The organism is uncultured Flavobacterium sp. (genome assembly GCF_951805225.1).
GTDB lineage: Bacteria > Bacteroidota > Bacteroidia > Flavobacteriales > Flavobacteriaceae > Flavobacterium.
Map to the genome: position 1 here is coordinate 5,767,141 of NZ_OX638201.1, position 230,686 is coordinate 5,997,826.

General features: G+C 32.8%; 192 protein-coding genes and 7 tRNA genes (2 of these 199 running past the window's edge). 139 read left to right on the top strand and 60 right to left on the bottom strand.

The features are described 5' to 3' along the window. The 5 genes from WN975_RS24085 to miaB form a co-directional block, all read right to left on the bottom strand. Positions 1–1,660, bottom strand: partial view of a tetratricopeptide repeat protein gene (locus WN975_RS24085; RefSeq protein ID WP_337968686.1) — the 5' portion only. Its footprint begins 95 nt before the window's first position; the window shows 1,660 of its 1,755 coding nt (coding positions 1–1,660); the start codon lies at positions 1,658–1,660; its stop codon lies off the left edge, out of view. A gap of 102 nt (positions 1,661–1,762) precedes the next feature. Continuing rightward, entirely contained in the window at positions 1,763–2,272 is a 510-nt protein-coding gene (locus WN975_RS24090) for an LptE family protein (protein ID WP_337968687.1), read from the bottom strand. Positions 2,273–2,337: 65 nt separating this feature from the next. Then, positions 2,338–3,597 (bottom strand): sigma-54 dependent transcriptional regulator, encoded by a 1,260-nt coding sequence (locus WN975_RS24095; RefSeq protein WP_337968688.1) that lies wholly within the window; start codon positions 3,595–3,597, stop codon positions 2,338–2,340. Positions 3,598–3,655: 58 nt separating this feature from the next. Next, complete coding sequence (locus tag WN975_RS24100) at positions 3,656–4,177, bottom strand: YcxB family protein (RefSeq protein WP_337968689.1); 522 nt, start codon at positions 4,175–4,177, stop codon at positions 3,656–3,658. 86 nt (positions 4,178–4,263) lie between these two features. Then, positions 4,264–5,709, bottom strand: a complete 1,446-nt coding sequence (miaB, locus tag WN975_RS24105) for a tRNA (N6-isopentenyl adenosine(37)-C2)-methylthiotransferase MiaB (RefSeq protein ID WP_337968690.1) — start codon at positions 5,707–5,709, stop codon at positions 4,264–4,266. 630 nt (positions 5,710–6,339) lie between these two features. Here miaB and topA point away from each other — a divergent pair. The 8 genes from topA (at position 6,340) to WN975_RS24145 (ending at position 17,395) form a co-directional block, all read left to right on the top strand. Beyond that, the gene (gene topA, locus WN975_RS24110; RefSeq protein WP_337968691.1) at positions 6,340–8,871 is read left to right on the top strand and encodes a type I DNA topoisomerase; all 2,532 of its coding nucleotides are present in this window, start codon (positions 6,340–6,342) and stop codon (positions 8,869–8,871) included. Between the two features lie 3 nt (positions 8,872–8,874). Continuing rightward, complete coding sequence (locus WN975_RS24115; protein WP_337968692.1) at positions 8,875–10,026, top strand: formimidoylglutamase; 1,152 nt, start codon at positions 8,875–8,877, stop codon at positions 10,024–10,026. Between the two features lie 262 nt (positions 10,027–10,288). Further along, positions 10,289–11,692 carry a gliding motility lipoprotein GldK gene (gene gldK / locus WN975_RS24120; RefSeq protein WP_099710979.1) on the top strand — a complete coding sequence of 468 codons (1,404 nt, stop codon included), beginning with the start codon at positions 10,289–10,291 and terminating at the stop codon, positions 11,690–11,692. 63 nt (positions 11,693–11,755) lie between these two features. Next, entirely contained in the window at positions 11,756–12,403 is a 648-nt protein-coding gene (gldL, locus tag WN975_RS24125) for a gliding motility protein GldL (RefSeq protein WP_337968693.1), read from the top strand. Between the two features lie 52 nt (positions 12,404–12,455). Next, entirely contained in the window at positions 12,456–14,000 is a 1,545-nt protein-coding gene (gldM, locus tag WN975_RS24130; protein WP_337968694.1) for a gliding motility protein GldM, read from the top strand. 44 nt (positions 14,001–14,044) lie between these two features. Further along, positions 14,045–15,034 carry a gliding motility protein GldN gene (gldN, locus tag WN975_RS24135; protein ID WP_337969017.1) on the top strand — a complete coding sequence of 330 codons (990 nt, stop codon included), beginning with the start codon at positions 14,045–14,047 and terminating at the stop codon, positions 15,032–15,034. A 222-nt stretch (positions 15,035–15,256) separates the two neighbouring features. Continuing rightward, on the top strand, positions 15,257–16,246 hold the full coding sequence (gldN, locus tag WN975_RS24140; RefSeq protein ID WP_337968695.1) for a gliding motility protein GldN: 990 nt from the start codon (positions 15,257–15,259) through the stop codon (positions 16,244–16,246). Between the two features lie 75 nt (positions 16,247–16,321). After that, positions 16,322–17,395 (top strand): FAD-dependent oxidoreductase, encoded by a 1,074-nt coding sequence (locus WN975_RS24145; RefSeq protein WP_337968696.1) that lies wholly within the window; start codon positions 16,322–16,324, stop codon positions 17,393–17,395. Here the strand turns inward: WN975_RS24145 and WN975_RS24150 are convergent. Next, positions 17,376–17,759, bottom strand: a complete 384-nt coding sequence (locus WN975_RS24150) for a DUF983 domain-containing protein (RefSeq protein WP_337968697.1) — start codon at positions 17,757–17,759, stop codon at positions 17,376–17,378. The genes WN975_RS24145 and WN975_RS24150 overlap by 20 nt on opposite strands. 75 nt (positions 17,760–17,834) lie before the next feature. On the opposite strand from WN975_RS24150, the gene WN975_RS24155 reads away from it, so the two are divergent. Then, positions 17,835–19,748, top strand: a complete 1,914-nt coding sequence (locus WN975_RS24155; protein WP_337968698.1) for an ABC-F family ATP-binding cassette domain-containing protein — start codon at positions 17,835–17,837, stop codon at positions 19,746–19,748. 614 nt (positions 19,749–20,362) lie between these two features. Here the strand turns inward: WN975_RS24155 and WN975_RS24160 are convergent. Next, on the bottom strand, positions 20,363–21,322 hold the full coding sequence (locus tag WN975_RS24160) for an App1 family protein (RefSeq protein ID WP_337968699.1): 960 nt from the start codon (positions 21,320–21,322) through the stop codon (positions 20,363–20,365). Positions 21,323–21,388: 66 nt separating this feature from the next. Here WN975_RS24160 and WN975_RS24165 point away from each other — a divergent pair, with 66 nt between their 5' ends. The 3 genes from WN975_RS24165 to WN975_RS24175 all read left to right on the top strand — a co-directional run bounded on the left by WN975_RS24165 (position 21,389) and on the right by WN975_RS24175 (position 24,741). Beyond that, the gene (locus tag WN975_RS24165; protein WP_337968700.1) at positions 21,389–22,258 is read left to right on the top strand and encodes a diacylglycerol kinase family protein; all 870 of its coding nucleotides are present in this window, start codon (positions 21,389–21,391) and stop codon (positions 22,256–22,258) included. Between the two features lie 164 nt (positions 22,259–22,422). Beyond that, entirely contained in the window at positions 22,423–23,328 is a 906-nt protein-coding gene (locus WN975_RS24170) for a hypothetical protein (protein WP_337968701.1), read from the top strand. 18 nt (positions 23,329–23,346) lie between these two features. Further along, a complete protein-coding gene (locus WN975_RS24175; RefSeq protein WP_337968702.1) occupies positions 23,347–24,741 on the top strand; it encodes a hypothetical protein in 1,395 nt (464 codons plus the stop codon). A 28-nt stretch (positions 24,742–24,769) separates the two neighbouring features. Here WN975_RS24175 and WN975_RS24180 read toward each other — a convergent pair whose 3' ends face one another. Then, positions 24,770–25,915: a GNAT family N-acetyltransferase gene (locus WN975_RS24180; protein ID WP_337968703.1), complete on the bottom strand. Its 1,146-nt coding sequence runs from the start codon at positions 25,913–25,915 to the stop codon at positions 24,770–24,772. Positions 25,916–26,032: 117 nt separating this feature from the next. After that, positions 26,033–26,521, bottom strand: coding sequence for a DUF1761 domain-containing protein (locus WN975_RS24185; RefSeq protein ID WP_337968704.1), 489 nt, complete (start codon positions 26,519–26,521; stop codon positions 26,033–26,035). 181 nt (positions 26,522–26,702) lie between these two features. Between WN975_RS24185 and WN975_RS24190 the strand changes: the two genes are divergently transcribed. Both WN975_RS24190 and WN975_RS24195 read left to right on the top strand, forming a co-directional pair. Further along, on the top strand, positions 26,703–27,560 hold the full coding sequence (locus WN975_RS24190) for a Two component regulator three Y domain protein (protein ID WP_337968705.1): 858 nt from the start codon (positions 26,703–26,705) through the stop codon (positions 27,558–27,560). Between the two features lie 312 nt (positions 27,561–27,872). Then, the gene (locus tag WN975_RS24195) at positions 27,873–28,178 is read left to right on the top strand and encodes a hypothetical protein (protein WP_337968706.1); all 306 of its coding nucleotides are present in this window, start codon (positions 27,873–27,875) and stop codon (positions 28,176–28,178) included. A 98-nt stretch (positions 28,179–28,276) separates the two neighbouring features. On the opposite strand, the gene WN975_RS24200 is transcribed toward WN975_RS24195, so the two are convergent. Continuing rightward, positions 28,277–29,263, bottom strand: a complete 987-nt coding sequence (locus WN975_RS24200; RefSeq protein ID WP_337968707.1) for a helix-turn-helix domain-containing protein — start codon at positions 29,261–29,263, stop codon at positions 28,277–28,279. Between the two features lie 161 nt (positions 29,264–29,424). Here WN975_RS24200 and WN975_RS24205 point away from each other — a divergent pair, with 161 nt between their 5' ends. From WN975_RS24205 to WN975_RS24250, 10 genes are all read left to right on the top strand, one after another. Then, positions 29,425–29,736 carry an EthD family reductase gene (locus tag WN975_RS24205; protein ID WP_337968708.1) on the top strand — a complete coding sequence of 104 codons (312 nt, stop codon included), beginning with the start codon at positions 29,425–29,427 and terminating at the stop codon, positions 29,734–29,736. Positions 29,737–29,784: 48 nt separating this feature from the next. Further along, positions 29,785–30,279, top strand: coding sequence for a DinB family protein (locus WN975_RS24210; protein ID WP_337968709.1), 495 nt, complete (start codon positions 29,785–29,787; stop codon positions 30,277–30,279). Between the two features lie 217 nt (positions 30,280–30,496). Beyond that, positions 30,497–30,940 (top strand): SRPBCC domain-containing protein, encoded by a 444-nt coding sequence (locus WN975_RS24215; protein WP_337968710.1) that lies wholly within the window; start codon positions 30,497–30,499, stop codon positions 30,938–30,940. A 164-nt stretch (positions 30,941–31,104) separates the two neighbouring features. Next, the gene (locus WN975_RS24220) at positions 31,105–31,683 is read left to right on the top strand and encodes a Crp/Fnr family transcriptional regulator (protein ID WP_337968711.1); all 579 of its coding nucleotides are present in this window, start codon (positions 31,105–31,107) and stop codon (positions 31,681–31,683) included. A gap of 88 nt (positions 31,684–31,771) precedes the next feature. Next, a complete protein-coding gene (locus WN975_RS24225; protein ID WP_337968712.1) occupies positions 31,772–32,242 on the top strand; it encodes a hypothetical protein in 471 nt (156 codons plus the stop codon). 38 nt (positions 32,243–32,280) lie between these two features. Then, positions 32,281–33,306 (top strand): saccharopine dehydrogenase NADP-binding domain-containing protein, encoded by a 1,026-nt coding sequence (locus WN975_RS24230; protein ID WP_337968713.1) that lies wholly within the window; start codon positions 32,281–32,283, stop codon positions 33,304–33,306. A gap of 47 nt (positions 33,307–33,353) precedes the next feature. After that, a complete protein-coding gene (locus tag WN975_RS24235; protein ID WP_337968714.1) occupies positions 33,354–34,127 on the top strand; it encodes an isocitrate lyase/phosphoenolpyruvate mutase family protein in 774 nt (257 codons plus the stop codon). 542 nt (positions 34,128–34,669) lie between these two features. Then, the gene (locus tag WN975_RS24240) at positions 34,670–36,340 is read left to right on the top strand and encodes a T9SS type A sorting domain-containing protein (RefSeq protein WP_337968715.1); all 1,671 of its coding nucleotides are present in this window, start codon (positions 34,670–34,672) and stop codon (positions 36,338–36,340) included. Positions 36,341–36,360: 20 nt separating this feature from the next. After that, positions 36,361–39,735, top strand: coding sequence for a hypothetical protein (locus WN975_RS24245; RefSeq protein WP_337968716.1), 3,375 nt, complete (start codon positions 36,361–36,363; stop codon positions 39,733–39,735). An 85-nt stretch (positions 39,736–39,820) separates the two neighbouring features. Next, a complete protein-coding gene (locus WN975_RS24250; RefSeq protein WP_337968717.1) occupies positions 39,821–43,306 on the top strand; it encodes a DUF6443 domain-containing protein in 3,486 nt (1,161 codons plus the stop codon). Positions 43,307–44,232: 926 nt separating this feature from the next. On the opposite strand, the gene WN975_RS24255 is transcribed toward WN975_RS24250, so the two are convergent. From WN975_RS24255 to WN975_RS24270, 4 genes are all read right to left on the bottom strand, one after another. Continuing rightward, complete coding sequence (locus WN975_RS24255; protein WP_337968718.1) at positions 44,233–44,778, bottom strand: hypothetical protein; 546 nt, start codon at positions 44,776–44,778, stop codon at positions 44,233–44,235. Between the two features lie 639 nt (positions 44,779–45,417). Next, positions 45,418–45,783, bottom strand: a complete 366-nt coding sequence (locus tag WN975_RS24260; RefSeq protein ID WP_337968719.1) for a hypothetical protein — start codon at positions 45,781–45,783, stop codon at positions 45,418–45,420. Positions 45,784–46,391: 608 nt separating this feature from the next. Further along, entirely contained in the window at positions 46,392–46,799 is a 408-nt protein-coding gene (locus tag WN975_RS24265; protein WP_337968720.1) for a hypothetical protein, read from the bottom strand. 21 nt (positions 46,800–46,820) lie between these two features. After that, entirely contained in the window at positions 46,821–47,048 is a 228-nt protein-coding gene (locus WN975_RS24270; protein WP_337968721.1) for a helix-turn-helix domain-containing protein, read from the bottom strand. 154 nt (positions 47,049–47,202) lie between these two features. On the opposite strand from WN975_RS24270, the gene WN975_RS24275 reads away from it, so the two are divergent. Further along, positions 47,203–47,535: a hypothetical protein gene (locus WN975_RS24275; protein ID WP_337968722.1), complete on the top strand. Its 333-nt coding sequence runs from the start codon at positions 47,203–47,205 to the stop codon at positions 47,533–47,535. Between the two features lie 203 nt (positions 47,536–47,738). Then, complete coding sequence (locus WN975_RS24280) at positions 47,739–48,464, top strand: hypothetical protein (RefSeq protein ID WP_337968723.1); 726 nt, start codon at positions 47,739–47,741, stop codon at positions 48,462–48,464. A 100-nt stretch (positions 48,465–48,564) separates the two neighbouring features. On the opposite strand, the gene WN975_RS24285 is transcribed toward WN975_RS24280, so the two are convergent. The 5 genes from WN975_RS24285 to WN975_RS24305 all read right to left on the bottom strand — a co-directional run bounded on the left by WN975_RS24285 (position 48,565) and on the right by WN975_RS24305 (position 53,741). Continuing rightward, positions 48,565–49,119 (bottom strand): porin family protein, encoded by a 555-nt coding sequence (locus tag WN975_RS24285; RefSeq protein WP_337968724.1) that lies wholly within the window; start codon positions 49,117–49,119, stop codon positions 48,565–48,567. A gap of 88 nt (positions 49,120–49,207) precedes the next feature. Next, the gene (locus WN975_RS24290) at positions 49,208–50,344 is read right to left on the bottom strand and encodes a helix-turn-helix transcriptional regulator (RefSeq protein ID WP_337968725.1); all 1,137 of its coding nucleotides are present in this window, start codon (positions 50,342–50,344) and stop codon (positions 49,208–49,210) included. 343 nt (positions 50,345–50,687) lie between these two features. Next, positions 50,688–51,680 carry a DKNYY domain-containing protein gene (locus tag WN975_RS24295; RefSeq protein WP_337968726.1) on the bottom strand — a complete coding sequence of 331 codons (993 nt, stop codon included), beginning with the start codon at positions 51,678–51,680 and terminating at the stop codon, positions 50,688–50,690. Positions 51,681–51,723: 43 nt separating this feature from the next. Beyond that, on the bottom strand, positions 51,724–52,161 hold the full coding sequence (locus tag WN975_RS24300; RefSeq protein WP_337968727.1) for a hypothetical protein: 438 nt from the start codon (positions 52,159–52,161) through the stop codon (positions 51,724–51,726). 68 nt (positions 52,162–52,229) lie between these two features. After that, positions 52,230–53,741 (bottom strand): hypothetical protein, encoded by a 1,512-nt coding sequence (locus WN975_RS24305; protein ID WP_337968728.1) that lies wholly within the window; start codon positions 53,739–53,741, stop codon positions 52,230–52,232. 395 nt (positions 53,742–54,136) lie between these two features. Here WN975_RS24305 and WN975_RS24310 point away from each other — a divergent pair, with 395 nt between their 5' ends. The 5 genes from WN975_RS24310 (at position 54,137) to WN975_RS24330 (ending at position 58,712) form a co-directional block, all read left to right on the top strand. Next, the gene (locus tag WN975_RS24310; protein WP_337968729.1) at positions 54,137–54,655 is read left to right on the top strand and encodes a hypothetical protein; all 519 of its coding nucleotides are present in this window, start codon (positions 54,137–54,139) and stop codon (positions 54,653–54,655) included. Between the two features lie 85 nt (positions 54,656–54,740). Next, entirely contained in the window at positions 54,741–55,343 is a 603-nt protein-coding gene (locus tag WN975_RS24315; protein WP_337968730.1) for a hypothetical protein, read from the top strand. Between the two features lie 318 nt (positions 55,344–55,661). Beyond that, on the top strand, positions 55,662–56,045 hold the full coding sequence (locus tag WN975_RS24320) for a hypothetical protein (protein WP_337968731.1): 384 nt from the start codon (positions 55,662–55,664) through the stop codon (positions 56,043–56,045). Positions 56,046–56,354: 309 nt separating this feature from the next. Beyond that, positions 56,355–57,188, top strand: coding sequence for an AraC family transcriptional regulator (locus tag WN975_RS24325; protein ID WP_337968732.1), 834 nt, complete (start codon positions 56,355–56,357; stop codon positions 57,186–57,188). Between the two features lie 75 nt (positions 57,189–57,263). Then, positions 57,264–58,712: a serine hydrolase domain-containing protein gene (locus WN975_RS24330; protein ID WP_337968733.1), complete on the top strand. Its 1,449-nt coding sequence runs from the start codon at positions 57,264–57,266 to the stop codon at positions 58,710–58,712. A 251-nt stretch (positions 58,713–58,963) separates the two neighbouring features. On the opposite strand, the gene WN975_RS24335 is transcribed toward WN975_RS24330, so the two are convergent. From WN975_RS24335 to WN975_RS24365, 7 genes are all read right to left on the bottom strand, one after another. Next, positions 58,964–59,788: a hypothetical protein gene (locus WN975_RS24335; protein ID WP_337968734.1), complete on the bottom strand. Its 825-nt coding sequence runs from the start codon at positions 59,786–59,788 to the stop codon at positions 58,964–58,966. Positions 59,789–59,944: 156 nt separating this feature from the next. Beyond that, positions 59,945–60,017 (bottom strand) — tRNA-Met (locus WN975_RS24340). A 127-nt stretch (positions 60,018–60,144) separates the two neighbouring features. Next, entirely contained in the window at positions 60,145–60,669 is a 525-nt protein-coding gene (locus tag WN975_RS24345) for a DUF4269 domain-containing protein (protein ID WP_337968735.1), read from the bottom strand. A gap of 2 nt (positions 60,670–60,671) precedes the next feature. Continuing rightward, positions 60,672–62,198, bottom strand: a complete 1,527-nt coding sequence (locus tag WN975_RS24350; RefSeq protein ID WP_337968736.1) for a glycosyltransferase family 39 protein — start codon at positions 62,196–62,198, stop codon at positions 60,672–60,674. 298 nt (positions 62,199–62,496) lie between these two features. Further along, on the bottom strand, positions 62,497–62,820 hold the full coding sequence (locus tag WN975_RS24355; RefSeq protein WP_337968737.1) for a hypothetical protein: 324 nt from the start codon (positions 62,818–62,820) through the stop codon (positions 62,497–62,499). Between the two features lie 7 nt (positions 62,821–62,827). Beyond that, on the bottom strand, positions 62,828–63,385 hold the full coding sequence (locus WN975_RS24360; protein WP_337968738.1) for a DUF4494 domain-containing protein: 558 nt from the start codon (positions 63,383–63,385) through the stop codon (positions 62,828–62,830). Between the two features lie 158 nt (positions 63,386–63,543). Further along, positions 63,544–63,945 carry a hypothetical protein gene (locus WN975_RS24365; protein ID WP_337968739.1) on the bottom strand — a complete coding sequence of 134 codons (402 nt, stop codon included), beginning with the start codon at positions 63,943–63,945 and terminating at the stop codon, positions 63,544–63,546. A gap of 241 nt (positions 63,946–64,186) precedes the next feature. On the opposite strand from WN975_RS24365, the gene WN975_RS24370 reads away from it, so the two are divergent. The 17 genes from WN975_RS24370 (at position 64,187) to WN975_RS24450 (ending at position 95,516) form a co-directional block, all read left to right on the top strand. Then, positions 64,187–66,286 carry a glycoside hydrolase family 97 protein gene (locus tag WN975_RS24370; RefSeq protein WP_337968740.1) on the top strand — a complete coding sequence of 700 codons (2,100 nt, stop codon included), beginning with the start codon at positions 64,187–64,189 and terminating at the stop codon, positions 66,284–66,286. 224 nt (positions 66,287–66,510) lie between these two features. Then, positions 66,511–67,479, top strand: coding sequence for a mannose-6-phosphate isomerase (locus WN975_RS24375; protein WP_337968741.1), 969 nt, complete (start codon positions 66,511–66,513; stop codon positions 67,477–67,479). A gap of 344 nt (positions 67,480–67,823) precedes the next feature. Beyond that, positions 67,824–68,834: a LacI family DNA-binding transcriptional regulator gene (locus tag WN975_RS24380; RefSeq protein WP_337968742.1), complete on the top strand. Its 1,011-nt coding sequence runs from the start codon at positions 67,824–67,826 to the stop codon at positions 68,832–68,834. Between the two features lie 303 nt (positions 68,835–69,137). Beyond that, positions 69,138–72,227 (top strand): SusC/RagA family TonB-linked outer membrane protein, encoded by a 3,090-nt coding sequence (locus WN975_RS24385; protein ID WP_337968743.1) that lies wholly within the window; start codon positions 69,138–69,140, stop codon positions 72,225–72,227. A 15-nt stretch (positions 72,228–72,242) separates the two neighbouring features. Continuing rightward, positions 72,243–73,760 carry a SusD/RagB family nutrient-binding outer membrane lipoprotein gene (locus tag WN975_RS24390; protein ID WP_337968744.1) on the top strand — a complete coding sequence of 506 codons (1,518 nt, stop codon included), beginning with the start codon at positions 72,243–72,245 and terminating at the stop codon, positions 73,758–73,760. Between the two features lie 442 nt (positions 73,761–74,202). Continuing rightward, positions 74,203–76,191, top strand: a complete 1,989-nt coding sequence (locus tag WN975_RS24395) for a glycoside hydrolase family 2 protein (RefSeq protein ID WP_337968745.1) — start codon at positions 74,203–74,205, stop codon at positions 76,189–76,191. A 197-nt stretch (positions 76,192–76,388) separates the two neighbouring features. Next, positions 76,389–78,653 (top strand): GH92 family glycosyl hydrolase, encoded by a 2,265-nt coding sequence (locus WN975_RS24400; RefSeq protein WP_337968746.1) that lies wholly within the window; start codon positions 76,389–76,391, stop codon positions 78,651–78,653. A 179-nt stretch (positions 78,654–78,832) separates the two neighbouring features. Further along, on the top strand, positions 78,833–81,118 hold the full coding sequence (locus WN975_RS24405) for a GH92 family glycosyl hydrolase (RefSeq protein WP_337968747.1): 2,286 nt from the start codon (positions 78,833–78,835) through the stop codon (positions 81,116–81,118). A gap of 4 nt (positions 81,119–81,122) precedes the next feature. Further along, positions 81,123–82,583: a glycoside hydrolase family 125 protein gene (locus tag WN975_RS24410; protein ID WP_337968748.1), complete on the top strand. Its 1,461-nt coding sequence runs from the start codon at positions 81,123–81,125 to the stop codon at positions 82,581–82,583. Positions 82,584–82,681: 98 nt separating this feature from the next. Continuing rightward, positions 82,682–83,584 carry an ROK family protein gene (locus tag WN975_RS24415; protein WP_337968749.1) on the top strand — a complete coding sequence of 301 codons (903 nt, stop codon included), beginning with the start codon at positions 82,682–82,684 and terminating at the stop codon, positions 83,582–83,584. Between the two features lie 146 nt (positions 83,585–83,730). Next, positions 83,731–84,735 carry a N(4)-(beta-N-acetylglucosaminyl)-L-asparaginase gene (locus tag WN975_RS24420; protein ID WP_337968750.1) on the top strand — a complete coding sequence of 335 codons (1,005 nt, stop codon included), beginning with the start codon at positions 83,731–83,733 and terminating at the stop codon, positions 84,733–84,735. Positions 84,736–84,872: 137 nt separating this feature from the next. Beyond that, positions 84,873–85,421, top strand: a complete 549-nt coding sequence (locus tag WN975_RS24425) for a zinc ribbon domain-containing protein (protein WP_337968751.1) — start codon at positions 84,873–84,875, stop codon at positions 85,419–85,421. 364 nt (positions 85,422–85,785) lie between these two features. Further along, a complete protein-coding gene (locus WN975_RS24430) occupies positions 85,786–87,456 on the top strand; it encodes a T9SS type A sorting domain-containing protein (RefSeq protein ID WP_337968715.1) in 1,671 nt (556 codons plus the stop codon). A gap of 20 nt (positions 87,457–87,476) precedes the next feature. Next, positions 87,477–90,845, top strand: a complete 3,369-nt coding sequence (locus WN975_RS24435) for a hypothetical protein (protein WP_337968752.1) — start codon at positions 87,477–87,479, stop codon at positions 90,843–90,845. 85 nt (positions 90,846–90,930) lie between these two features. Further along, the gene (locus tag WN975_RS24440; protein WP_337968753.1) at positions 90,931–94,287 is read left to right on the top strand and encodes a DUF6443 domain-containing protein; all 3,357 of its coding nucleotides are present in this window, start codon (positions 90,931–90,933) and stop codon (positions 94,285–94,287) included. A 3-nt stretch (positions 94,288–94,290) separates the two neighbouring features. Beyond that, entirely contained in the window at positions 94,291–95,058 is a 768-nt protein-coding gene (locus WN975_RS24445; RefSeq protein WP_337968754.1) for a hypothetical protein, read from the top strand. A gap of 2 nt (positions 95,059–95,060) precedes the next feature. Beyond that, positions 95,061–95,516 (top strand): hypothetical protein, encoded by a 456-nt coding sequence (locus WN975_RS24450; protein ID WP_337968755.1) that lies wholly within the window; start codon positions 95,061–95,063, stop codon positions 95,514–95,516. A gap of 76 nt (positions 95,517–95,592) precedes the next feature. Here the strand turns inward: WN975_RS24450 and WN975_RS24455 are convergent, their stop codons facing one another. After that, positions 95,593–96,594 (bottom strand): transposase, encoded by a 1,002-nt coding sequence (locus tag WN975_RS24455; protein WP_337968756.1) that lies wholly within the window; start codon positions 96,592–96,594, stop codon positions 95,593–95,595. Between the two features lie 306 nt (positions 96,595–96,900). On the opposite strand from WN975_RS24455, the gene WN975_RS24460 reads away from it, so the two are divergent. Then, positions 96,901–97,728 (top strand): hypothetical protein, encoded by an 828-nt coding sequence (locus WN975_RS24460; protein ID WP_337968757.1) that lies wholly within the window; start codon positions 96,901–96,903, stop codon positions 97,726–97,728. Positions 97,729–97,815: 87 nt separating this feature from the next. Then, complete coding sequence (locus tag WN975_RS24465) at positions 97,816–98,133, top strand: hypothetical protein (RefSeq protein ID WP_337968758.1); 318 nt, start codon at positions 97,816–97,818, stop codon at positions 98,131–98,133. 122 nt (positions 98,134–98,255) lie between these two features. On the opposite strand, the gene WN975_RS24470 is transcribed toward WN975_RS24465, so the two are convergent. Further along, positions 98,256–99,350: an exopolyphosphatase gene (locus tag WN975_RS24470; RefSeq protein ID WP_337968759.1), complete on the bottom strand. Its 1,095-nt coding sequence runs from the start codon at positions 99,348–99,350 to the stop codon at positions 98,256–98,258. Between the two features lie 658 nt (positions 99,351–100,008). Between WN975_RS24470 and WN975_RS24475 the strand changes: the two genes are divergently transcribed. The 20 genes from WN975_RS24475 (at position 100,009) to WN975_RS24570 (ending at position 114,680) form a co-directional block, all read left to right on the top strand. After that, positions 100,009–100,188, top strand: a complete 180-nt coding sequence (locus WN975_RS24475) for a hypothetical protein (protein WP_337968760.1) — start codon at positions 100,009–100,011, stop codon at positions 100,186–100,188. 243 nt (positions 100,189–100,431) lie between these two features. Beyond that, positions 100,432–100,761: a hypothetical protein gene (locus WN975_RS24480; RefSeq protein ID WP_337968761.1), complete on the top strand. Its 330-nt coding sequence runs from the start codon at positions 100,432–100,434 to the stop codon at positions 100,759–100,761. A gap of 107 nt (positions 100,762–100,868) precedes the next feature. Beyond that, complete coding sequence (locus WN975_RS24485; RefSeq protein WP_337968762.1) at positions 100,869–101,564, top strand: hypothetical protein; 696 nt, start codon at positions 100,869–100,871, stop codon at positions 101,562–101,564. 658 nt (positions 101,565–102,222) lie between these two features. Then, positions 102,223–102,537 (top strand): hypothetical protein, encoded by a 315-nt coding sequence (locus WN975_RS24490; RefSeq protein ID WP_337968763.1) that lies wholly within the window; start codon positions 102,223–102,225, stop codon positions 102,535–102,537. A 119-nt stretch (positions 102,538–102,656) separates the two neighbouring features. Then, complete coding sequence (locus tag WN975_RS24495) at positions 102,657–102,905, top strand: hypothetical protein (RefSeq protein WP_337968764.1); 249 nt, start codon at positions 102,657–102,659, stop codon at positions 102,903–102,905. 70 nt (positions 102,906–102,975) lie between these two features. Continuing rightward, on the top strand, positions 102,976–103,494 hold the full coding sequence (locus tag WN975_RS24500) for a hypothetical protein (RefSeq protein ID WP_337968765.1): 519 nt from the start codon (positions 102,976–102,978) through the stop codon (positions 103,492–103,494). A 158-nt stretch (positions 103,495–103,652) separates the two neighbouring features. Further along, positions 103,653–104,048 (top strand): hypothetical protein, encoded by a 396-nt coding sequence (locus WN975_RS24505; RefSeq protein WP_337968766.1) that lies wholly within the window; start codon positions 103,653–103,655, stop codon positions 104,046–104,048. A 309-nt stretch (positions 104,049–104,357) separates the two neighbouring features. Further along, positions 104,358–105,635 carry a RidA family protein gene (locus tag WN975_RS24510; RefSeq protein ID WP_337968767.1) on the top strand — a complete coding sequence of 426 codons (1,278 nt, stop codon included), beginning with the start codon at positions 104,358–104,360 and terminating at the stop codon, positions 105,633–105,635. Between the two features lie 239 nt (positions 105,636–105,874). Beyond that, entirely contained in the window at positions 105,875–106,270 is a 396-nt protein-coding gene (locus WN975_RS24515) for a hypothetical protein (RefSeq protein WP_337968768.1), read from the top strand. 192 nt (positions 106,271–106,462) lie between these two features. Next, the gene (gene ureA, locus WN975_RS24520; protein WP_337968769.1) at positions 106,463–106,765 is read left to right on the top strand and encodes an urease subunit gamma; all 303 of its coding nucleotides are present in this window, start codon (positions 106,463–106,465) and stop codon (positions 106,763–106,765) included. 18 nt (positions 106,766–106,783) lie between these two features. Continuing rightward, a complete protein-coding gene (gene ureB, locus WN975_RS24525) occupies positions 106,784–107,152 on the top strand; it encodes an urease subunit beta (RefSeq protein WP_337968770.1) in 369 nt (122 codons plus the stop codon). A gap of 2 nt (positions 107,153–107,154) precedes the next feature. After that, on the top strand, positions 107,155–108,876 hold the full coding sequence (gene ureC / locus WN975_RS24530; RefSeq protein WP_337968771.1) for an urease subunit alpha: 1,722 nt from the start codon (positions 107,155–107,157) through the stop codon (positions 108,874–108,876). 139 nt (positions 108,877–109,015) lie between these two features. After that, positions 109,016–109,516: an urease accessory protein UreE gene (ureE, locus tag WN975_RS24535; RefSeq protein WP_337968772.1), complete on the top strand. Its 501-nt coding sequence runs from the start codon at positions 109,016–109,018 to the stop codon at positions 109,514–109,516. Between the two features lie 30 nt (positions 109,517–109,546). Next, positions 109,547–110,236 carry an urease accessory protein UreF gene (locus WN975_RS24540; RefSeq protein ID WP_337969018.1) on the top strand — a complete coding sequence of 230 codons (690 nt, stop codon included), beginning with the start codon at positions 109,547–109,549 and terminating at the stop codon, positions 110,234–110,236. 62 nt (positions 110,237–110,298) lie between these two features. Beyond that, complete coding sequence (ureG, locus tag WN975_RS24545) at positions 110,299–110,937, top strand: urease accessory protein UreG (RefSeq protein ID WP_337968773.1); 639 nt, start codon at positions 110,299–110,301, stop codon at positions 110,935–110,937. 33 nt (positions 110,938–110,970) lie between these two features. After that, the gene (locus WN975_RS24550) at positions 110,971–111,804 is read left to right on the top strand and encodes an urease accessory protein UreD (RefSeq protein ID WP_337968774.1); all 834 of its coding nucleotides are present in this window, start codon (positions 110,971–110,973) and stop codon (positions 111,802–111,804) included. Further along, positions 111,804–112,505: a sulfite exporter TauE/SafE family protein gene (locus WN975_RS24555; protein WP_337968775.1), complete on the top strand. Its 702-nt coding sequence runs from the start codon at positions 111,804–111,806 to the stop codon at positions 112,503–112,505. Before WN975_RS24550 ends, WN975_RS24555 begins: the two co-directional genes overlap by 1 nt. 13 nt (positions 112,506–112,518) lie before the next feature. Next, a complete protein-coding gene (locus WN975_RS24560) occupies positions 112,519–113,376 on the top strand; it encodes an urea transporter (protein ID WP_337968776.1) in 858 nt (285 codons plus the stop codon). Positions 113,377–113,414: 38 nt separating this feature from the next. After that, on the top strand, positions 113,415–114,356 hold the full coding sequence (locus tag WN975_RS24565) for a hypothetical protein (RefSeq protein WP_337968777.1): 942 nt from the start codon (positions 113,415–113,417) through the stop codon (positions 114,354–114,356). Positions 114,357–114,419: 63 nt separating this feature from the next. Further along, positions 114,420–114,680, top strand: a complete 261-nt coding sequence (locus tag WN975_RS24570; protein WP_337968778.1) for a hypothetical protein — start codon at positions 114,420–114,422, stop codon at positions 114,678–114,680. 95 nt (positions 114,681–114,775) lie between these two features. Here the strand turns inward: WN975_RS24570 and WN975_RS24575 are convergent, their stop codons facing one another. Continuing rightward, the gene (locus WN975_RS24575) at positions 114,776–115,657 is read right to left on the bottom strand and encodes a helix-turn-helix domain-containing protein (RefSeq protein WP_337968779.1); all 882 of its coding nucleotides are present in this window, start codon (positions 115,655–115,657) and stop codon (positions 114,776–114,778) included. Positions 115,658–116,334: 677 nt separating this feature from the next. Next, a tRNA-Glu gene (locus WN975_RS24580) sits at positions 116,335–116,406 on the bottom strand. A 513-nt stretch (positions 116,407–116,919) separates the two neighbouring features. Here WN975_RS24580 and WN975_RS24585 point away from each other — a divergent pair. The 3 genes from WN975_RS24585 to WN975_RS24595 all read left to right on the top strand — a co-directional run bounded on the left by WN975_RS24585 (position 116,920) and on the right by WN975_RS24595 (position 119,794). Further along, the gene (locus tag WN975_RS24585; protein ID WP_337968780.1) at positions 116,920–117,654 is read left to right on the top strand and encodes a class I SAM-dependent methyltransferase; all 735 of its coding nucleotides are present in this window, start codon (positions 116,920–116,922) and stop codon (positions 117,652–117,654) included. Between the two features lie 652 nt (positions 117,655–118,306). After that, complete coding sequence (locus tag WN975_RS24590; RefSeq protein WP_337968781.1) at positions 118,307–119,029, top strand: hypothetical protein; 723 nt, start codon at positions 118,307–118,309, stop codon at positions 119,027–119,029. Between the two features lie 57 nt (positions 119,030–119,086). Continuing rightward, positions 119,087–119,794: a DUF6090 family protein gene (locus WN975_RS24595; RefSeq protein WP_337968782.1), complete on the top strand. Its 708-nt coding sequence runs from the start codon at positions 119,087–119,089 to the stop codon at positions 119,792–119,794. Between the two features lie 121 nt (positions 119,795–119,915). On the opposite strand, the gene WN975_RS24600 is transcribed toward WN975_RS24595, so the two are convergent. The 3 genes from WN975_RS24600 to WN975_RS24610 all read right to left on the bottom strand — a co-directional run bounded on the left by WN975_RS24600 (position 119,916) and on the right by WN975_RS24610 (position 122,336). Continuing rightward, complete coding sequence (locus tag WN975_RS24600) at positions 119,916–120,611, bottom strand: pseudouridine synthase (protein ID WP_337968783.1); 696 nt, start codon at positions 120,609–120,611, stop codon at positions 119,916–119,918. A gap of 152 nt (positions 120,612–120,763) precedes the next feature. Continuing rightward, positions 120,764–121,522: a glycosyl hydrolase gene (locus tag WN975_RS24605; protein WP_337968784.1), complete on the bottom strand. Its 759-nt coding sequence runs from the start codon at positions 121,520–121,522 to the stop codon at positions 120,764–120,766. Between the two features lie 343 nt (positions 121,523–121,865). Continuing rightward, positions 121,866–122,336, bottom strand: coding sequence for a CAP domain-containing protein (locus WN975_RS24610; RefSeq protein WP_337968785.1), 471 nt, complete (start codon positions 122,334–122,336; stop codon positions 121,866–121,868). 365 nt (positions 122,337–122,701) lie between these two features. Between WN975_RS24610 and WN975_RS24615 the strand changes: the two genes are divergently transcribed. Further along, positions 122,702–124,714, top strand: a complete 2,013-nt coding sequence (locus WN975_RS24615) for a M13 family metallopeptidase (protein ID WP_337968786.1) — start codon at positions 122,702–122,704, stop codon at positions 124,712–124,714. Between the two features lie 222 nt (positions 124,715–124,936). Here WN975_RS24615 and WN975_RS24620 read toward each other — a convergent pair whose 3' ends face one another. Beyond that, positions 124,937–125,341, bottom strand: coding sequence for an XRE family transcriptional regulator (locus WN975_RS24620; RefSeq protein WP_337968787.1), 405 nt, complete (start codon positions 125,339–125,341; stop codon positions 124,937–124,939). 537 nt (positions 125,342–125,878) lie between these two features. Between WN975_RS24620 and WN975_RS24625 the strand changes: the two genes are divergently transcribed. The 8 genes from WN975_RS24625 (at position 125,879) to WN975_RS24660 (ending at position 131,617) form a co-directional block, all read left to right on the top strand. Further along, positions 125,879–126,772, top strand: a complete 894-nt coding sequence (locus WN975_RS24625) for an alpha/beta hydrolase (protein ID WP_337968788.1) — start codon at positions 125,879–125,881, stop codon at positions 126,770–126,772. Between the two features lie 126 nt (positions 126,773–126,898). Beyond that, a complete protein-coding gene (locus WN975_RS24630; protein WP_337968789.1) occupies positions 126,899–127,372 on the top strand; it encodes a GIY-YIG nuclease family protein in 474 nt (157 codons plus the stop codon). A gap of 228 nt (positions 127,373–127,600) precedes the next feature. Continuing rightward, positions 127,601–128,530: an ADP-ribosylglycohydrolase family protein gene (locus tag WN975_RS24635; protein ID WP_337968790.1), complete on the top strand. Its 930-nt coding sequence runs from the start codon at positions 127,601–127,603 to the stop codon at positions 128,528–128,530. Positions 128,531–128,755: 225 nt separating this feature from the next. Beyond that, positions 128,756–129,163, top strand: coding sequence for a hypothetical protein (locus tag WN975_RS24640; protein WP_337968791.1), 408 nt, complete (start codon positions 128,756–128,758; stop codon positions 129,161–129,163). A 159-nt stretch (positions 129,164–129,322) separates the two neighbouring features. After that, positions 129,323–129,784, top strand: a complete 462-nt coding sequence (locus WN975_RS24645) for a hypothetical protein (RefSeq protein ID WP_337968792.1) — start codon at positions 129,323–129,325, stop codon at positions 129,782–129,784. Between the two features lie 121 nt (positions 129,785–129,905). Further along, the gene (locus WN975_RS24650) at positions 129,906–130,346 is read left to right on the top strand and encodes a 2-dehydro-3-deoxyphosphooctonate aldolase (RefSeq protein WP_337968793.1); all 441 of its coding nucleotides are present in this window, start codon (positions 129,906–129,908) and stop codon (positions 130,344–130,346) included. A gap of 231 nt (positions 130,347–130,577) precedes the next feature. Next, on the top strand, positions 130,578–130,970 hold the full coding sequence (locus WN975_RS24655; RefSeq protein WP_337968794.1) for a hypothetical protein: 393 nt from the start codon (positions 130,578–130,580) through the stop codon (positions 130,968–130,970). A gap of 95 nt (positions 130,971–131,065) precedes the next feature. Then, entirely contained in the window at positions 131,066–131,617 is a 552-nt protein-coding gene (locus tag WN975_RS24660; RefSeq protein ID WP_337968795.1) for a GNAT family N-acetyltransferase, read from the top strand. A 162-nt stretch (positions 131,618–131,779) separates the two neighbouring features. Here WN975_RS24660 and WN975_RS24665 read toward each other — a convergent pair whose 3' ends face one another. Next, the gene (locus WN975_RS24665; RefSeq protein ID WP_337968796.1) at positions 131,780–132,670 is read right to left on the bottom strand and encodes a hypothetical protein; all 891 of its coding nucleotides are present in this window, start codon (positions 132,668–132,670) and stop codon (positions 131,780–131,782) included. A 288-nt stretch (positions 132,671–132,958) separates the two neighbouring features. Here WN975_RS24665 and WN975_RS24670 point away from each other — a divergent pair, with 288 nt between their 5' ends. After that, a complete protein-coding gene (locus WN975_RS24670; RefSeq protein ID WP_337968797.1) occupies positions 132,959–133,285 on the top strand; it encodes a hypothetical protein in 327 nt (108 codons plus the stop codon). 189 nt (positions 133,286–133,474) lie between these two features. Here the strand turns inward: WN975_RS24670 and WN975_RS24675 are convergent. After that, positions 133,475–133,547, bottom strand: a tRNA-Met gene (locus WN975_RS24675). Between the two features lie 116 nt (positions 133,548–133,663). Between WN975_RS24675 and era the strand changes: the two genes are divergently transcribed. Further along, positions 133,664–134,545 carry a GTPase Era gene (gene era / locus WN975_RS24680; protein ID WP_099712802.1) on the top strand — a complete coding sequence of 294 codons (882 nt, stop codon included), beginning with the start codon at positions 133,664–133,666 and terminating at the stop codon, positions 134,543–134,545. 444 nt (positions 134,546–134,989) lie between these two features. Then, positions 134,990–136,300, top strand: coding sequence for a ribosome biogenesis GTPase Der (der, locus tag WN975_RS24685; RefSeq protein ID WP_337968798.1), 1,311 nt, complete (start codon positions 134,990–134,992; stop codon positions 136,298–136,300). 84 nt (positions 136,301–136,384) lie between these two features. Here der and WN975_RS24690 read toward each other — a convergent pair whose 3' ends face one another. Beyond that, complete coding sequence (locus WN975_RS24690; protein WP_337968799.1) at positions 136,385–138,253, bottom strand: hypothetical protein; 1,869 nt, start codon at positions 138,251–138,253, stop codon at positions 136,385–136,387. A gap of 377 nt (positions 138,254–138,630) precedes the next feature. On the opposite strand from WN975_RS24690, the gene WN975_RS24695 reads away from it, so the two are divergent. Beyond that, entirely contained in the window at positions 138,631–141,387 is a 2,757-nt protein-coding gene (locus tag WN975_RS24695; protein WP_337968800.1) for an outer membrane beta-barrel protein, read from the top strand. Positions 141,388–141,833: 446 nt separating this feature from the next. Here WN975_RS24695 and WN975_RS24700 read toward each other — a convergent pair whose 3' ends face one another. The 8 genes from WN975_RS24700 to WN975_RS24735 form a co-directional block, all read right to left on the bottom strand. Beyond that, positions 141,834–144,395 carry a TonB-dependent receptor gene (locus tag WN975_RS24700; protein ID WP_337968801.1) on the bottom strand — a complete coding sequence of 854 codons (2,562 nt, stop codon included), beginning with the start codon at positions 144,393–144,395 and terminating at the stop codon, positions 141,834–141,836. Positions 144,396–144,643: 248 nt separating this feature from the next. Beyond that, a complete protein-coding gene (locus WN975_RS24705) occupies positions 144,644–145,057 on the bottom strand; it encodes an Rrf2 family transcriptional regulator (RefSeq protein ID WP_099711089.1) in 414 nt (137 codons plus the stop codon). Positions 145,058–145,066: 9 nt separating this feature from the next. Then, a complete protein-coding gene (locus WN975_RS24710) occupies positions 145,067–145,849 on the bottom strand; it encodes a tetratricopeptide repeat protein (RefSeq protein WP_337968802.1) in 783 nt (260 codons plus the stop codon). 57 nt (positions 145,850–145,906) lie between these two features. After that, positions 145,907–146,746 (bottom strand): TPM domain-containing protein, encoded by an 840-nt coding sequence (locus WN975_RS24715; RefSeq protein ID WP_337968803.1) that lies wholly within the window; start codon positions 146,744–146,746, stop codon positions 145,907–145,909. Between the two features lie 3 nt (positions 146,747–146,749). Continuing rightward, on the bottom strand, positions 146,750–147,187 hold the full coding sequence (locus tag WN975_RS24720) for a TPM domain-containing protein (RefSeq protein WP_337968804.1): 438 nt from the start codon (positions 147,185–147,187) through the stop codon (positions 146,750–146,752). A gap of 62 nt (positions 147,188–147,249) precedes the next feature. Continuing rightward, entirely contained in the window at positions 147,250–147,831 is a 582-nt protein-coding gene (locus WN975_RS24725) for a LemA family protein (protein WP_099711093.1), read from the bottom strand. A gap of 44 nt (positions 147,832–147,875) precedes the next feature. Then, positions 147,876–148,208, bottom strand: coding sequence for a MerR family transcriptional regulator (locus WN975_RS24730; protein WP_089352044.1), 333 nt, complete (start codon positions 148,206–148,208; stop codon positions 147,876–147,878). Between the two features lie 46 nt (positions 148,209–148,254). Beyond that, entirely contained in the window at positions 148,255–149,232 is a 978-nt protein-coding gene (locus tag WN975_RS24735; protein WP_099711094.1) for a peptidoglycan DD-metalloendopeptidase family protein, read from the bottom strand. Positions 149,233–149,487: 255 nt separating this feature from the next. Here WN975_RS24735 and alaS point away from each other — a divergent pair, with 255 nt between their 5' ends. Together alaS and WN975_RS24745 are read left to right on the top strand one after the other, a co-directional pair. Next, complete coding sequence (alaS, locus tag WN975_RS24740) at positions 149,488–152,124, top strand: alanine--tRNA ligase (protein WP_337968805.1); 2,637 nt, start codon at positions 149,488–149,490, stop codon at positions 152,122–152,124. 134 nt (positions 152,125–152,258) lie between these two features. Next, positions 152,259–152,636, top strand: coding sequence for a GxxExxY protein (locus tag WN975_RS24745; protein ID WP_337968806.1), 378 nt, complete (start codon positions 152,259–152,261; stop codon positions 152,634–152,636). Between the two features lie 234 nt (positions 152,637–152,870). On the opposite strand, the gene WN975_RS24750 is transcribed toward WN975_RS24745, so the two are convergent. Continuing rightward, entirely contained in the window at positions 152,871–154,616 is a 1,746-nt protein-coding gene (locus WN975_RS24750; protein ID WP_337968807.1) for an ABC transporter ATP-binding protein, read from the bottom strand. A gap of 378 nt (positions 154,617–154,994) precedes the next feature. Between WN975_RS24750 and WN975_RS24755 the strand changes: the two genes are divergently transcribed. From WN975_RS24755 to WN975_RS24785, 7 genes are all read left to right on the top strand, one after another. Continuing rightward, a complete protein-coding gene (locus WN975_RS24755; RefSeq protein WP_337968808.1) occupies positions 154,995–155,777 on the top strand; it encodes a hypothetical protein in 783 nt (260 codons plus the stop codon). A gap of 173 nt (positions 155,778–155,950) precedes the next feature. Then, positions 155,951–156,745, top strand: a complete 795-nt coding sequence (locus WN975_RS24760; protein ID WP_337968809.1) for a hypothetical protein — start codon at positions 155,951–155,953, stop codon at positions 156,743–156,745. 98 nt (positions 156,746–156,843) lie between these two features. After that, positions 156,844–157,803, top strand: coding sequence for a GSCFA domain-containing protein (locus WN975_RS24765; RefSeq protein ID WP_337968810.1), 960 nt, complete (start codon positions 156,844–156,846; stop codon positions 157,801–157,803). Positions 157,804–158,256: 453 nt separating this feature from the next. Next, complete coding sequence (locus tag WN975_RS24770; RefSeq protein WP_337968811.1) at positions 158,257–163,365, top strand: translocation/assembly module TamB domain-containing protein; 5,109 nt, start codon at positions 158,257–158,259, stop codon at positions 163,363–163,365. Beyond that, positions 163,349–165,667 carry a BamA/TamA family outer membrane protein gene (locus WN975_RS24775; protein ID WP_337968812.1) on the top strand — a complete coding sequence of 773 codons (2,319 nt, stop codon included), beginning with the start codon at positions 163,349–163,351 and terminating at the stop codon, positions 165,665–165,667. Before WN975_RS24770 ends, WN975_RS24775 begins: the two co-directional genes overlap by 17 nt. A 197-nt stretch (positions 165,668–165,864) precedes the next feature. Then, positions 165,865–166,494, top strand: coding sequence for a DUF4230 domain-containing protein (locus tag WN975_RS24780; RefSeq protein ID WP_099711101.1), 630 nt, complete (start codon positions 165,865–165,867; stop codon positions 166,492–166,494). Positions 166,495–166,659: 165 nt separating this feature from the next. After that, positions 166,660–167,190, top strand: coding sequence for a hypothetical protein (locus WN975_RS24785; RefSeq protein ID WP_337968813.1), 531 nt, complete (start codon positions 166,660–166,662; stop codon positions 167,188–167,190). Positions 167,191–167,428: 238 nt separating this feature from the next. Here WN975_RS24785 and WN975_RS24790 read toward each other — a convergent pair whose 3' ends face one another. The 3 genes from WN975_RS24790 to WN975_RS24800 form a co-directional block, all read right to left on the bottom strand. Next, positions 167,429–169,186, bottom strand: coding sequence for an aromatic amino acid hydroxylase (locus WN975_RS24790; RefSeq protein WP_337968814.1), 1,758 nt, complete (start codon positions 169,184–169,186; stop codon positions 167,429–167,431). A 268-nt stretch (positions 169,187–169,454) separates the two neighbouring features. Next, positions 169,455–169,895 carry a hypothetical protein gene (locus WN975_RS24795; RefSeq protein ID WP_337968815.1) on the bottom strand — a complete coding sequence of 147 codons (441 nt, stop codon included), beginning with the start codon at positions 169,893–169,895 and terminating at the stop codon, positions 169,455–169,457. A gap of 88 nt (positions 169,896–169,983) precedes the next feature. Further along, positions 169,984–170,370, bottom strand: coding sequence for a group III truncated hemoglobin (locus tag WN975_RS24800; protein WP_337968816.1), 387 nt, complete (start codon positions 170,368–170,370; stop codon positions 169,984–169,986). Between the two features lie 650 nt (positions 170,371–171,020). Between WN975_RS24800 and WN975_RS24805 the strand changes: the two genes are divergently transcribed. Next, on the top strand, positions 171,021–173,426 hold the full coding sequence (locus WN975_RS24805; protein WP_337968817.1) for an RICIN domain-containing protein: 2,406 nt from the start codon (positions 171,021–171,023) through the stop codon (positions 173,424–173,426). Between the two features lie 82 nt (positions 173,427–173,508). Here WN975_RS24805 and ilvA read toward each other — a convergent pair whose 3' ends face one another. The 4 genes from ilvA to WN975_RS24825 all read right to left on the bottom strand — a co-directional run bounded on the left by ilvA (position 173,509) and on the right by WN975_RS24825 (position 178,133). Further along, complete coding sequence (gene ilvA, locus WN975_RS24810; RefSeq protein WP_337968818.1) at positions 173,509–174,753, bottom strand: threonine ammonia-lyase IlvA; 1,245 nt, start codon at positions 174,751–174,753, stop codon at positions 173,509–173,511. Positions 174,754–175,007: 254 nt separating this feature from the next. Then, positions 175,008–175,550 (bottom strand): DUF4136 domain-containing protein, encoded by a 543-nt coding sequence (locus WN975_RS24815; protein ID WP_337968819.1) that lies wholly within the window; start codon positions 175,548–175,550, stop codon positions 175,008–175,010. Between the two features lie 51 nt (positions 175,551–175,601). Continuing rightward, complete coding sequence (locus WN975_RS24820) at positions 175,602–177,578, bottom strand: urocanate hydratase (protein ID WP_337968820.1); 1,977 nt, start codon at positions 177,576–177,578, stop codon at positions 175,602–175,604. Positions 177,579–177,950: 372 nt separating this feature from the next. Further along, the gene (locus WN975_RS24825; protein ID WP_337968821.1) at positions 177,951–178,133 is read right to left on the bottom strand and encodes a DUF5522 domain-containing protein; all 183 of its coding nucleotides are present in this window, start codon (positions 178,131–178,133) and stop codon (positions 177,951–177,953) included. 113 nt (positions 178,134–178,246) lie between these two features. Here WN975_RS24825 and WN975_RS24830 point away from each other — a divergent pair, with 113 nt between their 5' ends. The 6 genes from WN975_RS24830 to WN975_RS24855 all read left to right on the top strand — a co-directional run bounded on the left by WN975_RS24830 (position 178,247) and on the right by WN975_RS24855 (position 184,657). After that, entirely contained in the window at positions 178,247–178,588 is a 342-nt protein-coding gene (locus tag WN975_RS24830) for a hypothetical protein (protein WP_337968822.1), read from the top strand. A gap of 3 nt (positions 178,589–178,591) precedes the next feature. Further along, positions 178,592–179,488: a pyridoxal-phosphate dependent enzyme gene (locus WN975_RS24835; protein ID WP_337968823.1), complete on the top strand. Its 897-nt coding sequence runs from the start codon at positions 178,592–178,594 to the stop codon at positions 179,486–179,488. Beyond that, complete coding sequence (locus tag WN975_RS24840) at positions 179,481–180,371, top strand: glucosaminidase domain-containing protein (protein WP_099711113.1); 891 nt, start codon at positions 179,481–179,483, stop codon at positions 180,369–180,371. The genes WN975_RS24835 and WN975_RS24840 overlap by 8 nt, the downstream gene beginning before the upstream one ends. Before the next feature lie 53 nt (positions 180,372–180,424). Next, a complete protein-coding gene (locus WN975_RS24845; RefSeq protein ID WP_337968824.1) occupies positions 180,425–180,676 on the top strand; it encodes a hypothetical protein in 252 nt (83 codons plus the stop codon). A gap of 39 nt (positions 180,677–180,715) precedes the next feature. After that, the gene (hemL, locus tag WN975_RS24850) at positions 180,716–182,002 is read left to right on the top strand and encodes a glutamate-1-semialdehyde 2,1-aminomutase (RefSeq protein WP_089352068.1); all 1,287 of its coding nucleotides are present in this window, start codon (positions 180,716–180,718) and stop codon (positions 182,000–182,002) included. 180 nt (positions 182,003–182,182) lie between these two features. Beyond that, entirely contained in the window at positions 182,183–184,657 is a 2,475-nt protein-coding gene (locus WN975_RS24855; RefSeq protein WP_337968825.1) for a zinc-dependent metalloprotease, read from the top strand. 56 nt (positions 184,658–184,713) lie between these two features. On the opposite strand, the gene WN975_RS24860 is transcribed toward WN975_RS24855, so the two are convergent. Together WN975_RS24860 and WN975_RS24865 are read right to left on the bottom strand one after the other, a co-directional pair. Next, positions 184,714–185,454, bottom strand: a complete 741-nt coding sequence (locus WN975_RS24860; RefSeq protein ID WP_337968826.1) for a hypothetical protein — start codon at positions 185,452–185,454, stop codon at positions 184,714–184,716. Between the two features lie 164 nt (positions 185,455–185,618). Further along, positions 185,619–186,059: a hypothetical protein gene (locus tag WN975_RS24865; protein ID WP_337968827.1), complete on the bottom strand. Its 441-nt coding sequence runs from the start codon at positions 186,057–186,059 to the stop codon at positions 185,619–185,621. A 217-nt stretch (positions 186,060–186,276) separates the two neighbouring features. Here WN975_RS24865 and WN975_RS24870 point away from each other — a divergent pair, with 217 nt between their 5' ends. From WN975_RS24870 to WN975_RS24880, 3 genes are all read left to right on the top strand, one after another. Next, positions 186,277–187,200: a DUF4274 domain-containing protein gene (locus WN975_RS24870; RefSeq protein WP_337968828.1), complete on the top strand. Its 924-nt coding sequence runs from the start codon at positions 186,277–186,279 to the stop codon at positions 187,198–187,200. A 119-nt stretch (positions 187,201–187,319) separates the two neighbouring features. Beyond that, positions 187,320–188,345 carry a 2-hydroxyacid dehydrogenase gene (locus WN975_RS24875; RefSeq protein WP_337968829.1) on the top strand — a complete coding sequence of 342 codons (1,026 nt, stop codon included), beginning with the start codon at positions 187,320–187,322 and terminating at the stop codon, positions 188,343–188,345. Positions 188,346–188,446: 101 nt separating this feature from the next. Further along, positions 188,447–189,049 (top strand): hypothetical protein, encoded by a 603-nt coding sequence (locus WN975_RS24880; RefSeq protein ID WP_337968830.1) that lies wholly within the window; start codon positions 188,447–188,449, stop codon positions 189,047–189,049. A 90-nt stretch (positions 189,050–189,139) separates the two neighbouring features. Here the strand turns inward: WN975_RS24880 and lysS are convergent, their stop codons facing one another. Beyond that, positions 189,140–190,843: a lysine--tRNA ligase gene (lysS, locus tag WN975_RS24885; RefSeq protein ID WP_121326488.1), complete on the bottom strand. Its 1,704-nt coding sequence runs from the start codon at positions 190,841–190,843 to the stop codon at positions 189,140–189,142. Between the two features lie 386 nt (positions 190,844–191,229). On the opposite strand from lysS, the gene WN975_RS24890 reads away from it, so the two are divergent. The 8 genes from WN975_RS24890 (at position 191,230) to WN975_RS24925 (ending at position 198,213) form a co-directional block, all read left to right on the top strand. Next, positions 191,230–191,955: a hypothetical protein gene (locus WN975_RS24890; protein ID WP_337968831.1), complete on the top strand. Its 726-nt coding sequence runs from the start codon at positions 191,230–191,232 to the stop codon at positions 191,953–191,955. 233 nt (positions 191,956–192,188) lie between these two features. Next, on the top strand, positions 192,189–192,944 hold the full coding sequence (locus tag WN975_RS24895) for a hypothetical protein (protein ID WP_337968832.1): 756 nt from the start codon (positions 192,189–192,191) through the stop codon (positions 192,942–192,944). 5 nt (positions 192,945–192,949) lie between these two features. Further along, positions 192,950–193,651: a lipoyl(octanoyl) transferase LipB gene (lipB, locus tag WN975_RS24900; RefSeq protein ID WP_337968833.1), complete on the top strand. Its 702-nt coding sequence runs from the start codon at positions 192,950–192,952 to the stop codon at positions 193,649–193,651. A 221-nt stretch (positions 193,652–193,872) separates the two neighbouring features. After that, positions 193,873–194,694, top strand: a complete 822-nt coding sequence (locus tag WN975_RS24905; RefSeq protein ID WP_337968834.1) for an AraC family transcriptional regulator — start codon at positions 193,873–193,875, stop codon at positions 194,692–194,694. A gap of 27 nt (positions 194,695–194,721) precedes the next feature. After that, a complete protein-coding gene (locus WN975_RS24910; protein ID WP_337968835.1) occupies positions 194,722–195,621 on the top strand; it encodes a helix-turn-helix transcriptional regulator in 900 nt (299 codons plus the stop codon). Between the two features lie 84 nt (positions 195,622–195,705). Further along, complete coding sequence (locus tag WN975_RS24915) at positions 195,706–196,545, top strand: SDR family NAD(P)-dependent oxidoreductase (protein ID WP_337968836.1); 840 nt, start codon at positions 195,706–195,708, stop codon at positions 196,543–196,545. A 132-nt stretch (positions 196,546–196,677) separates the two neighbouring features. Further along, positions 196,678–197,271: an NAD(P)H-dependent oxidoreductase gene (locus tag WN975_RS24920; RefSeq protein ID WP_337968837.1), complete on the top strand. Its 594-nt coding sequence runs from the start codon at positions 196,678–196,680 to the stop codon at positions 197,269–197,271. A 90-nt stretch (positions 197,272–197,361) separates the two neighbouring features. Next, the gene (locus WN975_RS24925; protein ID WP_337968838.1) at positions 197,362–198,213 is read left to right on the top strand and encodes a nuclear transport factor 2 family protein; all 852 of its coding nucleotides are present in this window, start codon (positions 197,362–197,364) and stop codon (positions 198,211–198,213) included. A 93-nt stretch (positions 198,214–198,306) separates the two neighbouring features. On the opposite strand, the gene WN975_RS24930 is transcribed toward WN975_RS24925, so the two are convergent. Further along, entirely contained in the window at positions 198,307–198,966 is a 660-nt protein-coding gene (locus WN975_RS24930; RefSeq protein ID WP_337968839.1) for a ribonuclease HII, read from the bottom strand. A gap of 277 nt (positions 198,967–199,243) precedes the next feature. Here WN975_RS24930 and WN975_RS24935 point away from each other — a divergent pair, with 277 nt between their 5' ends. From WN975_RS24935 to WN975_RS24955, 5 genes are all read left to right on the top strand, one after another. Then, entirely contained in the window at positions 199,244–201,211 is a 1,968-nt protein-coding gene (locus WN975_RS24935) for a putative porin (protein ID WP_337968840.1), read from the top strand. Between the two features lie 48 nt (positions 201,212–201,259). After that, positions 201,260–202,621, top strand: coding sequence for a pyridoxal-phosphate dependent enzyme (locus WN975_RS24940; protein WP_099711140.1), 1,362 nt, complete (start codon positions 201,260–201,262; stop codon positions 202,619–202,621). An 84-nt stretch (positions 202,622–202,705) separates the two neighbouring features. Next, positions 202,706–203,188 (top strand): 3'-5' exonuclease, encoded by a 483-nt coding sequence (locus WN975_RS24945; RefSeq protein ID WP_337968841.1) that lies wholly within the window; start codon positions 202,706–202,708, stop codon positions 203,186–203,188. A 75-nt stretch (positions 203,189–203,263) separates the two neighbouring features. Next, the gene (locus tag WN975_RS24950) at positions 203,264–204,535 is read left to right on the top strand and encodes a DUF2851 family protein (protein ID WP_337968842.1); all 1,272 of its coding nucleotides are present in this window, start codon (positions 203,264–203,266) and stop codon (positions 204,533–204,535) included. A 105-nt stretch (positions 204,536–204,640) separates the two neighbouring features. Further along, positions 204,641–204,868, top strand: a complete 228-nt coding sequence (locus tag WN975_RS24955) for a PspC family transcriptional regulator (RefSeq protein ID WP_099711143.1) — start codon at positions 204,641–204,643, stop codon at positions 204,866–204,868. A gap of 62 nt (positions 204,869–204,930) precedes the next feature. Here WN975_RS24955 and WN975_RS24960 read toward each other — a convergent pair whose 3' ends face one another. Further along, on the bottom strand, positions 204,931–206,406 hold the full coding sequence (locus WN975_RS24960) for an amino acid permease (RefSeq protein ID WP_337968843.1): 1,476 nt from the start codon (positions 206,404–206,406) through the stop codon (positions 204,931–204,933). A gap of 272 nt (positions 206,407–206,678) precedes the next feature. Between WN975_RS24960 and WN975_RS24965 the strand changes: the two genes are divergently transcribed. The 19 genes from WN975_RS24965 to WN975_RS25055 all read left to right on the top strand — a co-directional run bounded on the left by WN975_RS24965 (position 206,679) and on the right by WN975_RS25055 (position 224,454). Continuing rightward, the gene (locus WN975_RS24965) at positions 206,679–207,566 is read left to right on the top strand and encodes a helix-hairpin-helix domain-containing protein (RefSeq protein WP_337968844.1); all 888 of its coding nucleotides are present in this window, start codon (positions 206,679–206,681) and stop codon (positions 207,564–207,566) included. Positions 207,567–207,580: 14 nt separating this feature from the next. Then, a complete protein-coding gene (locus tag WN975_RS24970) occupies positions 207,581–208,723 on the top strand; it encodes an acyl-CoA dehydrogenase family protein (RefSeq protein WP_337968845.1) in 1,143 nt (380 codons plus the stop codon). A 365-nt stretch (positions 208,724–209,088) separates the two neighbouring features. After that, positions 209,089–209,283, top strand: coding sequence for a 30S ribosomal protein S21 (rpsU, locus tag WN975_RS24975; RefSeq protein ID WP_035684969.1), 195 nt, complete (start codon positions 209,089–209,091; stop codon positions 209,281–209,283). 137 nt (positions 209,284–209,420) lie between these two features. Further along, positions 209,421–210,314, top strand: coding sequence for a tyrosine-type recombinase/integrase (locus WN975_RS24980; RefSeq protein ID WP_337968846.1), 894 nt, complete (start codon positions 209,421–209,423; stop codon positions 210,312–210,314). A gap of 34 nt (positions 210,315–210,348) precedes the next feature. Next, the gene (raiA, locus tag WN975_RS24985; RefSeq protein ID WP_017496722.1) at positions 210,349–210,651 is read left to right on the top strand and encodes a ribosome-associated translation inhibitor RaiA; all 303 of its coding nucleotides are present in this window, start codon (positions 210,349–210,351) and stop codon (positions 210,649–210,651) included. A gap of 91 nt (positions 210,652–210,742) precedes the next feature. Next, a tRNA-Thr gene (locus tag WN975_RS24990) sits at positions 210,743–210,816 on the top strand. Between the two features lie 55 nt (positions 210,817–210,871). Then, positions 210,872–210,952 (top strand) — tRNA-Tyr (locus WN975_RS24995). A gap of 97 nt (positions 210,953–211,049) precedes the next feature. Next, positions 211,050–211,121, top strand: a tRNA-Thr gene (locus tag WN975_RS25000). Between the two features lie 55 nt (positions 211,122–211,176). Further along, positions 211,177–212,364, top strand: coding sequence for an elongation factor Tu (gene tuf / locus WN975_RS25005; RefSeq protein ID WP_031456758.1), 1,188 nt, complete (start codon positions 211,177–211,179; stop codon positions 212,362–212,364). A 58-nt stretch (positions 212,365–212,422) separates the two neighbouring features. Then, positions 212,423–212,493 (top strand) — tRNA-Trp (locus tag WN975_RS25010). A gap of 18 nt (positions 212,494–212,511) precedes the next feature. Beyond that, entirely contained in the window at positions 212,512–212,709 is a 198-nt protein-coding gene (gene secE / locus WN975_RS25015) for a preprotein translocase subunit SecE (protein ID WP_041517377.1), read from the top strand. A 10-nt stretch (positions 212,710–212,719) separates the two neighbouring features. After that, positions 212,720–213,271, top strand: coding sequence for a transcription termination/antitermination protein NusG (gene nusG / locus WN975_RS25020; RefSeq protein ID WP_059116013.1), 552 nt, complete (start codon positions 212,720–212,722; stop codon positions 213,269–213,271). A gap of 67 nt (positions 213,272–213,338) precedes the next feature. Beyond that, entirely contained in the window at positions 213,339–213,776 is a 438-nt protein-coding gene (rplK, locus tag WN975_RS25025; protein WP_007807442.1) for a 50S ribosomal protein L11, read from the top strand. A 13-nt stretch (positions 213,777–213,789) separates the two neighbouring features. Next, positions 213,790–214,479 carry a 50S ribosomal protein L1 gene (gene rplA / locus WN975_RS25030; RefSeq protein ID WP_089053851.1) on the top strand — a complete coding sequence of 230 codons (690 nt, stop codon included), beginning with the start codon at positions 213,790–213,792 and terminating at the stop codon, positions 214,477–214,479. Between the two features lie 22 nt (positions 214,480–214,501). Continuing rightward, positions 214,502–215,005: a 50S ribosomal protein L10 gene (rplJ, locus tag WN975_RS25035; RefSeq protein ID WP_026985794.1), complete on the top strand. Its 504-nt coding sequence runs from the start codon at positions 214,502–214,504 to the stop codon at positions 215,003–215,005. Positions 215,006–215,096: 91 nt separating this feature from the next. Further along, complete coding sequence (gene rplL / locus WN975_RS25040) at positions 215,097–215,468, top strand: 50S ribosomal protein L7/L12 (RefSeq protein ID WP_007807437.1); 372 nt, start codon at positions 215,097–215,099, stop codon at positions 215,466–215,468. A 266-nt stretch (positions 215,469–215,734) separates the two neighbouring features. Then, positions 215,735–219,547, top strand: a complete 3,813-nt coding sequence (gene rpoB, locus WN975_RS25045; protein ID WP_099711148.1) for a DNA-directed RNA polymerase subunit beta — start codon at positions 215,735–215,737, stop codon at positions 219,545–219,547. A 274-nt stretch (positions 219,548–219,821) separates the two neighbouring features. Continuing rightward, positions 219,822–224,132: a DNA-directed RNA polymerase subunit beta' gene (gene rpoC, locus WN975_RS25050; RefSeq protein WP_337968847.1), complete on the top strand. Its 4,311-nt coding sequence runs from the start codon at positions 219,822–219,824 to the stop codon at positions 224,130–224,132. A gap of 10 nt (positions 224,133–224,142) precedes the next feature. After that, on the top strand, positions 224,143–224,454 hold the full coding sequence (locus WN975_RS25055) for a DUF3467 domain-containing protein (RefSeq protein WP_099711150.1): 312 nt from the start codon (positions 224,143–224,145) through the stop codon (positions 224,452–224,454). Positions 224,455–224,706: 252 nt separating this feature from the next. Here WN975_RS25055 and WN975_RS25060 read toward each other — a convergent pair whose 3' ends face one another. Both WN975_RS25060 and WN975_RS25065 read right to left on the bottom strand, forming a co-directional pair. Continuing rightward, positions 224,707–226,299: a peptide chain release factor 3 gene (locus tag WN975_RS25060; protein WP_337968848.1), complete on the bottom strand. Its 1,593-nt coding sequence runs from the start codon at positions 226,297–226,299 to the stop codon at positions 224,707–224,709. A 161-nt stretch (positions 226,300–226,460) separates the two neighbouring features. Continuing rightward, positions 226,461–227,903, bottom strand: a complete 1,443-nt coding sequence (locus WN975_RS25065) for an alpha-amylase (RefSeq protein WP_337968849.1) — start codon at positions 227,901–227,903, stop codon at positions 226,461–226,463. A 539-nt stretch (positions 227,904–228,442) separates the two neighbouring features. Between WN975_RS25065 and WN975_RS25070 the strand changes: the two genes are divergently transcribed. Together WN975_RS25070 and WN975_RS25075 are read left to right on the top strand one after the other, a co-directional pair. Next, on the top strand, positions 228,443–229,873 hold the full coding sequence (locus WN975_RS25070; RefSeq protein ID WP_337968850.1) for a peptidylprolyl isomerase: 1,431 nt from the start codon (positions 228,443–228,445) through the stop codon (positions 229,871–229,873). A gap of 78 nt (positions 229,874–229,951) precedes the next feature. Next, on the top strand, positions 229,952–230,686 hold the 5' portion of the coding sequence (locus WN975_RS25075) for a MoxR family ATPase (protein ID WP_099711154.1). The gene runs 219 nt beyond the window's last position; the window shows 735 of its 954 coding nt (coding positions 1–735); it begins with the start codon at positions 229,952–229,954; its stop codon lies beyond the right edge, outside the window.

Here is a 230,686-nt window from a genome sequence, read left to right on the forward strand (position 1 = left end):
CATATGCTTGTATTGCTTTTGTATATTTTTTTTGTTCCAGATAAACTCTGGCCAAAGTCTCTGTCATTAGATACGAATTATCCTCTTGATTTATGTTGAATTGTACCGCCGGAGTTATTGCAGTTTGCTTTATAGGCGAAATTTTCGGGTTCGTTTCAATGAATTTATCGATTATTTCTGCTTTTTTTTTCTTTTCTTCGTCTAGTTCTTCGTCGTCAGCTTTTATTTCAGTTGGTTGTTCGGTTTTTTTTTCCGTTTTTTTTTCCTCTTCGGGAACTTCTTCTGTTCTGTCTATAGGTTCAGTTTTGGCTAATTGCAGCCATTCCTGAAAAGAGTGTTTTTCATTAACCGAAAAATCCAATGGTTTTCCTATTTCCAGATTCTCTTCTGCATCTTTTACGGTTTCTGGAATTTCAATCTCTTTAGGTTCTTCAATTTCTACAGCTTTCTCAAAAAATGTTGTTGAAGTTTCTTGAATAGGATTTAAAATTGATTTTTCAATTGGATCAATTTGTACTTCTGAAATTTCATCGTCAACTGTTTCGTCAAAAAAGGTCGAAGTTGCTATTTTAACAGGTTGTTCAATAATAGGTTCAACTTTTTGTTCCTCGATTTTTACAGGTTCTTGAAAAGTTATGTTCGGTTCTTCTTTGTCAGAAGTTAAAACAGGCTGTTCAATAATAGGTTCAACTTTTTGTTCCTCGATTTTTGCAGGTTCTTCAAAAGTTATGTTCGTTTCTTCTTTATCAGAAGTTAAAATAGGCTGCTCAATTATAGAATCAACTTTTTGTTCCTCGATTTTTACAGGTTCTTCAAAAGTTATATTCGTTTCTTCTTTATCCGAAGTTAAAATAGGCTGCTCAACTATAGAGTCAACTTTTTGTTCCTCAATTTTTGCAGATTCTTCAAAAGATAAAGTTGCTACTGCTTTAAAAGAATCTAAAATTGCTTGCTCGCTAATTGATTCAATTATAGGTTCCTCAATTTTTGCAGGTTCTTCAAATGTTATGTTTGTAACTTCTTTAAAAGAATCTAGAATTGCTTGCTCATCAATCAGCTCAATTTTAGGTTCTTCTGTTTTTATAGCTTTTTCAAAAGTTAGGGTTGAAACGTCTTTAAAAGAATCCAAAATTGCTTGCTCGCTTATAGATTCAATTATAGGTTCTTCCGTTTTTTTAGGTTCTTCAAAAGTTGTTGACACTTCTTTGAAAGAATCTAAAGTTGGCTCCTCAATGATTACGGGTTTTTCAAAAGTAACAGATGTAGCTTCTTTAATAGAATTTAAAATTGATTTTTCAATTGGATCAATTCGTACTTCTGGCATCTTTTTACTTTGTTCAGCCGAGATTATTTCACTGTCAAAAACAGTAATATTCAGAAGATGTTTCAGTTTTTGGTCGTAATATTCACTTTGGATAGAAGTAAATGTTTCCGATGTTATAAAATCAAATAAAACCGAACGATCACAAGTATGCGCCGCTGTAACTTTTAAAGCATAATTATACTTAAAGCTGTTTTGATCATAAAGTCCTTTTAATCGCAATGCACGCGCACTTTGAAAATACGGAAATTCATTCAAGACACTTCCTAATGCATCCGTTTGCTTTTCTGTAATAGCATCGGGTTTGTTCATTAAGTAAGTATAATCAGTTACGTTCATTATTTATTTTTTATTGTTTAATCGTTTATTTGTTTATCTGTTTAGTCGGAATTTTGTTTAATCGATTTAACGGTTACACGATTTACCAATTAAACAAAAAAATTACCATTTTGCAAGTGACTCATTAAAAATATCCTGAGTAATTCTCTCGAAAATAACTTTTAATGCTTCATTTAAAATTGCTCCTGTAGGTAAACCTTGTCCTGGAAAGTCATAGTAAAACTCAAATGATTTTTCAAAATCATCAGTTTCTTTCTTTTTATTGGTAAACCTAACTTGCACACGAATCGTCAAACGGTTTTGCGATGCCGGATGTTCCGGATCTGCAGTTGCAGTCATAGGAGTTGTTCTGTAATCTACAATTTCTCCTTCATAAACTAAATCTCCACCATTACTAACTAAGTTTAAGTTAGTTTGCCCCATGATTAAATCCTGAAGAGCAAGTGTAAATTGTCTGTCGATTCCAGGTTCAACTAAATCGGCATTATTTTGAAAAAAGTTAACCTGAAAAGTTTTGGCGTCAATTTTTCCTGTTCCTGTAAAATTATAAACGTTGCAACCGCTAAAAGTTGTTGCTATTAATAGAATTAGAAGATATTTTAAGTTTTTCATTTTTTACTTTAAGAGTTCAAAGATATTCATTTTCGTCTAAAACATTTGGTGTCTTTGTGACAAAACTACAAATCAAATTGTTTAATTTTTCTATATAAAGTTCGTTCAGAAATGCCTAATTCGTCTGCAGCGGCTTTTCGTTTACCTTTATTTTTTTCTAATGATTTTTTGATCATTTCGATTTCTTTTTGTTCTAAACGCAAAACTTCTTCTTCCTCAATTGTTTCGGCAAACAAATAATTATCATCTTGCATTTGATAATTTTCTTCACGTGCTGTTGGCGTCATTACAGCAGTTCTGGGTTCTTCTTCAAAATCTATTTCACTTTCATTTTCCTGAGAACCATATATTTTCTGAATCAGATTTGGATTGATATCCTGGACTTTTGATGTTCCGTTTTTCATCAATTCAAGAGTGAGTTTCTTCAAATCATTCAGATCACTTTTCATATCAAAAAGCACTTTGTACAAAATATCTCTTTCAGTGCTAAAATCGCTGTCTTTTTTCTTGTCACTAATTACAGAAGGCAAATTGCTTCCTTCAGTACTAGGAAGATAAGATTGTAAAGTTGCCAAAGAAATATCACGATTAGTTTCCAGAACCGAAATTTGTTCCGCTACATTTCGCAATTGACGAATGTTACCATTCCATCTGAATTTTTGCAAAAGCTGAACAGCATCATCGTCTAATTTCAACGGAGGCATTTTATATTTATGAGCAAAATCAGCAACAAATTTTCTGAATAACAAATGAATGTCTTCGTTTCTTTCGCGTAAAGGCGGTAAAGTAATTTCGACAGTTGTTAAACGATAATATAAATCTTCACGGAATTTTCCTTTTTCAATAGCATTGAATAAATTCACGTTTGTTGCCGCTACGATTCTAACATTTGTTTTCTGAACCTGAGACGAACCTACTTTTATAAATTCACCATTTTCAAGAACACGAAGTAAACGAACCTGAGTTGTTAAGGGTAATTCACCAACTTCGTCAAGGAAAATAGTTCCGCCATCGGCTACTTCAAAATAACCTTCACGTGTACTTGTTGCACCTGTAAAAGCACCTTTTTCGTGACCAAAAAGTTCGCTATCAATAGTTCCCTCCGGAATTGCACCACAGTTTACAGCAATATATTTACCGTGCTTTCTATGTGAAAGCGAATGTATTATTCTTGGAATATTTTCTTTACCAACACCACTTTCTCCAGTCACCATTACCGAAATATCAGTAGGAGCAACCTGAATCGCTTTTTCGATGGCACGATTTAACTTAGGATCATTTCCAATAATTTCAAATCGTTGTTTAATTGCTTGAACTGTTTCCATTTGTTTTTTGTTTCAAGTTTTTAGTTGTTTCAGGTTTCAGGTTTTTATACTTTGAGCCTTAACTTTTTAAACTCTTTTTTATATCGATCGAATTAAAAAGCTGTTTTAATTCGTTGTATTGATTCTCTTTAAGATCTTCTTTAATAATTGGTAAAGCAGAAGTTTTATTTAAATAGATCAAAAACCAATCTTTGGTTTCTTTAATTTGAAAAGATTCTTTCCAAAAATTTTCGATTTTAAAACTCTCAGCTTCTTGGGTAAACGAATCTTTTGTAATAGTTATTTTTTGAGATTCTAAGTTTTTTTTATTTTTAAGAATATTCTTTTTGATACTGTAAATTGTTAAAAAATATATTGTAATCCAAACAAGAATTACCATTGCAAAAGGTAAAAGATCTAAAAAGTCCCATTTTATATTAGTCACAGATTGCGTAGCTGATAAAGCTATGTTTTGAAAAAGGACAAAAAAGAAAATAAAAATAATAAATTTCACAAAACGCATTCTAAAAAGCAGATATTTAGAAACTTTAACTAGTGTGTCTGCATTAGGCTTGTATTCAATAATGATTTCTTTTTCCATTCTTAAATTTATAACTTGAATATTTGATTATTTAATATTTTTCAAGTTACAGAAATAACCTGAAACTTGAAACCTGAAACAAATTTTTAATTCATTTCAGAATATCCAACTGCTTTACCTTTTAAAGTTCCACTAGTACAACTTGTAATTTTTACGTTTACAAAATCCCCAATTTTATAATTCTCTTTAGGGAAAACTACTGTAATACTTTGAGAGTTTCTTCCTGAGAATTCTTCAGTTGATTTTTTGGATACTTTTTCGACTAAAACTTCAACAATTTGTCCCACGAATTCTTCACTGCGAAACCAAGCGTGTTTTTGTTGCAAATCAACAATTTCCTGCAATCTTCTGGCTTTAGTTTCTTCCGGAACATCATCTTCCATTTTTCTTCCGGCCAAAGTTCCCGGGCGTTCAGAATACGAATACATATAACCAAAATTGTATTTCACATATTCCATTAAACTCATTGTATCTTGGTGATCTTGCTCTGTTTCTGTTGGGAAACCGGCAATCATATCTTGCGAAATCGAAGCATTCGGAACAATAGCTTTAATTTTATCAATCAAAGTCATGTATTCTTCGCGAGTATGCAAACGATTCATTTCTTTTAGAATTCTGTCACTTCCAGACTGAACAGGCAAGTGAATATGTTTACAGATATTTGGATATTTTGCAATAACATGCAAGATACTTTCGTGCATATCCTGCGGATTCGAAGTCGAAAATCTAATACGCATTTTCGGGAAACCAACAGCAACCATTTCAAGCAATTGATCAAAATCGACTGCAGTTGCTTTTTGCATTTCAGTAGCATTTACAAAATCTTTTTTCAAACCGCCGCCGTACCAAAGGTAACTATCAACGTTTTGACCTAAAAGCGTAATTTCCTTAAAACCTTTATCCCATAAATCCTGAATTTCCTTCATAATACTTTGAGGCTCACGACTACGCTCACGACCACGAGTAAAAGGTACAACACAAAAAGTACACATATTATCGCAACCACGAGTGATCGAAACCAGCGCCGTAATTCCGTTACTCATCAAACGAACAGGCGAAATATCTCCGTAAGTTTCCTCTTTCGATAAAATAACATTAATCGCGTCGCGTCCTTCTTCAACTTCCGCCAATAAATTTGGCAAATCCTTGTAAGCATCAGGTCCAACAACAAGATCTACTATTTTTTCTTCCTCTAGAAACTGACTTTTCAAACGCTCGGCCATACAGCCCAAAACGCCCACTTTCATCTTTGGGTTAATACGTTTTACCGCATTATATTTCTCCAGACGCTTGCGAATAGTTTGCTCCGCCTTATCTCGAATCGAGCAGGTATTTACCAGAACTAAATCGGCATCTTCAAGAGTTTGAGTAGTATTATATCCGTTTATTGATAAGATGGAAGCTACGACTTCACTGTCCGAAAAATTCATCGCACAACCGTAACTTTCTATAAAAAGTTTTTTAGTATTCTCAGGTTTATTCTCCAAAACAAGACTTTCGCCCTGTTTGCTTTCCTCAATAATCTTTTCCATTGTATAATTTCAAAGTGCAAAGATAACGTAAATGCGGTCAATGTGACAAGATGGCAGAGAAAAGATTTTAGAATTTAGTCCCGAAGCTTCGGGAAAGATTTTAGATTGATCTCAAGTAATTAAAAAAGTGATTTTTAAAGATTCAGGTAAATAATCTAAAATAATAATAGCCACAGATTAAAATAATTCTCAAAGCTTTGTGAACTTCACCTGAAATCTTCAGCTCAATCTAACTTTGTGAACTTTGCGTAAAAAACTTTGTGAACTCTGCGGTTAAATTTTTAGTATTTGTTTTTAAGAAGCTATTTCCGGCTTTCCCCTACAAGTCCTCATGAAAAATGCAAAGTTTCTAATGTTTTAAAAAGAGCTTCCGCTGGTCGCTTTTTTAAAACAAGAAACTTTTGCATTTTTTACTCCGGGCTTTCCACTATAATCCGGGCTAGGGGTTTACAGTCAAAAAAGAACATTTCTCGGTCATAAACCCTTAAAAATTGTACCTATATATAATATAGGTAGGAATACAGATAAATCTTCAATTTTAAGAAACATAATATTAAAATAACTCAAAAATGCATTAGCAAGGCAGATATTTAAAAAAAATAGATACTTTTGTTGCAGAAAAATAGAGCAATGGCAAAGAATTTAGTAATAGTGGAGTCACCTGCAAAGGCGAAAACGATAGAGAAATTTCTGGGGAGTGATTTTCAAGTAGAGTCAAGTTACGGACACATAGCAGATTTACCATCAAAGGAAATAGGGGTAGATGTAGAAAATGGATTTAAACCTAAATACGAAGTTTCTCCTGATAAAAAAGCTTTAGTAAGTAAACTGAAAACACTATCTAAGAATGCCGAAATGGTTTGGCTAGCAAGCGATGAGGACCGCGAAGGAGAAGCTATTTCATGGCACTTGGCGGAAGAATTAAAACTAGATACTAAAAAAACAAAGCGAATTGTTTTTCACGAAATTACAAAATCAGCGATTCTTAAAGCAATCGAGAATCCAAGAGAAATAGATTATAATTTAGTAAACGCACAACAAGCGCGTCGTGTTTTAGACCGTTTAGTAGGTTATGAATTATCTCCTGTTTTATGGAGAAAAATTAAAGGTGGACTTTCTGCCGGACGTGTTCAATCAGTTTCAGTTCGTTTAATTGTAGAAAGAGAACGCGAAATTCAAAACTTTAATGCAGTTGCGAGTTATTCTATCGTAGCAGAATTTGTGAATGAGGCAGGAAAAACTTTCAAAGCCAAATTACCAAAGAACTTCAATACTAAAAAAGAAGCCGAAGATTTTTTAAATCAAAACATCGGATCACAATATAAGGTAGCAGATTTAGAAACTAAACCTACCAAAAAATCACCAACAGCACCATTTACAACTTCTACATTGCAACAAGAAGCAGCAAGAAAATTGTATTTGCCAGTTGGAATCACCATGCAGCTTGCACAGCGTCTATACGAAGCCGGACTTATTACTTATATGAGAACGGATAGTGTGAATCTTTCTGCTGAAGCAATGAGCGCTGCAGAAGCTGAAATCATAAAATCATACGGAAAAGAATTTTCTAAGCCTAGAACTTTTGCTAACAAAAGCAAAGGAGCACAAGAGGCGCACGAAGCAATTCGTCCAACTGATATGTCTCGTCACACGGTAAATATTGATCGTGACCAAGCTCGTTTATATGATTTGATCTGGAAAAGAACATTGGCATCTCAAATGAGTGATGCACAATTAGAAAGAACAAACGTAAAAATTGAAGCGAATAATCATAGCGAAATTTTTACAGCTTCGGGAGAAGTTTTACTTTTTGAAGGATTCCTAAAAGTGTATTTAGAAGGTCATGATGACGATGAAGAAGAACAAGAAGGAATGTTGCCTGCGCTAAAAGTAAACGAAAAGTTAGTTAACAATTATATCACAGCAACGGAAAGATATTCAAGACCTCCAGCAAGATATACAGAAGCTTCATTGGTTAAGAAATTAGAAGAACTAGGAATTGGTCGTCCGTCTACGTACGCGCCAACTATTTCGACTATCATCAACAGAAACTATGTTGAAAAAGGAACTCTAGAAGGTCAGGAACGTAATTATACTCAACTTACTTTACAAGCTAATAAAGTAGGAGAGAAGTTGCTGAAAGAAAATACAGGTTCAGATAAAGGAAAATTAGTTCCAACTGATATCGGTACAATCGTTACTGATTTCTTAGTGAAGAACTTCGGAAATATTCTGGATTATAATTTTACTGCAAAAGTAGAACAGGATTTTGATGAGATTGCTGAAGGAAATATTGACTGGGCAATCATGATGCAGGAGTTCTACAATAAATTTCATCCAAACGTAAAAGAGGTTGAAGCAAATGCAGAACGCGAAAGCGGAGAAAGAATCCTTGGAAAAGATGCTGACGGAAGACAAGTTTCTGTTCGTTTAGGAAAATTTGGACCAATGGCTCAAATTGGAGAAGCGGATGACGAAGATAAAAAGTTCGCCAGTTTAATGTCTGATCAAAATATCGGAAACATTACACTTGAAGAAGCTTTGAATTTATTTTTATTACCTAAAAATTTAGGAGAATATAAAGGAGAAGAAGTAGAAGTTAGCAATGGTCGTTATGGTCCTTATGTACGTCACGGAAGTGTATTTATTTCTTTGCCAAAAGGAGAAGATCCATTAAGTCTTTCTAAAGAAAGAGCTCAGGAATTAATTGACGAAAAAGCTATTGCTGATGCACCAATTGCTGTTTACAAAGGCGAAGGAGTTCAGAAAGGTGTGGGACGTTTTGGTCCGTTCATCAAATGGAATGGTCTTTTTGTTAACGTAAGTAAAAAATACAATTTTGATAATTTATCTCAACAAGATGTTGAAGAACTAATTGAAGATAAATTACAAAAAAATATAGATAAAGTACTTCACAATTGGGAAGACGAAGGGATTTTGGTTGAAAAAGCGCGTTGGGGACGCTCGGTTATTACAAAAGGTAAAATCAAAATTGAATTAAGTAAAGATGTTGATGCAACAAAATTGACATTAGAAGAAGTTCAGGAAATGATTGCCAAAAAAACACCGGCAAAGAAAACACCGGCAAAGAAAACACCAGCAAAAAAAGCAACAACAACTAAAAAAGCTCCAGCTAAAAAAGCAGCTGCAAAAAAGAAATAAAAAATGGAATTTGATTTTCTAGAACCAGTTAACGACGGAGTTTTAAAATTCATTAGTTCGTTGTCTTCACAAGAATTGGGAAGCAAAATAGTTTTGCATACTCAAGATCAATTTCCGGATATTAGCAGAATAAACATTGCTATTGTAGGTGTTTTAGAAGACCGCCGCAGCAGTGATATGATTAATGAAGTGAATCTTACGGCAGTTCGTAAAAAGATTTACAGCATGTTTCCTGGTAATTGGGATGCATCGATTGCAGATTTAGGAGATATACTTGCTGGAGATTCTGTAGAGGATACCTATTTTGCATTAAAAAAAGTAACTTCTACATTAATAAAGAATAAAGTGATTCCTATAGTCCTAGGAGGTTCGCAGGATTTGACCTATGCAATGTATCGTGCTTATGACGATTTAGAGCAAATGGTAAACCTGGTTTCTGTAGATAATAAATTTGATTTTGGAAAAGAAAATGAAACTGTTTCGGCTAATTCTTTTTTGACCAAAATCATAATAGATGAGCCTAATAACCTTTTCAATTATTGTAATATAGGATATCAGACTTATTACAATTCGCAGGAAGAAATTGATTTGATCGAAAAATTATTCTTTGATGCGTATCGTTTGGGTGAGATATCAAATAAGATAGCCTTGGCAGAACCTGTTTTTAGAGATGCTGATTTAGTTAGTATTGATTTAAATTCGGTAAAGTCTTCTGCTTCAGGAAATAATGTTTACTTTGAGCCAAATGGTTTTAATGGAAAAGAGATTTGTTCTCTGGCGAGATACGCTGGAATTAGTGATAAAGTTTCCTCTTTTGGAGTGTTTAATCATAATAGTACGGCACAGGAATCAGGTATAATTGCTCAGATTGTATGGTATTTTATCGAAGGATATCATTACCGATCAAAAGAGTATCCGTTTGGAAGCAGAACAAACTATTTAAAATATATTGTTCCGCTTGAAGAAGAAGAATTGATTTTTTATAAAAGTGATAAAACGGAACGTTGGTGGATAGAAATTCCTTACGAATCGAACGGTCACAATAAATTGAAAAGAAATACGTTATTACCGTGTTCTTACGACGAATATCTCTCGGCTTGCAATCAAGAATTGCCTGAAAGATGGTGGAAGGCACAAAGAAAAAATGCTTTATGAAGTAAAGCTTTACAATAAAAATTACGGTTTTTGTAATGTAAAAAAATCATTAAGAATTATTAGTAAGACAAGGTTTACAAAATATAAAATTTAACGTTTTACGTCGATTTTTTAAGTCAGTTTGTCGAGGAAATATTTTTTTTTTATTTTATTTAACATTATTTTTGAACGGTAAAATAAATTTCGCAACTAGTATTGTTTTTTAGATAAATAATAAATACGTTTACGAACTTATAATAATGAATAGATAATCCAAATTTATATGAAGAAGTTTATTGCATTTGCAGCAATGTTAACACTGGTAATTGGCTGTGGTAAGTCAGGAGACAAAGGAGAATTGGTTGGTGTTACAGGAGGGAAATGGCATCCTGAAAAACCTTATGGAATGACTTTGGTTCCAGGTGGATCTTTTATAATGGGTAAGGCTGATGCTGATTTAGCTAATGTGGAGGATGCTCCAACTAAAACAGTAACTGTTCGTTCGTTTTATATGGATGAAACCGAAATTACAAATAGCGAATATCGCCAGTTTGTGGAGTGGGTAAAAGACTCTACAATGAGAGTTCGTTTAGCTATTTTAGCTGATGAAACTGGGCAAAAAGCTTCAGGTGACGCTAAAGGTAAAAAAGGCGGTAGTATCGCTGATTATGCATTTAATGATTCTGAGCCAGACAAAATGACGGCTTATGATAAATATATGTATGATAACTATTATAGTGTAGGAACAAAAGATGATCCTTATGCTGGTAGAAAATTGAACAAAAAAGTTAAGTTAATTAAAGATACTAAAGCTTACCCAGATGAGTATTATACTGAGGTAATGGACTCTATGTATTTGCCAATTGAAGAATCATATAATGGTTTAAGAACAATTGATGTAAATAAATTGAAATTCCGTTATTCTTGGATGGATATTCAGGCAGCTGCAAAAGCCAAAGTAGGAAAAAGAAAAGACTTCGTTAAAACAGAACAAGTTAGTGTTTATCCAGATACAACAGTTTGGATTAAAGATTTCGCTTACTCATATAATGAGCCAATGCACAATGATTATTTCTGGCACAAAGCTTACGGAGATTATCCTGTAGTTGGTGTGACTTGGAAACAAGCTAAAGCATTTTGTGCTTGGAGAACTTTAAATAAAAACAGCTATATCAAATCTAAGAAAAAAGGACGTGATTTAGTAAATGCTTTCAGATTACCAACTGAAGCAGAATGGGAATATGCCGCTAGAGGTGGTCTGGAATCAGCTACTTATCCTTGGGGAGGTCCTTACACTAAAAGTGACAGAGGTTGTTTCTTAGCAAACTTCAAACCAAACAGAGGAGATTATGCAGCTGATGAAGCTTTGTATACTGTTGAGGCTAAATCTTATGAGCCAAACGGTTACGGATTGTATAACATGGCAGGAAACGTTTCAGAGTGGACAGATTCAGCTTACAATCCAAATGCATACGAATACGTTTCTACAATGAACCCTAACGTAATTGATGGAAACAACCAAAGAAAAGTTGTTCGTGGAGGATCTTGGAAAGATGTTGCTTACTTCCTACAAGTAAGTACTCGTGATCACGAATATGCTGATTCTGCAAGAAGTTATATTGGTTTCAGAACTGTACAAGATTACATGGGAACTCAAACAACCGGAAGCGGAAAAAAGAAAAAGTAATTTATAATTAATATCAATAACCAAATCGAATCTATTTAAAATTAAAACCTAAAAAAAAGTATTATGGCATTATTAAGTAAAAAAGCAATGAATTTCGCTTATGGTATGGGAGCGGCAGTAGTAATCGTTGGAGCATTATTCAAAATTACTCACTTTGAAATTGGACCATTAACTGGTACATTGATGCTTTCGGTTGGATTATTAACTGAGGCGTTAATCTTTGCTCTTTCTGCTTTCGAACCAGTTGACGATGAATTAGACTGGACACTTGTTTACCCAGAGTTGGCTAATGGTCAAGCTAGAAAAAAAGCGGACAAAGTTGAAACTCCAACTGATGCTCAAGGATTGTTGTCTCAAAAATTAGACAACTTATTGAAAGAAGCTAAAATTGACGGAGAATTAATGTCAAGCTTAGGAAACTCAATCAAAAATTTCGAAGGAGCTGCAAAAGCAATTTCTCCAACAGTAGATTCTATCGCTGGACAAAAGAAATATGCTGAGGAAATGTCTATGGCTGCTGCACAAATGGAATCATTAAACAGCTTATACAAAGTACAATTAGAAAGTGCTTCAAGAAATGCACAAGCAAACAGCGAAATCGCTGAAAATGCTTCTAAATTAAAAGAACAAATGCAATCAATGACTGCAAACATCGCTTCTTTGAACAGTGTTTACGGTGGTATGCTTTCTGCAATGAGTAACAAAGGATAATTAGTTTTTAACTATTATATTAAATTTATTAATAAGAACTAATTAGAAAAAAATGGCAGGAGGAAAATTAACCCCTAGACAGAAGATGATTAACCTGATGTATCTGGTTTTTATCGCAATGTTAGCAATGAATATGTCAAAAGAAGTTTTATCTGCTTTTGGCTTAATGAATGAAAAATTTGAAAGCGCTAATAATGCGTCAGTTGCAAATAACACAACTATGTTGTCTTCATTAGACTTAAAAGCTTCTGAGTCAAAAGGAGAATTCGCTACAGCAGCAGTTACAGCTCATAAAGTTGAAACAATTTCAAAAGAATTTTACGCATACATTGGTTCTTTAAAAGGAGATGTTTTACACGGATTTGAGACTGATAAAGAAACAGGAAAATTACCTTATGAGTCTATGGACAAAGGTGATAATATCGACAACTGGTTTACAGGTGAAGGATATACTGCTAAAGGAAATGAAGTTATTTCTAAAATTGAAAAGTACAAAGCAGACATGAAAGCTACTTTGGCTGATAAAAACAATAAATATGCTGCTATTATAGCTGAAATTGAAAAGAAATTTGATCTTTCAGATGTAAAAAACAAAGAAGGTTTAAAAGACAAATATTTAGCTTACCACTTTAAAGGTTTCCCGGCTGTAGCTTCATTAGCTAAACTTTCGGCTTGGCAAAATGACGTTCAAAAAACTGAATCTGATGTTTACAGTGCTGCTTTAGGAAAAGCTGCAGTTGCAGAAGCTTCTTACAGTAAATTTCAAGCAATTGTTGTTTTAGATAAGAATGCTTATTTCCAAGGTGAAAAAGTTACTGGTAAAGTAGTTTTAGGTAAATACGATCCAAATGCTCAATTTAGTGGTTTTAAAGGACCAGGTAAATTAGTAAATGGTCAAGCTATGCTTGAAATGACTGCTGGTGGAGTTGGAGAGCAAAAAATTGGAGGTTCTTTCAATTTCATGGAAAATGGAAAACCAATTAATCTTCCTTTTAACGGAACTTACGTTGTAGTACCAAGACCAAACTCTGCTACAATTTCTGCAGACAAAATGAATGTAGTTTATAGAGGTGTTGTTAACCCAATCTCTGTATCATTCGCTGGTGTTGCTGATAATAAAGTTGTTGCTAGTGCTCCGGGATTATCTTCAGCTGGTAAAGCAGGAAAATATAACATGAACCCAGGTTCAGGTACTGAAGCTACTATTTCTGTAACTGGTACATTACCAAACGGAGATAAAGTAACAGATAAGAAAACATTTAGAATTAAAGGTATTCCTGGACCAACAGGAACAATTAGAGGTGAAATGGGTGTTGTAAAAGGACCTAGATCTAACTTAGAAATTGCTACGATTGGTGCTAAATTACTTGATTTTGATTTTGAAGTTGGTTTAGATGTTGTTGGATTTAACTTGAAAATTGCTGGACAACCTACAGTTGTTGTTACTGGTAACAAATTAAGTGCACAATGTAAGCAAGTTCTTTCAAGAGCAGGTAAAGGAGATCAGGTTACTATTTCTGAAATTAAAACTAAACTTGTTGGAGCTGGTAGTTATTTATTACCAAGAACTGCACCGGTAATTTACGAAATACAATAATATAGTAGGTAAAACTACGCTCAATATCTCATAATGATATCATGATGAAAGTAAGAAATTTTTTAATAGCTATTGTTTCTATCGCTGGAGGTTTTGCTTCTAATGCGCAATCTAATTTGCTTAATGCTAAAACACCTGCTCAGATAGGACTTAAGACCCCTGCACAACTTATCTCAGACAATGATAAGCCATTGGCTTACGGTTATGTAGATGATAGAGATGTCTTGATGGGAAAAACTACTTGGGAGATTATTGATTTGAATGAAAAAATCAACTTTCCATTATATTTTCCTGTAGATACAGCTAATATTGGTTCAGACAGACGTTCATTATATGACGTTTTGACGAAAGCCGTTAGAAACGGTAAAATAACTGAAGTATATAGCGACAGTTATTTCAATACTAAAAAATCTATGAAAGACATCGAAGGTGCATTATCACGTATTGATACAACAGATGCTGGTAGAGAATTGATCAACCAATACCCAGACGACTATAAAAGTCACGTAGTGAAGAAAAAAGTAGTTACTGGTACAGGTAAAAAGAAAGTTGTTACTTATGTTGATGAAACAGTTGGTGCAACAAGAACAGTTCCTTCTGAGTATATCTTGAAACAAGATCTTACTGCAGCAGATGTTACACAATATAAAATTAAAGGATACTGGTATTTTGACAAACGTCAAAGTGAATTGAAATATCGTTTACTTGGACTTTGCCCTGTAACACCAGACGTATACACAATGAACAGTGACGAAAAGGATTATATTGAGTTATTCTGGGTTTTCTTCCCTAATGCGAGAGAAGCATTACATGAAGCAAAAGCTTTTAACGATAATAATTCAGCACTTCCAATTTCATTTGATCAAATATTAAACTCTAGACGTTTCAATTCAGAAATCTACAAAGAAGAAAACTTGTACGGAGACAGAGCAATTAGTGATTACATGAAAGATAACGCTCAAAATCAGTTGTTAGAATCTGAAAGAGTAAAAGAGAAGATTCGTAACTTCGAACAAGATATGTGGAACTACTAAGTATCCAAATTACATTATAATTAAAACTCTTACTACCTGTGTAGTAAGAGTTTTTTTTTGGTTTTTATTAAAGTAAAATCTGACGCTAAAGATGTAATAGCTTGATGTTCTTTTGTTTGTTATCCTAGTGATTTGGGCGGTTTTAATGATTTTTGACAAGATGTAAGAAAAATAACAATAAATAGCGTAAATTTACGTTTACTATGTTCTAACAATATCATTATGAAAGTAAGAAGTTTTTTAATCGCTAGTGTTTTGGTTATCGGAAGTTTTGCTTCCAATGCACAATCAAATTTGCTTAATGCAAAAACGGCTGACCAAATTGGACAAAAGAACGCTGCTCAGCTAATTGCTGACAACGATAAACCATTAGCTTATGGTTATATTGATGACAGAGATGTTTTGATGGGGAAAACGGTATGGGAAATCATTGATTTAAATGAAAAAATAAACTTTCCTTTTTATTTTCCTGTAGATACAGCTAATATTGGTTCTGATAGGCGTTCACTTTATGACGTTTTAACCAAAGCAATGAGAACAGGTAGGATTACGGAAGTATATTCTGATAGTTATTTTAACACAAAAAAAACATTGAAAGATATTCAAGGTTCCCTGTCGCGTATTGATACAACAGATGCCGGTAGAGAATTAATTAACCAATATCCGGATGATTATAAAACACATGTTGTCAAGAAAAAAGTCGTTACCGGAACAGGTAAAAAGAAAGTTGTTACTTATGTTGACCAAACTGTCGGTGCAACAAGAACAGTTCCTGCAGAATATATCCTTAAGCAAGATTTAACGGCCGCTGATGTTACACAATATAAAATAAAAGGTTATTGGTATTTTGATAAGCGTCAGGGTGATTTAAAATATCGCTTATTAGGAATTTGTCCTGTCACTCCGGATGTTTATACAATGAACAGTGACGAGAAGGATTACATTGAATTATTTTGGGTGTTTTTCCCAAATGCCCGGGAAGTGTTAAACGAAGCAACGGCATTTAATGATAATAATTCGGCACGCCCAATTTCTTTTGATCAGATTTTAAATTCACGACGTTTTAATTCTATTATTTATAAAGAAGAAAATATGTACGGAGATCGTGAGATCAAAGATTATATGAAAAACAATGCACAAAATCAGTTGTTAGAATCGGAAAGAGTCAAAGAAAAGATTCGCAATTTCGAAGAAGATATGTGGAACTACTAAGTATCCGAACCGTATTAAAACAAAAACTCTTAGTACCTTTGTGCTAAGAGTTTTTTTATATTTTATCTTTTATACATGTTAGATTATTTAATTATCGGATCTGGATTGGCAGGAATTTCATTTGCAGAAATTGCCCTTAAAAACAATAAATCTATTTTAGTAGTAGATAATATGTCTCAGGTCTCTTCAAGAGTAGCCGGAGGATTCTATAATCCGGTTATTTTAAAGCGTTTTAGCGAAGTTTGGAATGCTCAGGAGCAATTAGTTGTAATGAACGAATTTTACGATCAGATTGAAGATAAGTTACAGACCAAGTTTAATTTTAAACTTCCAATTCTAAGAAAATTTTTCTCTATAGAAGAGCAAAACAATTGGTTTGCCGCTTCAGATAAAAGAAACTTGGCGCCTTTTTTATCTACTAAAATTATTACTAAAAAATACAAAGGAATTAATTCTCCCTATAATTATGGTGAAGTATTGCATACTGGTTATGTAGATACAATGTTGCTGTTGGATACTTACAGAGAATATTTAAAAGACAATAATTTATTATTAGAACAGGCTTTCGACTATGGTTATATTGAGTTTTTTGATTTTGGAATTCAATATAAAAATATTCAGGCACGAAATATAATTTTTGCAGAAGGCTTTGGATTGCATAAAAATCCTTTCTTTAATTATCTGCCATTAGACGGAACTAAAGGAGAAATGTTTATAATAAAAGCACCGGATTTAGATTTGGATGTTATTATGAATACAAGTGTTTTTATATTGCCTTTGGGTGATGATTTGTTTAAAGTTGGTGCGACATACAACTGGGAAGATAAAACCGATTTACCCACAGCAGCAGGAAAACAGGAATTAATAGAGCGAATAAAAGAAATTATTGACTGCGATTTTGAGATTGTCGAACATTATGGCGGAGTTCGTCCAACAGTTAAAGACAGAAGGCCTTTGATAGGAACGCACGAAGAATTTAAATCACTTCATATTCTTAACGGATTAGGAACAAGAGGAGTGATGCTTGGACCAGCAATGGCTAAAGTTTTATACGATCATATCGAAAATGAAATTCCTTTTGAGCGCGAAATAGATATTAAGCGCTTTCGCAAAAGATATTTAAAAAGTCTTAATCCTGACCAGCATTAGGATCATAAGAAACGAACATATTAATGTATAAATTTCTGGAAAGTCGTAAAACAAATGGAAATAATAGAATTAAGGAAACAACGATTGCTATAAATGATTCTTCGATTGAAGTTTTAAAAAATACAAACGAAACAATAAAAGCAGCAATTCCTACGGCCACATTTAAACCGTAACTCACATACATTGCCCCATAAAAAAACGAAGGTTCAATTTGATATTTTAATCCGCAATGGCTACAATGATCGTTCATTTTGAGAACTTTAGTCAAATGAAGTGGGTTTCTGTCCGAATACATGCTTTCTTTTTGACATTTTGGACAACTTCCTGTTAAAATACTATTTAGTTTCGATCCTTTTTTTAACATTTGCAAAAAATTAAATTACCCCATTAAATTGGGAGTGTAAATTTACACAATCAATTAGTTATAAAATAACATTACATGCTTAATATACACAATTTATCGGTTTCTTTTGGTGGTACTTATTTATTCGAAGAAGTTACTTTTCGTTTAGGTGCCGGAGATCGAGTTGGACTTGTCGGGAAAAATGGTGCAGGAAAATCAACAATGCTTAAAATGCTGGCAAGAGATTTTGCTCCTGATTCGGGAGTTATTTCTCAAGAGAAAGATATTCGAATGGGTTTTTTACGTCAGGATATTGATTTTGAACGTGGAAGAACAGTATTAGAAGAAGCTTATGAAGCTTTTACAGATATTAAAATTGTAGAGAAAAAATTAGAAGAAATCAATCATCAATTGGTTACCAGAACCGATTATGAAAGTGAAGAATACGGCCAAATCATTGAAGATTTATCTGATTATACACATCGTTTTGACCTTCTTGGAGGTTACAATTATGTAGGAGATACAGAGAAAATTCTTTTAGGATTAGGTTTCAAAAGAGAAGTGTTCAATAACCAAACCGAAACATTTTCAGGAGGTTGGAGAATGCGTATCGAGTTAGCAAAACTATTATTACAATCAAATGATGTATTGCTTCTGGATGAGCCTACGAATCACTTGGACATCGAAAGTATCATTTGGTTAGAGAGTTTCTTACGCAGTTATCCCGGAGTTGTTGTAATTGTTTCGCACGATAAAATGTTTCTGGATAATGTTACAAATCGTACGATCGAAATTTCATTAGGGAAAGCATACGATTTCAACAAACCATATTCTCAATATTTAGAATTGCGTCATGAAATCCGTGAAAAACAATTGGCAACGCAAAAGAATCAGGCGAAGAAAATTGAAGAAACAGAAAAATTAATCGAGAAATTCCGTGCAAAAGCTTCAAAAGCTTCGATGGCGCAATCGTTGATTAAAAAATTAGATAAAGTAGAACGAATTGAAGTTGACGAAGACGACAATTCAGTAATGAATATCTCTTTTCCGGTTTCAAAAGAACCAGGAAGAGTTGTGGTAGAAGCAGATAACGTAACCAAAGCGTACGGCGATAAAACCATTCTAAAAGATATTAGTTTATTAGTAGAACGCGGAAGCAAGATTGCTTTTGTGGGACAAAATGGTCAGGGAAAATCAACTTTTATCAAAGCAATTGTTGATGAATTCGAATATGAAGGAAGCATCAAATTAGGACATAACGTTCAATTAGGATATTTTGCTCAAAATCAGGCAGAATATCTTGATGGAGAAATCACACTTCTTCAAACTATGGAAGATGCTGCAATGGACACAAACCGTTCTAAAGTTCGTGACATGTTAGGATCATTTTTATTCCGCGGAGACGATGTTGAGAAAAAAGTAAAAGTACTTTCAGGAGGAGAGCGTAACCGTTTGGCACTTTGTAAGTTGTTATTACAACCTATCAATGTTTTGCTAATGGATGAGCCTACGAATCACTTAGATATTAAATCTAAAAACGTATTGAAAGCCGCACTTCAAAAATTTGGTGGAACCCTATTATTAGTTTCTCACGATAGAGATTTCTTGCAGGGAATGTCGAATATTGTTTACGAATTCAAAGATCAAAAGATAAAAGAATATTTAGGAGATATCAATTATTTCTTAGAGCAACGCAATCTTGAAAACATGCGTGAAGTGGAGAAAAAAGACGTTGAAAAAGCTGCTGCTCCAAAAGAAAATAACAAAACATCATACGAAGATCAGAAAAAAGGAAAAGCGCTTCAAAACCGATTGAGTAAAGTTGAAAGTCAGATCAAGCAATTAGAAAAAGACATTCAGCATGACGATAAATTATTAGCTTCAAACTATGATAAACATATCGAAGACGCTTCATTTTTTACAGCATACAACAAGAAGAAAAAAGATTTAGATCAACTACTTCTTGACTGGGAAATCGTTCAGGAAGAAATTGATAATTTTAACGCTTAGTTGAGTTTTCAGTCTCGGTCAAAGTTTACAGATGCCTTTGTCAAAGTTTCGAACTTTGACAAAGGTTTTTTTAGTTTTTAGGAGCTATTTCCAGCTTTCCGTTTCAAGTCCTCACTAAAAAAAATATTTTTCTAAGCCATAAAACGAGCTTCCGTTGGTCGCTGTTTTCTAGCAAGAAAAATTAGTTTTTTTAGTTCCGGGCTTTCCTCTTCAATCTGGGCTAGAAAACGGAGTTCTAACTTCTTTTTGGTTCAGGTTTCAAGTTTAGAATTTTTCGCAACGTTTAGTCATCCCTCGTTTCTCGAGAACTCTTTCTAAAATTCCGAAGGAATGATTTATTTTGTAGCAACGGATTTTAATCCGTTGAACACACAGTAACCGCAAGCTATGTCATCTCGACCGAAGGGAGAGATCACACTAGAAATGCCGTATGCAAAATCGCCAATCTTTGTCGAGCTTCGCGTGTGATCTCTCCTTCGTCGAGATGACAAAAATATAGTGATTTACTTATTTTATACCTTATTAATCAACTCTTTTTAGGTAATAAAAGAAAAATAAAAATCCGCGAAAACCAGTTAAAATCTGCGTCATCCGCATGCAAATAAACACAAACCCTAAATAAGCCCAATACTTTTTGAATGCATAATCGCTTCGCTGCTATGTTTATAATAACAAACAGAAACCTCCAGATTCTCTAAGTTTTTCATGATTTTTTTTGTGGCTTCCTTTTGGTGATTACCCGTTTGCCTTATATAAACAGCTTTTACAGTTACAGGGAATATTTTGCAAATTCGTTCATATAAAACCGGATCGTGTTGCGAATCATCACCTAATAAAACATATTTCAGATTGGGATAAAACTCTAAAACGTGTTTTATTTTATCAAACTTATGATCGTGATTTCCGCGTCCGCTCATGAAAAAATCAGTTATACCTCTTTTAATGTCTTTCAGTAAAATAACAGCTCTTGGCAAATGATGTATTTTGGTAAATTTCACAATAAAGCGATACAAATTCCATTCACTGCTTGAAACATAGAAAAAAGCATTTTCCTCTTCCTTATTATGTCGGCCAGCGGAACTTAAGGCCTGATAATGTGGTACAACATCCGTAAAGACTTTGCGGTCATTTACATTTTTAAATAAAAGAATGTAGATTTTTTTGAAGAAATTCTGAGTATGCGAAATCAAAAAAGTGTCGTCAATATCAGATATAATTCCCAGTTTTCCTTTGTGAGGTCTTATGAAACTTCCTTTTTCGGTTATCGTTTCATCACCATCTTTGATACTTACTTCATATTCCATCCATCCAAAATGAGTTTCTTTTTCCAAGGGAATACAAAACTTGAAATAACCGTCATCAAGTGTTTTGGTGTGAATTTCCTGATTGCCACATTTCAGATAAATATCAAAATTCTGAAGCGTTTTTATTCTAAATTGATTGATAATCGAAGTAGCGTTTTTAAAGTTTTTCTTTTGAAAATCATAATCATACGTTCTTTTAAAAACGTGCCCCATTACAATTAATTCTTCTTCGTTGGCATAACCTCGATATAATTGTAAAATTGGTTTCATTAATTGCGTATATTTATAGATAGATGCTGTAAATTAATTATTTTAATTGACTTTAAAAATAAAACTTTGAAAAAGAATATCATATTTGTTGTAAATCCTATTTCCGGAGATCTTGATAAATCAGATTTAATTAATGCAGTGCAAGAATTTGCAACTACAAATAATTTTGATCTGGAAGTTTATGAAACTACCGGAAAACAAGATCAGAAAAATATAAAAGAACTTTATAATCAATATTCACCGGAACGTATTGTTGTAGCCGGAGGTGACGGAACTATAAAAATGGTTGCCGAAGCAATGGAACAATACGATGTAATTATTGGAATTTTGCCCGCAGGTTCAGCCAATGGATTGTCTGTCGATTTGAATTTGCCCGCAACAATCGAGGAGAACCTAAAAATTGCCTTTTTGCACCATTATATTGAAATGGATATGATTTGTATCAACGGCAAAAAAAGTATCCATTTAAGCGATATTGGCGTCAATGCAAACCTGGTAAAGAATTACGAAGAAAGTAATTTACGTGGTTTTTGGGGTTATGCATTACAAGCTTATTCCGCATTAAAAGAATCCGAAGAACCTTTTGTAGCCACAATTTCGGCAAATAATGAAACGGTCGAACATATGGCGCGAATGATTGTAATTGCCAATTCTCAAAAATACGGAACAGGCGTAATTATTAATCCAAATGGCGCGATGAACGACGGAAAGTTCGAATTGGTCATTTTGAAAAGCCTTGATTTGTTGTTAATCGGGAAAATAATTACCGGAAATATGCCAATTGATTCTGATGATATAGTGATTATTTCGACAGACCAAGCGAAAATAAAAACAGATTATCCGGTAAACTTTCAGATTGATGGCGAATATTGCGGCGCACAAACTGATTTGGAAATTCATATTCTGCACAAACAAATGAAAATCGCGGTACCTTAAAAGTGAAGTTTTAATTTGAAAGAAAAATAAAAAAAAATCAGTTTAGAATTGAAATTTACAAAATGATTAATAAAGAGGGAAAAATCGTAACTAAAAAAGTAAGTTTTTAAATGTAAAAAAGTACTTTAGTTTTTTATAATAACCCCGTTATATATTTATTAATAATGAAAAAAATATTTTTCACAATTTTTATTCTGATTCAGAGTGTAATACATTCTCAAAGTGTTGATTTGAGAAGTTTGACAATGAATAGCGATTTAATCCTTTTCGTTGAATATTCAGATTTTGATTATGGAAATAAGTATATTAATGACCATTTTAAAGCCGGATATATTAAGGTAAATAATTATGAGGAAATCATAAAAAACGACTCTAATATTAAATTTATAGATAAAGAAATTTTTTGCCCTCAAAGTGAAAATGACTATTATGATAGCAATATGATGAATGGAGGATCCTGCGGTTTTGGAGAGATCTTGGAAGGTAACAGAAAATATTATTGTATTCTATTCTTTAAAAAAGAAAAAAAGAAACTGACACTATTGGCGAATCTTTCGAAAAGTGATTTTGACTGGAAAAGTATAATTGAGAAAATAAAAAACGTAAAAGAAATTGAAAATTTAAAATCGCCAGAAGAACGCTATGGAAAAAGTATTGACTATTATTTGAAGTATGATGATTTGCCTAGGTATGACTTTATAAATTATTATAGACAAGTAAAAGTTTTAAAATCAGATACTTTAGTCTTAACCGAGAAACAATTAATCTTGGCGAAAGATAATTTTTTGAAGGGAAATGAAAGCTATTATGAACTGATTTCAAAAAAATTCCCCAAAGAAGTAAAGCAATTCTATATTAATAAAATGAAGGTCATGCTTAGTAAAAATGAAGACGACGAGTATTTTAGTTCCTATGATTTTACTGAGGCATACGAAAGGGCTACAAATACAGGCTATATGGATGATAGTGTGATGGGAAAGCAAAAAGAAAAATTAACTAATGAAACAACTCTTGAGGAAAGAATAGTAATTATGCAAGCTTTAATTCAAAATGCTGAACAAGAAGATTAGCCAATAATAGTACTATTAATGAAAAACAAAATTCTCTTAATTCTATTTGTTTTTGTGACAATCATGAAGGCACAAAACAAAGTTACGGACATCACAAACTACGATTATTGCCAAGTTAACAGGAGCACGCTTTATTTTTATAAAATTGAGAAAAAAGGGTTTACTCAAAGTCGTGGCAATTTCTTTCATGGTAATATATTCAGTGTTTATGCTACAGAAAATGTTGATTCTATAGGCAAAGAATATTATTATGGCAGTATGGATGCGATAAAACTCTCTGATTTGGATAGTGATTTTGATTTGTTAAAAGAGTTTAGAGGCAAAGTTTACTTTGTGGATCAGCCTCATCTGAAACAATTTTATTTCTTGAAAAATGATAGTATTTTGGTTTGTAAAGTAATAAGAAAGAAAAATGTTTGGGAATTAGAAAGTGAAAAAGAAGATGAAATACATAAGATGGTCATGGCCAATAATAAAATTATTTATTGGTGTCCCTATCTAGGTTTGATTTATAAAAAAGATAATGAGATAAAAACAAGTTTTCTGGATTTGCAAAGTGAATATAATACTTATGGTCTTAAATTTTCTATAAAGGATAAAAATGCTGTTAATATGGAAACAGGATATTTTGAAATAGGGAAATATACTCTTAAAATAAAAAAAGGCAACAATTATACGGTTTTTAAAGGCAATCAAAAGATCTTGGATGACTTGCCATTAAAGTATTACAATAGCAAACATTTTGTTACGACCGATGATAAAACTGTAAAATTCTACACTTCTGATTTTGTATTAGACAGCACTTTTACCTACCGTGATATTTATCAAGGATCTGGGAATATAGAGATTTTGACAGAAAACAAAATTAAAAAAATTGACACTCGTCTTTTTACCCCTACATTTTACAATGACCAAGTTTTTGGCTGTGGAACTGTTACAAGACATATATTAAGTATAAAACGGAACAGAATTAGAGAAATTATCGATGCAGAAATTACTAGTGGGTACACATCGCCGCCTAAAAATATTTTTATCGACTCTAAAATAAAATTTGATTCGCTGCTTTTTATAAGCCGTAAAAAGATTATGGATTATTCTGTGAATGGTGGTTTTGATGATCGGGTGATATTAATAAAAAATAAAAAGGAAGGACTTTACGCATTTAAACAACAAAACGATACTATTACTTTGAAGGAAATAGTACCCATAAAATGCGATAAGATTTATTTATTAAATGGTTTTGTAATTTTAAACAAAAACAATCAAATGGATTTTTATGATAAAGATTTTAAGGTAAATACGATGCGTTTTACTACTATTGATTTTTTTAGTTATAACTATTTAAGATATAAAAGAAGGAATAATACCGGAGGCTGGATGAACAAAAAAGGAATTTTATTTGACGATTTATAAAAAAGAAAGCCTCTCTATTTTGATTTAATTATTTAAAAGGATTTCTTTCCTGCCAATCTGTTTTTGGCTCAAGATAATTGAATAGTTTGGCAATGTTATGATTGATCAAAGCATTGCTGTGCGTAATAAGTCCGTACATTTTTATAGGTTTTGCACCAACAGAACTTTTAATCTCAAGCGCAGTTCTGGCAAAAACAATTTCAGAGAAACCTTGATTTATAGAATATGCGATCATGTCGTACAACATATTTAAATACAGCATTTTTTCGCGTTGAATCGTTTCGTCATACCCTAAAAAATAAGTATCCATTACATGGCCGTTTTTGATTAATGTATTGAAACCTATTAATTTTTCATCCAAAAAATAGCCGTAAAATAAGAAATCATCTTTCATAATTTCTTTAAAGAAACTAAAGTGATTTCGGGCTAAGAAAAATGTATTAAAAGGTGCATTTTTGGCGACATGAAAATACAAATCATAAATTACATCTTCGTATTTTCTAATCTCAGCCAGCGTCATTTTTTGCTTAACTATTCCGTCTGCTTTTTTGCGGGCGCGTTTGTATTGATCTCTGTATTTCTTGGATAAAGCATCAATGTAATCTTGCTCTGAATTCCAGTTTTTGTTGATTTCGAAAACCATATTTGGCTGAGTCGAAAACGTATAATTGTTTTTAAATTCGGCTTGTAAAGGTTCAATTTCTTTTGCAGTAAAATCTTTTATACTTGTAATATGAACTTTTTTTCCACTCGCTTTCAAGTCTTTCTTAAGCTGATTAATTGCTTTATGCAATGTCTTTATTAGTTTAGACTGGCTTGCTTCTTTATTAAAAGCAAAAGCATTTTGACCTGTAAGCATGTTATTACCAACGAATAAAACATGTGAAGCAAAATTTTTGAAAGCAAAATTACGCACAGAAGTTTTTAAACACTGATCTCGTTCCCCAAAGGATTCTAGTTTTTCGGCAAATAAAAATTGAGTTAAAGCAATTCCGACTAGTTTATCGTCGCTAAAAATTCCAATAAAATGACAAATCATATTTACAGGACAAGAATTTTCCAGCACTTCAAGATATTCTCTGGTTAGAAAAATGTTATCTACAGCCAGCGAATTCCATTCTAAAGGCAATAATGACGTGCTGTTGTAAATTCGGAAAGAAAAAGTTGTAGTCAAAAGAGTGTGCTAATTTCTTCAAAATTAGGTAATATTTATAATAACTCCGTTTGTTTAAGTTATTATTAAGAAAAACCCGTTTGATTTTGATTTCAAACAGGTTTCTGTTTTTATTATTTAAGCAAATCCGCAAATAATTCCTCCCATTAAAGTAAGAGAAACGATCCAGAATCCGGCGTGAATAAAGATGTATTTCCATGATTTTCTTTCGAACAAACCATTAATCCCAATTACAGGAAAAGCAAAAAACAAGCCCGCCATAAATCCGTGAAGTGATCCGTGTTTGAATGTGCGATAAGCCGTTCCATAATCTGCCATAAAAGCTGCGAACGAAGGTTTTGCACTATCCAGTAAAGGAGGTCCGCCTACCATTCCTACCGCACCAGTTTGATGAATGGTCACTGCCATCAGAATTACGGTAATCATTAGAGAAAAAACATACGTTAATCCGAAGATTTTAAGCATATTTCCTGTTCGAAGTTGTTCTTCGGTGAGATTATTTTCTCTCATCCAGATTGTTCCGAACACTTTTGGGTTGTACCAAATAAAACCAACTACAAGCGTTACAACCGCTGCAAGAAGCAATGCAATAGGGTTAATTTCCATAATATGAGGTTTTTAGAATTAGTTGATCAAATTTAATCAAAAAAATAGAATTATATGATTTTTATAAAAAAGTAAATAAATTCATGTTAATTAATTACTTATTAACACTTTATCGACATTAGACGCTTTATAGCTATGAAATGCATAATTTTATCACAGATAACAAAACCCCAAATCTGTTATGAAATGCCTAACAACTCTTTTGCTAATATTCGGCTTTACGCTGAATATTTTTGCAGATACTGTATCTGATAAAGAAAAAGACGCTCTGATAAAATTATATTACGCAACAAATGGATCACAATGGAAAATTAAATGGGATTTATCATTGTCAGTTTCAACTTGGTATGGCGTTCAGGTCGAAAATGGAAAGGTAACGGCGCTTAATTTAGGCGACAATAATCTGGAAGGACAATTGCCTTCTGAGTTTTTTGATTTAGTGAATTTGACTTCTGTTGATTTGCATAAAAATAAATTACAAGGTCAATTACCAAAAGCAATTAATAATTTCAAGGAGCTTGAAGTTTTAGATATTTCGCTTAATCAGCTTTCGGGAGCAATACCGGAAACTATTTGCGATTTGCAAAAGCTAAGAGATTTAGAACTTTCTAAGAATAAAATTTCGGGAGAGTTACCAGTAGAAATTGGAAAATTAAACCAATTAGAAGTGTTGTCTTTATTTGATAATGAGATTGAAGGGCAATTGCCAAATTCGATTTATAAGATTCCTGCGTTAAAGGTTTTACTTTTAAATAGTAATAAATTCTCAGGAAGTTTGAGCGGAGAAGTGGTAAACTTCAATGCTTTGCAAAATCTTAGTTTGTTTAACAATGGTTTTGAAGGTGAGATTCCTAAAGGACTTGAAAAGTTGCATAATTTATCTGAGATGAATCTTTCGTACAATAAATTTGCCGGAGGCGTATCAAAAAACTTAGCATTATTGGATGCTTTAAATATGACGATGTTCGACGAAAATGGAAACATGTTTTTGTTAGAACTAAATGCAGAAAAAGAAAATACCGTAATAATAGAAAATTAATCGTGCTTATGAATGAATTTTACAATCGTTAAAAAAGTTGATTAAATATATTTAGTTAATTGTGAAGACCGTAATTCGTTACGGTTTTTTTTATGTCGTGATATTTCGATGAAAAATGTGTTGAAATCTAATTTTCAAGAAGAAAATAAATAGGTTTCGAAAGTAGAATTTGTACTAACTTTGTATTGATTTAATAATTTAAGGTAAGTTTATATATGAACTTACTTTTTTTTCATAACTTTAATTTTGAATTCAACTTATAAGCATGTTGAAGTTCTAAAAAAATAATTTAACCTTTTTAATAATAAGATTATGGTAGTACAGTATCAAGGTGAACAATACGGCAAAAAAAACAATTTTACATTAAGAATAATAGGAAACAATTTATCGAAAAGCAGTTCAAATTACCAAATTGATTTGCTGGTAGGAGACAAGCAGTTACCTACTTTTACGACATCAATTCACCAGAGTTTGTCAAATTGTTTAAAAGAAATCTATTTATTCAGAAAACACAATGGTATCAAATTCGAAGCTTCTTCAGAGAAAGTTGCTACGCCTTTAGTGCCTTATGATCAGGTTTTATACAACTACAATAAATATGCATTATTTATGGCGTAAGCTTTAATGTGCTTTAAGATAAAAAAAGACTGTTCAGATTATTGAGCAGTCTTTTTTTTTGAATATTTCGAAAAAGAAATTACCGTTATACATAAGTTTTAGGCAACCAAAACAACATCTTTATGGTATTTTCTTTTGTATTCTAACGGAGACATTCCGGTAATTTTTCGGAATACTTCACGGAATGCTTTAACATCAGAATAACCGACTTCATACATTACTTCGTTTATTGTTTTTCGGTTGGTTTCAAAGGCTTTTTTTGCCGCTTCAATTTTCACTCTTTGCGAATATTCTATAGGAGTATTTCCGGTGGCTTTTATAAATCTTCGGTCGAAATTTCTTCTTCCAACATTTAGTTTTGAGGATAATTCTCCAATAGATATTTTTTCGTCTAAGTTTTTTTCGATGTAAGATTGTGCCAATTGAACCATTTCGTCATCATGCTTTTTTTGACCTGTGAATATAGCAAATTGAGATTGCGTATTTCGGTTCATTTCGATCTGAAAAACTTTCGAACAATAAATTGCAGTATTTCGATCATAATATTTCTCGATCAGATAAATCATCAAATTAAGAAACGAATAAGCGCCGCCATTGGTGTAAATTCCTTTTTCATCCGTAATTAATTCGTCGACTTGTAAATTTACTTTAGGAAACATTGATTTGAAATTTTCGGTTACAGACCAATGTGTAGAACAACTTTTTCCGTCTAATAATCCAGACGCTGCAAGCACAAATGCGCCAGTACAAATCGTGGCAATTTCGGCACCGTTTGAATATTGTTTTTCTAACCACGGCAATAATTGCTCATTATCTTTTAGCGCAAGACTATAATTATGGTTTAAAGAAGGTATAATGATAAGATCCGTTTTAGTAATTGCCGAGATATTAAGATGCGGTTTTACGGTAAATAATCCGCCATTGAAATCTACTTTTTCAGAAATACCAGCCAATTGTATCGAGAATAACTCCTTTTTGCCATTTACCTTATTATAAAGATTTGCTTTGTTGAAGATTTCAAAAGCACCAGTAATACTAGAAAGATTATTATCTCCATTTGGAACTATAATGGTAAGATGTTTCATCGCTTTTTGTTTTTGTTTGACAAGTAAAGATAGTAAATGTTTTTGTCCAAAACTACCCAGTACAATGTCTGAATTACACCTTAATGATTTGATTATTAGAAGGTAATTTTACAATTCGAAACTCAAAAAGACAACTTAGAACAATTTAAACAAAACCAATTATGGCAAAAATGACTGTGATTTACACAACTCCAAAGGATAAAGAATTTTTCGAAAAACATTATTTTGAAGTACATGTTCCATTGGCTAAACAATTGCCGGGATTATTGAAATATGAAATCAATAATAGTCCGGTTATTTCGCTTACAGGACATAATGATGTTTATCGTGTAGCCAATTTATATTTTAATTCACTTGATGAAATGATGGAATCTTTTAAGTCAGATATTGGGCAGCAATGTGCGGTTGACCGAATGATTTTTGCCAGCGATGACGAAGTTCAGATTTATGTGTATGATTCAATAAATACCTGATAAAACAACAAAGCGATTACAAACTTTATAACTACTAAAACCTAAAAAATGACAACAACAGTAACACCAACAACGACATTATTTGTCAAAATGATTTTAGACAGATGGTACGCTTCTATACTAAATTGCGATACATTACTAAATTCTGTAAGCGACGAAACTTTGCAAAAAGAAATTGCTCCGGGAAAAAACCGAGGCATTTATTTGCTTGGACATCTTATTGCGGTTCATGACGATTTATTAATTCTATTGGATATGGGACCAAAATTATATCCGGAACTAAATGAACCTTTCATTAAATCTCCTGATAAAATAGTAAAAGAACTTCCAACTGCACAAGAATTGAGAAGTTTATGGACAAAACAAAGTGAAGCAATAAAACAAAAATTTGACAATTTGAAACCCGAAGAATGGTTCGAAAAACATACGGCTGTAAGCATCGAAGATTTCGAGAGAGAACCTCATCGTAATAAATTGAATATTGTCGTAACAAGAACATCACATTTGCAATACCATTTAGGCCAATTGCAATTACTTAAATAATATAAGCTACACTTTAAAAAGTTTAATTTAATACATAGAAACATAGATTTATTTTGTGCATAAAAAGGCGTTTCACTTAGTATTAGTGTATTCCGAAGCTTCGGGACTATGTGTGAAGAAATGTGTTTCTTTTTTACAACTCTTTCACAAACATAAAAGTCTATGTTTCTATGTGTTAAAAAAATAAAAACTTTAAATAATATTAAAAAACAACAAAATGGAAACATCAAATTTTAGTACAACGATTTTAGTTGACAATTCTAAAGAAGAAGTTTTTAAAGCCATCAACAATGTTCGCGGTTGGTGGCAAGGTGAAATTGATGGAAACACAGAAAACCTCAACGATGAATTTGGTTATAGCGTACCGGGAATTCATTTTTCGAAACAAAAAATAGTCGAGATTATTCCGAATGAAAAAATTGTTTGGCTTATTACCGACAGCAAATTAAGTTTTGTAAAAGATCAAAGCGAATGGACGGGAACTAAAATTGTATTCGAAATCTCTGAAGTAAACCATAAAACACAAATCCGTTTTAGTCATTTGGGATTAGTTCCTGAATTTGAATGTTATGGAGATTGTTCAAATGCATGGAGTCAGCTTATCGAAAAGAGTTTATTCAGCTTAATAACTACAGGAAAAGGAGTCAACGTTTTTGGATAAAAAAGGTGTGTATTTTACACTATTGTAATTGTATAAGTAGTTGATTTATTTAAAGTTATAGTTTGTATTTGTAGGATTTGGCTAATCCGAAAAATGCACTTATTTTAGTGCTAAATTTCCTGTACAGAACAATCAGAATAGCTAAGAATATAAACTATACAAAGTTGAACGAGACGTCTGAATTTTACCTCTTTTATAAACATATTGCAAAGTTTTCTTCTATTACAGAAGGAGAATTTGATGATATAATGTCTTATTTTTCAAAAATTACCTTCAAAAAAGGAGATAATCTTGCAAAACTAGGCGAAAAAGTAAACCACACTTATTGGATTTCTAAAGGTCTTGCGGTGTCTAATTATATAGATAATTTGGGCAAAGAACACATTATGCAATTTGCCAATGAAGGTTGCTGGATTACAGATCAACAGGCTTTTTATAACCAGACAATTGCCATTTTTGATATTGTTTGTCTGGAACAAACTGAGGCGATTTCGATTTCATTCGAGAACAGAGAAAAATTATGTGCAGCCATTCCTAAGATGGAAAATTTTTTTCGTCGAAAAGCCAACGACAGTTTTGTAAAACAGCAAAAACGACTTCTTACTTATATGGCAAACGATGCTACGGAGCGTTTTAATCTCTTACTGAAAGAGTACCCGGATTTGATACAAAGAATTTCAAAACGAAAATTAGCCGCTTACTTAGGCGTATCAAGGGAAACATTAAGCCGTTTGAAAAGATAAATTTTCCTCTTTTAAAAAAGTGACTTACATCACCATTTCTTTATCTGCATAATCTGAATTTTGTCCTGTAACATTAACAATAATTATCATGCACAACAAATTATTTATCTCAGTAGTTGTTCTTGCAATGCTATTGTCTTGCAAGGAACAAAAAAAAGAAATTCAGAATACAGGTTTAGAAGAAGCTAAAAAAGCAATCGCAGAAAGTAATGCGATTTATTTTGAATCATTCGTAAAAAATGATTCTTCAATTTTCATCAATCGTTATGCAAAAGATGCCTGTATTATGGCTCCAAATTCAGTACAAATGTGTGGTCATGATGCTGCCGCAAAATTCTTTAGAGCGGCATATGACAGTTACGGAATGAGAAATGGCAAATTTATTACAACAGCCGTTTATGGCGACGGAATCGAATATGTAACCGAAGAAGGTTTGTGGCAATCTTTTAATGCCAAAGGCGAATTGTTTGACGATGGTAAATTTCTGGTTCTTTGGAAAAAAACTCCTGAAGGCTGGAAAATGTTCCGAGATTCTTTTAGCAGTAATCACAAATTATAAAATACAATAACTAAACCTAAAAATACCAAAACCCTTTTATGGAAAATAAAATAGTAATATACGGAGCTTACGGTCATACAGGAAAATTTTTAGTTGCTCAGCTTTATCAACAAGGTTTCAAACCTGTTCTTAGCGGACGTGATGCTGATAAGTTAAATGCTTTAAGTAAAGATTATCCGGATTTAATCACAAAAGTGGCAGACATCAATCAACCTGAAACTTTAGATAAGGCTTTCGCCGATGCAGAAATAATCGTAAACTGTGCAGGTCCATTTTTAGATACAGCAGAACCTATTATTCAATCTACGCTACGATTAGGAAAACATTATCTTGACGTAAGTGCTGAGCAAAAAGCAGTTTTGGACATCTTTGAACAATTCTCTGAACAGGCAAAAATAGCCAATGTAATTATAATTCCAGCGGCTGCATTTTACGGCGGTTTGGCAGATTTATTGAGTACAACACTTACCAAAGATTGGGATCAGGTTGATGAAATCTCAAGTTATATAGGCTTGGATTCCTGGCATCCTACAAAAGGAACTCGATTGACAGGAGAACGCAATCACTATCAAAGATTTATGTTTGAAAACAATAGTCTACAACCAGTTTTGGAAGTAAAATCTAAAGTTTGGGATTTTCCAGAACCAATAGCAACACAAGAAGTTGTAACGGTTCCGCTTTCGGAAATAATTACAATTTCGAGACATATAAATGTCAATACAATCAATACTTATTTGAGTCAAAATTCGCTGACCGATATTAGAAACGATAAAACGCCGGAACCCAAAGCTGCCGATGAAAAAAACAGATCTAATCAAGTTTTTTGTATGGAAGTTGTTGCTACAAAAGGCAATAAAAGCAGAAGTATTACGGCTCAGGGAATCGATATTTATGCCGTAACAGCGCCTTTGATTGTCGAAGCTTTGAAAAGAATTTTGACTGGAAAAATACAAAAACAAGGTGTTACAACATTAGGAGAAGCATTTGATGCCACAGATTTTTTAAATGCTCTTGATACTGATGATATTGTGATTTCGGAAATTAAAGAAACGGAAATTAATTAAATCAAAACAGAAATTAGAATTGCCTTTTTATTATAAAATTATACAATATGACAAATCATTTTCAAAAGTTTAAAGAATTACACGATCAGCAGGAACCTTTGTTGATTGGTAATGTTTGGAATGTACAAAGTGCGAAAAAATTGGAAGACTTAGGTTTCAAAGCCTTAGGAACTTCAAGCTATGCAATTGCTGAAACACTTGGATATGCTGATGGCGAAGAAATGAGTTTTGAGGAATATCTGTTTATTACAAAACGTATTGCGGCATCTGTATCTACGCCACTTTCTGTAGATCTGGAAGCGGGTTACGGAAAAACAGTTGCAGAAATTGTGTCAAATATCAAAGAACTGAATAAGATTGGCGTTTCGGGAATTAATATAGAAGATTCTGTAGTTGAAAAAGGAGTAAGAACAATCGTTGATGCAGAATCATTTGCTCAAAAAATTAAGGCTGTCGCCGATGAACTTTCAAAAGAGAATATAAAGATTTTTATCAATCTTAGATCTGATGTTTTTTTACTTGGATTGACCGATAGTCTAAACGAAGCTTTGAAAAGAATACGCATTTATGAAACTACAGAAGTTCACGGATTATTTTTCCCTTGTGTTACAAAAATCGAAGATATAGAAGCACTTACAAAAGCGACAAAATTGCCAATAAACGTAATGTGTATGCCAGATTTACCCGATTTTAATAAGCTGCAAAATGCAGGCGTAAAACGAATTAGTATGGGGAATTTTTTAAACAATAAAATATACCAATACTTAGGTTCTGAAGTTGAAACGGTTTTGAAAAACCAGAATTTTAGAAGCGTGTTTTAAAAATATAAGCCCATAAATCAAATCTGCTTTCAGGATAAAATATAATAAGTAACACGAATTACAGAAGTATAGTTAATTAGTTTTATATTTAAAAAAAGCCTTTCTATGAAGTGATTCATTTGAAAGGCTTTTTTTGTTTTTTATGAATTTTCTGTTTTTAAATATGTTTGTTTTGCCATGAAGTTAGATAAATGTTTTACAGCACTTGCAAGAGAAGAGTTTGGAGAACGGAAACAATAATACCAAGTAAATTTCTATATGCATTAGATTAATTTAGGACCAACAATCTTATTTAATTAAAAGGAAAGAAGCAAGAAGTTTCTTAGATAAAACATATCAGATTTTGAGAAGGATTTTTTATTTAATTGTCATGATAAAAAAATAAACGAAGTTGATAAGTTTTATTAACTCTAAAGTGGCGTCTTTGCTCATTTTTTTTAAAAGGCGTATAAAAAGAATTTCAAAATGAGGAAACCCGTAAAAATTTAACATAGTCATCATTTAGATTTGCAGCCAAAAACAGTTTGAAATCTAAAAAACGAATGAAAAAACTCTACCTACTACTTCCTCTTTTATTGCCTTTACTTACTTATTCTCAGGATATTATTTGGGAAAAATCCTACGGAGGACAGCATGCAGATTATCTTTTTGATGCCCAGCCAACAGCCGATTACGGATTTATTTTGGCAGGAAGTTCATTATCGAATAAAACAGGAAATAAATCAGACGATAATCATGGAGATCTTGATTATTGGGTGTGGAAGATGACCGAAAAAGGAGAACTTGACTGGCAGAAAAGTTTTGGAGGAAGCGGATTTGACTTACTTCAGAGTATCAAAAACACAAAAGACGGCGGCTTTATTCTGGCAGGAACTTCAAGCTCGGCAAGCGGTTTTCAAAAAACAGAAGACTCTAAAGGACTTACGGATTTTTGGGTTATAAAACTGGATGCTTCAGGAACAGAGCAATGGCAACGAACAATTGGCGGGAATGGTTCGGATGAATTATTATGCGCTTTTCAGACCAGAGACGGAGGTTATATATTAGGAGGATCTTCAAGCTCGAGTCCTCAACCTGTTTCAGCTGCCATGCCTGATGCAAAATCAATAACCACTACCAAAGCCGATTTATACAGTAAATCCGAAAAAAGCCGAGGCAACATGGATTATTGGGTTGTAAAACTGGATAAACAAGGTGTTATTGAGTGGCAAAAAACATACGGAGGAGAATATGCAGATATACTTAGAAGTATGGAGCAAACCACCGATAATGGATTTATTCTGGCAGGATATTCCACTTCATCACGATCTGGTGATAAAACAGAGAATAATAAAGGGACTGGAGATGTGTGGGTTATAAAAATAAATGATGTTGGAGTTATAGAATGGCAAAATTCCTATGGAGCAGATGGCGATGACCAGCCTTATGTAATTCATCAGACCAGTGATGGCGGATATATTGTAGGAGCCAACTCCAATAGTACCAACCCGCTTACTTCATTGGGTGGAATTGTTGGAAACGGAACCGATTACTGGATTTTTAAATTAGATGAAGAAGGAGCAGTAGTTTGGAGTAAAACCTACGATTTTGGGAAAGTGGATATTTTGACTTCACTGGTAGAAAACAAAGACCATACGTATTTAATTGGCGGATATGCCCAAAGCGAAAGAAGGGTTCCAAGAGAAGGTGTCGTTGGGAAATTAGCCAACGTTGTTGCCAAAGAAAAAGACGGAATCAATGATTATATCGCCTTAAAGATTGATGAAAAAGGAGAAGAACTGTGGAATAAAACCGTTGGAAGTGCAGGTGAGGACATCCTAAGAAAATTGATCGAAACCCGAGATGGAGGATATTTAATGGCAGGAACGTCAAATTCAGGGGCTTCAAAAGATAAAAACTCCAATATTGGAGGAAATGATTTTTGGGTTGTAAAACTCAAAGACAAAACAAAAATCGAAAAAGTGAGATCGAGTCTGGAAGCTATACCTAATCCGGTATCGACTTATACCAACATCATTATAGGTTATGATTTTACCTCAGGAACAGTCAGTGTTGTGGATATGACAGGCAGAACGCTGCAGAACTTCAGTATTTCCAGCAGAACTGTACCAGTAGATTTAAGCGTTTATGCAGAAGGGATTTACATCATCAACGTTAAAACAGATGTTAAAACCGAGTCTGTAAAAGTGATTAAAAGAATAACAAGTAAATAAGATATAATTAGAATTATAAAATGAATACAACAGCTATAAAAAGTAAGGTTAAAATCTTTTGTTGTCTGGGGATGATTTTGATCGTTTCAACAAAAGGGTTGGCACAAAATGACTTCGTTCCTAAAATTGTTCCTCCTTCACCGGAAGCCGCTTCACTGGGAAAATTTGTAGAAGTACCTGTTTCGCATTACACAGGATTGCCGAATATTTCAGTGCCGCTTTACACTATTGAATCGGGAGAGATAAACCTGCCTATTCAAGTTTCTTATCATGCACGAGGGGTTCAGGTGAGCGAAATGGCTTCTCAGGTTGGTACGGGCTGGGCTTTAAATGCAGGAGGCGTTATTACCAGACAGCAGAGAGGACCGGCAGATGAAAGTAACCATGGCTATCTGACTGAAAATTTTTACGATACCTTTTTTACAACTCAGGCAACAAGACAAAGAGTTTATGATGGGAGCACAACCGGTATAGACTCAGACAATTTGATGGATATGGAGCCGGATATTTTTATGTTTAATTTTTTGAATTTTTCAGGTAAATTTATGTTTGATCAGAAAACAAAATTACCGGTAATTCAAAAATATAGTGATTTTAAGATTGTACCTATTTATCAAACAACAGGCAATTATACCATTAAAGGCTGGATCATAACGGATAAAGATGGAATCCAATATTATTTTGGTACCTCTAAAGATGGATTAAGAACCGCTATAGACAGACCGCAATCAACTTCTTCTTTTACTTTTTTGTCTAATGGAGGTCTTCAGAATCCATCCAACAGCAGTCCGTATAACAATGCGTGGCAGTTAATGGATATTGTGACTCCAAGTAACAAACAGATTAAGTTTGAATATGCAAAAGACCAACCCAATTATTTCTCGAGAAGTTTTGACGATGGTCCTTCATCGGCTCTAAATTGCCATTTTTCCAGAATTGTTATGGACCAGTATCATATTAAGACCATTACTTTTGATAAAGGAAAAGTGGTTTTTACCAAATTCGCAACAGAAAGAGAAGATTTAAAGTCCAGCTATGCTTTACAAAAAATAGAAGTCTTTGATACAAACAATATTGTAAGGGTCAAACATACTTTTAATTATACGTATACTACCAGCGAAGATATTAATTCACTAGAATATCTAAGAACTACTGAGCCACAGGCTAAAAAAAGAATGTTTTTGGAATCCATTCTTAGTGAAGGCTCACCTTCGGGAATAACTAAAAACAAAAAACATTCTTTTGTATATGATCCTCAGGTTTTACCCAACAGGTTTTCAACAGCACAAGATGCCTGGGGGTATTACAATGCTAAAAATAATGGGCAATTTTCATCATTTTTTGAGGGTGATGACAGGAGAGTAGATACTATTGCCTCTCAGGCCGGAATGTTAAAGAAAATTATTTACCCTACCGGAGGAAGTGCTTCTTTTGAGTATGAGCACAATATCGTTATCGCGCCAAAGTTTTACAGAGAATTACTTCTGAATGCTACTTCTCCTGTTATTCATCAAGTGGCTAACGTATTTAAAGATCCAAGTTTATATAGCAACCGTGTATATACAAGAGCTTTTACTGTATATGATCCCGATCCAGGTAAAATACTTACGATAAATACGAATGTAATTTTTAGTGGTGATACATCTGGATGTAGTAAAACAGCTAATAGTGCAAGTTGTCCTTTTGACGTAGCTGTAAAATCAATAGATAGTGGACCATATACTGGTGGATCTTTCTACATTGGCAGAAGCTTTATTAGACTGAAGCCGGGAGACTATATTTTAGAGTATAAACCTAAAACAGATGCAGGTCGTGATCCCAATGATTTTGAAACTGACGCTTTCTCGGTTACTTTAAGCTGGGACCAAGAACCAATCGTAGAAGCTACAGATTATTCGAATACTATATTATTTGCAGCGGGTAAAAGAATCAAACGTATTGTTTGGGATGATAATGTGGGAGGTATAACTTCTAAAACCTACAAATATTTGGATAGTTCGGGAAAATTGTCAGGAAAATCGTTTTCCATACCCAATATGTATTATATCGAGAAAAAGTTTAATGGTATTCCGGTGGTAAACCAGATAGGAGCAACAGCAGGAAGCCCTTTGACTAATTTTCAGGGAAATGCATTGGGCTATTCTATTGTTACCGAAATTAATGGAGAAGCAGGGAATAACATTGGTAAAACCGAATATACCTTTACAATGCCGGAAGACTCAGGTGATTTTTATAAGTTCCCGTATCATTCTCCCACGGATAATGAGTGGCTACGAGGAATGCCGTTAAATATTAAATATTATTCGAATAATGCGGGTACTTATTCATTGGTTAAGACAGTTGTAAACCAATATCTTTATGGAGATGAAGCTTTTGGCCCACTTTATTTTACAGAAATGATTGATCCTGATTTGCCTTATTTGTATTTAAATCACAGAAGGAAATTTAGTTTGCCGCTTGTAATTTTTACTAAAGATGAGACTTTAACAGGTAGTGCGGCTTATGATAATCCTAATTCGTATAAAATTTTCTATACAACCGGCGGAACAGTTGATTTGTTCAGTACTGTAGAGACAGAGATTCTAAAAAACGCAAAAGAACATAAAAAGACGACGAATTATTTTTACAATTACGATTCGAATTATCAGTTAAAAAGATCGCAGACTAAATCTTCTAGTCTTGAAACCTTGGAGACAAAATATTTCTATGCCCCAGATCCTGAAATGGCAAATGAGCCCTTTAGAGCAGAAATGGTTTCTAAATTCATGATCGGTATACCTTTGGATACCCAGACCTTTAACAGTACAACGAAATTATCAGAGCAAAAAACAACTTATGAGAATAGCGCCGAGACCAGCAATTTATTAGTGCCCAAATATATTTCTTCCAATAAAGGAGCCGGTAATCTTGTTGCAACCGATAAAAAAATCACTTTTGATAAATACGATGACAAAGGAAATGTTCTGCAATACACACCCGAGGGAGGATTGCCGGTAGCAATTATCTGGGGATACAGCAGAACACAGCCTATCGCTAAAGTAGAAAATGCGACTTATGCGCAGATTTCGAGTTATGTGGCAAATCTTCAAACACTCTCAGATGCCGATAATGACAATTGCATCACAAGTACGTGTAAAGAGCAGATTTTGCGAACAGCGCTCAATACTTTTAGAACATCATTTACTCAGGGTATGGTGAGTACCTATACCTATAATCCACTTGTTGGGGTGACCAGTATTACAGATCCAAAAGGAATCTCGACTTATTATGAGTACGATTATCTTGGCCGATTGAAATTTGTAAAAGATAAAGATCAAAACGTGCTTCAGAAGTATTGTTATAATTACAAAGGACAGCAAACGGATTGTACCGATAATACTGCTCAGACATTTTAATTGCAAATCACGGCAGTGAAAGAGCAGATCTTGAGAGATCAGTTTGAGTAACTGTTATAAATTAAAAAATAAAAAAGAGAACTTGATGAAAAAATATATAGCCATAATAATTTTGTTGTTCGTTGGAATTTGGGGTGTAAAAGCCCAGACTTTCAGTGATGATAATTTTGTTTACACCGCCTCGCCTAAAAAGAAAGTACAGTCGGCGAGTTTCAATACGCTGACCAAAAATGATATGAGCCAAAGCGTGACTTATTTTGACGGACTAGGCCGTCCAATTCAGACTGCGGCCATAAATCAGGGAGGAACCAATATCGATATTGTGACTCCGGTTGAATATGATGGTTTTGGCAGACAAATAAAAGAATATTTACCTTATCCCTTAACCAATAGCACGACAACTTACTCAAGAATTGCCACAGCTACATCCATAACGAATTTAAATGGCGTTTACAACACTGCCAAATACGAAAACACAACCAATCCATTTTCAGAAAAAAGATTTGAACCCTCACCGCTTAATCGTGTCTTAGAACAAGCAGCACCCGGAAATGATTGGGCACTTAGCAATGTTAAAAAGAATACTATAAAATTAGAGTATCAAACCAACATTACCACCGATGCAGTACGATTATTTAAAGCTACAACAAGCTGGAATATTGGTACCCTTTTGTATGATATTACTTTTTCAGACGCAGGGAGTTATGCTGAAAATGAATTATATAAAACCGTAACTTTTGATGAGAATTCCGGCGTAAGCCCGGGTGAAAAATCAGGATCAACGGTAGAATTTAAAAATAAACAAGGTCAGGTGGTACTTAAAAGAACCTATGATGCAACCGTTAACCATGACACTTATTATGTTTATGACATCTACGGAAACCTGACTTATGTGATACCTCCAAAAGCAGATGCGACCATAAACTCTGCAGTTTTAGATGGTTTATGTTACCAATACAAATACGACAGCCAGAATCGTTTAGTCGAGAAAAAGTTACCGGGTAAACAATGGGAGTTTATTGTTTATGATAGATTAGACAGACCCGTGGCAACCGGACCTGCGTTTTCACCTTTTAAAGATGATACTACAGTAGGCTGGATGATCACCAAATATGACGCTTTTAGCCGGCCAATTTATACGGGTTGGAGCAGTCAGGCAGTAAGTTCGGCAATCAGAAAATCATTACAGGATACGCAAAATGCAGCGACCGTTTTGTTTGAAACCAAAGACACATCCAAGACCATCGATGGTATTGCGGCTTATTATACGAATGCCAATGCGCCAACGAGCTTCAAGTTATTAACGGTAAATTATTATGATAACTATGTTTTTCCCGGAGCCCAAACCCTGCCTTCAACCATAGAAGGACAGACTGTTTTGGCAAACGTAAAAACTATGGCAACAGGAAGCTGGATAAGAGCCGTAACAACTGCAGCATCTATTGCAGGGGAAACCAACACCCTGTTTTATGATGAATATGCCAGACCCATACAAACCTATAGTGCGAATTATCTAACAGGGTATACCATTACCAGTACTAATCTTGATTTTGCGGGGAAAACAATTTATAGCGTTACCAAACATAAACGTACCTCAGGCAGTACAGAGATGGTGATAAGAGAAGATTTTACTTACTCCCCTCAGGATCGATTACTGACCCATACCCATCAAATTAATGGAGGGGCCATACAGCTTATGGCGGCCAATACCTATGACAATCTGGGGCAATTGACGAGTAAAAATGTAGGGAATACTACGGCAAGCCCACTTCAGAAAGTTGATTTTAATTATAATATCAGAGGCTGGCTGACCGAGATTAATAAAACAGCCAATTTGCAGCAAGGCACAGATGCCAAAGATTTGTTTGCTTTTAAAGTAAGTTATAATGCTCCTCAGGCAGCAATTGCAGGAGTTACGGCTCTTTATAACGGAAACATATCCGAGACACTATGGAAAACAAGCTCTGATAATATAGACAGAGGTTATGGTTATACGTATGACAAACTCAACCGATTAAAAACTTCGATTTACGAAAAGAGCGGATTAACCACCAGTGCCTATGATGAGAACCTGACGTATGATAAAAATGGTAATATTGTGACCTTGCTCAGAAAAGGAGATATAGACCCACAGACCGGTACTATAATAATTGACAATTTAGTTTATGGTCCTGTGACAAATTCAAACCAACTGGCCAAAGTAGATGACAGTTCTAATAATACCAGCGGATTTAATGATTTGAATAAAACAGGCGATGATTATACCTATGATGGTAATGGTAATATGATCACCGACAAAAACAAAAACATTACAGATATCAAGTACAACCAACTGAATTTACCTAAGAAAATAACATTTGGCACAACAGGTACTATTGAGTATTTTTACAATGCAGCAGGACAGAAAATACAGAAAACTGTAAGCGAAACAGGAAAAACAGCAGTAGTTACAGATTATTTAGGAGGCTTTCAGTACAAAGACAATGTTTTAGAATTTTTTCCAACGGCAGAAGGTTATGTTAAAAATACACTCAATGTTCTTTCGTATGTGTTCCAGTACAAAGATCATTTAGGAAACGTACGAGTGAGTTATGCTAAAAACCCAACCACACAGCTTCTTGAAATTATTGAAGAAAACAATTATTATCCTTTTGGATTAAAACACAAAGGATATAATGATTACACGCCAAATACGAATAAGTATAAATACAACGGCAAAGAACTGCAAGACGAGCTAGGGCTTAACATGTACGACTATGGTTTTAGAAATTACGACCCTGCAATTGGAAGATGGATGAATATGGACTTAAAAACTGAAGCTTATTATCCTATATCTCCATATCAATATGTATTAAACAATCCAATAGTAAATATTGATATAAAAGGGCAATGGACCGTTACGAGGCATTACAATATGACGTATAGTTCACTTTCAGCAGCTGGGATTGGTAAAGAACAAGCTGACTTACTATCTCATTATGCTTCAGTCTATGCTGACAATCCTGGATGGCATATTGCATTAAACAATTTTTCCCATCCAACAGATATGCAAGGATATAGACCTGGAGCAGGAATAGATTATTCTGGAACTGCAAATTCTCAAGTAACTGATTATAAAAAGGGTGACAAATACAATTACAATATTTGGCATTCAATGCGTTCAGAATGGGAAGATGAGAATAATACTATATCTGCTCATGATGCAACAGAAAGAGGAATGGAATTTGGTTGGGGTAAAATTTTTGAATCTGCTAAGTTAGGAAAATTAAATGATCTTCAGAAAAATAGTAAGGGTATCAAAGCTTTTGGACAGGGTGCACACGCTTTACAGGATGCTTATGCCCATCATGGTAGAAGTGATGTAGGACCTGGTCATTTATGGAATGATAGATACGGTGATACGTCTGGTGCAAAAAGAATCTCTGATTCTGCTATTACAGTTCATAATATAATGTCTGGAAATTGGAAAGCCTTCGAGGGTAAGGAAGAGATAAGTTTTGATGCAAATGGTATGACGAAAAGTCAATTTGCAGAAGTAATGACGCAAATCAATAAATTTTTAAATCAATAATTATTATGAGAAAATTAATTTGGATTTTTAGTATATGTTTAATCATATTTTCTTTAGGAATCATTGTGATATACGGGGCGTCAGGTCACAAGTTTGATTTAAATAAGTTAGATAATCAAATCTACCTATTTTTAATTCTTTTATATTCATCATCAGCAATTACTTTGATTCTTAAACTATACAAAAAGACCTTACTAATAACAAGGATTTTAATTACTCTTTTATTCTTAGTTTTAGTCTCTTTTTTGTATTTTTTTTATGAAATATTTTCTATAAAAATAGGTGATTTGTCAGCGATAGTTCCGATATTTCTTGGTTTATCTATTGTTTTTATGAATATAAAAATCTTGATATATTTTATAAAAAACGATATTGAGGATTTACAATAAAAAATTGGTAGTGCCCCCTGCTTTCCGAAGTCTTCCTTATGAAAAACTGCGCAAATGTCTCTGACTTTGCGCAATTTTTTTTGCGTCTTAGAATTGTAAACCTGATGAAAGTCCTGATTACTTTTAGCATCTCATACAAAGATGTTTCCGGAACAAGGTCTAAGCAGGGTGTATTATTGAGAATAGACAGCTATGGCGATGAAATAAATCCATACCTGCCAGAAATACTTAATTGAAGTAATTTTAAATTAAATCTATGATTTTGTGCTCATAATCACCATACATTGTATCTATAAAATATTCATGAAGGAAATGTTGTCCTATAAATGCATTACAACTGGGACAAGTATTTGCAAGATAATTTGTATCTATTGTATATGAATGGTGTTCTTTTATCACGACATCATTATTTTGAGCAATCTTGATCTCTTCTGATGAAAATGATTCTGGACCCCTCGCTCTGCAAAGAGTTCCTTATAAAAAGCTGCGCAAATGTCTCTGAAACTAGCAAGTACACTTCGGAAAGCAAGGACTGCATTAATTTCTTTTTTTCTGTTCGATAAATAAGCGCCATAAAAATAAAATCCCAGTCGGATAGATAATCAATAAAAAACCTATATTTATTTTTGTCTGTAATACTATATAACAGATTGGAATAGCTAACAAAATGATGAAAAGAATAATTCCGTAGAACAGTCCTAATTTAGTTTGATAAATATTTGTTTTCTCTTTGATTAAATACAAACTATCTTCTTTATTATATTTTTCAATGTTATTTTTTAATTGTTCATAAAAATTCTCAAAAGATTTAAGGTTTTCAATTTCAGTTAAAATTAAAAATTTAAAGTTTGTACCCTTATTTCTATTTAAATAGAAAATTTTATATCCTGTACCATACTCACACTGGTAATTTTTAATTTCAGAAATTAAAAAAACGTATCGTCTTTCTTTAAAAAAACGATATTTTATAATTATTTCAATTTTAGTTTTATCAATAAAATTGACCAATACATTAATAATGGTTATTCCTTTTGTTAAGTAGTAAATAATAAAAAAAACGAATAAAAAAGTTAATGTAAACAAAACCTCATTATTTAAATTTATATAATGATTTGACACTATTATCGCAAATAACAAAAGTGTAAGAGCTGATGAGAATATAAATCTTGTAAATAAAAGAAAGGTGTTTGTCGTTTTAAAATTGTATGTAGACATTAGTTAAAAATTGATTTTACTAGAGTTTTTTGTTCTCCAAAGCGTCCTCAAAAAAAGCTGCGCAAATGCCTCGGGCTTTTCTTATTTATAACATAAAACTACCATTGCGAGCTATGTTTAAGAAAACAAAATTAATAACAAGATCAACTAAAATTAAGGTAGTTATTATGATTTTTGTTTTCTTGGACAGGTTATAATTTTTAACATATTCATAACTTGTATTTTTAAAAAGAAGATGAAAAAATATTATTAAAAGGACAAATAGAATAATTACATGGTATTTGTTAGTTCTCATAAAGAAAAAAGAAATCACTTCTAAATTAAGAAGAAATATTGTTGCCAATATTACGATAGGTAACATGAACCATCTATCGCCTTTGTCTTGATTAAAAAAAATATAAATTTTTGAAAAGTAAATAAATATCGGTTCAATTAGTTTTTTCATTTTTTAGGTATAATATGATTTGTAGAGTTTAAAAAATCACTTAGTTTATTCAAAAATCAGGATTAGTTATAGGTTATTTTACCTAATAATGGAATTGAGTAAATCCAATAAAAAAATAGAATTAAAATAATTATTAAAAAGACTATGATACCGCCAATTCTATTTTGTTTTTTTGACAATTTATCAAAGTTAATTACAATAGCTTTCCATTTGTTTTGATAGACAAATAAAAACCAATTGACAGCACTAACAGCAAAAGCAAATACTAAAGTTGAAAAATCTATAATTGAATTCGATGATTTAAGTGGAATATTGAAAAGATAATGATATGATATTTCTATTGCCGCATAACTCCAGATGCTTAAAGCTAACATTGTTACAGAAGCTTTCCATTCGGCTCCACCATTTAGAATATAATGAAGCTTCATAAAATCGATACAATTTATAAAAGAAGTACTGATAGGCTTTTAATAAAATCATGATTATAGTTTTAATTGTTTTGTTCAATTTTGCAAGTGGAAGTTAATACTTATATAAATACTGATATTAAGAAAAAAACCAAGCTGAAAATCATAAACCTAATCATGTATCGCCCATTATTTGCGCTATAAGTAGCGAGCAATTTTTCATATCTTTTATTATAGAGTATTAAAAAATAATTTATGATTATGGAGGGAATAAAATAGAGTATAATAGCTTCTAATTTATGATCTAAGTTTTTCATGGTATAGTTTTCAGGATATATTGAAAAAGTAAAATAATCAGGTAAAACTTTTTTAATAAAGATACTTAAGGATATAAGGATCAAGCCTAAAAATCCGGATAAGAAGATTATAGTGCTAAATTTCCAGTCTTCTTTGTTTATATTTTGAGATTTAAAAATAGTGTCAACACATATTTTATAATAAATTTTCAGCATTTCTTATTTTTTTTATAATGACAATATGATAAGCAAAATGATTCTATTTAATATCTTTTTAAAAATAACTCCTGCTGGCGTGAGCGTCTCGATCGTGCACAAGTTTTTAAAGTGTTTTTAATTATTAACACGAGGATAATTTATAATCCACTTCATACTATCCAATTCTTTTATTGAATATTCATCAACGTGGAATTTTTTATTAAAGATTATAGTATTTTCATTTTTATAAACATACTCTCTGTCTTTAACATTAAAATATACAATGTATAATGTCTTGTTATGAGAGTTTTTATTCATTTCATTTAAAATTGTACCTCTTATACCAGGAGAATCGTAAGTATTAGGTTTTATTCTGCCACCAATCGCCGGTCCATAATAAGTGTTTTCATCTCTATATTTGAGAATTACATGGTAATAGATATCTTTTGCCGAATTGTTTTTAATTTTCAGCTTATCTTTTTTATAATGACAACTGAGAATTATAAAAGTTAATGCTAAGAGAATATATTTTAGTTTGTTCATTTGTCAAAATAATATCATGGATTATATTTTTCGAAATAATTCTGAAATTTCTACATCCAAAGCTTTACTTATTCGAATAAGTTTGTCAATTCCCATAATGTGTTTGCCTAACATATACCGTCTTAACGCTTCAATATCTAAATCTGCATCATGAGCAATATGTCTTACTTTAAGTTTTTTTTCTTTTATAATTTCCCTTATATTATTTCCTACAATCTTAACAGATTCAGGTACCTCAGTTTTTCTCATTTCCTATTATTATAAGGTTGAAAAGTATAAGTAAGTAGTCAAAAAAACAGGAGCATATATGTGCAGTAAAATATGTCTGTTTTTTGTTTATATTTGCTAAGAGATACAAAGATATTTCAGTGAATAAAAAAATCAAAAAAAGACGGCGAGAATTATGGAAATAAATGAAACTAAAAAATTAGAGAATCTTAAAAATATAATTGAGAAGTATTTCAATAATTCAAAGTCAGAAAGTAAATCAGAATTTTACACGACCCAAATCAAGGTTAATTATTATGAGCTTGGTTGTGTGATTACAAATATGCTAAAAATGTGCATTTTGGCATTAGAAAATGAAGGACATATAATGTCAAGTACAAACAAAAATCCTGTAAATGTTTCGCTTATTTTAGAAATGATACTTGAAATGTTTCCTGCAAATGAATTTGATATGTTAGCCGAAATTAATGAGATGATTTTTGGATATTCGCAGCTTGTAGAGAAATAAAGATAAAATGACTTGTAATGAAAAAGAAAAGGTTTCTTATACAAAAGTTGCGTAAATGCTTCTGACTTTGTGTGTTTTTCTATTTCTTGAAAAGTTTCTCAACTTTTTATACTTAGTTTTATTTCTTTTAATGAAATCCATTAAAAATAGATTTTTTTCTATTTTTAACATTCTAATTAATTCACGCCAATATTAAAACCATTATGAAAATTACGCTCAAAATAGTACTACTATGTTTTATATTATTTTCTTGCGAGAAAACAACAAAAACAACAGACAAAACAACCAATAAAAAAGAGGTTTTAACCGAAGAGAAAGAAAATCCAGCATCTACAAAAGAAGAAATTAATGAGAATTCAAATTACGATATCAAAATTAAATTTCCGGATTTAACCATATCAATGTCAGATTATGATTTGAGTTGGGGAGATGATTCTCCAAATGATAGAATTTATGAAACCAAACAAGATACCGTTTTTTTTACTCTCAATGCAGGTTTTGATATCGAAAAACCATTTAAAATTGAAGAAACAGGATTTGATGAAATCGAATTATATGGGCAATTTGAAATAAAAATAGGAATAGAAACAAAACAAGATATTGAAGATCCACTTTGTGTTTTGGATGACTGGAAAGGTTATACTTCAAAATGGAGCAAGCTTAAAATCGATAGAACAGCTTTAAAACTTGTAAGAATTGAAGAAAAAGAAAATTATCCAATACACTTTACTGCCGAGGAGTTAAAACTTGCTGTAGAAAAACATTGCGGACCTGAATGGTCAAATGAAATCAAGAATATTGAATCAGTTGATAAAATACCATTTACATTTTTTGTGACGAAATACGTTTACAAAATCAAAGCTAAGAATAGTAAAACAAATAAAGTAATAGAAAGATATCTTGTGTTTTATTACCCTAGAAGTTGTTAGAATAGTAAAATAAAAAACTGCGCAAAGTCAGAAACATTTGCGCAGTATTAATAATAATACCTCTAAAAGCAGGTTGTAAAAGTGTTGAAATTATTAAGTTTTAGAAAAAGAAATATCCAACAGAGACTTGAAATACTCCGTTTTTATTTTTAACAGAAGAATTGTCTACATTATTAATATCAGTTAATCCCAGATTATATCTTACGCCAAAATTAAGTCCGTTTTCAAGTTTGTAACCTAAACCAAAATTAACACCAAAATCAACAGTATTAAACGATTCTTTTACGTTTACCTTTTCATTTTTGGCAGCAAGTAAAAATCCTATTTGTGGTCCGGCTTCAACGCTAAATCCTTTTGTTAGATAATATTTTCCCATTAAAGGAACGTTCAAATAACTTAAGGCAACTGTATTATCATTGAAACTATATCCTTGACCGGAATACATTAATTCAGGTTGAAAAGAAAATTTATCTGAAATGGGAATTTCTGATAAAATACCAAAATTAAATGACGTCACGACATCAATACCTTTCGTATTATCTCCGCTGATGTTTGCAAAGTTTAAGCCTCCTTTGGCACCAAAATGAATCTTTTGAGCATTAACATTTGTAAAACCTAAAACTGTAAGAACAGCTAGTAATAGCATTTTTTTCATAAAAAGTGATTTGAATTATTTGAAGCCAAAATTCACTTAAGAAAAACTATAAAAGGTTTCAAAACCTCAAAAATGGATAAATTGGTACTTATTTGCTGGTGTTTTTATATTCATTTGGTGTTTGACCGGTAACTTTTTTAAAAGCTTTATAAAAAGTTGTTTTGGAAGTAAACCCGGATTCTAATCCCATTGTCAACAAATTATAATTTTCGTATTCAGAATTTGAGATCATTTCCTTGACAGCTTCAACCCGATATTGATTGATATAATTGGCAAAGTTGTCTCCCGTTATCGTGTTTACAATTAGCGAAACATATCCGGCGCTTATGCCTAATTTTTCGGCAACTTTTTCTCGGTTTAATGTACTGTCTGTATAAATGTGCTGCTCTTTGCAAAGAAGTTCCAGTTTTTGAAAATAAAGATTATCTGCCGTGATAGCTTCCTTATATTCTTCTGGTATATTATTTTCTATAGTTTGCAAATTGCTATACGAAAGAGTTAAATCTGTATTTAGAAAATTATAGATAGCATCTTTGTTCTTGGCAAGCTTGTATTTGTAAATGCCTATATAAGCTGTCCAGTGCATTACGAATGTTGCGGATAAAGCGATGACACTCATAGTAAAAGAAATGTCTGAATGAAAAAACTGACCAACCAAATAAGTACTTAGCCAGACAATTAATAGCAAATACATGATAGTTAATAAGGTAATAACCCATTTTTTCTCTAGAGGATCTTTTAAATGCCTTATCATAAAATAAGAGTAAAAAGGTAGAAACATGACGATGGCAACGGCCATTAAAAGCTGAATCAGCCGAAGTATATTGATTAGGAATATGAAGGACTCAGGAATTTTATAAATTCCTCCTACAGTGTCAAGACAGATTGTAAAATTAAGAATACTGTTAAAGACAAATGGAATATAATACAAAGAAGTTTTTTGTCTATTTTTTACCGAATCATCAATGCGGTTTATAATAAACAGAAATGTGAAAACAGGTAATAGAAATACCCAATCGATAGCGTCTAAAAAGCATAATAAGGGATAGGATCTAAAGGCATCTTCAAGTTCAAAAACATAATTTAGTAAAACTATTGAAAGTGCAAATAATAAGCCTGCCAGATATTTATTTGATTTACTATTGAATAAGGAAGACTTTAAAATAATTAAGCCTAAGACTATTCCCTGAAAAATCGCAATATTTAAAAGTGTGGTATAAATCAATTTTTTAAAATAAAAGTTGTTTTTAAGATTTGCTTTTGGATATCGTGGTAATTAGTCCTTCTTTAAAACATAGCCTATTTCATACGGATTGATGAGACGAATTTATAGTAATACTAATAACTTTCTTAATGGATTAAGAAATGATTAACTAAAATGATTTATCAATTTGTCTCAAAAAAGGGTTCCAACTCTAGAAAGAGTTTCTTATAAAAAGCTGCGTAAATATCTGTGAATTTGTACAATATTGTTGAAACAAAAAAGCTTCAGATTTCTCTAAAGCTTTCTCGTTTTAGCGCTAACACGAAAATTCCCGAATCATTTTACAGATAATCTGAAAAGAATATTAGTGATCCAGAGATGAATTTATTCTATAAGGTATCGCATAAAGGCATCTTACCTTTTGTCCATTTTGAAGGCCGGGTTTCCATTTTGGGGATAATTTTAAAACTCTGATTAGTTCTTTTCCGGTTCCATATCCAAGATCTCTAAGGATTTTTATATCAGATAAACTTCCGTTTTTTTCAACTATAAATGTTGAGTAAATTTTTCCGCTAAGATCTTTTTCGTCTACTTTGAATTTTTTATCTACAAAATCCTGAAACTTACTTATTCCGCCTGGAAATTCTGGTTTAACATCTATACCTGCAGCGTTATATACAGTCTCTTGTACTTCATCTTCTACTTTTTCTTTTTGATAAACGACATCCCATTTGTGATTGTATGTTTTTCCTAAAAAATTATAAGACACCACATCAGAAAGTTTAACAATCCAATATCCTTTAATGTTTTTGAGCAGATAATAATTTACGTATGTATAACTGCTATTACTATTATTATCAGTGTTTTTTGCCGGAATAGCTTCTTTATAACTTATATAATCTGATACAATTTTTAGATCTTGTCTTTCAATTACTTTAAAAGTTTTAATGTATAAATAGTTTTTATCGGCTATAAAAGAACTAAAAGTTTCCGTTGAAGCCGCATCGATGCCTGGAATTCTTTGTAACCCGAGTTCTCTGGTGTAATAATATACATTGTCATTGTTTTTGTAATAATTAAACCAAAGCGAACGAAATTTATCACCATTAATATCTGTCAATTTCCCCTGGCAATAAACCTGATTTTCTTTTTTATAAAATCCATAAGCATAATTCTCTGCATCTGGAACATAGGTGTAATCATCAGTACCGCACATCAAATAGGGTTCTAACGATTTTTGCTTAGTGTAACCTTTCGGAATTTTTAAAGTATAATCTCTAATTGCCGTATTAGCTTTTTTGTTTTGACAATTTGCGATGGAACAAATGCTTAAGAATATTAAAATTATTGTTTTCATGAATTGCTTTTATTGTGTTGAATTTAGCTTGATATAATGTTTTTTAATCAAGACAATTGTAGAAACCGGTTTCCATTTTTTCTTTCAATTTTTTTACGGTTTTACGATAATATCTGGCATTAATTCTCCTGGATCTTTTACTTTCAAAAAACATTGGATAATCTATCAAAGTTGTATTTAAATTAATTTCGTAACAGTTTTTGTCGGTAACTAAAATTTTTTGAGTTTTAGAAAACATCAAAGTAACAGTTAATTCTTCGCCTTCTTTTACTTCTATTTCAAATTTACCATCATTGTCTGTTTTTGTTTTCCTTTCAGTTCCTATTACTTCAATATCAGCCTCAGCAACCGGCAAAGGAATACTTGAAAAATAGGAATTGTCAAAAACAAAACCTCTAATTAATTTGTTATTTGTCACTGATTCCTGTCCAAATGCGAGAATAGTTAAATGGCAAAATACGATACAGATAATTTTTTTCATGAATGACTTTTGATATTAATTTGGAATGTTTGAAACCTAAGTTTTGTAATGATTAATTATTTTCTAATTTAATTATCTAAGTATTCGTTTCCTTTTAAATCGAGCCATCCTTTTTGTCCGTTTGGCAATTCAAATCGGGCAAAATTCTCTTTAAAATCCTCAAGCTTTTTATATTTTATTTCTTTCCTTATCGGATAATAAGTAAATAATCCGTCATTTTCAATTAAATATTTTTGATCACTAATAGTTTTAATTGAATCTAAGTTTTTAGGCAGTTTATTATTAAATGCAATAATTTTTTCGTCTGGATTTTCCGCAATTAAATATTCAATTGTTGTCAGATTAAATTTTCCGTTTTTGAGTTTTACATAGATCATAATTGGATCTTTAATACTAAAAGCGCCTATTTCAGATTGTACTGTTATTGAAGCCATTTCGTCTAAAAATTCAACAGTTTCAAATTCATTAGAATTCAAAAGTTGCAATTCTTTTCGAAAATTTCGAACATCAGGAACAATTGAATTGATTGAAATAGAGTAAGGTTCTAAATAGAACATCCCATTTTTCTGAATGATCTTAAAATCAGCCGTCTGATCGTCAAAATAATCAGAAAAACTAACACTAAAAGGTGTGCCTTCCATATTATAATCACTCATTTTTGAATCTTTTCCGATTAGATTTATAGTTTTCAAAGAATTTCCTTCGATAATCTGCATTAAAGGAAAATGTTTTTTCAAACTAGCAGCTTTTAGATTTTGAATATTTAAATTTTGAAAAGCATAATTATAAAGATTTATTTTTCCTTTTTGATAACCTACGATGAAGAAATTATTAAAAGCAATTGAGTCAAATGATTTAGTTATAACACTTTCATTATAAATATCCTTAATTTTTAATTTCTTATTCCATAAAGTGTCAGTTTTATAGAAACCGTTGTTAATTTCTAATTTGCTTTCATTTCCAAAATATACTTCTGCAGTAGTAAAGCTTTTAAGTTTTTCTGTTTCATAATTTTTAAAAGCATCAATTAAATCCTTGTCTTTAAACAAAAAATTGACTTTCTCTTTTGTCGAAACGATAAAGCCTTCATTGTGGAAAATAATTTTGTTATTATTTCCAAAATCCAGAATACAGTAATTCAGTAAAAACTTTTTGACCGGTTTATGAGATGAATCCTTGAGAAAATCTATAGCGAAGAAATTTCTATTGTATTTGTAGAATTGATAATTATTCTCATGATTACTATTTTTAGTTATAACCTTTTTTGTTCCTAAATTTTCAAAATCAAACTTTACAATGTCTAAAGCAGAAATAGTTGCCGAATCTTTTTGAAGGTTATTTATTTCTTCCAGAGTTACATCGTCTAGTTCATATTTAGCTCCTGTAGATAAATCTTCATAATCATTTATTCGAGGTAATTTTAGATGATAATATGAATTTCCTTTTTTTATAAAAACACCTTCATTAGCATTAATAAATTGTAGCTGACCTTCTTTGATTTTAAAAACTTTTTGTCCAAAACAAACCTGAGCGAGAAGAACAAAAATGAAAAGTAATTTTTTAGAGTATTTTATAATCATCAGACAATTCAATTTTAATTAGAGAAAGATAGCATTTTTATCGAAAAAGGAACCATTGTTTTGTTTCCGGTTTCTATCTCTATAGATGATTATTTGATGTAAAAGGTTGGGATGAACAATGAAAATAAATTGTTTAATCAATATGCTTTTACATTGTTTTGAGGTAAAGTTGAAGTTTTGGTTTTTTAGATTAGATTTGTTTTGACAAGTGGCTCAAAGTCCAAGACATTTGCGGAACGCTTACAGGAACAATTCGAAGAACAGGTTCTTGCCCTGCCAGAACTCTGCAACTTTCAGTTATATTTGTTTAAGCCGAAAGAACTTAAAAGACAAATTTTAAATAATACTATTCTTAAAGATATAAGTATAATAATCGATAATCTGGAATATAAAAGATGATTAAAAATAGACTGATAATATTCTTTTTACTTTGTTTCTATTCATGTAATTCAATTAAAAATGAAGATGATTATTCAACGTTTTTATCTGAAAAATATGAAAGCGATTTTGTAAAAAAATATTCTCTTTATAATATTTACAGCAAAGCAAATGGAGATTATATTAAAAATTATACTTCGTTTTGTCATGTAGAAAAATTAAATAACGCTCTTGATTATGATATTATACAGTCATACCAAATTTATACTCTGAAAGACAATATTTATACTAGCACATTTAATTTCGAATTACTTCATTTCAAAGATGAAAAAAAAGCTGATACAATAATTAGGGAAATAGCAAGGAAAAACTGTATTGATGAGATTACTTTGAAAATTCATAGAATTTATCGAATAGGAACCAATACAGTGATATGTGTTAACTATTCTAATTTTGACATTAATGATTATGAAAATTTTTTAATTAAAGAATTTGGTAAGCCCTTAACAATTGAAGTATTGAATGCTTCTTATTAATCTTATTATCACTTAGTATTATTTTTTAACTTTTATCTTGTTTTAAATGTTTTGAATGCTCAATCATTTAAATAATAACATCTCTATGAATAGATTAAAATATAACATAATATCCCAAAAATTTGTTGCAACATATAAGGATATTCCTTTTGTAAGGACCAATTGTAAAAGTGATATAGAATATAATATCTCTGTTGAGGTTTTCGATACGGATTATATTAAGCCTTTTTTCAAAACACTTGATTTGTCTGATTTATATGCGATTCTTATTTTGGATTTGGAAGACGTTTTTCCTGATGCTAATTTGAGTTGTATTTCAAAATATAATGTTTACGATAAGAATATTGCGATCATTAAAATAGAGGCTAATTTTTTCATGAACATAAACTATAATAATAGAAATGAAGTTTCTATGCCATTTTTCTTCCGATCAAATAGTTTTGAAGAATTGAATATGAATGAGGTTTTGAATGAATGTTTATATGAAAGAGAAATTGGAAATTTCAAGAAGAGCATTTTAACAATTGATCCTTTAAAATTATTAGAAAACAAAGAGATTAGTTCAATTCTAGAATTCTACATCAATAGAACTGAAGCTTTTTTGGAGGATATTTTAAATTTAAAAGAAAATGTTCTAGATGTAAATGCAGATTACATTTCAAAAATAGAAATCAGTTTAGGATATTAAGATACAAAAGGGAAATGAACTTAGTAATTTTATATTACAACCAAACCTCCAGATTTCTCTGAAGCTTTGTCTTAATAGTGGGAAGTATCAAAAGATTTAATCAATTTGGTGATTATTTTAATGACATTTTATCTGCTTGGGCAGAAGTTCACTTTACATAGACATTTTAGAATTGTAAATTAGATTTTTATTTCAAAAGACTTAATAAATTTTAATAGAAACATTTCATATATTAGTTTGAAATAGAAGTAAGCTGATGACACAAAATTAATTTAAAAAAAACTTATTTAATTACTGTTACAAACAACCTCGAGTACAATGTATTTAATAATCTCAATTCTTTTTTCGATTTTTAATTTGAATACCCAATCGAAAGAAAAAATCTACTTTGGAAGATCACACAATTATAGTACAATTTATAGCTATAGTGTGGTTGAAATTCATATTTCTTCAGATTCGATAATGACAAGATATGATTATAGATTGCCGAATAAGAGAGAATGGAAAAACTACAAAAATTATGAGGCTAAGAAAGAAGTGCAAATAATTTCAAAAAAAGGAAAATATTATTCATTAATTAATCCTGTGAATCATTTAGAAAATGAAATGCATTGTGTGAAAATAACAGATAACAGATTAATATATTATTATATGGCTTCAGATGGAAGTTTAATAAAAGGTTTTGCGTTTAAAAGAAAATGAACTTAGAATAATTCTCTATTTGATACTTTTCTAAGAAACATCTTGAAATGAAAAAATGAGAATGTTTTCTCAAAAAATAAGCTCCAGATTTATCTGAAGCTTTGTCTTAGTAGCGGGAAGTATTCAAATATCTAACCAGATTATCTTCGATTATTACAATATTTTAGAATATGTATGTTAGCTTTTTCTCTTCTTTTTGTTTGTATAGCCCTCACATAAATGCTAAAAAGTATCAATCAAATTAAAAATCTCGTTGATAGCAAGTGAATCCAATTTTAGGCATTAGGCTCTAACTTCCAATTGCAACCTATGAAAATAAAAGTTTATTCCCCTTCAAATCCTTTACTTAAAAAATACATAGAGTGTATTTATATACTCACACATACATCTGAAGAAAAACCCGCCAAATACATAACCTTTCCATCTATTTTTACTATTGTATCAATAAGCGAAAAATCAAAAACTATTAATAAAGGAGATAAATTAATAATTGGGCAATGCGATGACAATAAGATTGAAACAAATTTGGTATCTAATTTCAACAAGCCAGTCTACGTTCAATACGAAGGTAAAATAAACGAAATTACGATCTATTTTAAGCCGTTAGCTATTAATTCATTTTTGGAGCATGAATTAAATCATTACAACAGTTCAAACTTTTCTGAATTTTTACCTTTTAAAGATTATAGAAAAGCTATGATTGAAATTCTTTCGTTGCAAAATGATACCGAAAAAATTCAAGCTTTAGAAAGTTATTGGTTATCCAAATTAATAGGGTTTCAGCATGATTTCCTTGAAACTATTTTGTCTGAAATTATTTGTGAAGAAAATGCAGCTTTAACAATCACAGAACTATGCAAAAAAAATGCTATTTCACGTACAACATTAAACAAACACTTTGGCAGACACATCTGCAAAACACCTTCTCAATTCAAAAAGATACTAAGATTTAGAAATGCAGTTAATAAATACTCATCAAATAAAGCAAGAAACAACTTAACAGATATTGCATATTGTGTTGATTATTTTGACCAGTCCCATATGATAAGAGAATTCAAATCATTGACTGGGTTCTCTCCTAAGTCTTTTTTTAAAAAAACGACTGCGCTGGAAAAAAAACAAATTCACTGGTTGTTTTTATAGTTAGGTTTACATATGTACAATTTTTCCTTTTATGATGAAAGTACTTTTGTCACTTAATCATAAAATGATACCCATATGACAACCCGTCAAATATATTTTATTACCACTATCTTCTTCATAGCTCTTTTACAGCCTATCGTAGTCCAATCACAAAATTTAGAAAGTATAGTTTATCCGATAAGATCCCAATTAAAAAATCTTGAAAAAGAAAACAACTTAAGTGGAGTCGTTCTTATTGCAAAAAATGGAAAACCAATATATAGAGAAGCATTTGGTTTTGCTAATTTACCGGACAGTATTAAAAATAAACCGGACACGAAGTTCAACTTAGCTTCTATAAACAAGATGTTCACAGGAATGGCTATTATGCAATTGGTAGAATCTGGCAAAATTTCGCTTCAAGATAAAGTAGGCAAATATCTTTTGGATTACCCTAATAAAACTGTTGCCGACTCTGTAACAATTCATCAATTATTAACGCACACTTCAGGAATGAATAGTTTTTGGGAGGAATATGACAAAGTTGCAAAAGAAAAATTCAAAACAGTTTCTGATTATCTTCCATTATTTGTTAATAAAAAACTAGCCTTTGCTCCAGGTAGTGACTTCTTGTATAGCAATTCCGGATACATGGTTTTAGGATTAATCATTGAAAAGGTGTCGGGTCAAAATTATTTTGATTTCGTAAAAGAATATATCTATAAACCTGCAAAAATGATTAATACTGATGCTTACGAATTGGATAATGCTATTCCAAATTTAGCTACAGGCTATACAATGTCATTGGAAGAACCAGGGCAATGGAAAAATAATATCTACTCAAATTTAGCAAAAGGAACTCCTGCTGGCGGCGGTTATTCAACAGTTGACGATTTGTTGAGTTTCGCTAATGCTTTACAAAACAATCGTTTACTTAGCAAAGAAAATACGGCTATTTATACTTCTGGAAGGGTGAAATTTAGAGATGGAATGTATGGATATGGCTTTATGGAAGATACAATAAACGGACATCGGATCATTGGACATACTGGTGGGCATGATGGTATTGCTGATGAACTAATGATTTATTCGGATTTGGGCTATACTGTTGTTATTCTAACAAATGGAGAAGTCGAAAATTATTGGGAAGCGAGTAATCTAATTAAAAAACAATTAGTGGGTTCAACACCATCAATTGACAACTTTTTTTACACTAAAGATATAATTAAGATAGTATGTAATAAAGGTTATGAAGCTGGGATAAAGGAAATAGAACAAAATTTAAATAAATATTCATTAAGAGAAAGTCTTATCGAAAGATATGGTTGTAAGTTATTGTTCGAAAAAAAGACTAAGCAGGCAATAGATTTATTTAAGTTAAATAATCACCTTTTTCCAAACTCAACCTATGGCTATTATTATATAAGTGAGGCATATAGGTTTTCAGGTCAAAAAAAACAAGCCATTGAATATCTAAAGTTATACATTGAAAAAGAGCCAGAAGACAATGATGCTAAAATAAAATATAAATTGCTAATGAAATAACTACCGCTAACACTTGCTACAATATATTTGAGTATTTGCCGCGGCGGATATGATTCCGATAGCTAGATTTTAAAATAAAAAAGCTCCAGATTTCTCTGAAGCTTTGTCTTAGTAGTTTGTCATGGTGGATATGATCGCGAAAACTTAAAATTGAAAATAAAAAAAACACCTCCTTTTTCAGATAGTGAAGTTGGAAGCATTCAAACATACAACCATTTTATGAATGATTTTTATAATGTGATTAGTTATACTCAATCAGGTTTTAAATAAATTTCGATTTCATTTCGATTGTAATTATAATCATCAGATCCTTTTTTAAGGTCACTTAAAATCGAGTCAAGATGGTATAGTCGAAGATCATATGCAGAACAGATTTCAGGTGTTGGTTCAAGGTTAAACATTTCTTCAAAATCTGTAATTCTATTTTTTGTCATTATTGATTTATCAGCTCCATTTTGCAAAAAAGTCTTGTATAATTTGTCCTCAGGATAATATGCGCATACTAGGTGAAAAGGTGTCCAGCCATTATTGTCGATTTGATTAATATCAAGATCAAGTTTAAGCAAAATATCAAAGTATATATCTGGACACCATGTTAATAAACTAATATGAAGGAGATTTCTTCCTGCTGTATTAATTACTTTTTCATCAATTCCAAGTCTTATACAATTGTCCACAGTTGTTGCAATAAAATCTTCTGTTCTTAGGAAATCAATATAATTATTTTTAGCAACCCCATTTTGGATAACGTAAAATAAAGCATTTTCATTTTTTTCATTTTTTATATTCAAATCAAAACCCATTTTTTTGAAATGTTCCATAGTTTTGAAGAAGCCGTTTATTGCTAGTTCAAAAACAATGAATTTATCAAACTCATAATTGTTTTCAATCATTAAGTCAATAACTTTTATTAGATCGTCATCTTCTTTTATGAAACTATAAAGTAAATAGGTTACTAATCTAGAATTTAGCTCGTGTCCCTCGTTTATGGCGTTTATAATAATATTTAAATCAGGAAAAGATCCTTGGTAATTTATACTTTCGTTTACTATTTCTTCTACTGTTCTTTTTTTCATTACTTGATGTTATGTGATTTTGTTAATTAAAATTACAATAGAAAGCCTTTATAACTTTAATTATGGAAATTTTAGAATTAAAGATAAAGTCATTTTATTTTAAAAAAGTAATTATAAACGAAAAAAGCTCCAGATTTCTCTGAAGCTTTGTCTTAGTAGCGGGAACAGGACTCGAACCTGTGACCTTCGGGTTATGAGCCCGACGAGCTGCCTACTGCTCTATCCCGCGATGTTTCGGGTGCAAAGATACACAGTATATACGATTATGCAAAGGTTTTTTTGAATTATTTTCGAAATAACTTTTTTAATTTGTAATCGATTAAGCAGTAGTTGTTTATCTTTTTGTTATGGAAGCGTTAAATTTGATATTTTAATAATTCCGAATAAGGATCTCCATTTAAACCTAATAAATAAGCAAAAGCAGGTTCGGTTTTGTAGCTGTTTTGTTTGAGTTTGATGATTTCTAATCTAAAGTTTTCATCTTTTGCTTTCAGAATTTCATATTCGATAATCATGTGTTTGTAACCATTTTGATTTTTGGTTGGAATGTTCTGACCAAAAACTTCAATTTCAAAATCGTTTATTTTAAAGTTGGCAATAACAGTTTCCTGATTATCAATATATGTTTCTCTAATTTGGAAATCATTTTCATTCCCAAAAAGAATATTCAGTTTTGTTATAAAATCAGTTTTGTTTTTCCAGTAACAGATAATGTCGAGATCACTATTTTCGATATCAATATTAATTGGAATTGTGCCAACCAAAATAGGATCGAATTCGGCTAAATTGATTAAAACCTTATTTTGAGACAAAACCTCAAACGCGTGAATCTGTTTTTGGTTTCCGGTTTTTAAATATTCGATAGAAGTAAAGTCGGTCATTTTTATTTACTATAGTCTTTTGTCGATTTTATTTCGCTTTCAAGTCTTTTTTTGATATTGACTTTTGCATCAGTAAAAACATAGATTGTCGTTCCGTATTCGCGTGCGTATTGATTGGTGATTTCACTTGAAATTTTTGCATTCTTAAAGAAAGGACTTGTCTCTTTTAATTCGTCACTTTCTTCTTCGTAATCCTTAACTCTGATGAGGTTTTTGTAGGTAATATCGAGATTAAACCAATTCACATAATCGGCATTAAAAGAAACCGCTTTGATCCCTTTTTTTGTATAATAATTAATCGCTCCGGCTTGTCCGTAATTGTCGCATAAAACAAGTGTTTTATCTTGATTTGGAAGCGTCGCATAAACAGAATCGGTTTTGCGGGCAAGTTCTTTCCATCCCAACATATCGGCAAAATCTTGTGGCAAAGCGTGATCTTTTCCATCTTCCCAACGAAGCATATCTAATTTTTTGTATTTCTCAGGATGTTTTACAATATACTCAGGACTTTTATTTGGGAAAGCCAAATTGTACATCGGAATAAAAAACAAAAGCGGAATAATGATAAATACAGGTTGCAGAAATCGTTTCCAACCCGTTTTTAAAATATCGGATAGAAAAACAGCTCCAAAAGCAATATAAATAGGATAGAGACCAATTGCATAATAAGCTTTGGCTTTGAAATAAATAAAAATCAGAAGCGTGAAAACAATACTGGTAAAAAAGAATTTAAATTCGGCGAAAGCCTTATAAAATAATAAGGCATATAATCCGGCAAGAATAACAAAAAAGGCGCCAATAAAAAACAGTAATTGATCTTTTAAGAATCCAATGCGATCAACATTGACAAGTTGTGTTTCTGCCAATTCCTTCATATGATGTACGATAGGAAATTGATTGTTGTATTGCCATAAAAGATTCGGAAGAATCAATAATAATCCTAAAAGTAATGCCAGATAAAGGTCTTTTTTGGCTAAAACTTGTCTTTGTTTAGAAAGTAAAAGCGCAGGCAAAAGTCCGAGTAAGAGAAAAAGAATATTGTATTTATTCAAAAAGCCAAAAGCAAAGACTATTGCTCCAATATAAAGCCATTTTGTTTTTTCGGTAATAAAGTATTGGATAATGACATAATAAAATCCTGTCCAACATAAAACATCCAGCGAATTTGGCTGATATAACATGTTGATTCGCAATAAAGACGAAAGCAAAATGCAAGTTGCGCCCAAAATCAGCGCATAGAGATTTCCTTTAAGAACTTCAATAGTTTTCCAAACAATAAAAAGTGTCAATGCACCAAAAAGAGCAGGAATGAATTTTACCCAAAAAACCGAATTTCCAAGTTGATATATAAGGTAAGAAAACCAGGATGTAACCGGCGGAACTGATAAATAACCCCAAGCCAAATGATGTGCCTGATCAAGATGAAGATATTCATCGCGTTGCAAATCATATTCAGGACTTATAAGAACGTATTGCAAGACGAATTTTAAAATTATAAACCCAATTAAAATTAGAGATTTCTTAGTCATCGAGATTTGGTTTGGTAAGTTTTGGTTGTGTTTTTTTTAGTCTAAATGATTTTGTATCAGTCCTAAAAATGTATAGCTAATATATAATTTATTTTGGTTTTGTAAGAAATGAAAGTTTTAAGAAATGATATAAAATAAAAAAGCTCCAGATTTCTCTGAAGCTTTGTTTTGTATAATTTATTTCTACATTGATTTAATCCACCACATCATTGTCTCTGCTTTATCTCGTCTTTCATTAGATTCAAAAGAATCATCTAAAATTGATAAAAGCTCATTGTTTAAATCCTCTTTTTTATAATTATTGAAAAGCCAAAAAGGCATATCTCTTATACTTTGTATTCCAGTTTTCTAATATTTCGTTTAGAATCGATTTCAAATCTATGTCCGATTTAGGATTGACATTAGTTAGAATTTTTCCTGCATACAATTGATCAACATATAAAGTTTCGTTTCTATCCTTATTATTAAAAACTTTAATAACACTTTCCAGAATTATTTCATCAGATACTTTTGGCAATAACTTCATAAGTTGTCTGAGTCTCAAATCTCCTAATTTCTCCGTTAGATCAACGCAAAGAAAAATTTCTTTGATTAAATCGTCTGAGGATTTTGGAGTTTTCATAGAATAGTTACTCTTCTAAAGCAGTTTCAAATTCCATGTGATCGATCGTTTCTACTGCAGGTTGTGCAGGTTGTGCAGGTTTTGAAGCTTTCAATGCATTGAATCTTTCTAATTGTTCTGTTTCTCCTTCTTCACCGCTGAAATAAGGGAAAACATCCATAATTGGAGATTCAGAAACAGCAGGAATTGAATATTCTCCCATCGTAGTTTGCATCACGTGAAGCGTATTGTCATAAGCTTCTCTCACATCATTTGCCTGAACCAAAAGATACATATTCGATTTTCTTTCTTTACCGCTTTCTTCGTCGTAAGCCATCAAAGTTACTTTTGATTTAAACCAACGATCTGCATTTTCAAAAGGATGAATTTCGGCATAATTAGCCACTTTTATATTCGTGATTTTAAATTCTTCACTGATATAAGCTGCCATCTCTTCATTAATTCTTTTTTCGGCTTCGGTATAAGATAATGCATCTACCAAATAAGGTTCTGTTAGAACTTTTTGTCCTCCGGTTTCGTCCGTCTTTCTATATTTTACTTTGCATTCGTACCAAGTTGCGCTCATCTTCTTTAATTTTTAAGGATGCCAAAGATAGATTTTACAGGAAAAAAAACTCTTAAATATTGAAATAGATATTCACAAATTTGGGGTTATTTTAATAACATGCTGAATATCTGTTAGTTGAAAATAGTTAGAGAAATTTCTATAAGATTGGATATAAACTACTTTTCTGATTCATTTTTATGGAATGTAAAAAACTCAAAAAAGCCAAGAAGTATAACCCAGATTGAAAAACCATATATAATAATCTGCCAATAATCAAATTGATATTTTTCTAATCCCCACGAAGCTTTTGGCTGTATGAATTTTAAATAGGCAAAATAAAAACCGATAAGAATGGTGAGAGTTCCAATGCTATATTTCAAGATTTTAGATGGAGTTGATTTGGTAATTTCTTTGTAGAAAATCACAAAAAATGAAATGACATATATAGAAAGGAAGACATGGAAAAGCGAAATCTTATCAATAAAAACGACTCTCAGAAGTTCTACAAAGCCAAGAAGTATGAAAGCTATTCTTGATATTATCCAAAAATTGTAGGTGCTTGAGTAGAATTTCTTCATTATATATAAGTTTTAATTTTAAGGACTAATATAGATATTTATAATTGTATTTGGATGTAGTTTAATTAGGAAAATGGTCTAAAATATATTGTGTATTTGAGTTTTTTTAAGGTAATAATTGTAAAGAATACTTTCTTGGTAATGTCATAATTACACATTTTTTTTCTTTAAGGAAATCCGTTTCATAAAATTTATTATGTTTGCTAAATCGATTTAGCAATTCTTGAAACCACCTTCATTTATGAAAAATATATTCCTTATCTGTCTTTTTGTTATTTCTAATGCTTTCCTAAATGCTCAGGAATTAAAATCTCCGGATGGAAATCTGGTTTTGAGATTCAAATTAAATGAAGCCGGAACGCCAATTTATACTTTAAGTTTTAAGAATAAAGAAGTAATCAAAGAAAGTAAATTAGGTTTTATTCTGAAATCGGATATTATATTCAATAAAGATTTCCAGATTACAGATACAAAATTTCAATCCGAAAATAGTACTTGGAAACCGGTTTTAGGAGAACAAAAAGAAATTAGAAATCAATATAATGAATTGAAAGCTGATCTTGTTCAGAATAAAAGCAAGCGAAAGATTTCGATTTATTTCCGCTTGTTTAATGATGGTTTAGGTTTTAGATATGAATTTCCCGTGCAGGATAATTTGCGCCATTTTATAATTCAGGAAGAAACAACGGAGTTTAATTTAACGGGAGATCATAAACTTTTCTGGATTCCGGGAGATTATGATACTAACGAATATAGTTATACAACGTCTAAAATATCTGAGATGCAATCTCTGGTTTATAATGCAACTCATGTTTCGCTTGCAGCACAAACTACGATTAAAAATCTGGCGACACAAACGCCTTTGATGATGAAGACAAACGAAGGACTTTATATTAATATTCATGAAGCGGCTTTGAAAAATTATCCGGCAATGTGTTTGAATGTTGATGATAAAACTTTTTCGCTGAGTTCACATCTTGTTCCTGACGCTGTTGGGAATAAAGGATATATTCAAACGGGAAGTTTTACGCCTTGGCGAACGATTGTTGTGAGCGATGATGCAAGAAATATTCTGGCTTCAAAAATGATTTTGAACCTAAATGAACCTTGCAATTTTGAAGATACTTCATGGATAAAACCCGTTAAATATATTGGTGTTTGGTGGGAATATTTTACTGGCGGAGGTTCGACTTGGGCATATTCAGATAATCAGGATGTTGTTATTGATCAGACAGATTTCTCTAAATTAAAACCCAATAATACGCACGGAGCAAATACAAAACATGTAAAAGAATATATAGATTTTGCAGCTACAAATGGTTTTAATGCCGTTTTGGTAGAAGGATGGAATGAAGGTTGGGAGGATAATACGGCTTTTAAGAAAGAACGAATTTATAGTTTTACCAAAGCATATCCGGATTTTGATGTAAAAGATTTAAGTGATTATGCTGCAAAAAAGAACGTAAAAATTATCATGCATCATGAAACGACATCTTCAACTGCGGAATATGAGCGACAATTAAATGATGCTTTAAATTTTATGGTTGATAACAATTATAATGCTGTAAAAACGGGTTATGTTGGGCCAATTATTCCAAGAGGAGAACATCATGACGGACAACAAATGGTGAATCATTATACGTATGTAGCCAAAGAAGCGGCGAAGCATAAAATCATGGTAGATTCGCATGAAGCCGTTCGTCCTACGGGTTTACATCGCACATATCCAAACTGGTTTGCGCAAGAATCGGCGCGAGGAACTGAGTTTGAATCGATGGAAGGAATTCATCCAGATCACACTACAATTTTGCCTTTTACAAGATTAATGGGCGGTCCGATGGATTATACGCCGGGAATTTTTCAGGGAGATTTATCGGTTTACGGATCTAAGAAAAATAAGCTGAGTACAACGCTTGTCAAACAATTGGCGCTTTATGTTACGATGTATAGTCCGTTGCAAATGGCTGCTGATTTACCGGAAAATTATATGCGTTTTAATGATGCATTTCAGTTTATAAAAGATGTTGCGCTCGATTGGGACGAAACCTATATTCTTGAAGCTGAACCTGGAGATTATATCACAATCGCCAGAAAAACAAAAGGAAAAGAAGAATGGTTTGTGGGTGGAATAACGGATGAAAATGCACGTATTGCGACAATTGATTTTAGTTTTCTTCCAAAAGGGAAATCTTATATTGCAACGATTTACGAAGACGGAAAAACAGCCGATTATAAAACTAATCCGAAATCTTATACTATTCGAAAAATAAGCGTAAATAGTAAAACTAAGTTGAAACAAAAACTTGCGTCAAGCGGAGGAGTTGCTATTTCTGTAAAGTAAAAAATTGTACGCGGATGACACGGATTCGCTATCGCGAAAACACGGATTTTTTTCAAATACTAGAAGAAAAAAATCCGTTTTTATCAGCGTCTTTCCGCAAGGAAATCCGTGTCATCCGCGTGCCATCTTTTTGCGTAATTTTAAACAAGATTTGCTAAAATGAATTAGTGAGGATTTGTGTAGTTTGCGGCAAAAAAATAGATATTAATTTAAAAAACATAAAAATGAGCATAAAGAATTATCCTTTGCAATTTGAACCAATTTTGAAAGAGAGAATTTGGGGCGGAGAAAAATTAAATACAGTTCTTAATAAACCAATCGTTTCGAAAATTACAGGAGAAAGTTGGGAATTATCTACTGTAGAAGGAGATGTAAGCGTTGTTGCGAATGGTAAATTAAAAGGAAAATCATTAACAGAATTAATTGAAAAATCTCCAAAAGCAATTTTAGGAACGAAACTTTACGAACGATTTGGGAATCAGTTTCCGCTATTGTTTAAATATCTTGATGCTCGTGAAGATTTATCAATACAGGTTCATCCAAATGATAAATTGGCAAAAGAACGTCATAATTCTTTTGGTAAAACCGAAATGTGGTATGTAATGCAAGCCGACGCTGACGCAAGAATTATTGTAGGTTTTAAAGAAGATTCAAGCAAAGAAGAATATCTGGAAAATCTAAACAATAATACATTGGTTTCGATTTTGGACGATGTAAAAGCCAAAGCCGGAGATGTATTTTTTCTGGAAACAGGAACGGTTCATGCGATTGGAGCGGGATTGGTCGTTGCCGAGATTCAGCAAACATCGGATATTACGTATCGTTTGTATGATTTTGATAGAGTAGATGCTCAGGGAAATAAACGAGAATTGCATGTAGATTTGGCACTTGATGCAATTAATTATAATAAAGTAGATACACATAAAAAGTACGAAACGATTCAAAATCAATCAAATGTTGTGGTTGATTGTCCTTATTTTACAACGAATTTTATTCCGCTTGACGGAACAATTGATGTAAGTAGAAACGGCGAAACATTTACGGTTTATATGTGTATTGAAGGTTCTTTTGGAATTAGATATGAGAATGAAATTTATAAATATGAGAAAGGAGATACCGTTTTATTACCTGCAGATATAACTAATTATATGTTAGACGGTTATGCTTATGTTTTAGAAGTCTTTATTTCTTAAGTTAAAGTTTCAATTGAGATATCCTGTAAGGTTTTCAAAACTTTACAGGAATTAAAATGAATATTCTGAGCCAATTTTTAGCTGAATAAATTGTTAAATTATGGCTTTTCGATTTTGCTAAAAAAGCTAAATAAAGATTATTCATACTAAAACGATTAAGCATGTTTTTGATGTTTAAAAATGATAAATGCTGAGATTACCTGTAAATACTAATGATTTGGTGTTTAATTAACTCAAAAAAAATGATTACTCTAAAAAAATAATTACAAAATCGTTTTAGTAACTATTTTTATATATATTTGTGACACAATTAACAACAAGTTAATAAAAAATTAATTCGCTAAATGAAAAAGATTACTATTAAGGATATTGCCACAGAGGCGCAAGTGTCTATATCTACTGTATCTTTTGTCATTAATGATAAAGGCGAGAAAATGGGAATCAGTCCTGCAGTAATAAAAAAGGTGCAGGAAGTTGCTGAAAAGCTTAATTACAGACCCAGCATGATTGCAACTAGTCTTAGGACGGGAAAGACAAGATCGATTGGACTTATTGTTGAAGATATTTCGAATCAATTCTTTGCAGATCTTGCCAGAGTTATTGAAGATGAGGCTAAAAGCATTGATTACCGAGTTTTTTATTGTAGTACTGGTGGAGATAATGAACGCTCTGAAGAGTTGATAAACAGTCTTTTGCAAGCGAATGTGGATGGTTTTATTATTACGCCAACGCAAAATTTGGAAGAGAAAATAGATCTTCTTTTAAAATTGAAAAAACCAGTTGTATTAGTCGATAGGTATTTTCCCGGACAAAGAGTGAGCCATGTTGTGATGGATAATTACGAAGCTTCAAATACAGCTACAAAATTTTTGATCAATAAAGGTTCTAAAAAAATTGCCGTTGTAAATAATACTTCTGAAATGGTTCAGATGAAATTACGAGAAGATGGTTATCGCGATGCTTTAAAAGAAGAAGGAATTTATGATGAATCACTTGTTCTTCACTTAGATTATAAGAGTTCTGAAGAAAATAAGGTTGCTGATATTTTAAGCTTTTTCGAAAAAAACAAGAATATTGATGCTGTGTTATTCTTAACGAATTACATGGGACTTGCAGGTCTTCAGGCTTTTAGAAAGATGGGAATTAGCATTCCTGACGATATCTCGGTAATTAGTTTTGATGATCATGATAGTTTTAAATTGCATACGCCAACGATTACAGTAATTGCACAGCCAATTGAGGATATTGCTGTTAAATCAATACAGTTGTTAATGAGTCAGATGACTGACATGGAGAAATTTGAAGTTGAAAAAAGCCTTAAAAAAGGTAAATTAATAATCCGCGAATCAGTTTGATTTTAACGGATGGTGTTTAAAAATTAAAAAAAGAAACGTTTCGTTTTTTTTTAGTCATTTTACTAAATCGTTTTAGTGAATTTTAGTGGAAGCAAACTGATAATCAGTTATTTTTTTGTTCTGTTTACTATATCGATTTCTTAAAATTAGAAAAATGTTTAAGTTGTTATTAAAGGATAGTATTCGAAAGGTGAAAATCTGGAATACCATATTAAAACTGAGTTTAAATTTTATTACTAATTATTAAAAACAATCACGTTAAAACCAACAAAAATCAAAACAAATAAACCAAAAAAAATGCTTATGAAACGAATTTTAGCAGTGTTAGGAATGGTATTGTTGAGCAGCTTAGGAGCTGTTGCGCAAAATCGATTAATAACAGGCATAGTAACAGATGCAGAGAACAAGGGAATTGTTGCTGCATCGATAGAGGTTCAGGGAAAACCGTTTAGCGCAGTTACAGACGCTGAAGGTAGATTCAAGATGAATGTTCCGGAAGGGAAGGTAACTTTAAATGTATCTTCTATAGGTTTTGCATCAAAACAAGTAGTTCTTCAGGAAAAAGAAAACCGTGTTGCGGTTGTATTAGGAGAAAATTTACAAGAATTAAAAGATGTTGTAGTAACTTCATTTGGAGTTAAGAAACAAAAGAAAGCGTTAGGTTATGCAGTCGGAGAAATTAAAGGCGACGACCTGACAAAAAATAAAGAGATTAACTTAGGAAATGCCCTTCAGGGAAAAATTGCCGGAGTTAACGTTTCTGCACCCGTTACAGGACCTTCAGGTTCAAGCCGTGTAGTAATTCGTGGAGCAACATCTGCTTCTGGATTAAACCAGCCTTTGTACGTTGTAGACGGAATTCCGATCGATAACAGCCAACAAGGAAACGCCGGAATGTATGGTGGAGCTGATAAAGGAGATGGTATGTCTTCTTTCAATCCTGACGATATCGCTTCGATGTCAGTATTAAAAGGTAGTGCCGCTTCTGCTCTTTACGGGTACAGAGGATCAAATGGTGTTATCTTGATTACTACTAAAAAAGGAAGAAGCGGAACTGGACTTGGTGTAGATTTTAGTACAAATTCTACTTTTAATACTCCGGCAAGTCTTTTGCACTGGCAAGATCAATACGGAGCTGGAGCACCAGTAAATGGTGTTGCAACAAGATTTTCTGACTTACAGGAACTTAGAGATTCTTACTATTTTGCATGGGGAGATAAATACGACGGAACGCCTTCTCTTTCGCTTGACGGAAAAACCAGACCTTACCAAGCTTACGGAAAAGACAACGTTGAAAATTTCTACAGAACTGGATTTTCTTTCAGTAATACTTTAGCAATTTCTGGCGGTAACGAAACAACTAATTTCAGGTTGTCTTTCGGAAACACAAAAGATGAGTCTATTTTACCGGGAACAGATTTTGGTAGAAATAACGTGTCTTTGAGTTTAAACTCAGCACCAAACAAAAAAATTAGTATCGAAACTAATGCACAATACATTTCAGAGAAAAGTCATAACAGACCTTATTTGAATGATTCACCAAGAAACCCTTCTTTCCCAACTACATTCTTGACTCCGGGAACAGATATTAGATGGCTTAGTAACGGATATGATGAAAACGGTGGTGAAGCAGATTATTTTGGTGCAAACACTTATCACACAAATCCTTATTTTGCAACACAAGAAGATCTTAACGATGACCTTAGAAAGCGTTTTATAGGTTCTGCAAAAGTTAACTATAATATTACCGATAAAATTTATGCAAAAGCTGTAATTGGTATTGATGATATTAATTATGAATATACTGAAATTGAACCTACAGGAATTAACTATAATCCAGGAGGATCTTATGAAAACAGAGTAGAGAATCGTTCTGAGTTTAATGCTTCGGGATATTTAGGTTACAAAGGCGATATTGCTAAAAATCTTTCATTAGATGCTTTTGTTGGAGCGAACCGTCAGGATAACAAATACAGTGGTATTAAAATGAAAGGTAACAACTTTATTGTGCCGTTTAAATATTTTTATGCCAATACTCAACCGGATAAAACAGAAAAATTATTTTCAGAAAGAGAAGTAAACTCTCTTTTCTACTCAGCAGATTTAGGATACAAAGATTTCTTATATCTTAGTTTAACAGGTCGTGAAGATTGGTTCTCTACTTTAGATCCATCAAACAACAGTACTTTTTATCCATCTGTAAGTTCAAGTTTCATTTATTCTCAAGTTATCGATTTACCGGAATGGATGTCTTACGGAAAATTAAGAGCAGGTTGGGGTAATGTAGGAGGCGGATTGCAAGAAGCTTATGCTTTGTCATTGACTTATACTGCGCCAGACGGACAAACAGATTCTCAGGGACAACCAATTTTGGGAGTTAATGGAGAAACAGTTCCAAATAAATTTTTGAGACCTTATAATGTAAGTACAATCGAATTTGGTTTCGAAAATACATTCTTTAATAACAGAGTAAGTACAGATTTGACTTTCTATCAAAAGAGAACAACAAAAGATATTGCTGATGCTGATATTTCTCAAGCTTCAGGTTACAGAACTACAAAAATCAACGTGGGAGAAATCCTGAATCAAGGTGTTGAATTTGCAGTAAATGTAAAAGCGATTAAAACACCAAGTTTCTCTTGGAGCATTGGCTATAACTTTGCTTACAATGATAGTGAAGTAGTAAGTCTTTCGGATAAAATCAATACAAAATCATTAGAAGGAAACAGAGATTCAAGAGCTTCTGTAGTATTAGAAAAAGGTCAGCCTTTTGGAGTAATCAAAGCTTATGATTATTTGAGAGATTCACAAGGAAACATTGTAATCGATACAAATGGTAAATTCATGAGAGGAAATTTAATCATTGCAGGACAAGGTGTTGCGCCAACTTCAATGGGACTTTCGAATGATTTTCAATATAAAAATTTCACACTTTCGGTTTTTGTAGATGCTAAATTTGGAGGAGAAATCTATTCTGCAACAAACCAATTAGGAACTCGTTACGGATTGTCAGAACAAACACTTCCTGGTCGTGAAGGCGGAATTCAGGTATCTGGAAAAGATGTTAACGGAAATCCTGTAAACACAACAGTTTCTGCATACGATTACTGGAGAAGTTATAGTGATATTACATCAAATTTTGTTTACGATGCTGATTTCGTAAAATTAAGAGCGATTTCTTTTGCTTATAATTTTCCAAAATCTACTTTGTCAAAAACACCATTTCAAGCGATTAGCTTAGCGTTTTCTGCTCATAATTTATGGACAATTTATGATAAAGTTCCAAACATCGATCCAGAATCAAACTATTCTAATAGTAATGCACAAGGACTTGAAAGAGCGTCTATGCCTTTGACAAGAAACTACGGAGTAAGTCTTAATGTCAAATTTTAATAATAAAATTGAAAGATGAAAAATAAATTTATAAAAATATTCTGTATCGCAATTGTTGGTGCAATGACATTAACATCATGCGATAAAGGATTCGAGGAAATGAATACGAATCCAAATGCATTGACAGATCCAGCGATAAAATCAATGTTTACGCTTGCTGAAATCTATGTAGACGGACAAGATTATTCTAATACAAGAGGAAACAACGCTTATGCGGCGCAAATCGTTCAGCACTTTTCTTCACTTGGCGGACCAGGTTCAAAATATACCTATTCTTCTGAGTATTCAGGATCTCTTTTTGGAGAAACTTATGGTAAAGGATTAAATCAGGTTTTTCAATTACTTTCTGTAGTAAAAGATACTCCTGAGAATACAAATATGATTCAGGCTTGTAGAATCATGAAAGTATTTATGTTTCAAAAATTGACAGATACTTACGGTGAAATTCCTTATTTCGAAGCCGTAAAAGGATACAACGGAAATGTTTTTGCCCCAAAATATGACTCCCAGGAAGCTATTTATAATGACCTTTTAAAAGAATTGGACGAAGCCGGAACTGCATTAGATGCTAATAAAGCATTTGTTGGTAATGCCGATTTGTACTACCAAAGTGATGTTGCCAAATGGAAAAAACTGGCAAACTCATTAATGTTGAGAGTTGCAATGCGTTTGTCTAAAGTAAATCCTGCAAAAGCGCAGCAATATGTTGAGAAAGCTGTAGCTAAAGGCGTATTTACATCAAATGCAGAAAGTCTTGTTTTAAAACATGATGCAGGACCACAAGGAGTTAGAACAAACCCAATTACTTCATCTTGGGTTAGAAATGACCTTAACGGAGGAGATTCTAACACAAAATACAGTAAAACGTTCATCGATATGTTGAAAAACACTAACGATCCGCGTTTAAGAATTTATGCAAAATTAGAAGCTTCAGGAAATAACAATCCAGCGAGCCAACAAGGACTTGCAAATGATGCAAAAGAATTTCCGGGTGGAGACAAAAAGTTATTCTCAGATCCTAATACTTCGACAGTATTGCGTTTAGATGCACCAACTTTGATTATGTCATATGCTGAGGTTAAATTTTTATTGGCAGAAGCAGCAGTAAAAGGATGGAATGTTGGAGATACAGCACAAAATCTTTACCAAGACGGAGTTAGAGCTGCAATGGAAGTTCTTGTAATTTTTGGAGACAAAGTACCTGCAGTTTCACTAGCAGAATACAATACTTACATCGCTGCAAATCCTTTTAAAGCTACTGGAACAGAAGCTCAAAAGATTGAACAAATTATAACTCAAAAATGGATTGTATTGTTATTCAATGGTTTTGAAGCATTTTCAGAATACAGAAGAACAGGATATCCGGTTTTAGTTCCGGTAAATGATCCTGCGGGAGAAACAAAAGGAACTGTGCCAAGAAGATTAATTTATGATCAGTCAGAATTGATAACAAATGAGGCTAATTATAAAGCTGCAATAGCTCGCCAAGGGTTGGATTTAATGACAACCAGAATCTGGTGGGACAAACAATAGTTAATAATTTTGGTTAGTTAGTTGAATTAAGCCGGGTAGGAATACCTGTACCACCCGGCTTATTTTTAATTTCTATTTTGATTTTCATTAAATTAGAGGAGTTATATCAGAAACCCGTTCAATAGTTTTAAAACCTTTTTTTTCGCAAAGACAAGTTGCTTCTGCTGAAAAAGATGGGATTATTATCCAAAGAACATAAAGTGAATGATAATGCTTTTGATTTTTTAAGTCAAAAAAAATTAACAATTTACAATCAACAATTAATAATTAAATTAAAGCTTGGCAGCCGTAAAAAAGGAAATGATTTCTGGATATTTTGTTAGTTACCTTTTATTCTGATGTAAAAACCTAAAGAGAAGGAAATAATTGCGAAACCAATTATCCTTCTCAAACTGCCAGCGATTAAATAGACATCGATATAATAATTTATTACTCAGTAAAAATGGAATGTAAAAAAAGCTTTTATTGGTTTGTCGGTATTTGTATCGCCAATTTTTCATTGGCGGCAAATGCCCAAAATACAGATATCAAAACGGGATGGAAATATCGGGAAGTAAAAACTGAAAAATGGAATCCTGCAACAGTTCCGGGAGAAATACATACCGATTTGATTAATAATAAAGTAATTCCAGATCCATTTTATCGTGATAACGAAAAAAAATTAGAATGGATCGAAAAGAAAGACTGGGAATATAAAACCACTTTTAAAGTAACTCCCGAAACTTTAAAAAAGAAAAATACAGAACTCGTTTTTGACGGATTAGATACTTATGCTACCGTTTACCTGAACAATCAATTGGTTTTGAAAGCAGATAATATGTTTCTGCAATGGCGTGTAGATGTAAAAAAGATATTGAAATCAGGAAATAACGATTTGGTAATTGTATTCAAATCGGCACAAAATGTAGTTGATTCTCTTGCTAAAAAAGATTTACCGTTTGTAATTCCCGATAATCCACGTGCTTATGTTCGTAAAGCGCAATATCATTTTGGATGGGATTGGGGACCAAAATTCACCACTTGTGGAATCTGGAAAACACCAAGATTAGAAGCTTACGACAATAAAACTCCAGAGAAACCATATGTATTAGATCGCAAAATCGAATTGGTTCAGGAACCAGATAATGTGGGTAAAACATTCTACTTTAAAATAGATGGAAAGCCAGTTTATATGAAAGGCGCGAATTATATTCCGTCCGATGCTTTTCTTTCGAGAGTAACCAAAAAAGAATACGAGAAAGTTATTGGTATGGCAAAAAGCGCCAATATGAATATGCTTCGTGTTTGGGGCGGCGGAATTTATGAAGACGATTATTTCTATGATTTATGTGATAAAAACGGAATCTACGTTTGGCAGGATTTTATGTTTGCCGGAACAATGGTGCCGGGAGATGATGCTTTTTTTGCCAATGTAAAAAAGGAAGTTCAGTATCAGGTGAAACGTTTACGTCATCATAAAAGTATTGTTTTATGGTGCGGAAATAATGAAATCGACGAAGCCTTTAAAGATTGGGGATGGCAAAAAAGCATGAAAATGCCAAAACAAGATTCGATTCGTTTATGGAAAGATTACGTTCGTTTGTTTCAGGACAGTATTCCAAAATGGGTAAAAGAAGTCGATACTAAACGTCCATATATTAGTTCTTCGCCATCATTTCATTGGTCAAAAGCAAAAAGTTTAACCGAAGGTGACAGCCATTATTGGGGAACTTGGTGGGGATTAGAAGATGTTGAAGCCGTACAAAATAAAACAGGACGTTTTGTGAGCGAATACGGAATGCAGGCAATGCCAAATTATTCTTCTATCGAAAGATTTACACAACCTGAAGACCGATATTTATATTCGGATATTTTACAAGTACATCAAAAAGCCGGAAAAGGATTCATGAAATTAGATTCGTATTTGAGTCGTTATTTTATTGATTCAACCAAAATAAGTAAAATGAATGTTGAGGATTATACCTATCTGACACAATGTTTACAGTATTATTCTCTTAAAAATATTATCGGAATCCACCGTTCAAAAGCGCCTTATAATATGGGAACTTTGGTTTGGCAGCTTAACGATTGTTGGCCAGTTGCAAGTTGGAGTGTAACCGATTATTATGACCGTCAACCAAAAGCGGCTTGGTATGCAATGAAAGAAGCGTATCGAGATGATAAAACTCCGGAAATTGATTTAACGCGTCCGATAAGTTTAAAATTGGATGATCCGAAAATTACCTGGACAATAAAAGGAAACAAGCTGACGCTGAAAGCTTTAAAAGATGCAAAATATGTCAATGTTTCGATAAAAGGATATACCGGAAAATGGAGCGATAATTACTTCAGCCTAAAAGCAGGAGAAGAAAAAACAATCACATTTGAAGGCAAAATCGCAAAACCAGAAGTTAGAGTTTATTCTCTATATGATGTTTTGAGAAGGTACTAAGGTTCTGAGGTGCAAAGGGACAAAGGTTTATCGTAGAGGCGCACAGCAGTGCGTCTACTTTGTGGCCTTTGCGTAAATCGTTGCGAACTTTGCGGTTAAATTTTCAGGTTCAAAGATTAAAAAATATCTGTGTAAATCAGTTAAACCCGTATCATCCGTGGCCCATAATTTACACAAGTCAAATAAAAAATAATAAAATGATTACAAAATATAAGCACATTGTTTTCTATATAATTATGCTGGTTAATTTACCGGCAATTTCGCAGGAAAAGAAAGCAAAACAAACCAATTTAGATTACACGCAATATGTAAATCCGTACATAGGTTCTGCTGGACACGGACACGTATTTGTGGGTGCGAATGTTCCTTTTGGAGCGGTTCAATTAGGACCCGTAAATGTGTTCGAAGGTTGGGATTGGTGCAGCGGATACAATTATGCAAGTAATACAATTCTAGGATTCACACACACACATTTAAGCGGAACGGGAATTGGAGATTTAAACGATATTTTGCTGCTTCCTGTTTCAGGAAAAGTACCACTTACCAAAGGAACAAAAGAAGATATGGCAACCGGTTACGGTTCTTATTTCTCTCATAAAAACGAAGTAAGCAAAGCCGGATATTACAGCGTTTTATTGGATAAATATAAAATAAAAGCTGAATTAACGTCAAGCGAAAGAGTCGGTTTTCATAAATATACTTTTAATGCTACGACTGACAATCACGTTTTACTAGATCTTGCAGACGGAATTGGTTGGGATAAACCGGTAAAAACTTTTATAAAAAAACTAAACGAAACAACGCTTGTAGGATACAGATATTCTGCGGGTTGGGCAGCTGATCAACGTATTTTCTTTACGATGGAATTCTCTGAACCAATTTCGAATATTGCACTTTACGACAATACAACGGCTGTTTCCGGAAACGAAGGAGAAGGTTTAAAAATGAAAGCCGTTTTGGATTTCAAGACTTTAAAAAACAAGCAAGTTTTAGTAAAAGTGGGGATTTCTCCGGTAAGTTATGAGAACGCTTCCGCGAATATTAAAGCCGAGATTCCGGGTTGGGATTTTAATGCTGTAGCAAAAGAAGCGACTTCAAAATGGAACAAAGAATTGAACAAAATTCAGATCAAAGCAGACGATAAAACTATGAAAGTTTTTTATACTGCAATGTATCACACCATGTTTGCGCCTTCAATTTTCAATGATGTAAACGGAGATTATAGAGGAACAGACAAGAAAGTTTACGAAAAAGCAAATTTTACAAACTACACCACTTTCTCACTTTGGGATACTTACCGTGGTTTACACCCTTTATATACGATTACACAACCAAATAAAATCAACGATATTGTAAAATCATTTTTGGCGATTTACGAACAACAAGGCAGATTACCAGTTTGGCATTTAATGGGTAATGAAACTAATACGATGAACGGAAATCACTCGATCGCCGTGATTGTAGACGCTTACATGAAAGGATATAGAGATTACGATACTGCATTGGCATACGAAGCGATTAAAAAAACAGCAATGCAAACGCGTGACGGAATGGATTATGTTCAAAAACTAGAATATATTCCTGCTGATAAAATGTTGGAATCAGTTGGAAATGCTTTAGAATATGCAATTGATGATTATTGTGTGGCACAAATGGCAAAATCTTTAGGTAAAACAGATGATTATAATTATTTCACTAAAAGAGCCAATTTGTATAAACTTTATTTCGATAAAGAAACCACATTTATGAGAGGAAAATTGACAGGCGGAAATTGGAGAACACCATTTAATCCGCTTTCATCAGCGCATCGTAAAGACGATTATGTTGAGGGAAATGCGTGGCAATATACTTGGTTAGTTCCTCAGGATCCTTATGGTTTAATTGAATTATTTGGAAGCGAAGATAAATTTTTAGCCAAATTAGATTCACTTTTCTTAATCACAGATAAAGTAGAAGGCGAAGAAATTTCACCAGACATTAGCGGATTAATTGGTCAATATGCACAAGGAAATGAGCCAAATCACCATATTCCATATTTGTATGCTTATGCAGGACAACCTTGGAAAACGGCAAAACTAATTCGTGAAATCGATGATAAATTCTACTCGACAAAACCGGACGGATTATGCGGAAATGAAGATTTAGGACAAATGTCGGCTTGGTATGTTTTTTCATCAATGGGATTCTATTCTGTTAATCCGGCAAACGGAATTTATGTTTTAGGAAGTCCGTTAGTAAATACAGCGACAATTCATCATAAAGAAGGAATTTCGTTTACTTTGAACGCAATCGATAATAGCAAAACAAATATCTATATTCAAAAAGCAGAATACAACGGAAAACCTTATACAAAATCATACATCACGCACGATATGATTGTAAAAGGAGGAGAATTAAAATTGTTTATGGGAAGTAAACCATCGACAACTTTTGGAGTGAAAAAAGAAGATAGACCGCTTTAATTTTAGAATATAGATTTTAGATTTAAGAAGTTGGAGAATTGAATTTCCTGCAAGGTTTTCAAAACCTTGTAGGTATATTTAAATCTTCTGGTTTATATAAACTTTTCAAGTCGACAAGTCACAATAAATATATAATACCTACAAGGTTTTGAAAACCTTGCAGGATAACAACACAGAATATGAAAATAAAGAGTTTAATTTTTTTAGGGGTAATGCAATGCTTTTTTGCAGCAAATGCACAAGTTAAAACTTTAGACCCTGTAGAATATGTAAATCCTTTGATGGGAACACAATCTTTGCATAGTCTTTCGAACGGAAATACTTATCCTGCAATTTGCCGACCTTGGGGAATGAATTTTTGGACGCCACAAACCGGAAAAATGGGCGACGGTTGGGCGTATATTTATACCGCAGAAAAGATTAGAGGATTCAAACAAACGCATCAGCCATCGCCTTGGATGAATGATTACGGACAGTTTTCGATCATGCCGGTAACCGGAAAATTGACTTTTGAAGAAAATGAAAGAGCAAGTTGGTTCAGCCATAAAGCTGAGGTTTCAAAGCCATATTATTACAGCGTATATCTGGCAGATTATGATGTAACGACAGAAATTACAGCGACAGAAAGAGCGGCACATTTTCAGATTACTTTTCCGGAAAACGAACAATCTTCTATTGTAATCGATGCTTTCGATAAAGGATCTTACATCAAAATAATTCCGTCAGAAAATAAAATTATAGGATATACAACGCGTAATAGTGGTGGCGTTCCGGAGAATTTCAAAAACTATTTTGTACTTCAATTCGATAAACCATTTGCTACTAATTATACTTGGCACGATAAAGTTTTAGAAAAAGACAAATTAGAATTAAAAGACAATCATGTTGGTGCAGTTGTAGGTTTTAAAACTAAAAAAGGAGAAATCGTAAACGTAAAAGTTTCGTCTTCATTTATTAGTCAGGAACAAGCAGAATTAAATTTAAAAAACGAATTAGGAACTTCTTCATTTAATGAAACTGTAGCGCAATCAAAACAAGAATGGAATAAAGTTTTAGGAAAATTAAATGCCGAAGGTGGAAGCGAAGAACAACTAAAAACGTTTTACTCAAGTTTATATCGTACCGCTTGTTTTCCGCAAAAGCAATATGAAGTAAATGCAAAAGGAGAAATCGTGCATTACAGCCCGTACAATGGACAAGTTTTGCCGGGTTATATGTTTGCAGGAACAGGATTTTGGGATACTTTCCGCGCCTTATATCCTTTGTTAAATCTGGTTTATCCTTCGATAAATACTGAAATGCAGCAAGGATTAATCAACGATTATAAAGAAGGTGGTTTCTTGCCGGAATGGTCAAGTCCGGGATTCAGAGATGTAATGGTTGGGAATAATTCAGCGTCTGTCGTTGCTGATGCTTATATCAAAGGATTACGAGGATATGATATCAATAAATTGTATGAAGCCTTATTGCATGGCGCTAATAACGAAGGACCATTAGAAGCTGTAGGACGAAAAGGGGTAGAATATTACAACACTTTGGGCTATGTTCCTTATGATGTAAAAATCAATGAAAATGCAGCCAGAACATTAGAATATGCTTTCGATGATTTCTCGATTTGGAAGTTGGCAAAAGCCTTAAATCGTCCGAAAAAAGAAATCAGTTTATACGAAAAACGAATGATGAATTATAAGAATCTTTATAATCCGTCAATTGGTTTAATGAGTGGTCGAAATAAAGACGGAAGCTTTCCAAAAGATTTTAATCCGTTTAAATGGGGAGATGCTTTTACCGAAGGAAATGCGTGGCATTACAGCTGGAGTGTATTTCATGACGTTCATGGTTTAATTGATTTAATGGGCGGCGAGAAAAAATTCACAGCAAAATTAGATGCAGTTTTCTCCACTCCGCCAATTTTTGATGATAGTTATTATGGTGCAGTTATTCATGAAATCCGCGAAATGCAAATCATGAATATGGGACAATACGCTCACGGAAATCAACCAATTCAGCACATGATTTATTTGTATAATTATGCTGGAGAACCTTGGAAAACGCAATATTGGTCTCGTGAAGTGATGAACCGTTTGTACAAACCAACTCCGGACGGATATTGCGGAGATGAAGATAACGGACAAACTTCGGCCTGGTATGTTTTCTCAGCAATGGGATTCTATCCAGTTTGCCCTGGAACAGACGAATATGTTCTTGGAGCACCATTATTTAAGAAATTAACCTTGCAATTAGAAAACGGAAAACAATTAGTAATCAACGCACCAAACAATTCTGAAACCAATAAATATGTTCAGGATTTAAAGTGGAATAATGCAACTCATACCAAAAATTTCATCAATCATTTTGATGTATTAAAAGGTGGAGAGTTAAATTTTGACATGATTAGCAAACCTAATTTACAAAGAGGAACTTCGGCAAGTTCTTATCCATATTCTTATTCAACTTCAAAATAATACTATGCAATCACGTAGAAAATTTATAAAAAACACAGGAATTTTTTCAGCAGGATTATTGGCACTTCAAACCGATGTTTTCGGAATGAATTCAGATGCTTTCAATTTTGCATTAAAAGATTTTATTACGAAAAGACCACCTTTAGCCGAAAGAAAATTTACGAGTAAAGCTGTTGAAGCAGCAATTGTGAGAATCAAAAAGCAAATCGCAAATCCGGAATTGGCTTGGTTGTTTGAAAACTGTTTTCCAAACACATTAGATACAACTGTAGATTTTGAAATCATCGATGGAAAACCTGATACTTATGTAATTACAGGAGATATCGATGCAATGTGGCTGCGTGATAGTACAGCTCAGATTTGGCCATACATTCCGTTTGTAAAAGAAGATAAAAAACTGGCAGAATTGGTAAAAGGAGTAATCAACCGCCAAACCAAATGTATTTTATTAGATCCTTATGCGAATGCTTTTTACAAAGATTTCAATCAGGTAAGCGAATGGAAAAATGACATGACCAAAATGCAACCTGGTATTCACGAACGCAAATGGGAAATCGACAGTTTGTGTTATCCAATAAGACTTGCGCACGGATATTGGAAAGAAACCGGAGACATCAGTTTGTTCGACGCTAAGTGGAAAGAAGCAATGCTTTTGGTTATTCAAACTTTCAAAGAACAACAACGCTGGACAGATAAAGGACCTTATAATTTCCAGAGAGTTACGGCTTGGGCTACAGATGGCGTGCCTTTAAGCGGTTACGGATATCCTGTAAAACCTTGTGGATTAATCGTTTCGACTTTTAGACCAAGTGACGATAGTACGTTGTTTGGGTATTTAATTCCGAGCAATATGTTTGCGATCGAAGTGCTTGGATATCTTCAGGAAATTTTCTCTTTGCCAGCATTAAAAGACGATAATTTAGTGGCTAAAGCCAAAGAATTGCAAGGACAAGTTCAGAAAGGATTAGAAGAAAACGGAATTATCGATCATCCAAAATTCGGAAAAATCATTGCTTTTGAAGTAAACGGATACGGAAGTTTCCATATGATGGATGATGCCAATGTTCCGTCTTTATTATCGCTGCCTTATTTAGGCGCAATTGAGCCGGATAATCAACTTTATTTGAATACTAGAAAAGTAGTGCTTTCAGAAAATAATCCGTTTTTCTATAAAGGAAAAGCAGGCGAGGGCGTTGGCGGACCACATACCGGAACAGATACAATCTGGCCAATGAGTATTGTTTTAAGAGCGATTACAAGTGTAGATGAAAATGAAATAAAACATTGCATCAGCAATTTGATCAAAACAAACGCCGATACAGGATTTATGCACGAATCTTTTCATAAAGATGATGTAACCAAGTTTACCCGAAAATGGTTTGCTTGGGCGAATACATTATTTGGCGAAATGATTGTTCATACGAGTATTCATTATCCACAAATTTTAAAAGACAAAAACATTTAAAAAACTAAAAATATACCATTAAGAGATTAAGTGTGAATTGAAAATTATATTTAGTTTTCTCTTGGTTTCTTAGTGATTCAAATCCAAAATACAAAAGAATGAATAAAGAATATGCCGTTGGATTAGACATTGGAGGTACACATATTACCGCAGCGATTATAGATATTGTAGGTATGAAAGTGATTGATTTTTCGTTGCATAAAGAGTCGTTTGATTCTAATTTGCCAGTAGAAGAAGTAATGACAATTTGGGAAAAAGCAATCAGAACTTCTATCGAAAACTCTAAAGTAGAATCCACAACTGGATTGGCAGTTTGCATGCCGGGACCATTTGATTATGAAAAGGGAGTTTGCTGGATAAAAGGACAATCAAAATACGAGCATTTTTACGGATTAAATGTTCGGGATTTGTTTCAGAATAAATTGAATCTTTCGAATGATTTTCCGATTCTTTTTGAAAATGATGCTGTTTGTTTTGGCAAAGGCGAAGTATTTAAAGATGCTGATAATCTTTCTAAAAAAGTAATGGCAATCACACTTGGAACAGGACTTGGCGCTTGTTTTATTGACAAAGGAGAATCTATAAATACAGGTGATTTAGTACCAAAAGACGGGGAAATATATGATCTGCCATACAGACACGGAATTGCCGAAGATTATGTTTCTGCACGCGGACTTATCGCTGGTTATTTCGCTTTAAGCGGAAAAAAAATAAACAACGGATTAGAGCTTTTTAATTTGGCTAAAGCCGAAGATAAAGTAGCAATAAAAACGTTTGAAAAAATGGGAGAAGATTTAGCTGCGATTGTTATTCCGTGGTTAGAGAAATTCTCGGCAGATAGTTTTATTATTGGAGGAAAAATTGCAAATGCAAGCGAGTTTTTCTTACCGAGTTTCAATAAGAAATTAGAAGAATCAGGAAGTAAAGTCAATGTTTCGGTTTCTACAGATAATGAAATTGCAGCGTTATTAGGCGCTACAAGTTTGCTTTATACAGCTTAGATTAGTTAAAATATATAAGTTATATAAGTTCATATTAAAAAATCTTTACTGCGCTTATATAACTAATATGATTTAATTTTGAGTAGCAATAAACAGCCAGCTTAAATGATCTTACATAACTTATATGGTTTAAAATTTTATTTATTATGACAAATTCAAATCGCAGAAATTTTATAAAAACGGCAGCAATAGCTTCAGTTGCTGTGGCATTGCAATCTTTCAATTCAAATTCTGAAGAAGAAGAAAAAATTATAGTTTCGAAGAAAGGAAAAAAGCCAATTGTACTTTCAACCTGGCGATTTGGAATCCCTGCAAATGCTGCTGCATGGGAAGTTCTAAAAAAGAACGGAACTGCTTTGGATGCTGTCGAAGCCGGAGTTAAAATTCCGGAAGCCGACCCAAAAGAAAGAAGCGTAGGTTATGGCGGACGTCCGGATAGAGATGGTCGTGTAACGTTGGACGCTTGTATTATGGATGAAAACGCCAATATAGGATCTGTAGCTTGTTTAGAATATATAAAACACCCAATTTCTGTTGCGAGAGCTGTAATGGAAAAAACGCCTCATGTAATGTTAGTTGGCGATGGCGCTTTGCAATTTGCATTATCTCAAGGTTTCAAAAAAGAAAATCTGCTAACAGAAGAATCCGAAAAAGAATGGAAAGAATGGCTAAAAGACAGTAAATACAAACCAATTGCGAATATTGAAAATCACGATACAATTGGAATGATTGCTTTGGATGTCAACGGAAATCTTTCGGGAGCATGCACCACAAGCGGAATGGCTTTTAAGATGCACGGTCGGGTAGGAGATTCTCCAATTATTGGCGCAGGTTTATATGTCGATAACGAAATTGGCGCAGCAACGGCAACAGGTCACGGCGAAGAAGTAATCAGGATTTCGGGCTGTCATTTGGTGGTTGAATTAATGCGACAAGGAAAATCGCCTCAACAAGCCTGTGAAGAAGCTGTAGCAAGAATTATAAAATTGACGAAGAACAGAAATAAAGATTTAAAAGATATTCAGGTAGGTTTTATCGCATTGAACAAAGCCGGAGAATATGGTTCTTACTGTATTCAGGGTGGTTTTAATTATGCTGTTTATGACGATACAGGAAACCAATTAATCGATGCCGATTATTTCCTGAAGTAAGATTTTTTTAGTTGACTCTGTCGATAGAGTTAATTGTTTTTTAATGCGCAATAGTCTTTGGCTTTGCGCATTTTTTGGTTTTAAACTTTCAGATACATCTAGAAAAAGCTATATTAGTATTCAAAAAGCCAAAGCTTATGAAGACTATTTGTTCAAAATGTGAAGCAGAAAATGATTCAAGTTCAAAATATTGCGCTACTTGTGGTTATGAATTGTCTGGCAACGAAAAAGAAAATATAACTCCTGAAATCAAAAAAGAAACGTCTGATAAACCAGAAAAGAAATTTAACCTTAAAACATTTTTAGGATTTATAGTGGGTTTTGTAGTTATGTTTTTTGCAACACAAACTTTATTTAACCCATCGATTGATAAACAACTTACCGAAACGGCAAACGAAATGAATAAAAGATGCCCGATGAGAGTTGATGAATATACTACTTTGAAAAACGTTGTTGCTTTACCGAATAAAACGGTTCAGTATAATTATATTTTGGATATACCCAAAGCTCAGGTTAAATTGGATACTGTAAAAAAATATGTTTTCCCGGGAGTTTTAGAAAATATAAAAAACAGCCCCGAAATGAAATCATTCCGAGATAATAAAGTCACTGTGAATTACCATTACACAGATAAAAACGGAGAATTCGTAACAGAATATATCGTTAAGCCTGAAATGTATGAATAAGATATTCTATGTTATTTGATTCCGATTTCTGAAGAGTTTCTTATAAAAATTGCGCAAATGTCTCTGACTTTGCGCTTTTTTTATTTAATAGAAATTACGAATTTGTTACTTGCAGAAAACCATGTTTCAAATTTTAAGAAGAACAATTTATTAATAGTCTCGATGAGGTAATTATAAGAATAATTTTAGGGTAATTTTAAAAAATAAATGAAGTTGATAAGTTTTATTAACTCTAAAGTGGCGTCTTTGCTCATTTTTTTTAAAAGGCGTATAAAAAGAATTTCAAAATGAGGAAACCCGTAAAAATTTAACATAGTCATCATTTAGATTTGCAGCCAAAAACAGTTTGAAATCTAAAAAACGAATGAAAAAACTCTACCTACTACTTCCTCTTTTATTGCCTTTACTTACTTATTCTCAGGATATTATTTGGGAAAAATCCTACGGAGGACAGCATGCAGATTATCTTTTTGATGCCCAGCCAACAGCCGATTACGGATTTATTTTGGCAGGAAGTTCATTATCGAATAAAACAGGAAATAAATCAGACGATAATCATGGAGATCTTGATTATTGGGTGTGGAAGATGACCGAAAAAGGAGAACTTGACTGGCAGAAAAGTTTTGGAGGAAGCGGATTTGACTTACTTCAGAGTATCAAAAACACAAAAGACGGCGGCTTTATTCTGGCAGGAACTTCAAGCTCGGCAAGCGGTTTTCAAAAAACAGAAGACTCTAAAGGACTTACGGATTTTTGGGTTATAAAACTGGATGCTTCAGGAACAGAGCAATGGCAACGAACAATTGGCGGGAATGGTTCGGATGAATTATTATGCGCTTTTCAGACCAGAGACGGAGGTTATATATTAGGAGGATCTTCAAGCTCGAGTCCTCAACCTGTTTCAGCTGCCATGCCTGATGCAAAATCAATAACCACTACCAAAGCCGATTTATACAGTAAATCCGAAAAAAGCCGAGGCAACATGGATTATTGGGTTGTAAAACTGGATAAACAAGGTGTTATTGAGTGGCAAAAAACATACGGAGGAGAATATGCAGATATACTTAGAAGTATGGAGCAAACCACCGATAATGGATTTATTCTGGCAGGATATTCCACTTCATCACGATCTGGTGATAAAACAGAGAATAATAAAGGGACTGGAGATGTGTGGGTTATAAAAATAAATGATGTTGGAGTTATAGAATGGCAAAATTCCTATGGAGCAGATGGCGATGACCAGCCTTATGTAATTCATCAGACCAGTGATGGCGGATATATTGTAGGAGCCAACTCCAATAGTACCAACCCGCTTACTTCATTGGGTGGAATTGTTGGAAACGGAACCGATTACTGGATTTTTAAATTAGATGAAGAAGGAGCAGTAGTTTGGAGTAAAACCTACGATTTTGGGAAAGTGGATATTTTGACTTCACTGGTAGAAAACAAAGACCATACGTATTTAATTGGCGGATATGCCCAAAGCGAAAGAAGGGTTCCAAGAGAAGGTGTCGTTGGGAAATTAGCCAACGTTGTTGCCAAAGAAAAAGACGGAATCAATGATTATATCGCCTTAAAGATTGATGAAAAAGGAGAAGAACTGTGGAATAAAACCGTTGGAAGTGCAGGTGAGGACATCCTAAGAAAATTGATCGAAACCCGAGATGGAGGATATTTAATGGCAGGAACGTCAAATTCAGGGGCTTCAAAAGATAAAAACTCCAATATTGGAGGAAATGATTTTTGGGTTGTAAAACTCAAAGACAAAACAAAAATCGAAAAAGTGAGATCGAGTCTGGAAGCTATACCTAATCCGGTATCGACTTATACCAACATCATTATAGGTTATGATTTTACCTCAGGAACAGTCAGTGTTGTGGATATGACAGGCAGAACGCTGCAGAACTTCAGTATTTCCAGCAGAACTGTACCAGTAGATTTAAGCGTTTATGCAGAAGGGATTTACATCATCAACGTTAAAACAGATGTTAAAACCGAGTCTGTAAAAGTGATTAAAAGAATAACAAGTAAATAAGATATAATTAGAATTATAAAATGAATACAACAGCTATAAAAAGTAAGGTTAAAATCTTTTGTTGTCTGGGGATGATTTTGATCGTTTCAACAAAAGGGTTGGCACAAAATGACTTCGTTCCTAAAATTGTTCCTCCTTCACCGGAAGCCGCTTCACTGGGAAAATTTGTAGAAGTACCTGTTTCGCATTACACAGGATTGCCGAATATTTCAGTGCCGCTTTACACTATTGAATCGGGAGAGATAAACCTGCCTATTCAAGTTTCTTATCATGCACGAGGGGTTCAGGTGAGCGAAATGGCTTCTCAGGTTGGTACGGGCTGGGCTTTAAATGCAGGAGGCGTTATTACCAGACAGCAGAGAGGACCGGCAGATGAAAGTAACCATGGCTATCTGACTGAAAATTTTTACGATACCTTTTTTACAACTCAGGCAACAAGACAAAGAGTTTATGATGGGAGCACAACCGGTATAGACTCAGACAATTTGATGGATATGGAGCCGGATATTTTTATGTTTAATTTTTTGAATTTTTCAGGTAAATTTATGTTTGATCAGAAAACAAAATTACCGGTAATTCAAAAATATAGTGATTTTAAGATTGTACCTATTTATCAAACAACAGGCAATTATACCATTAAAGGCTGGATCATAACGGATAAAGATGGAATCCAATATTATTTTGGTACCTCTAAAGATGGTTTAAGAACCGCTATAGATAGACCACAATCAACCTCTTCTTACCTATTTCTTTCTAATGGAGGTCTTCAAACTGTATCTGGTGGAAATAGTCCATATAACAATGCGTGGCAGTTAATGGATATTGTGACTCCAAGCAACAAACAGATTAAATTTGAATATGCAAAAGACCAACCCAATTATTTCTCGAGAAGTTTTGACGATGGTCCTTCATCGGCTCTAAATTGCCATTTTTCCAGAATTGTTATGGACCAGTATCATATTAAGACCATTACTTTTGATAAAGGAAAAGTGGTTTTTACCAAATTCGCAACAGAAAGAGAAGATTTAAAGTCCAGCTATGCTTTACAAAAAATAGAAGTCTTTGATATAAACAATATTGTAAGGGTCAAACATACTTTTAATTATACGTATACCAACAGCGAAGATACTAATGCATTGTTTCATTTAAGAACGACAGAACCGCAGTCTAAAAAAAGACTGTTCCTGGAATCTATTCTTACTGAAGGCTCACCTTCGGCAATAAGTAAAAGTAAAAAACATTCTTTTGTATATGATCCTCAGGTTTTACCCAATAGATTTTCAACAGCACAAGATGCCTGGGGATATTATAATGCTAAAAATAATGGAGAATACTCTTCATTTTTTGAGGGTGATGACAGGAGAGTAGACACTATTGCCTCTCAGGCCGGAATGTTAAAGAAAATTATTTATCCTACCGGAGGAAGTGCTTCTTTTGAGTATGAGCACAATATCGTTATCGCGCCAAATTTTTACAAAGAATTACTTCTGAATGCTACTTCTCCTGTTATTCATCAAGTGGCTAATGTATTTAAGGATGGTAGTTTATATAGTAATAGCATATATTCAAAAACTTTTACGGTATATGATCCCAATCCGAATAAAGTCTCTACTATAAATTCGAATACAATTTTTGGGGGTACTACTACTTCATGCAGTACAACATCTAATAATGCTAATTGTCCTTTTGAAGTGGCTGTTTATAGAGTGAGTCCAAGAATCTTTATGGGGAGCTTGTATATTGGCAGAGGCTTTATTTTACTAAAACCTGGAGATTATGTTTTGGAGTATAAACCTAAAACAGATGCTGGTCGTAATCCGGATGATTTTGAAACTGACGCTTTCTCGGTTACTTTAAGTTGGGAACAAGAACCAATACTACAAGCTGTAGACCCTTTGAATAAAATATTATTTGCCGCAGGTAAAAGAATCAAACGTATTGTTTGGGATGATAATGTGGGAGGTATAACTTCTAAAACTTACAAATATTTGGATAGTTCTGGAGAATCGTCAGGCACGACATTCTCGATACCTAATATGTATTATGTAGAGAGAATGGTTCGTGATGTTCCGGTCGTAGGTCAGATGGGCGCAACGGCAGGAAGTCCTTTGACTAATTTTCAGGGAAATGCATTGGGCTATTCTGTTGTTACCGAGATTAACGGAGAAGCAGGGAATAACATTGGTAAAACCGAATATACTTTTACAATGCCTTTAGATGCGGGTGGTGCATATTACAAGTTTCCTTACTATCCTCCTATTGATAATGAGTGGCTGCGAGGAATGCCGTTAAATATTAAATATTATTCGAATAATGCGGGTACTTATTCATTGGTTAAGACAGTTGTAAACCAATATATTTACGGAGATATGATGACAGATGTAAGGAATATGGCAGAAATGCTGGATATAGACGGTTACTTAATGCATCGAAGAAAATTTATTTTTCCTATGGCTTTTTTTAGTTTAAGTGTAAGTTCTAGTGGATCAATTAATTTTAATGATGTTAATTCCTATAGAACTTTTTATACAATGGGCGGAACAGTTGATCTATATAGCAGTGTAGAGACAGAGATTTTAAAAAACGCAAAAGAACATAAAAAGACGACGAATTATTTTTACAATTACGATTCGAATTATCAGTTAAAAAGATCGCAGACTAAATCTTCTAGTCTTGAAACCTTGGAGACAAAATATTTCTATGCCCCAGATCCTGAAATGGCAAATGAGCCCTTTAGAGCAGAAATGGTTTCTAAATTCATGATCGGTATACCTTTGGATACCCAGACCTTTAACAGTACAACGAAATTATCAGAGCAAAAAACAACTTATGAGAATAGCGCCGAGACCAGCAATTTATTAGTGCCCAAATATATTTCTTCCAATAAAGGAGCCGGTAATCTTGTTGCAACCGATAAAAAAATCACTTTTGATAAATACGATGACAAAGGAAATGTTCTGCAATACACACCCGAGGGAGGATTGCCGGTAGCAATTATCTGGGGATACAGCAGAACACAGCCTATCGCTAAAGTAGAAAATGCGACTTATGCGCAGATTTCGAGTTATGTGGCAAATCTTCAAACACTCTCAGATGCCGATAATGACAATTGCATCACAAGTACGTGTAAAGAGCAGATTTTGCGAACAGCGCTCAATACTTTTAGAACATCATTTACTCAGGGTATGGTGAGTACCTATACCTATAATCCACTTGTTGGGGTGACCAGTATTACAGATCCAAAAGGAATCTCGACTTATTATGAGTACGATTATCTTGGCCGATTGAAATTTGTAAAAGATAAAGATCAAAACGTGCTTCAGAAGTATTGTTATAATTACAAAGGACAGCAAACGGATTGTACCGATAATACTGCTCAGACATTTTAATTGCAAATCACGGCAGTGAAAGAGCAGATCTTGAGAGATCAGTTTGAGTAACTGTTATAAATTAAAAAATAAAAAAGAGAACTTGATGAAAAAATATATAGCCATAATAATTTTGTTGTTCGTTGGAATTTGGGGTGTAAAAGCCCAGACTTTCAGTGATGATAATTTTGTTTACACCGCCTCGCCTAAAAAGAAAGTACAGTCGGCGAGTTTCAATACGCTGACCAAAAATGATATGAGCCAAAGCGTGACTTATTTTGACGGACTAGGCCGTCCAATTCAGACTGCGGCCATAAATCAGGGAGGAACCAATATCGATATTGTGACTCCGGTTGAATATGATGGTTTTGGCAGACAAATAAAAGAATATTTACCTTATCCCTTAACCAATAGCACGACAACTTACTCAAGAATTGCCACAGCTACATCCATAACGAATTTAAATGGCGTTTACAACACTGCCAAATACGAAAACACAACCAATCCATTTTCAGAAAAAAGATTTGAACCCTCACCGCTTAATCGTGTCTTAGAACAAGCAGCACCCGGAAATGATTGGGCACTTAGCAATGTTAAAAAGAATACTATAAAATTAGAGTATCAAACCAACATTACCACCGATGCAGTACGATTATTTAAAGCTACAACAAGCTGGAATATTGGTACCCTTTTGTATGATATTACTTTTTCAGACGCAGGGAGTTATGCTGAAAATGAATTATATAAAACCGTAACTTTTGATGAGAATTCCGGCGTAAGCCCGGGTGAAAAATCAGGATCAACGGTAGAATTTAAAAATAAACAAGGTCAGGTGGTACTTAAAAGAACCTATGATGCAACCGTTAACCATGACACTTATTATGTTTATGACATCTACGGAAACCTGACTTATGTGATACCTCCAAAAGCAGATGCGACCATAAACTCTGCAGTTTTAGATGGTTTATGTTACCAATACAAATACGACAGCCAGAATCGTTTAGTCGAGAAAAAGTTACCGGGTAAACAATGGGAGTTTATTGTTTATGATAGATTAGACAGACCCGTGGCAACCGGACCTGCGTTTTCACCTTTTAAAGATGATACTACAGTAGGCTGGATGATCACCAAATATGACGCTTTTAGCCGGCCAATTTATACGGGTTGGAGCAGTCAGGCAGTAAGTTCGGCAATCAGAAAATCATTACAGGATACGCAAAATGCAGCGACCGTTTTGTTTGAAACCAAAGACACATCCAAGACCATCGATGGTATTGCGGCTTATTATACGAATGCCAATGCGCCAACGAGCTTCAAGTTATTAACGGTAAATTATTATGATAACTATGTTTTTCCCGGAGCCCAAACCCTGCCTTCAACCATAGAAGGACAGACTGTTTTGGCAAACGTAAAAACTATGGCAACAGGAAGCTGGATAAGAGCCGTAACCACTGCAGCGTCCATTGCAGGGGAAACCAACACCCTGTTTTATGATGAATATGCCAGGCTTATACAAACCTATAGTGTGAATTATCTAACAGGTTCTACCATTACCAGTACGAATCTTGATTTTGCGGGCAAAACAATTTATACCATAACAAAACATAAACGTACCTCAGGCAGTGTGGAGATGGTGATAAGAGAAGATTTTACTTACTCACCCCAGGATCGATTACTGACCCATACCCATCAAATTAATGGAGGGGCCATACAGCTTATGGCGGCCAATACCTATGACAATCTGGGGCAATTGACGAGTAAAAATGTAGGGAATACTACGGCAAGCCCACTTCAGAAAGTTGATTTTAATTATAATATCAGAGGCTGGCTGACCGAGATTAATAAAACAGCCAATTTGCAGCAAGGCACAGATGCCAAAGATTTGTTTGCTTTTAAAGTAAGTTATAATGCTCCTCAGGCAGCAATTGCAGGAGTTACGGCTCTTTATAACGGAAACATATCCGAGACACTATGGAAAACAAGCTCTGATAATATAGACAGAGGTTATGGTTATACGTATGACAAACTCAACCGATTAAAAACTTCGATTTACGAAAAGAGCGGATTAACCACCAGTGCCTATGATGAGAACCTGACGTATGATAAAAATGGTAATATTGTGACCTTGCTCAGAAAAGGAGATATAGACCCACAGACCGGTACTATAATAATTGACAATTTAGTTTATGGTCCTGTGACAAATTCAAACCAACTGGCCAAAGTAGATGACAGTTCTAATAATACCAGCGGATTTAATGATTTGAATAAAACAGGAGATGATTATACCTATGATGGTAATGGTAATATGATCACCGACAAAAACAAAAACATTACAGATATCAAGTACAACCAACTGAATTTACCTAAGAAAATAACATTTGGAACAAGCGGTACTATTGAGTATTTTTACAATGCAGCAGGACAGAAAATACAGAAAACTGTAAGCGAAACAGGAAAAACAGCAGTAGTTACAGATTATTTAGGAGGCTTTCAGTACAAAGACAATGTTTTAGAATTTTTTCCAACGGCAGAAGGTTATGTTAAAAATACACTCAATGTACTCTCGTATGTGTTCCAGTACAAAGATCATTTAGGAAACGTACGAGTGAGTTATGCTAAAAACCCAACAACACAGCTTCTTGAAATTATTGAAGAAAACAATTATTATCCTTTTGGACTAAAACATAAAGGCTATAATGATTATACACCAAATACGAATAAGTATAAGTACAACGGAAAAGAGCTGCAGGACGAACTGGGACTGAACATGTATGACTATGGAATGAGAAATTATGACCCTGCACTTGGTCGCTGGATGAACATTGACCCGTTAGCGGAACAAATGAGAAGACATAGTCCATTTAATTATGGTTTTGACAATCCAATTCGTTTTGTCGACCCAGATGGAATGGCTCCAAATGATGTTATTGACCCACCTAGCAAAAAGAAGACTGCTTGGCAACAATCTTATAATCCAAAGACGGGTAACACTGATATAGGGAAATTTGCATTATTGAAATTTGAGGAATCTTTAGAAGGACCTGCGAAGTTCTTAAATAGTATCAATACTTATGTAAAGGAAAAAATTGAGCCAAGTAATGCAGATATTGGCACAACTGCTACATCAAAAAATGGAGGTGGTGAAAATGAAAAAACCACAGGTAATAAAAAAGGTGGTAATATTGATGCTGATGCATTTTTAACAGCTACACCTGGTGGTGAAAAAACAGGAAATAAATATAAGAGCGGAAAAGATTTTGTAGAAGCATTGAATGATGTTTTTAGTGGTATAGATTTAGGTTCGAAAGCCACTGAGAGTGTGGAAGCGGCTGTAGAACAAAATACAAATAAAAAAGAAGCAAAGGAAACGGAATATGTAAGAACTGCGTATGATCCAAAAACACAAAATCAGACTTGGGTTAGAAGGGACGTTTATGAAGCTCAAAAAAAGGAAAAAAAATAAAAAATGAAAAAAAAATATGTTATAATTATTATTATATTAGGTTCTTTGATATTCTTGTTTTTATATTTTAAAAATGAAAAAATATACACATCAAAGGAGTATGATTCAGCAGGGAAACTTATTGGGACAAATGAATATGTGATTAGAAACGGAAAAACTATTATGCATGGTAAGTTTGTTAACTATAATGAGAAAGGTATAAAAATTTCAGAAGGACAATTCGTAGATGATGAGCCAAACGGAAAATGTCTATATTATTATGATAATGGCAAAATAGAAACAATACAATTTAAAAAAAATAGTAAAATTACTTTAGAGAGTATCAATTATAATCAAAAGGGCTTGATTGATAAATATATTATGTGTGATGATTTTGGAAAATCAGTTTTTACAATTTATTTTGATGAAAAAGGGGTTACTAAATATGATGGTAACTTCCAAATAGAAACTTATCAGTATAAGTACGCTCATAAAAATCAATTTAATATTTTGAATGACCAGCATTTAAAAGTAGGAGATGTTTTGAAATATAGTTATCTTATTGCTAACATCCCTAATGCTAAACGCAGTTTTAAAATAGATAATTTGTCTGTAGATAATTCTAAAGTAAATAGAACTTTTAAACATGTAAAGCCTTGTGAATTGGATGTAGAGGAGAAAATCGTCAAAAAAGGTTTAAATACAATTAGGAGTATTGTTCGATATGAGTTTAATGATAATGTGACTCCTGTCTTTACGGACACAATTTCTTTTAACATTCATATAAAATAAAAATGACAGTAGTTTCAAAATTTGAAAAACTTTATCTGCTGAGAATTGTTTTTTTACCAATTATTTGTATTGGTTTAAGTGTTTTACTTGTAGATGTTAAGATTAATTACAAAAAGGATGCTGATGTCATTTTTCCAATTTCTTTTCTTCTAATATTAGGGTGTTTAGTTTTGTTTAATAATTTAAAATCACTTTATAAACTCATTGTGGAAGAGAAAAAAATCACAAAAATCTATTTTCTATCCAGAAAGAAAGAAATTATCTTTTATACATCTATTAAAAGTTTAGATAAACAATTTATAAACGGTTCATATATTTATGAAGTTGGTAAAATTTCATCTGGATATTACAGGTACGTATTTAACTTAGAAAATGATAAAAAATTGATTATATCTCCATTAAATTTGAAAAATTATAGACAATTAGTTGCAGAAATTAATCTTCATTGTGGTTATTAATACCCCCGCTCTCCGAAGAGTTCCTTACAAAAAAGCTGCGCATTCTATGATAAAAAACAAATAATATATTAAAAAATTAAGCTGCAAATTTATAAGTATTGATATAGGGAGTTTCTCTGTTGATAACGGCAAAAACTCTGCTTATAAGTTTGCATCTAATATTATTTAAAACCAACATTGAGTTTTTACCTTCCGTTTTTTTCTTATTGTAATATTCTTTTAATTGTGGATCGTATTTTAATGTTGTCATAGCACACATTTGTAATAATGTTTTCATTTTTTTATCTGCCATATGACTTACTCTGGTCCTTCCTTTTATACTGGAACCGGAACTATGTTCAAAAGGCGCAACACCTGAATAACAGGCAAATTGTCTCCAATTTTTAAAAGCTGTAAATCCTTTTGTAGCAATAATCAAATACACGCTGGTTTGTTCTCCCAATCCAGGAATTGATTTGATAAGTTGAGCTTGCTTAGATAATTGATCGTTTGTTTTAATGACTTCTTTAATTTTTGACTCAATTTTATGAATAGAATTTTTAATAGATTTGACAAGCGTTTGGTTAATTTGTGATACTTCTTTAAAAATTATTTTGTCTGTGAAAGCCTTACTTTCCTTGGTCGTTTGTATAAGTAATAACGCTTTTAGCATTTTCTCTCTTTCAGTATACAGCATTTTTAGTTTTTGAATATCTATGCTTGCAAAAGTGAATAGTTTTAATTTATCAATGTTTCTATAGCTGTAATAAGAAATATCTTTAGCATCAGTTTTATCATTTTTTCCTCTTGAAATTCCTTTTGATTTTTTTATTTCAATAGCAGGAACAATCCATAAATCTAAATTAAGCTTTACTAAAACATTTGATAAATGATTCGTATAGACACCCGTGTTCTCACAACAAAAAAGAGTACATTTTGTATCAAATTTTCTATCGATTTTTTTAATAAATATTAAAATATTTTTAATATTGTTTTCTATGATAAAATGCTCTGATTTAAGAGTTAAAGAGTCAAGGATATTAATATCCAATTTTGCTTTTGATACATCAATCCCAACATAAAATAAATACTTTTTCATAACTTTGAATTTAGGATAAACAAAAATGTTGAACTTCTTTAGAGCCTTTATTAGACCGCCATGTCTATCATTCTATTTGAAGCAATTCAACAGGATTCAAGGAGAAGGCAGAGGACTAATGCGCAGCATAGTGCTTAACTACAAATGTCTAAAGTTCACCTCTGCTTTCCTTTGAATAAATTTAAAGTTTTTTATCTAATTCAAAGTAAAGGCAAATGTCTCTGAATTTGCGCAATTTTTTTATGTTGTAATATCAGATATTAACCGTTTATTGAACTTGTCTAAAATATTTAGAATATATATCGTATGGCCAAAATAACATTTCTCTTTCTTTTCTTTCCTATCTTGGTAATTTGCCAGATAAAAGAAGCAAGAAACAAAAACAATAATATTTCAATTTCATATAATCAGTTTATATATCAGAAAATTGCAACTGATACTATTAAAAAAATGTATGATAATCAGAAGGAAATGTATAAATATTCAAATACATTAGGAAGTGAAGCAATATCTAATAAATTTAATCTGAATGAACTTACTATTCTTGTAATACCGAAATTTAGACTAAAACGAATTGCAAATGAATTGTATGAATGTGATAAAAATATTGAGAATTTTATCGAATTTGAGGAAAAATACAAGTATATGTCAGCTATTTTAATAAATGATAAAAAATACGTTGCAATGCAAACAGTACCTCATCCATATTTTGAAATAGAAAGAATTAATGCTCCAGATCTTAGATTAAAAGTAGATAAATTTGTTTATGACGAGTCTATTTTAAAAAATTTTATCGCAAATGAGTTTTATCTTAAAGCTATTCAAAAAGATATAGAGGAAAGAAAAAATAATTTCTTTTTTGGAATTTATGGATTATGGGATGTAATATTTGAAATCGATAATAAAACGGGCTTATTATATGCTAATAAATATGATTATAATACAACTATTCATTTACCTGCAAATGATTATTTAAGAAAATATGAAGGACAAACAAAAATTAGAGAATTAGCACGTGGTTATTATGAAGACATTGACGGTTTAGGAACTTTAGATCCAAAACCATGTGACGGAACCGTAATTTCTAAAAAACAAATAACTTTAAAAGTAATAAAAGTTAATAGAGAAAATTAACAAGCTAGTTCGGCAAGAAGTCCTAAAAAAGTGCGCAAAGTCAGAGACATTTACGCAGTTTGACAATAGAAAAATCACAACAAGAAAATGAAAAAAATAATACTATTTTTTGTTATAGTTTTTTCCTCTTGCAAATCAAAAGATTGTGCGAGTATGAATTATAAATTAATTGATGAATATGAAAGCAAATTAGCGATAGTTAAAAAGGCTCAAAAAGAAGAAGTAAAAGTCGTAGAATATAGAGACGCCTTGACGTATTTATCAATTACGAGTGGTGTTATGACTTTAGCAGAATATAGTGATATGATTGGTTATAGAAATGCTGCGGATTATAATCACGATATGAAACTTTGGCGAGAATGGTTAGACAAAAATCGTTGTGTGGCTGTTAGTGCCAAAGAATGATCTTTTATACTTCTGAAAAGATTCTTATAAAAAACTCCGCAAATATCTCATTTATAATTTAAAAACAACAAAGCTCCAGATTTCTCTGAAGCTTTGTTTAGTAATGTTGTAAAGTTGATACCTTAAAAATTAGTATTTACTTTTTTAGAACGATCTGCGATGTATGACATAAGCCACGTTACTTGTCCATCTTTAACGAAGAATACTTTCTTAGTCTCTAAATTTGGAATGCTTTCCAAAAAGTTCTGTAGAATGTTATTTGCCGAAATAAGGTATTTCTGGTCATAGGTACTCAAAACTCTTGCCATCTCTTTATTGGTTTTAGCAAGGTTTGTATACTTCACAAAGTTATTTTTTAGGATTGCATCATAATTGATAACGTCTTCAAGCGTTAATGGAATATAATGATTCTTAACGTTTTCATCATAATAAAGCGTTGCAAATGCCCAAACAGCTCCACCTGATAAATAGATTTTTTCTTTCTTTAATAAAAGAGGATTTGCATCCAATAATTCCTTGATTTTCTTACGTAACACTGGGTTATAATCAAAAGATTTTTCCTGAAACGTTGACATATCATTCACTTGGTTTGGATTTACAACCGTCTTTTTAACAGCATCTGTAAGCGTCATTGTTCCAAAATCAAGCTCTAAAGGAATAAACTCTAATTTGTTGTCTTCAAGCTCATCAATATAGCCGCCTTTAGTAGTTTGAGCACCAATATCAAGCAATAAAGCGTTAGCATAATCAACTGGTGGAATTGCACCTTTAACTAACATTTTAGCTTCTTCGTTAACATTAATAATGTCAAAACTTTTAGAAGTTAGCGAACTAATTTTATTTTTTAAAACATCAATATTACGAGCAGACGAAAAAACAGGCGCAGCTACAATAAAGATATTTTCTTCGCGAAGTTTAAATTCCTCTTTGATTTTCTTCAATTGATCAACAATTATAATACTTACTTTGTTGATATCATCCTGAGGCAACTCGCCCGAAGCAGCAATATGATCTGCAAGACTAATTCTCTCATTTGCAAAATATAGAATTTCATAGTCGGCTTTCTTGATGTTATTTACTTCCAAGACAGAAACTTTAATTGCTCTACGTCCGATTTCGATTCCTGCATAAACATTTTTTTGAGAAAATGCATTGATGGAAAAGAATAAATTTAAAAGAATGAAAAATAGAATTTGGGATTTGTGTTTTTTAAGCATTGGATTTAATTGTAGTTAGGGGTATTATTTATTTTTTGAATAAAGACTTCAAATTAGTTGGTTGCGGTATTTATGTGAAAGTCATAATTTTAAATTGAAAATAACGGGTTTCCGTATAAAATTGCAAATTTATAAAAACATTTACTAACATAAACGCACATATTGAGAAAACATATATTAAATTATTGTGATGTTTTTTCTAAGTAAATGACAAGCAATTTTAGAATTGTAACCTGTTGAAAACGAATGAATAAGATAAAGTAAGCAGAAAAAAAATAAATAATGAATTACCTATTTCCGGAACTTTTTTGCACAAAACTGAAAGAATTTTTTCAACTTTTCCTAATTATGTTCAATAACAAGAACTATTGAAAAATCTAAACCAGAGCAATATAATCGTCTTATTATGAGTTTAAAAGGATTTCTATAATTTATATACAGAAAATAAAAAGGTATTATTTGTAAGAAATAATTGTATATCTTTGGTTAAGTTCCTAATAAAATAATTCGTAAATGTTCTTTTGAAAAAATCAAGAACGTTAAAAGTAATTTAATCTAAATTGTAAAAATATATAAAGAATTCTTGCGCAAGGATAGACAAAAGCCCCAAGTGTCTTTAATTGATTGAGGTATTAATTAATTTTTCAAACTTTATATTATGATAAAAAACATTTTAAACCTAAAAGGAGTTACAGAATTAACTAAAAACGAAAAAAGAAGCATCGCAGGCGGTTTAGCATGTGTTGACGGTGTTTGTCCAAGACCAGGTACTTATTGCTGTTATGCAGGAGGCGGCGGCGATGGACTTTGCAGATTAAATAGTCAAGGTTGCTTTTAATTAATATCTTAAATTCTCCGTTCTTTGGAGAGTTATTATAAAAGTTGCGCAAATGTCTTTTGACTTTGCGCATTTTTTTTGTTTTTGCGAATCGTAATTATAATTAGTAGAGTCTTTTATGTTTTTTAAACTATTGAAAATCAGTTTGTTTTTAGGGGTTATCATATAAGATAACCTTTTTTAGGAAAAATAAGATGAAATTTGAATTGTCATAAAAAGGGAAAGTAATTTAATTTATAATTTATGGAAGCAAAAGAAATTAAAGACTTAGAATATCTTAGAAAACTAATGAATCGGTATCTAAATACTTTAAAAGCGCCAAGTGATAAAACAGAATTTTATACTGCCGAAATCAAATTATCAAATTACGGAGAACTCGGTTGTGTTATTACAAATATGCTTAAATTATGTATTTTGGCACTGGATTCTGAAGCACCGGAAATCTCAAAGACAATCAAAAATCCATATATAAATGTGGCGCTAATTCTGGAAGTTGTGCTTCAGTTGTTTCCTGTAGATGAATTTGAATTGCTAAGCGAAATTAATGAATTGCTTATTGCAGAGAAGTTTTAGAAAGATTTACGTAGTTTTAAACATCGATATTGTAATAAAAAATAGTAAGTTACTTTATTTGCTAAAGGCTTTTAGAAAAAAATGAATCTAAATTTGAAAGAGAAAATATGAATAATTCAGCCCAACAAAATTCACAAAATATAGAAGTATTAGAGATTCGGAATTATCTTTTAAAACCAAATTTAACGGATAAGTTTGGCGATTATTTTCATTCGAAATTTGTTTCTCCAATGAATGAACTTGGCGGATATACATTAGGCGAATTCAAAATTAATAACGTAAACGATCGATTTGTTTGGTTTCGTGGTTTTGTAGATATGAAAACGAGATTCAAATTTTTGAATGATTTTTATCTAAACAGCACAACTTGGAAAGAGCACGGAAAAGGCGCAAATGAGATGATGATAAATTCGGATAATGTCTATTTATTGCAACCTTTAAAAACAGCAATTAATAGCAAATTATTAAAGACGGATAAAACATTTTCGGTCGTCGATTTTTATATCTGTAATAGTACACTCGAGAAGGTTATCGACTTATTTGAGACTACGTATATTCCATTTCTTAAAAAATCAGAAATAGAAGATATTACGCTTTGGGTGAGTGAAATGAGCGAAAATGATTTTCCAAGGTTACCTGTTTTTCAGGATAAAAATCTTTTAGTGAGTATTACACATTACAAAGACGAAAATGAGTTTTATACCAAACAAAAAGAAATTAATAATATGCCAGACGATCTAAAAACATCGATGCTAGAATTGGTAACTATTCATAATAAGTTAGTGCTTTTAAATTTGAGGTAAAGTAAGAGGTATTTACGTGACATTTAGAATGAATACTTTGTGGAGCATACGATTATGCATTTTAAAAATATTTTATTTAGTATTTTATAATCATCGTATAAGTCCTTTTGAAATGGTTTAAATTATCTCTATTTTTGAATAAACTTAAATAAATAAATTATGGGGTTATTGGATTTTATGTTAAAAGGACAAACGAAGCACAGTAGTTTAAGGCTGTGGCGTGGTAAATCTGGAGACTATTGGAAAAGTAGTGGTTCTGGAAGAAAAGGTATTACGGAGTTTTTCTTTCCTAATAAGAAAAAATAAGCTTTAATATTCTTCTAAATTAATAACGACGAACTAAATAAGTTTACGACGTAATATTACTTGTACTAAAAGAAGGCTTAGGACATAAATATTGATATTATAGATTTACTTTATGTATAATTTTTTCTAACTTATTTAGTAATAAAAACTCGTTTTCTAATGAGTTTTTTTTTATGAAAAGCCGTGCAAATGTCTTTGACTTTGCGCTTTTTTTGTGCTTAATAGAAATTGTAAATCTAATAAGGTTTCTAGATTCTTTCAATTAGTTCTCAATAAATCTGCAATTTTTAGAATGAATAATTTATGAGTATAATATCTGTAAAATGCTCAATATTAATCCAAAATAAATTAAATGAAAAGTTATTATAAAATACAGATTTTGATTGTATTTATATTTCTATTTTTTAAAGTAAGCGGGCAAAATCAAATCGAAAATAGTATAGATAGTTGTAAAACAATTTGTGAGAACAAGATTAATCAACAAATTAAATCCTCAAAATTAGATTACAGTGCAAAATACAATGCGGAAGAAAGTTATATTCGTATAGACTTTATTGACGAATCTATTGAATCAAAAAAAGTAGAAATCAGTAAAATTAACGAAATAAAACCTCTATTGAATAAAAGGAAATATAGTTATGATTACCCCGTTTTGTCTATGATTTAATTTATGAAGGCTACGCAATTCATAAGATTAATTTAAAATGTAATAAAGATGATTTTATTCAATCATTAGCTTTTTTTAATAGTTTATTAATCGATATCAAAAAAGGAAAGTTAATTGGATTGGTTAAGGTAAATAAGATTGCTTTAACGAATAAATTCACTAATATTTATTCTTATGAAATAGAGGAAGACCCAAGATGGAAAGGAAATGGTTTTTATAAAGATGATGAAAAAAAGTGGAAAATAACCTGGACATTAAAAGAGAAAAATATTTTGAAAGATGGCAAGCAATCTGGATTTAAAGTGATTAAAATTGATGCAAGAAACGGCAAAATTTTATCAACCTTCTTAGAGTTTCCTATTGATTAATTAAATTTCATTTCTTAAAGATATTTCGCAGAGCATTTATGTACTTTATTCTACAATTTTTAAATAATTTATGAAGAGAATTTTATTAATTATAATTGTCCTATTTTCAACTTCTTGCCGATTAACACAACATTACACAAAATATATTGATAAAAATCAATACGGCAGATTGCATTTGAAAAACATGAAGTTTGAAAAATCTTTCACAAAAGAAATGGAGAACAAGATCGAAACAGATGCCATTTATGTTAATTATTACGAAAATAATAGTATAAACTTAAGAGGATATTCTTATTTGAGATTTTTTAAGTTTGGTCAATTTGCAACTTTTCATAGTAAAACCGAAAATGCTGATATAAACGACATACAAAAGGCAAGTGTAGTTGGTTATTATAACATTAAAAACGGTATACTTTTATTAGAACTCCCAAATACTTCCTTTAGTAAAGCAGGAAAAAGATCAATTAGAAAATTTGTTATTGCAGGAGATACTTTAAAATTAAAAGAGAAAATAAAGTCCAATGAAACACAAACAATTTTTACTAAAGTTAAAATCAAACAAATAGCACCGGTATTACCAGATTGGTAAAATCAAAAGTAAAAGATGTATTTATTGAGTTTTTATTTAAGCTTGCATAATTAGTGTAAAAAGCAGAAAAAGAATACAAAAGTCGTGATTTGTGAAACTTGCAAATCCACATTGTTTTTAATTTTGTCTAGTATTCTAAAAATAGGAATACCCAGATAATGAAACATTTTTTTTGTGTGTTGATTTGTTCTTTAACCTTGATGTTTTCTACAAAAGTAGAAAGTAAGCAATTAGTTAATGCAATACATTCTAATCAAAACTCATTCGGGCAAAAAAATGTCAAAAAGGATTTGTCTGAATTGCAAAATAATGTTTTAGCATCCTTCAATAATGCTGATAAATTATCTTCAGAAAATCTCGAAAAATACGGCCTTGATGAACGTTTCGATGATCATTTTGCTTTTCTGAGCTTTGATAAGACAACAGAGTTTTATTCAAATTATAAATTCCCGAAATCAGAACGATCTACTGAATTTTCTAGTTGTTTGTATTCTAGGACAACTATTCCGTTCTATATTTTATTTTGTTCAATGTTGATTCCTTCTTTTAATTAAATCGAAAGAATTCTACTTCTCAGCGAATTTAATTACCAAAACCTATAATATTCTTTTCGGATTATCCCTTTTTACAATTTTAGATTTAGACTTAAATCACCATTTTTTCTGCTTCTGCTAATGCAATTTAGTATTTGGCTTGGACATTTTTTTCCTCATTTAAATTCTAAAATTATACATCTAACTCCAATGGAAAACGAAAAATTTCCTTGTCAATTAGCAGTAAAAAGAAAGACAGAAGGTTTTAAAATTACTTATTCAGATTAAAAAAATAACTCAAATTATTAATTCAGAAAATAATATACAACAATGACTTCAAAGAAATTAAATTCGGTATTAGCAAGAAATACTGAAAATGCACCACAAAGTATTGGACAGCATTCACAAACAGTAGCTTTTTCTCATTATAATAATCTTTCTGCTCAATTACCGATAGATCCAAAATCAGGAAAATTAGTAAATGGCGGTGTAAAAGAGCAAGCAGAACAGTGCTTTAAAAACATTAAAGCAATTTTGGAAAGTATCGATCATGTTATGAACGATGTTGTTAAAATCACTGTATTTATTAAGAATATCAAAGACATTGATGCTGTAGACGAAGTTTATGCAACATTCTTCTCAACTTATGTTCCTACAAGAACAGTAGTTGCAGTTGCAGATTTACCTAAAGATGCTTTGGTGCAAATTGAAGCACTTGTTTCAAACGGTGAAGGTACAATTCCAAATGCTCCACAAGCGGGTGATATTATCAAACTTGCAAATAATAAAGCAAATGCACCTTTAAGTACATTATCTGCACAAACGGTGTCTTTTTCTCATTATAATAATCTTTCGGCTCAATTGCCAATCGATCCCAAAACTGGCAGATTGATAATTGGCGGTGTAAAAGAACAAGCTGAACAATGTTTGAAAAATATTAAAACTATTTTAGAAAGTATTGACGTTCCTTTTGATGATATTGTTAAAGTCAATATCTTCCTTAAAAACCTTTCAGATAGTGAGGCGGTAAATGAAGTTTATGCAACTTTTTTTCCGGATTCTGCTATTGCCAGAGCTGTAGCTTATGTTCCTGCGCAAACAACAATTGGAGCTTCGGCATTACTTATGGATGCTTTGGTGCAAATTGAAGCAGTAGTTTCTCATGGAGATGGTACGCCTCCGCAAGCTATTGAAGACAGACATGGAATCGTAATAAAAGCAACCAATTCTGAGAACGCTCCAAAATGTTCTCTTTCTACACAAAGTGTTGCATTTTCTCATTACAATCATATTTCGGCACAATTACCTTTGGATCCAAAAACCGGTGACAAGATTGTTGGCGGAGTAAAAGAGCAAACGGAACAATGTCTAAAAAATATCGAGGCAATTTTAGAAAATATAGATCACGGTATGGAAGATGTAGTAAAAGTAAATATCTTCCTTAAAAACTTGTCAGATATTGATGCTGTAGACGAAGTTTATAAAACATTTTTCCCTAAAGGAATTCCTGCACGAAGAATAATTGGTGTAGCATCTATACTTAAAGATGTTTTAGTACAAATTGATGTTGTAGTCGCAAATGCTGAAGGAACTCCGCCAAATAGATAATTGATTCTTATCTAAATCACATATTTTACTTTAAAAAAGAGCTGTCTCAATCTTTATTTGAGGCGGCTCTTTTTGTTTTGATTACTTCCTTAAAAACACAATTAATTCTAATTAAACAACGCTTAATTAATGTCAAAAACAACAGAAAAAGAATACAAAAGTCGTGATTTGTGAAACCAAAGAATTAGAGTTTGTCGCTAACTTTGTTCTCAGTCCTGATGCTATAGGATGCTTAGATAATGAAACACTTATTGTATATATTAACTTGTTTTTTTACTCTGGTGCTTTTTACGAAAGTAGAAAGTAAACCATTAGTTAATGATATACAGTATACTCAAAATTCATTAGATCAAAAACTTGTAAAAAAGGATTTGAATAAACTTCAAAATGCGATTTCGGCATCATTTGACATTGACGATAAATTGTATGTAGAAAGTTTTGACGAAGCTGATCTTGGCGAACGTGCCGATGATAATTTTGCATTCGTTGGTTTTGATACTATAATTTCGTTTTATTCAAATTATAAATTTCCTAGATCTGTTCTTTATACAGAATCTTCTCATCATGTGGGAACTAGCAAAACGATTCCTTTTTATATCTTATTTGGTTCCATAATGATTCCTTCTTCGAATTAAATTGGAATACTTGTCTCTTGCTTTTTAAGTTGTTTTTTTAATAAGCCAAGCAGCACATTTTTCTATTAGTTTTCTTTTTTGAGAACTCCAAATTACTTTTTAAACAGTCCTTTTTTATCTGCCGTTAATGCAAATTAATCGCGATACGGGCTTTTATTTTCTAAAATTCAATAACATTTTAAAATTACACCTATGCATCTTACACCAAGAGAAAGCGAGAAGTTGCTATTGCACCTTGCCGGAGAACTAGCCGCAAAAAGAAAGGCCAGAGGTCTTAAACTTAATTACCCTGAATCGATTGCTTACATCAGTGGTCATTTACTTGAAGCAGCCCGCGACGGAAAATCTGTTGCCGAATTAATGCAATACGGTGCGACATTGCTTACCAGAGATGATGTTATGGATGGAATTGCTGAGATGATACACGATGTACAAATCGAAGCAACTTTTCCTGATGGAACAAAATTAGTTACCGTTCATAGTCCAATTCGTTAATCCTAAAAAGTTTCAATTATGATTCCTGGAGAATATATTATCAGCAAAGGCGACATTGAGTGTAATGTTGGTCGAAAAACAGTTAAAGTAAAAGTTACAAATACCGCAGATCGTCCTGTACAGGTTGGATCGCACTGTCATTTTTTTGAAATCAACCGAATGATGAGTTTAGACAGAAGCAAAGCTTTTGGAATGCGACTTAACATTGCGGCAGGTACAGCGGTGCGTTTTGAACCGGGAGAAGAAAAAGAAGTAGAATTAGTTGCATTAGGCGGCGCTAAACGTGCATTTGGGATTAATAATCTCGTAAACGGAGATACTACTCTTGAGGTTAACAAAGAACATAGTTTGGAAAAGCTGAAATCAGAAAACTTTAAAAACAAATAACAATGAGCTTGAAAATAAATAAACTGAAGTATGCCAGCATGTATGGGCCTACAACAGGCGACAAAGTTCGTTTAGGCGATACTGATATAATTATTGAAGTAGAAAAAGATTTTACCGTTTATGGTGACGAAAGCAAATTTGGAGGAGGGAAAACCATTCGTGATGGTATGTCTCAATCAAGTACAGCTACTCGTGATCAGGGAGTTTTGGATCTTGTAATTACCAACGTTACAATTATTGACCATTGGGGTATTGTAAAAGCAGATATTGGTATAAAAGACGGTAAAATCGTTGGAATTGGAAAAGCCGGAAATCCAGATACAATGGATGGAGTTGATTCAAACATGATTATTGGAGCGAGTACAGAAGCTCACGGAGGAGAAAACCTGATTGTAACTGCCGGAGGAATTGATACGCACATTCACTTTATCAGTCCGCAACAAATTGAAACAGCGCTTTACAGCGGAATTACCACAATGATTGGTGGTGGAACAGGTCCGGCAGATGGAACAAACGCTACGACGATTACTCCGGGGAAATGGTATATGGAGAAAATGTTGCAGGCAGCAGAAGCATTTCCTATGAATCTTGGTTTTTTTGGTAAAGGAAACTGTTCTACCGAAGCTCCTTTAGCAGAGCAGATTGAAGCTGGTGCTTTAGGTCTTAAAATCCATGAAGATTGGGGAGCATCACCTGCTGTAATTGATGCTGCTTTGACAGTGGCCGATAAATATGATGTTCAGGTGGCAATCCATACGGATACATTAAATGAAGCAGGTTTTCTTGAAGATACAATGAATGCGATAAATGGTCGTGTTATACATACTTTCCATACAGAAGGTGCGGGTGGAGGACATGCTCCTGATATTATCAAAGCTGCGATGTACCCAAATGTTTTGCCGGCATCAACAAATCCTACTCGTCCGTATACTATTAATACAATTGACGAACATCTTGATATGTTGATGGTATGTCATCACTTGAGTAAAAATATTCCCGAAGATGTCGCTTTTGCCGATTCTCGTATTCGTCCGGAAACAATTGCTGCCGAAGATATTTTGCACGATATGGGAGTATTCAGCATCATGAGTTCAGATTCTCAGGCAATGGGTCGTGTTGGCGAAGTAGTTACCCGTACTTGGCAAACTGCCGATAAAATGAGAAAACAACGCGGAGATTTAGAAGAAGATAAAGGAAGTGGAAATGACAACTTCCGCGCTAAGCGTTATATCGCTAAATATACAATTAACCCTGCTATTGCTCACGGTATTTCTCAATATGTAGGATCAATAGAACCTGGAAAAATGGCTGATTTAGTATTATGGAAGCCAATGTTATTTGGTGTAAAACCAGAAATCATTATTAAAGGAGGTATGATTATCGCTGCTCGTATGGGAGATCCAAACGCTTCTATTCCAACGCCACAGCCGGTTCTTTACCGCAACATGTTTGGTGCTTTTGGTAAAGCATTGTCAAAAACATGTGCAACATTTGTTTCTCAGGCATCTCTAAAAAACAATATTGTAGAAGAATACGGATTGCAAAAAATGATATTACCGGTAGTTGGTTGTAGAAATATTTCTAAAAAAGATTTGATTCACAATGACAAAACACCTGAAATTACGGTAAACTCAGAAAACTACGAAGTACGTGTTGATGGTGAACTTATTACTTGTGAGCCAGCGCATGACTTGCCATTAGCACAGCGTTATTTTTTATTCTAAAAGATTAAATGGAGGAAAGTTGCAGGTTCGCCCTGCAACATTTTCTACCAGACTTTTTTAGTATCTAAATCTGCAAGACAAACAGAGAAAAATATTCGATAAACAAAAGCATCTAAATAGTGCGATAAAAAAAGTAGATATGATTATAAATGAGGTAACAGGCAATCTTAAAGAATTTGATTTAGGAAATCGCATTATTGATCTTCTGGAAATAGAATGGTTTGAATCGACTAAGCGCATACAGCGAAAAAAAACAAAAAGTGGAGACGATATCGCTATTAAATTTTTAAAAGAAGGACAACGCCTAAGACAAGATGATATTTTATATGCAGATGATCAAAAGGTAATTGTAGTTGATATTCTTCCTTGCGATGCGATTGCAGTAAAACCAACAACATTACTGGAAATGGGAAGTGTGTGTTATGAAATTGGAAATAAACACCTTCCAATGTTTATTCAAAATGATGAAGTATTAGTTCCTTTTGAAGAGCCAATTTTTAAATGGTTATCAGCAAGTGGTTATAAAACCGAAAAGATACATACACGCTTAACCAATCTGCTTAACTCAACAGTACAGCCACATGGCAGTCATAATGAAAACAGCTCGCTTTTCTTTAAAATTATGAACATAGGAAAGTAGCGTTGTTCAGTATTAATAAATACAACTAAAATAATGAAAAATTTTCTAGGCAGTTTGTTGCATTTGAGTGATCCTACATTGCCAATTGGCGGTTATAGCCATTCTAATGGTTTGGAAACTTACATACAGCTGAGGTTAGTAAATGATACTCCATCAACTGCATTGTTTGTTCGTAACATGCTTTTAAATAATCTTCAATACAACGATGCAGCTTTTGTAAAACTGGCTTATGAAGTAACAAAAAACAATGATATTAAGGCATTGTTGGAATTGGATGATGAATGTGGAGCATTAAAAACAGCACGCGAAATACGACAAGCCAGTCAAAAATTAAGTTTAAGACTTATAAAAATCTTTAAAAGGCAAACGGTAGCAGGTATCATTAATGAATATGAAAATGCAATTGTCGAAAAAAGAGCAGAAGGACATTATTGTATTGTATTTGGAGTATACGCTGCATTGTTGAATATTCCGCTTCATGAAGCACTTTATGCATTCTTTTATAACGCCACTGTAGGTATGGTAACCAATGCTGTAAAGCTCGTTCCTCTTGGGCAACTTGACGGACAGGATATTTTGCACGATATGCAGGAATTAATAGAAACACTTACTGATAATGTAATTTCTCTTGATCGAAATCACGTTGGATTGTGCAATATAGGTTTAGATGTAAGATGTATGCAGCATGAACGATTGTATTCACGATTGTATATGTCTTAAAAAAAAAATAATTAAAAAAAGTCACTATAGAGGACTAAAATATTCTAAAAAAATAAAATAAAATGAAAGAAAGAAAATATATCAAAATTGGAGTTGCTGGTCCTGTAGGTTCAGGTAAAACGGCATTAATAGAGCGTTTATCACGTACATTAATGAACGAATACAGCATTGGTGTTATCACGAATGATATTTATACTAAAGAAGATGCGGAGTTTTTGACTAAAAATAGTATGCTTCCTAAAGAGCGTATTATTGGTGTTGAAACAGGCGGATGTCCTCATACTGCAATTCGCGAAGATGCGAGTATGAACCTTGAAGCTGTTGAAGAAATGGCGTCTCGTTTTCCGGATATTGAACTTATTTTAATCGAAAGTGGTGGCGATAATTTATCGGCGACTTTTAGTCCTGATTTGGCAGATGTAAGCATTTTTGTTATTGATGTTGCTGAGGGAGATAAAATACCTCGCAAAGGCGGACCTGGTATTACGAGATCTGATTTGCTTATAATCAATAAAATTGACCTTGCTCCTTATGTAAATGCAGATTTGGGTGTTATGGAACATGATGCAAGAAAAATGCGTAATGGTCAGCCATTTGTATTCACAAATCTTATGAGTCTTCAAGGACTTGATTCTGTTATTGGCTGGATTAAAAAATACGCATTACTTGAAAATACCGAAGAGCCGGAATTGGTTAGATAGCCTAATCTATTACACAACATTCAATTATTATAAATGATCAATAGATTAAATATTGTCAGCGGATATAAAGATGGACGTTCTTATCTAAAAGACGCATTCTTTACCAGACCCTTTCGTATAGCCAATATTGGGCAAGACAGATCTGATCCTTCTTTGTATCTAATGCTTATGAGTTCTTCTCCGGGCATACTCGACAAAGACCATTATGATATAAACATTCAAATAGAGTCGGGAAGTCGTTTACTTCTTGAATCTCAATCGTACCAACGTTTGTTTAATATGGAAAATGGAGCGCAACAGGAAATGAAAGTTTCACTTCTCTCTGGTAGTACTTTTAGTTATGTACAGCATCCGATAGTACCACATGAACATTCTATTTTCAAGGCACATAACATAATAAATCTGGAAGATAATTGTAGTCTGACATTAGGCGAAATAATTACTTGTGGACGAAAGCATTCGGGAGAAATATTTCGTTATTCAAAATTTCAAAATCTAACAGAAGTATTCCATAATGGGAAACTTGTTTTAAAGGACAACGTATTATTACAACCTCTTTTAGCAGACATTCAAACCATAGGACAAATGGAAGGTTACACCCATCAGGGGACATTAATTTATATCAATACTGGTGCACAGGACTTAGAAGCGATTTTTGAAGATACCTTTAGTTATTTGGAATTACAAGAAGAAATAGCATTTGGACTATCACAGCCGTTTGATAATGCTATAATAGTTCGTGTTTTGGGCAATGGAGGAGAACAATTATATAATGTATTTCGACATATGCAACAAAAACTTTGGAATAGCCAAGAACAAATAAATGTAACAAGTCAGGTAATCGAGTCTGCCGAATATAGCGAATAATGGATACAACATTAACAACACTTATATTATCAGCTATAACTATTAGCTGTTTGCATACTGCTTCGGGTCCAGATCATTATTTGCCTTTTATTGTGTTGTCACGATCAAGAAAGTGGTCTTTGGCCAAAACAATTTGGTGGACAACAATTTGTGGACTCGGTCATATTTTAAGTTCTGTATTACTGGGATTGATAGGAGTTTTGGTTGGATGGCAATTGTCAAAACTATCCATGTTTCAGGATATCAGAGGAAATGTTTCGGGATGGTGCTTGCTTTTGTTTGGAGCCGTATATCTTGTTTGGGGATTGCGCAGTGCTTATTTAAATAAGCCGCACAAACATTTTGAAGTATATAATGACGAAGATATTTATGTCTATGAACATAAACACGGAGAAGTTGTGGCACCTCAAAGTCGTGTCAAAATTACGCCATGGATCTTGTTTGTCATTTTTGTAATGGGTCCGAGTGAACCTCTTGTGCCATTATTATTTTATTCAGGAGTACGAAGATCTCCATTAGAAATCATTGTGCTAATTGCCGTTTTTGCCATTTTCACAGTTCTTACAATGCTTGTTATGGTATTGCTGGGGCGTTATGGTTATTCATTTTTCAAAACAGACAAACTAGAGCGTTATGTCCATGCTATTGGCGGTGCAGTTGTCACCATATGCGGTATCGGAATGGTGTTTTTAGGTTGGTAAAACTTTTAAATTTATGGAAAAAATTAATCTTTATTTAAAAACGGTTTTGACCAGTATAGGTCAGATCATGTTGCAGGAAAATCCTTGGACAGGACTGTTGTTTCTTATCGGAATATTTTATGGTTCACCAATAATGGGTATTGCGGCTATTTTATCAGCTTCGGTCGGGTTGATTACGGCTCAATTATTAAAATATGACAAAACCGAAATAGAACAGGGACTTTATGGATTTAGTGCAACACTTGTTGGAGTCGCACTAACCTTCTTTTTTAAGCCAGAATTCATTATTTGGATAACCATTATTATAGGATCTGCGTTGGCTGCAATAGTACAAAATGTGTTTATCCGACGTAAAATACCGGCATTTACACTTCCGTTTATTCTTGTTACCTGGGTTTGTCTTTATGTTTTTCATAATCTAGACGTCATTGGAGCGCCTGTAACACCTGCTGAGTCTCTTGTAGGCGAAAATGGATTGGCAACAGTTGCACGTGGTTTTGGAGAAGTGATTTTTCAGGGAAGCATTATAGCTGGAATTTTATTTATTCTTGCAGTCTTTATTAACAGTCCAATTGCTGCCTTATATGCAATTGCTGCAGGAGTTATTAGCGCCTATCTTTCATATCAGTTTGCTGAACCTGATGCAGATATTCACATGGGTTTATTTAGTTTTAACGCAGTACTTTGTGCAATTACTTTCTCTGGCTTTCGCGTAAGAGATGGAATTTACGTCCTTTTTTCAATCATTTTATCGACCTTGATAGATGTATATATGTTAAAAATGGGATGCAGTGTACTTACTTTTCCATTTGTTGCAGCGAGCTGGATTACACTTCTTGTCAAAAAGTTTTTACCGGCTGAATATAGATAAACAGCAATTCCTTCTAATCATAAAAAATTAAAATTGTAATGAAAAAAAAATCATTATTAGGCTTGCTATTGCTTATTGCGAGCTACACATCACAGGCGCAAATCTCTTTTGATTCAAAAGCACAAACTTCAGACGGCAAACCAATGTACGAAATGGAGTTTTCACCTCGCTTGAAATTGAATGGCTATGTAAATTTGGGAGGAAATGATATTAATACCTCGCAATCACTCAATTTAAATTCAGCCGATCCTTATAATCGGTTGAAAGATAAAAATGCAGATGCTAATATGTACCAAACTCAAATGGCTTGGAAAACTACTTATAACGGATTTGAAAAAGGACCATTAACTACTTATATAGAAGCACAATGGTGGGGAGGACCGGGCGCAGGAGGAAATCTTCAGCTAAGAGTTGCTTATGTAGATTATAATCACTGGCATGTTGGACAAGATTGGAGTTTCTTTGGAGGCGGTGTTTCTACGTGGTATAATACATTAGAATGGGAAGGTCCAAATTCAGGAACTTGGGCAAGACATCTACAAGCAAAATATTACGATAACTTTGGTAAAGATAAATTATGGAAGTTTGAAGTAGGAGCAGAAACGACCGCACAATATCTTAAGATAGCCGGAGGAAGTGTTCCTGGTCAATTTTCTGTAGATCCAATAGCGGCATTTACAAAATATTCGCAAGATGGAAGTTTTGTTCGTTTAGCCTTTATGGGGCGAAGTATTCGTTACACAAAAGAAGATGCTTCTAATGCTCTTGAAATGGGTTGGGGAATTAATGCAAACTTCAAAAGTAAACTAAATGAAAAAAGCTATTTTATGGCGCAAGGACTTGTAGGGTCTGGTATTGCGGGTTCTTATACATTGTCAGGAGCTTTGTTTGGTAATGGAGGAGCTACTAATATGTATGATGGAATTTATAATCAAAATGGTGATTTCAAAACTGTTCCTGTTTATGGAGGTTCGGCTTGAATTGAATATTTCTTTGGTACAAAAAAGAATTTACACTCAAACCTTGTCTTAGGATATACAAATATGACTTATCATGCAACACCTTTTTCATTAGTAGAAAGCAAAGTAATTAACGATAATGCCTCAGGTGATTTTGTAACTAATAATAATGATAAAACCACTCATGTAGCCTTAAACTTTGCTACCGTAAATATGATGTATGATGTTACTAAAAATTTTACAATGGGTATCGAATATAGTGGAGGTTCAAAACAAATTATTAATTCAATAACACAAAATTCTGCGGTAAACCGAATAGCTTTTGGGTTAACAGTAGGATTTTAAAGAGAAACTTAAAGTTTATGAAAATTACCTAACTCAATGATTAAAAACAGGTTAGGTTTTTTTTATAATGCTAAAAAAAAAGTAAAGCCAATAGATTATTTATTTACTTCCAGACGAAATGCAGAAGGCGATTGATGCGTAACCTTTTTAAAAACTCTGGAAAAATGAGAAAGAGATTGAAAATTTAGTTCATAAGCTACATCAGCAATTTCGCGTCCTAAATCGCGGAGTAATATTTGGCTGTGTTGTACACAAATTTCATTAATCCATTGTTTTGGAGGTTTTCCGGTTGCTTTCTTGATGCATTTATTCAGGTAAGTTTCAGAAATATTTAATTCCTGTGCATAAAAGAAAACATTTTTATGCTCTATATGTTCTTGCTGAAGTTTTTCCCTGAATTTATAAGTAATGTCGAGTTCACGAGCCATACCCAATGGTTTCGAAATTGCATGTTTAATGATTTTCAACATAATCGCACGAAAAAAAGTAATGCAAATATCTTGATGTATGCATTCTGATTGTAGTTCTTTTTCTAGTAATTCTAGTGCAGTAGTCATAAATTCATAAGCATTTTCATGAATTTTTATTACAGGATCCGAAGTAAGAAATATAGTGTCTTGTCGGCTTAAAGCGATAGAAGTTATAATGTCATTTTCATACATTACATAAAATCCTTTGACATCTTCAGATAATTCAATAGTTCGGGTAATACTTCCTTGTTTAATGTTTAATATTTGTCCGGGACCTATTAGATAGTTTTCAGTTTCTACCTGCTGACATATAGAACCTTCTGTTATAAATAAAAGAAAATTAAAAGATGTTCTGTATGGTGGTACCGGTATTACGATTCCTTTTAAGTAACTTTCTATTCGATATATTTGAAGTAGTGATTGGTCAAACAACGCATGTGCATTTACTTTTGGTAAGAATTGCATCTTGTACTCATAAGTGTTAAGAATTCGGATAGATTCTTTCATTTATTGTATTGTTTTTTTTGATATTCAGTAATGTGAATGCTGATAAGAATCTATCGATTTGAATAAGGTTAAAACTTAGATAGTTGAGTTTATATTGTTATTGCTTAATTTTTTCCACTCAAGCCATAAATAACATTGGAATTATAAAATAGAGCGTTTAAATTTTAAGTATACATGCAGCTTAATTTTCGAAAGACAATTATCAATTAACTATTAAAATAAAGCAATCATAAAAGCGAAGAAAATTCAAAAACTGGCTGATTTATTTATCCTGTAAAAATCATAAAAGATGTGCTGGGTTTGGTTGCTCGCAGGTCTTTTTAATATTAAATTAGGACACTTGTAGATTTAAGAAACGATGTATCGTAGGTTTGATATATTTTAATTTTTCTTGAGAAAGCAAAGGATCAACACAAAAACCTGTGGAGAAACATAAAATGTTTTGTGTTGACTAATTATTTTAACCGCAAGGGCGCAAAGGTTTTTTATAAACGCAAAGTTCGCAAAGCTATATTGATAAAGCTTTGCGAACTTTGCGTTTAATAAGCGTAATCTATAACAAAAAAACTTTGCGCCCTTGCGATTAAATTTTTTTTGAGGAAGCAAAACATCTGACTCAGGAGAAAATGTTATTAAAACAAAAAAGCTCCAGATTTCTCTGAAGCTTTGTAGTAAAGTAGCCCGTAGCGGAATCGAACCGCTCTTACATGGATGAAAACCATGCGTCCTAACCGATAGACGAACGGGCCTGCTTTTGTATTGCGGGTGCAAAACTATAACTAATTTTAAGATACACAAAAAAATCTTTGAAAAATTTTGTCGAATTATTCTGAAAATATCACATTAAGAAAGTATCGATCGCCAAGAAATGGGGTTATTCAAAAGTGTATTTGTTTGATTAATAATTGATTGTTTTGTGTTGAAAAAGGCGTAAAGAGAGAATTTTTTCTTCTTTTGACAAAATGATATTTTTTGATAATTTTTTATTTTGAAAGAATATTCTCTAGTTTATTGAGCGATATTTTGAAAAGTTTTAGAAGTGTTTTTATGAAAAGTTGTCCAAATGCCCCTGACTTTCGACATTTTTTATCGTTAACAGATCTTGTAAATCTTATAAAAGTCTCTTAATTTTTTAAAGTCATCGACTTTATGAAGTTTCCGTTTTTCAATTATATTTGTCTAAATTGAGTACAAAGTAAGCCATATTTGCCAGCGTTACCGAGGAAAATTTTACGGAACAAGGTTTAATAAATAAGAAAGAGATGAAACAAAATATTTACGATGATTTAGATTTTTTTGAAAACTACGGTAAAATGCCACGTTCTATAGACGGTTTGAATTCAGCCGGAGAATGGCATGTTTTGAAAAATATGTTGCCCAATTTTCAAGATAAAAATGTTCTTGATCTTGGTTGCGGTTACGGCTGGCATTGTATTTATGCCAAAGAACAAGGCGCAAAAAATGTGATTGGAATTGATTTATCACAGAAAATGATTGATAAAGCAAAGGAAAATTCAAAAGATTTATCAGTAGAGTATTATCAAATGCCTGTTGAAGATATTGAATTTGAAAATGAGCAGTTTGATATTATTTTTAGTTCGCTTACTTTTCATTATATCGAAAATTTGGACATTGTTTTTCGTAAAATTAATAAGTTTCTGAAAAAAGGAGGAAGCTTTGTTTTTTCGATGGAACATCCCGTTTTTACTTCAAAACCAGAACAAGATTGGTTTAAGGACGAAAAAGGAAATTTGTTACATTGGCCAGTAGATAATTATCAAGACGAAGGAGTAAGGCAAACGAATTTTTTAGGTCACAAAGTAATTAAATACCATCGAACAGTAGCAAGTATTCTAAATACTGTAATTGATTCAGGTTTTGCTATTAAACAAATATCGGAGCCTAAACCATCAGACGAAATTATTGAAAAATATCCGGCGATGAAAGACGAATTAAGAAGACCAATCTTTATTATGGTTTCTGCTGGAAAATTATAAATAAAGGAATTAATAAAACAGCTGTAAATAATGAAACGAAATCTATTTTTTGTGTTTTTATTTTTTATTGGATTTAATCTTTACGCACAAAAATCCGGAATTGAATTTTTCTTTGTAGAGAATTTCAAAAACTTGAATTCTGATTGCACATATTGTCTTGACTTGAAAACAGCCAAGTTAAGTTCGGTTCCAATATTAAATGAAGAGGATATCAAACATTTTAATTGGAAGAATCAACAAATAATCTTAACAAAAAAAAGGGAAACATAAGTTTACAGATTTAAAAATTCCTTTACCTGGATTACCAGTAGTAATGACTCTAAATGGAAGAAGAATTTATAGTCTGTGGTTTTGGAATCTATTTTCTTCATTTGGTTGTGATAGAGTATTTGCTTATCCAACGGTTGATTTTAAAATCAAATTTGGCTTGCCTGAAGATAACACTTTTGGAACAGACCCGAGGTTTGATGAAAAACTAAGAAAATATGTTGTTTCCAAATATAATCAATCTGAAAAATGACTCTCTGTGAAGAGTTTTTTTGCTTTAAACTTTCTTCTCGATTTCTTTATGTTGTATTAAAAACAACGTAGCTATAGAATTATTTAGCACAAAAAAGCTTATAAAATAACGAAGTTGATAAGGTGGTTTTTCATGAAAAATTATATATTTGGAAATAAATATTGTTCGATACTTATCACACCAATCTGCATGAAATATTTAAGCTTAACCATTTTGATTTTAATAGTGTCTTGTGCAAAGAAAAATGAATCAGAAAATTTAAAAACAACAGTTAAGACTTTAAAAGCCGAAACTCCAATAAAATTAACCGACAAATCTGTGAAATTTTTATGGAGAGAAGATGCATATGACAAAGAATTAAAGGACACGGTTAATTCAATTTTTATAAATAAAGAATATTCCAAAAATATTTCAGAACCCGAAAAAGCAGCTCTTGGATTTGTAGCAAGTTTTATTGGAAGTGAGTGCGATTGGGATGGAGAACCAAATGCAAAATATGATAATTTAAGTTGCAAAATTAATACAGCGCTTAATATTGGTTATCAATGTTCAGAAGAGCATTTAAATTTTTTAAGAAAGTGGTTTAAAAATGATAAAAAACAGTTAGAACGTTTGAAAGATTGTTCTGCAGTTCCTTTTACAGCAAGCGTTCAGAATACCTTTGATTACATAAATGTTGTAACAAAAGGTGATACAATCAAAATAACCTTTAAAGCAAATGGTGTAAATATGCGCACTGAGAATTCCTGGAGTTATAAAGAAGAGGATACATTTGTTTTTAAGAAAGATAATTTAGTTTTAGTAAAATCTAAAGAATCAGAAATTGAAAGTCATTCATTTAAAAGTGAGGATTAATAGCGTACTAAAATAAACTGCCACCAATAATCAAAGTTAAAATTACAAAACTAAAAAATGCAAGAAGAAATAACCAAACACTCAGAAAAAATTTATAAAACTGTGAAAAATTCAGAACATACATTGGGAGAGAAAGTGAAAGAAATCATTATAGAAATTTTTATAATCGTTTTTGCAGTAACACTTTCTATAGGATTACATAGTTGGAGTGAACACAAACACCAGCAAGAAGAAGTTTCTATTTTTCTTAATAATTTAAAGAATGATTTAAAAGATGATGTAAAAAGCCTGAACATTGAAAAGGGCGGATACCAAGAATCAAACATAGGTTATGAGAAAATTTTAGCACTAACGACTCTTCAACTTGATAGTATTTATAAGTCAAAAGGTAAAGTTAATTTCCCAATTTATTCACATGGACAAGTAATAAATATTGGCAATTATGAAGGATTTAAGTCTAGTGGTAAAATTGGCTACATTGAAGATGAAAAATTAAAACAGAAAATTTTAAATTACTACCAAATACTTGCACCGTCAATTAGCGAAGTCGATAAAATTTATAATGATTTTCTGTTTAAGTGTTTTGACAAAATGATAGAAAATGCAGATAAATCTGAAGAACAATTATATTCAGATCCAAAATTTAAAAAGACAATCGAATTTCTTGTCAGACTGGGTAAGAATAACATAAGAGTTTATGACCAAAATGTAAAACCAGAAGCAGTTGAACTTATTAAAGAAATTGAAAAAGAGTTGAATAAATAAAAAAGCGAATGCACAACAGTTGTGCGATATAAAAACAAAAACACCACTTTTTTAAGTGGTGTTTTTGTTTTTAATAGCGGGAGGAATTGAAATCTCTAATCCCTTTTTTGAGGATTACTATCTATTTATATTTACTCAAATCCAGATTAAGAATAGTACCCACTCTGCTAAATTCTTCATTAATCTTGGCATTCAGAATTAGTTGTTCATTTTTTATTGGATGATCAAAAATTAACTGATGTGCGTGAAGCATCATTCCTTTCAGGTCATAATTTTCCAGCCATAATTTATTTTGTTTGTTACAACCATGTGGCCGACTTCCTAAAATGGGATGAAAAATATGTTTGAAATGTTTTCGCAATTGATGCATGCGCCCAGTTTCAGGAATCGCTTCTACCAAACAATATCGTGACGTTGGTTTATTATTGAATTCTAACTCAACTTCGGCATTTTGCAAACGATGAAAGTATGTTATTGCATTTTGTTTAATGTCATCATCATTGATTAAATCATAATCAATTGTTAGTTCTTCGGGCGACCAACCACGTAAAATGGCTAAGTATTTTTTTTCGACTTCGCGTGTAGCGAAACGGTCATTCATAATTTTCAAAACCTCTTTATCCAACGCAAATAACAAGACGCCAGATGTTTTTCGGTCTAACCGATGAATAGGATAAACGTGTTGACCTATTTGATTTCTCAATTCCTGAATAGCATAAACTTTTGCATCTCGTGCATAAAATGATTTATGAACCAACAATCCGCTTGGTTTATTAATTGCTACAATATATTCGTCTTGGTAAAGAATTTCTAACATTTGGCAAAAGTAGAAGAGATTTCGATTAAAATCGTTTTTATAATTTATTTCTATACTTTTCTTTCAGATCGAAAAACAAAAAAGAGACTCGAAAGTCTCTTTGTGGAATTAATATATTTTTATAAAAGATTATTTAGTATCAAAAGAAAAAATTAGTTGCTGGTAACAGAATAACTGTTGCAGGTATAATTCAGTCCGGCTCCATTTGTGCCGTAGGATGATGTAATTTCAAACCCGAATTGTACATCACCAACAGTAATATCACCAATCCATCCTTTGGATTTTATCCAATTCAAAATGGCTTTGGCATCAATAGTACCGCTATTTGTTTTTGTAGTACGTAAAAATGAATATACATTATTCGAACCATTATTTCCTCTGTATACATTCCAGGTATGACCGCCAATAGATTGATTAGTAAAGACTGCAATTGCAGCTCCGGTCGCAGAATAATTGTATGAAATTGGTTTTACATTACCAGTTCCATTTGCATTTCCGGTATAATTCATCCATAACATTATTTCATGCGCTTTAGCACTATCCCAGATATCATATGAGGATTCCCAGGCACCTCCAGAAGGTGTAGTTGCATTAAAACTAGTACTTAGCGTGTTTATTGCACTAAGTACTTTACCAATGTATTTGGTAGAATTTGGGTATGATTTAATTCCATCAGTGTTAGGATGATTTGCCCAAACTCCCCATTGACTGTAACTGTTTGCCCATATAGACTGGCTTCCGGCACCAGAACCCCAGATATTATTATAAACAGTATAACCGCCATTTGACCAGTTTGCATATTGAGCAGATGATGACCAGTTTGCTTTAACTTCGGATTCGTTGTTACCATCGGTTGCTTCACAACTGATGAACATAATACATAATGCAGTAAATAAAAATGTTTTTTTCATAAATAATTTGGTTTGATAGTTAATAAAAAAATACTTACTAATATATTGATATTTAGCGGTTTGTTTAAATATTTTCTTAAATAAAATGCGATTTTTAAGGTATTATTATAAAAACATAATAATTTCCTTTTTAAAAGCAATAACTTTATTTAGTTATGGTTAAAATGACTATAATTAAAATAAAAAAAATGTGAATTTCATAATTTATAGAAAATCTAAATGAAGGGATTGATTTATGCTGTAAAAGACATAGTTTCTATTTCGTTGATTATCTGATTGATGAGGTAAAGTAAAAGGTTTTTTGTTTGAATAAGAGAGAGAAGAGATAGGAGACAGGATTAATTTATTTTCCTAAATTAGCAACCCATACATTACCGGATTTTCCTGCTCCCATTTCAATATAAGTACTGCTCATCATGGCTTTGCAATGGTCTGTGCTGTTTTTCCATCCGTTTACAACACTTATAGGATTATCATAATTTCGAGCAATTACTTCTCCTACGTAATTACCTGTATAACCTAATATACTGGCTCTTTGAATAGGACTTGTTCCTTCTGGTGATATATGAGAAAAATAATTTCGGACATACATATCATGAGCATAATTAAGTGCTGTCTTAGCTAATATTGAGTTACTTACCAATTCAGGTACAGGTGGCATATCTTCGTCTCCACACTTACATCCTGTTACTCTTAATTTATTGACTTCGATCAAAACAGAATCAGTAACATTTGTATCAACAGGATCATCACTATTATCACAAGAAAAAAATAATGATATTAAACCAAAAAAAATAAAATATTTTGAGGACATTGAAAAGTAATTGTTAGTTAAAAATCTAAGATAAGTAATTGTTATGATATAAGATAAGAACATTGAATTTTGAAGATCGAAATAAAAAATATAGTTTACAATTAATTTACCCTTCGCTCGCAAATCAATCCTTTTGTGTGATACAAAGTGAAGTGATAAAGAAATAAAAATTATAATAAACTAAAAAAACTCCAGATTTCTCTGAAGCTTTATCTGAGTAGCGGGGAAGCATTCTAACAAAAACTTTAGTATTAAAAACTGAATTCGTATATTGTTCTGCTTAAATTAACTATACCAAGTATATCATTTTAAAACATTTGTCTTTAAGTGTTTTTTAGTTCATTTTAATAGAAATAATCTAGATTATGAAAAATTCAGTAATGCTCTTCATTGCATTCTTAGCTCTTACAGCGTGCTCAAAACATCAGGAAAAGAAAAATATCGCGATCACTGGCATAGATTCCACATTGCGACCTGGTGATGATTTTTTTAAATATGTAAATGGCAAATGGTACGATTCTGTACAAATACCTGCATCTCAAGCAGGAGTTGGTGTTTATATGTTTATGAATTACCCACAACGAATGCGTCTGCAAGGAATATTAGACAGTATTTCGCAAAGCAAAAATGAGGCAGGAACTATAGCGCAAAAGGTAGGAGACTTTTATGCATCAGGTATGGATACTGTAACGATTGACAAACGCGGTTATACACCTATCAAACCATTACTTGCCAAAATTGATGCAATCAACGATTTACCATCCTTAATGAATTTTGTAGCTAATGAAGTAAAAGTGAACAATTCTTCGATTATAGGTTTTGGAGTCTCGCCCGATGAAAAAAACAGTAGTATGAACATTGCGCAAATTTATCAAACTGGTATTGGTTTGCCTGACAGAGATTATTACTTCAAATCAGATTCATCAACTGTTGCCATTCAGAAATCGTACAAAAAATACCTTGCTACATTATTTCAGCAAATAGGCAGCGATGCTAAAGAAGCTGAAAAGAATGCTAATTTGGTTTACGATATTGATAAACAACTTGCTGTTTCGCATAAGACAAAAGTTGAACTTAGAGATGTGCAGGCAAATTACAATAAATTGGCTGTGACAACTCTTGCAAAAAGAAATCCGAATATAAACTGGAATACTTTCTTAAATAATTTAGGTGCCAAAACCGATTCTATTAATGTAGGTCAACCTGCTTATTATGATGCGCTGAATAAACTTTTAAAAACCATTCCTATCAATAATTGGAAAATTTATTTGAAAGCAAATTCTCTGGAAAGATATGCAGATGACTTAAGTAAGCCTTTTGCCGATGCTTCATTTGAGTATACCAAAGTACTTTCTGGTCAGGCTGTTCAAAAATCACGTGGCGAAAAAATGGCTAATGTCCTTGATACTTATTTAGGTGATGCGTTGGGTGAATTGTATGTGAAAAAATATTTTTCAGAAGATGCCAAAAAACGTATGTTAACTCTCGTGAATAATCTTCAAAAAGCCTATGCCAAAAGAATTGACAAATTAGAATGGATGAGTCAAATTACGAAACAAAAGGCAAAAGAAAAATTGGCAGCAATGACTAAGAAAATAGGATATCCGGATAAATGGAGAGACTATAGCAATGTAAATGTAGCCAGAAATACCTATTTTGAGAATATGGTTTCGGCTTCAAAAGATGCATATCAATTTCAATTGGCAAAATTGGGCAAACCAGTCGATAAATCAGAATGGTTTACTACAGTTCCAACCGTTACGGCATATAATAATCCTACGGCAAATGAAATTGTTTTTCCTGCAGGTATTTTGCAACCTCCATATTTTGATAATAATGCAGATGATGCACTTAATTACGGAGGTATCGGAATGGTTATAGGTCACGAAATAACCCATACTTTTGACGATCAAGGTGCTCAATATGACAAAGATGGTAACCTAAAAAACTGGTGGACAAAAGAAGATTATGCGCAGTTTAAGTCTAGAATACAACAGGTTATCAATTTGTACAGTACATATACTGTTTTAGGCGATTTACACATAAATGGCGCAATGACAGTTGGCGAAAATACGGCAGATATTGCTGGATTAGCAGTTGCTTATGATGCTTTTAAAATGACCGAACAAGGAAAAGGAAACGTAAAAATTGACGGTTATACTCCGGATCAACGCTTCTTTATTTCTTTAGCCAAAATATGGCGAGTAAAAATGAAAGACGAATTCCTGCGTTTGTGGATTAATAATAATCCGCATTCTCCACCAAACTGGCGTGTTAATGGTCCTCTAATGAATACGACACCTTTTTACGATGCATTTAATCTAAAACCCGGAGATAAAATGTTTTTACCGAAGAAAGACAGAATAACAATTTGGTAATTTCGCCCTTCGAAGTGTGACCAAAAAAACTGCGCAAATGTTCTGTGAGCTTTGCGCAGTTTTTTTTGGTTTCTTATAAATCTTAAAAAAGTATTCAAGTTTTTACATTTTAGCTTGAACTAAAAAAAGCTCCAGATTTCTCCGAAGCTTTTTTTGATATTTTTTATAAATGAGTATTTCTTAATTTAATATTTCCACATATAAATAAGAATTATTCCGAAATTATTTGGTGATTAATTTTTCAATCCTTGCCATCATTTCATCTTTTTCTTTCAGCATACGCTCAAATAAAGCAATTTTTTCTTCGTGAAGTTTTTTTAATTCTTCAACAGAATTGAAGTTGAATGTAGAATTAGGATTTCCAACACAAGCATTATCTCCAAAAGTATTCGAAATAACATTTATTGCCTGCTCCTCATCAAAGCTTTGAAAAGCTTCAACAGGAATTCTTAATATTGCTGAGATTTGTTTAAGCAGATTCTCTTCAATTACATCTTTCTGCTCCAGCATTGAAATTTTCTTCTGATTCCAATCATTTCCCAAATCATAAGCCAATGCTTCCTGCTTTATATTAAGCATTTCTCTGAAGCGTTTTACGTTTCTTCCCTGATGTATTTTCTGTTCCATAATGAATATCAATTTTCTGTATGCTCAAAGATAAAGCCATTTGGCTTAAAAAAACTTGAATTTCAAAGATAAAAAAAATAGTCTTTTAATAATCTTTTTTCAGATGTTATGTCCGCTTTTGTTCCGCTCAGGAATGAATTTCTTTTGTGTGATACAAAATGAATAGATAAAGAATCAAAAATATAATAAACAAAAGAAGATTAAGATTTTTCTGAAGCTTTATTCCAGTAGCGGGAAGCATTAGTGTCTAATTATATTTATTGAGGATTATTATAATATTATTGAATGTGCATCTTAAATTTTTCTCTTCTTTTTCTTTGCATAGCTACTTATAGAAAGTAAGAAAAGCATTTGTCAAATTGAAAGTTCTTTTGATTTTTATAATGAAAAAACTATATATTTGAAGATAAATAATGTGTAATACTTATCATATATATCTACCCTAATTTGGGTTATTTTGTGAGGTTTTGTCAAAATATAAATTAGTTGGCGTTAATTTAAATAGATGCCCCTTAAATTAAAATTATACAAAAATTTATGATTAAAAAAATTGAAACTGAATCATTAGAGATTGGCTATAGAGAATACGGAAACACAAATGATATTCCAGTAATTCTTTTACATGGTTTTCCTTACGATATAAATGCCTATAATGAATCTTCGGATATTTTAAGCCAAAAGGGGTTTAGAGTATTAACACCATATTTGCGTGGCTTTGGACAAACTACATTCAAAGACATTTCAACTATGCGTACAGGGCAACAAGCGGCAATAGCAAAAGATGTAATTGACTTTATGGATGCATTAAAAATCCAGAAAGCAATAATTGCAGGTTATGATTGGGGTGGAAGGACAGCTTGCATTGTTTCGGCGTTATGGCCGGAAAGAGTTTTAGGTTTGGTATCTGTTGGTGGTTACACAATACAAAATATCCTTGGTAATGCAGAACCTTTACCGCCACATATGGAACAACTATATTGGTATCAATATTATTTTCATACCGAAAGAGGTAGGAAAGGTCTAACGAAATATCGAAAAGAATTATGTAAAATTTTATGGACCGAGTGGTCGCCTCTTTGGAAGTTTGAAGATGCTACGTTTGAAAAAACTGCTGAATCTTATGACAATCCAGATTTTATTGATGTTATAATTCACTCCTATAAACATAGATACGGAATTGAAGAAGGAGACAAGCAATATGATGATATTGAAAACCTTTTGGCAACCAGACCTGTAATTAAAGTTCCTACGATTGTTTTAGAGCCAGGAGATGATGGCTTTGTTAACTATTTTGGCTTTGACGATCACACTGAACATTTTAAAGGGAAATATTTACAAAGAATTGTGCATGGTGCAGGGCATAATTTACCACAAGAAACACCACAGGAATTTGCAAATGCAATTATTGAATTAAGCGAGTGGATTAAATAATTTACCTGTTCTGGGAAGATTTCCACCGCTCTCGCACGAATGCTTTCGTGTGATATAAAATGAATCAACAAAGATAAAACCATAACAAACAAAAAAGCTTGAGATTTCTCTGGAGAAAATTGCAATATGGATAAATTAGAACAATTGAAGCCTTATCAGAAAGAAATGGATTCATTATTTCAAGAATTATTTGAAGAATTTGAAATGTCTGATTTATTGAAAAGAAACGAATTGCCTACATATCGTGGCATTTATGTTTTCTACGAAAACAGAAAACCAATATATGTTGGACGCGCAAACAATATCCGCAAAAGAATTCAATGGCATACTAGGGAAAGTTCAGGAAGTGAAAGTGCGAGCTTTGCATTTAATCTTGCGAAAATGGAATATGCAAAGAATAGTGAAATAAAACAGCAAAGAAAACAATTAATGCAAATTGAGGAATTTATAGAAATTTTCAGAAAGCATAAATTGAATTTAGCAAGTATAGAATTCAGATGTATTGCTGTAGAAAATGATATTTTGCAGACAATGTTTGAGCCCTACCTTGCTCTTAAATTGGGAACTTACCCAATAAATAATACGTTTGAAAACCATTGATAAAAAGTCACTACTGCCAATAAAGTTAACTACAACGGATTTAGACAATTGACTTAATGGAAAGCTGGTTTTGTATTTAGTGTGATTTGGCAAAATCCGAAAATAGGGCTTAATTTGGAGTTGGTTTTGCATGTGGGAAATTATTAATTAATCGAAAATTAGGCTTTCCTAATCCGCATCATCGCCAAGCGAGAGAACATTATCTGCTATTATAATAATAAGACAATTATGGATCACATTGATAATAAATATAGAATTGAAAATGCTAAGAAATCACTATTAGGCGTGTCAATTGGAGATGCGTTTGGTGATAGTTTTTTTGGCGATTTAGATGAAATTTCAGAAAGTATTTATTTAAGGCAAATGCCTGAAACTAAATGGGAATTTACTGATGACACAGTAATGTCTATTGCGATTTTTGAGGAATTAGAAAAAAATGGCGATATAGACCAAGAAAACTTACTTAAACAGTTTTGTATAAATCACGATTTAGATACAAATAGAGGTTATGGTGCAACTTTGAGAAGGCTATTAAGAGAAGTTCAAAACGGTGAGAATTGGCATGAAGTATCAAAAAGAGCATTTGACGGACAAGGTTCAATGGGAAATGGAGCAGCAATGAGAGTTTGTCCAATTGGTGCTTTTCATTTCGACAATTTTCAAAAAGTGAAAGAATTATCAATAAAATCAGCCGAAATTACTCATTCAAATATTGAAGCAATTACAGGTGCTATTGCGATTGCAATTGGTACTGCATTGACAACTCAAATGAAATTTGATAGGAGTATATTAACACCAAATGATTTTATAGATAAAATTTTAAAAGAATTACCTGATAGTGATACAAAGTCAAAGATATCAAAAGCTAAAAGTGTATCCTATAATTATCATATTGAAACTGTAAAAAGTATTTTAGGTAACGGTATAAATATGACCGCACAAGATACAGTACCTTTTGCGATTTGGTGTACTGCACATAATCTACAAAATTTTGAAGAAGGACTTTGGAAAGCAGTATCTATTTTAGGTGATAGAGATACTATTTGTGCAATGGTAGGTGGAATGTCTATAATGTCATCAGATGATTTAAATATTCCTTATTCTTGGATAAATTCGGTAGAAAGTATTGACAAAAGTGTATTTAGAAGAAATGAATAATCATTCGAATCAATGGATGGTAAAGCATTTGAAATAAAGTAAAACTGCTCATAACAGCTACAACGGATTTGGGCAATTGACTTAATGTAAAAATGGTTTTGTATTTGGGATGATTTGGCAAAACCGAATAATGGCTTAATTTAGTATCAGACTTGTTGTAGTGTCAGAACTTTATAAGCAAGAACAGACAAAATGATGAAAATATATTCCATGCAAAAAATATTTATGATTCTAATATTCGTGTTCTTTTATTCTTGTAAAGAAGAGGTTGATAAAAAATTAGAAGATAAAAACCTGATCACGAAAAATTTCGATTTCAAAAATGCCAATGGATGGTGGAAATTGAAAAATGCAACATATAAACCAATTCGATTAATAAATGCAGGTTATGCAAATGATATAACGCTCCACTTAAATCTTGATGGGAATGCCGAAATTTTTAAAGATAATAATCTAGATTCATTAGTAGATTATCAGTGGAAACCGACTTCAAAAGGAATAAGTCTGGGAAGATTGTGTATTGTAGGTTCAAATTCACCAATTTATTTCCTAAGCAAGAAAAAAATGATGATGTCGTTTGACGAAAGGAAAATGGACACATTGTTATTTGAAAGATGTAAACCTTTAAAATAATAAATGCCAGCCGATAATAGCTGTTTGGCTAGATTGGCATTTTGGCCTTAATTTAGTCCCAGACCTCTTGTAGTCCCAAGACGTTGACGATAATTTTAAAGATATTAAACTATGAATATAATAGGTTGTAAAGACACAGCGCTTGATAAACAGAGAATTATGAGAAATATTTTTTTAATGCTTTTAACTTTTAATATCGTCATTTCGTGTAGAAATAAACTTGATTCAAAAGTGGAAAATGCTGTAAATCTTTTGAGTCAGGAAAAATGTATAAATACTGTTTGGACTGAAGATAATGATTCATATAAAAACTTAATTAAAGTTGCAACTGTCGAAGATTTGGTTTATTTGACTGATAGTGAAAATCCATACATTCGATATTATGCTTTTATTGGATTAAAAGAGAAAAATTATCCAAAAATTAAGGAGATATATTTCAAACATAAGAATGATTTTGAAGCTATTAGTACTACAAATGGAGCTTGTCTAAACGGATCGGCTGAAATAAATGATTTAATGTTTTGGGCTCTCGATCCAAAATATTCAGACTGCAAATATGGTTTTACTCAAGATGAATATGATAAAATGGCTCAAGAAGAATACGATAAAAACACAAAATAAACCTGCATAAAACAGCTATCTATTGCAACGGATTTAGGCAAATCCGAAAATAGGGTTTAATTTAGTTCTAAACCCGCTGTAGTATCAGAATATTAGACAACATTGTAAAAAAGACACACGAATGAAAATTTATCTTCCCTTAATTTTAGTATTATTTCTTTCCTGTAATAATAAACAAAAACAGCTAGAGAAAGCACTTTTAGAAAAAGAAGGACCGGTTGAACTGGACTACTTTCATTTAACTGCCCAAAGTTCTGATAAAAGTTATGGCTTTACTCAATCAAATCCAATTAAGGTTGGAGGTCATTTGGAAAGTATGGGGCCAAAAAATGAACGAAGATTTTTGAGTGCATTGAAAGGTCCAAATGGCGAAACAGTCAGATTTTATAGACAAGGAAGCTGTTGCCTTTTTGAAACTCCGAATGTAGAAGAAGGGCTCAAGGGTTCGCTTGACATCTATAAAGTATATTGGGAAGATATAGCTGATACTCTAAAGATTTACATCAATATGTACGATAAAGACAGTTTGATGATTCCCTCAGGTTTAACTTCAAAAAAATGACATTTTTGAATTTGGAATTGACCAGTTTATGAAATATGAAATCATAAAAGATATTAGCCGACATAATATTGAACTCAAGTAACATAGAAAAAACGTATGCATAATTTGGAAAGACTTAATAAATTGGAATACATTTTTCTAAATTCAAATTCACAGAAAAATAAGATTTATGCTTTACGCCAACTTTTGCAAAATTATGTTGGAATTATTTCCAACGACATCTTATTTAAAATGATTCCCTGCATTTGGGAAGGTGCTGATCCTCCAACTTTCAGATGGCGAATTGAATGGGAAATAAAAAGCAGAAAAGAAGAAGATGTACTAATGCGATTAATTAATTTATTTAAAACTGACAACCCTTACTATTGGTTTTTTGCTGCAGAAATGTTGTTTTACTTTCCAGATTATAGAATTGTCGAACCTCTAATTAAATTAATTGAATTTTCAGGCAATAATGTTGACAGATGGACAAAACGAACCGCCATGTTTGCATTGTCACACATAACTAAAGAAGAATTGGTCAAAATACCTTTAGACAAAATTTCAAATTTTGAAGTGGTGTCTATCATTAAAAATTTTGAAAAATATTTTGAACGAATACACGCTGAATATAAAAACAATTAACAATTACGCTGTCTAACAGTCGTTTGGCAAGATTGCGTGTTTTTTTGTAAATTCACCTTCACGTTTCGCAAGAAATTTTTTATCTAACAAAAAACATGAAGAAAGAATTTCCAATTATAAAAACCGAAAGACTTTTACTGCGACAATTTGCAGATAGTGATCTTGAAAATGTTTTCAAAGGACTTTCACATCCACAAGTTATTAAGTATTATGGAGTGAGTTTTCAAACATTGGAAGCAACTAAAGAGCAAATGATTTTTTTTGCTGACCTTGAAAAAAACGATACAGGAATTTGGTTTGTTATTTGCTCGGCTGACAACAGAACATTCTACGGAGCGGGCGGATTAAATAATTTAAATAAAGAACATAAAAAAGCAGAAATCGGTTTTTGGTTAATTCCAAATTTTTGGGGACATGGAATTATAAAAGAAGCAATACTGTTAATTTGTAATTATGGCTTTAACGATTTAGAACTTAACAGAATTGAAGGATTTGTTGAGTCGGAAAATAAGAATTGTAAAAGCGTAATGGCTAAACTTGACTTTCAATACGAAAGAACTATGAAAGACTGTGAAATTAAAAATGGCAAATTTATAAGTCTTGATATTTATGCTAAACTAAAAGGTAATTTAATAAAAACTGAGTAAGAAATCTAGTAAAAAAAGAAAGCTCCAGATTCCTCTGAAGATTTGTCTTAGTAGCGGGAAATATTTAATTATCTAAATAGTTTATGGATGATTTTTATAAAATTGTCTGTTGATAATGTAGTTATATTTTAGATTTACTTTGTATGTCATGGTAAATAGAGTTTAAATTATACTACTTGCGAAAGTAATAACATTTGGAATATTGTCATATATGCCTCTTGCAACTAAAGATGTGGATACTTTTGATATCCAAGATAATATTTTTGCATTTCTGCTTTCAGAACCTTTTGGATTTTCATTATCTATTGTTTCCAATTCTTGTATGTCTTGTGATTCTACACCGTAAGACTGTAATTTTTCTTTTTGTTCTTTGGAAATATTAAAGGAAATATTCCCTTGAGTTATATTACTACCGGAAACTAAATTTAGAGGGTTGTTATTTCCATAAATATTATTAGTAATTATGTTTTTTACTTTTTTTTCATTTTCATCATTCATAATATATGTTTTATCTATTTCTGGAAATTGATTTTCTAATTCTTGTAATGTATCTAATAATTTTTGTTTTGTTAATTCCACAATATTCTGATATTGAGATTTACCCACTGTCCGCCAACCATTTCTAATAACTCCACGTTGTTTCTTTACATTTTCATACATATTTCCTAAGATTTCAACCATTGAAGAAGGTAAATTAATTGTTCCTAAACTACTTTCAAAATCGCATAGATTTTTTTCTATAATCGATATTGATTCATACACTTTGTGGAAATTGATATTGTCACGAATTTTTTTATCAAAACTATCAGGAACTATTACTGAAAAAACATAGTTTTGTCCATTAGGAAATTCAGCACGTAACTTAATTTCAGCCCAAATTTCCCTATAATTGGGTAAATTTTTTTCATCATAGTCATAGCCGTTTAATTCTTTATGTAACCAATTTTTAAAATCTTCATTCTTAATTTGATTTGCAATTAGTTTTGCCCTTGTTAAGGCTTGCCCAATTGTTATTTTATCATATGCAATGTCAATTATAAGCTCTTTAATCATTTTTTTTGATAAATTTAGATTTCAAGTTATTTGATGCAATCCTCTTTTGTAATTATCACTAGTAAATATATAAATTTAGTTGAGTTTTTTTATTTTATAAATATATGTATTTTTCCCTACAAAATAGATGAATAGCCCAGATTTCAATTTCTACCTGTAAAGTTAATAAAGACAAATAAGTTTCAGAATATATGAAATTCTTGTCTTCCTGTAAGGCATTTTAAATTTTTACGATTTAAAAAAAAACTTTATAAAGTAATGGCTAATCATGATTAAAATAAGTTAGATTTGATTCCATTATATTTTAATAAAAACCCTTTTTTGGGTAAAATTTTAAACTTAAATAAATTAGATATGCTCGCAAATGACGCAAGAAAAACAGCAGATGATATTAATAGCTATTCAAAAGATGAAGATTATCTAGAGGATAGAGTTCTAGATGGTATATTTATGGACATTCTAGAGCAATCTTCAAAAGGTAAATATTCATTTGATTACGATAAAACTGTAGAGCTAACCTCTAAAGACTTAAGGTATTGTAGGGGAAAATTGGAAGAGTTAGATTATTTAGTATCTGTAGATTACGATCATGGAGTAATAACAATAAGTTGGTAGTTTTTAAGCAATCATGTATAAGTCTTTACGTGTGAAATTGACGCATCTCAATTTCGCGAAGAGTTCTTATGAAAAGCTGTGTAAATGTCTCCTGCCTCCTTACCCGCGATCTGAATCAAGTACATATTGTTTTATAGATTTAGTATAAACAAAAAAAGCTCCAGATTTCTCTGAAGCTTTTTTTCTCTGTAGCGGGAACAGGACTCGAACCTGTGACCTTCGGGTTATGAGCCCGACGAGCTGCCTACTGCTCTATCCCGCGATGTTTCGGGTGCAAAGATACGCCGTTTTTTGAGAAATCCAACGAAAAGATTAAAAAATGTTTTATTTTCTGTATTGAGTTGATATGACTACCTTTGCAAAATAAATAATATGCAAATGTCACATAAAGCAGGTTTTGTAAACATCATCGGGAATCCAAACGTTGGAAAATCAACATTAATGAACGCCTTTGTTGGAGAAAGATTATCGATTATTACATCAAAAGCACAAACAACTCGTCACCGTATTCTTGGAATCGTGAATGGCGAAGATTTTCAACTTATATTATCGGATACTCCAGGAATCATCAAACCGGCTTATGAAATGCAGGAATCGATGATGAACTTTGTAAAATCGGCTTTTGAAGATGCTGATATTCTGGTTTATATGGTCGAAATAGGAGAGCAGGACTTAAAAGATGAAGCTTTCTTTAATAAAATTATCCACGCTAAAATTCCGGTTTTATTACTGTTGAATAAAATCGACAATTCAAATCAGGAACAATTAGAGGAACAAGTTGCATTCTGGACTGCAAAAGTGCCAAATGCTGAAATTTTCCCAATCTCGGCTTTACAGAATTTTAATGTACCGGAAGTTTTTGGACGAATCATTGAATTACTTCCAGAATCTCCCGCATATTATCCAAAAGATCAATTAACAGACAAACCGGAACGTTTTTTCGTAAACGAAACCATTCGTGAGAAAATCTTGTTGAATTACAGCAAAGAGATTCCGTATGCAGTTGAAATCGTTACCGAAGAGTTTTTTGAAGACGAAGCTATTATCAGAATCCGTTCGATTATTATGGTAGAACGCGAAACTCAAAAAGGAATCATTATTGGTCATAAAGGTGCCGCTTTGAAAAAAGTAGGAACTGAAGCTCGTGCTGATCTGGAGAAATTCTTCGGAAAGCAAATACATATTGAACTTGTTGTTAAGGTGAATAAAAACTGGAGAAGCAATGCCAATATGTTGAAACGTTTCGGTTATAATCAATAATAAGGTTTAATCGGTTAATTGTTTAATCGTTGATTTGTTTGAAATATGAAATTGGAATGATTAAGTTGTTTCAGGTTTCATGTTTGAAATGCGAAATAGGAACGGTTAATTTATTTCAAGTTTTGAAATGTGAAATATTTAGTATAAAACTGAAAGTTGATACTGAAAACTGAAACCCTAGCCCTGATAGAAGAGGAAATCCTTTTTCTGGCTTCTTTAGCCAGGAAAAGATTGTAACGAATAGCAGGAAATAGCTCCCGAAAAATAGTCTGAAATAACAGGAAAAATAATAAAAAACTTAGGTACTTAGAAACTTAGCGACTTAGTCACTTTTTTAACTACCTTTGCAAAAAATTAAAATAAAGCATTTTGGATTACAAGTGGTTAGGTTTTTAGGGAACTAAAAATTTGAAATTTGGAATCTGGAATCTAAAATTCAAAAAAATGAATAACATTGTTGCGATAGTAGGAAGACCTAATGTGGGGAAATCAACCCTTTTTAATAGGCTGATACAAAGAAGAGAAGCTATTGTAGATTCGGTTTCTGGAGTTACCAGAGATAGAAACTACGGTAAAAGCGAGTGGAACGGAAAAGAGTTTTCTGTGATTGATACCGGCGGATATGTTCGTGGATCTGATGACGTATTTGAAGGTGAAATCCGTAAACAAGTGGAGCTTGCTATTGATGAAGCAGATGTTATTATTTTTGTTGTTGATGTTGAAGAAGGTATCACACCAATGGATGATGTTGTTGCGCGCTTATTGCGTAAGGTGACAAAACCAGTTTTATTGGCTGTTAATAAAGTAGATAACGCAATGCGTGAAAAAGATGCTTTGGAGTTTTATAATCTTGGTTTAGGAGATTATTATACGTTTGCAAGTATCTCAGGAAGTGGAACTGGAGATTTATTAGATGCTTTAATCGAATCTTTTCCTGTAAAACCAGAACCTGTTCAACCAGAAGTGGTTTTACCTCGTTTTGCTGTTGTTGGACGTCCGAATGCTGGTAAATCAAGCTTTATCAATGCATTAATTGGTCAGGATCGTTTTATGGTAACTGATATTGCAGGAACTACTCGTGATGCAATTGATACTAAATTTGACCGTTTTGGTTTTGAATTTAACTTGGTTGATACTGCGGGAATCCGTCGTAAGGCTAAAGTGAAGGAAGATTTAGAGTTTTACTCTGTAATGCGTTCTGTTCGTGCAATTGAGCATGCAGATATTTGTATTTTGGTTATCGATGCAACCCGTGGATTTGAAGGTCAGGATCAAAGTATTTTTTGGTTGGCTGAGAAAAACCGTAAAGGTGTTGTAATCTTGGTGAACAAATGGGATTTGGTTGAAAAAGATACCATGTCGACTCGTGATTACGAAGAGAAAATCAAAAAAGAATTAATGCCTTTTACTGATGTGCCAATTTTGTTCGTTTCGGCTTTAACGAAACAACGTTTATTGAAAGCATTAGAAGCTACGGTTCAGGTTTTCGAAAACAGAAAACAAAGAATAGCAACTTCAAAATTCAACGAATATATGTTGAAAGTTATTGAAGCTTATCCGCCGCCAGCAACAAAAGGTAAATATGTGAAAATTAAATATTGTATGCAGTTGCCAACATTAACGCCTCAGTTTGTGTTTTTTGCAAATATGCCACAATACGTTAAGGAGCCATATAAGAGATATCTTGAAAATAAAATTAGAGAAAATTGGGATTTCGCAGGAGTGCCAATTGATATTTATATCAGAGAGAAATAAGATTCTCTTTTTATAGTTAATAAAAAAGCAACATTTCGAATTTTGAAATGTTGCTTTTTTTTGTGGTTTATTTAGAAATGGTAGTTAAACATCGTAGAAGAAAAGTTGTTCTAGTGGTGTTCCTCCATCAGAATCTCCATAGTCACCATTGTGTTTTCGGGTAGACGAATATAGTTTTACGATATAAGTACAGCGCGCTAAAGTTGGCGGATCGTTTAATTTAGAGCTACTACTTGTTCTTTCGTCAACAGCTGGCGCAGTATCAACAATACCGTCTATAATATCTCTTTCTGTGCTTTCACTATTTTTTCTTATGTTCAATTTACAAGTCGATAAATAGCGGTGATATAAGGTATATTTAGCGTGTATGGTACCACTTACTGGAGTACAAAGTGTACTTTCTTCTAGCTCTTTTATAGACAATTGTCTGTATATTGGAGTGTTGTTCATTACAACAGAATTTAATGTTGTTCCGTTGCCATCAATAACGCCAAAACTATTGGTTGCTTTGTTAATCACTTCTCTGATTTCGAATCGGATTGCAAATTTTTCTAGCGGAGCTTTACTTGCAGGAGGAATATTTTGTCCCGGATTAATACTGTCCGGAGTAATACCTACAGCAGTTGTTAGCTTGGCTGTATCCAGAGAAATCAAAGTATCTTCTTCGATAATATTATATAGCGGTAAATCTGCAAGAGTAAAACCATTGGTTACCAAAGCTCTCTCAATGGCATGGTTTACATCAAACCAGCCTTGAGCATCAAAATCACTCTCAGCGCTGTCTACGTAAATAATATCATGGTCAAGAATGGGGATTTTTCGGGATAATTTAGAAACAGTACTTGGAGCAAATAAGCCGCTGTCGACTCCAATAGTTTTGGTAAAATTTGTTTCATCTAAAGGAGCTGAATTATTGGGTGCAGTTGTATCGCTGATTCTAAAACGATATTCAATAGGGTATCCGCCAGCTGATTTTAAAGCCGCTTGTCCGGTTAAACGGATAGTGCTGTACAATACGTGTTTGCCGGAGCCCGCAAAACCATCGGCATCAAAATCGTGAACGCCTAATCCGAAAGAAGAACTAAAAGCGGTTCCAATTCCTGTCCATGCACTTGGGAAATCCGGTACGCTGTTATCAAAAACATTTATTTCAGAACATAGATTAACACACAAACAATAGCCTACATTTTTGCGTGCATCTGCTTTTGTTTCATTGATTAAAGTTGTTCCACTTAATTCGGCTTTGAAATAAACGTCCGGACCACTTTGAAATGAAAGGAAATTAGGATCAGTTTCTACATTTATCCATGGCGATAAAAAGGTTTTTTTGAAATCTGCCGAGCTATAATCGATTCTAAAATGTCCTGAAGCATCTGTTGTATCAGAACCTAAATTGTCATCTGTTAGAAAATCGGCATCCATTGCAGTAACTTTTGCATTTGCAATAGGTTTTCCGGTTTTGCAATTTCTCAAATGTCCGCAAATAACCCACGCATCAAAATAATGACCTCTGATGTAGCACCACCATTTATAAGCAATATTACATTGCCATCTGGAATTTAGGGCTTTTGTTTGTAGTTCAAGTTCAGAATGAATTGATAATGTCGTAATATGAAATTGTACAATTTCGTCTCTTTTTGGTTTTGGAAATTTTGGAGGAACAGTTCCGCAAATAAAATCGATATCTAAATCAGAACCCACATGTCTGTCGTCAATTTCGAATTCAAAATCCCCTTTGGAATCTGTTTTGGCTTTGCCAATATATAGCTGTTGTCTTTGTTCTGCTTCCTCTTTCGATACATAATGAAATGTTTCTTTAGCATTCGTAACCTGATCAGTTGGGCGAGTTTCTTTTCTGTACGGAAGATAAAATAAAACTTCAACTCCGGATATCGCCTCAATACAATCCTCACATACATATCCTCGTAAGGTTCCTTTAAAAATATTTTTCATGATTAATTGGTTTAAATTGTCTGTACTAGTTTTTTGATGTTTCTGAAGCACTATTTCAGAATCTTTAAAATGGTTTGTCTTTTAAATTCTACATCACAAAGGTTTTGTATTTTTATAAGATAGAAGCAAGGTGAATTACTGTTTTTATAAGGGTTAATTCCCCCTTTTTGCAAGCCTTTTTTGAAGGTGGAAATCAAAATAAAAGAGAAGTTTGAGAATTGCGAATTAGTAGTTTTCTTTCGAAAAATAAAATTAAAAATCCTTTATAAATAGAAGTGATTTGAGATATTTGCGATAAAAAACCTAATAAAACTTTCAATACGCCGTTAAACCTTTGATTTCTTTGTTAGTCTTACTAGCATAACTAACCCTTTCTTATGACCAAATCTCTCGCTTATTTATTGTTTTTTCTTCTTATTTGTTCTGTCTCGAATGCGCAAAGCAATGATATTGTGATCAAAGGAACTATTGTTGATATCAATACACAATTACCGCTGGAAATGGCGACCGTTTATTTTTCGACGGTTAAAGATTCTACAGTTATCGAATATGCAACTACAGATAAAAATGGAGTTTTTAGAATTAATACTAAAAAAATAGACAAACCTGTTTTTCTGAAAGTAAATTATATGGGATATCAGCCTTTGGTCGAGGAACATAAAGGAATTTTGGAAAGCAAAGATTTTGGTAAATTGTATTTATTAGAAAGTGTAAATGCGCTGAATAATGTAGTAATCAAAACCGAAGCGCCGCCAATTACAATCAAAAAAGATACTCTGGAATTTAATGCTTCTTCGTATAAAGTTCGTCCGGATGCCAATGTCGAAGCTTTATTGAAGCAATTGCCCGGCGTTGATGTTGATAATACCGGAAAAGTTACTGTGAACGGGCGTGAAGTAACGCAGTTTTTAGTCAACGGAAAGACCTTTTTTGATAAAGATGGAGCTTTGATTCTTAAAAATTTACCTGCCGATATTATCAAGAAAGTTCAGGTTTCGGATTTTAAAACGAAGAAAGAAGAATTCGCAAAACAAGAATCTACTTCGGATAATTCAAGTATAAATTTGACTATTGACGAAAAGAAAAATAAAGGTTTCTTTGGAAAAATACTTGGAGGTTACGGTTCTGATGATCGCTATGAAAGTAGTTTAATGCTGAATTTTTTCAAAGATCAACAAAAAATAAGTGTTTTGGCTTCTTCGAATAATATCAATTCGACGGGTTTTTCTATGGATGATGTTTTTGATAGTATGGGCGGAGGACGAAATAGTAAAAATGCTAATCAAAGTTCCAGTGGCGGAAAAGGAATCACACAATCTAATTTGGCAGGAATTAATTACTTTGACGCATTGTCTAAAAAATTAGACATTACAAGTAGCTATAATTTTTCGAATTCGATTAATAATAATGATAGTAAATCAAATCAAATTAATTTTTTGCCAACGGGAAATATTCTAACAGCATCTGATTCGAAAGCAAGAAATGAAAATACCGGAAACAAGGTTAATCTGGAGTTAGATTACAGAATTAACCCAACGACTCATATTTATGTTTCGCCATCTTTTAATCAAACCAGAGCAAATAGTGATTCAAAATCAAGTACAGCTTCTGAGGATGAAAACGGACAAGCATTGAACGAAAGTAAATCAGAATCTAAAAGCGAAAGCACGAATAATAATTTCATGAACACGATTAATTTCAATAAAACTTTTGAAAAAGAATCGCGCAATCTAAGTTTCGTTTTTAATAATAATAATACCAGAAACGATTCGAATACAATGAATCTATCTGAAACTATTTTTTATCAGGACGGAAAACCAAATGATGAACGAAATCAAAACAGTAAAAACAATACAAGTTCTGATTCTTATTCTTTGGATTTGGAATATACAGAACCTATTACAGATTCCTTGAAAATTAGATTTGGTTCTGATTTTGACTGGCAAAAAACAGTAAACGATCAAAAAACTTTTGATTTTGACGCTGCCACAGAATCGTATTCTGATTTGAATTTATCGTTGACAAATTACATTACTTCAAGACAAAGTTCAGTTAGTCCTAAATTTGGAATTACTTTGAAAAAAAGTAAATTCATCGTTAATCTAAGCACTAAAACTTCTATTATTGATTATGATAATCATTCTCTTTACTTAGGAAATTCAACTGATTTGAATAAAACATATGCTTTGCCTTTTGCAAATGCATTGATAAGATATAAGTTTAGCCGTTCTAAAAATCTGACTTTAAAATACGATTATTCAAATTCACTTCCGAGTGCGACGCAATTATTGCCGGTTTTAAATTTGACGAATCCATTGAATACCGTAATCGGAAATCCAAATTTAAATCCGATAGAAAAGAGTAGCGCAGGAATTGATTTTAAGAATTTTGATTTTAGAACGCGTTCGGGTTATAGCATGTTTATCAAAGCAGATTATTATAATAATGATGTAGTTTCGACTTCAGTTTATGACGATAGCGGAAAAAGAACGACTACTTATGCTAATATATCCGGAACTTATATCGCTTCGATTGGCGGAAATTGGAATCAATCGGTTAAAAGAGATGCTCATGTTTTGAGATATGGTTTAGGAATCAACGGAAGTTATTCTTTTGATAAAGGTTTTACAAATGCTGTTTTATACAATGCAAAAGCAACGGCAATTACGCCAAGAGTTTATTTGACGTATGAATATGGAGAGTTATTGTCTATTTCGCCATCGTATAGTTTGACGTATAATGAAACTAATTATGAGAATTATACACGTGACGCGACTTCAAATGTTGTACACAGAATCAATTTGCAAACAACGAATTACTGGCCGTTAAATTTTATTTTCGGAAATGATTTTGGATATACTTATAATTCTAATATTTCAAGTGACTTCAAAAAAGATTTCTTCCTTTGGAATACAAGTTTGTCTTATGGATTTTTTGATAAAAAACTATATGCAAAAATTAAAGTTTATGATGTACTAAATCAAAATCAAAGTGCCACAAGAACAATTTCGGCAACCTCAATTCGCGACGAAGAAAATACGGTTTTAAAGCGTTATGTAATGTTTTCGCTAGCTTATAAAATAGGGAATTTTGGAGGTACAGAAAAAGGATCTAGAAAAAGGAGAGGAGAATAAAGGAGCAAAGGTTCAGAGGTTCAAAGGAACAAAGGTTTTTTGTAGAGGCGCACAGAAATGCATCTGAAGAAAGGTTCTAAGTTGCTAAGATTCTGATTTGCTGAGGTTTTTTAGAAACAAAGGATTAAAGAGATAAAGATTTTATTGTAGAGGCGCACAGCAGTGCGTCTTTTTTATGCCCACAGATTTTACGGATTGAACAGATTTTACACAGATTTTTAATTGTTTTAATCTGTCGCTATAAATCTTATAATATTTCTATTTGAATTGCAAAAATTGAATAGACTCCAGCTTTAGCTGGAGAAGAAAATAGATTGATGCAGAAAGGCTTTAGCCAAATTTTCAGAATCAACAATTAATAATTATTTTAAATATTCTAAAACAAAAAAGCGAGGTAAGTTTAAAAATCTACCTCGCTTTGTGTATATAAAAAATTAACTAACTGATTACAGATTGTATTTCAAAGTGATTCCGTATGTTCTTTGATCTCCAATTACACCCGCATATTGTCCTGTGTTTCCACCAGCTGGCAATAATTGTTCGTAGTAATCTTTGTTCAAAAGGTTACGTCCCCAAAAGTGAATCGATAAACCTTCGGAAGCACGGAAACCTAAACGAGCATTAAAAATCGCATAACCCGGAACGACTAAGTATTTTGAAGCCGAAGGGCTTGAAGAAAATTCAGAACGTGCATAAGAATCAAGTGCAAGGAATACTTTTCCTGCGTTTCCAAAGAATTTAGCATCATCAGAAAGTTCACCACCTAAAGATCCTGCCCATCTTGATACACCAGGTAAATCTGTTCCTGAAACATCTTTATAAGCTACCTGAACTCCTCCAACAGTAGTTCCGGTTTCTTCTAATGGAAGCGGTGCATTAGTAAATTTCACATAAGTTCCTTCAGTATAAGTTGCAGCACCATTTATCGTTAAATTTCTGTTAACTACAAAACTAGCGTCCAATTCTGCACCTCTTACACGTACTTTATCTGCATTAGCAAGATATCCACGGTTTACACCCAATTCAGCAGCCTGAACGTTTGTTTGGAAATCTTTAATCTCAGTATTAAAGAACGCTAAGTTGAATACTGAATTTCTGAACGGAGAAGTCTTTACTCCAACCTCATAGTGCGTTACTTTCTCTGGTTTGATTACCGCAAGATCTAATAAAGGCTGACCTTTTGAATCTGTAGGAAGTCCGGCTACGTTTACACCAACTGGTTTGTAACTTTTAGCGTAAGTTGCATAAGCATTGATTTTGTCAGACGCTTTATAAGTCAATGTTAAATTTCCTGAGAAGTCAGTTTTATCAGTATCTGATGTAAATGCCTGATCTGAATAAACTGATTTTTGCAAAGCAATTAATGCTGGATCAGTTGTTTGAAGACCACCGTATGTTTTACGGGCATAATCAGCTTCTTTCTTGTCAAAGTTATATCTTAAACCTGGTAAAATATGGAAACGTTCTGTAATTGCCCAGTCTAATTGTCCAAATACTGCAGCACTTGATGATCTGATACTAGCGTCAGTTTTGATTCCGTATCCTTCAAAAAGACCCGGAGTTTTCCATAAGTTACTTGTAGTACTTTGTGCAAATCTCCATTGTGCATTACCAGATTCTTCTGTACCATTTGTTTTTGATGTTTGGTCGATGAAAAATACACCTACAACACCACTTATTTTAGAGGTAAGTTGACCAGCATAACGAACTTCTTGAGTAAATTGAGTTTGTCTTGTTGGGTTTTGAGATTTTGCTAAAACTTGTAATCCTGTAAAATCCCTGTCATTTGATGGATCCCAGTTCCAGAATCTCCAAGCTGTAGTTGAAGTAAGAGTTCCACCTCCAATTTTTGTATCAATATTCAAAGATATACCTCCCATATCCTGATTTGAACGCCATGGAGTATCGTGGTCAATTTTACGATCAAAAGCATTCAAACTTGGTAATTGATAATTCAAGTCTTTAATAATAGCATCAAACTGACGGTAAGCAGCTCTTTTTGTTGGAGCAACTCCGGCAACTACTTGCGCATATCCATCAGGACGTTGCGTTGTAATATCTGCTGCTAATATAATATTTGTGTTTTCTGAAGGAGTATAAAGTAATTGACCTCTAATACCTTGATTGTTTAATGTGTTTGTAGGTCTTCCTGTAGCAACATTATCGATTAAACCGTCACGTTGTGTACCTGAAAAAGATATACGACCAGCTAATTTTGAAGTCAAGCCTCCTGTAATCGAAGCTTTGGCTTGCAAAAAGTTATAATTTCCGTAGCTTACTTCAAAGTCAGCACCAGAAGTAAAACTTGGTTTGCGAGTAGTAATGTTAAACGCTCCAGAAGTCGTGTTTTTACCAAACAAAGATCCTTGTGGTCCACGTAAAACCTCTATTTGTTCTACATCAATAAAGTCTAAAGTTGTAGCAGCAGGACGAGCATAATAAACACCGTCTACATAGAAACCAACTCCAGGATCGATTCCGTCATTTGTAAGTCCAAAAGGAGAACCAAGACTACGAATATTGATACCAGTATTTCTAGGATTAGAAGAATAAAGTTGTACAGAAGGTACAAGTTCTTTGATACGGTTTACGTTAAAAGCTCCGGTTTGTTCCGCTTGTTTACCAGTAATAACTGATATCGCGATTGGCACATCCTGAACTTTTTCGATACGACGTCTTGAAGAAACTACAACTTCAACAAGTGCATTCTCTTCTGTAAGAGTTGTTTTAATTGGAGCTGTTGGCAAAGCAGTAAATTCTAACTCAGTAGTTTTGTAACCTACGTATTGAATCAGAATTGTAAAAGGAAGTTTTCCTCTTGTATCAATTGTAAATTTTCCGTTTTGATCAGAAGTGGTATTCGAAGTTGTTCCTTTAATAACTATGTTTGCAGCTTCAAGAGGAATGTTTTCGCTTGTAGAAACTACACCTTCAACAGTTTGTGCAAACGAAACAGAGAAGGTTAAAAATAATAATATTGCTAAAGTGTTTTTTATAGAATTTTTCATTTTTACATTAAGTATATGTGATTAGTAGAATTTAAAATAAATTTTTTTTACCAACACATACATATCATAAATGAATTGTTTTTCACAGTTGTGAATTGATTTAGTTTTCTTTGCAAAAGATTTTTGGTTACACCTGATGGACTGAAATGTACTTTCATAGGTTAAAATTTTGTAAATGGTTTGTTAATTATTTTCTGCAAATATAAATATTAATTCTATCGATTTACTAGGAATTAGAAAATATTTTTTTATTTTTTTATAAGAGAGGCTATTGTAATGCCTTGCATCGCTTTAAGAGTTTCGTCGCGAATAAGCATTAAACCGTGTCTCAGACTGCATTCTTCCTCAGTTTTGCAATCAGAACAAGGCTCGTAAAAGTTTAAAGAAGCACAAGGTAAAAGCGCAATTGCACCGTCAAATAATCGATGAATTTCTGCAAGAGTAATTTCATTTTTGGACTTTATAAGATAATATCCACCAAATTTTCCTTGTTTACTACTCACAAAACGACCACGTTTTAGATCTAATAAAATTTGCTCTAAAAACTTTTTAGGAATGTTGGCTCCATCAGCAATTTCTATAGTTTTAGAAATGTGATTTTCGTCTTGTTCTGCTAAATAAAGTAAGGCCTTAAGGGCGTATTTTGCTTTATGTGATAACATCTTTAGGTATTAAATTTTACAAAGTTCTATTATTATTTCCTGTGCCGGTAAATAGCCAAAATTAAAAGCTTTTTTTAAATCTGAGCAATAATCTCCTTTTATTTTGAAATTAATAAAATAAAGTGCTCTATTAAAGTATACTTCTGCATTTTCCGGTGCCAATTTTACCGCTGCATTAAAATCAAGTAAAGCATCTTTTGAATTAAGCATTGCTTTTGAAATCGCTCTATTCTGAAACGCATCAACTGATTTTGGGTCAATTGCGATAACTTTATCAAAGTCTGCTATTGCTTCCTTATGTAAATTTAGTTCTTTTTTTAATAATCCCCTATTTTGATAGGCTGATATATTATTATCAGGCTTTAAAGCAATACTTTTCGAATAATCGTCTATTGCGCCGGTTCGATTGAATATTTTTCTCTCAGCAAATGCTCTGTTAAAATAAGCCTTTTGAGAGGTTTTATCTAGTGAAATACATTTTGAAAAATCAGCAATGGCACTTTCATAATCCTTTAGTTTTATGTTTAGATTTCCTCTGCTAAAATAAATATTAAAATCATTTGGCGTCAACGAAAGCGCTTTGTTATAATCAGATAATGCTTCCGGATAATTTTCACTTATATAATTATTATAACCTCTGTAATAATAATTTTCAGCACTTGGATCCTGAAGGATTATAGTATTTAGTTCTTCGATTTGTTTCCCGCTTTCTATTTTGTCAGTGTCAAAAAACTCTTGTGAATAAGAGGTGAAATAAGAACAAAAAATAAAGAAATAAAAACTAATTCTCATAAATGGATTTTAAACTTGAAATTAAATAAAACTTGAAACCTGAAACAAAAACCTGTTTTACCAGCCTCCGCTAGAACCTCCACCAGAGAATCCGCCGCCGCCGAAACCTCCTCCGAAGCCTCCGCCACCGCCGCCAAAACCTCCACCGGAAGATCCGCCTCCAAAACCTCCGCCAAATCCGCTTCCGCTACTTCTTCCAAGACTGCTTAAAAGAATAACATCGAGAAGGCTAGGACCTCCACCGCCATTATTGCCTGAATTTCCTCCACCACCTTTATTTCGGGAAAGTAGAATTAATACAATTACAACAATTACAATAAAAGGGAATATTGGAAAATCTTTTCCTTTGGTTTGTTTGCGTTCGCCTTTAAATTTTCCTTTAAAGACATCAATTATAGCGTCTGTACCTTTATCAAGGCCATTATAGAAACTTCCTGCTTTGAATTCCGGGATAATAATATTTCGGATAATTGTTCCGCCAATTCCTGCCGTTAAGCGATCTTCGACTCCATATCCGGGATTTATGGCAATTTTCTTTTCGTTTTTGGCTAATAGAATAATTACACCATTATCATCTTGTTTTGTTCCACCAATTCCCCAGGTTTGTCCCCATTTTGTTGCTAGTTGACTAACATCTTCGCCTTTTAAGCTTTCGATGGTAATGACTACAATTTGAGTCGTAGTAGAATCTGAATAACGGATTAGTTTTTCTTCTAATTGAGCCTTTTCAGAAGCACTTAAAATATTAGCGTAATCGTAAACAGAAGTTTGTTTTTCGGGTATTTTTGGAATCTCAAACTGTGCAAAAATACAATTAGAGGTAAAAAACGCTACTAATAAAAAGGTAAACTGAAAAATTCTTTTAGAACCTGAGATTTTATTTTTGAAAATTTTCATTGTTTATCCTTTTGATATTTCGTTTGATAATTCATTAGTGTCACCTTCGGACCACGGAAAGTATTTCTTTAATTGTTCGCCGGCGTTCAAAATTCCGTCAACAATACCTTGTTTAAAGTTTCCGGATTTAAATTGTGCCACCATTGCGTCTTTGGTACAATCCCAAAAATCTGATGCTACAACATCATTTATTCCTTTGTCTCCGCAAATAGCAAAAGTTTTGTCTGCTACAGCAAAGTAAAATAAAACACCATTTTGAAGTTGGGTTTCATTCATTTTTAAATCATAAAAAACTTCTAAAGCCCTGTCAAAAGGAACTTTAGAAGTTGTTTGTTCTATATGTACTCTAATTTCGCCAGAAGTATTTTGTTCTGCTATGCGAATAGCTTCCACAATATCTTGTTCTTCTACTTTGGATAAAAAATCTTCTACTTTTGACATCGAAATAATTTTAGAGTTTAGATTGTTGATTTTAGATTTTTGTCTAAAATACTAATGCTTTTTTAGAATTTTACTTCAACTGGTTTTTCAGCACCTGCAACAGCTTCAAAGTATGGTTTTTCTTTATAATCCAAGAACCATTTGTTCGGAATAGAAAGGATGTAACCGTTGTAATCTTGAACAGCTTCGTTAAAACGAGTTCTTGCCGTTAAAATTTGGTTTTCAGTACTAGCCAACTCATCTTGCAATTTCAAGAAGTTTTCATTTGCTTTTAATGTTGGATATTGTTCAACAGAAACTAATAATCTTGACAAAGAAGAAGATACTCCACTTTGAGCCTGGTTAAATTGAGATAATTGTTCCGGAGTTACATTGCTTGGATCAATTGTTACAGAAGTTGCTTTTGCACGAGCTTCAATTACAGCTGTCAATGTTGATTTTTCGAAATCTGCAGCACCTTTTACTGTGTTTACTAAATTTCCAATAAGGTCATTTCTTCTTTGATAAGTGGTACTCACATTTCCCCATTCTTTGTTAACTGCCTGACTTTTTTGCAAACCAGTATTTTTAATTCCAATTGACCAAAAAGCAATAATAGCAATTAGTACAACAATAATTCCTACGGGGATTAACCATTTTTTCATATCAGTTTTGATTTAAGTTTATTTCTAATTTTTGATTATTAATGCTATAATTCGTTTTTAATTTCGTTTAATTGTGTTTTTATGGTCTCTAATTTACGTATTATTTCGAATTTATCTAATGTTTTCTTTTGTCCCTCTTTCAAATGAGTTTTGGCGCCTTCGAGTGTAAAACCTCTTTCTTTGACCAAATGATAGATCAATTGCAGGTTTGTAATATCGTCCGGCGTAAACATTCTGTTGCCTTTGGCGTTCTTTTTAGGTTTCAAAATATCAAATTCGCTATCCCAAAAACGAATCAATGATGCATTGACATTAAAAGCTTTGGCAACTTCGCCAATACTATAATATCTTTTATCTTTTGAAAGCTCAATATGCATGTTCTTTAATTTTCTATTTTATCCAAAAATACTACTTTTTGCAGTATTAATCTAATGACTGATTTTCCTGATTTGCCATTTGCGAAATTGCGACATATTCGACAGCTGACATATTTCCGTAATAAAAATTCAACGGATTTACGACTTTTCCGTCTTTGTGAACCTCATAATGACAATGCGGACCTTCAGATCTTCCGGTACTTCCCACGTATCCAATAACATCGCCACGTTTGACATGTTGTCCGGCGTGACAGTTGTATTTGCTTAAATGAGCGTACAAACTTTCGTATCCAAAACCATGCCTGATCACAACATGATTTCCAAATCCTGACGCCGCGGCATCGGCTCTTTCTACAACGCCATCGCCTGTGGCATATACAGGAGAACCTGTGTTGGCGGTAAAATCCATTCCGTTATGCATTTTTCGCACTTTCGTGAAAGGGTCAGTTCTGTATCCAAAACCCGAAGCCATTCGCTTTAAATTTTCATTTCTAACAGGCTGAATCGCCGGAATTGCCAATAATAAATTACCTTTTGTACTCGCCAATTTCAAAATTTCATCCAGTGATTTCGACTGAATCGCCAATTCTTTAGACAATCTGTCAATTCGTTTTGTTGTATTCAATACCAATTGAGAGTTGTTGTAACCTTCCAAAATTTTATAACGTTCAGGATCTCTAAAACCTGCCTTTCGAATAGAATCCGGAATTTCAGTTTTATTAAAATAAACCCTGTATATATTGTTGTCTCTATTTTCTAATGCCTCGGTTACATCATCAATTTCATCCATTTTTTTGTTTAAAATGGCGTATTGCAATTTCAAATTTTCAATTTCACGTGCCTGCAAACGATCTTTTGGTGTTTCGAAATAAGGCGTGTTAATTAAAAGTACAAAAACTAAAAAGCCAAAGAGTGCAGAGGCCAGCAAAAACAGCAAACCATAACCAATTTTGATCCTTTTTCTGGTTTTTATTTTCGTATAAGCCAGATTTTCTGAGTCGTAATAATATTTTACTTTCGCCATATTTTAAAATACCCTATTTTTGCAGCTTGTAAAATAAGTTAGTCGAACAAATTTAATAAATGTTTCAGTTGTTCGAAGCTTTTTTTCAAGAATAAAATAATTAGATAATGTGTCAATTTGATAATTAGATAATGCATTAAAAACGAAATTTATTGTTTTAAATTTTAAGTTTTTAATTGAATTTTTCTAATGATCACATTTTCAGATTGATGAATTATCTAATTGACACATTTTCAAATTATCTCATTAATAAACATGAAATCACAAGACGTACGTAAACAATTTCTAGACTTTTTTAAAAGCAACGGGCACTTAATTGTTCCTTCAGCTCCTATCGTTCTTAAGGATGATCCAACACTTATGTTCAATAACTCGGGAATGGCCCAGTTCAAAGAATATTTTTTAGGAAACGGAACACCAAAAAGCAAAAGAATAGCCGATACGCAAAAATGTCTTCGTGTTTCTGGTAAACATAATGATCTTGAGGATGTTGGTTTTGATACTTATCACCATACAATGTTCGAAATGTTGGGGAACTGGTCTTTTGGAGATTATTTCAAAAAAGAAGCAATCAACTGGGCTTGGCAGCTTTTGACAGAAGTTTATAAAATCCCGAAAGAGAATCTTTATGTTTCTGTTTTTGAAGGAAGCAAAGAAGATAATGTTCCGTTTGATCAGGAAGCTTGGGATATTTGGAAAACATTAATCGATGAAGACCGAATTATCCTTGGAAACAAAAAAGATAATTTCTGGGAAATGGGTGACCAAGGACCATGCGGACCTTGTTCTGAAATTCACGTTGATTTACGTTCAGAAGAAGAAAAAGCATTAGTTTCTGGTAAAAGTTTGGTAAACAATGATCATCCGCAAGTTGTTGAAATCTGGAATAATGTATTCATGGAATTCAACCGTAAAGCTGATGGATCTCTAGAAAAACTTCCTGCACAACACGTAGATACCGGAATGGGATTTGAGCGTTTGTGTATGGCTTTGCAAGGAAAAACATCAAATTATGATACTGATGTTTTCACTCCGCTTATCGAAAAAGTAGAACAAATTACAGGATTAAAATATACTTCTGATGAAATTAAAAACATCTCAGAAGAACAAAATAAAACGAATATAGCAATTCGTGTTGTGGTAGATCACGTTCGTGCGGTTGCGTTTGCAATTGCCGACGGACAATTACCGTCAAACACTGGAGCTGGTTATGTAATTCGTAGAATTTTGCGTCGTGCAATTCGTTACGGATTTACTTTCTTAGATACCAAAGAACCTTTTATCAATAAATTGGTAGAAGTTTTGGCAAATCAAATGGGAGAATTTTTCCCGGAAATCAAATCGCAACAACAATTAGTTACGAATGTAATTCGCGAAGAAGAAGCTTCTTTCTTAAGAACTCTTGATCAGGGATTACAATTGTTAGATAATGTGATTGCACAAACTAAAGGTGAAGAAGTTTCTGGAGCAAAAGCATTCGAATTATACGATACTTTTGGATTCCCGAAAGATTTGACGGCTTTGATCTTGAAAGAAAAAGGAATGTCTTTTAACGAAGCAGAATTTGACGCATCAATGCAGGAACAAAAAAATCGTTCCCGTGCAGCGTCAGAAGTTTCAACAGAAGATTGGACAGTTTTGATTCCTGGAAATGTAGAAACTTTCGTTGGTTACGATCAAGTAGAAAACGAAGTGAAAATTACAAGAATCCGTAAAGTTGATTCTAAGAAAGACGGAATCTTATACCAAATCGTTTTAGATAATACACCATTTTATCCAGAAGGAGGAGGACAAGTTGGAGATAAAGGAACTTTAGTTTCGGCAAATGAAACTATCGAAATCATTGATACTAAGAAAGAGAATAATTTGATTTTGCATTTCGCAAAACAATTGCCGGAAAATATTGAAGCTGGTTTTATTGCAAAAGTAAATGCTGATTTAAGAGGTTCAACTTCTAAAAATCACTCGGCTACGCACTTAATGCATTTGGCTTTGAGAAACCTTCTTGGAACTCACGTAGAGCAAAAAGGTTCATTGGTAAATCCGAACTATTTGCGTTTTGACTTTTCGCATTTTTCTAAAGTTTCAGATGATGAATTACGTCAGGTTGAAGCAAGTGTAAATGCACAAATTGAAGCACAATTGCAATTAGTAGAACACAGAAATATTCCGATTAAAGAAGCATTAGATAAAGGTGCAATGGCTTTATTTGGAGAGAAATACGGAGATAATGTTCGAATGATTGAATTTGGTGAAAGTAAAGAACTTTGCGGTGGAATTCACGTAAAAAACACAGCAGAAATCTGGCATTTCAAAATCATTTCTGAAGGTGCAGTAGCGGCTGGAATTCGTCGTATTGAAGCGATTACAGGTGATGCAGTAAAAGATTTCTATAAAAATCAAGAAAATACTTTATCTGAAATAAAAGAAACATTAAAAAATCCACAAGATATTTTAAAATCAGTGGCTTCTTTACAAGATGATAATGCTAAATTGAAAAAACAAATCGAGCAATTACTTAAAGAAAAAGTAGGCGCTTTAAAATCAGAATTAGAGAAAGATTTCCAGGAAGTAAACGGAGTAAATTTCCTTGCAAAACAAGTAGATTTAAGCATGGCTTCGACGAAAGAATTAGCTTCGGCTTTAGGAAGTTCAAAAGCAGATTCTTTTGTATTTTTAGCTTCTGTAGAAGATGGTTTACCAAATATTCACTGCTATATCTCTAAAGAATTGGTAACAAGCAAAAGCTTAAACGCAAATGCAGTTATCAAAGAATTAGGAAAATTTATTGATGGAAATGGAGGAGGACAACCTTTCTTCGCATCCGGAAAAGGAAAAAATGCTGCAGGAATTGCTGAAGCTTTGGCTCACGCTGTTGATTTTGTAAAATAACGGCATATAACTTTTACAAAAGTTATTTTTTATTTTTCGCGCAAAAACGCAGAGTCGCAAAGTTTTTAAAAGCTTTGCGACTTTTTTTATTTTATCGAATTAAATTTTGTAAGTTTATACTTAATTTTTTAAGTATGAATGAAAATGAAATTTCAGCTATCGTAGTTGATATCTGTTACAAAATGCATGTAAAACTTGGTCCCGGTTTATTAGAGTCGGTTTATGAAGCAATTTTATATTACGAATTAAGTAAAAAAGGATTATTTGTCGAAAGACAAAAAACTCTTCCAGTTGTTTGGGATGAAATTAAACTCGATATTGGTTTCAGAAGTGATTTAATAATTGAGAACAAATTGATTTTAGAAATTAAATCAATTGAAAAAATAACAGAAGTTCATGCAAAGCAAGTTATGACATACTTAAAAATCACAAAAATGAAATTAGGATTGCTGATAAATTTTAATGTGCCTTTGATTAAATTTGGTATTACAAGAATTGTTAATAATCTTTAGATTAGACCAATATTAAAAAACATTATAAAAAGGTACAAAATCAAAATCAAAAACTTTGCGACTTTGCGTCTTTGCGCGATTTTTTTCTTTTTATTAAATCGAGATAAAACTTATTGATAAAAAAAAAACAAAGTCGCAAAGCATAAAAATACTTTGCGACTCTGCGTCTTTGCGAGATTAATTATTTAGACAAAGTTAACTTAGCGACTCAGTACCTTAGAAGCTAAGAAAAACTTACTTGCGCTCACCAATTTGCTGACGCCACATTGCGTAATACAAACCTTTCTCAGCAATTAAATCATCGTGTTTACCTTGCTCGATAATTTTCCCTTGTTCTAATACAAATATTTTATCGGCGTGCATTACCGTTGATAATCTATGGGCGATTAAAACGGTGATTCTGTTTTGATCGGATATATTTCTAATTGTAGCATTAATCTCTTCTTCGGTAATAGAATCTAATGCGGAAGTAGCTTCATCAAAAATCAATAAATTAGGATTTCTTAGAATCGCACGTGCAATCGATAAACGTTGTTTTTCTCCACCCGAAACTTTAATTCCGCCTTCACCAATTGTAGTGTTTAAACCATCTTCGGCACGTTGTAATAATTTTTCACAACTTGCTCTTTTTAAAGCATCATATAAATCTTCATCGGTTGCATTTGGTTTTACGAACAATAAATTCTCGCGGATTGTTCCGGAGAATAATTGCGCATCCTGAGTTACAAAACCTAATTGTTTTCTTAAATCAAGCAAATCAATTTCGGTAGAATCGATTTTATTATAAAGAACCTTTCCTTCGGCAGGCGTGTATAAACCAACTAATAATTTCACCAAAGTTGTTTTTCCGGAACCGGACGGACCAACAAAAGCAACGGTTTCACCTTGTTTAATGTCGAAATTAATATTTTCTACAGCTTTGAATTTTGCAGTTTTATGTTGAAAACTTACATTATTAAAAAGCAAAGACTGAATCGCTCCAACATGTTTTGGATTTTTAGGACGAAATTCTTTTGGAGCGCTTAATAAAGTTTTAAAGTTTTCCATTGAAACTTTGGTTTCATTCAAAGCAATAATGAAATTTCCTAATTCTTGCAGAGGTCCAAAAATAAAGAAAGTAAAGAATACCATTGTTAGTAAATCACCAACGATAATTTTATTTCCAAACAAGAAATAGTACAACGTAAAAACGACACAAGTTCTTAAAAAGTGAACGGTAGTTCCCTGAATAAAACTCAAACTTCTGATAAAACGGATTTTCTCCAATTCAAGCTGTAGAATTTTAAACGTATTTAGATTCAGACGTTTTTCTTCCTGATACGTTAATCCAAGACTTTTTACAAGCTCGATATTTCTTAAACTTTCGGTTGTAGAACCCGCCAAAGCATTCGTTTGATTGACAATTTTTCGAGAAACGATTTTTATCTTTTTTCCCAAATATGAACTAATCAAAGCAATAATTGGAGCCGTAATCAAAAAGATAATCGAAATACGATAATCAATACGCGCAACATAAACGATCACGAATATGAATCCGATAATAGTTTGAAAAATTAAAGAAATCGAAAGCGTAATTAACTTTTCAGAATCAGAACGTACTTTAGTCAGTTTGCTTAAAGTTTCACCGCTACGCTGATCTTCAAATTCAGCAAAAGGTAAATCAAGTGATTTTTTAATTCCGTCAGTATACATTTGTGCACCAGTTCGCTGAATAACGACATTGGTAAAGTAATCCTGAAAGTTTTTGGTAATTCTGGAAATCATCGCAGCACCAAGCGAAAGACCCAACCAGAATGATAGAGATTTTATAAAACCCATTTCGTTTCCAGCATATTTATGCAAACCAACACCGCAATCCTGCATTAATTTACCGGTAATTACAGAGTCTGATAAGCTGAAACAAATGTTGATAGAGGCCATAATCAACGCAAAAAACAAAAGCATTTTGTGTTTGATTATATAAGAATATAGTAATTTCATGTGTGAGTTTAAATTTATTGCAGATGCAAAAGTAGTGAATAGTTTGACGCTATAAAGGGGCTTTTAGTTATTAAAAATGTAAATTTTTTTACAGATGAAGTTATCAGTCTGTTTTTTGAAGTTTTGAATGTTTTATTTTTTTTAGGAACTATATTTTTTAAAATTGGAGTAATAAAAAATAAGAAAAAAGCTAATCATTTAGGTGTTTTTTTGCTTTCGATTATTTTTTTTTACAGTATAATTACTTATCTATATTGTTTACCATTAATATATTAAGAAGTGCTTGGGATTATAATCTAAGTCTTGCTGAGGAATCCCGTAAGGTTTTGGTTTTGGGTTGTACTACGTTTGCACCAATAACAAATTTAACAAAACAAAATGAAAAAAATTTTATGCCTTTTTAGTGCTTTAGCATTAGTATTAACTTCTTGTTCAAGTGATGATTCTTCTTCAGACGCTGGATCTGCTACATTATTACCAACAAAAATTGTTGAAACAAGTGTTGAAAACGGAAAATCTGGAAGTCTTACTTATACTGCTACTTATGACGGAAATAAGATAAAAGAAATTAAAGTTTCTGATGCTTCAAGATCTGTGTTTACTTATACAGGAGATCTTATCACAAAAGTTGAATTGTATTATTCAAGTGAATTACAATCTACAGATGTTTATGCTTATGAAAACGGAAAACTAATATCAAAAATTACAACTAAAGCTTTTGGTAGCAGTCCTCAACAAAAATTGACTTTCGTTTATAATGCAAACGGAACAGTTAATGCAAATCAATCTCAAATAGAAGACAAAGTAGAAACTAAGTTTGACACTACTACACTTTATACTTTTGCAAACGGTAATATGATTTCTTCAGAATTTATCGATGGAGAAAGAGAAAAAATTACAAGTACATTTGATGACAAGAAAAGCCCATTTGTTAATGTAACAGGTTTGAAACTTTTATTAGACTTGGATAATCATTTGGAATTTGATTTTTATTCAGCGAATAATAACGTAAAAAGCGTTACAGAAACTTATAATGCTGAAGGAAAACTTGTTCAAACTGCAACAGTTGCGACTACAAATAAATACAATAAAAGCAATTTCTTAACAGAAGCATTTGTTGGAGACGCTACAGATTCTTATAAAATAGAGGTTACTTATTAATTCTCTTTTTAGTAATGATACAATCCCCAATTATCAATTAATATTGATGTTGGGGATTTTTTGATTTAAAAATAGTCTGATTTTTATAAGTTGTTTTGGAGGTTAAATTCTGAATTTTATTATTCGAAACAATTTCAATTATATTTGCTAACCGAAAATAAATACTACAAAAAATGAAAAACCTTTTATTGCTTTTTAGCGCTTTAACTTTATTGCTAACATCATGTTCAAATGATGATAATAATTCTTCAGAAGATAAATCGATCTTACCTAAAATAATTTCTTATACTTATCCTTCAGCTGATTTAGGGACAAATAGTAAAAACACGATTGCTTACAATGGAAATAAAATTGTAAGTGTTATTGACGAAGATTCGAAAACATTATTTACCTACGACGGTGATTTAATAATAAAACAAGAGCAGTTTAGGATAGATCAACAAGCAAATCAAAGCAAAAGTAGAGAAGTTTTATATACTTATGAAAATGGGAAATTAAAGACTAGAACTTATAGAACAAATATAAGTGCAGAATATCCGGAAGGTAATTATACTCAAAAAACAGTTTACACTCATACATCTAATAATCTAATTTCATACATAGACTATTTAGTTGACGGGGATCCAAAAGTAGAAATTAAATTAGGCGAAGGAACATTGACTTATGAGGTTGGTAATCTTGTAAAAGAACTGCAAAAAGTTAATTCAGTGATAACAACAAGAGTTTATGAATATGATAAAAAGAATAATCCACTTAAAAATATTTTAGGCTATAACTTACTGCTAAATGAAATTAGTGAATTGGGCAAAAACAATGTTATAAAAACTACTGTAAGTAGATCTGACTATCCTAATTCATTTGTTTTTTTGACAACTTTTACATACAATGATAAAGGATATCCAATAAAACATACTTCATTTGATGGTGGAGGAAAATCAATAGAATACGAAATAGAATATACTTATTAAGGAATCGAAATTCGAAATTATATCAAAAACCAAATACTTTCTGTGTTTGGTTTTTTTATTGGTGAAAATTGGTGAAATTCGTGTTTAAAATAAACGACATGCAATTCAGAACCCAAATACCAATTTCGAAAGCCAATAATCCTATTGATTATAACTCAAAAGTAGTGTCGTTTGGTTCTTGCTTTGCCGAAAATATGGCGGAGAAATTTGACTATTTTAAGTTTCAAAATACCACAAATCCGTTTGGGATTATTTTTAATCCGGTTTCGATCGAGAAAATTATTAGCCGAATCATTAAAGAGGATTTATATACAGAGAAAGATGTTTTCTTTTATAACGAACGCTGGCACAGTTATGAAGTTCATTCGGATTTAAGTAATTCTGATCGGGAAGAATTACTCGAAACCTTAAATAAAGCGATTACAGAAACCAATAAGCAACTAAAAGAAGCTTCACATATTATTATAACCTTTGGAACTTCCTGGATTTATAGAAATATCGAAAGCGATCAAATTGTTGCCAATTGCCATAAAGTTCCTCAAAAACAATTTACAAAAGAGTTATTATCAGTTGAAGTAATTCAGAAAAGCATTCAGAATACAATCGATTTGATTCAGGTTTTAAATCCGAATGTCAATTTCATTTTTACCGTTTCTCCAGTCCGACATATAAAAGACGGTTTTGCAGAAAATCAATTAAGCAAATCACATTTGTTTGCAGGACTTCATCAAGTTTTAAAAACTCATAATTCACAATTCACAATTCATAACTATTTCCCGTCTTACGAAATTATGATGGATGAACTTCGTGATTATCGTTTTTATACCGAAGATATGTTGCATCCAAATCAAGTTGCAATAGATTATATCTGGCATAAATTCAGTGAAAACTATATTTCTGAAAACAGTACTTCAACAATGCAGGAAGTCGAAGAAATTCAAAAAAGTCTGCGTCATCGAAGCTTCAATCCGGAATCAGAACAACATCAGAAATTCTTAGCTAAACTTCAGCAAAAAATTAAAGTTATAGAAGAGAAATGGTCGCATATTAAATTTTAAAATAAATAACCGTTGGTTTTAGCCCAATGTCATTAAGTTAAGCTTTTATAGGATAAAATTATTCTCGCAAAGACGCGAAGTCGCAAAGGTTTTGTCATTTCGACGAAGGAGAAATCTTCGCAAGTAACTCCGCAACGAGAATCCAATCTTTGTCGAGCTTGTCTCGGAGATTTCTCCTTCGTCGAAATGACAATATTGTGTTTAAACTTTGCGTCTTTTCGTCTTTGCGAGATTTTTTACAAAGCGATTAAGCTAAGCTTAAAAATTTTTCCTTCGAACTTTCGCGTCTTCTTAGTAAAACAAAAAGTAAGAAAATAATTATTTGTACCTGAAATTTTAGAATAATTGCGTGTAATTGTGTAAATTGTTAAAGTTTAATTTTTTCAATTTTGTAAACTGTAGAAATACAGCTTTATAATAACGCAACTTTAATCTAACGTGTTTTATTGACGTATGAATAAGAAACCAATTCATTTTCTTAAAAAAACACTACGTGTACTTCTTTGGTGCGTGGCTTCTGTTATTGCACTTTTATTGCTTCTGATTATCTTAATTCAGGTTCCATCCATTCAAAATTATGTAAAGGACAAAGCGATTACTTATTTGCAAGGAAAAATCAAAACCAAAGTTTCCTTAGATCATATTTCGATAGAATTTCCTAAAGATGTAGTTCTCGAAGGTTTCTATTTCGAAGATCAAAAAAAAGATACTTTACTGGCAGGTAAACGTTTACAACTCGATGTCGATTTGTTTAAACTGGTAAGCAGCGAATTAGAAATTAATTCGGTTTCGTTGGAAAATGTCAAAGCCAATATTTTCAGAAATAAAAATGGTGTTTTCAACTTCGATTATATCATAAAAGCTTTCGAATCAAAAGAACCAAAAGTTGAAGATCCAGATAGTAAACCATTCAAAATATCAGTTGTAAAAGTTAATCTTGACAATGTAAAGTTCAATTTCAAAGACGATTTTTCTAAAAATGATATCAAAGTAAACCTTACACATTTTGATACGAAGTTCAAAGAATTCGATTTGGATAAGATGAATTTTGATATTCCGAATATTGATTTAAACGGACTAAAAGTAGTTTTGAATCAAGATGTTGTAGAAAAAATTGCCGAAGTTTCGGTGAAAACCGTTGATACAATTTCGAAAAGAACCGACTTCAATTTAAAATTAGGCAAAATCAGTTTGTCAAAAATTGATATTGCTTATGATAATAAAGATTCCAAGTTAGATTCCGGAATAAAACTGGGCAATTTGGATTTGTCAGTAAATAAAATAGACTTGAATAATCAGCTTTTGGATTTTGATTCTTTCGAATTAAAAAATCTAACAGGGAATTTACGTTTAGGAGCAAAAGACAAACAAATTCAAGCGCCAAATTTAGACACAACAGCAATAAAACAAGCAGGTTGGAAAGTGAAATTGGCCGATGTTAATTTAGAAAATATAGCTTTCAAATTTGATGATATGCAATCGAAACCAGTTTCAAAAGGAATTGATTATAGTCATATGGATTTGGATAAATTCAATTTTAAAGCAGAGAAATTATATTACGGGAATGATACTATTTCAGGAAATATAAAAACATTAACGGTAAATGATAAAAGCGGATTACAAATTCAGTCTTTAAAAACAGATTTCTTTTACGGACCTAAAAATGCGTACCTGAATGATTTGTATTTAAAAACACCACAAACATTACTTCAGGATAAAGCCAAAGTTTCGTATTCTTCGATTGCATCGATTTCTAAAGATTTAGGAAATCTTACTTTAGATGCAAATCTAAAACAATCAAAAATTGGATTTAAAGACATTTTGCTTTTTGTTCCAGATTTACAAAAAACAAATCCGTTTAAGAGCAATCCCAATGCAATTCTATATTTAAATACACGCTTGAGCGGAAAAATTAAAGATTTGACGATTCCGCAATTTGAAATGAGCGGAATTGGAACTACAAAAGTTGCCCTTTCGGGGAAAATAAAAGGCTTGCCGGATGCACAAAAAGCGTATTATGATTTAGATATTAAAAAACTTTCAAGTACTTCAAAAGACATTTATTCGTTTGTACCAACGGGAACAATTCCGAAGAATATTCAATTGCCTTCTCAACTTAATTTAAAAGGAAAATTTAAAGGTTCAGTTCAGAATTTCAAAACCAATTTGGCTTTAAACAGCAGTTTTGGAAATGCAAAAATCGATGCTTTATTTGATCAGCGTATCAAGAAAAAAGAGAAATACGACGCGACAGTTTATTTATTGGATTTTGATTTAGGACGATTAATCAAAAATGATTCGATTGGAAAAATTACGCTTAAAGCGAAAGTAAAAGGTAAAGGTCTAGATCCAAAAACGGCTCAGGCACAATTTGACGGTTTGGTTCAGAAAGCGGTTTTCAATAAATATACCTATAAAGATTTGGCTTTAAAAGGTAATATCGCAAACGGTTCATTCGATGTAAAATCAGGAATGAAAGATCCAAACTTAAATTTTGACTTGGTTGCAAGCGGAAATACACAAGAAAAGTATCCTTCAATAAAATTAAAATTAAACCTTGATATTGCAGATTTAGAAAAGCTGAATCTTCACGCCGGACCAATGAAATTGCGCGGAAATGTTGATGCGGATATTGCGAATAGTAATCCGGATTTTCTGAACGGAAAAGTATTTCTTTCGAATATTCAGATTTTGCAGGAAGCGGAACCAATTGTTTTGGATTCTATGCGAATAATTGCTTTCGCAGATAATAATCGAAATAATATCAAAATTTCATCTCAATTTTTAAAAGCAGAAGTTGATGGAAAATATAAACTAACGACATTAACAGCAGCAATAAAAAAGTCACTTTCGAAATATATTGATTTAAAAAATCCGAAAGTAAATGGAGAATCAGACGAACAACGTTTGGCATTTACATTAAAGATTGATAATGATCCGATACTTTTTAAACTAGTTCCGAAATTGACAGGTTTAGAACCAATTAATATTACAGGAAAGTACAATAATGTCGCAGATTCTTTAGAAATAAAAGGAACGATTCCAAGAATTGTATATGCAGATAACACTATTTCTGACGGAAAAATAAATATCGAAGCCAAAGAAAATGCTTTAGAATACGGAATTTCTGTGGCAACAATTGAAAGCGGTTCTTTGAAAATTCCGTTTACGAGTTTATCCGGAAAAGTAGAGAATAATCTTTTGACTTATGCACTTGAAGTGAAAGATGCAAAAGACAAACAACAATATTTTATTGCAGGAAATTTTAAAGCAGAAGATTCTAAAAACATCTTCAAAATTGATGCAGAAAACTTTGTTCTGAATTATGATAAATGGAATGTTGATCCTGAAAATGCAATTGAATTTGGAGGAAAACGACTTTATATCAATAAATTTTTCTTAGAAAATTCAGGAAACGAACTTAGAATTCAATCGCAAGGAAATCAAGATAATGCGCCGCTTAGAGTTGATTTTGTAAACTTCAAAATTGAGACGATTATGAACATCGTCAAAAAAGATCAACTATTAATGCAAGGTTTGATTAATGGAAATGCTGTGGTTGAAAATGTAATGACGAAACCAACTTTTACATCAGATATTAAGATTGATCAATTTGCTTTTAAAGGAGAACCTGTTGGAGATATTGTCGTAAAAGTCGATAATAAAACCGATAATTTATTGGCGGCAAATGTTACGCTAAGCGGAGAAGGAAATGATGTAAACCTAACAGGAAACTATAAAATCGACGATGGAAATCTGGATTTTAATTTAGATTTAAACAAATTGAATATCAAAAGTATTCAGGGTTTCAGCATGGGAAATCTTACGGAAGGAACAGGGTTTTTGACCGGAAATTTTAAAATCACCGGAAACGCTTCTGCACCAAAAGTAAACGGAGAATTAGATTTTAAAAACACAGGTTTCAGAGTCACTAAATTCAATTCGTATTTTAAAACGGAAGATGAGAAAATTACACTTCAAAACGATGTAATTACATTTGACAGTTTTACTTTCAAAGATGAAAACGATAACGAATTAACGATAAACGGAACTATTAAATCAGCAGATTATACCAATTTTGATTTTGGTTTAACCGTTGTTGCAGACGATTTTAGAGCAATACATTCTAAAGAAAAAGACAATGATTTGTTTTATGGAGATTTGATTCTGGATAGCAAATTAAATATAAAAGGAACGCTTGCAAATCCGATTATTGGCGGAAATATCAAAATAAATAAAGACACAAAATTCACCGTTGTTTTACCACAATCAGATCCGTCAATTGCTGATCGTGAAGGAATTGTAGAGTTTGTAGATGAAGATAATCAGTATTTGAAACAAACTGCGGCGATGCAGCAAAAACTAAATCAATCGCAGTTAATTGGTATGGATGTAAGCGTTGCTATTTCTATCGATAAAGAGGCAGAATTGACTTTGGTTATTGATAAAGGAAATGGTGATTATTTGAATCTAAAAGGGGAAGCAGAACTTATTGGTGGAATTGATCCTTCGGGAAAAACAACTTTAACGGGTAAATATGAGTTTTCTGATGGTGCATATGAGATGAATTTCAACATGATCCGACGAAAATTTAATATTCAAAAAGGAAGTTCGATTACCTGGAATGGTGAGCCAACAATGGCAACTTTGAATATTACAGCGATTTATAAAGTCGATGCAGCGCCAATCGATTTACTTGGAAATCAATTGCCAACGGATAATCCGACAGTTAGAAATACGTACAAACAGAAAATTCCATTTCAGACTTTATTGAAAATGAACGGAGAACTTTTGAAGCCTGAAATCACTTTTGATATTGTTCTTCCGGATGGAAATTATGATGTTTCTACAGATGTTGTGTCGCTTACACAAACGAAACTGCAACAATTAAGACAAGAACCAGCTGAATTAAACAAACAGGTTTTTGCACTTTTATTACTGAACAGATTTATTGGAGAAAATCCGTTTGCGAGTGAAAGCGGCGGAACAAGTGCAGAATCTTTGGCAAGACAAAGTGTGAGCAAAATACTTTCGCAGCAATTAAATGATTTGGCGGGAGAATTAATTACCGGAGTTCAGTTAGAATTTGACTTGGAATCGACAGATGATTATACGTCAGGAAGCAGAGAAAACAGAACAGATTTGAATGTTGGTGTTTCTAAAAAACTCCTTGATGATCGATTAAAAGTTACCGTAGGAAGCAGTTTTGCTGTTGAAGGACAAGAGCGCGCCAACGAACAAAGTACGAATATTGCAGGAGACGTAGCGCTTGATTATCAGCTTACAAAAGACGGACGATATATGGTTCGTGCTTATCGAAAAAATGAATATCAGGTTGCGGTAGAAGGGCAGGTTATTGAAACTGGAGTTGCGTTTATTATCACAATGAGTTACAATAAATTCAGAGAGCTTTTTCATCGTACAGCGGCCGAAAGAGAAATGATAAAAGAAGAGAAAATACGCAAGGAAAAAGCAAAAAAGATAGAAAAAGCAAAAAAGAAAGAGAAGGAAGATAAGGAAAAAGAAGAAAATCAAATTGAAGGAAATGAGCAAAAAACATAGCAATATAAAAACAACATACATCAGATATTTTATTGCGCTATCCTTATTTTTTGTTTTTGGATGCAGCAATACAAAATATTTGCCTGACGGAGAATTGTTGTATACAGGAGGTTCTGTGATCGTAAAAGACACAATTATAAAAAAGAAAGAACGCAAAGAACTGGAAACGGAACTTGAAGGTTTGTTGCGTCCAAAACCTAACAAACAATTCTTGGGATTACGTCCTAAATTATGGATTTATAATATTGCAGGACAGCCTAAAAAAGATAAAGGAATTCGATATTGGCTGCGAAATAAAGTTGGTGAACCGCCAGTTCTTTTTAGTAAAGTCGACTTGGATTACAACGCTTCAGTTCTTCGGAATTTCACTGAAAATCGCGGTTATTTTAAAACTCGCGTTAGTGCAGATTCTACTGTGAGCAACAAAAGAGTAACCGCAGAATATACGGTTGAACCCAAAAAAAGGTATATCATAAAAAGTGTGACTTTTCCGGATGATTCATTAGCAATGTCAAGATTAATAGCAAGATCGAGTCGAAGAAGTTTATTAAAAGTAGGTAAGCCTTATGATTTGGATGTTATAAAAGCCGAACGTGAACGTATAGATGCAAGGCTTAAAGAAAAGGGATATTATTATTTTAATCCGGATTATATTTTAGCGCAGGTTGATAGTAGTAAAGGCGATCATGAAGTGAAAATTAGGCTGGTAATAAAAGCAGATACGCCGCCAAAAGCGCTAACATCTTATAAGATTAATAAAATTATTGTTTACCCGAATTTCGCTATTTCAAAAGATAGCGTTAAATACAAACCGGAAGATGTTGTTCAGTACAAAGATTTTACGATTATAGACACTGCAAATACTTTTAAACCGAGAGTTTTTGACAGAGCAATTTATTTCAAAAAAGGAGATTTATACAATAGAAAAGACCATAATTTAACACTGAATCGTTTTGTGAATCTGGGAACTTTCAGCTTTGTAAAAAACGAGTTTAAACCTTCGGATAGTTTGCCAAATACGCTGGATTCGTATTATTATCTAACGCTTTTGCCAAAGAAATTTATTAGAGTTGAGGTTTTAGGAAAAACAAATTCGGCCAGTTATACCGGAACAGAAATAAATGTAAACTGGAATAATAGAAACTTATTTAGAGGTGCAGAATTGCTTACGGTTTCTGTTTTTGGCGGTGCCGATTTTCAGCTTTCGGGAGATAATAACGGGAAAAATATCTATAAACTAGGAACAGAAACCAGTTTGACGTGGCCAAGATTTATCGTTCCGTTTTTTCATGTTGAAGGTAATAGCGAATATGTGCCGCGAACCAAAGCGACAGTGCGATATGAGTACCAAAACAGAACGCAATTGTATGCTTTAAATTCTTTTAAAACATCTTTTGGATATCAATGGAAAGAGAATATTCGAAAAGAACATCAATTGAATGTTATTGATGTTACTTATGTGAGTCCAAATCATGTTACCGAAGAGTATTTGGCAGATATTGACGAAGATGCATCGTTAGGAAAAGTAATTGAAAAGCAATTGATTTTTGGTCCAACGTATACGTATACATATACCAACACAATGCAGAAACGTAAAAAGAATACGTTCTATTTTAGTGGAGATTTAGATTTGGCAGGAAACATTACGGGATTAGTAAGCGGAGCAAATGTTAAAAATGGGAATCAGAAAAGTATTTTTGATGTTCCGTTTAGCCAATATGTAAAAATGAGAGCCGATTTCAGACATTATTTAAAACTCGGAAAAGAAAGCGAATTGGCTAGCCGAATTATTGTTGGTGCCGGACTTCCGTATGGAAATTCAAGTGCTTTGCCAACATCCAAACAATTTGTCGTGGGAGGAACCAATAGTATTCGCGCCTTTAGAGCAAGATCTTTGGGACCGGGAAGTTATTTGAATACTAAAACTACGAATGATTATTTACCGGATCAATCAGGAGATTTAAAACTGGAATTTAGTACAGAATACAGAGCAAAACTTTTTAGCATTGTTCGTGGAGCTTTATTTATTGATGCAGGAAATGTTTGGCTTTTAAATGCTGATCCGGATAAACCAGGCGGAGAAATCACTAAAGATTTCATGAAAGATATTGCTGTTGGAGCGGGAGCAGGTTTACGTTTTGATTTGTCTTTCCTGGTTTTACGAACCGATTTAGCATTTCCGCTTAGAAAACCATATTTGCCTGAAGGCGAAAGATGGGTAATCAAAGATATTGATTTCGGAAGCGGTCCATGGCGAAAAGACAATCTGATATTGAATATCGCAATTGGATATCCATTTTAGAGAAAGTTTGTCACGATTTTTTTCCGCCACGAATTTCACGAATTTACACTAATACATACTTTGCGCATAATAATCAATTACACAAATTAAGAATTCGTGTAATCTTATTTTATAGCCAATACAATTAGTGTAAATTCGTGAAATTCGTGGCGGAAAAAACTAAAAAAAGAAGTAAATTGGTCTAATAAAATAATGGAATGCAAAATTTAATAAAAAGAATAATAGTTTTAGGTTCGGCGATACTTTTGATCGTTTTGGCTTTCAAATATTGTCAGTTCAAAAAAGAAGATGATTCTACCATCGATTATAACACCAATTTGATTCAGCAACAAATCCTGAATGTTGGTAAATTGGTTGTCACCGAAGGACATTTTTCAGAAGTAATCACGTATAAAAATCAGCAGAAATATTTGATGGACATGGTTTCTTTTGAGAAGAAAGCACTTGTTGTAGTCAATGCAAATGTTACGGTAGCTTACGATTTGCATAAAATGAAATACGATATCGACGAAAAGAATAAAACAATCACAATTCTTAATATTCCAAAAGAAGAAATCACGATCAATCCTGATATTCAGTTTTATGATGTTGAACAAAGCAAACTGAATCCGTTTACGGGAGACGATTACAATAAAATCAACAAATCTGTAAAAGCAAATCTAGCCAAGAAAATCGAAGCTTCTACTTTAAAAACAAATGCCCAAAACCGATTAATAAGTGAATTGTCTAAAATTCTAATCCTAACCAATTCAATGGGTTGGAAATTACAATACAACGGAAAAACCATTGAATCAGAGAAAGAGCTGAATCAGGATTTGAAGTTGTAAGTTTTGAGGAAGGTTCAAAGGTTCATAGTGGCAAAGGTTCAAAGGTTTTCGCAATCTTGTCATTTCTCCTCCGTCGAAATGAGGTAATCACTTTGTAAATTAGCGTCTTCACGAGATTAAAAAATCTGCATAAAAAAGAATTTCAATATAAATACAACACAATTAATGACAATAACTTTACAAAAACGAATAGGATATTTTTGGCTTTTATTAGCAGTTATTAATCTTATTAATTCAGTTTATCAAATAATCCGAGGTTGGGGCACTTGGGGAGTTTTAGGTAATGGGAATGTTTTTGTCAGACCTTATTTTGATCTTATTTTTCCGCAGTTATTATTCAAAAGGATTTTTCTAGAATCAAATGAAGCTTATGCCGAATTTAGAACACTTCAATTGGGCTATTTTATCATTTTTAGCCTTCTTTCTGTATTAATTCCGATATTTTTGATTCTTAATCTGAAGTATTCCAGAGTAATAGCGAAGGTCTTTTTGATTTTACTTGTAATATTAAATGCGTTTGCAATATTTGTAAAGACAACTCAATTTTTACCGGTTAGAGATAAATTTTCTGAATATGAAATCTTTAATAATAAATATGTAATGAACCATATTTATTATTTTTCGATAGTATCATTAATTGCAATTTTAATATATGTTGGATTATTTTATTGTAAAATAAAAAGAGAAGAAGTTTAACAGAACTCCGTGAATATCTTTTAAGAAATTTAGATATTTTTACAATCTTGTCATTTCGACGAAGGAGAAATCTCCGCAAGTAACTCCGCGACAAGAATTAAATCTTTGTAGAGTTTCTCGCGGAGATTTCTCGTTCCTCGAAATGACATAAAATGAGATAAAAACTTAGCGCCTTTGCGAGATTAAAAAAAATCCGCGCGTATATCAGCTTAAATCCGTAAAATCTGCGTGCAATATACTAAACCGCTTCTTTATCAAAAATCAAATCCAATCCGCCAGCAATTAAATGTGCAACTTCTGGACGCTTAACTTTCAATTGATCAAGATGAACTAAGACTTCTTGCAAAAGCTGATCTTCATTTGAATTCTTCAAAAGTTCAGCAATTTCAACAGAAAGCAACCAATCATTAGCATGATTTTCTTTCAGTTTAGTAAAGACAGGTTTTAATTCAGATTTCGAATCTTTATTTTCTCTCATCAAGCGAACCGTTTGATAAAGAACTTCAAGATCATCGCGTTCATCTGTATGTTTTGCTTTAATCGTAGTCGTTTTTGGAACAGTATTTATAAGATCAAAACTATTCACATCGGCTGGACCGGAAAAAGCAGAAACCACTTTTTTACCAATTGCCATATCATAATTTCCCCAATCAGGCTGAAACAAAATCGTTTCGCCGTGAGTAACAGTACAATTTCTAAAACTAATCAGAATAATTTCTCCGTGTAAGTTTCTTGATCCTGTAATAATTTCACCTTCAACAATAATATTACCTTCAAATTCTAGTTTTACGGTTTCGTTTTCAACAATAGAATACGCTTGCAAATCCTTTGGACTCATGTCTTCGATTGCTAAATTAAAGCCTTTTAGTTTCCCAATCGGACTTCCAAATCCATGCGGATGCGTTAAAGTTCCGTGTCCAACCAATTCTTTTTCGCGATATGATAAAGCGGTTTTTCCTGTAGTTTGAATGTAAACAGGTTTTCCTTCATCTTCCAGAACATTAGTAAAAACGCCCGAAACTTGCAAACCTGTACTCAATTCAATAGTTCCTAAAGCATTCGAATGAATCAGTTTCTGAATTCCCGAAAGTCCTCCGGTTCGTAAAGCCATTTTATTAGCAAACTCCTCTAAAATTAAACTCAAATAAGAAAAATTTGGCGTTACATAAAGCTGAGGTTGTAACTGCGTAATATCAAAATTTTGATTCGCAGCCGAGATATCATAAGGGATTTTCTTTACATTATCCGTCATACACCAAGCACTTTCGCCTATCGAAGAAAGTAATCCTGCGCCATATATTTTTGGATTTTCAACAGTTCCTATTAAACCATATTCAACAGTCCACCAATGCAGATTTCGAATCTGAGCCATTTCAGACAATTCGCCCATATTATTCTGCAAATCGGCAACCGCTTTTTCAGCTTCGTCTATTTTTTCTTGCGGCGTATCTTCGGCTTCTTTCAAAATCGAAAGCAATCGAATCGCCTCATACATCTGATAATCTTTGTGTGATGAAATCGCTTTACAGCCTATTTCGCCAAAACGACGCAAATATTCAGCATATTCAGGATTCGCAATAATAGGAGCGTGACCGGCACCTTCGTGAATAATATCCGGTGCAGGCGTGTATTCGATATGTTCTAATTGACGAATATCCGAAGCAATAACAAGCACATTATAAGCCTGAAATTCCATAAAAGCATTTGGCGGAATAAATCCGTCAACGGCAACAGCAGCCCAGCCAATTTCGGTCAGGATTCTGTTCATTCCGTACATACTTGGAATAGAATCAACTTCGATTCCGGTTTTGCGTAAACCTTCCAAATACGAACTATGAGCAACTTTTGATAAATAATCTACATTTTTACGCATTACGTAGCGCCAAACGGCCTGATTTATTGGCGTATAATCGCTATAATCCTGCGGTTTAATAAATTGCTTTAAATGTTTAGGCAATCGCTCTAATAATGGGTTTGTTTCAATACTTGCATTCATTTCGAAAACGTTGTAGATTAAGAATGTAAAATTACGAATTTAGACCGCTATTTTTTGCTATTCATCACAATTTTTTTGTTCGAAATGATTTTTTATTGCAGTTTCGTTAGGTATTTGCTTGTCGTTATTTTGGTTTTCAGGAGCTGTTTCCTGCTATCCACTTGTATCTTTTTCTGTCTAAAGAAGCCAGAAAAAGGATACCGCTTCTATCAGGGCTAGGACTTTAGTTTTCAAAAGAACTTTTAATTATAGCGATAGAAGCAGAGCTTTAGCAATCATTATTTTCATAATTTACTTTCTCCATTTTATCTTCATAGAATTGAATGTCTTTTGCTGTCATGGGGACTTTCTTCAGCTCCGTTTTCAGTTGCTTTTTACTATCCGGACTTATCCACAAACCGTTAAGAGTGGCGTCATCTTTCTTTAAAATCATAACACCGGTAAATCCTTGTTCGACAAATACAAATTCGTGTTCATTCTTTTTATTTTGAGTAACATCCAACTGAATCCAATTGCCGGATTTATCATAACGATACATTGAAGTATACATAAGATCACCATTACAAGGATGATTTTCTGCTTTTATATAGAAAGTTACAGCGGTTTTTCCGTCAATAGTTCCTTTGTATAAAATAGATTTAACTGTTTGTGCCTGAGCGCCATTAAAAATAAAAAGAGAAAAAAGAAAAGTAAGTATAGCTTTTAGCATATTTCGAATATTGGTTTGGTCAAATTTAACTATTTAAAAATTTGCAATCCAAAACTATATAGAGAAATATCCGACAATTTTTTTCTGGTTAATGATTATCAGCGTTTCTAAAATATTCAATTTTATGATTGAACATAAAAGCCATATTTGTCGCGCGCATTTTTGCTTCGTCTGTAATTGGTCCTGAAAATTGAGTATCAATCGTAGTATTAAAAATTTCGATCCAACGATCAAAATGAGTTTTATCTACCGGCAATTGTTTGTGCGGAGGAAAAGGACTTCCGGAATAAGCACGGACATCAAACAAGATAGTTTGCCAAAAACCATACATTTTTTCTAAATGCACAGGCCAACGATCTTGTAGTTTATCATTGAAAATTGGACCAAGAAGATCATCCTTTCTAATGTTGTTATAAAAAGAATTGACCATTATTTTTATATCCTCGAGGTTCGAAATATCTTTAAGAGTTGCCATGTTTTATGCTATAATGTGAAGTGCAAAAATACGATATAAGATCGCTTCTGTTTTCTGATATTTATCATTTTAAGATTATTTTATCTAAAGTAAATTAATCTCCAAACACTCCCATTTTAAAAGATCAACACAAAAAGCTGTGGAGAAACATAAAATATTTTGTATTGGCTAATTATTTTAACCGCAAAGCACGCAAAGGTTTTTTATTCGTAAGGTTTTATATAAACGCAAAGTTCGCAAAGCTTTATAAATATAGCTTTGCGAACTTTGCGTTTAATGAGCGTAATCTATAACAAAAAAACTTGCGCCCTTTGCGGTTAAATTCATCCTTAATTTTCATAGCTCCACAGATTTTTGCATTGATCCATTTTCAAGCTAAATCTTGCATTTATGAAGCTAAAATATAAGATGTCTTGTATTTGTATAGTTTTAAAGTAAGATTTTAGTTATTTATTAATTTTAAATAATTGAAAAACAAATAGTTAAAAAATAATTAGATGAGTTTTTGTAGAGGAAAATTCTTAGTTTGATGTGTATTTGTAAAGTTGAATAAATATCATTTTAATTAAAATTAACATAATATTGTTGTGAATTATTAAAAATAATATTAAAAAATGAGAAAAATTAAATTATTAAAAAACTAAAAAACTATGCACAAAACTACCCAAAAACCTAAAAACCGAGTAAAAGCTACGATAATGATAAAGGTCATTATAATGCTTTTGTTTATTACTAGTGTAAATGCTCAAACAGTTACTCCGTGGATAACTTCAGGAGATCAAACGAAATTATTGCAACAACAAGCTACAGTTAGCTTCGGGACAAATTCAGGAACTAATCCTTCAACGGTAACGATTAATGCCGGAACAACTTACCAAACAATGGACGGATTTGGTTATACATTAACCGAAGGAAGTTGCGAAGTAATTAGCGGAATGGCAGCAACTCAGCAAAATCAATTATTGAATGATTTGTATAATCCTACAACAGGTTTGAACGCAAATGTGGTTCGTATTAGTATTGGAGCTTCAGATTTAAGCAGTTCTTCTTATAGTTATAACGAAACTTCGGGAGATACTAATATGAATAATTTTAGCCTAAACGGACCAGATTTAACCTATTTGATTCCGATTATAAAAAAGATTCAGTTAATTAATCCAAACATAAAAATACTAGCAACGCCATGGTCAGCTCCACGCTGGATGAAAAGTAACGGTTCATGGGTTGGCGGAAATCTGCAAACACAATATTATGCGGCTTACGCTAAGTATTTTGTGAAATATTTTGCAGCAATGCAGGCACAGGGAATTTCTATTTGGGGAATCACACCTCAAAATGAACCTGAAAACCCAAATAACGAACCAAGTATGCTGATGAATTCTACAGAACAAAAGAATTTTATCAATCAACAACTTGGACCTCAAATGGCAGCAGCAGGATATGGCGGAATTAAAATCATTGCTTTCGACCACAATTGCGATAATACAGCTTATCCTATTGATGTTTTGAATAATAGCAGTTATGTTGATGGAGCAGCTTTTCACTTGTATTTAGGAAATATTTCGGCAATGTCAACGGTGAAAAATGCAACGAATAAGAATGTTTATTTTACAGAACAATACACAGGTTCAGGCGGAAGCTTTAGTGGAGATTTTGGCTGGCACATGCAAAATGTAGTGATCGGAAGTACTACAAATTGGGCGAAAACAGTCTTAGAATGGAATGCCGCAAATAACTCAAGTTTAGGACCACGAACTCCAGGCGGATGTACCACTTGTTTGGGTGCTGTAACGGTTAACAATAGTACAAGTTATACTAGAAATGTTGCTTATTATATTATTGGTCAGATTTCGAAATTTGTAAAACCAGGCGCTTTAAGAGTTGGTTCTACAAGTACTAGTGGCTCTATTACTTCTTCTGCATTCAAAAATCCTGACGGATCTATTGCTCTTGTGATTTATAATTCAGGATCAGCAAATACAATCAAAGTAGTATCAGGATCTTCGGCATTTAATTATGCTGTTCCTGCATCTTCTGCCGTTACATTTAATTGGGGAGCTTCAAATCCGGTTGCAGTTACAGGAGTGAGTGTTAGTCCAACTTCGGCAACAATTACAGCGGGACAAACACAACAATTAACGGCTACAATTTCGCCAAGTAATGCAACAAATACAGCAGTAAATTGGAGTTCAAGTAATAATTCGGTTGCAACTGTAAATTCAAACGGATTGGTTTCTGGAGTTTCTGCAGGAAATGCTACAATCACAGTTACTACAGTAGACGGTTCTAAAACTGCAACGAGCGCCATAACAGTAAATTCCGGAACAACAGGATTTCCTGGATATTATAATATTATTTCAAGAAACAGTAACAAAGGTTTAGATGTTGCAGATAATTCGACTACAAGCGGAGGACGTATTCAGCAATATGATATAACAAGTGGTGGAGGAAACAACCAACGCTGGAAATTTGTTTCTACAGGAAGCGGTAGTTATTACATTATCGTAAAATCTACAGGAATGTATTTGGCAGTTGAAAACAACGGAACGGCAAATGGATTGAAAGTGCAGCAAAAAACGTTCTCTAGTTCTAATGAATTTAAATGGACTGTTAATAGTCTTGGCGGTGGATATTACAGTATTATCAACGTTAACAGTAATAAATCGCTGGATGTTGAAAATGTTTCTACAGCAAATGGAGCAAATATTCAGGTTTGGGATTATACAAGCGGATTAAATCAACAATGGCAGTTTGTTCAGGTAGAATCAACAGCAAAAAGAGCTTTGACTGAAACTGCGGTAAATAGCGAAACTTCAGCCGATATGACAATTTTTATTAATCCGACAAATGATTATTTAAAAATTGATACTAATCATGAAGGAAGCGCGACTGTAGAAGTATTCAATATTGGAGGACAAAACATAATCAAGAAAAATGTAGATTTTGTAAAAGGAAATCCATCTGAAATAGAAGTTTCAAGAATTCCGAAAGGAGTTTATATCGTGAGAGTAAACGACAGTAAAGGTTCTTATTCTAAAAAAGTCCTGAAACAATAATTACAAATTTAGAATTCAATTAGTAATTTTATATTTGAATTTAAAGGCTGTCTGATTCTGATATCAGACAGCCTTTTGCTTTTTATCCTATTAATTGTGTAAACAAATCCTGATTGTCATTTAAGTATTGAAATTCAAAACCATTTTTAGTCATATTCATTTTAATAGCCAGAATATCGTTTTTGTTTTTCAATTCTAATCCCACAACCACAGAACCTACTTCGCGGCTGTTTTTCTTGGCAAATTGAAAATAAGTAATGTCATCATCAGGACCTAAAATATTGTTTACGAACTCTTTTAAAGCTCCCGGTCGTTGTGGGAACTGAATCATAAAATAGTGCATTAAGCCTTCGTATAATAAAGAGCGTTCTTTTATTTCGGCAGTTCTTTCGATATCATTATTACTTCCACTTACGACGCAAACGACTGTTTTACCTTTTATTTTATCCTTATAAAAATCCAAAGCTGCAATGGTTAATGCGCCCGCAGGTTCTACAACCATTGCTTCTTCATTGTATAAACGTAAAATTGTGGTACAAACTTTTCCTTCGGGAACTAGGATAATATCTTCTAAATTGTAGCGACAGATTTCAAAAGTTTTATCACCAACTTGTTTTACCGCTGCGCCATCTACAAATTTATCAATCGTGGTTAAAGCGGTATTTTTATTTTCTTCAATCGAAGTTTTCATCGAAGGAGCGCCTTTTGGCTCCACGCCAATAATTTTAGTATTTGGACTTAGATGTTTAAAAACTTCAGATAATCCCGAAGCTAATCCGCCACCGCCAATCGGAACAAAAACGTAATCAATAGATTCTTTATAATTTTCGAGAATTTCTAATCCAACAGTTCCCTGACCTGCAATGACTTTTTCGTCGTCAAAAGGATGAATAAATATTTTATGGTTTTTGATGGCATCGGCTGTAGCCGAAGCATAAGCGTCATCAAAAGTGTCTCCGGTAAGAACAATTTCTACAAATGATTTTCCAAACAATTGCACTTGTTTTACTTTTTGCTTTGGAGTTGTTTTTGGCATATAGATTTTGCCTTGTATTTGCAAAAGATGACACGAATAAGCAACACCTTGAGCATGATTTCCGGCACTTGCACAAACAATTCCAGTTGCTTTTTCGATATCATTTAACGAAGAAATCTTGTTGTAAGCGCCTCTAATTTTGTACGACCGCACAATTTGTAAATCTTCTCTTTTTAATAAAATAGTAGATTCAAATTCTTCTGAAAGATTCAGATTTTGTGTGAGTGGAGTAGCAGCAACTACATTTTCAAGCTGTTTTTTGGCAGCAAGTACTTCGTTAAATAGATTCATGTTGTTTGTTGTTTTTTTGCCACAGATTAAATGATTTAAAAAAGATTTTTAATCTGTGAAATCTGTGGCAAAATGTTTTTGTAATATTTGTTTAAATAAAAAAACCTCCCGATTTGGGAGGTTTTTATAAATTGTATTTTGTTTACTTATTTATATAATACCTCGCCATTATTGCTGAATTGCAATAATAGTAATAGAGATAATAATGTTATTTAAGTTTTTCATTTCAAATAATTGAATGGCAAATGTATTAATTATTTTTTAACCGGAGGATATTGAGCTAAAATTTTAGTCACAAATTCAGCAACTTTTTCATCTTTTTTATCCACGTTTTTGGTTAAAGTTCCAACACCTTCACCTTGCCAGATCATTTCTTTCTTTTTTGCATCAATTAAATCAATGTATAAAGTTCCTTGTGTAGAAGTTGAAACAGTGGTTTGTCCTCCGTATCCATACATCATGTAAGGATTCCATCCGTATCCCCAACCGTAACCCCATCCGGCATTAAATTGGTTAACATCAACTTGTTCTCTTGATTTAGTAAAAATGTTTACTAATAAATCTGGGTTTTCACTTTTTGTAAAACCTTTGGCTTGCATTTGATCATCAATGGCACGTAGAATACGTCTTTTATCCAAATCAGATATTTCGACCTTATCAATTCCCGGCTTAAAAAAAGCATAAGTTTTATAAGGCGCAAAATCTACGTTTTTATCATAATCAGAATAAACACTAACCGTACTGCATGAAGCTAGTATTAAGAGCAAAAAAACGGGTACTAATTTGAATGTTTTCATATGTTTGGAAATTTTAAATGTTCTCATTTTAAATCAAATACGAAACTTTGTCTAAAATAGATTTTCATCTACGATATTAGGCAGCGTTACTTTTAACAATGGCTGAACTTCCATCGCTCTTTTTATAGCAAAAATTGCTTCGTCATTTCTAGCCCAGCTTCTTCTTGAAATTCCGTTGTTAACATCCCAAAAAAGCATTGATGCTAAACGTTTTGAAGCCTCTTTAGAACCATCAAGAACCATACCAAATCCACCATTTATAACCTCTCCCCAGCCAACTCCGCCGCCGTTATGAATCGATACCCAGGTTGCACCTCTAAAGCTGTCTCCAATCACGTTTTGAATTGCCATATCTGCCGTAAAACGAGATCCGTCATAGATGTTAGAAGTCTCTCTGTAAGGAGAATCCGTTCCTGAAACGTCATGATGATCGCGCCCTAAAACAACCGTTCCAATTTCGCCTTTTGCAATCGCCTGGTTAAAAGCCTCGGCGATTTTAATTCTACCTTCGGCATCAGCATATAAGATTCTGGCTTGAGAACCTACAACCAATTTATTTTCCTGTGCGCCTTTGATCCATTTGATGTTATCCTGCATTTGCTGCTGAATTTCATTAGGAGATGTTTTCGCTAATTCTTCTAAAACCTGACTTGCAATTGTATCGGTTTTTTGTAAATCTTCTGGTTTTCCTGAAGTACAAACCCATCTAAATGGTCCAAAACCATAGTCAAAACACATTGGTCCCATAATATCCTGAACGTAACTTGGATATTTGAAATCAATATTATTTTCTGCCATTACATCAGCGCCAGCACGTGAAGCTTCTAATAAAAACGCATTTCCGTAATCAAAAAAGTAAGTTCCTTTTGCCGTATGTTTGTTTATTGCTTTCGCTTGACGACGCAAAGATTCCTGTACTTTTTCTTTGAATAATTCAGGATTTTTTGCCATCATTTCGTTTGCTTCTTCAAAAGAAATTCCAACTGGATAATAACCGCCCGCCCAAGGATTATGAAGCGAAGTTTGGTCAGAACCCAAATCAATTTTGATATTTTCTTTATCGAAACATTCCCAAACATCAACTACATTTCCTAAATAAGCAATTGAAACCACTTCTTTATTGGCTTTCGCCAAAGCGACTCTTTTTACCAATTCTTCAGTAGAAGTTACGATTTCATTAATCCATCCTTGTTCGTGACGAATCTTGGTGATTTTAGGATTTACTTCGGCGCAGACCGTAATACAACCTGCAATATTTCCGGCTTTTGGTTGCGCACCGGACATTCCGCCAAGTCCTGATGTTACAAAAAGATTACCTTCAGGATTTAGTTTTATTTTTCTGAAACCGTTCAAAACAGTAATCGTAGTTCCGTGTACAATTCCTTGAGGACCAATATACATATAACTTCCAGCCGTCATTTGTCCGTATTGTGAAACGCCCAAAGCATTCATTTTTTCCCAATCGTCCGGTTTAGAATAGTTTGGAATCACCATTCCGTTTGTAACCACAACTCTTGGCGCTTCAGAATGCGAAGGAAATAATCCCATTGGATGTCCTGAATACATTGTCAAGGTTTGCTCATCTGTCATTTCAGACAAATATTGCATCGTTAATAAATATTGTGCCCAGTTCTGGAAAACAGCTCCATTACCGCCATAAGTAATTAATTCATGCGGATGTTGCGCCACAGCATAATCCAGATTGTTTTGAATCATGTGCATAATTGCTTTTGCCTGCAATGATTTCCCAGGATATTCGTCAATTGGTCTAGCGTACATTCTGTAATCTGGACGCAGACGATACATATATATACGTCCGTATTTTTCTAATTCTTCAGAGAATTCGACAATTAATTCAGCGTGATGTTTAGCTTCAAAATAACGCAATGCATTTTTAAGAGCCAGCTTTTTTTCTTCTGCCGAAAGGATTTCTTTTCTTTTTGGCGCGTGATTAATTGCTAAATCGTACTCTTTTTTTGGAGGTAATATAGATGGAATTCCTTGTTTTATTTCTTCTTGAAAAGTCATTTTTTCTTTAAGGTACTGAGTTGCTAAGATTCTAAGACGCTAAGGTATTTTTGTTAGATTAACAACAGATTAATTTTTGTTTTTTTTAGATTATTTCTCGCCGCTAGGACTTAAATGTGATGAACGATTAATTGATTGCAATTGAAATTTGGAATTTATTCAAATTATCTCATTTTCAAATTGACACATTTTCTAATTTAAAAAAAGCTAGGGATAACGAATATCCGACCTGTGATAGGATTTGTGGATCGTAATCCTAAATTTTCGCAAGAGAATATCCATTTATAATTTTAGAGTTTAGATTATTGATTTTAGATTTTTAAATTAACTAATTAAGAAATTATCTCATTATCAAATTGACACATTCTCAAATTAGATTTTTTTTCTAATTTGACCTGTATTTTTATCAAATCCGTACGGACAATGACGGCAACCACTTTTGCAGCAATAACCGCGTTTTAGGTGGTGTTTTTCAGTAAAGCATTTATAACCTTCGGGCGTATAGTAAAAATCTTCGCCTTCGATTAGTTTATTTTCATTACTTTGCTCTTTCATAAATCTGCTTTGGATGCTTGTTCTTATTTTATTAAAATCAAAATTAGTAAGATGATTATGATTTTAGTGAAATCGAACAATTTTTATCTACAAATTTATAAATTTTACAGCTAATGTTTCTGATTGTTGCTAAATATTTAATTCCGAAAGGATATCGAGGAATGGCTGTGTTTCCGTTTGTGTTTTTAAAATACAATCAGGACAAAGAAAATTCTGTTTTCGTCAATCACGAAAAAATTCATCTGAGACAACAATTAGAATTGCTGATTCTTCCTTTTTATATCTTTTATGTTTTAGAATATATAATAAGGTTGCTTCAATATAAAAATAAAGATTTGGCGTATCGAAATATAAGTTTTGAAAGAGAAGCTTATACTAATGAAAATGATTCTGATTATTTGAAAAACCGATCCTTTTTCGGGTTTTTAAATTACATAACTTTAAAAGAAAAATAAATTTTGAACCAGGAAATTCATACTACTTTCCAGAACGATATTTCTCTGACAATTAAAAGAGAAGACTTGATTCATCCTTTTGTTTCGGGGAATAAATTCAGAAAACTCAAATATAATTTACTTCAGGCTAAAGCCGAAAATAAAACTACTTTGTTGACTTTTGGCGGTGCTTTTTCGAATCATATTGCAGCGGTTGCATATGCAGGAAAAGAGCAGGGTTTTAAAACAATAGGAATTATTCGCGGAGAAGAAATTCTTGATAAAATAGAAGATAATCCAACCTTGAAATTTGCTCAGGAAAACGGAATGCAATTTGAGTTTGTAACCCGCGAAGATTACAGATATAAAAGTGAAGCTTCGTTTATAGAAAAATTAAAAGAGAAGTTTGGAGATTTTTATTTAGTGCCTGAAGGCGGAACAAATGAGTTGGCGGTAAAAGGCTGCGAGGAGATTTTGACTGATGAAGATGCTGTTTTTGATTACGTTTGCTGCGCTGTTGGAACTGGCGGAACCATATCTGGATTGATCAATAGCGCGTTGTCATATCAGAAAGTTTTAGGGTTTCCGGCGTTAAAAGGTGACTTTTTAACAGATGAAATTCGTATTTTTGCAAAAAAAGATAACTGGAATTTAATTTCTGACTATCATTTTGGAGGTTATGGGAAGATAAATTTAGAATTAATTGAATTTATCAATGCTTTTTTTGAAGAAAATAAAGTGCCTTTAGATCCAATTTATACAGGAAAGATGGTTTTTGGCGTTATAGATTTAATACATAAAAACTATTTTCCTGCAGGTTCAAAAATATTACTCATTCATACCGGTGGATTACAAGGAATTGATGGAATGAATATAAAATTGAAGCAGAAAAAATTACCAATACTTATAAGCAATGGTTAAAAAAATAATAACATTCTTAATTCTGGCTACTTTAGTAAGTTGTTCGTCGAGTAAACCTACTATTGCAACGACTAAAAAAGCGGCTGCGGTTCAGAGGCCAAGAGTGGCAACTACCAAAAAACAAGCTCCGGTAAAGCCAATAGGCAAAAATTATCCTTCTACAAATAATACAACTGAGGTTATTCAATCTACTTCAAAAACAGTTGTTACCAGCGATTTAATCAATAATTATATTTTGCAATTTAAAGATATTGCAATGGGAAATATGCAGAAATACGGTATTCCTGCAAGCATTATTTTGGCGCAGGGAATTCTGGAATCTGGTGCAGGAAAAGGAGATTTAGCTTTAGATGCAAACAATCACTTCGGAATAAAATGTCATAATGATTGGTTGGGCGAGAGCGTTCGTCACGATGATGATTCGGCTCAGGAATGTTTTAGAAAATATACTGAAGCGTCAGAATCCTATAGAGATCACGCCTTATTTTTGGTTGGGAAAAAAAGATACGCAAGCTTATTTACCTATGAAAAAGACGATTACAAAGCTTGGGCAAAAGGATTAAGAGCTTGTGGTTACGCAACAGATCCTAATTATCCGGATAAATTAATTAGTTATATCGAAAGATATAATCTGCATCAATATGATTGTCAGGTTACGGGAAGAAATTATAAGCCATTTGAGAAATCAACTCCGCCGGCAAAAAGTCCTTCAAATTCAAATTCGAATGTAAATCCTAACGATCCTAATTTATACGAAGTTCAAAAAGGAGATACCTTATATTCGATTTCAAAAAAATTCAACGTATTGGTTGATGACTTAAAACAGAAAAATAATCTTTCGGATAATGCGCTTTCTATTGGTCAAAAGTTGAAAGTGAAATAATTATCAATTGTTAGTTAGTAATTGTTAATTATAAAATTTCTACAAATTTGTCTATGAAAAAGAATGTCACAGTTGGAATCTTTATTTTTGCAATAATTTTAAGTATTAGAGTTTTTTGTGGAGTTTATATTCATGATGAATTTGCCGAAAGGCATTTTTTTATAAAACATCGTCCAACATGGAAATGGTTATTTTATTCTCCCATCGGAATGTCTGACAAAAAACTTGGAGATCTTAGTGAAGAGGAACAAATTGAACAAAAATATTTTAATGAGTTTATCACAGGCCAACGTTTAATTTTCTAATTAAATCTAAAACCTGAACTCAAAAATCTAAAATAAAAAATGATATATAAAAGAAGTAGTCAGCTTTTTGCTGAAGCAGAAAAAGTAATTCCGGGAGGAGTAAATTCACCAGTAAGAGCCTTTAAAGCGGTTGGAGGAACTCCTATTTTTGTAAAAAGTGCCAAAGGTGCTTATTTGTATGACGAAGACGGAAATAAATTAATAGATTATATCAATTCTTGGGGACCAATGGTTTTAGGTCATGCATATCAGCCAGTTGTTGATGCCGTGATTGAAAAAGCAAAGTTGGGAACTTCATTTGGAATGCCAACAGAATTAGAGACTGAAATTGCTGCTTTGGCGGTTTCTATGGTTCCGAATATTGATAAAATACGTTTTGTAAATTCAGGTACAGAAGCTTGTATGAGCGCGATTCGTTTGGCTCGCGGATTTACAAAAAGAGATAAAATTATAAAATTTGCAGGTTGCTATCACGGACATTCTGATTCTTTTTTGATTCAGGCTGGAAGTGGAGCCGTAACTTTTGGATCTCCAAATAGTCCGGGAGTTACTGAAGGAACTGCAAAAGATACTTTGTTGGCAAAATACAATGATTTAGAGAATGTAAAAACTCTAATTGAAGCGAACAAAAACGAAATCGCGGCTATAATTATCGAACCAGTTGCAGGAAATATGGGATGTATTCCGCCTCAAAAAGGTTTCTTGCAAGGTTTAAGAGATTTGTGTACTGCAAACGGAATTTTACTAATTTTTGATGAGGTAATGACAGGTTTCCGTTTGGCTCGCGGTGGAGTTCAGGAATTGTTTAATATCAACGCTGATATTGTTACTTTCGGAAAAGTGATTGGTGGAGGTTTGCCAGTTGGGGCTTTTGCTGCACGTGCTGAAATCATGAATTATTTAGCGCCACTTGGACCAGTTTATCAAGCGGGAACATTATCTGGAAATCCTCTTGCAATGGCGGCAGGATTAGCAATGTTGCAATCTCTTGATAATGATCGTGCAATTTTTGATCGTTTAGACGAAAAAACAGCTTATTTAGAAGCAGGAATTGACAGAGTTTTAAAAGCAAATAATGTTGTTTTTACAATCAATAGAGTAGGTTCAATGATTTCTGTGCATTTTGATGCAAATCCGGTTGTTGATTTTCAAACAGCGGCAAAAGGAGATAATGAAACCTTCAAAAAATTCTTTCACGGTTTGTTAAACGAAGGAGTTTATATTGCACCATCTGCATATGAAACTTGGTTTATTACTGATGCATTGACATACGAAGATTTAGATTTTACAATTAATGCAATTGATAAGGTTTCAAAGACATTTTAAATCTTAAAACAGATAATATTTTTCAATTTAAGGTTCAGATTTTTCATAAAAGCTGAACCTTTTTTTATGATTTTACTTTCGATTATACTTGTTAATAAATTGTTAAGAAGAAGGTTTGCTTTTTTATAAGTAGAATAAAAATTATTTTTGTTCATCAAAAACCACTAAACCTACCAATAAATGAATAAGTTTTTCATTTTTATTACAATGGCATTTTTCATGCTGTTTTCTACTAATCAATTTGCCCAATCAAACAAAAAGACATCCAAAAAAGACGAACCTGTAGTTGCACCGCCAGAAAAAAAATCGGAATCAACAATTAAAGAATACAGCAAAGTAATTACTAAAGACGCTGTTTCTGATGACGGACTTTTTAAAGTGCACAAGGTGGATAAAAAATACTACTTTGAAATCCCGAATAAGTATTTAAATAAAGATATGCTTTTGGTAAGCAGACTTTCAAAATTACCTGCTAATTTAGGCGGAGGATATGTAAATGCCGGTTCAGAAACTAATGAACAATTGATCATTTGGCAGCGTTTTCAGGATAAAATCCTTATTAAATCAAAATCATATAATGCGGTTGCAAATGATACTTTACCAATTAGTATTTCGGTAAAATCAAATAATTATGAGCCTACATTATTTGCATTTGACATTGTAGCTTTCAGCAAAGATTCTGCAAATACTGTTATTGATGTAACGAAATTTTATAGCACAGATGTAAAGGCAATTACCGGAATATCAGCAGAAATGCGTGATACTTACAAAGTAAAAGGACTTGACGATTCGCGAAGCTTTATCAATAAGATTAAAAGTTTTCCGATGAATATCGAAGTCATTCAGGATATGACTTATAATGCTTCAAAACCTTCAACTCAGGAAGAAACAGAATCGATAAGTGTTCAAATGAATCAATCTATGATTTTGTTGCCAGAAGTACCAATGAAACCAAGGTTGGCAGATTCGCGTGTAGGTTGGTTTACGGTAAGTCAATACGATTACGGAAGCAACGAATTAAAATCTGACCTTAAAACATATATCAGACGTTGGAGATTAGAACCAAAAGATCCGGAAGCTTATAACAGAGGAGAATTGGTTGAACCAATAAAACCAATCGTATATTACCTAGATCCTGCGACGCCGGAAAAGTTGAAAAAATACATAAAACAAGGAATCGAAGAGTGGCAAAAACCGTTTGAAACTGCTGGTTTTAAAAATGCGATTATTGCTAAAGATGCTCCAACAAAAGAAGAAGATCCTGATTTTAGCCCTGAAGATGTGCGTTATTCAGTTATTCGTTATGTAGCAAGTACGACTCGAAATGCAGTTGGGCCAAGTGTTTCAGATCCTAGAACGGGAGAGATTATCGAAAGCGATGTGATTTGGTATCACAATCATTTGCGTTCTTACAGAAACAGATATTTGTTAGAAACCGGAGCAGCAAATCCGTCGGCGCGAACATTACAAACCAGTGACGAAGAAATGGGCGAAATGATGCGAATGGTTATTGCGCACGAAGTTGGTCATGCTTTAGGTTTTCCACATAATATGGGCGCAAGTTGTGCGTATGATGTTGAGAGTTATAGAAATGGTGATTTTACACAACAAAACGGAATCTCTGCAAGTATAATGGATTATGCCCGTTTTAATTATATTGCACAACCCGGAGATAAAAATATTCGTTTTATTCGTAAAATGGGTGCTTACGATCATTATGCTTTAAATTGGGGTTACAGAGTGATTCCGAATACAAAATCTCCTGAAGCTGAAGCGGTAACTTTAGACAAATGGATTTTGGAGAAAGCAGGAAATCCAATCTATAAATTTGGAGATCAGGGCAGTTCTTTTGATCCAACTTCTCAAACGGAAGATATTGGAAATAATTCGATGAAAGCAAGTTCATACGGACTTAAAAATCTGGAATATGTGGCAGGACATTTAAGCGAATGGACTAGTAATGTGACCAATGATTATGAAGATTTAGATGAATTGTATAAAGAAATGCTGGACGTTTGGAGCAGATATGTAGGTCATGTTGTAACTAATGTTGGTGGTGTTTATGAAAATACTAAAAAACCAAATCAAGCCGGAAATGTTTACGAAGTTGTACCAAAAGCAAAACAAATCGAAGCGATGAATTGGCTTCAGGCAAATGCTTTTGCTTCGCCAACCTGGATTGTAAATGTAAATACTTTAAAAAATACAAATTCTGCAGGTTATTCAGAAAAGTTTAGAAGTTTGCAAGTACGTCACTTAAATAATTTATTGAGTATCTCCAGAATTGGAAGATTGATGGATAATGAAATTCTTGGAGCTGATACTTACAAAGCTTTAGATTTATTAAAAGATACCAGAAAAGGAATCTGGAAAGAAGCTGCTACACCAGCGAATGTAACGATATATCGAAGAAATTTACAACGTGGATATATTGACAGAATGGGAGCTTTGATGATTGAGGAAATTAAACCAACAGATAAATCAACAACCTATTATAATGTAGCACAATCAGATCTTAGAGCTTTAGTTCGTGGTGAATTAACGGCATTGAGAAGCACACTTTTAGCCACAAAAGCTAGACCGACAAATACAGAAACAAAATACCATTATGAAGATTGTATCAAAAGAATTGATTTAATTCTTAATCCGAAATAAGGAAATGTATAAAAACAAAAAAAGAGGCTTTTGAAGCCTCTTTTTTTTGAACTCAATTACATTTTATCTTTTCTGTGTTCTTTCATTTTATCTTTATGCTCTTTTTGAATTGCTGTCCATTTTTTATATTGATCGGCATTCAAAATAGATTTCATTTTTGCATCTGTTGCTTTGTGATCTTCTTCCATTTGTTTTTTTATGGCTTTTTTCTCAGCATCAGTTGGTGGTGTAGGGTTGTCTCTTCGGCTCTTTTTAAGCATCGCCATTTTGGTACTTCTGTCAGACAAAAGCTCACTAACTTGTTTTTGCTGATCTGTATTTAAATTTAGATCTGTAGTCAATTTTTGCAAATGTGCCTGATCGCGTTCTTGTGGAGATTTCATATCTCTTCTGCCTTTATGATCGCCTTTGCCTTCGTGTTCTTTTTTAAGAGCAGTCCATTTTGTGTACTGATCAGCGTTTAGAATTGATTTCATTTTAGCATCGTTTGCTGCTTTTTCAGTATCCATTTGTTTTTTAAAAGCTTCTCTTTCTGCATCAGTAGGTTTTGTTTTGCTGTCTTTTTTAGCAGCTCTAAACTTTTCAGTTTTAGCACTTCTTTCTGCCAGTAACTGTTTTACTTGCTCCTGTTGCTTTTTATCTAAATTCAATTCAGAAGTTAACTTTTGTAAATGTTTTTCATTACGTTGTTCCGGAGTTAATTTTTCTCGTTGATCACGTGTAGCTTTCTGATTGATGTCTTGTGCAAAACTTACTACTCCAACGAATAATAAAGCTGCGATAAATAATTTTTTCATAATTCGTTTTTTTAAAAGGTTTATAGCAATTAGACTGCCATAATTTTATTAAGTTTAATCGAATTGTCGGATTTATCTTTTAATTAACAGAAAGTAATAAGGAAAACATAATACTTTTCAAAAATAAAAAAGAGGCAATCAAAGCCTCTTTTTGTACACTATAATTAGTTATTCTCTTTTTTGTATTCTTTCATTTTTTCTCTTGCTTTGTCTTTATTCTCTTCCTGAATTGCTTTCCATTTTGTGTATTGATCAGCATTTAAGATAGATTTCATTTTAGCATCATTTGCATCTCTTTCAGCCATTACTTCTTTTTTAAAAGCTTCTCTTTCAGCTGCAGTTGGTTTTACATCGCTGTCTTTTTTTGCTTTACGGGCTTCTTTAAATTTTTCAGCTTTAGCATTTCTGTCTGCTAGAAGTTGTTTAACCTGTGCTTGTTGATTTGCATCTAAATTTAATTCAGAAGTAAGTTTTTTTAATTGTTTGTCACTGCGTTGTTCCGGAGTCAGTTTTTCTCTTTGTTCGCGAGTTGGCTTTTGATCCCCTTCTTGTGCAAAACTTGCTACTCCAATGAATAACAAAGCTGCGATAAATAATTTTTTCATGATGTAAGTTTTTTAATTGTTATAACATTTAGACTTTATCAAATTCAATAGGTTTAATCTGATAATCAGAATTGTAGATTATTTAACAAATTTAAAATATAAAAAAGAACGATTTGCTTGACATTGAGATTCTTAGAAAGTGTTTTTATTTAATGATGTATTTATGCAAATAGGTTTTTAAATTTGTAGGAAGATATAGGATTTGTAAAATATAAAAATGGAAGAATTATTTAATAAGAAAAGTAAAAACCGAGTTCTTAAAGCAGTAAACAACGAGATGTCTTATCAAAAATTAACGGCCACGGAATTACATCAGTTTGTGCAAAATTGGAATTATGATGACGGAATCGAACCTTTTGAATGGATCATCAAGCAAAAACATCTTGATAAAGGAACCGCTCTTTGTTTGTATTGGATGTTACAGCCGGATTATTTTTGCAGGTTCGAAAACGAAGATGAAATAAAAGAAGATATAAATTATGAAACCTATCAAATCGTAAAAGAAATTGAGCAAAGATATGTTTCCGGTTTTTATACGGAGGAAAATTTCTCTTTTGATCCCAAAGAAGAGTTTCTTAACGAATATTCTAATGCAAAATGTATTCCTGCGGAAATGTTGGTAAAATCACCCGGAATTGTTTTTGAAAGACAAGATGTTGAATTTGCTTTTTTAAGAAAACCCAATGAAAAAGAATTAAAAACAATCAATTCCAAAATTGCTGATGCTATAAAAATCATTCAGATTTCGAATCCTGATTTTGTTTATAATCAAACAGATGACGCAATAAAAGCTATAATTGGAAGTGTTGAATATTGGAAAGAAAAAGAATTAGGAAAAGTAAAAATCAATAACCTTTCTTATTTATGGCTGGATTCTGTTCAAAAAACACACAATTGGGATTGGATTATTTGGGATTGGGAAACTGGAAATAACATAGGAATTACAAATACCACAAAAGAACTAACGTGTTTGGCAAACACTATTATAGAACATACAATCGATGGATTTCAGGAATCTTCAATAATGATTGATTTGTATAATGATTTGGCGGGAGTAAATGATTTTTATGATTTAAAAAGAGATCCTTACAGCGGAATTGGTTTGCTTTTTAGTACAGATCATTTAAAATTTAGGGAATAAAAAAACTATTTTGACAAAAGAGCTTTGGGAGAAGCTCTTTTTTTATGATCAGAAATTTACTTCAGATTTAATTACTTAACTTAGTAAAACCATAATTTAAGAATCAAAAATCAGAGATCATGAGTTTAACGACTACATCAAATAGTAATAAAATCGCCTTTTTTTCAACGCAACCTTATGACAAAGCTTTCTTTAATAAATACAATACTGACTTTGGTTTTGAGTTAGATTTTTTTGAAACGCAATTAAATCCTCAAACCGTTATTTTGATCGAAAACGCATCGATTGTTTGTGTTTTTGTAAATGATATCGTTAATGAAGCTGTCATAAAACAATTGGCAGAAAAGGGAGTGAAAATTATAGCTTTACGTTGTGCAGGTTTTAATAATGTCGATTTAGAAGCTGCGAAAAAATATAATTTAAAAGTTTGCCGCGTTCCCGCATATTCTCCGCAGGCAGTTGCAGAACATGCAATTGCAATGATTTTGACTTTAAATAGAAAAACACATAAAGCTTACAACAGAGTTAGAGAGCAAAATTTTTCTTTGAACGGATTATTAGGTTTTGATTTATTCGGAAAAACAATTGGAATTATTGGAACGGGAAACATTGGAAAAGCTTTTGCAAAAATCGCCTTAGGTTTTGGATGTAAAGTTTTGGCGTATGATATTGTTACGAATGCCGAAATGGAAAAAGACGGAGTAAAATTTGTTTCGCTGGAAGAAATATTCAAATCGAGTGATATTATTTCGCTTCATTGTCCTTTAAACGAACAAACCAAACATATCATTAATAGCAAATCTATCGATGAGATGAAAGACAGCGTGATGATTATCAATACAAGTCGTGGCGGATTAATAGAAACAGCTTCGGTTATTGAAGGACTTAAAGAAGGTAAAATTGGTTATCTGGGAATTGATGTTTACGAACAGGAAGAGAAACTGTTTTTCAGAGATCTTTCGGCAGATATTATTCAGGACGATGCAATTCAGCGTTTAATGAGTTTTCCAAATGTTTTGGTTACAGCGCATCAGGCGTTTTTTACCAATGAAGCTTTGACGCAAATTGCTTTAGTAACTTTTAATAATATAAAGTCTTTATTGGATCAAAATGATATTGAAAATAAAGCCGCTTTGTTAGTTTAAATTGAATCAAATTGGTAATCATATACTTTAGCAAACCCGACAGGTTTTTAAAACCTGTCGGGTTTAGAAACCTAATCATAAGAATTTAAAATAAAAAAATTATGAAAAGAAAAATTTTATTGGCATTTGTAATTTTAGGAATGATTTCATGCCAAAATAAAGAAAAAACAGAAAAAGAAAATGTCGTTGAAGCAATTGCAACCGACACAATAACAAAAACAGCGGTTGGAACTGCAGATGTAAGCGATGCTCCTGCAAAAGACGATAAAGCGGTAGAATTAATTAGAAAACAACTTAGGGTTTTGCTAAAAGCGGATTTGCCAGCTTTGACCAAAGACGATCGGTTTTTTTATTACAGTGCTTTCGATTTAAACAATGACAAAAAAGACGAGTATTTCGTAGGTTTCTCAAATGCTTATTTTTGCGGAAGTGGCGGTTGCTCAGGATTTATTCTGAATAATGACGGAAGTTTAATAAATAAATTTACCGTAACTGATTTTCCAATTTATGTAACTACTTCAGTAAGTGAAAAATTTTATGATCTAATAGCGGTAAGTGGAGGAAAATTTCATCTTCTGAAATTTAAAAACGGAAAATATCCGTCAAATCCATCTGTTCAGGAAGTTGTCAAAGAAGAAGCTTCAAGAGATGATGCAAAGGTTTTGGATATTGATGGAAAGAAGTTAGAAAAGTATTCGTTTTAAAAACACAAAACCCGACAGGTTTTTAAAACTGTCGGGTTTGAAATATAATTTAATTTTGGAATTTCTAATTTCCAAAAATGGTTTTAAAAACTACTCTACCAATTCCACAAATTTAAACTCACCTTCAACGGCAACTTTAGTCAAACCGTGTTTAGATAGATTTTTCATAGACGCATCCCATTTTTTACCGCTTAAATTCGCAGTAATTTTTAGTTGCTGAAGATCCATTTTGTTTTCATTTCCTTTCAATAAATCAAGGATAAATTTCTCTTCGTCAGACAATTCAATTTGAGCTTGTTTTTTCTCCGGACGCATTTGCGGGAACAATAAAACTTCCTGAATCGATGCATTATTCGTTAAGTACATAATCAAACGGTCCATTCCAATTCCCATTCCAGAAGTTGGCGGCATACCGTATTCAAGTGCTCTTAAGAAATCTTCATCGATGATTCCGTTAGCTTCATCATCACCTTTTTCAGAAAGACGCATTTGATCTTCAAAACGCTCACGTTGATCAATTGGATCGTTTAATTCAGAATAAGCATTTGCGATTTCTTTACCACAAACCATTAATTCAAAACGCTCTGTAAGATCCGGATTATCGCGGTGCTCTTTACATAAAGGCGACATTTCTTTTGGATAATCAGTAATGAAAGTTGGCTGAATATAATTTCCTTCGCATTTAGCGCCAAAAATCTCATCAATCAATTTTCCTTTCCCCATTGTTTTATCAACGTCGATTCCCATTCCTCTTGCTGCTTCAAACAATTCTTCTTCAGTTTTACCTGAAATATCAAAACCAGTAAAATGTTTGATAGAATCCGTCATTGTAACACGAGCATACGGCGCTTTAAAGTTAATTTGGTGTTCACCAAAAGTAACTTCGCTAGTTCCGTTTACAGCAATTGCACAATGCTCAAGTAAACCTTCAGCAAATTCCATCATCCAGTTGTAGTCTTTGTAAGCTACATATATTTCCATTGCGGTAAATTCAGGATTATGCGTTCTGTCCATACCTTCATTTCTAAAGTTTTTCGAGAATTCATAAACACCTTCAAAACCACCAACAATTAATCTTTTCAAATATAATTCGTTTGCAATACGCATGTAAAGCGGAATGTCAAGCGAATTATGATGCGTGATAAAAGGTCTTGCCGAAGCTCCACCAGCAATTGATTGTAAAACCGGAGTTTCAACTTCAAGATAACCAGCATCGTTAAAATAGTTACGCATAGCCGTAAACAATTTAGTACGCTTAATGAAGTTCTCTTTAACATGCGGATTAACCGTTAAATCTACATAACGCATTCTGTAACGCAATTCAGCATCTGTAAAAGCGTCGTGAACGTTTCCGTCTGTATCAACTCTTGGTAAAGGAAGCGGACGAAGTGTTTTACTCAAGAAAGTAAAACCGCTAACACGAATACATTTCGCGCCAACTTGCGTCGTGAATAATTCACCTTCAATACCAACAAAGTCACCTAAATCAGTTAATTTTTTAAAAACCGTATTGTACAAAGTTTTATCATCACCTTCACACAAAACATCGCGATTCACGTACAATTGTATACGCCCTTCGCTATCCTGCAATTCAGCAAAACAAGCTTTTCCCTGATCTCTGATACTCATCAAACGTCCGGCAACAATAACCTTCTTACCTTCTTCAAACGATTCCTTAATCTGCTTCGAAGTATGATTTACAGGAAAAAGATTAGCTGGGTAAGGATTGATTCCTAAGTTGCGTAAGTTTTGAAGTTTCTCTCTTCTAATGATTTCTTGTTCTGATAATGCCATTTTGTGCTCTTTTTTAAGTGTGCAAAGATAAAGAAAAGAATGTAGATTTCAGAATGCAGTTTTTAGATTTTTTGAAGCACAAATTTCAGGCTTTCAACATCCTTTTGTCCCGCTATCCACTTGTATCTTTTTTGCCGAAAAAAGCAAAAAAGGATACCGCTTCTATCGGGGCTATTTTAGAAGTTTTAGTTTTTAAAAGACCTTTTAGTTGGTGGGTTTTGTCGTTGCGAGGAACGAGGCAATCTCATTTGCTGGATCGGCAAAGTGTCTTTTAGTAGTGTGATTGCTTCGTTCCTCGCAAAGACAGCACTTAAAGAAAATGCATGAAACTAAATAAAAACCTCAGTATCTTAGCTTCTCAGAACCTCAGAACCTTCAAAGAAAAAATGAAATCCATATCAGCCTTAATAATTCTTCTTCTGCTTACAAGTTGTCAAATTACCGAAACGATTCAAATCAATCCAGACGGAACCGGAACTGTTGAAGTTGTTCAGCTTCGGAACGAAAATAGTTATATGCAATTGGCGGGAGATCAATATGCGCACGAAGATGTTTTTAAAGATACAACCTATGTTTTTCAGGATTATATTAAAAAGTACAACGAGACATTTGTGAAATATACGCCTGTAGAACAGCAATTATTTCAAAAATATTCGAATGTAAAAGTGCACATAAAGAATAGTTCTTTCGAAAAAGAATTCAGAACCGTAATGTCGTTTAACTTTAATAAAGTTTCAGAAATTCCGGATTTATATAAAACCGAAGATTATGTAAATGATATTAAAAATAATTATGCATTAACTGCCGAAAATCATTATTATAAAATAGAATACCATTTTGATGGAACAGTTTTTAAACGATCCGTTTCTGTTACAAGTCAAGAAGAACTTCAAAGAACAAAAAATCAATTTGCAACGGCAGATCCTAAATATACTTCTTTAAAACTGACGCAATCTTATGTTTTGCGATACCATTTCCCCAAGAAAATAAAATCAGTTTCAAACCAAAAGGCAATTATCAGCGCGGATAAAAAATCATTAACCTTAGAATTTCAACTTTCAGATTGTTTGCAAAATCCGGAAATGACAAGTTTAGAAGTGGTTTTGGAGTGAATTTATTAGCCACGGATTCGACGGATTTAAACGGATTTGTACTGATTTTTTATTTTTGAATCGACGGATCTTTGTCAAAGTTTTAAACTTTGACAAAGATTATCATGAAATAATCTGCGTTCAATCCGTTTAAATCCGTAAAATCCGTGGGCAATTTTCGCATAAACAATTAAACAAATACACGATTAAATTAATAAAAATAGTCTTCGTATCTTTGATAAAAAATTAACCATATGAAATTATATAAATTACTTAGTTTTTGTTTTTTATTAGCAACATTAACAAGTTGCACCTTAACCGAAAATATTTATGTAAACGATAACGGAACCGGAAAGTTTTCTGTAGACATGGACGGTTCGTCTTTAATGGCAATGGCTGGCGATCAATTAGGCGATCAAATGGGTGCCGATGCTAAAAAAAATATAGATTCTACTTTTACTTTCAAACAATTATTTGAAGCGAAAAAAGATAGCATTGCAAAATTATCTCCTGAAGCTCAAAAAGAACTTAAAAAGCTGGAGAATTTTGTGGTAAACACTAAAATGAACGCTGAGAAAAAAGAGTTTTTAATGACGCTTTCAACTGATTTTAAAAATGTAAATGAGCTTCAAGATGCATTACAATCTTTGAGTGCGCTTCAGAAATTAGAAGGCGGAGCAAATAGTTCAACACCGTTGGCAAAAGGATTAGGAGATAATAACAGTAAATTAAGCTATACATACGACGGAAAGAAATTTACACGTAAAGCAGTAATCGATAAAGCAAAATTGGCGGCAAAAGCAAAGGATTCTGTGCAAGATATGTCCAAGATGATTTTTGCTTCGTCAAACTACATTATAAAATATCATTTTCCTAAACGAATCAAGAAGGTTTCAAATCCAAGTGCTTTGTTTAGCGAAGATCGAAAATCAATTACAATTCAATACCCTTTCACGGATTATATGGAGAATCCTGACAAACTCAACTTTGAAGTCGAGTTTGAAAAATAATTAAAATGAACAAAAAAATTCAACTTCAGGATTTAGGAAGTAAAGATTATAAATCGACCTGGGAATATCAGGAAGAACTTTTTAAGGATATAGTCGACTTAAAAATCAAAAACAGAAGAGAAGAACTTGATTTGCCAACGCCAAATTATTTGCTATTTGTAGAACATCCACATGTTTATACTTTGGGTAAAAGCGGCGATTTCGAGAACTTATTATTAAACGAAAAGCAACTTGAAGCAAAAGGTGCGACTTTCTATAAAATCAATCGTGGCGGAGATATTACCTATCACGGACCTGGACAAATTGTAGGTTATCCGATTTTAGATTTAGAAAATTTCTTTACAGATATTCATAAATACTTACGTTTTCTAGAAGAAGCTATTATTCTGACTTTAGAAGAATACGGTTTAAAATGCGGACGTAGTGATGGTGAAACTGGCGTTTGGCTGGATGTTGGAACTCCGTTTGCACGTAAAATTTGTGCGCTTGGTGTACGTGCTTCAAGATGGGTAACTATGCACGGATTTGCCTTGAATGTAAACGTAGATTTAGGATACTTTGATAATATTATTCCGTGTGGAATTCGCGGAAAAGGCGTTACATCTTTGCAAGTAGAACTTGGTGTCGAAAAAGTTAACGAAGACGAAGTAAAAGCTAAAATCGTAAAACATTTGACTCAATTATTTGAGGCTGAATTTGTTTCATAAAGCTTCTAAAATATAAAAAGTATACCAATTCGTGTGTTCACGAAAAAAACATTTAACACATAGAAACATAGATTTTTCTTTATCTAAAAGAAGATGAAAAGAAACTGGTTTCTAACACATAGCTCTATGTGGATTAAAAAAAGTGAAACGCCTCCTTTTTAAGTTCTCAAAAGCTATGTTTCTATGTGTTAATATAAATTACACTCAACGAATTAAATAGTATGAAAAATGCTGAAGAAAATAACAATTTTAGAATTGCTGTTCCTTCAGCATTTGAAACTGTTTTTTCTCATTTTTACTTTGCCGAAAACAAAACGGCATTTCCGGTAACGAAAACTTTATTGCCCAGTTTTCAAACGATTCTTGTTTTTAATTTCGGAACAAAATCATCTCTAAGATCAGAGAAAAATACGACTCTCGAAGTTGAAAAATGCATTGTTTTAGGACCTATAAAACAAGCGTTCGATTATACTTTAAAACCCAATTCAGAGATATTAGTTGCCAATTTTAAAGAAGATGCTTTTTATAGATTCTTTGGGAATGCGCTTTTAACGCATGCATTACCAATTCATCCGGATGCTTTACTTGCAGAGAATTGTTTTTCGGTTTTATGGGAAGAACTTAATCTTTTATCAGATACAAAAGAACGTGTCGATTATATCTTAGAATTTTGCAAACCTTATTTGAAAGAGCAAAATGCTTTGACAACGCTTTTGGCGGATTTTAAAGAAGAGAATTTAAATCCGATAAAAGCAATAGCTTCACAAACAAATCAATCAGAACGGAATATTCAATTGAATCAAAAGAAGTTTTTTGGATATACCATTAAAGAAATCAATCGTTACGAAAGGTTTTTAAAAGCTGTCGAAGTTATTCAGAAAGATATACTAAATAATTCTAAAACAGATTGGCTTTCTGTCGTAGAGCAATGTGGTTATTATGATCAAAGCCAATTGATACACGATTTTAAATATTACATGAATATTTCTCCAACTAAATTCCTGAAATTCCAAAACGACATTTGCAGTTCTAAATCAGAATAGATTATTTGAATTTTGTAACTTTGTAAAATGGAAAAATTAGAAAGTATTGAAGATTTTTATCTTAATAAAGCACTTTTTATGCCCGATAACCTAAAAAAGGAGATTGGACATTTTAATGTTTTTGTATTGGATGATTTTATGGGTTGCAGTGCAAAACCTATTCCGTATAGCCGAAAAGATTATTTTAAGATAAGTTTGATCATCGGAAAGAACAAAGTGCATTATGCTGATAAAGTTGTAGAGATTGAAAAACAGGCACTTTTCTTCGCCAATCCACAAATACCTTATAATTGGGAACAATTAGAAGAACAGCAATCCGGCTTTTTTTGTGTGTTTACCGAAGCTTTTTTTCATCAGTTTGGCAATTTAAAGGAATATCCGGTTTTTAAACCAAACGGATTTCCTGTTTTTGCAATTGATGATGAACAAGTAGAAAGAATAAAAGGTATTTTTAAGCAAATGATAACAGAAATAAATTCTGATTATACTTATAAATATGATGTTCTGCGAAATTTAGTTTTTGACTTGATTCACAGTGCAATGAAAATGCAGCCGGCTAATATTTCTGTTACTCAGCATTCTAATGCTTCAAGCAGAATCTCTTCTTTGTTTCTGGAATTACTGGAAAGACAATTTCCTATTGAAAATTCAAGACAGCGTTTCGGATTACGTTCTGCGGCAGATTTTGCAGATCAATTAACTATTCATGTCAATCACCTTAATAGAGCTCTGAAAGAAACGACTCAAAAAACAACTTCGGAGATTATTGCCGAACGCATTTTGCAGGAAGCAAAAATACTTTTAAAACACACCGATTGGAATATCTCAGAAATCGCATATAGTTTGGGATTTGAAGAGCCAACACATTTCAATAACTTTTTCAAGAAAAATATTCAAATTACGCCACGACAATTTAGAACTGTTTGATTTTTGTAATTTATGGTTTGAATCTCGTTAGCCCTAAAGTCAACTGGCGACTTACTTTTGTATCCTAATTAAAACACTATTAAAATGGATACAAATAAAGTATGGTTCGTAACTGGAGCCTCAAAAGGTTTAGGATTAACTTTGGTTAAAAAATTATTGGCAAACGGATATAAAGTTGCCGCAACTTCGAGAGATGTAAACGCTTTAATTACTGAAATTGGTAAAACATCAGATCAGTTTTTGCCAATTGCAATGGATATTGTTACTGAAAGCAGTGTTCAGGAAGCTGTTCAAAATACAATCAATCATTTTAAAACGATTGATGTGGTGGTAAATAATGCTGGTTATGGACAAATTGGGACTTTGGAAGAGCTTTCAGACGAAGAATCAAGACGTAATTTTGATGTAAATGTATTTGGTTTACTGAATGTGATTCGAAATACAATGCCTCATTTCAGAGTAAACAGATCAGGACATTTCTTTAATATTTCGTCAATTGGCGGATATCATGGAGGTTTTCCGGGTTGGGGAATTTATTGTTCGACAAAATTTGCTGTTTCTGGTTTGACAGAAGGTTTGCAGGCAGAAGCTAAAGCTTTTGGAGTAAATGTGACTTTGGTTTATCCTGGATATTTTAGAACAAGCTTTTTGTCTGAAGGTTCGATGGGATTGCCTAAAAATCCAATTGCGGATTATGAAGAAGCACGTCAATCTGTTTTGGCGCATCAAAATGAAATTAACGGAAATCAACCCGGAGATCCTGAAAAAGCGGTTGAAGCTTTAATTAAAATTAGCAATGAAAAAAATCCGCCGCTTCATTTATTTTTAGGACAAGATGCCTACGATATGGCAAATAGTAAAATAGAAATTGTGAAAACAGATTTGGCAAACTGGAAAGATTTGACAACTTCTACTTCTTATTAATCATCGTAATTAAGCCCGACAGGTTTTAAAAACCTGTCGGGTTTGCTGTTTACTACGGATTTCGTTTTCTTACAATTCTTCTCGAAGCTTGCATTCTACATTTGTCATGTTCAATCTTTAAAAATAGAAAACATGAAAAATTTAATTATTTATGCGCATCCAAATTCAGCAAGTTTAAATCACTTCTTCAAACAAACTGTTGTTGAAAGTTTAGAAAAAAAAGGAGAAGAAGTTATCGTTCGTGATTTGAATGAAATCAATTTTAATCCAGTTTTATCTCTGGAAGATATGCATGGGCAAAGAATGGGAAAAGTCGCAGACGAGATAAAAACAGAACAGGATTTTATCACTTGGGCAGATCAGCTTATTTTTATTTATCCGATTTGGTGGACGGGAATGCCGGCGATTATGAAAGGTTTTATTGATCGTGTTTTTAGTTATGGATTTGCTTATCGATACGATCAGGGTATTCAAAAAGGATTGTTAACAGGAAAGAAAGCGATAATCATCAATTCGCATGGAAAATCGAATGCAGAATATGAAGCAATGGGAATGGATAAAGCACTGGAATTAACCTCTGACACTGGAATTTTTACTTATTGCGGATTGGAAATTCAGAAGCATTTTTATTTTGATAAAGCAGACAGAGCTTCTGCAGAAAGTATTGAAGATTGGGAAAACCAGATTAAAATGACTTTTAAATTCACAGACGAAATTTTGAATTGATAGTAATTACGGTAGTTTTTCTGATGTTTTTGTGCTAAATTTGGTTTTATACTTAAATAAAAGCTTTAACCAATTCTAATTTCAATACTTATGAGAAAAATCTACTTTCTATGCTTCCTTTTTATGCTTAATGGTCTTTTTGCTCAAAAGAAAGATAAATTAAATCCAATCGCAGTTTATGAAAAAGTATGGCAGGAGCGCAATAGCGATGCCCGATTAAAATTGATAAAAACAATTTGGCTGGATGACAGTACTTTTGAAGATCCATCGGCATCTATCAAAGGATCGGTTGCACTAAATAATGTTATAAATGAGTTTTATAAAAAATATCCTGATGCAGTATTAACTTCAGATAAAAAAGTTGTAAAAGACAATTATGTAAGTTGGGGCTGGAAGATTTTAGACTCAAAAAACATGCTTATAATGGGCGGTCGTGATTTTGCGAGATTAAACGGGAAAGGCCAAGTGAGTAAAATTATAAGTTTTTGGGATTCAGAAGTTACATTGTCTGAGGCGGAAATTTTGAAAAATTTGGAAACAGATAATTTTAAAGTTGTAGCACAATATTTTGAAGGTCTTTTTAAAACCAGAAATCTAACTTCAATTTCGGCTTTAGTAGAAGAAGGAGCAGTTTACAGTCAAGCTGAAGGATTGCCTTATGGCGGAACTTATAGAGGTTTTAGTGAATGGACAAAAATGTATGCAAAATCAAGTGAATTTTTTGATTTGGAAATAGAAAAAGAACCAGTTTATTTTAGTGATGCTACTAAAAATGAAGTAATTATTTATTTCACCATAAAATGTAAAGCAAAGAAATCAGGTAAATTCCTTTCAATGCCAATTTCTGAGCATTTCGATTTAAAAAACGGAAAAATTACAGCAATCAGACCTTTCTATTTTGATACAAAACAATTTGCTGAATTCTTAAAAAGTAAAAAATAAGATTGCAATTGAAAGGATTTTAGATAATCGAATATTAAGAGAAATATAAAAAGAGAAAGGCTTATCAAATTTGATAAGCCTTTCTCTTTTTGTTTAAAAATCAAATTCTAATTGATCCGGCAAAAGCCTGAAACTCATTCGGTGGTATTTTGTTGGACCATATTTTTTAATAGCTTCACGATGTTCTTTTGTGGGATAACCTTTGTTTTTTTTCCAGTTATACATTGGGAATTCTTCGTGGATTTGATCCATATATTCATCTCGATATGTCTTTGCGAGAACAGATGCGGCAGCAATACTCAAAAACTTGGCATCGCCTTTTATGATACTTTGGTTGGGAATGGATTTTAATAGTTCTATTTCGGCTGTAGAAAATTGTTTACCTGTCGTGTTTTTTAAACCTAATTTTGCGTTTAAAGAACGATTTCCATCCACAATAATATATTCAGGAACCTGATTTAATTTTAAAATACATTCCTGCATTCCTTTCATCGAAGCATTTAGGATGTTTATTTCATCAATTTCGGCAGGAAATAAATGTGTCACGGCAAAACAAACTGCTTGTTCTTCAAGAATTGGTTTTAAAGAAGCTCTTATTTTCTCGGACAATTGTTTACTGTCATTTAAAATTTCATGCTCAAAATCAGCTGGTAAAATTATTGCGGCGGCAGTCACAGGTCCGGCCAAACAACCACGACCAGCTTCATCAGTTCCAGTTTCTAAAACAAATCCCGAGTAATTTTTTGCAAGCATTTTCCAAATTTTAAAAGGCAAATATTAGATTTTTTTTCTAAAAAACAGAAGTAGAAGTAAATGAAAATTCCTAAAAACGAAAAGAAATCTAAATCTGCCATTCGGACAAAATGAATTATAATTTTTGATTACTATTTAAAACTACCGAAGATACGGGGCAGTTTTTTTATATTCTAATTTGAAATTCTCACAATACTAAAAGTATTTTTTTATACGTTTTTATCTTTTACCTTTGCTTGACAAATTTTGTCGAAATAATTACATATAAAGCCATCAAATGAGAATATTCATTTTTCTATATCTATTAGTTGTACCAACATTATTGTTTTCTCAGCAAAAAATCGTTCCTAATAGTGGTTTAGACATGAACACAAAATATTCAAGTATAACAGATACTGTAAAGAAGAAAAAATCATTAGTTGCAACTATTGATCAATACAAAATTATCACACTGGAACATGATACAACATATGTAGATACTTCATTAACATTGAAAAGTGCTTATAGACAAAATCATCTTCGAAAAGATACTTTTGGACTTTTGCCTTTTTCAAATATTGGACAAACGTATAATACATTACAATATAATTTAACTAGTTTTTCGCCATATCCTGAAATTGGTTTCAAAGGGAAACACTTTAATTACATGGAAGCCAGCGATATTAAATATTACTCAGCTGCAACTCCGTTAACTGAATTATTTTTTAATACAACAATAAATAAAGGACAAAACGTAGATTCGTTTATTACATTAAATACGTCCAAAAATCTTAACTTTTCTATTGCTTATAAAGGGTTACGTTCTGAGGGAGATTATATAAACCAATTGGTAAGTGCCGGAAATTTCAGGTTTACAACAAGTTATGCAACAACAAGCAGAAGATATGCTATAAATGCTCATTTTGTTTCTCAGGATATTTCTAATGAAGAAAATGGCGGAATAACAACACCAACGGATTTTGAAAGTGATGATAAGAATTATAAAAATCGTCAGCGTTTACAAGTTTATCTAACAGATGCCAAGTCACTTTTAAAAGGACGACGTTTGTTTTTTGATCATGCTTTTAGAATAAATCCAACAGATGGAAGTAATAATTTATATGTAACACATCAGTTTAATTATGAATATAAGTACTTCGAATACAATCAACCAACTGTAATTTCTACGGTAGATAATGCACCGGTTGAACGTTTTGGAGAATCTTATACAACAAGTAATATTAACGATCAGACGCGTTTTGAAAAATTGTATAATAAAGTAGGAGTTGCTTATGAAAACTCTCTTTTAGGGAAATTCAACTTTTTTGTAGACGATTACAGATCAAATTATAAGTACGACAGGATTATAGTTTTTAATGACGGAAGAACTATTCCGGATAATTTATTTCAACAGATTAATAATTTTGGCGGACAATATGAATATCAGAAAAACAAATGGAATGGTCGTTTTTTATATTCAAGATCAATCACAAATGTGTCACTTTCTGATTTAGATGCTAAGTTGAGGTACAATCTGAATGAGAAAATACAGTTTGATTTTAGATATAGAAACGTCAATAAATTGCCAAACAATAATTACAATTTATACCAAAGTAGCTACGTAAAGTACAATTGGTCGAATGATTTTAAGAATGAAAAAATTAATTCGCTAAGTGCAAATGTTTTTACACCATGGTTAAATGCTGAGGTTGAATATTCTGTTTTAAATGATCATTTGTATTTTAAAGATGATTCATCACCAGCGGAAATTGCAGCTCAAACACAAATTATAAAACCGTTTCAATATGGAAACGCTATTAATTATTTGACTATAAAAGCTAGCAGAGAGTTCAAATTTGGACCTTTTGGTTTTGATAATACACTTTTATACCAAAAAGTAGATCAATCGAATTTGATTTTAAATGTACCTGATTTTGTAACCAGAAATACATTTTATTACTCAGGGTATTTCTTTAAGAAAGCCTTGTTCATGCAGACCGGAGTTGTATTTAATTATTTTACCAAATATTATGGTAATGATTATAATCCGGTTATTGGAGAATTTTTTGTTCAGGAAAATAAAAAAATTGGTGGTTATCCATTATTTGATTTATTTGTAAATGCAAGAATTCGCCAGACTCGTATTTATTTAAAAGCAGAACACATAAATGCTATTTTTTCTAAAAGCGATTATTACTCAGCGCCTAATAACCCTTATCGTGATTTTGTTATCCGATTTGGTTTAGTTTGGAATTTCTTCCAATAAAATTAAGTTCTGATTACATTAAAAACCAAATATTAAATTAAAATAGAAATGGACTTTTCAAAAAACATTTTAGAAACAATTGGTAATACGCCATTGGTTAAACTCAACAAGATTGTTGCTGAAATTGATGCCTTGGTATTGGCAAAAGTCGAAACTTTTAATCCGGGGAATTCTGTAAAAGACAGAATGGCCGTAAAAATGATTGAAGACGCAGAGGCAGATGGCAGATTAAAACCTGGAGGAACTATTATTGAGGGAACTTCTGGTAATACAGGAATGGGATTGGCTCTTGTGGCAATAATAAAAGGATACAAGCTAATCTGTGTAATATCAGATAAGCAATCTAAAGAAAAAATGGATATTTTGCGTGCCGTTGGTGCAAAAGTAGTGGTTTGTCCTACTGATGTTGAACCAACAGATCCACGTTCATATTATTCGGTTTCTAAACGTTTAGCTTCAGAAACGCCTAATTCATGGTATGTGAATCAATATGATAATATGTCTAATTCATTGGCACATTATGAGCAAACAGGACCAGAAATCTGGAAACAAACTGATGGAAAAATTACGCATTTTGTAGTTGGAGTAGGAACTGGAGGAACAATTTCAGGAGTTGGAAGATACTTGAAAGAGAAAAATCCAAATATTAAAATTTGGGGAATTGATACTTATGGATCTGTTTTTAAAAAATACCACGAAACTGGAATTTTTGATGAAAATGAGATTTACTCTTATATAACGGAAGGAATTGGAGAAGACATTTTGCCTAAAAATGTTGATTTTTCATTAATTGATGGTTTTACAAAAGTAACTGATAAAGATGCTGCGGTTTACACAAGAAAAATTGCTCTTGAAGAAGCAATTTTTGTTGGAAATTCAGCTGGAGCTTGTATCAAAGGTCTGTTGCAATTAAAAGAGCATTTTAAACCTGATGATGTTGTTGTGGTTTTATTTCACGATTCAGGAAGTCGTTATGTTGGTAAAATGTTTAATGACGATTGGATGCGCGAGCGTGGTTTCTTAGAAGAAAACGTAACAAAAGCCGAAGACGTAATTAAAGATCATATTGATAAACAATTAATCGTTGTTCGTACAGAAGAATTGGTTTCGCACGCAATTGAGCGTATGCGTAAGTATAAAATTTCTCAAATTCCGGTTGTAGATATTAACGGATTTGTAGGTTCTGTTGACGAAACAGATTTGTTTAGAAGTTATGTTGCAGATAAAAACGTAGCAGAAAAACCAATTAAAGAAGTAATGGGAAAACCTTTTCCTATTGTAAAATTAGGAACGCCTATAGAAGAAGTTTCTAAATTATTTACCAAAGAAAATGATGCTGTTTTAGTAGATCTTGAAAATGGAAATCATCATATTATTACAAAGTATGATATTATTGGATCAATAAAATAATACAATTTTTATAATTTTATAAAACCATAAATCTAATTATCGAGATTAGATTTATGGTTTTTTTTAGCTTAAATAAATTTTAAAATGAACTTTACCGCGATAGATTTTGAAACAGCGACAGGACATCATCCGTGTTCTGTTGGAATTGTTACCGTGCAAAACGGAATAATTGTAGACGAGTTTGTTACTTTGATTAAACCGCCTAATAACGAATATAATCCGTATACGATTCGGGTTCATGGGATTTATCCGAGAGATACTGTGAATGCCAAATCATTTTTGCAAGTTTATCCCGAAATTGAAAAAAGATTGAAAAATAGAGTAGTAGTGGCACATAACGAAAGTTTTGATCGTAATGTTCTGGCTAAATCAATGGCATTATATGGTTTGAATTACGAAGATTTAAATATTGCTCCTAAATGGGAATGCACTGTCAAGATCTATAAAGCAAAAGGCTTAAAACCGACTAAACTTAGTGATTGTTGCAGAGAAATGAAGATTCAGTTAAGCCATCACGAAGCATTATCTGATGCCAGAGCATGCGCTAAATTATATATGTTGAGATAAATATAATATTTTGTAAGATTAATATTATTTTTTAATTAAATTTAGGCTTTTATAAATCATCATAAAAGCCAAAAAATGAAAGAAGATTTTCTTCATTATCTCTGGAAATTCAAGAAGTTTGAAACCTTGAATTTAAGAACTACACAAAATGAATCCGTTACTATTATTAAAACCGGAGATTACTTAGAACTTTCCGGACCTGATTTCTTTAATGCCCAGATTGTAATTGGCGATCAAAAATGGGCTGGAAATATCGAGATTCATATTAAATCTTCTGATTGGTATGTGCATCATCATGAAAAGGATATTGCATATGAAAATGTAGTTTTGCACGTAGTTTGGGAACATGATGCAGAAATATTCAGAGAAAACAACATCGAAATTCCGGTTTTAGTTTTAAAAGATTATGTTTCATCTGATATAATATCTTCTTATAAATCACTTCTTGCTCCAAAATCATGGATATTCTGCGAAAGGGAAATTTCGGAAATAGACGATTTTGTATTTAAAAACTGGAAAGAAAGATTGTTCTTTGAACGATTAGAACGAAAGTCAAAATTTATCTACGATTTGCTAGAAGAAACAAATCAGGATTGGGAAGCAGTTTTGTTTTGCTTATTAGCAAAGAATTTTGGGTTAAATACTAATGGTAATTCTTTTTTGCAAATCGCTAAAGCCATTCCGTTTTCTGTTATTCGAAAAGAAAGTTTTGAAGTGGAAAATCTTGAGGCATTGCTTTTAGGAACCGCCGGTTTATTAGATAAAGATGGCGAAGATGTTTATTTTACAGATTTAAAATTTAGATATTTTTACCTTCTGCATAAATATCAGTTTGAAAAATGCCATATTGATTTTGTTCAGTTTTTTAAACATCGCCCTGATAATTTTCCAACGATTCGACTTTCGCAATTGGCAAATTTGTATACCAAACATCAAAATTTATTTTCGAAGTTAATAAATCTAAAAACGGTTAAAGATGTGTATGATTTACTTGGTGTTTCTGCAAGTTTGTATTGGCAAAATCATTATCAATTTGACAAGGAAAGTCCCAAGAAAGCAAAATATTTATCGAAAGCATTTCTGGATTTAGTGATTATAAATACAATAATTCCGCTTCAATTTGCTTATTTCACAACAATGGGTGAGACAATTTCTGAAGATTTAATTGAGTTTATGAATGAAGTTGCGCCAGAGAATAATGCCATTATAAGTAAGTTTAATTCTTTTGGAATCGTTTCTAAAAACGCTTTTGAAACGCAAACCTTACTAGAACTTAAGAATGAATATTGTAACAAAAAAGCATGTTTAAAATGCGCGTTAGGAATGGAGTTGTTGAAAAATAATTAGCTAATTGAGGTAATTAGAGAATTAGAAAATGTGATAATTAGATAATTTTGTACTTTTGTCATCTTGAGCGAAGTCGAAGAATAAATCTAAAATATACAATTAACTATGTCAGCTATTTTAAGACTAAAATTTTTTTTCGAGAAATATGGATTTCATGTTTCTTCCAGATTGGCAGACAAACTAGGAATGCGTGTAACAAGTGTTAGATTATTCTTTATTTATATTTCGTTTGTAACAGCCGGTTTAGGTTTCGGAGTCTATTTGACGCTTGCATTTTGGATTCGGCTAAAAGATTTAGTTCGTGCAAAAAGAACATCAGTTTTTGATTTATAGATAAAAAAAACTCCATTAGTAAAGCTAATGGAGTTTTTTTTATGAAGTAATACTGGTTTTGCTTATTCAGCAGTGTCAGTATTTGTTTGATTAAGTTTTGCTCTCTTTTTACTGTATCCAAAATAAACAAGAATACCGATCGCTAACCATCCAAGTGAAAGTAATTGAGCGTCTAAACTTAAATTGATCATTAGATAAGTGTTGATTGCAATTCCACAAACCGCAATTACTGGCAAAGCAGGAACTTTAAAAGTTCTGGTTAATTGAGGTTGTTTTACTCTTAAAATCCAAACTGCAATACAAACCATTGTAAAGGCAAACAAAGTACCAAAACTTGTCATATCTGCTAATCTGTTAATTGGAGTAAAAGCAGCAACTACAGCAATAATACCACCTAAAATCATTAAGTTAGTTTTTGGAGTTCCTGAAATTGGATTTACTTTAGAGAATACAGAAGGAATTAAACCATCTTTAGACATACCAAGGAAAATTCTTGATTGTCCCATAATCATTACCATTAATACAGAAATCAAACCAATAGTTGCAGCAACTGTAATAATAAATCCTGCCCAAGGTTGTCCTGCAATATCAAATGCATAAGCAACCGGTGCTTTTATCGCTTCAGGATATTTTCCTAGTGGATTGAAATCTTGGTAATTCATCATTCCTGTTAATACTAATGAAACAAGAATATATAAAGTAGTACAAATTAATAAAGAAGCAATAATTGCAAAAGGAACATCTTTTTTAGGATTAATAGCTTCTCCAGCTTGTGTAGAAACAGCATCAAAACCTACATAAGCAAAGAAAATTGCAGCAGCTCCAGATACAACACCAGCAATACCATAAGCATTATGAGTTGTTTCTTTTTCGACGATTTGAGTAGCAGCTGGAATAAACGGATGCCAGTTAGCAGTATTGATAAAGAAAAGTCCAGCTATGATAACGAAGATTACAGCAGAAACTTTTAGAATTACAATCATATTGTTTGCTTTCGCAGCGCTTTTTGTACCTTTAATTAGCAACGAAATAACTAAAATAACGATTAAAAAAGCAGGAAGATTCATAGAAAAACCCTCTCCAGTATAACTGGCTGGGTCTGTTGTGAGCCATTCAGGAAGTTTAATATGAAACATTTTAAGTAATTTATTGAAGTACCCTGACCAGGAAACCGCGACGGTCATTGATCCCATTGCGTACTCAAGGATAAGACCCCAACCGATAATCCAGGCAAAAATTTCACCAATTGTACCGTAGGCATAAGCGTAAGCTGAACCTTCAACGGGTAGGATTGATGCAAACTCAGAATAACAAAGAGCAGCAAAAACGCAGGCAATACCTGCAATAATGAATGAAAGTGCTAATGCTGGACCTGCGTGATAATATGCGCCTGTACCTGTAAGAACAAAAATTCCTCCACCAATAATGGCACCAACTCCAATCGCAGTAAGGCTCCACTTTCCTAGAACTCTTTTTAAATCACTTTTTTTCATATCGGCCTCAAAGGCAGATATAGGTTTAACTCTCCAAATTGACATATATAATATTGGTTTATTGTTATTAAGCTCCAAATGTATTGTTTTTTGTAAAAAATAAAAACAATAATCATGTTTTAAGTTATAAAATATTTAATTATGTGATAATACCCACAAGAAACACTATTTAAATTCTTATATTCATTAAAATTATTAGTGTTTTACAGCAGATTAATCAATTCGCAAATTAGTCAAAATTTTACTATTTTTCTTAATAAAATGATTTATTTTCGCACAAATCTTATTTCAATCTGAAATAGAAAATTTTTAAAATAATGAATTTTAAAGCATTGTTAGGGCATTTTAAATTTACAAGTCAGCAGCGTACCGGGATTTTTTTGCTTTTTATAATTATAATAGTATTACAAGCAGTTTATTTTTTTGCAGACTTTAGTGTTCCTGAAAAACTTTTCCCTGAAAAACAAGAGTGGATTTCTTTACAAACAGAAATAGATTCCTTAAAATCGATAAAATATAATGAGAAGCCGAAAGTGTATACTTTTAATCCAAACTTTATCTCAGATTATAAAGGTTATAAACTCGGAATGTCGATTGAGGAGATTGATCGTTTACTAGCTTTTCGAAAAGAAAATAAATATGTCAATTCTGTCGAGGAGTTTCAGCAAGTCACAAAAGTTTCTGATTCTTTATTAAGCGTTATTTCTCCATTGTTTAAATTTCCGGATTGGACGCAGAATAAATCTACTTTCAAGACAGAAAAGAAAGAATATGTTCAGAAATCTTATTTGAAAAAGGAAAAAGCGGAAGTTTCAGATATAAATGTAGCAACTCAGGAAGACTTAATCAAAGTATACGGAATAGGCGAAGCTTTATCTTTAAGAATATTAAAGCAAAAAGAAATTTTAGGATGTTTTGTTTCTATGGAACAAATGAAGGATGTTTGGGGACTTTCACCGGAAGTTGTAATAGAATTAAATTCGCATTTTAAAGTTGTGATACCTTCAAATTTGAAAAAAATCGCAGTAAATGATGCCTCTTTAAAAGAATTATCGCAGTTTGCTTATTTCAGATATGCATTGGCAAAACAGATAGTGACAACTCGAAGTATGAACGGAAATTTTAATAATATTGAGGATTTATCAAAAATTAAAGATTTTCCTGTTGATAAAGCAAAAATAATTAGTTTATATTTGGAGTTCTAAAAAAACACCACACAATGAATTTTGATTACAATGAAACGCAATCGATGATTGCTCAGTCTATAAAAGAGTTTGCCGATAAAAACATTAAACCTTATATAATGGAATGGGACGAAGCTCAAATTTTCCCAATTCCTTTATTCAAAAAATTAGGCGAAATGGGATTTATGGGTGTTTTGGTTCCTGAAGAATATGGAGGTTCAGGTTTAGGATATCACGAATATATTACAGTTGTCGAAGAGATTTCAAAAGTAGATCCGTCAATTGGATTATCTGTTGCAGCGCATAATTCACTATGTACAAATCATATTTTGACTTTTGGAAATGAAGAACAAAAGAAAAAATGGTTGCCAAAATTAGCAACAGCTGAATATATTGGAGCTTGGGGATTAACCGAGCACAATACAGGTTCTGATGCTGGTGGAATGAATACAACTGCAGTTAGAGATGGCGATCACTGGATTGTAAACGGAGCTAAAAACTTTATTACGCACGCTATTTCTGGAGATGTTGCTGTCGTAATTGTTCGTACAGGCGAAAAAGGAGATTCAAAAGGAATGACAGCTTTTGTTTTCGAAAAAGGAATGAAAGGTTTTAGTTCAGGAAAAAAAGAAAATAAATTAGGAATGCGTGCCAGCGAAACTGCCGAATTGGTTTTTGACGGTTGTCGCGTTCCAGATGCAAATAGATTAGGAGAAGTTGGTCAGGGCTTTGTTCAGGCAATGAAAATATTAGATGGAGGTAGAATTTCGATTGGAGCCTTATCATTAGGAATCTCTAAAGGGGCTTATGAAGCTGCATTAAAGTATTCTAAAGAAAGACATCAGTTTGGTCAGCCTATTAGCAGCTTTCAGGGAATCTCCTTTAAGTTGGCGGATATGGCAACTGAGATCGAGGCTTCGGAATTGTTATTGCATAAAGCAGCTTTCTTAAAGCAACAGCATAAACCTGTTACGACACTTGGCGCTATGGCAAAAATGTATGCTTCAGAAGCTTGTGTGAAAATTGCTAACGATGCTGTCCAGATTCATGGCGGATATGGTTATACAAAAGATTTTCCGGTAGAGAAGTTCTACAGAGACTCTAAACTATGTACAATTGGAGAAGGAACTACAGAAATTCAAAAAGTAGTTATTGCAAGAAACCTTCTAAAAGAGTAAAATAATAAGTTGGGCGTGCCCATAAAAACAAAAGCCATTTAGCAAACGTTAAGTGGCTTTTGTTCTTATGGTCGGGCTTTTCTCTCTAATCTTTTTTGTTTTTAAAGAAAAAACAAAAAAGGATTTCTGTTGCAATCCCTCACGCACTCTAGTTAAGATAGAATTCTAAGAGTGAATTAGTTCTTTTAGAGTAAAGAATTGCTACAAAAGATGAATATTATGTAGAACCTTCGTAGTAAAAATGGGCTCTAAAGTCTATTCTCTATTTTTTGTTATCTTTTTTCAGAAATAATTTAGAATTTATAACTCATAATTCATAATTAATATATACTTTTGCACCCTTAACGAGAGGAGGTGTCAATATTATGTTAATTATACCAATTAAAGACGGAGAAAATATCGATAGAGCATTAAAGCGCTATAAAAGAAAATTTGATAAAACAGGAACTGTTCGTCAACTAAGAGCACGTACTGCTTTTATTAAGCCTTCTGTAATCAAAAGAGCTCAAATTCAAAAAGCTGCTTACATTCAAAACTTGAGAGATAGTTTAGAAAGTTAGTATTAGGCTTTTTTAAAAATAATTACCGTTAGTATCAAAATTTTGATACTAACGGTTTTTTTATGCTTAATTTTGAAGTAGCTATATAAGGTGTAAGTGGTTTTTATTTATTCTGTAATTAATAAGTGTTTGTTTTTATGAAATCAAATAAAGAGGCGTTTCGTGAATATCTTCAACTGGAGAAGAAATATTCTGTACATACGGTAAATGCTTATTTGAATGATATCTTGTTTTTTGAAACGTTCAATAAAACTCATTTTGAACAGGAGAATATCGAGCAGGTAAATTATAGTCAGATAAGAAGTTGGGTTGTTTCTTTGGTGGATGAGGATATTTCAAATGTTTCTGTAAATCGTAAAATGGCTTCTTTGAAAGCTTTTTATAAGTTTCTTTTAAAGACAAAGCAAATAGAGGTTAGTCCTATGTTGAAGCATAAAGCTTTGAAAACGCCGAAAATTATTCAGATTCCTTTTTCTGAAAAAGAACTAACGGATTTAATGCGGGAAATTGATAATCCTTCTGGTTTTGAAGAGGTGAGGGATAAGCTTATAATTGATTTGTTTTATACTACCGGAATGCGAAGAGCTGAGTTGATACATTTGATGAAGAATAATGTTGATTTATCTTCGAATGTGGTTAAGGTTTTAGGGAAACGAAATAAAGAACGTATTATTCCGATTTTACCGATTATTATAGAGCAATTTGGTTTGTATTTGAAAGAAAGATCTCAGCTTGAAAAGATAGTAGATGATGATTATTTTTTTATTTCCCGAAAAGGGTTAAAATTGAGCGAATCTTTTGTGTATCGATTAATAAATTCATACTTTAGTAGAGTCTCTGAAAAGGTAAAAAAAAGTCCACATGTGCTTCGGCATACTTTTGCGACTCACTTATTAAATAACGGAGCGGATTTAAATTCAGTTAAGGAATTATTAGGGCATTCGAGTTTAGCGTCAACGCAAGTTTATACTCATAATAGTTTAGCAGAGCTTAAAAAGGTGTATACTGATGCGCATCCTCGGAACAAATAATAGTTCTGAAATGTTTAACCCTAAAATTAGTATTATGAAGGTAGATGTTCATGCAGTTAACTTTACTGTTGACAGAAAATTGGTGGATTTTATTCAAGAGAGAATGGATAAATTAGAAAAATATTACGATCGAGTGGTTTCGGCCGATGTTTTTTTGAAAGTTGAAAGAACAAGTGATAAGGAGAATAAGGCAGTAGAGATTAAGATTAATGTCCCGGGAGATGATTTTTTGGTTAAAAAGCAATGCAAGACATTTGAAGAAGCGGTCGAACTTTCGGCAGAATCTTTAGAACGTTTACTAGTAAAAAGGAAAGAAAAAATAAGAGCACACATATAATTGAAAAATTTTTTCAAAAAATGTTTTGATACAAAGATAAAATAGCTACATTTGCAGTCCGTTAGAAATAGCGGACTTTTTTATTGATATTGCCAGCGTAGCTCAGTTGGCTAGAGCAGCTGATTTGTAATCAGCAGGTCGTGGGTTCGAGTCCCTCCGCCGGCTCTAAAATATTTCAAATGCGATTTGAAATTGTTCATGCAATTATTGATAAAATAAAGGGGAGATACTCAAGCGGCCAACGAGGGCAGACTGTAAATCTGCTGTGTGAACTTCGCAGGTTCGAATCCTGCTCTCCCCACAAATTTTGATTTCAGGTTAATGATTTCAGAATTTAGATTTGTCTTAAAAAAGATTTGATTTTGATTAGAAATCAGAGAATCTAAGATTAGAACTCTGCCGACTTAGCTCAGGGGTAGAGTGCTTCCTTGGTAAGGAAGAGGTCACGGGTTCAATTCCCGTAGTTGGCTCAAGTAAGTAGGAAATTGAAAATTAATATATAACTAAGATTAAAAATTAAGTAAAATGGCAAAGGAGAATTTTAATCGTTCCAAACCGCACTTAAACATAGGTACAATTGGACACGTGGATCACGGAAAAACTACATTAACTGCAGCAATTACAAAAGTATTGTCTGATGCTGGTTACTGTCAAGCAAAATCGTTTGATCAAATCGATAACGCTCCAGAGGAGAAAGAAAGAGGTATTACTATTAATACATCACACGTAGAGTATGAAACAGCTAACCGTCACTACGCTCACGTTGACTGTCCAGGTCACGCGGATTACGTAAAGAACATGGTTACTGGAGCAGCTCAAATGGATGGAGCTATCTTAGTAGTTGCTGCTACAGATGGTCCAATGCCACAAACTCGTGAGCACATCCTTTTAGGTCGTCAGGTAGGTATTCCAAGAATCGTTGTTTTCATGAACAAAGTGGATATGGTTGATGATGCTGAATTGTTAGAGCTTGTTGAAATGGAAATTAGAGATTTATTATCTTTCTATGAATATGATGGAGATAATGGTCCTGTAGTTCAAGGTTCTGCTTTAGGAGGATTGAATAATGATCCTGCTTGGGTACCAAAAATCATTGAATTAATGGAAGCTGTTGATGCTTGGATCGAAGAGCCAGTACGTGACGTAGCTAAACCATTCTTGATGCCGGTTGAAGATGTATTTACAATTACTGGTCGTGGAACTGTTGCTACAGGTCGTATCGAAACAGGTATTGCTAATACAGGAGATCCAGTTGAAATCATTGGTATGGGAGCTGATAAATTAACTTCTACTATTACAGGAGTTGAGATGTTCCGTAAAATCCTTGATAGAGGAGAAGCTGGAGATAACGTAGGTTTATTGTTAAGAGGTATTGATAAAGAATCTATCAAAAGAGGAATGGTTATCATTAAGCCAGGATCAGTAAAACCACACGCTACTTTCAAAGCTGAGGTTTATATCTTGAAAAAAGAAGAAGGTGGACGTCATACTCCATTCCATAATAACTACCGTCCACAGTTCTACGTACGTACAACTGACGTAACAGGAGTTATTACTTTACCAGAAGGAGTAGAGATGGTAATGCCAGGAGACAACTTGACTATTAATGTTGCTTTATTAAGCCCAATCGCAATGAGCGTAGGTTTACGTTTCGCTATCCGTGAAGGTGGTAGAACAGTAGGAGCAGGTCAGGTGACTGAAATCGTAGGATAATCCTATAAAAATTATAAAAAGCCAGTTGATTCTTAACTGATATCGCTGGCTTTTAATTACGGGCGTAGTTCAAGGGTAGAATAGCGGTCTCCAAAACCGTTGATGGGGGTTCGAATCCCTCCGCCCGTGCAATATAAAATATATCAAATGACAAAAGTTACTAATTATTTATCAGAGGCTTTCGAAGAGTTAAAGTCAAATGTTACTTGGCCTGCTTGGGCTGAGGTTCAAAAATTGACAATTGTTGTGGCTGTATTTTCGGTTTTATTCGCCTTGGCAACATGGGGAGTAGACGAATTTTTTGCAAAAGCTTTGGCTGGATTTTTTAACTGGTTAAAAGGATAATTTTTTTGTGATGGCAGATAATAATGTGAAAAAATGGTACGTGGTTAGAGCTGTAAGCGGGCAAGAAAATAAAGTCAAAGCTTATATCGAAACCGAGATTGCCAGATTAGGTATGGGTGATTATGTTTCCCAAGTTTTAGTGCCTACAGAAAAAGTAGTTACTGTAAAAGAAGGAAAGAAAATGTCTAAGGATAAAGTTTATTTTCCTGGATATGTTATGATCGAAGCCAATTTAGTTGGTGAGATACCTCATATTATTAAGTCTATTACTAGTGTAATTGGATTTTTAGGAGAGATTAAAGGTGGAGAACCTGTTCCTTTGAGACTTTCTGAAGTAAATAGAATGTTAGGTAAAGTAGATGAGCTTGCTGTTAATACAGATACTCGTTCTATTCCTTTCAACTTAGGAGAAACTGTTAAAGTGATCGATGGTCCTTTCAATGGCTTCAACGGAACGGTTGAAAAAATCAATGAAGAAAAGCGTAAACTTGAAGTAATGGTTAAGATTTTCGGAAGAAAAACTCCATTAGAATTGAGTTTTATGCAAGTTGAAAAAGTATAATTTTTGTTACATCTATAATAACCACCGTAATCGCTTCCAATGATTAGGGTGTTAAATTTTTTAAAAAATGGCTAAAGAAATTAGTAAGGTAGTTAAACTACAAGTTAAGGGAGGTGCTGCGAATCCGTCGCCACCGGTTGGACCTGCTTTAGGAGCTGCTGGGGTTAATATCATGGAGTTCTGTAAGCAGTTCAATGCTAGAACACAAGATAAACCTGGCAAAATATGCCCAGTACAAATTACTGTGTATAAAGACAAATCATTTGATTTTGTTGTAAAAACTCCTCCGGCTGCTGTCCAATTATTGGAAGCTGCAAAGCTAAAGTCTGGATCAGGTGAACCAAATCGTAAAAAAGTAGCTAGTGTTACTTGGGACGTTATCAAAGCTATTGCTGAAGATAAAATGGTAGATTTAAATGCATTCACAATCGAATCTGCAATGAGCATGATCGCTGGAACTGCTAGATCTATGGGTATAACTGTATCAGGAGATGCTCCTTTTTAATTAAGAGAAAGAAATGGCAAAATTAACAAAAAAGCAAAAAGAGGCTGCTTCAAAAATTGAAAAGAACAAACTATACACTTTGAAAGATGCTGCTGCATTAATTAAAGTTATAGCTTCTGCAAAATTTGATGAGTCTGTTGATATCGCAGTTCGTTTGGGTGTAGATCCAAGAAAAGCGAATCAAATGGTTAGAGGTGTAGTTACATTACCTCACGGAACAGGTAAAGACGTTAAAGTATTAGCATTAGTTACTCCGGATAAAGAAGCGGAAGCTAAAGAAGCTGGAGCTGATTATGTAGGTCTTGACGATTATTTACAAAAAATTAAAGATGGTTGGACAGATGTTGATGTTATCATCACTATGCCAGCTGTTATGGGTAAATTAGGTCCATTAGGTCGTATTTTAGGACCTAGAGGTTTAATGCCAAACCCTAAAACAGGTACTGTAACTATGGATGTTGCAAAAGCTGTTCAAGAGGTTAAAGCTGGTAAAATTGACTTTAAAGTTGATAAAACTGGTATCGTACATGCAGGAATTGGTAAAGTTTCTTTTGGAGCTGAGCAAATTTATGACAATGCACACGAAATTATTCAAACATTAATCAAACTTAAACCAACTGCTGCTAAAGGTACCTACATTAAAGGTATTCACCTTACAAGCACTATGAGTCCTGCAATTGCATTGGACCCTAAAGCAGTATAATTGGTAGTTAATAATTTTTAGTATGACTAGAGAAGAAAAATCAATCGCGATTGAAGATTTAACTGCACAGTTAGCTGGTACAAATATTATTTATGTATCTGATATTTCTGGATTAAACGCAGAAACAACTTCAAACTTGAGAAGAGCTTGTTTTAAAGCAGGTATTAAATTAGAGGTTGTAAAAAATACTTTGCTTGCAAAAGCAATGGAAGCTTCTGCTAATGACTATGGAGATTTACCTTCAGTATTGACAGGTAACAGTGCTATATTTATTTCAGATGTTGCAAATGCACCTGGAAAAATTATTAAAGATTTCAGAAAAAAATCGGCTAAACCTGTATTAAAAGGAGCTTATATTAACTCTGAAATTTATATTGGAGATGATCAATTAGATGCATTAGCAACTATCAAATCTAAAGAAGAACTTCTTGGAGAACTTATTGGATTATTGCAATCACCAGCACAAAGAATTATTTCAGCTTTACAAAACAAATTCGCTGGTAGCGAAGAAGAAGCTGAAGCATAATAATTCGTACGAGGAATTAAATTTCCTTGTAGCTTAATTAGCGCACAATAAATAAATTATATTTTACAAATCATTTTAAACGATAGAAAAAATGGCAGATTTGAAACAATTCGCAGAACAATTAGTTAACCTAACAGTTAAAGAAGTTAACGAATTAGCAACAATATTAAAAGACGAGTATGGTATCGAGCCTGCTGCTGCAGCTGTAGTAGTTGCTGCTGGTGGTGGAGAAGGTGCTGCTGAAGAAGCGCAAACTGAATTTACAGTTGTATTAAAAGAAGCTGGTGCTTCTAAATTAGCAGTTGTGAAATTAGTAAAAGAACTTACAGGTTTAGGTTTGAAAGAAGCTAAAGATGTAGTTGACGGTGCTCCAAGTAACGTTAAAGAAGGTGTTTCTAAAGAAGAGGCTGAAGGTCTTAAAAAATCATTAGAAGAAGCTGGAGCTGTAGTTGAATTAAAATAATTCAACTCGGTTTTAAGAACTAGGTTTAGGTCCTGAGTTAACACTCAAAGGCCTAAACCATTTTTCGTATAATAAAATACATTAAATTTTATTATCAAATAGTTTAATATACGAAAGAGTTTTTGATCAATACGAAGAAAGAAAATTGGACTAAATTTTATTGGTTTATTTTTAAAGATGTATTGATTTTAAAAAGAAAGTATAGACTACGCAGTGTGTTTTTACACAAAAAAATTACTTTTTTTTAATCAAAATTTTGTCCATTGATGATAACAAATCAGACTGAAAGATTGAATTTTGCCTCTACAAAAAATATTCCTGACTATCCGGATTTCTTAGATGTTCAGGTTAAATCTTTTAAAGATTTTTTTCAATTAGAAACTAAATCTGACGAAAGAGGCAACGAAGGGTTGTACAACACCTTCATGGAAAATTTTCCAATCACAGATACAAGAAACAACTTTGTATTGGAGTTCCTAGATTATTTTGTTGATCCACCACGTTATACAATTCAAGAATGTATAGAGAGAGGTCTTACTTATAGTGTGCCTTTAAAAGCAAGGTTAAAACTATATTGTACAGATCCAGAACACGAAGATTTTGAAACTATTGTACAAGATGTTTATCTTGGAACAATACCTTATATGACTCCAAGCGGTACTTTTGTTATCAATGGTGCTGAGCGTGTAGTAGTATCTCAATTACACCGTTCTCCTGGGGTTTTCTTTGGTCAGTCATTCCACGCAAATGGAACAAAACTTTATTCTGCCAGAGTAATTCCTTTTAAAGGATCTTGGATAGAATTTTCTACAGATATCAACAGCGTAATGTATGCTTATATCGATAGAAAGAAAAAATTACCTGTTACAACTTTATTCCGTGCAATTGGATTCGAAAGAGACAAGGATATCCTTGAAATTTTTGACCTTGCTGAAGAAATTAAAGTTTCTAAAACTGGTATTAAGAAATATATTGGAAGAAGACTTGCTGCACGTGTATTGAATACATGGCATGAGGATTTCGTTGATGAGGACACTGGAGAAGTTGTTTCTATCGAACGTAACGAAATCATCCTTGATCGTGATACTATTATCGACAAAGATAATGTTGAAGAGATCATTGATTCTAACGTTAAATCTATTTTGTTACATAAAGAGGATAATAACCAAGCAGATTATGCTATTATCCACAATACATTACAAAAAGATCCAACAAACTCTGAAAAAGAAGCTGTAGAGCACATTTACCGTCAGTTGCGTAACGCTGAACCGCCTGATGAAGAGACTGCTCGTGGTATTATAGATAAATTGTTCTTCTCTGATCAACGTTATAACTTAGGTGAAGTTGGTCGTTACAGAATGAACAAAAAACTTGGTTTAGATATCCCAATGGAAAAGCAAGTGCTTACCAAAGAAGATATCATTACCATTGTAAAATATTTGATCGAATTGATCAACTCTAAAGCAGAGATTGATGATATTGATCACTTATCAAACCGTCGTGTTAGAACAGTTGGTGAACAATTGTCTCAACAATTCGGTGTTGGTTTGGCACGTATGGCTAGAACTATTCGTGAGAGAATGAACGTTAGAGATAACGAGGTGTTTACGCCAATTGATTTGATTAATGCTAAAACATTATCATCAGTTATCAACTCTTTCTTTGGTACTAACCAGTTATCTCAATTTATGGATCAAACGAATCCATTAGCTGAGATTACGCACAAAAGAAGACTTTCTGCCCTTGGACCTGGTGGACTTTCGAGAGAGAGAGCTGGATTTGAGGTTCGTGACGTTCACTATACACACTATGGTCGTTTATGTCCGATTGAAACTCCAGAGGGACCAAACATTGGTTTGATTTCATCTCTTGGTGTTTATGCAAAAGTTAACGGAATGGGTTTCATCGAAACTCCTTACCGTAAAGTTACAGATGGTGTAGTTGATTTAGAAAGTACACCGATCTATTTAAGTGCTGAAGAAGAAGAAGGAAAAATGATTGCTCAGGCAAACATTGAAATGGATGCTTCAGGTAAAATTACAGCAAGCAATGTTATTGCTCGTGAGGAAGGTGACTTCCCGGTTGTTGAGCCATCTGCAGTACATTATACAGACGTTGCGCCTAACCAGATTGCTTCGATTTCAGCTTCGTTGATTCCTTTCTTGGAACATGATGATGCGAATAGAGCCTTGATGGGATCTAACATGATGCGTCAGGCGGTTCCTTTGATCCGTCCGGAAGCACCAATTGTTGGTACAGGTTTAGAGCGTCAAGTGGCTTCAGATTCTAGAGTATTGATTAATGCTGAAGGAGATGGAACTGTAGAATATGTTGATGCTAATATTATTACTATCAAATACGACCGTACTGAAGACGAAAGAATGGTTAGTTTTGATGCTGATGAGAAAACATACAACTTAATTAAATTTAGAAAAACCAATCAAGGTACAAGTATCAACTTGAAACCAATCGTAAGAAAAGGTGACAGAGTGGTCCTTGGACAAGTATTGTCAGAAGGATATGCTACTCAAAATGGTGAATTAGCTTTAGGTAGAAACTTAAAAGTTGCGTTCATGCCATGGAAAGGGTATAACTTTGAGGATGCGATTGTAATTTCTGAAAAAGTAGTTCGTGATGATATTTTTACTTCTATCCACGTTGATGATTATTCATTAGAGGTTAGAGATACTAAGTTAGGAAATGAGGAGTTAACAAACGATATTCCTAACGTTTCTGAAGAAGCTACTAAAGATTTAGATGAAAACGGTATGATCAGAATTGGAGCAGAGGTTAAACCTGGCGACATTCTAATCGGAAAAATTACACCAAAAGGAGAATCAGATCCTACTCCGGAAGAGAAATTGCTTCGTGCAATCTTCGGGGATAAAGCAGGAGATGTAAAAGATGCTTCATTAAAAGCTTCTCCATCTTTACATGGTGTAGTTCTTGATAAAAAATTATTTGCAAGAGCCGTAAAAGATAAACGTAAACGTACTCAGGATAAAGATGCTTTAGGCGCTTTAGAAATGGAATTTGAAACTAAATTTGTTGAATTAAAAGACAGATTGGTTGAGAAATTATTCTTGATCGTTAACGGAAAAACATCTCAAGGTGTAATGAATGATTTGGGTGAAGAAGTTTTACCAAAAGGTAAAAAATATACTCAAAAAATGCTTTACGCAGTAGAAGATTTTGCTCACTTAAGCAAAGGTCAATGGGTTGCTGATGATGCTACAAATAAAATGGTTAATGATTTAATTCATAACTATAAAATTAAGCTGAACGATTTACAAGGATCTTTAAGAAGAGAAAAATTCACTATTACAGTTGGGGATGAATTACCATCAGGAATCTTGAAATTGGCTAAAATCTATATCGCTAAAAAACGTAAGTTAAAAGTTGGTGATAAAATGGCAGGACGTCACGGTAACAAAGGTATTGTTGCAAGAATCGTTCGTCATGAAGATATGCCTTTCCTTGAAGACGGAACACCGGTAGATATCGTATTGAATCCACTTGGGGTACCTTCACGTATGAACATTGGTCAGATTTATGAGACTGTTCTTGGATGGGCTGGTATGAACTTGGGTAGAAAATTTGCTACTCCAATTTTTGATGGGGCATCTTTAGATCAAATCAATGCTTTGACTGATGAAGCTGGAGTACCACGTTTCGGACATACACACCTTTATGATGGTGGTACTGGAGAGCGTTTCCATCAAGCTGCAACTGTGGGTGTAATTTACATGCTTAAATTAGGACACATGGTTGATGATAAGATGCACGCACGTTCTATCGGACCATACTCGTTGATCACTCAACAACCACTTGGAGGTAAAGCTCAATTTGGAGGTCAGCGTTTTGGAGAGATGGAGGTTTGGGCGCTTGAGGCTTATGGAGCATCAAGTACTCTTCGTGAAATCTTAACAGTTAAGTCGGATGACGTTATTGGTAGAGCTAAAACTTACGAAGCTATCGTTAAGGGTGAGTCTATGCCAGAACCAGGATTACCGGAATCATTCAATGTATTAATGCATGAATTGAAAGGTCTTGGACTTGACATTCGTTTAGAAGAATAAATAAAATTTTCAGTTGCAGTCTCAGTATTCAGTTCAACACTGAAAGCTGAGACTAAAGCTGTTTATTAAAATAAAGTTTTTAGGATTTATACCCGTAAACCGTTCCGATTTTTTACTTATAACCTTAAGGTTTTGTAATTAGCACTTCAGAATTGACGTTTGAAGTTTAGAGAAGTAATCCGTGGTAGTGACTTGATGGTTTTACTCTTTTTTAAAGAGAAGGTTATAAGTTAAAATCAATTTTTTAATTGCAGATAAATCAATAGTAAAAACTATGATGAATAATAGAAATAATAATAAAGATAAGAATCCTATAAAAAGATTTAACAAAATCTCGATAGGATTAGCTTCACCAGAATCTATCTTGAAAGAATCAAGAGGAGAGGTGTTGAAACCTGAAACAATTAACTACAGAACTCACAAACCAGAGCGTGACGGATTATTCTGCGAAAGAATCTTCGGACCTGTTAAGGATTTTGAGTGTGCTTGTGGTAAATATAAAAGAATTCGTTACAAAGGTATCATCTGTGACCGTTGTGGTGTTGAAGTTACTGAGAAAAAAGTACGTCGTGACAGAGTAGGACACATCAATCTTGTTGTGCCAATTGCTCACATCTGGTACTTCCGTTCTCTTCCAAACAAAATTGGTTATATCCTTGGTCTTCCATCTAAGAAATTAGATATGATCATTTACTACGAAAGATATGTAGTAATTCAAGCTGGTATTGCTAAAAATGCAGATGGAGAATCTTTACAAAGATTAGATTTCTTAACTGAAGAAGAATATTTGAATATTTTAGATACTCTTCCGCAAGAAAATCAATATTTAGATGATTTAGATCCTAATAAATTTGTTGCCAAAATGGGAGCAGAATGTATTATGGATTTATTAGCTCGTATTGACTTAGATGCTTTATCTTATGAATTAAGACACAGCGCTAACAACGAAACATCTAAACAACGTAAAACTGAAGCTTTAAAAAGATTACAAGTTGTTGAGTCTTTCCGTGAGTCTAACTTAAACCGCGAAAATCGTCCTGAGTGGATGATTATGAAAGTGGTTCCAGTTATTCCACCAGAATTACGTCCGCTTGTGCCACTTGATGGAGGTCGTTTTGCAACTTCAGATTTAAATGACTTATACCGTCGTGTAATTATCCGTAATAACCGTTTGAAAAGATTAATGGAGATTAAAGCTCCAGAAGTTATCTTAAGAAACGAAAAACGTATGTTGCAAGAATCTGTAGATTCATTATTTGATAACACTCGTAAAGCTTCTGCTGTTAAAACAGAATCTAACAGACCATTAAAATCATTATCTGATTCCTTAAAAGGTAAGCAAGGACGTTTCCGTCAAAACTTACTTGGAAAACGTGTGGATTATTCTGCTCGTTCGGTAATTGTTGTTGGTCCTGAATTAAAATTATTCGAATGTGGATTGCCAAAAGATATGGCATCTGAGTTATACAAACCTTTCGTTATCCGTAAATTGATAGAAAGAGGTATTGTTAAAACAGTAAAATCTGCTAAGAAAATTATAGATAAAAAAGAGCCTGTAGTTTGGGATATCCTTGAAAACGTAATTAAAGGTCACCCAGTATTACTTAACCGTGCTCCTACGTTACACAGACTTGGTATTCAAGCTTTCCAACCAAAATTAATTGAAGGAAAAGCGATCCAATTGCACCCATTGGTATGTACGGCTTTCAACGCCGATTTTGATGGGGATCAGATGGCAGTTCACTTGCCATTAGGACCAGAGGCTATTTTAGAGGCACAATTATTAATGTTGGCTTCTCACAATATTCTTAACCCTGCGAATGGAGCACCAATTACTGTACCTTCTCAGGATATGGTCTTGGGTCTATATTATATGACCAAAGAACGTATCTCTACGCCAGAACACATAATTTTAGGTCAAGACTTAACTTTCTATTCTGCTGAAGAAGTAAATATTGCATTAAACGAAGGAAGATTAGAATTGAATGCTCGTGTAAGAATTAGAGCAAAAGATTTTAATGACGCTGGAGAATTAGTGTATAAAATCATTCAAACAACTGCAGGACGTGTATTATTTAATGAAGTAGTACCTGAAGCAGCTGGATATATCAATGATGTATTGACTAAGAAAAACCTTAGAGATATTATCGGACACATTTTAAGTGTGACTGATGTACCTACAACGGCAGCTTTCTTGGATAATATGAAAGATATGGGGTATAAATTCGCATTTAGAGGAGGTTTATCATTCTCTTTAGGTGATATTAGAATTCCAGAACAAAAAACAAAATTAATTGCAGACGCCAGAGAACAAGTTGAAGGTATTTCTGTGAATTATAACATGGGTCTTATTACCAATAACGAGCGTTACAACCAGGTTATTGACGTATGGACTTCAGCAAATGCTCAGTTAACAGAGTTAGCAATGAAAAATATTAGAGAAGACCAACAAGGTTTCAACTCTGTATACATGATGCTTGACTCTGGGGCGAGGGGTTCTAAGGAACAGATTCGTCAGTTAACTGGTATGCGTGGTTTGATGGCTAAGCCTAAAAAATCTACTGCTGGTGGTGGTGAGATTATTGAAAACCCGATTCTTTCTAACTTTAAGGAAGGTCTTTCGATCCTTGAGTACTTCATTTCTACTCACGGTGCTCGTAAAGGACTTGCGGATACGGCTCTTAAAACTGCCGATGCTGGATACTTAACAAGAAGGCTTCATGACGTTTCACAAGATGTTATTGTAAACATCGAAGATTGTGGAACTTTAAGAGGTGTTGAAGTTTCTGCTTTGAAGAAAAATGAGGAAATTGTTGAATCATTAGGAGAGAGAATTTTAGGACGTGTTGCATTGCAAGATGTTATAAATCCACTTACTAATGAAGTAATGGTTCAATCTGGACAACAAATTACTGAGGCAATCATGAGAACTATCGAAGCTTCTCCGATTGAAAGAGTAGAGGTTAGATCTCCATTAACTTGTGAGGCTTTAAAAGGTATTTGTGCGAAATGTTACGGTAGAAACTTAGCTACTGGTAAGATGACACAAAGAGGTGAAGCAGTAGGAGTTATTGCAGCTCAGTCTATTGGAGAGCCAGGTACACAGTTAACACTTCGTACGTTCCACGTTGGAGGGGTTGCTGGAGGTATTTCTGAAGAATCTAGTATCATTACAAGATTCAACGGTAGACTTGAGATTGAAGATTTAAAAACTGTAAAAGGTGAGGACAGCGAAGGTAATGCGGTTGATATCGTAGTATCACGTTCAACTGAATTAAAATTAGTTGATGAGAAAACTGGAATCGTTTTAAATACACATAACATTCCTTACGGATCTAGTATTTTTGTTAAGGATGGTGAAGTAGTTACTAAAGGATCTGTGATCTGTAAGTGGGATCCATATAATGGTGTAATTGTTTCTGAATTTACTGGTAAGATTGCTTACGAGGATTTAGAGCAAGGACAATCGTTCATGGTTGAAATCGATGAGCAAACAGGATTCCAGGAAAAAGTAATTTCTGAAGCAAGAAATAAAAAATTAATTCCAACTTTATTAGTTTATGGTAAAGAAGGTGAATTGATTCGTTCGTATAACTTACCAGTAGGAGCTCACCTTATGGTTGAGAACGGTGAGAAAATTAAAGCAGGTAAAGTATTAGTAAAAATCCCACGTCGTTCTTCTAAAGCAGGCGATATCACGGGAGGTTTACCAAGAATTACTGAATTGCTTGAGGCTCGTAACCCTTCAAACCCAGCGGTTGTTTCTGAAATTGACGGTGTTGTTTCTTTTGGAAAAATCAAAAGAGGTAACCGTGAAATTGTTATCGAATCTAAATTTGGTGAGATTAAAAAGTATTTAGTTAAACTTTCAAGCCAAATCTTAGTACAAGAAAATGACTTCGTAAGAGCAGGAGTACCATTGTCTGACGGTGCAATTACACCAGACGACATCTTAAGAATTCAAGGGCCGGCTGCTGTTCAACAGTACTTGGTAAATGAAATTCAAGAGGTATACCGTTTACAAGGGGTAAAAATTAATGACAAGCACTTTGAGGTAGTTATTCGTCAAATGATGCGTAAAGTAAGAGTTCAAGATCCAGGAGATACATTATTCCTAGAAGATCAATTAATTCACACTAAAGATTTTATCGTTCAAAATGATAAATTATATGGTATGAAAGTAGTTGAAGACGCTGGAGATTCTGCTGTATTGAAACCAGGTCAGATTATTTCGCCTCGTGATTTACGTGATGAGAATTCATTGCTTAAACGAAATGATAAAAATCTAGTTGTAGCTAGAGACGTAATTACTGCAACTGCAACGCCAGTTTTACAAGGTATTACAAGAGCTTCGCTACAAACTAAATCATTCATCTCTGCTGCTTCTTTCCAAGAAACAACAAAAGTACTTAACGAAGCTGCTGTAGCTGGTAAAGTAGATGATTTAGAAGGATTGAAAGAAAATGTAATTGTTGGACACAGAATTCCTGCAGGAACTGGTATGAGAGAATACGATAACACTATCGTAGGATCAAAAGACGATTACAATGAAATGATGGCTAATAAAGAAGAATATATTTATTAATTAGGGAACTATGAGTAATCCGAAACAACAACCAGAGCAGATTAACATTGAGTTGGACGAAACTATTGCAGAAGGAATTTATTCTAATCTGGCGATTATCAACCACTCATCATCAGAATTTGTTTTAGATTTTGTGAGTATTATGCCAGGTATTCCTAAAGCCAAGGTAAAGTCAAGAATTGTCTTGACACCACAACATGCTAAAAGATTATTGAAAGCAATTGGTGAAAACATTCATCGTTTTGAAGCCGCTCATGGCGAAATCAAAGAGACGGAGCAAGCGCCAATCCCGCTTAATTTTGGTCCGGCAGGACAAGCATAAATTAATAAAAGCCCCAGTAATGGGGCTTTTTTTTGGATGATACTTAAAATTAAATGTAGTTTACCCGATTTAGTTTCACTTTCGTCGACTAAATTTTCTTATTTGATAGTAATGTTTTAATTTGCTTACTCTTACAGAAAAAGAGATTAATTTTTGAAATATAATGACTTAGTATAAGGTTGGTTTAATTCAAATTAAAAAAAAGCGCTAATGAAAATTAGCGCTTTTTTTATGTTTTTTACAGAATGAAATTTAATCAAATTCCGAAGTGAAAAATAATTTTACACTTGGGTATTTATTTTGTGTCATTTGAATAGTGAAATCAGAATCGGCTAAAAATACCAATTGACCGTATTTATCATGAGCTAAGAATTTCTGCTTGATACGTTTGAATTCTTTAAACTCGTCATTTTTTGCATCATCAGGTTTTACCCAACAAGCTTTGTGAACCGGGAAATTCTCATAAGTACATTTAGCGCCATATTCATGTTCCAAACGATATTGAATAACCTCATATTGTAGTGCTCCAACAGTTCCAATTACTTTACGATTGTTCATTTCTAATGTAAACAACTGTGCAACACCTTCATCCATTAACTGATCAACACCTTTGTCCAATTGCTTGGCTTTCATAGGATCAGCGTTGTTAATGTATCTAAAGTGCTCTGGAGAGAAACTTGGAATTCCTTTGAAACTCATAATTTCACCTTCAGTCAAAGTATCTCCAATTTTAAAGTTTCCAGTATCGTGTAAACCAACAATATCACCAGGATATGAAATGTCTACAATTTCCTTTTTCTCAGCAAAAAAGGCATTTGGACTAGAGAATTTTAAATTTTTCTTTTGACGAACATGGTAATAAGGCTTATTTCTTTCAAAAGTTCCGGAAACAATTTTTATAAATGCTAAACGATCACGGTGTTTAGGATCCATATTAGCATGGATTTTAAAAACAAAACCGGTCATTTTTTCTTCTTTAGGGTCAACTAAACGAGTTTCAGAATCTTTTGGTCTTGGTGACGGAGCGATAGCAACGAAACAATCCAATAATTCACGAACTCCAAAGTTATTTAATGCCGAACCAAAAAACACTGGCTGAATTTTTCCGTCTAAATAATCCTGACGTTCAAATTTTGGATAAACTTCATCAATTAATTCTAATTCCTCACGAAGTTTTTCAGCTGCTTTTTGACCAACAATTTTATCTAATTCAGGATTGTTTTGAACATCAGAAAAAGCGATAGTTTCTTCGATATTTTTACGGCTGTCTCCACTAAAAAGGTTGATGTTTTCTTCCCATAAATTATAAATTCCCTGAAAATCATAACCCATACCAATTGGGAAACTTAAAGGAGTAACTTTTAATCCAAGTTTTTGCTCCACTTCATCCATCAAATCAAAAGCATCTTTACCTTCACGATCTAATTTATTGATGAAAACAATCATCGGAATGTTACGCATTCTACAAACTGCAACCAATTTTTCAGTTTGTTCCTCAACCCCTTTTGCAACGTCAATTACAACAATAACGCTATCAACAGCAGTTAAAGTTCTAAAAGTATCTTCAGCAAAATCCTTGTGTCCCGGAGTATCAAGAATGTTGATTTTTTTGTCTTTATAATTAAAAGCAAGTACAGAGGTTGAAACCGAAATACCTCTTTGGCGTTCGATTTCCATGAAATCACTCGTTGCTCCTTTTTTAATTTTATTGTTTTTTACAGCACCAGCTTCCTGAATAGCTCCTCCAAACAACAATAACTTTTCAGTTAAAGTAGTTTTACCGGCATCGGGATGCGATATAATTCCAAATGTTCTTCTGCGTTGTATTTCTTTTAAAAAGCTCATATTTCGTATAAATAGGTTGCAAAAGTACTATTAATTACGGCTTAATAAAAATATTCACTTCTTAAATTAGGAACTCTTTCAATTTATTAGAGATAATTTATAAGCAAAAAATTAAGGCTGTTTTTTTAGGACAGCCTTAATTAAATAGTCTAAATTTAAAATTACTGATTAATAGACCAAACTGAATATCCTTTTGGAGGACATTGTATTTTTACCCATTTGTCTGCCTGAGTTGTTGGATACCAAGTTGAGTTTCCTGTAAAATCTTTGATTTGTGTATTCGCCCAATTAGTTTGAATCCATCTTTCTTGCCATGAATCTGAGTTATTGATATATACAACTAATCCCGGATTTCCGTTGTAACCATTTCTTCTTGCAACATATTCATCATTATCCGAATATAAAATTGAAGTTGTTCCAGTCGCTTTATTATTGTGAATCCAAATCAGGTTGTTTAATTTGTTTTTATCCAACCATTCTTCATAATCTCTGTAGAAAATTGTTGGATATCCTTCATGTGTTAATATATAGGAATACGCCAATAATTTATTCGAAATTTCATCTGTATCATGATTTGTCACAAACGTAACGGCTTTGTATGGATTTCTTTTCCACATCATGTCGTCGTTTAATAAAGCAAGATTATTTCCGTCAAAAGCATCGTTCATTTTGTAGTAACAAGCAAAATCAAATACAGAACTGTTCGCGTTGTTTGCCCACCATTCTAAGGTATTTACGTTTGCATCCCAATATTCTCCAACTGAAAATCCGCCTACATTAGCATTCCAATCGTGTACAACCCATGGAGCAAAACCTTTGACATAATCAAATCTCCAACCATCAAATTTCATGGTGTTTTTGTAGTATTTACCAACTCCGTCGGTTCTAAGCCATAACCAATTTTGAACATTTGGAGCCGCGTGGCATAAATCAGGAAAACCACCAAAAGCGCCTTCATCATTATTACCATAACTGTTTTTGTAAAAATCATTGTAAGTACGTGGGAATTTTCCAGAAGCGATTCCTGTAAAATTAGTCCATGTATTGGTTCCCGTAAAAGGATTAGCTTCAGATTGACCTCCGCTATTGTGATTAATTACAATATCAGCATACACTTTAAGGTTCTCAGTATGCGCATTTGTGATCAAGTTTACAAGCTCAGTTTTAGATCCGAATCTTGTTTCAGTAGAACCATTTTGGTTGTAATCTCCAAAATCAAAATAATCGGTAGGATCATATCCCATAGAGAAAGCACCATTTTGTGCTTTTGAAGCAGGCGGCAACCATATTGAGCCAATTCCTGCGTTACCCCAAGCGGCTACTTTACTGCTTACGGTATTCCACCAGTTTCCACCAGCGGGAACATCCCAATAAAAGGCCTGCATCATGACTCCGCCACCAGGATTGTCTACATATTTTCCTGTTGAAGATGATTTAGAAAGTCCTGTACTAAACGGTTTTCCATCATGATGAGTTACATTAATGATTTCAAATTTCTGACTTTCAGCTTTTGAATCGACTTCGGTTGTTTCATTTTGCGAGCAAGAGTAAAAGAATGCTGTAATTGCTGCAATTAAATAAATCTTTGCATTAGGTTTTTTCATAATCGAGATTTGGTTAAGGTTAGATTAATAAAGTTATAATTACATATTTATAGAGGTCTAAAAACGAACAATTCGTAATTTTGATAGCTATAAATTGTAGATTATTCATCTAAAGTATATATTTTTTGTATCGATCGGTTTTTATAAGAAAATAGTTATACAACGAAAACGTTGTAGTGTTAAAAACTTTTTTTATTCAATTGTAATTTAACAGTTTGAGAATTGCATTTATTTTCAGAATTACAGGATTTTTGGAAGAATAAAAGCAATGATTTTACTGTTTTGAAAAGATTAATCTCTCTTGATTGGTGTTTCTGTTATGAAATTTAAGTGTACTCCATATAATTTTTTGTTAATAGTATAGCTGATAGTTGTATTATGTAATTGAATTGTTATTTTTGTTCGGCATAAGTTAAAAGAACTAGATCTTAAATATTTAGTGTTTTCAGAGTCATTTCTGAAAATATAGGTTAAGTTGATTTTAGTTTAAAACGAAATTCTAAAAACAAGATCTTTACATTCAAATTAAATTTAAAATAATGTTATTAAAAAAATTACAGCTAAAAACAATTGATTACAAGCTAGTGTTGACAATGTGTTTTTTACTTTTTTTCACCTCAATTATTTCGGCTCAGGAAATTATAAAAGATACTGTAGTTAAGAAACCAGTTCAAATTGCCTCTGGCCAAAAGCTGAAAGTTGATGGAATTATTGCTACAGTTGGAGATTATATTGTTTTAGATTCTGATATTGACAAAGGATATTTGGAGATTACAGCGCAAGGAGGTTCTGTAAAAGATATCACAAGATGCCAAATGCTTGGTAAACTTTTAGAAGATAAATTATATGCACATCAAGCGATTCAGGATAGTATCGTAGTTAGTGATGCAGAAGTTAGAGGAATGATGGACGATCGTTTGAACTATATGGTTCAACAAGTTGGAGACATCAATAAAGTTGTAGCTTATTATAAAAAGAATTCTGTAGAGGAGTTTAAAACTTATTTTGCTGACATCTTAAAAGAGCAAAAATTAGCTCAGGAAATGACTAAGAAAATTGTGGATGCTGTAGAAATAACTCCTGAAGAAGTTCGTAATTTCTTTAAAAAAATACCAAAAGAAGAATTACCAACTTTTGGAGCAGAAATGGAAGTAGCGCAAATTGTGGTTGAGCCTAAAGTTTCTAAAGAAGATAAGCAAAAAGTTATCGATAGATTAAATGCAATTCGTAAAGATGTTCTTGAAGGATCAAGTTTTGCAACAAAAGCCGTTTTATATTCTCAGGATCCTGGATCTGCACCAAATGGTGGATATTATAAAATGACAAGAAAAACACCTTTTGTAAAAGAATTTAAAGATGTTGCTTTTAGTTTAGGAGAAGGAGAAGTTTCAGAGCCTTTTGAAACTACTTTTGGATATCATATTATTATGGTAGAAAAAATAAAAGGACAAGAAGTTGAATTACGTCATATTTTAATTGCTCCAACAGTTTCTGAAGATGCTTTGAAAGATGCTAAAGAAAGAATTGCTAACATTAGAGCTAAGATTGTAAGTAAAGAGATTTCTTTTGCAGATGCTGCCAGAACAGAATCTGATGAAAAAGAAACAAGAGCAAACGGAGGAACTTTGGTAAATCCTAATACACAAGATACACGTTTTGAGTTAACTAAAATGGATCCTACATTATACAGTCAGGTTTCTAATTTAAAAGATGATGAAGTTTCCCAACCACTTTTAAATACTGATGATAAAGGTAAAAAAACGTATAAGTTAATTACTGTTACTAATAGAATTGACGAGCACGTTGCTGACTATGCTAAGGATTATACAAAAATTAAAGAATTAGCATTAAAAGAAAAGCAAATCACAACAATTTCTAAATGGTTTGATTCAAAAATAAAAGATACTTATATCAAAATTATTGGAGAGTACAGAGATTGTAATTTTGTATACAATTGGTTGAAAAAATAATTTTTATTAAATAAAGAAAAAGAGTTAGTTTTATGAATTCATAGCACTAACTCTTTTTAATTTAAAATATATTCATAGATGTCTGACGTAACAGCAATTCACAATCTGGTTCAAAAACGAAACGAATTAAAAGCCGAAATAGCAAAAATAATTGTAGGGCAAGATGACGTTGTAGATCAAATTTTACTTTGTATATTTTCTGGAGGACACGCACTTTTAATTGGTGTTCCAGGATTGGCAAAAACTTTAATGATTAATACTTTGTCTCAGGCTTTGGGATTAGATTTTAAAAGAATTCAGTTTACGCCTGATTTAATGCCTTCGGATATTTTAGGAAGTGAGATTCTGGACGAAAACAGACACTTTAAATTTATTAAAGGGCCAATTTTCTCTAATATCATTCTTGCTGACGAGATTAACAGAACACCGCCTAAAACGCAAGCTGCTTTACTTGAAGCAATGCAGGAACGTTCCGTTACAATCGCGGGTCAGAATTATAAATTAGATTTACCTTATTTTGTATTAGCAACTCAAAACCCAATTGAGCAAGAAGGAACTTATCCTTTGCCTGAAGCACAATTAGATCGTTTTATGTTTGCAATCAAATTAGAATATCCAAGTTTTGAAGAAGAAGTATTAGTTGTAAAACGTACAACATCTGATGTTAAAACAACGATTAATCCGTTATTTACCGCTCAGGAAATTATCGATTTTCAACATTTGATTCGTAGAATTCCTGTAGCTGATAATGTTATTGAATATGCAGTAACTCTTGTAAGTAAAACACGTCCTGATAATGCTTTGTCGAATGAT

Coding starts and splice junctions, on each gene's coding strand:
- rpsU (WP_035684969.1), top strand. CDS start 209,089: ATGTTAATTATACCAATTAAAGACGGAGAAAATATCGATAGAGCATTA.
- WN975_RS24765 (WP_337968810.1), top strand. CDS start 156,844: ATGCAATTCAGAACCCAAATACCAATTTCGAAAGCCAATAATCCTATT.
- WN975_RS24805 (WP_337968817.1), top strand. CDS start 171,021: ATGCACAAAACTACCCAAAAACCTAAAAACCGAGTAAAAGCTACGATA.
- WN975_RS24550 (WP_337968774.1), top strand. CDS start 110,971: ATGATCAATAGATTAAATATTGTCAGCGGATATAAAGATGGACGTTCT.
- rplL (WP_007807437.1), top strand. CDS start 215,097: ATGGCAGATTTGAAACAATTCGCAGAACAATTAGTTAACCTAACAGTT.
- WN975_RS24945 (WP_337968841.1), top strand. CDS start 202,706: ATGAACTTTACCGCGATAGATTTTGAAACAGCGACAGGACATCATCCG.
- WN975_RS24325 (WP_337968732.1), top strand. CDS start 56,355: ATGAAAATAAAAGTTTATTCCCCTTCAAATCCTTTACTTAAAAAATAC.
- WN975_RS24620 (WP_337968787.1), bottom strand. CDS start 125,341: ATGGAACAGAAAATACATCAGGGAAGAAACGTAAAACGCTTCAGAGAA.
- secE (WP_041517377.1), top strand. CDS start 212,512: ATGACAAAAGTTACTAATTATTTATCAGAGGCTTTCGAAGAGTTAAAG.
- WN975_RS24720 (WP_337968804.1), bottom strand. CDS start 147,187: ATGTCAAAAGTAGAAGATTTTTTATCCAAAGTAGAAGAACAAGATATT.
- WN975_RS24700 (WP_337968801.1), bottom strand. CDS start 144,395: ATGAAAAATTCTATAAAAAACACTTTAGCAATATTATTATTTTTAACC.
- WN975_RS24755 (WP_337968808.1), top strand. CDS start 154,995: ATGAAAAAAATTTTATGCCTTTTTAGTGCTTTAGCATTAGTATTAACT.
- WN975_RS24320 (WP_337968731.1), top strand. CDS start 55,662: ATGTATTTAATAATCTCAATTCTTTTTTCGATTTTTAATTTGAATACC.
- WN975_RS24965 (WP_337968844.1), top strand. CDS start 206,679: ATGAATTTTAAAGCATTGTTAGGGCATTTTAAATTTACAAGTCAGCAG.
- WN975_RS24935 (WP_337968840.1), top strand. CDS start 199,244: ATGAGAATATTCATTTTTCTATATCTATTAGTTGTACCAACATTATTG.
- WN975_RS24275 (WP_337968722.1), top strand. CDS start 47,203: ATGGAAATAAATGAAACTAAAAAATTAGAGAATCTTAAAAATATAATT.
- WN975_RS24895 (WP_337968832.1), top strand. CDS start 192,189: ATGAAATTATATAAATTACTTAGTTTTTGTTTTTTATTAGCAACATTA.
- WN975_RS24350 (WP_337968736.1), bottom strand. CDS start 62,198: ATGACTAAGAAATCTCTAATTTTAATTGGGTTTATAATTTTAAAATTC.
- WN975_RS24465 (WP_337968758.1), top strand. CDS start 97,816: ATGAAAAAAATAATACTATTTTTTGTTATAGTTTTTTCCTCTTGCAAA.
- WN975_RS24565 (WP_337968777.1), top strand. CDS start 113,415: ATGAAAAAAAAATCATTATTAGGCTTGCTATTGCTTATTGCGAGCTAC.
- WN975_RS24170 (WP_337968701.1), top strand. CDS start 22,423: ATGAAAAAAATATTTTTCACAATTTTTATTCTGATTCAGAGTGTAATA.
- WN975_RS24725 (WP_099711093.1), bottom strand. CDS start 147,831: ATGAAAAAATGGTTAATCCCCGTAGGAATTATTGTTGTACTAATTGCT.
- WN975_RS24860 (WP_337968826.1), bottom strand. CDS start 185,454: ATGAAAAAATTATTTATCGCAGCTTTATTATTCGTTGGAGTAGTAAGT.
- WN975_RS24575 (WP_337968779.1), bottom strand. CDS start 115,657: ATGAAAGAATCTATCCGAATTCTTAACACTTATGAGTACAAGATGCAA.
- WN975_RS24865 (WP_337968827.1), bottom strand. CDS start 186,059: ATGAAAAAATTATTTATCGCAGCTTTGTTATTCATTGGAGTAGCAAGT.
- WN975_RS24780 (WP_099711101.1), top strand. CDS start 165,865: ATGCAAAATTTAATAAAAAGAATAATAGTTTTAGGTTCGGCGATACTT.
- WN975_RS24295 (WP_337968726.1), bottom strand. CDS start 51,680: ATGAAAACAATAATTTTAATATTCTTAAGCATTTGTTCCATCGCAAAT.
- WN975_RS24950 (WP_337968842.1), top strand. CDS start 203,264: ATGAAAGAAGATTTTCTTCATTATCTCTGGAAATTCAAGAAGTTTGAA.
- WN975_RS24735 (WP_099711094.1), bottom strand. CDS start 149,232: ATGGCGAAAGTAAAATATTATTACGACTCAGAAAATCTGGCTTATACG.
- WN975_RS24870 (WP_337968828.1), top strand. CDS start 186,277: ATGGAAGAATTATTTAATAAGAAAAGTAAAAACCGAGTTCTTAAAGCA.
- ureB (WP_337968770.1), top strand. CDS start 106,784: ATGATTCCTGGAGAATATATTATCAGCAAAGGCGACATTGAGTGTAAT.
- WN975_RS24710 (WP_337968802.1), bottom strand. CDS start 145,849: ATGAGAATTAGTTTTTATTTCTTTATTTTTTGTTCTTATTTCACCTCT.
- WN975_RS24815 (WP_337968819.1), bottom strand. CDS start 175,550: ATGAAAACATTCAAATTAGTACCCGTTTTTTTGCTCTTAATACTAGCT.
- WN975_RS25060 (WP_337968848.1), bottom strand. CDS start 226,299: ATGAGCTTTTTAAAAGAAATACAACGCAGAAGAACATTTGGAATTATA.
- rplA (WP_089053851.1), top strand. CDS start 213,790: ATGGCAAAATTAACAAAAAAGCAAAAAGAGGCTGCTTCAAAAATTGAA.
- WN975_RS24445 (WP_337968754.1), top strand. CDS start 94,291: ATGAAAAAAAAATATGTTATAATTATTATTATATTAGGTTCTTTGATA.
- gldM (WP_337968694.1), top strand. CDS start 12,456: ATGGCAGGAGGAAAATTAACCCCTAGACAGAAGATGATTAACCTGATG.
- WN975_RS24940 (WP_099711140.1), top strand. CDS start 201,260: ATGGACTTTTCAAAAAACATTTTAGAAACAATTGGTAATACGCCATTG.
- alaS (WP_337968805.1), top strand. CDS start 149,488: ATGAAATCACAAGACGTACGTAAACAATTTCTAGACTTTTTTAAAAGC.
- WN975_RS24650 (WP_337968793.1), top strand. CDS start 129,906: ATGAAAATTTATCTTCCCTTAATTTTAGTATTATTTCTTTCCTGTAAT.
- WN975_RS24925 (WP_337968838.1), top strand. CDS start 197,362: ATGAGAAAAATCTACTTTCTATGCTTCCTTTTTATGCTTAATGGTCTT.
- WN975_RS24920 (WP_337968837.1), top strand. CDS start 196,678: ATGAAAAATTTAATTATTTATGCGCATCCAAATTCAGCAAGTTTAAAT.
- WN975_RS24795 (WP_337968815.1), bottom strand. CDS start 169,895: ATGCTAAAAGCTATACTTACTTTTCTTTTTTCTCTTTTTATTTTTAAT.
- WN975_RS24450 (WP_337968755.1), top strand. CDS start 95,061: ATGACAGTAGTTTCAAAATTTGAAAAACTTTATCTGCTGAGAATTGTT.
- WN975_RS24430 (WP_337968715.1), top strand. CDS start 85,786: ATGAAAAAACTCTACCTACTACTTCCTCTTTTATTGCCTTTACTTACT.
- WN975_RS24875 (WP_337968829.1), top strand. CDS start 187,320: ATGAGTTTAACGACTACATCAAATAGTAATAAAATCGCCTTTTTTTCA.
- WN975_RS24100 (WP_337968689.1), bottom strand. CDS start 4,177: ATGGAAAAAGAAATCATTATTGAATACAAGCCTAATGCAGACACACTA.
- WN975_RS24640 (WP_337968791.1), top strand. CDS start 128,756: ATGATTCTAATATTCGTGTTCTTTTATTCTTGTAAAGAAGAGGTTGAT.
- WN975_RS24490 (WP_337968763.1), top strand. CDS start 102,223: ATGAAAAGTTATTATAAAATACAGATTTTGATTGTATTTATATTTCTA.
- WN975_RS24905 (WP_337968834.1), top strand. CDS start 193,873: ATGAAAAATGCTGAAGAAAATAACAATTTTAGAATTGCTGTTCCTTCA.
- WN975_RS24185 (WP_337968704.1), bottom strand. CDS start 26,521: ATGGAAATTAACCCTATTGCATTGCTTCTTGCAGCGGTTGTAACGCTT.
- WN975_RS24390 (WP_337968744.1), top strand. CDS start 72,243: ATGAAAAATAAATTTATAAAAATATTCTGTATCGCAATTGTTGGTGCA.
- WN975_RS24555 (WP_337968775.1), top strand. CDS start 111,804: ATGGATACAACATTAACAACACTTATATTATCAGCTATAACTATTAGC.
- WN975_RS24090 (WP_337968687.1), bottom strand. CDS start 2,272: ATGAAAAACTTAAAATATCTTCTAATTCTATTAATAGCAACAACTTTT.
- WN975_RS24715 (WP_337968803.1), bottom strand. CDS start 146,746: ATGAAAATTTTCAAAAATAAAATCTCAGGTTCTAAAAGAATTTTTCAG.
- WN975_RS24880 (WP_337968830.1), top strand. CDS start 188,447: ATGAAAAGAAAAATTTTATTGGCATTTGTAATTTTAGGAATGATTTCA.
- lipB (WP_337968833.1), top strand. CDS start 192,950: ATGAACAAAAAAATTCAACTTCAGGATTTAGGAAGTAAAGATTATAAA.
- WN975_RS24190 (WP_337968705.1), top strand. CDS start 26,703: ATGAAATGCCTAACAACTCTTTTGCTAATATTCGGCTTTACGCTGAAT.
- rpoC (WP_337968847.1), top strand. CDS start 219,822: ATGATGAATAATAGAAATAATAATAAAGATAAGAATCCTATAAAAAGA.
- WN975_RS24270 (WP_337968721.1), bottom strand. CDS start 47,048: ATGAGAAAAACTGAGGTACCTGAATCTGTTAAGATTGTAGGAAATAAT.
- WN975_RS24300 (WP_337968727.1), bottom strand. CDS start 52,161: ATGAAAAAAATTATCTGTATCGTATTTTGCCATTTAACTATTCTCGCA.
- WN975_RS24560 (WP_337968776.1), top strand. CDS start 112,519: ATGGAAAAAATTAATCTTTATTTAAAAACGGTTTTGACCAGTATAGGT.
- rplK (WP_007807442.1), top strand. CDS start 213,339: ATGGCTAAAGAAATTAGTAAGGTAGTTAAACTACAAGTTAAGGGAGGT.
- raiA (WP_017496722.1), top strand. CDS start 210,349: ATGAAGGTAGATGTTCATGCAGTTAACTTTACTGTTGACAGAAAATTG.
- WN975_RS24660 (WP_337968795.1), top strand. CDS start 131,066: ATGAAGAAAGAATTTCCAATTATAAAAACCGAAAGACTTTTACTGCGA.
- WN975_RS25055 (WP_099711150.1), top strand. CDS start 224,143: ATGAGTAATCCGAAACAACAACCAGAGCAGATTAACATTGAGTTGGAC.
- WN975_RS24375 (WP_337968741.1), top strand. CDS start 66,511: ATGAGCATAAAGAATTATCCTTTGCAATTTGAACCAATTTTGAAAGAG.
- WN975_RS24415 (WP_337968749.1), top strand. CDS start 82,682: ATGAATAAAGAATATGCCGTTGGATTAGACATTGGAGGTACACATATT.
- gldN (WP_337968695.1), top strand. CDS start 15,257: ATGAAAGTAAGAAGTTTTTTAATCGCTAGTGTTTTGGTTATCGGAAGT.
- WN975_RS24485 (WP_337968762.1), top strand. CDS start 100,869: ATGAATAATTCAGCCCAACAAAATTCACAAAATATAGAAGTATTAGAG.
- WN975_RS24585 (WP_337968780.1), top strand. CDS start 116,920: ATGAAACAAAATATTTACGATGATTTAGATTTTTTTGAAAACTACGGT.
- WN975_RS24600 (WP_337968783.1), bottom strand. CDS start 120,611: ATGTTAGAAATTCTTTACCAAGACGAATATATTGTAGCAATTAATAAA.
- ureC (WP_337968771.1), top strand. CDS start 107,155: ATGAGCTTGAAAATAAATAAACTGAAGTATGCCAGCATGTATGGGCCT.
- WN975_RS24960 (WP_337968843.1), bottom strand. CDS start 206,406: ATGTCAATTTGGAGAGTTAAACCTATATCTGCCTTTGAGGCCGATATG.
- WN975_RS24235 (WP_337968714.1), top strand. CDS start 33,354: ATGACAAATCATTTTCAAAAGTTTAAAGAATTACACGATCAGCAGGAA.
- WN975_RS24910 (WP_337968835.1), top strand. CDS start 194,722: ATGGAAAAATTAGAAAGTATTGAAGATTTTTATCTTAATAAAGCACTT.
- WN975_RS24410 (WP_337968748.1), top strand. CDS start 81,123: ATGCAATCACGTAGAAAATTTATAAAAAACACAGGAATTTTTTCAGCA.
- WN975_RS24385 (WP_337968743.1), top strand. CDS start 69,138: ATGAAACGAATTTTAGCAGTGTTAGGAATGGTATTGTTGAGCAGCTTA.
- WN975_RS24150 (WP_337968697.1), bottom strand. CDS start 17,759: ATGTTAAAAAAAGGATCGAAACTAAATAGTATTTTAACAGGAAGTTGT.
- ilvA (WP_337968818.1), bottom strand. CDS start 174,753: ATGAATCTATTTAACGAAGTACTTGCTGCCAAAAAACAGCTTGAAAAT.
- miaB (WP_337968690.1), bottom strand. CDS start 5,709: ATGGAAAAGATTATTGAGGAAAGCAAACAGGGCGAAAGTCTTGTTTTG.
- WN975_RS24330 (WP_337968733.1), top strand. CDS start 57,264: ATGACAACCCGTCAAATATATTTTATTACCACTATCTTCTTCATAGCT.
- WN975_RS24145 (WP_337968696.1), top strand. CDS start 16,322: ATGTTAGATTATTTAATTATCGGATCTGGATTGGCAGGAATTTCATTT.
- WN975_RS24215 (WP_337968710.1), top strand. CDS start 30,497: ATGGAAACATCAAATTTTAGTACAACGATTTTAGTTGACAATTCTAAA.
- WN975_RS24930 (WP_337968839.1), bottom strand. CDS start 198,966: ATGCTTGCAAAAAATTACTCGGGATTTGTTTTAGAAACTGGAACTGAT.
- WN975_RS24285 (WP_337968724.1), bottom strand. CDS start 49,119: ATGAAAAAAATGCTATTACTAGCTGTTCTTACAGTTTTAGGTTTTACA.
- WN975_RS24315 (WP_337968730.1), top strand. CDS start 54,741: ATGAATAGATTAAAATATAACATAATATCCCAAAAATTTGTTGCAACA.
- WN975_RS24845 (WP_337968824.1), top strand. CDS start 180,425: ATGAAAAAGAATGTCACAGTTGGAATCTTTATTTTTGCAATAATTTTA.
- WN975_RS24425 (WP_337968751.1), top strand. CDS start 84,873: ATGAAGACTATTTGTTCAAAATGTGAAGCAGAAAATGATTCAAGTTCA.
- WN975_RS24615 (WP_337968786.1), top strand. CDS start 122,702: ATGAAAAATTCAGTAATGCTCTTCATTGCATTCTTAGCTCTTACAGCG.
- WN975_RS24225 (WP_337968712.1), top strand. CDS start 31,772: ATGCACAACAAATTATTTATCTCAGTAGTTGTTCTTGCAATGCTATTG.
- WN975_RS24630 (WP_337968789.1), top strand. CDS start 126,899: ATGGATAAATTAGAACAATTGAAGCCTTATCAGAAAGAAATGGATTCA.
- WN975_RS24610 (WP_337968785.1), bottom strand. CDS start 122,336: ATGTCCTCAAAATATTTTATTTTTTTTGGTTTAATATCATTATTTTTT.
- WN975_RS24840 (WP_099711113.1), top strand. CDS start 179,481: ATGGTTAAAAAAATAATAACATTCTTAATTCTGGCTACTTTAGTAAGT.
- WN975_RS24955 (WP_099711143.1), top strand. CDS start 204,641: ATGTCAGCTATTTTAAGACTAAAATTTTTTTTCGAGAAATATGGATTT.
- WN975_RS24770 (WP_337968811.1), top strand. CDS start 158,257: ATGAATAAGAAACCAATTCATTTTCTTAAAAAAACACTACGTGTACTT.
- WN975_RS24310 (WP_337968729.1), top strand. CDS start 54,137: ATGATTAAAAATAGACTGATAATATTCTTTTTACTTTGTTTCTATTCA.
- WN975_RS24175 (WP_337968702.1), top strand. CDS start 23,347: ATGAAAAACAAAATTCTCTTAATTCTATTTGTTTTTGTGACAATCATG.
- WN975_RS24305 (WP_337968728.1), bottom strand. CDS start 53,741: ATGATTATAAAATACTCTAAAAAATTACTTTTCATTTTTGTTCTTCTC.
- WN975_RS24695 (WP_337968800.1), top strand. CDS start 138,631: ATGACCAAATCTCTCGCTTATTTATTGTTTTTTCTTCTTATTTGTTCT.
- WN975_RS24435 (WP_337968752.1), top strand. CDS start 87,477: ATGAATACAACAGCTATAAAAAGTAAGGTTAAAATCTTTTGTTGTCTG.
- WN975_RS24355 (WP_337968737.1), bottom strand. CDS start 62,820: ATGAAAACTCCAAAATCCTCAGACGATTTAATCAAAGAAATTTTTCTT.
- WN975_RS24370 (WP_337968740.1), top strand. CDS start 64,187: ATGAAAAATATATTCCTTATCTGTCTTTTTGTTATTTCTAATGCTTTC.
- era (WP_099712802.1), top strand. CDS start 133,664: ATGTCACATAAAGCAGGTTTTGTAAACATCATCGGGAATCCAAACGTT.
- tuf (WP_031456758.1), top strand. CDS start 211,177: ATGGCAAAGGAGAATTTTAATCGTTCCAAACCGCACTTAAACATAGGT.
- WN975_RS24230 (WP_337968713.1), top strand. CDS start 32,281: ATGGAAAATAAAATAGTAATATACGGAGCTTACGGTCATACAGGAAAA.
- ureG (WP_337968773.1), top strand. CDS start 110,299: ATGAAAGAAAGAAAATATATCAAAATTGGAGTTGCTGGTCCTGTAGGT.
- WN975_RS24800 (WP_337968816.1), bottom strand. CDS start 170,370: ATGGCAACTCTTAAAGATATTTCGAACCTCGAGGATATAAAAATAATG.
- WN975_RS25065 (WP_337968849.1), bottom strand. CDS start 227,903: ATGAAAAAACCTAATGCAAAGATTTATTTAATTGCAGCAATTACAGCA.
- WN975_RS24980 (WP_337968846.1), top strand. CDS start 209,421: ATGAAATCAAATAAAGAGGCGTTTCGTGAATATCTTCAACTGGAGAAG.
- WN975_RS24400 (WP_337968746.1), top strand. CDS start 76,389: ATGATTACAAAATATAAGCACATTGTTTTCTATATAATTATGCTGGTT.
- gldL (WP_337968693.1), top strand. CDS start 11,756: ATGGCATTATTAAGTAAAAAAGCAATGAATTTCGCTTATGGTATGGGA.
- WN975_RS24440 (WP_337968753.1), top strand. CDS start 90,931: ATGAAAAAATATATAGCCATAATAATTTTGTTGTTCGTTGGAATTTGG.
- WN975_RS24645 (WP_337968792.1), top strand. CDS start 129,323: ATGAGAAATATTTTTTTAATGCTTTTAACTTTTAATATCGTCATTTCG.
- WN975_RS24505 (WP_337968766.1), top strand. CDS start 103,653: ATGAAACATTTTTTTTGTGTGTTGATTTGTTCTTTAACCTTGATGTTT.
- WN975_RS24380 (WP_337968742.1), top strand. CDS start 67,824: ATGAAAAAGATTACTATTAAGGATATTGCCACAGAGGCGCAAGTGTCT.
- ureA (WP_337968769.1), top strand. CDS start 106,463: ATGCATCTTACACCAAGAGAAAGCGAGAAGTTGCTATTGCACCTTGCC.
- WN975_RS24825 (WP_337968821.1), bottom strand. CDS start 178,133: ATGAAAGAGCAAAGTAATGAAAATAAACTAATCGAAGGCGAAGATTTT.
- der (WP_337968798.1), top strand. CDS start 134,990: ATGAATAACATTGTTGCGATAGTAGGAAGACCTAATGTGGGGAAATCA.
- WN975_RS24745 (WP_337968806.1), top strand. CDS start 152,259: ATGAATGAAAATGAAATTTCAGCTATCGTAGTTGATATCTGTTACAAA.
- WN975_RS24475 (WP_337968760.1), top strand. CDS start 100,009: ATGATAAAAAACATTTTAAACCTAAAAGGAGTTACAGAATTAACTAAA.
- WN975_RS24515 (WP_337968768.1), top strand. CDS start 105,875: ATGAAACACTTATTGTATATATTAACTTGTTTTTTTACTCTGGTGCTT.
- nusG (WP_059116013.1), top strand. CDS start 212,720: ATGGCAGATAATAATGTGAAAAAATGGTACGTGGTTAGAGCTGTAAGC.
- WN975_RS24590 (WP_337968781.1), top strand. CDS start 118,307: ATGAAAAATTATATATTTGGAAATAAATATTGTTCGATACTTATCACA.
- rplJ (WP_026985794.1), top strand. CDS start 214,502: ATGACTAGAGAAGAAAAATCAATCGCGATTGAAGATTTAACTGCACAG.
- WN975_RS24655 (WP_337968794.1), top strand. CDS start 130,578: ATGATTCCCTGCATTTGGGAAGGTGCTGATCCTCCAACTTTCAGATGG.
- WN975_RS24500 (WP_337968765.1), top strand. CDS start 102,976: ATGAAGAGAATTTTATTAATTATAATTGTCCTATTTTCAACTTCTTGC.
- WN975_RS24405 (WP_337968747.1), top strand. CDS start 78,833: ATGAAAATAAAGAGTTTAATTTTTTTAGGGGTAATGCAATGCTTTTTT.
- WN975_RS24210 (WP_337968709.1), top strand. CDS start 29,785: ATGACAACAACAGTAACACCAACAACGACATTATTTGTCAAAATGATT.
- WN975_RS24395 (WP_337968745.1), top strand. CDS start 74,203: ATGGAATGTAAAAAAAGCTTTTATTGGTTTGTCGGTATTTGTATCGCC.
- WN975_RS24155 (WP_337968698.1), top strand. CDS start 17,835: ATGCTTAATATACACAATTTATCGGTTTCTTTTGGTGGTACTTATTTA.
- WN975_RS24480 (WP_337968761.1), top strand. CDS start 100,432: ATGGAAGCAAAAGAAATTAAAGACTTAGAATATCTTAGAAAACTAATG.
- WN975_RS24265 (WP_337968720.1), bottom strand. CDS start 46,799: ATGAACAAACTAAAATATATTCTCTTAGCATTAACTTTTATAATTCTC.
- WN975_RS24595 (WP_337968782.1), top strand. CDS start 119,087: ATGCAAGAAGAAATAACCAAACACTCAGAAAAAATTTATAAAACTGTG.
- WN975_RS24730 (WP_089352044.1), bottom strand. CDS start 148,208: ATGCATATTGAGCTTTCAAAAGATAAAAGATATTATAGTATTGGCGAA.
- WN975_RS24455 (WP_337968756.1), bottom strand. CDS start 96,594: ATGAAAAAGTATTTATTTTATGTTGGGATTGATGTATCAAAAGCAAAA.
- WN975_RS24665 (WP_337968796.1), bottom strand. CDS start 132,670: ATGATTAAAGAGCTTATAATTGACATTGCATATGATAAAATAACAATT.
- WN975_RS24365 (WP_337968739.1), bottom strand. CDS start 63,945: ATGAAGAAATTCTACTCAAGCACCTACAATTTTTGGATAATATCAAGA.
- WN975_RS24625 (WP_337968788.1), top strand. CDS start 125,879: ATGATTAAAAAAATTGAAACTGAATCATTAGAGATTGGCTATAGAGAA.
- WN975_RS24470 (WP_337968759.1), bottom strand. CDS start 99,350: ATGCTTAAAAAACACAAATCCCAAATTCTATTTTTCATTCTTTTAAAT.
- WN975_RS24605 (WP_337968784.1), bottom strand. CDS start 121,522: ATGAAAAAAACATTTTTATTTACTGCATTATGTATTATGTTCATCAGT.
- WN975_RS24115 (WP_337968692.1), top strand. CDS start 8,875: ATGGAATTTGATTTTCTAGAACCAGTTAACGACGGAGTTTTAAAATTC.
- WN975_RS24205 (WP_337968708.1), top strand. CDS start 29,425: ATGGCAAAAATGACTGTGATTTACACAACTCCAAAGGATAAAGAATTT.
- WN975_RS25070 (WP_337968850.1), top strand. CDS start 228,443: ATGTTATTAAAAAAATTACAGCTAAAAACAATTGATTACAAGCTAGTG.
- WN975_RS24785 (WP_337968813.1), top strand. CDS start 166,660: ATGACAATAACTTTACAAAAACGAATAGGATATTTTTGGCTTTTATTA.
- WN975_RS24855 (WP_337968825.1), top strand. CDS start 182,183: ATGAATAAGTTTTTCATTTTTATTACAATGGCATTTTTCATGCTGTTT.
- WN975_RS24890 (WP_337968831.1), top strand. CDS start 191,230: ATGAAATCCATATCAGCCTTAATAATTCTTCTTCTGCTTACAAGTTGT.
- rpoB (WP_099711148.1), top strand. CDS start 215,735: ATGATAACAAATCAGACTGAAAGATTGAATTTTGCCTCTACAAAAAAT.
- WN975_RS24750 (WP_337968807.1), bottom strand. CDS start 154,616: ATGAAATTACTATATTCTTATATAATCAAACACAAAATGCTTTTGTTT.
- WN975_RS24260 (WP_337968719.1), bottom strand. CDS start 45,783: ATGAAGCTTCATTATATTCTAAATGGTGGAGCCGAATGGAAAGCTTCT.
- WN975_RS24200 (WP_337968707.1), bottom strand. CDS start 29,263: ATGAAACATCTTACCATTATAGTTCCAAATGGAGATAATAATCTTTCT.
- WN975_RS24775 (WP_337968812.1), top strand. CDS start 163,349: ATGAGCAAAAAACATAGCAATATAAAAACAACATACATCAGATATTTT.
- WN975_RS24345 (WP_337968735.1), bottom strand. CDS start 60,669: ATGACCGACTTTACTTCTATCGAATATTTAAAAACCGGAAACCAAAAA.
- WN975_RS24250 (WP_337968717.1), top strand. CDS start 39,821: ATGAAAAAATATATAGCCATAATAATTTTGTTGTTCGTTGGAATTTGG.
- WN975_RS24510 (WP_337968767.1), top strand. CDS start 104,358: ATGACTTCAAAGAAATTAAATTCGGTATTAGCAAGAAATACTGAAAAT.
- WN975_RS24705 (WP_099711089.1), bottom strand. CDS start 145,057: ATGTTATCACATAAAGCAAAATACGCCCTTAAGGCCTTACTTTATTTA.
- WN975_RS24160 (WP_337968699.1), bottom strand. CDS start 21,322: ATGAAACCAATTTTACAATTATATCGAGGTTATGCCAACGAAGAAGAA.
- WN975_RS24635 (WP_337968790.1), top strand. CDS start 127,601: ATGGATCACATTGATAATAAATATAGAATTGAAAATGCTAAGAAATCA.
- gldK (WP_099710979.1), top strand. CDS start 10,289: ATGAAGAAGTTTATTGCATTTGCAGCAATGTTAACACTGGTAATTGGC.
- WN975_RS24360 (WP_337968738.1), bottom strand. CDS start 63,385: ATGAGCGCAACTTGGTACGAATGCAAAGTAAAATATAGAAAGACGGAC.
- WN975_RS24245 (WP_337968716.1), top strand. CDS start 36,361: ATGAATACAACAGCTATAAAAAGTAAGGTTAAAATCTTTTGTTGTCTG.
- WN975_RS24830 (WP_337968822.1), top strand. CDS start 178,247: ATGTTTCTGATTGTTGCTAAATATTTAATTCCGAAAGGATATCGAGGA.
- WN975_RS24095 (WP_337968688.1), bottom strand. CDS start 3,597: ATGGAAACAGTTCAAGCAATTAAACAACGATTTGAAATTATTGGAAAT.
- WN975_RS24760 (WP_337968809.1), top strand. CDS start 155,951: ATGAAAAACCTTTTATTGCTTTTTAGCGCTTTAACTTTATTGCTAACA.
- WN975_RS24970 (WP_337968845.1), top strand. CDS start 207,581: ATGAATTTTGATTACAATGAAACGCAATCGATGATTGCTCAGTCTATA.
- lysS (WP_121326488.1), bottom strand. CDS start 190,843: ATGGCATTATCAGAACAAGAAATCATTAGAAGAGAGAAACTTCAAAAC.
- WN975_RS24420 (WP_337968750.1), top strand. CDS start 83,731: ATGACAAATTCAAATCGCAGAAATTTTATAAAAACGGCAGCAATAGCT.
- ureE (WP_337968772.1), top strand. CDS start 109,016: ATGATTATAAATGAGGTAACAGGCAATCTTAAAGAATTTGATTTAGGA.
- WN975_RS24240 (WP_337968715.1), top strand. CDS start 34,670: ATGAAAAAACTCTACCTACTACTTCCTCTTTTATTGCCTTTACTTACT.
- WN975_RS24460 (WP_337968757.1), top strand. CDS start 96,901: ATGGCCAAAATAACATTTCTCTTTCTTTTCTTTCCTATCTTGGTAATT.
- topA (WP_337968691.1), top strand. CDS start 6,340: ATGGCAAAGAATTTAGTAATAGTGGAGTCACCTGCAAAGGCGAAAACG.
- WN975_RS24915 (WP_337968836.1), top strand. CDS start 195,706: ATGGATACAAATAAAGTATGGTTCGTAACTGGAGCCTCAAAAGGTTTA.
- WN975_RS24690 (WP_337968799.1), bottom strand. CDS start 138,253: ATGAAAAATATTTTTAAAGGAACCTTACGAGGATATGTATGTGAGGAT.
- WN975_RS24570 (WP_337968778.1), top strand. CDS start 114,420: ATGACTTATCATGCAACACCTTTTTCATTAGTAGAAAGCAAAGTAATT.
- WN975_RS24790 (WP_337968814.1), bottom strand. CDS start 169,186: ATGAATGCAAGTATTGAAACAAACCCATTATTAGAGCGATTGCCTAAA.
- gldN (WP_337969017.1), top strand. CDS start 14,045: ATGAAAGTAAGAAATTTTTTAATAGCTATTGTTTCTATCGCTGGAGGT.
- WN975_RS24195 (WP_337968706.1), top strand. CDS start 27,873: ATGGTAGTACAGTATCAAGGTGAACAATACGGCAAAAAAAACAATTTT.
- WN975_RS24335 (WP_337968734.1), bottom strand. CDS start 59,788: ATGAAAAAAAGAACAGTAGAAGAAATAGTAAACGAAAGTATAAATTAC.
- hemL (WP_089352068.1), top strand. CDS start 180,716: ATGATATATAAAAGAAGTAGTCAGCTTTTTGCTGAAGCAGAAAAAGTA.
- WN975_RS24820 (WP_337968820.1), bottom strand. CDS start 177,578: ATGACTTTTCAAGAAGAAATAAAACAAGGAATTCCATCTATATTACCT.
- WN975_RS24280 (WP_337968723.1), top strand. CDS start 47,739: ATGAAAATTACGCTCAAAATAGTACTACTATGTTTTATATTATTTTCT.